The sequence below is a fragment of the Rathayibacter sp. AC182 genome (assembly GCF_979253875.1).
In genome coordinates this window covers 1,712,732-1,935,301 of record NZ_CEEDEK010000005.1, presented here as the reverse complement: position 1 = coordinate 1,935,301, position 222,570 = coordinate 1,712,732, and the positions used below count along the sequence as shown (strand labels likewise).

Below are 222,570 nucleotides of genomic sequence, written 5' to 3'. Positions count from 1 at the left end.
AGGGTCGCGAGAGTCTCGTCCACAGCGCTCCTCGGGTCGGTGCGCTCAGAATAGGTGAAGCTTCACGCGGAAGGGAAGAGGCGTCGGGGGTGGTCCACCGGTCGCGGAAGGTGCCGTGCTCGATCAGCCGGTCGTAGACGGCGTCGAGCGACTCGCGCATCGCCGCCATCCGCTCCGGGTCGAGCGCGTCGAGGAACGCGCGGCGCACGAAGTCGATGTGGCCGGGCCCGGCCTCCCGCAGCACCGTGCGGCCGACCTCGGTGAGTACGACCTCGGTGCTGCGCAGATCGCGGGGCGCGGGCCGCGTCTCGACGAGCTCGCGCTCGCGCAGGCCCCGGAGCCGGTGCGAGACCCGGCTGCGCTCCCATCCGATCCTCGCGGCGAGGTCCGCGACGCTCATCCGACCGTCGGGTTCGCTCGTCAGCGCGACGAGCACGTCGTAGTCGGCCAGGGACAGCCCGGTCGCCGTGCGGAGGCTGGTGGTTGAGCTCGTAGCGCAGGCGCAGGTGCACCTTCATGTAGGAGTACCAGACGGCCGCCTCCTCGTCGCCGAGGAGCGCGAACGGCGACTCGGACGGGACCTCGCGGGGCTCGCTCACGATTCCTCCTCCTGCAGCCCGTGACGGCAGGGCGCTCCGACGCTACCGCCCGCGCCGCGTCAGCGGATGGTGTGCGCGGTGATGACGGCAGCGGCGCGCCAGCTCCTCGGCCATGTCCTCCTCGCCCAGGCGCGGCGAGGCGCGCAGCACCTCGGCGCTCACGGCGTCGTAGCGCTCCTCGACGCGGGACAGCAGCGCGGCGCCGGAGTCGGTGAGCCCGAGCAGGACGCTGCGCCGGTCGCGCGGATTCGGGAGCCGGTCGACGTGCCCGGAGGCGGCGAGCCGGTCGAGCAGGGCCGTCACGGCGCCGGTGGTGAGGCCGAGCTCGAGGCCGAGCATCTTGGGGGTGAGACCGGTCAGGTCGGAGATGGTCTCGAGGGCCGTCAGCTCCGAGAGCCCCACGCCGACCTCGGACGCGATGCTGCTGCGCAGCTGCCGCTGCGCGGTCTCGAGCAGACGGAGCGCGTGGCGCAGGTGCGCCACCGAGGTGATGCCGGCCTCGCCGTCGGGCGGGGTGGGGGTCGGAGTCATGCGGAGCCTTCTCGAGCGGGGAGGGACACCTCGAGGGCGGCGTCCCACTAACAGGGGGTAAAAGTCTAATTGAAAAGTATCTTTATCGCGGAGTAGCTTAATCATCAAGCAATCAGCAGCACCGAGACGAACTGCCCGGCAGTTCACCTTCTACCCGATCAGGAGTCCTGTCATGTCGAACCACACCGCCACCACCAAGACCAAGCGCGTTCGTTTCGCCCCGCTGGTGATCGCGACCAGCGTCGCCGCCGCCGCACTGCTCTCCGTCTCGATGTCCGGAACCCTGTCCGGCTTCGTCGCCAGCATCACCAACTCGAACAACACCGCCGCCTCCGGCTCCCTCATCATGGAGGAGAAGTCGACCGGCACGACCCCGTCACCTGCCTCAGCACCGACGGCGGCTCCATCAGCACCAACACCGCGACCTGCTCGACCATCAACAAGTTCGGCGGCTCGACCACGATGGTCCCCGGCCAGACCGTCAGCACCTCGATCACGATCAAGAACGCCGGCACCGTCGCGGCGAACACCTTCACCCTGACCCCCGGCTCCGCCTGCACGCAGGGCGCCAACGGCAGCCCGGCCGGCACCGCCACCGACTTCTGCGCCAAGGTGAACGTCCTCATCACCTCCGGCAGCACCACCGTCTACAACGGCACCGCCGCCGCCCTCGCCGGCACCGCCGCCAAGTCGCTCGCCACCGCCCCCGTCGCCGCAGGCACCAGCACCCCCTTCACCATCGCCGTCACCCTCGACAACTCCGCCGGCAACACCTACCAGAACCTCTCCGCCTCGCTCCCCCTCACCTGGACCTTCGCGAGCTAGTCCCCGGCGCACCCACCCCCTGAAACACCCGCACCACCCCCACAACACCCGCACCACCCCGGCTTCCCCGCCACTCCCCCCACCCGAATCGCGGAACCGCCCCTCCGGTCCCGCACGCACCACCCCGAGCGGAACCGCACCCGAAGCGGCCCCGCACCGCACCACCCGATGAGCGGGGCCGCACCCGAGGCGGCCCCGCTCTCGACACCGTCGAGGAGGCGGAGGACATGACGCTCACGGACACCCCCGCCGCCGCCGCTCCCGCCGCCACCCCCGCACCGCGCTCCCCCAGGCGCCTGCGGACCGCGCTGATCTGGACCGCCTCCGTCCTCCTCCTCGGCGTCGTCGCCCTCGGCCTCCTCTTCCAGGCCTCCGGCGGCCGCTGGTTCATCGTGCAGACCCCGTCGATGGGCACCTTCGCGCCGGTCGGCACGCTCGTCCTCACCACTCCCACCGCGATCCAGGACGTCCGCGTCGGCGACGTCGTCAGCTTCCACCCCTCCACCACGCCCGACGAGACCTACACCCACCGCGTGGTCGAGATCGCCCCCGAGGGCACCCTCGTCACCCAGGGCGACATCAACGGAGCCGTCGACCCGTGGGCCACCGGCCAGGAGCAGCTGATCGGAGTCGTCACCACGTCGCTCCCCGGCGTCGGCTGGCTCGCCAAGGCGCTCCCCCTCCTGCTCGCCGGCGCCGTCCTGGTGCAGCTGCTCACCCGCCTGCTGCCCTCGCCCACCCACCCGCGCGGCGATGCGGATCCTGGGCCTCTCGCTGGTCGCCTCGATCACCGTCTTCCTCCTGCGCCCCTTCGTCGGCCTGGTGGTCCTCGAGGCCACCGTCTCGAACGGGTTCACCGACGCCGTGCTGGTGTCGACCGGACTGCTGCCCATCCGCGTCAGCGCCGAGGGCGCCGCCCCGGCGGACCTGGTCTCGGGCGAGGTCGGACGGCTGAAGGTCCCCGCGAACGAGCAGGACTGGTACAGCGTCTCCTCCGCTCTGCACCTGCCCGTCTGGGGCTGGATCGTGTTCGCGCTGCTGTGCGCCCTGCCCCTGATCTACACGTTCGCGATCGGGCTGCCCGCCGCGACCGAGCACACCGAGCACGGCCGCCGCGCCGCCGCGAAGGAGGCGACCCGATGAGCCGTCACCGCGTCGTGCGGGTCCCGCTCCTCGCGCGCCTCCGCTCCGCTCTCGCGCAGCCGCGGAAGGCCCTCGCGGCCGTCGCCGTGGCCGCCCTCGCCGGCGGACTGCTGCTGACGCCCGCCACCTCGGGCGCCTACACCGCCGCCATCACGAACTCGAACAACACCGTCGGCAGCGCCGCCGCTTTCTTCACCTGCGACGCGGCCTACGCCGCCGACAGGACCGCCGCGCTCTTCTCCTACACACTCGCGCAGGCCTCCAACTCGCGCACCGCCGCCGACACCGACTCGGGCAGGTACCCCGGCACCTACCAGGGCGTGATGACGAGCTCGTCCACGACACCGAAGGCGTGCCCCCGCGACGCGGGCGGATCCTGGCTGCTCAACGGCACGACGAACCACCTCACCAACACGCTCGAGCTGAGGAACCCCACGACCTTCAGCACAGAGATCTGGTTCAAGACCACCGTCGCCGGCGGCAAGCTCTTCTCCTTCGGCGCCGGCGCCTCCGCAGGCGGCGGCCAATACGACCGCCACACCTACATCGGGCGCGACGGGAAGCTCGTCTTCGGCATCTACAACTTCGGCGTCGAAGCCCTGACGAGCCCGACCGCCGTGAACGACGGCAACTGGCACCACGTCGTCTCGACCCTCTCGCCGACCACCGGCATGACCCTCTACCTCGACGGGCAGCGGGTCGCCTCCAACGCCGCCTACCGAAGCCCCGAGAACACCACCGGCTACTGGCGGATCGGCTACGACACCCTCGGCGGCTCCCTGGCCCAACGTCGGCCCGGCCTACTTCAGCGGCAGCCTCCGCTACGCCGCGGTCTACTCCACCGCCCTCACTCAGGCGCAGGTGCAGAACCACTACAGCGCCGGACGCGCGACCTAGCGTCGGGCGAGGACGGCGGAACCGTCCGCCGCCGGGATCAGGACAGGCCGACGCCGATCAGCGGAGGCAGGATCAGCGCGGACAGCTGCACGATCACTCCGTTCGCGCCGGCGCCCAGGGCGATCGCGGCCAGCGTCTTCGGGGCTCCCCGGCGCGAGACGGCCACGACGCCCAGGATCGTGGTCAGCGCCGCGAGGATCAGCTGCGCGATCCCGATGACGATGAAGACAGCCCCGATCTCGGTGGTGTCCAGCCCGCCGCGGTAGGCGAGCACCGGCACGATCGTCGTGAGGCAGACCTGGACGATCTGGCTGATCGTCAGGATCACCGCCAGGACGAACGCGATCAGGCCGGGCAGGTTGCGGCGCCGCGGCGCGGGAGCGGTGGGGGTCACGGACCGAGCCTAGGCGGGCTCCGGAGCAGGCCGTGTACCCTTGTCCGTTTCGACGAGAGGGTTCCACCATGACCGAGACAGCGGTCGCGACCGACTCCGCGCGCCCCACCCAGAGGCTCGCCCCGTGGGTCTTCTGGCCCGCCGCGATCCTGATCCTCGCGATCGTCGCCTTCGCACTCCTCGCGCCGGGCACGGCGACCGAGGTGTTCGCCTCCCTCCAGACGACCGTGGTCAACACCTTCAGCTGGTACTACGTGCTGATCGCCGCCGCGTTCGTGGCGTTCGCGATCTGGATGGGGGTCAGCCGCTTCGGCGACATCAAGCTCGGCAAGGACGACGACGAGCCCGAGTTCTCGATGGCCGCCTGGATCGCCCTCCTGTTCGCCGCCGGTATGGGCATCGGTCTGGTGTTCTACGGCGTCGCCGAGCCGCTCAACCATTTCGCGAATCCGCGTCCCGGAGTGACGGGCACCGAGCAGCAGCTCGCGCAGAGCGCGCTGTCGCAGACGTTCCTGCACTGGGGCGTGCACGCGTGGGCGATCTACGTGGTCGTCGGCCTCGCTCTCGCGTACGCGATCCACCGGCGGGGCCGCCCCGTGTCGATCCGCTGGGCCCTCGAGCCGTTGCTCGGGAGACGGGTGCGCGGCGGCTGGGGCAACGCGATCGACGTCGTCGCCCTGATCGGCACGATGTTCGGAGTCGCGACCTCGCTGGGCCTCGGAGTCACGCAGATCTCGGCCGGGCTCGGGCCTCCGGCGTCGTCGAGTCCTCGCTCACTGTGCAGCTCGTCGTCATCGCCGTGGTCACCGGGCTCACGATCCTCTCGCTCGTGTCCGGCGTGGGCAAGGGCATGAAGTGGCTTTCGTCCGGCAACCTGATCCTGGCCGGCGCGCTGCTGCTGTTCGTCCTGTTCGCGGGGCCGACGCAGTTCCTCCTGCGCGAGTTCGTGCAGTCGCTCGGCAACTACCTCCAGAAACCTCCTCGGCCTCTCCTTCACCGTGAGCGCGTTCGCCGGCGAGAGCGGCGAGCAGTGGCAGGCCTCGTGGACGACGTTCTACTGGGGCTGGTGGATGTCGTGGGCGCCGTTCGTCGGCATCTTCATCGCCCGCGTCTCGAAGGGCCGCACCGTCCGGGAGTTCGTCGCCGGTGTGCTGCTCGTGCCGACGATCATGACGTTCCTGTGGTTCAGCGTGCTCGGCGGCACGGCCCTCCACCGCGAGCTGTACGGCGCAGGCGGACTGGTCGGCGCGGGCGGTGCCGTCGACTCCGACCTCGCTCTGTTCCAGATGCTCGCGGATCTGCCCGGCGGCGCCGTCGTCACGTTGGGCGCGATCCTCCTGATCGGGTCTTCTTCGTCACCTCGGCCGACTCCGGCGCCCTGGTCATGGCGATGATCGCGACCGGCGGCTCCGTGGAGCCGAAGAACCCGATCCGCGTGTTCTTCGCCCTCGCGACGGCGCTGCTCGCGATCGCGCTGCTGATCGCGGGAGGTCTCGACGCCCTTCAGACGGCGGCGATCCTCTCGGCCCTGCCCTTCAGCGTGGTGATGATCCTGATGTGCGTCGCCACGGTGATCGCGTTCCGCCGCGAGCTGCGGGCCTACGACAGGGCCCGGCGGGCCGCGTTCGTCGGCGACATCGGCCGCTTCTACGGGCTCGAGGTGGAGGAGCCGACCGAGCGGGAGCCGGTGCCGCTGCTGAAGCGGGTGCTGCGGCGCGGGCACTGAGCCCTCGCGCGCCGGCACCGACGTCTCGCGCGCGGCCGCTGACCCCTCGCGCGCGGCCGCGCCGGGGCCCTAGCGTGGAGGGATGGCACTGACGCTCCCGAAACCCCGGCTCCTCCCTCCTCGACTCCCCCGTTCTGAAATGGGGGATCCTGGCCCCGGGCGGCATCGCCACCAGCTTCGTGGAAGCGCTGCGCCGCACCTCGCCAGGAGGTCGTCGCCGTCGGCTCGCGCTCGCTGGAGCGCGCGCAGGAGTTCGCGAACCGCTTCGGCATCGCCCGCGCGTCCGCCGGCTACGAGGCCGTCGTGAACGATCCCGAGGTCGACGTCGTCTACATCGCGTCGCCGCACTCGGAGCACGCGCGGCAGGCGCTGCTCGCGATCGCCGCGGGCAAGCACATCCTGGTGGAGAAGCCGTTCGCACCCACTCCGGGCGAGGCCGAGATGATCGTGCACGCCGCGCGCGACGCCGGGGTCTTCGCGATGGAGGCCATGTGGATGCGCTACCTCCCGCACATGGACGTGGTGCGCCGCCTGATGGAGGACGGCGCCGTCGGGGCGCCCGCCCTGGTCTCGGCCGACTTCGGCGCGGCGTTCCCCTTCGACCCCACGAGCCGCATCTTCGACCCCGCGCTCGCGGGGCGGCGGGCTGCTCGACGTCGGCGTGTACGCGTCCTCGTTCGTCTCGATGATCGCCGGCACTCCGCAGAGCACGGTCGTCTCGGGCGGCCTGACGGACACCGGAGTCGACGCGACCGCCACGATCGTCGGCCGCCACGCGGGCGGCGTGCAGTCGCTCGCCACCTCCACCGTGCTGGCCGACACGCTGCAGGCCGCGAGCGTCGCGGGCAGCGAGGGCCGGATCGACGTGCACCCGGCGTTCTGGCGTCCGGGCGGGGTGACGCTCACGCGCGGGGACGACTCCGGCACCTGGCTCGACGAGTCGCCGTTGCGTGCCGGGGAGGGACTGGCGTGGGAGGCGGTGCACCTCGCGACCTACCTGGCCGAGGGGCGCACGGAGTCGCCGCTGCATCCGCTCGACGAGGTCGTCCAGGTGGTGCGCACGCTCGACGACGCGCGCCGGCGCATCGGGGTGTCGGTCTAGGGCGCTCGGGTCCCACCGCCGGGCGATGCTCGATCGGCAGGCGCTTGCACGATCTGCAGGCGCCTGCACGATTCGCAGGCACTTGCACGATCCGCAGGGGATGCGACCTGATCGAGGCCTGCTCCTGCGGCGGAATCGCGCCGCACCGCTCCGATCCCCTGCACATCGGACGAGCCCCTGCGAGACGGGCGGATGCCGTGGAACGTGCGTCCTCGGCAGGGTGCGCACCATCTGCAGGGGATCCTGCCGGTGACGGACGAGCATCCGCGGCGGGAAGCCCTTTCTCTGTCGGATCACCTGCACATCACACGGAGGCCTGCAGACGGCACGGAGACTTGCAGGTGGCGCGCGCGCTCGACGACGCGCGCCGGCGCATCGGGTGTCGGTCTAGGCCGGCAGCTCCACGCGGAACGCGGTGCGGCCCGGCTCCGAGTCCACGAGCACGCGTCCGCCGTGCGCGTCGACGACCGCGGCGACGATCGCGAGCCCCAGCCCCGTCGATCCGGTCGTGCGGGCGCGCGAGGAGTCGCCGCGGGCGAAGCGCTCGAACAGCACGGGGACGAGCTCGGGGGCGATGCCGGGCCCGGAGTCGGTGACCGTCACGACCGCGATCGGCCGACCCCGGTCATCGCGCTCCTCGGCGAGCGCCGCCACGACACGCGTGCCGGGCGGGGTGTGCACGGTCGCATTGCGCAGCAGGTTCGCGAGCACCTGGTGCAGGCGGAAGCCGTCGCCGCGGATCTCGACGGGCTCCTCCGGCAGCTCGAGGTCCCACTCGTGGTCGGGACCGGCGACGTGGGCGTCCGAGACCGCCTCGATCAGCAGCATCGTCAGGTCCACCGGCTCCTTCTCGAGGTCGCGGCCCTCATCGAGCCGGGCGAGGAGCAGCAGGTCCTCGACGAGCGAGGTCATCCGGGTCGCGGCCGACTCGATCCGGTCGAGGGAGTAGGCGGCGGCCTCGGACAGCTCGGCCTCACCGCGGCGGGGCAGCTCGGCGTAGCCGCGGATCGCGGCCAGCGGCGTGCGCAGCTCGTGCGACGCGTCGGCGACGAACTGGCGCACTTTGCTCTCGCTCGCCTCGCGCGCCTGGAGCGCCCCGGTGACGTGATCGAGCATGCGGTTGAAGGCGGCGCCCACGCGGCCGACCTCGGTGCGGGTGTCGGCGTCCTCCTCCGGGACGCGCTCGACCAGCTCCACCGCACCGCGCTCGAGCGGCAGCTCGGCCACGCGGGTCGCGGTCGCCTCGACGCGGTCGAGCGGTCGGAGGGCGACGCGGATGATCGCCGTGGCGAGGAGGGCGACCAGCAGCATCGCGAGCAGGGTGATCGCGACGACCACCGCCGTCAGCGAGCCGAGGACCTCCGTCGTCCCGCCCAGCGGCACGCCCACGACGACGACGGAGCCGTCCACGACGGCCGCCTGCGTCCGGTACGCGCCGAGGGCGCCGCCGAGATCGACCGTCGTCTCGTCTCCCCCGGCCGCGACCGCCTGCGCGAGGACCGAGTCCGGCTCCTCCGCGAACTGGCGGCAGTCGCCGTCGCCGTCGATGTAGGCGCCGACGAAGGAGCCGTCGCCGCCGCGCACCGCCGTGATCGTGCTGAGGTTCTGGCTCGGGCCGCCGAACGAGTCGTCGGGGCACGAGGTCGCGCGCTCGATGCCCGACGGGCCCGCGAACGGCCCCGGGCCGTCGAACTCCTGCAGCCGTTTCAGCGACTGCGAGAGCTGCGTGTCGGTGCTCTCGTAGAGGATCCCGCGCAGCGACAGCACGCTCACCGCACCGACCACTCCAGCGGTGATCGCCACCATCAGGACGACGGCGAGCACCATGCGGCGCCGCAGCGTCCACGGCACCCGCCCGCCGGATCGCCCGGAACGGGAGCCGCGCAGCGCCGATCGGGTCGCGAAGTCGCCGAAGGCGGGGCGGGAGGCCACTAGTCGGCGGGCTTCAGCAGGTAGCCGGCACCGCGCACCGTGTGGATCATCGGCGCGCGCCCGGCGTCGATCTTCTTGCGGAGGTACGAGATGTAGATCTCGACGAGCGCTCGACTTGCCGCCGAAGTCGTACGACCAGACGCGGTCGAGGATCTGCGCCTTGCTGAGCACCCGCCGGGGGTTGCGCATCAGGAAGCGCAGCAGCTCGAACTCGGTGGCCGTGAGCTCGATGGACGTGTCGCCGCGGCGCACCTCGTGGCTGTCCTCGTCGAGCTCGAGGTCGCCGACGACGACACGGGGGTCGTCGGCGTCGTTCGCGAGCAGGGTGCTGCGGCGGATGAGGCCGCGCATCCTGGCCACGAGCTCCTCGAGGGAGAAGGGCTTGGTCACGTAGTCGTCGCCGCCCGCGGTCAGCCCCGCGATGCGGTCGTCGAGGGCGTCCTTGGCGGTGAGGAAGAGCACGGGCGTCTGGCTGCCGTCGGCGCGCACCCGCTGCAGCACCTGCAGCCCGTCGATGTCGGGCAGCATCACGTCGAGGACGATCACATCGGGCCGGAACTCGCGCGCCAGGGTGATCGCCGAACGGCCCTCGGCCGCGGTGCGCACCTCCCAGCCCTCGTAGCGCAGAGCCATCTGCAGCGGGTCGGTCAGAGTGCTCTCGTCGTCGACGACGAGGACGCGGATCGGGGATCCGTCGGCCCGCTTGAGGCGCGTGCGCTGCGCGGGGGCGAGGTGCTTCGAGGGAGCGGGGCTGGGCATGCCTCCCAGTATCGGGAGGTTCCCTATGACCCCGCTATCAACGGCCGATGTCCTCGCCGTGCGCGTCCGGTGCCGCGACGCCGGCCTTCTCCGGCTCCTCGACGGCCGCCGAGCGGGCGTAGCCGCGCACACGCCGGTCGATGAAGGTCGCGAACCACAGCAGCACGCCGATCACGAGCAGCACCGCCGCGATCTCGTACTGGGCGATGTCGCGGCCCGAGGTGATCGGCAGCACCAGGTAGACGCAGGCGAGCGCGCCGATCACGGGCAGCGCGGTGGGCGTGCGGAAGTGGGAGTGCTCGACGGGCTGCCTGCGCAGCACGAGGACCGAGACGTTGACCACCGCGAAGACCGCGAGGAGCAGGAGCGACGTGGTGCCGCCGAGCAGGACCGCGATGGGGTTCTGCGTGTCGCGCGACACGTACGCGGTGAGCAGCAGCGCGATGACGGTGGTGAAGAGGATCGCCGCCCACGGCGTGCGGCGCCCCGGAAGCACGTTCTTCAGGAACGGCGGGAGGACACCCTGCTTGCTCATGCCGTAGAGCAGCCGGCTCGCCATCATCATGTTGATCAGCGCGCTGTTGGCCACCGCGAACAGCGAGATGAACGGCAGCAGCGTCGAGATCGGGAAGTCGGGCGCGGCGGTCTCGACGACCGTGACGAGCGGAGTGTCGTTGCCGGCGAGCTCGCCGACGGGCACGATCGCGACAGCGAGGGTCGAGACGAGGATGTAGACCACGGCGGTGATGCCGAGCCCGGTGAGCATGACCTTCGGGAAGATGCGGCTGGGCTCCTTGGTCCTCCTCCGCCATGTTGACCGAGTCCTCGAAGCCCACCATCGCGAAGAAGGCGAGCGAGGTGGCCGTGCTCACCGCGAGCAGCAGCGACTTGTCGCCCGACGTCTCGAAGGCGACGACCCGCGAGAAGTCGGCCTGCCCGCCGAAGACGGCGAAGAAGCAGACGAAGATCACGAGCAGCAGGCCCGAGAGCTCGATCAGGGTCAGCACGACGTTCAGGCCCACGCTCTCGGCGACCCCGGGAGGTTCACCAGCGCGATCAGCACCATGAAGACCAGCGCGATCGTGATCTTGACGCCGGCCCCCTCGCCCAGGCCGAAGCCGATGGCGAAGTTGCTCGCGAGACGCCGGACGCGGCGGACGCCGACGTGATGCCGCTCGCCATCACCGTGAAGCAGACGAGGAAGGTGATGAAGTGGATGCCGAACGCCTTGTGCGCGTAGAGCGCGGCTCCGGCCGCCTGCGGGAACTTCGTCACGAGCTCGAGGTAGGAGCAGGCGGTGAGCGTCGCGACGGCGAACGCGATGAGGAACGGCAGCCACGCCGCTCCGCCGACCTCGGCCGCGACCTGCCCGGTGAGGGCGTAGATGCCCGTGCCGAGGATGTCGCCGACCACGAACAGGAGCAGGAGCTTGGGTCCGAGGACCCGCTTCAGCTCGGGCGGGGCGGTGGTCTTCTCGCGTGTCGCAGTCATGATCGGCGCCTCCGTCGGCTCGTTCCGGATGAGCGCGAGCCTAGGACCGCGGCGGGCGCGGGGGAAGGGTGCGGGAACGACGGAAGGGCGGAGGCTTCCGCCTCCGCCCTTCCTGTTTCGTCCGCTCAGACGCGGAGGTCGACGAGGCCGCAGGTGCCGATGAAGATTCCGGCGACGCTCGCACCGGTGAATTCGGCTGCCGCGGCGTTGTTCGCGCGGTTGCCGTCCGTCGTACCCGGTGGGGAGCGACTGAACCGAGAGCGAGAAGTAGCCGTCGAGGATGACGGCGAGCGGCGCTCCAGGTGACGGTCACGCTGGCGACCGGCGCGGTCACGGTCAGGATCTGCGCACCGCCGCTGAGGCGCACCGACTGCGGCACCACTCGCGGTCACCCCGACGCTCACGAGGGAGTTGCCCGCGAGGCGGAGCGTCGTGTTCTGCGGGATCAGCGAGCCGTCGACCGTGGTGACGGTGAAGCGGGGTGCGGTTCCTCGGCCGAAGGCCGAGCCCGTAGCAGGTGCGCGTCACGACGAGGTCGATCGCAGTGGTCGACGCGGCGGCCATCGGAGCGGCGACCGCCACGGCGACGACGGGGACGCTCCAGGCGGCGGACTTGGTGAGACTGCGGCGGGAGATGGAGTTCTCGGGCACGTGTTCCCTTCCGGAGGAAGGAGGTCGGAGGGCGGCAGTGCGGTGATCACCCCACGTCCGTAGGGGAAAGGTAGGGAGAGGCCGGGGGCGCGCTCCGCACGCCTCGGCCCGGGTCGACGATTCCTCGACTCCTCTTCGTCTGACGGTTCCCCTGGGAGCCGTCTGGCCTTCTCGGCCGGGAGGTTCCGCGTGATCCCGGGGCAGTCGCCCGGTGATCGACTCCGGCGCCGCGCCGCACTGCCCGTCACCCTCGACCGGGGGCGCCTCGCTCCGGCTCGCCGACATGGCGCGGAACAGCGCCCCCGTGTCGGAGGGGGGCGGTCCGCGGGCGGCGCCTCATAGGCGACCCACAACCGCTCGATACAGCGCGCAGAAACCGCGTCCCTACCGTCGGGGGAACCGGGCGGACCTCTCCGCCCCGCGTCCCGCTCCCGGGCGCCCCTCCCCGACTCGAAGGACACGATGTTCGCCACCTACCTCCGGCGAGAGCTCCTGAACCGGCGACGGCAGACGATCGTCGTCGCCGCCGGCACCGCCCTCGCCATCGCCCTCGTCCTGCTCGTCTCCTCGTTCTCCGCAGGGGGTGCGGAACGCGCAGGCGTCCGTCCTCGACCTCCGTCTACGGAGTGGGCACCGACATCACCGTGACGCAGGCCGCCGCCGCGCCCGCCGCGGGCGACGGCGGCCAGCGGTTCGACTTCGGCGAGGCCGACGGCACGACCCAGGACGGCACGACGTCCGTCAGCCAGTCGCGCCTCGAGGTCGACCGCGGCACGACGGCGTTCGACGCGTCCGCCGTCGCCACGGCGCTCGGCGTCGAGGGTGTGCAGACCGCGATCGGGGTGCTCTCGCTCACCAGCACGACGTTCTCGGGCGAGGCTGCCCGACCGCGGCGCCGCCGCCGCACCGGGCGATGCCGCGGCCGGGGAGGCCCCCGCGGGCGGTCCCGACGGCGCGGGCGGCTCCTCCTTCGGCGTCGACTCGTTCTCGGTGCTCGGCCTCGACCCGGCAGGCAGCGCGATCGGCCCCCTCGCCGATGTGGTCCTCACCGACGGGCGCACCTTCACCGCGGAGGACGCGGGGCAGGACGTGGTCGTGCTCGACTCCTCCTACGCCACGACCGCCGCACTGACGGTCGGCTCGACCCTCGAGGTCGGCGGCACCGCGTTCACCGTGATCGGCATCGTGACGACGGACTCGCCCGACGCGAGCACCGCCTCCGACACCTACGTCCCCCTCGACGTCGCGCAGACGCTCTCGGGCGAGACCGGCCTGATCTCGTCGGTCTACGTGCAGGCCGCGTCGGCCGACGACATCACGAGGATCCAGTCCGAACTCGAGGCGGCACTGCCCGACAGCACCGTCTCGACGCAGGCCGACCTCGCCTCCACCGTGTCGGGATCCCTCTCGACCGCCGGCGATCTCGTCGCGGACCTCGGCACCTGGCTGTCGCTGCTCGTGCTGGCCGCCGCGTTCCTGATCGCCTCGCTCTTCACCCTCTCGGGAGTCGCCCGCCGCACCCGCGAGTTCGGCACCCTGAAGGCGATCGGCTGGTCGAACGGCGCCCTCGTGCGCCAGGTGGCCGGAGAGTCGGTCGTGCAGGGGCTGATCGGAGGCGCCGTCGGCATCGCCCTGGGCCTCGCCGGCATCGCGATCGTGAACGCCGTCGCGCCGACCCTGTCGGGCTCCTCCGCTGCGAGCGTCGCGGCGGGCCCCGGAGGAGGGTTCGGGCCGGGAGCCGCCCCGGCGGCCACCGCCACCGAGGTCGCGCTCTCACTTCCGGTCACCGTCCCGGTGCTCCTCCTCGCCGTCGGGCTGTCGATCCTCGGCGGAGTCCTCGCCGGCTCGCTCGGCGGCTGGCGGGCCGCGCGGCTGCGCCCCGCCGCGGCGCTCCGCTCCGTCGGCTGACCCCCTCCCTCCTCGATCCGAAGGACGACATGTACACCCTCACGAACGTCACCAAGAGCTACACCGGCGCGAAGACCCCCGTCACCGCGCTGAAGGACGTCACCCTCACCATCCCGGACGGCCAGATGGTCGCGATCCAGGGTCCGACCGGCGGGGGCAAGTCGACGCTGCTGCAGATGCTCGGCGCCCTCGACCGGCCCACCTCGGGCACCGTCGTGCTCGGCGAGCACGAGATCTCCTCCGCGGGCGACCGCCGGCTCGCGGCGATCCGGGCGTCGGAGGTGGGCATCGTGTTCCAGAGCTTCAACCTGATCCCGACGCTCAGCGCGCTCGAGGACGTCGAGACGGCGCTCGCCCCGCAGAGGATCGGAGCCGCGGAGCGGTCGGAGCGGGCGCGCGCCGCCCTCGCCTCCGTCGGGCTCGCCGATCGGGCCGACCATCTGCCGGCGCAGCTGTCGGGCGGTCAGCAGCAGCGCGTCGCCATCGCGCGCGCCCTGGTCAAGGAGCCGTCGGTGCTGCTCGCCGACGAGCCGACCGGCGCGCTGGACGAGGACACCCTGGGACGACATCATGACCCTGCTCGAGTCGCTCTGGACGAGCCTGGGGCTGACGCTGGTGATCGTCACGCACGACTCCGCCGTGGCCCGTCGAGCTCAGCGCCGGCTGCTCCTGAAGGGCGGCCGGGTGACCGAGGCGGCGTGAGCGGAGGGCCCTCTGGCCCTGTCCCGAACCTGCCGTGACCGCAACCTGCCGCACGTCCGCGAGCCGCCCGTCCCCGGTGCTGCACCCGCCGCCCGCCGTCACCACCGAGAGCCCCCGATCCCCGTCCGTTCCGCGGATCGGGGCTCTTCGGCGTCCCTCGGACGGCTCCTTCGGAACACCGTGTCCGGATCGGGCGGACGGGGCCGATGGCACCATCCGGGCATGCCCGGAAGGTGATGTTGTGGCGCCCCGAGGCCTCCGCGAGTCTCGACTCACCGCCACCGAGGCGGACACGACCACCGCCCGGCTCCAGCCGCTGGACGCATCACCACCGGGGCCGCCCGGAGTAGGAGCAGAACATGTCGAAGTCCCGTCGCATCCTCGTCACCGCCGTCGTCGCCCTCGGCCTCACCGCCGCCGCGGCGACGCCGGCCCACGCCGACGCGATCACGGCCTCCACCGCCACGGACATCGTCCAGTCGGCGATCGACCACCGCGACGCGGTGCCCCTGCCCGAGCTGCCCGTCCCCACCCCGAACGTCTGGGACTGGTGACCATCCTCTCCCCCGCGACCGACACGTCGGCACCGACGCCGACCGAAGGAAGAGCATGAGCATCCTCGAACGACCGGGCACCGCCTCCTCGGCGGCCACCGCCTCCCGCACCGACACCGTGATCGAGCTCCGCGGACTTCGAGAAGGTCTACGACGGCTTCCACGCCGTCGCGGGCATCGACCTCGAGATCCGCCGCGGCGAGGTCCTGGGACTGCTCGGCCCCAACGGCGCCGGCAAGACCACCACCATCGACCTCATCGTGGGGCTCCGCCGCCCCACCGGAGGCACGGTCCGCGTGCTGGGCCTGGACCCCTCCGTCGACCGCGAGCAGCTGACCACCCGCGTCGGCGTGCAGCCGCAGGAGGCGAGCCTCTACGACACGCTCACCGTCGCGGAGACCCTCCGCCTGTTCGCCTCGCTCCACGCCTCACCGCGTCCGGTGGCCGAGATCGCCGAGCGGATCGGCCTGGCGGACCAGGCGGGAGTGCGGGTCGAAGCTCTCGGGCGGTCAGCGCCGCCGGCTGCTGCTGGGCGTCGCGCTGATCGGGGATCCCGAGATCGTGGTCCTCGACGAGCCGTCGGCGGGGCTGGACCCCGCCGCCCGGCAGAGCCTCTGGGGTCTCGTCTCCTCCTCCGCGACCGCGGCACCACCGTCGTCGTCACGACGCACCACATGGACGAGGCCACGGTGCTCTGCGACCGGGTCGCGATCGTGGTCGACGGCTCGGTCGTCGCCCTCGGCGCTCCGGACGACCTCGTCCGCCAGCGCTCGGCGCAGCGCCGGGTGTCGTTCACCGTCCCGGCCGCCGCCGACCTCGACGCCCTGCGCCGCCACCCGGGCGTCGTCTCGGTCGAGCAGGCCCCGCCGGAGCCGGCGTCCGGGTGACCATCGCCACCACCGACTCCGACGCCCTCCTCGCCCACCTCTCCTCGGCGGGCTCCGGCGCCCGCGACCTCACGGTCGCCACCGAGACGCTCGAGGACGTCTTCCTCGCACTCGCCGAGACGAGCGACTACGACTCCCGCACCGGTAGCACGAAGCGGCAGGAAGGAAGAACCGATGACCGCCACCCTCCAGGCCCCGCCCCGCTCGGCCCTCGCCGAGCTCAGCCTCACCAATGCGCGGGAGCTGCTGCGCGACGGGAAGACGATGTTCTTCCTCCTCTTCTTCCCCTCTTCTTCCTCGGCCTGTTCTGGTTCCTCGCGAACACGATCGACGCGGAGTCGCCGCAGCCGGTCGTCGCCGTGCAGGAGTCGACGGGCAGCGCCGCGCTGATCGACCGGCTCGAGGCCGACGGCTTCGCCGCCTCCTCCCTCCCCGCCGGCGAGACCACCACCGACGCGACCGCGATCGTCACTCTCGGCTCCTCCGGAGCGCAGGTGCTGCTCGACGCGGACGAGGCGCCCCAGTGGCGCGGCCTCGTGGACGCCGTGGCGTCGGAGGGGATCGCGAAGTCGGCGATCACCACCGCCTACAGCGACGGCAGCCCCGTCAACGACCCGCTGCGCAACAGCCTCGCGTCGATCGTGATGGTGTCGTTCCTCTCCCTCGCGCTGCTCGGCACCGCGGTCCCCGTGGTCGCCCTGCGCGGCAAGGGCACGCTGCGGCTGCTCGGAACGACTCCGCTGAAGAGGTCGACGTTCATCCTGTCGCAGTCGCCGGCCCGCTTCCTGCTCGGAGTCGCCCAGCTGGGCCTCGTGGTCGGCGTCACCGCGGTGCTGGGCTACGTGAGTCCCGCGGCGATGCCCCGGCTGATCGTGACCGCGCTGCTCGGGCTGACCATGCTCTTCGCCCTGGGGTACCTCATCGGCTCCCGCGCCTCGAACGCCGAGGCCGCGACGACCATCGTGTCGCTGCTGATCCCCGTCGCCCTGATGCTGTCCGGGTCGATCATCCCGCTGAGCGTGTTCCCGCCGGAGGTCTCGGCGGTCGTGAGCTGGCTGCCGACCACGGTGCTGGCGAACGCCCTCTCGGTGGATCTCGTCGGTGCCACCGACGCCGCGAACGTCTGGGTCGCCTGGGGAGTGATGGCCGGGGTGGCCGTCGTCGCCGGAGGACTCGCCACGTGGCTCTTCCGCTGGGACCAGGGGGAGAAGCGATGAGCCTCCTCGAGTCCGCCGCCCGCCCCGACCTCGCCCCCGCCACCGCCACCGCCTCGAAGGAGAGCAGCGTGACCGCCCCCACCGCCGCGCCCCTCGGCGCCCAGCACGACCTCGGCCGGCTCGCCGACCTCGACCGCCTCGTCGGCCCGTTCGGAGTCGTCAACGGCATCGACCGCCTGCCGAACCAGCCCGGAGAGCCCGGCTTCCCCATCTACGTCGCCCAGATCGGCGATCTCTCGCCGCTGAACGACACGGTGCGGGAGTCGACCGGCGGCCGCTCCACCCGCGGCCAGATCGACGGGGCCGGCGGCGCCCTCGATCCCGAGAAGGCCTCCCGGCTCTGCCTCGCCGAGGCGATCGAGCGCTACGCCTCCTGCTTCGTCGAGGAGGACCAGCTGATCTGGGCCTCCTCGGACGAGCTCGGCGAGCAGGCGATCGACCTGCGCCGCTTCCCGCAGTGCTCCGAGACGGAGCTGCGGAACCCGCGGTCGATCCACGCTGCGGTCGACACCGCCGCCCCGCTGCGGTGGGTGCGCGGCTGGTCGCTCACCCACGGACGCCCGGTCTACGTGCCGGCGGTGTCCACCTGGCTGCACATCCCGGCCCGCACGATGGCGGAGCGGTTCACGATGCCGATCTCGACCGGCTGCGCGACGCAACCTCGCTCGCCCAGGCCGTCGTCAACGGACTCGGCGAGGTGATCGAGCGCGACTCCATCGCCCTGACCTGGCTGCAGCGGCTCGCCCTCCCGCAGCTCGAGATCGACGTCGACGACGAGCGGCTCGCGCACCGTTCCTCGAGCGCTACCGCACGAGCCACGTCCGCACCCGCTTCTTCGACGCGACGACCGACGTCGGAGTGCCGACGTTCTACTCCATCGACGTCACGCCCGAGAACCGCGTCCTCGGCCAGCTGGTGATGTGCAACACGTCCCTCGATCCGGTCGACTCCGTCGCCAAGATGCTCCGCGAGTCCGCCTCTTCGAGGATCGCGATGCAGGCCTCCCGCGGCCGGCCGGACGACGTCGACGAATTCACCTCGGTCTTCCACGGCGCCAGCTACATGGGGCAGCCGGAGCGGATCCGGACTTCGACTTCCTGCTCGAGTCCGTGTCCTCACGGCGGCTGTCCGAGATCCCGTCGCAGCTGACGGGGGACACCGAGGGCGATCTGCAGGGCATGGTCGACCGGCTCAGCCCGCATCCGGAGCCGAGGCCGTCGTCGTCGAGATCACGACAGCGGAGGCGCGCGCCGCCGGGTTCCGCGTGGTCCCGCGTCATCGTCCCCGAGCTCATGCCGCTGTCCTTCGTGCACACGGGCCGCTACCTCGCCCACCCGCGTCTCTACGACGCCCCCGTCGCGATGGGCCACCCCGCCGCCGACGAGGCCGGCATCAGCCACGCTCCCCCAGCCGTTCGCCTGACGGCACTCCCGAAGGGAAACCACCATGAGAGTCCACCCTCCTCGCCGCGGGCGACGCGGCCGTCGCCGTCGCCGACCGACTGACCACCGAGCTGCGTGCCCGGGGCGACGTCACCCGCACCGACGTCGTCGCCGGCGGACGGGGGACGGACCCCGCGCACTGGCCCCACCCGGACCTGCGCATCGTGATCGCCTGGCGCGAGTCCGCCGCCCTCCTCGAGGCCGTCGACCGCTCCTCCGCCGAGACGGGCACGCCGTTCGCCCAGGCCGTCTTCACCCACCCGCGGCTGCGGGTCGGCCCGACCGTCGTCCCCGGCGGCTCGGGGGGCCCTGCGGACACCGTCGGAGGCTGCCAGCGGTGCTTCGAGAAGCGCCAGCGCCAGCACGACGCCGGGATCGGCAAGGCCCGCGCCCTCTGGGAGCGCTACGCGGCCGACGAGACGGCGGGACCCACGGGGTTCCTCCCCCACCACGTCTCCCTCGCCGCAGCCCCTGCTCGGCCTGGTCGCCGACGCCGCCCGGGAGGGACGCATCGCCGACGAGCGCAACATCGTCCGCACCGCGCACCTGCTCAGCGGCACCGTGCAGCGCACGGAGCTCATCCCGGTCCACGGCTGCCGGCGCTGCGGGGTACCGCGGCCCGACTCCTCCTGGATCGACCTCGCCGCCGAGTTCGGCCGGGCGAGCACCGCCGCCGTCTCCGCCGCCGTCACCACCGCCACCGTCACCGAGAGGAGCACCGCCCGTGCCTGAGAACGCCGTCCTCGCCGCCGACGCCATGGGCGTCGCCGCCCTTGCCGACCCGCAGTTCCGACTCCCCCGCCTGCCCCGCCTCGCCCCTGGCCTGGTGGTCGTGCCCGGCGAGGACGGAGTCCTCGTCGAGGGCGGCCCCACCCGCCAGCTCCTCGGCGGGCGCGCCGCCGCCGACGTGCTCGGCGCTCTTCCTCCCTGCTCGACGGCAGCCGCACCGTCGAGGACCTCGCCGGTGACACCGGACGTCCGCTGCGCTCCACCCACTCCGCGGTCGCCTTGCTCTACGCCAGCGGTCTGCTCGAGGACGCCGACGGCGAGCCTCGCCCCGGCCGATGCAGATCCCGCCGCCCTCGCCTTCTACAGCCGCTCCATCGACTCGACCCGCGTGAACGCGTCGGGAGCCGAGAACGGTGCCGCCTGCCTCGGCCCGCGTGCTCGTCGACGCCGGCCCGACCGCCGGCTCCCTCGCCGAGTCGATCGTCGAGGAGCTGCGCCGCACCGAGATCGGCGACGTCGAGCTCGCGGTGCCGGGAGCCGCGCACGCGGTCTCGGACCGCACCCTCATGGTGCTCGTGGGCGACTCGAGCGAGCTCCGCCGCCGCGCCGACAGCGCCGCCGAGGCGGGCATCGGGGTCTACCCGGTGCGACTGCGCGGCCGCTCCCTCTACTCCGGCCCGTTCGTCGATCCGTCCTACACCGCGCGGGTTCGACGACCTGGCCGACCAGATCGAGGCCGAGCCGCACGACGACCCTCGAGCCGCCGACCACCCCCTGGCCGCCGCACTCATCGTCGGCGACATCACCGCGATCCTGGCGCGCGTCGGCACTGCGCCGTCGCAGCAGTCGCTGGTCCGCGTCGATCTCGGCACCCTCGTGCAGGAGCGGCTCGTCGCCGTCTCGTCCACCCCCGACGGCATCCCGCTCGCCTACGCCTTCGAGGCGTCGACCGCCTTCGCCCCGCGGTCGCTCTCGTCGCCCAAGGACCACCAGGTCCACTACAAGCAGTCGAACATCCTGCTGCAGCGCGAGTCGAAGCGCTGGCCGAGCGCGGTCCGCGTCGCCGCTCGCCGAGCGCACGGCCCCGCCTGCACCCCACCGGCGCGCTGATCGGCCGGCGTCCTCTCGGACCTCGTCGTCCGCACCGCCGGCAACCGCGAGGCGGCACTCCCGCGAGGGGAAGGTCCGCCGCTGGGCGGCCTCGGGCGGCAACCTCGGCTCGGTCCAGATCACTGTCCTGGTGCGGCGCGTCGAGGGCTCTGGCATCGGGCGTCTACGGCTACCAGCGCGGCGACGACACGTGGGCGCACCTGCCCTGGGCCGATCCGGAGGAGTCGCCCGCCGGCGCCGATCCCGCGGCCGACGCCGTGATCGTGCGTGACCGGGGCCCTGGGCCGCGTCGCGTCGAAGTACGCGGCGTTCGGCTGGCGCATCGTGCACCTCGACGCCGGAGTCGGAGTGACGCACCTGCGCCTCCTCGGCGCGGCGCACGGCCTCGACGTCCGCGTCGCCCCCGCGTGGGACGACGACGCGTTCGGCGGGCTCCTCGGCATCGACCAGGACCTCGAGCCGATCACCGCGGTCGTCTCGATCACGGGCACCGCCACCAGTACCGCCACCAGCACCCCGAAGGGATCCGACGATGACCACCACGAGCGATCCGATCGCGTTCCCCCTCGACGTCCCCCGCCCCACCCCGGTCGGCGGGCTCCGCGCCCAGCACGCCATCATCGGCGACCTGCAGCGCTCGGTGCGGCTCGGCCCGGACCAGCTGCGCCGACGCCTCGACCGCGGGCGCCGGCCGCCGCCCCCGCGTGAGCGGCGTCCGCCCGACGGCGCTGCCCCGCGTGGCGGTCCCCGCGGCCGTCCCGGAGCCGGTCCTCGCCCTCGACGAGGTTCTCGCTCGCCGCGAGTCGGTGCGGTTCCACTCCGACGTCCCGCTCGATCCCGCCGTCGTCGCCTCGGGTCGTCCGGGCCGGCCACGCGGCGGATGCGGCGGCGTGGCCCGACGAGGTCGCCGCAGGCCTCGGCATCGAGCTCCTCGTCGCCGCCCGGCGCGCTGGCCGGAGCCGCCCCTCGCCGTCTACCGGCTGGCCGGAGACGCGTTCGAGCCGCTCGCCGACCTGCACGACGAGGACGCGGACGACCTGGTGCTCCAGCTCGAGTTCGCGCCTTCCCCGTGATCCTCGTCGCGATCGCCCCGTTCGCCGACGCACTCGAGCGCTGGGGGGACCACGGCGAGCGTCTCGCCAACACGCCGCGCCGCAGCGGCCGCTCGGCCGCGCTGCTCGAGGCCTTCTCCTCGGCCTCGACGGGAGCCCCCGCGGGCTTCCTCACCTCGGACTCCGCCGACTCCTCGACGTCGACGGCTACGCGAACGCTCTGCATGTTCGCCGCCTCCCTCGGCCACCGCGCCGGGGAGGACATCACCGACGCGGACACCACCCGGTAGTCCGCGCCCCACCGGCTCGACACCCGCGCCGCCCACCGAAAGGACCGCACCATGACCCAGACCCCCTTCGCACGACGACGACCTCTTCTCGGTCGACATCGAGGGCCTCGAGATCGGCGAGCTGCCCAGCGACGCCGCCCTCGCCTCGCTCAGCTCCGGATCCTCCGCCTCCTCGGCCTCCTGCCCCGCGTCCTCGGCCCGAGCCTGGGCACCGTCGGTTCCTGGGGCTGAGCCGCCGGCTCGCCCCTCTCCCACCACCACTCACTTCTCCCCACTACGGAAGGACACCACCATGACCGACGACCAGGGTCGCGACGACCTCACCGCACAGGACCTCGACGGCGACTTCGCGATCGACGAGCTCGACGGGCAGACCGCCCTCGGCACGTGGGGATCGGCCGGCACCTTCGGGTCCGCCTCCTGCCCGATCGACCGCCTTCCTCGGCCGGCCTCCGCCTCCCCTCGTTCGGCTGAGTCGGTCCGAGCTCGAACCCCGGCTCCGCTCCCGGAGCCGGCCCACCGCACCACCCTCATCCGCACCACCCTCGCACCACCTACGGAAGGACCACGACCATGACCCAGATCCCCGGCGAGAACCAGGACCTCTTCGCACAGGACCTCACCGTCGACGAGCTCGACAACCAGGTGGCGGCCGGCTTCACCACCGCGGCGTCGTTCGCCACGGCCGGCTCGGCCTCCTGCCCGGCCTCCTCGGCCTCCTCGACCGGCAGCTTCTCCAGCGTCGGAGACTGACCGCCGCGGCGGTGCGGGACGCGCGACGGAGGCTCCCTCCTCCGCGCCGTGCCCGCACCGCCGGCACCTACACCGTTCTCTCCTCCCATCGTCACCGCCCGGAAAGCGAGGCCCCCCTGGAGCACCACGGCCTCCTGCGCGTCACCTCGCCCCGCTCGGCGAGGACGCCCTCTCGACTGGTTCCTCGGCTCCCGCTCGAGCTGCGCGCCGACGCCGAGCTCCTCTCGGGGCTCGACGACCGCCCCTGCTCTTCCTCGCCGACTCGGGCCGCTACGTCGCCCTCGGCCGCGAGGTCGTCCCCCTGCTCTGCCACTTCGACGGCGCGACGACGGGCGACGAGCTCGTCGAGCGGATCCGGGGCGAGCGCGACGCCGAACTCCGTCGCCGACCGCCTGCCCGCCTCGCCCGGAGTCGCGCTAGGCCGGCGCGCTCGTCGAGCCGCCCGAGCGCATCAGCGGCCGCCGCGGCGTCGCCCGCTTCAGGTGCGAGCGACCTGCTCCGACTGCCCCTCACCCGCAGCGTCGACCGCCTGCTCGACGCCGGTCACCGCCCCGCTGCGGGCGGGTCCCGGGTCGCGTGCTGGTCGGTCCTCTGAGCGCCCTCGCCGCCGTCGGTCTGGTACTCGGCGCCGTCGCCCTCGCCACCGCGGGCGCCGGCTGGGCGATGCCCGAGCACGTGTGGGTCGTGTACCCGCTGCTCTTCCTGCAGATCGCCGCCCACGAGACCGCGCGCGCCCTGGTCTGCCAGGTACCTGCGGGTGCCGGTGCGCGAGGCCGGCATCGGCCTGATGCTCTACGTGATGCCGGTCGGCTACGTCCGACCGCACCGACGCCTACCGCGTGCCGGACCGGCACGCCCGCGCGTTCCTCTCGCCGCCGGTCCGGTCAACGACCAGCTCTGGTTCGGCGCCGCCGCGATCGTCGCGATGACCGTCCCCGGCGAGATCGGCGACCTCGCCTTCGTCCTGCTCATCCTGCAGGCGCTGCTCTGCGTGATGAACCTCAATCCGGTCCAGCCGCCGTCGGACGGCTACCACGCGGTCTCCGCGCTCGCCGGCGAGGTGAACGTGCGCGGCCAGGCGCTCGTACCTCACCCACCTCGTGCTGAGGTGCCTCTGTCGCCGGCGCTCCAGGCGGTCTCCCCGCGCCGCCGGTTCTACATCGGCTACGCCGTCGGCTGCCTCCTGTTCCTCGCCCCTCGTCGCGGGCGCCGCCCGGAGCGTCACGACCCTGCTGGGAGCACTCTCATGACGATCCTCACCGCGTCCCGCCCCACCCCGACCGGCGCCCCCGCGAGCGCGTCCCTCCGCATCGACCGCGTCGCCGGACTGGCCGTCGAGCGCGTCGCCCTCGGACTCGCGGAGGCCGACGCCCTACGCCGCCCGGCTCGACGACCTCGAGCAGCCCTCCTCGCCGAGGGCGAGCGGCCGGCGACGCGCTGCACGCCCTCGTGCCGCTCCTCGACGACGATCGCGCCCTCCGCCGCACCGCTCTCGCCGTCCGCCGGCGCACCCGGTCCGAGGCTCCCGGGCCCGACGAGCGGATCGACGCCCTCCTCGTCGCCCTCCGCGCACGGGATCGATCCCTGCCCCTTCGGCAGTGGGCCGCCCTCGCCGCGGAGCACGCCGCGCTCGCGGTCGAGTACTCCGCGGCCGTCTCGACCGGCGTCGCGGCCGCCTCCCGCCGCCTCGAGGCGCTCCGCGAGGATCCCGAGCTGCTGACGGCGATCGCCGACGCGAGCCCCGACTTCGCCGCCGCTCCCGGACGCGACCCCCTGCTGCCCGGGCGGCACGCGGGTCGCAGCCTGCTGGCGTACGCCGGACGCGCGGCCCGCAAGACCAGCCCGTTCGGCACCCTGACGACCGTGGGCCTGGCCGGCGACCCCGCGCCCCGCGCGAGCGCCGTCGCCGTCACCCACGCGTACGCCGCGGCCTGGCTCGACGTCCTCGCCCGCGACGAGCGCGCGGCCCACGCCTTCGAGGTCGAGCCGCTGGACACCGGCGGCCTCGACCCCGCGAGCGAGCCCGTCGGTGTCCCGGCGCTCCTCGAGAGCCCGGACGTCGTGCGGCGGCGGACGCTGCGCGTCCCTCTCCGCGGCGGCGTCCTCGAGCGCCTGCAGCCGCTCGGACGTGTTCCGCTGCGGGTCCTGCTCGGCGCGATCGGCGGCGACGACCCCTTCGCCTCCTACGTCCGCTTCCTCGACTCCGGGCTCCTGCGCGTCGTCGCTCCCTGGTCCTACGGCGAGCGCGGCGGCCTCGATGCCCTCGCGGCCTGCCTCTCCGTCTCCGCTCCCGCGCACCCCGCCACCGCGCTCCTCACCGGCATCGCCGCCGACGCACGCCGGGTGACCGCGCTCGAAGGCCGCGAGCGGGGCCGCGCCCGCGCCGCCCTGCGCGACCGCGCCGAGCAGAGCCTCCGCGCTGCCGGAGCCGACCCGGCCCGCAGCCGCTTCGAGGTCTACGTCGACGCCGCCCCGTCCGCCGCGGTCGCCGACCCGCCGCCGGGCATCCGGAGCGAGCTCGAGCGCTACCGGGCCTCGCTCGGCCGCCTCGTGCGCCGCTCCCCCGCCTACGACGCGCTCGTCGCCGCCTTCGTCGCGGCGCACGGGGTCGGCGGCACCGCCCCCTCGGCCTGGCGCTGGCTCCTCGCGGCCGGCTCCGACGAGGCGCTGACCACGGCCTCGCCACCGCGCGCCTGCGAGCGAGCGACGGACCGGACGAGCGGCCGCGCGGTCGGTCGATGCCCCGGCCCAGCGCCGCCCTCGCGGTGCAGATCGCGCACGGCGACGAGCCGCTGCTCGTCGTCAACCAGCTCCTCGGCGGCCAGGGGCGGACTCGTCTCGCGCTTCGCCCCGCTGCACGCGGGCCTCGCTCCACGCCTCGCCGCCCGCGCCCACCGGCTCGCCGCGGGCGCCCTGCCCCCCGAGATCGTGCCCTCTCCTGGGACGTCAACGGCATGCAGTCCGCGGCGTCCGGGATCCTGCCGCGACTGCGCCTGCCCGTCGACCAGCCGGTGGCCGGCACTGCCCTCCGGCGACGTCGACCTGGCCGACATCGCGCTCCATCACGACCCGGTCGGCGACTCGCTCGAGCTCCTCGCTCCCGGCGGCCGGGCGATCGCGTTGTTCTACCTCGGCCTCGTCCCGTCTCACCTGCACAGCGGAGTGGAGCGCCTCCTCACCGTCCTCGCCGACCCGTGGCTGCTGCCGCGCCGGCGCCCCCGCCTTCGCCTCGCTCGCCGACGCGGAGCAGGTCGTCGCGACCCCCGGCGCTGAACGGGAGCATCGTGACCCGCCGCGCGACCTGGAGCGTCCCGCGGGCCGCCCTGCCCGCGCCGACGGCGGACGACGCCGAGCTGCTGCGCTCCTTCGGCCGGTGGCGGCGCTCCCACTCACTCCCGGACGAGGTCTTCGTGCGCTGCGTGCGGCAGCACTTCCCCGCCGACCCGTCTCGCGGAAGCCCGTCCCCGTCGATCTGCGCAGTCCCCACTCGCTCCGGATGCTCGCCGCGCTCGTCACCCCCGACGTCGCGGGACTCGAGATCACCGAGGCCCTGCCCGCCGCCGGGCAGCTCGGCCACGTCGACGACGAGGGCGGCCACCGCGCTGTCGAGCACCTCCTCCTGCTGGAGTGGGACCGATGAGCCGCCCGATCCCTGCGAGCCGCGCGATCCCCGAGAGGAGCAGCCGATGATGATCACCGCCGGATCCGCTCCGCACCCGGGCGCCGTCGCCGCGACCCCGCAGTGGTGGTACGCCTGCCTGTACACGGGCGGCGTCGAGGGCGGGGACGACGTCATCGCCGGCCTCCTCCCTCCGCTGCTCGCCGAGGTGCGCGCGCTGGGCGCAGGCCGCTGGTTCTTCCTCCGCTACTTCGACGAGACCGGACCGCACCTGCGGCTGCGCGCCCGGACCGGGCCGCAGCCTCGACCGCCTCGTGCGCTCGATGGCCGACCTGGGCGCGCACTCCGAAGCTGATCGCGACGCGGCCCCGGCAGCGCGTCGTCGAGCTCGTCCCCGAGGCGACGGCCGCCGTCCTCGGCAGCGCCTCCCGCGCCGTGGGCACCCGCCCCGCCGTCTACGAGCCCGAGATCGACAAGTACGGCGGGCTGGACGGCGTCGAACTCGCCGAGCAGCTCTGCGAGTTCTCCTCCGAGCTCGCCCTCTGGGGCGTCTCGGCCCACGAGAAGGGGGCACGCCGCGACGGCCTCGCCGCTCCTGCTCGCCGACACCGCCGGCGCCCTCACCCGGGGTGCCCGCGCCCGACGCCTGGCCCGCCCGCGGCCGGACGCCGTGGCCGCGCTTCTGGGCGACCCACACCGACTGGTGGACGGGGGCGGTGACCGGCGACACCCGGTTCCGCGATCGCCCCGAGGAGCACGCCGCCGCTCACCGCGGGGCCGTCGCCGAGCGGATGCGCAGCACAGCCGCGGACCCTCGGAGTGGAGGCGTGGCGCCGCCGCTGGTTCCGCGCCGTCGACGACTACCTCGCCGCCGCCGGGCACCCGGGAGTCCCCCGCTCGCCCCAGCACCTGGCCTTCCACCAGAACCACATGCTCATGAACCGCCCCGGCTACCTGCCGCGCGAGGAGGCCCTCCTGGGCCTGTACGCCCGCGACTGGATCGCGTCCGTCCGGACGCTCCCTCCACCCCCGATGAAAGGACGACCTCATGACCTCCTCCACCGTCTCCTCCCCCTCCCCGCACCGGGCGCGCCGTCGCCCTCGCCGCCGCCGGCGCTGTCGCCTGGGCCGCGCTCGGCGCCCTCCCGATCGCCGGAGCCGCGATCCCGGGCCTGATCATCGCCCTGGTGCTGATCGGAGTCGCCGCCACGAGCCTCACCGATCGTCCGGGTCGTCCGCTCGAGCCCCGCCTCGCGCCGGACCGGCCTGGTCGTCGCCCTGCTCGCCCCGGTGATCGCGATGGCCGCGATGACCCCGCTGTTCGCCCTCGCCGGTCCGCTCGTCTTCGGCATCGTCGCTCTCGTGCTCGCCGCGGAGCTCGTGGTCCTCGCCGTCGTCGCGCGCGGTCGGGACGGCGCCATGGCTGAGCGGGAGCCGGACCGGGACGAGCCGGAGGACGAGCCCGAGCACTCGGCTCCCGACACCGACGGCTCCGAGCGCTCCGCCGACCCGGAGCGGGCGGCGCTGGGCCGCCCGCCTCTGGCCCCGCTGACGCCCGGCCCGCGACTCCCGCGGCCGGGCGTCGCCGGCGCCCCGTAGGATGCTGGCGGGGTAAGCAGGAGCAGGGGGCCGTGATGCTGAGCGAGAACGCCGTCGGGCTCTATCTGTACGTGTCCACGCGCGCCGGATTGGACGCTCGAGGGCGCGTCGATCGACCTCGGCGTACGGATCCGCGACCTCGAGTCCGCCCGCGATGAGCTGCTCGAGCGGCGCCTGCTGACGCCGCTGCACGACGGCGGCGCAGCACTGGCCACCAATGCCCCCGACGTCGCGCTCGCCGAGCTGGTCGACGAGGACGAGCGCCGCATCCAGGAGCTGCGGGCGGGCGTCGCGCACGCCGCAGCGAGCTGATGGCGCTCCTGCCCGCCTACCGCGAGGCCCGCGACGCCGTCGGCACCGCGTCGCAGGTCGAGGTCGTCGAGGACCCGGACACCGTCATGCGCCTCCTCCTGGACGTCGGCCGGAGCATCTCGCGCGAAGTGCTGATCGTGCAGCCCGGCGTCAGCACGAGCGTGGAGCGCCACGAGGAAGCAACGAGAAGGACCGCGAGCTGCTCGCCCGCGGCGTCGTCCGCCGCCGATCTACCACGACCGCCGCCGCGACCACGTTCACCCAGCGCACGATCGCCGAGCTCAGCCGCTCGGCGCCCAGTTCCGCACCCTGCCGATCGTCCCGTTCCGCATGCTCGTCTTCGACCGCCAGCTGGCTCTGCTGTCGTCAGCGCGACGAGGACGACCGCCGCCTCGTCATCCGCTCCCCGATGTGGTCGCCGCCTTCGTGCGGGTCTTCGACGCCGCGTGGGAGTTCGCCTCGCCGTTCAGCGCCGCCGCCGACTCGGCGCCCACGGTGGTCGGCGGACCGGACCTCTCCGCTGTGCAGTCCGCGATCCTCGCGGGTCTCGCCTCGGGTCTGACCGACGAGGTCCTCGCGAGCCGCCTCGACATCAGCGTCCGCACCTGCCGCCGCCACATCGCGACCCTCTTCGAGATGCTCGAGCCGAGAGCCGCTTCCAGGCCGGCGCCCACGCCGTGCAGCGCGGCTGGCTCGGCGAAGCCCTCCCTCCGCCGCGCGAACGGGCGCGATCCGGCTTCCCGGCTGAGCCCTGGTCCGGGTGGTCCCCCAGATCGCCTCGCTCGAGGAACGCCCAGCGCCCGCGTCCACGCGTCGGCCGCCGCCTCCGGAACGCACGTGCCGTCGTGGGAGTCGCTGAAGGGCGCGTGTCCGCGCCCTCGTACGACCACCTCGACGTCCTTCGCCGGCCGTCGCCTCGCGCACCCGGGCACCTGCTCGACGAGCGGCGCGTCCTGGTCGCCCACGAACGCCAGCACGCCGACCTGAGCGCGGCCAGCTCCTCGTCGGTACGCCGACGCGCCGTAGAACGGGACCCCGCCGCGCCGCGGCTCCGCGAGCGCGAGCGCCCAGCTGAAGGTGCCGCCGTAGCAGAACCCGGTGACCGAGACGCTCGATGACGCCGTCCTCGCTCAGCAGCCGCGTGACGAGCGCTCGGAGACCGCGATGCTCTGCTTCGCGTGCTGGCGAGTGAACGGGCGCGAAGAAGGTGCGCAGCTCGACCTGCCGCGCAGGCGCCGCACCGGGTGGTCGTAGTCGGCCTGCTGCTCGGTGTCGAGCTGCCCGAGCAGCCCGCTGCGGCCAGCAGCTCGGGCGACGACTCGGAACCCTCGCGTACCGGTCGGCGACCGAGCGGATGTGCCCGTCCACACCCAGACCTCGCGGATCAGGACAGGGCGCGCTCGCCGTCCCCGCTCCGGTACAGGGGACGTCGTGGGCGCCAGGTCCAGGTCCTCATCGCTCGTGGGCATCCCTCGCACGATAGCCGGGCGCCCCGAGAGGGGACGCGTGCTTCCTGAGCGGCGCGGTCCCGCTTGACCGGGCGCATGTGTGAGGACCGGCGACGAAAGGCGTTCCGCGGACGCGACGACCGCGGGAGTCGTGACCGCGATCGTGGTGGGGCACCCGTGGTGTCTCCTGCTGCTGGAGGTCTGAGCACTCGCAGTGCCCACGCCGCGCTGGTGGTCTGGCTCCTCCTCCTGACCGGCCTGTTCGCCGTTCCGGTGGCCGGCTCGCTCTACCAGGCGCGGGATCCGCGCACACGTGCCTGGTCGACCGGCAGGCGCCGCCGAGCGAGCGGCGTCGACGAGGGGTGGATCGTGCGGGACGGATCACGCCGTTCCTGCCCGGGCGAGTTGGAGTGCACGTCTTCCTCAGTCCGGGGAGGAGATCGTCCTCGGTCCGGGCTGGCCGCCGACGCTGTTGCCGGCAGCGCCGGCGCCTTCGGCGTCGCGTCGATCGTCGCGGCACTGTGGTCGCCTCCTCGACTCGGCGCCGACGGCGCGACCGACCGCCGCAGGGCGAGCGGCGCTGAGCGAGGGGGACGCCGTCCGCCCGGGATCCCTCCACCCCGGGCGGGGCGGTACGGTGACCGCATGGACGACGACGAACCGCCAGAACCTCGTGGCACGCGTCGAGATCCTCAGTGCTCGCATCGGAGTCCTCCTGGACCCCGGGAGGCTGGTGCGGGTGCGCGGACGTCTCGGGAGTGTCCGCGACGACGAGAGGGCGGCCGTCGCCGTGGAATTCGGTGTCGGCGGCGAGAGGGTGGCCGACGCCATCCTCGACCTCCAGGTAGGCGCTTCACGCCGAGGTCGATCGAGCCCCTGTGGAACCAGCTGGCCGACGACGAACGCCGGCTGGCCGAACGCGACCGGCAGAGGATCCCCCGCCGGACGTCCGCGGGAGCCCTTCCGGGACGGCGCTGCCCTGCCACAGGGGACCCTTCACCGAGCGCGCCGCAAAGGGGGTACCCGATCTGGGGGTGACGGTGCTCGGGTGCGTCACACTGAACCCGGTGGGAGTACCGCGTCCCCCGGTGCCCGCCGACCGGACCGTGCGGATGCTGCACGGCACGGACGTCGGCCTCGCGTCACGCTGCGGCGGTGGCCGCTCCTCCGAAACCCCGCACGACCGAACGCCCTGGAGCACCCCGTGACCGACCTCGAAGACACCACCTCCGACGCCTCCGGCCCTCGCGTCGCCTACCGCACAGGCTGCGGGCTGGTCGGTGCCGCTCGTGGTCGCCGGTCGGTGCGCCGGCCGCCCAGGCCAGCACTCCCCTGCGGAGCCGTTCGACGGCCTACGGAACCTGGAGCACCCCGGTGCGACAAGCGGATCGCATCGGAATGGCGACCTTCACTCTGATCAACACGTCGAGCACGGTTCTTCAGCTCGACAATCTTCTCTTCCTGCCCACGGATCCCAATGGGGAGCTCTACATCATGCTCGGGGACGTCGAGCAACTGGTCGACCCGTCGTACTTCCAGCGTCTCGATGACGTCACGTCCGCCGCCCATGTCCGCGGTCGCGGACTGTTCCAGCCCGGGCAGGGGATCCAGGTCAACTGCTACATCAACCTCCCGCGCGTTGGTGACCAGCACGACCGTCGTCTCCGTCACGCCGGACGGCTACACGGACACGCCGGTCTCCTTCGCGTCAGTCACATTCGACCCGATCAACTACTAGAACCCGCACGCATGGCGACCTACTGGCACGTCGTCATCGAAGGTCTCGGACAGCGGATCGAGGTCGATCACCGGTCGCTGAACGGAGTCGAGCAGGCGGTGCTGGAACGGCTGTGGAGCCGTACGACGGTCACTGGCGGGTCGAGTGCCGCCCGCTCCCGCTTCGCTGCATCGCGCCGATACCCTTCGAGCACGACGCCGCCATGGCGATCGCGGAGGTGACGCTGCGGGCGATCGAGGCCGCGCAGGGCTCGCTCCTGATGCTGCACGCCTGCGCCCTCACCGACCCCACCGGCGCTGCCATCGTGCTCGTCGGCCCCTCCGGCCGGGGAAGACCACGGCCGCCGCGACCCTGGGCCGCTCCTATGGATACCTCACAGACGAGACCACCGGCATCACCCCGGACGGACGGATCCTCCTACGAGAAACCCCTCCTGATCCGCACTGCGGAGGGCATGCCCAAGCGGCCCTTCTCCCCGACGAGCTCGGCCTCCTCCCGGCACCCGCCGACCACGCGGCTGGCCGCGCTCGTGATCCTGACCGCGACCTGTACCTGATCGGTCCGGCGCAGCTCGAACTCCCCGACCTGGCCGACGCGATCCCGCTCCTCGTCCTCGAGGACGAGCCGTGTCGGCGCTCGAGAACGGCATCCCGACCCTCGCCCGCCTCGCCGCCGGCATCGGCGGCGTGGCACCGCGTCCGCTACCGCGACGCCGAACAGCTCGTTCGATCGTCGCCGGCCTGCTCGCGACACCGCCGACGACGGAGGACCGCTGGTCGGAGGTCCCCGCGCGCAACGCGGTGACGGACGGGCAGCGCGTCATCGTCCTCGCCACCGGCACCGTGCACGTGCTCGACGGGATCGCGGCGACCATCTGGCAGCACCCGCACGCCACTGGCGCCGAGCTCACCGCGGCCGTCACCGCACACCACGGGCACGCCGACGACGCGTCGAAGCGCGTCCATGACGCGGCGGCGTCCCTGGTCGCGCTCGGGCTGCGCGACGAGGAGTAGACACGAGCGACCGCCGCCCCAGCGACACGACGTGACCGCAGAAAGCGCGCGCACCTCCACAGCGCGAGCCGTTCGCGCAGTCGCACCGCTTCCCCGCACTCCGCGGACAGCGCTCGTCACGCGGGCGGCCGGCAGCGCTCGGTGGAGGGTTCTGCCAGCGGTCCGTGTCGCACGGTGATCAGGTCCGCGGTGCCCGCCGGCTCTGCCGTGCCTCGCAGCCCGGCTCGACGAGCGCGACCGCGGTGGCGCCCAGGAGGCCACCGAAGCGACTCCTACCAAGTCCGCAACGTCAGCGGAAGGAGAACGGCGGGACGGCGCCTCCGTTCCAGTACTCGCTGACGACGGGTTCCAGGGCGACGCTGCCCGAGCGCGCGACGAACACACCGAAGACGACGGACTGCCCCGGCTGGAGAGATGCCGTGCCTGCACGCCACGACGAGATCCTGATCGGAGGCGACGCCGCGGAGCCCCGGATCGAAGGAGTCGTTCGAGGACCGCCACCCCACCGCTCCCATCGTGAGAGTCTGCTGATCACCCTCATCGATGTTCGAATGGCTCAGAGTGATGCCGCTGAACAGCAGACCGGTCGTCGCCGTATTCGTGACGGTGAGATCGACACGGGTGACACCGCCGAGGTTCTGCGGTGCACCCCACACCCCGACAGCCCGTCGAACGGAGCGGGCGGCGTCATGGACGCCTGCGCGACGGGAGCACCGACGGCCACGATCGCGACGGGGGCGGACCACGCCGCAGCCGCGGCCACCTGACGGCGCGATGGACCGAAGCAGTGACCGTCGAGTCGTCGGGCATGAGCAGGGCGCCTCAGGGACGGATGCGCGGCCAGGACGACACGTCGCACGCCTGACGTGATCAGGATGACGCATCGGCGCTCCTTCCTCCCGTGACTCGGGTACCCCCACTTCAGCGCGACGCGCGCTACGGTCGCCGCACTCAGGCACCCAGGCGAGGGTCGACCCTCCGGGGAGCCTCGTCACGTCACGAGATCCGACGCGTCACCGACGTCACGACCGGCTAGCATCCGAATGCCGTCGACCTCCGGCGCCTCTGACCGAAAGAGCACCAGTGCCTCGCCGTCGCCGCCTTCCTCTGCTCGTTCTCACCGTCACGGCGGCGCCTGCTCGGCGGTGTTCGCGCCGCTCGCCTCCGCCGCGCCCGACTCGACGGTCACCGACACCTGTTCGCCCGTCGGCGCCGCGTCCGGTCGACGGCCGGACGGTTCCCCGGAGACGCCGTCGGCGCCGTCGACGGGAACTACTCGTTCGTCCCACGGGGGAAGGACCCCGCGGCGGGCACCGCGTCGGGGACCATCACCATCTCGGATCGGTCACCGTCGCCGACGGGCCGGCGGCAGCGGGGCCCTCCTGTTCGGCGTCCAGCCCTTCGTGTCGCTGTACAACTGGGACGGCTTCCAGATCCGGAGTTCGACGTCGGCGGACTTCTCGTTCTCGGCGCCGGCCGGTGCCACCTACTTCCTCCTCGCCGGTGCCGGATTCGCGGCAGCCCTACGCCTCGACCTGGTTCGGCGGCACGCCGATCCCCGCGCGGTCGCCGGGGATCACGGCGAGCACGACCGACGCCGACATCACCCTGCTGCCCGGAGGTTCGGTGACGGGGACCGCCGGCGCACCCGCTGCCGCGACCGGGACGCGCCCCACTCGCCGAGGCGTGGCTCCTCGAGGAGGGCACGGACTCCGCCTGGCCCATGGGCTCGGGATACATGAACATCCAGGAGGCGGGAACCTCGCCGTTCCAGATCACGGGCCTGGCTCTGCGGGCGCGCTACCTCCTCCGCGCACTGGAGAGCACGTCCTCGACCACCGCACCGGCGAGCGCCACACCTTCTGGCGGGCCTCGAGGACGCGACGACCGCCACGCCCGTGACCGTCGGGGCGGGAACGACGACCGGCATCGACCCTCACGCTGCCGGCCTACGACTCGACGACGGCCCGGATCGCGGGAACCGATCGGTACGCGACGTCCGTCGCAGCGACACGCAGCTTCTTCACCTCTGGCATCCCCGTGCTCTACGTCGCGAGCGGTGCGAAGTGGCCCGACGCGCTCAGCGCAGGGCCGGCCGCTTCGGTGCAGGGCGGAGCGCTCCTGCTCACCGACCCCGACGGCGTGCCCTCCGTGGTCCGCGACGAGATCGTGCGCCTCGCGCCGGAGCGGGTGGTCGTGGTCGGCAGCCCTCGCCACGGTGAGCGCCGCCGTGTACGACGAGCTCGCCGCGCTCACCCCCTCGATCCGCCGCATCGGCGGAATCGATCGGTACGAGACGTCGCAGCTCATCGTCGCGGACGCCTTCCGCGGCGAGGACCGTCCGGAGGTGTTCCTCGCCACCGGCAACGACTTCCCGGACGCGCCTCGACCGGCCCCGCAGCCGGTCGACGCGGCGCACCGGTCCTCCTCGTCGACGGCAAGCGCGACGCCGTCGACCAGGGCACAGCCGATGCCCTCAGGCGGCTCGACGCGGACCGCACCGTGCTCCTCGGCCCGGAGCTGTCCATCTCGGACGGCATCAGCCTCGACCTCGTCGGACGCGGGCTCGCGGACGATCTGCGCCGCATCGGCGGCGGAGAACCGCTACGACACCAGCGGTCAGATCAACGCGTTCTACGACGGCGGGGCGCTGGCGACCAGCGCCTTCCTCGCCTCGGGAGAGGGCTTCGCCGACGCCCTCTCCGCCGGAACCGTCGCCGCGGCGATGGGAGCGCCCATCGTGCTCAGCCGCCCCTCCTGCGTCCCGCAGCAGGCCCTGACCGCTCTCGCCGTCAAGCACCGCTCCGACCTCACTCTCCTGGGCAGCCCCTCACCTCTCGGAGGCGGTGGCGCGCGCGACCCCGTGCTGACGGGCCGGCGCCGAGCGCCGATCCTCCCTGCGCTCGCACCGGACTCGTACCTTCGCAACCGCAGACCGGCACCGACGTCCGCTCGATCCGCGTCGACGGAGTCGGCCGCGCAGCGGTGCAGCGCCGGTCGGCGTCGGAGGAGACGGTGCGAGCGATCCCCTGCGTTCTCCTCCCGCGATCCGAGAGCGTTCCTGCACGCGCGATCGATCGGTGACGACCCTCGACTCGATACGCTCAGCAGATGACCGACCCTCGCCCCGTCCGTCACGACGTCGGTGGCCGGTCCCTCCTGGCCGTCGTCGCGGCGGTGCTCGTGTATGCGACGGTCGTGGCCGCTCTACGCGAGCGGCATCCGGGAGTCGAGCGAGGGCTGCGAGACGGTCATCGCGGGCGACGACCCCGGTCACGGTGAAGCTGCAGCCGGCGGAGGTGAACGCGGCCCGTCAGCGGCTGGAGTTCCAGTTGACCCTGGTGCCGTCGGAGGGCTGACCTCGTCCGAGTCGGGTACACGGCCGACGAGACGATCAGCCTGGTGACCTTCCCGGTCGACGGGCCGAGCGTCCTGACGTTCCCGGCGGGCGAGGTGCTGGACAGCTCGGTGCAGTCGGACTTCGCGGAGGGGACCGTCGAGGATGGCCCTTCGACAGCTACCGGGCCGACCTGACGACGTTCGCCTTCCTCGGGGAGGACGATCACGACGACCACGAGCACACCGGCGGTGCCCACGCAGGTCTGCCTCGACGACTCCGTTCCCGGGTGGCATCTGGACACCGTGACGGTCGACCGTCCCGGCAACACCGTCCCCACGGCCGACGGCGATGAACCGCTGACGTCGGTGGTGATCACCGCGACCCGCTCGGCGAGCACCGTCGCCTTCGGGATCGTGCTGCTCGGGCTGATGGCGGTCACCCCCGTGCTGGTCCTGTTCGTCGCCATCAGCGCCTACACCGGACGCCGGAGGGTGGAGGCGACCCTCACCAGCTGGATCGGCGCGATGCTCTTCGCGGTCATCCTGCTGTGGAACTTCCTTCCCGGCGCCCCGCCGGTCGGCTCCTGGATCGACTACCTCGTCGTGCTGTGGGTGATCGCGGGGCTCGTCACCGGACTGGCGATCTACGTCCTCGCGTGGAACCGCTGGGGTCACGGCGCCTCCCGGAAGCGGACCGACCCCGCACCGGACGGCCCCTGAGTCGCGGGTACCGGTGCGCCGACGGCTCTCCGTGGCGAGTGGGCGATCCGCGGCTCCCCGACTCCACTCCCGGCGCCTAGTGTTCGATCATGGATCCTCTAGAGCAGACGACCCTCAGCCCGAGTCCCTGAGGTGATGACCCAGTACCAGGACGGTGTCGTGACCATCAGCACGGAAGGCTCCGGGCGGTTGCGGGTCGTCCTCAACGGCTCGGTCCTCTTCGACGGCACCGTGGCCGAGGACTGAGACCCAGCGGCAGAGTTCGCGATCCGACAGCGGCGCTGCCCTGGCGGGCGAGGCGACCATGTGGAGACCCACGAGCACCGGACCCGTCATGGCACCGGCCGAGCCGCTGGCGACGACAGCATCGGCGCCTACGGGCAGCGCGAGGACGGACCGGCGCGTCAGGTCTCGGGAGAGCCACTCGTCCGGGGTGGCCCTCCGCCGCAGGTCCTCCTCGTCGCTCCTGGCCTCGTCCTCGGCTCCGCGCTCCCAGAGTGCTCCCTCCACGCCGACCCCGCGGCGGTCCGCACGTCGGCAGCCGGATCGTCCAGCAGCATCCGGGGGAACCAGCCGGGCAGTCCCGGCCGGTGGAGAGCAGTCCAGCGCACCAGAGCCGATCGGTCCTTCGCGACGAGCAGGAGGTGGTCGTCGTCCGGGAAGAGCAGCCCGACCTCGACCGCCATCGCTCGAGCCCGACGGTCACCGTCTCGGAGCAGCCTGTCGAAGTCGGCGCGCCCCGCACGCGGATTCGTCGTGCACAGCGCACGGACGTCGGGTGCCTCGTCTGCCAGCAGCAGCTCGAACAGGTCGCGGAAACCGGTGCGCCGCGCCATCGCTTCACGGGTCGAGGGAAGCGGATCGCGGACCAGCGCCTCCTGCGCCTCCCGGGAGAGCTCTCGCTCGCCGACCGAGAAGCGCGATGCCAGCTCGTGCCTGACCCAGGGGTCGGCCGAACCGAGGAGTGCCGCTTCCAGCCAGGGGCGAGGAACCGCCGTGCCCGCGGCCGAGAGGCGCACCAGCTCGTCCTCATCCGTCAGCAGCCTCCGCAGAGTCGCGTCGTCGACCGCACTGTCGCCCGCGACCGCGCGACGGACGCGAGGCGACGCGTGTCCGTCGAGCGCCTGCAGTTCCTCAGCCGAGGTCACCGTCGAGACGCGGTCGGCCGGCCTGGCGATCCCGTCCTCGACCGGAGTCACGGTCTGCGCTCGTCGTCGACCATCACACGTGGATCCTCTCATCCGGGGTCCCGCACGGCCGTTCCGGTTCCCCTGCTCCGACTACCGCCGCCGCAACGCTCGGTACAGCGCGCCGATGACGACCAGGACGCCGATCCCCACGAGGACCCAGGTCCGCGGATCCTCGTCGACGCCGGTGCACACGCCCGGCGAGTCCGGCATATTCCGCGCAGCTGCCCGAACGGTCGCCGGCGAGGAGGACCACCGCCAGGAGGGCGACGAACGCGAGCGCGAGCCACCACCCTCGAACGCGACGCCGGACCGATGCACCCATGACGAGACTGTACGACGGCGGCGCCTCCCGCTGAGGGCCGGCCTGGTCGACAACGTCGATCCGCGTCACACTGATCGCATGAGCATCCGGATCGCCGCCGTGCCGTTGCTCTGCGCCGTCGCCGTTCTCAGCGGGTGCGCCTCGGCACCCGTGGTCGACGGCAGCGTCGTGCCCACGGAGGGCACGCGCCGTGAGCTGACCGCACGCGCCTTCGTCCTCGACGACGGCGACGGGGCGGAGCTCTGCCTGGGCGCTGTCGGCCAGTCCCTCCCACCCGCGTGCGGTGGACCGACCATCACCGGGTGGGACTGGGACGACGTCGAGGGAGAGGAGAGCCTGTCCGGCAGCACGTGGGGCGACTACGACGTCGTCGGGACGTGGGACGGCACCTCCTTCACTCTCACGCGCACACCGGTCTTCTCGGACCCCTTCGCTCCGTCGACCGCGACGCCGCGGCCCGAACCGACGCCGGGCGACCCCTCGAACGCCGACGCAGTCGCGCGGGCCATCGAGGACTACTCGAACGCGATGGGTACGGTGACGGGTCTGCTCGGTCTCGGTGAGCATCGCGGCCGAGCGTGGGTCGTCGTCGTCCACGACGACGGCACCCTGCAGGCCGAAGCGGATGCCGAGTACGGCGACGACGTCGTCGTGATCGAGTCCCGCCTGCGCCCGGCAGCCGTCGAGTGACGGCGGTTCCCGGGGGTCGTCGGTCCGGGCGCTCGCTCGCGACGTGAGAGCACTGCCGGCCGTCGCCGCGGGCCGGGCCGCGTCTCTTGACACCGTCGTGGAGCGCTCATCATCATTCAGGGACGACCGGCGGCGGCGGGCCACCGGCACCTCGAGGGAAGCGGCGCACCGATGCCCACCATGATCTTCGTCAACCTGGCCGTCAGCGATCTCGCCCGGTCCCGGGCGTTCTACGAGTCGCTCGGATACTCCATCAACGAGGGGTTCAGCGACGAGAACGCCGTCAGCGTGGTGATCAGCGACACGATCGTCGCGATGCTGCTCACGCGGGAGTTCTTCGCCGAGTTCACCAGCAAGCCGATCATCGACGCCACCACCTCGACCGAGGTGCAGCTCGCCCTCAGCGCCGCACAGCAGGAGGAGGTCGACTCGCTCCACGCGAAGGCCCTCGCCGCGGGCGCGGCACCCGCGGGCGAGCAGGACCACGGCTTCATGTACTCGAAGAGCTTCGACGACCTCGACGGCCACCACTGGGACTTCGTCTGGATGGACCCGGAGGCGGCCGCCGGCGGCGCTCCGGAGGTCAGTCTCGACGAGATCCGGCAGAACACGACGCACAGCTGAGCCGACCCCTCGCGACGGCGATGCGGAGAATCGCGCCGTCGGGTGAACGCTCGCGCCTGCCGGGCAGTACCTCCCTGCGAGTCGCCGATCTCCGGCGACCGAAGCGTCAAGGAGTACACCAATGAGCAGGACTTTCTCCGTAGGTATCACCGCCGTCGCCGTGGCGGGCGTGCTGGCCGTGGCGCCCGTCGTCGCAGGTGCGAGCAGTGCCGCTCCCGCCGCAGCCAGCAACGAGTCGCGCAGCGCCTCGGTCAGCGCCGCCGACAGGGTCTGGCCGACGCCGCCCGCTCGGTGGCGCGCACGCTGCGCGTCGTCGGTCTCGCCGACGGCGGCACCGGACTCCGTGCAGTTCAACCCCACCAAGCCCGGCACGGTCACCGGCCGGGTCGCCGTCAGCGGGCTGACCGGCGGCGACACCGCTCTCGTCGGCATCGACTACCGCGTTCAGGACGGCAGCCTCTACGGAGTCGGGAACTCCGCGGCGAGCGCCGGCGTCTACCCTCGACGCGAAGACCGGAGTGGCCACCCCGGTCACCCGGCTCACCGTCGCGCTCAGCGGCACCAGCTTCGGCGTCGACTTCAACCCCGCCGCCAACGCGCTCCGCGTCATCAGCGACACCGGCCAGAACCTCCGTCAGCCGTTCGCCACCCCGGGCGCCGCCACGGTGTCCGACGGCGCGCTGAGCTACGCCGCGCCGGCCGTGGCCACCGGCGTGAACGGGGCCGCGTACACGAACAACGATCTCGACCTCGGCGACGGCCACCACTCTCTTCGTGCTCGACACCGCCCTCGACCAGATCGCGATCCAGTCGCCGGCCAACGCGGGCTCGCTGGCGCCGACCGGGAAGCTCGGAGTCGACGCCGCCGGCGTCACCGGCTTCGACGTGTACTCCGTGCTCCGCGGCGGCAGCCTCCGTCGCCTCGATCGGCCTCGCCGCCGTCAACGGGTCGCTCTACGAGGTCGGCCTGCTGAACGGCACCGCCACCTCGCTCGGCACTCTCGGAGCGGACGTCACCGACATCGCGATCCCGCTCGTCCAGCGCTGACGCGCCGGACCAGCCACCGCCGACCGGCGCTCCTCCGGGAGTGCCGGTCGGCGTTCGCGTCTGCGCGGAAGAGCTGCCCGTCGCGCGCGGGCACTCAGACACGTCGCGAGATGGCAAGGGTCGGTGCCGGGAGCCCGTCGCGGCGCGGGTCCTGTCGATAATGAGGAGGAGGGGGTGGTCGCGATGAGCGCAGTGGACGGGTCGGGTGCCGACTTCCTGGACTTCTCCCCCGCTGCTCCCGGAGTGCCCGCCGACGTCACCCCGCTCTTCGCGTGCTCGACGTCGGACCACGACGGCGGCGGAGCGTCGCCATCACCGCCGACGCCGTCTACCTGGGCGAGGAGAGCGGATCCTCCGCATCGGCGCGGGCGACATCCGCAGCTGGTCCTCCGCCGCCCGCGGCAGGATGTTCGCGCTGACCGTCGAGAGCGACGTGGCGCACCGCACGCACCTGTTCTCGCAGTTCCGCACGGCGACCGTCCTCGCGATGACGAAGACGATCGGCCCCGAGGGCGTCCTGCTCCGCGCGGCGTGAGCGTCGCCGGGTCCTCACGTGTCCTCGCAGCGAAGCCGCCGCGGGCGTTCTCAGGTCGAGGCGCCGCATCCGTGGGACCCTTGCCCGTGATGAACGAGGACGCCGACCGTTTCGTGCGCTCCGAGATCGCCGGCAGCGACTTCGACGAGGCCCTCTCGCTCCTGCAGGGCGAGTACAACGGCGGCGGATTCACCGCCGGGCGGACCGGCGAGGACTTCTCCTACCGCTACACCTCCGTCGGAGACGACGAGCTGACCCTCCGCGGCAACCTCTTCCGCGGCTCGATCCGCGGGACGATCCGCACCGAGGGCGAGTACATCGTCTCCTGGATCACCGCCGGCTCCGGAGCGCTGGACCTCACCGGCGACGCCGTGCGGCTGGACCACGGCCGACCGGCGATGTTCGTCGCCGGCCGACCGGCCGAGTTCGACTTCGCCGACCACCGGCAGAACCTGATGCACTTCGACGGCGAGTTCCTCGAGAGGGTCGCCGCCGAGCACGAGGGCTCCGCGGGACCGCTGCTCTTCGACACCCGATCGCACCCCACCGGCGAGGCCCTGCAGCGCTGGGCCGGCACCGTCGCGACCGTCGCCCGCGTGATCCAGGACCCGGACAGCCCCGCCCTCCTGCGCAGCGAGGCCAACCGCTCTGCCGCGATCGCCCTGCTCGACACCTTCCCCCACATCGGCCTCGCCGTGTCGACGCCGCTCGCGCTGCCCACGAGCGACCGGCTCCGCACGGCGATCGAGTACCTGCACGCCCACGCCCACCTCCCCGTGCGGATGGAGGACGTCGCCGCCGCCGCCGGCCTCAGCGTGCGGGTGCTCCAGAGCACGTTCCGTCGCGAGCTCGACGTCACTCCGCTCGACCACCTCCGCCGCATCCGCCTCGATCGCGTGCACACCGAGCTGCGCGCCGGCGAGGCCGGAACGGTCACCGTGGCCGAGGTGGCGCACCGGTGGGGCTTCGCGCACCTCGGACGCTTCGGCCTCGTACGAGCGGCGCTTCGGCGAGTACCCGAAGAGCACGCTCGGCTCCGACTGACCGCCGCGGAGCGATCCGCACCGCGAGGCTGGTCCTCCACTGCGCCGGGCGGCGACCGAGCACGGTCGGGAGTCGGGGTGCCGTCATCCGCTCGTGCGGTCGCGGGCACCCCGACGGGCGCTCAGACCCGGGCGGTGCGCCGACGGGCGATCAGGAGTGCGCCGCCAGCGGCGAGCAGGACGCCGGCGCCGAGCAGCGGTGCGGAGGTGCCGGCTCCCGTCTCGGCGAGGCGCGCTCCGGTCGTGGCCGCGGTCGGGCGGGCCGACGGGGAAGCGGCCGCCGGCGCGGGCGGCACGGCGAAGTAGCCGGGGGCGCCGTCGACGAAGTGGACGTAGAAGGCGTGCTCGAGGTCGGCCTCGCCCTCGGCGCGGGCGATGTACTCGGCGAAGACGAAGTACGAGCCCGGGGACACGGCCAGCGGGATGTCGCCTCCGTCGGCGAACTCGGCGAGGTCGTACCAGCGCGAGGTCGGAGGCGTGTAGTCGCCGTCGGTGTCGAGGACCGCGGTCGCCACCACGCGGATCTCGCCCGAGCACGACGCAGTCGCGGATCGTCAGGGGCTCGAGGTGCACGACGAGGCCGCCGGGCGCGACGGCGGTCGTCCCGACCGGCTCGGTGGTGGTGGCGCTGGGAACGCCTCCGAGGTCCTCGAAGCAGGTGTCGTCGACGGGCGCCGGGGCGGCGGTCGGAGTCGGCTCCGCCGGTGCGGTGGCGGGCGGCGTCGCGACGGGTGCGGCGGTGGGCGTCGGGGTCGCGGTCGCGGTTCCCGTCGGAGTCGGAGTCGCGATCGGCGTCGCAGACGATGTCGGTGCCGCCGTCGGGGTCGCAGTCGCAGTCGCAGTCGCAGTCGCAGTGGGCGCCGTGCTCGGGGTCGTCGAGGCGCTCGCCGACGGCGCGACGATCAGCACCCCTCCGAGAGCGAGGCTGGAGGCCGCCAGGACGGTGAGGAGGAGCGCGCCGAGCGGGCGCGGGAAGAGGGAGCAGGCACGGTGGTGTCCTTCATCGAGAGGTGGGTCGTCGGTCGAGACGCACCATCGTTTCCCCCGGGCGTTCCTCTCGATTTCTAGCAGTCCGCCGACAGCGCCGACAGCGGGCCGGGACCGTGGAGCCGTCTCCTTCTCATAACGGTCCGTCGCCGCGTCCGACCGGGCGTCCCCGCGGGGTCTCAGCGCGGCGCGGCGGAGGCGAGACGGGAGCGCAGCCGCAGGATCGCGTCGCGCAGCCGCGTCTTCACGGTGCCGAGCGGCAGCTCCAGGGCGCGGGCGATCTCGGAGTGGCTGCAGCCCTGGACGTAGGCGAGCACGAGCACCTCGCGCTGGACGCGGGGCAGCGCCCGGACCGCGGCGGCGACGGGCGCGAAGACGAACCGGACGTCCCCCTGCTCGGCGGTGGCGTCCCGCTCCGGCCGGTAGTCGAGAGTCGCGAAGGCGTGATCCCGCTCCCGCGACGACCGGGTGGCGCGCACGCGGTCGATCGCCCGGCGACGCGCCATCGTCGAGATCAGGCCCGCGCGGTCGGGATCGAGACGGCGGGCGTTCTGCCAGACCTTCGAGGAACACCTCCTGCGCCACCTCCTCCGCCTGGGCGCGGTCGCGCAGAACGGAGTGCGTGATCCGGAGGACCTGCGCGGCGGTGAGAGCGTAGAACCGCTCGAACGCGGCGGTGTCGCCGTCGGCGATGCGAGGGATCAGGTCGCGGATCGCGGTGGCGTCAGTGACGCTCACCGCCGACCTCGTCGTCGATGGAGCACCCGCTCAGCATGTCAGGGCGCCTCGCTCGACGGCGCCGTTCCGGCCGTCGCGGACCGGTCAGATGTCACCCCCTTCCAGGGGGTGACACCACCGGCCGCGCGTGCGCGGATCGAACGCGCGGACCGCCGTGGTCCTCCCCGACCGCTCCTTCTGGCATGGTGCGTCGTCCCCCTCGACGAGGACACTGGGTCGTCGCCCCTCGACCCGCGGATCGGACCGTCATGCTCACCGGACTCAGCGCCTTCCTCTCACACCTCTCGAGGACGACGCGGTCGACGAGCAGGCGTTCGCCGCCCTCGTCGAGCGCCTGGTCCTGAGCGGGGGTCGACTCGATCACCGCTCTGGGCTCGACCGGCTCCTACCTCTACCTCGACCGCGAGGAGCGCCGCCGCGTCGCCGCGTCCGCCGTCGCGCACGCCGGAGCGGTCCCCGTCGTGGTCGGGATCGGCGCGCTGCGGACATCGCAGGTGCTCGCCCTCGCCGAGGACGCGCAGAACGCGGGCGCGAGCGCGCTGCTGCTGGCTCCGGTCACCTACCAGCCGCTGACGGACGACGAGGTGTTCGGCCTGTTCGAGGACGTCGCCGGGCACGTCTCCGTCCCGCTGGTGGTCTACGACAACCCCCGCACGACGCACGTCACCTTCAGCGACGACCTCTACTCGGCCGTCGCTCGACTCCCCACGTCGCCTCCCTGAAGATCCCCGGCGTCCCTGCGGGTCGTGAGGCCGCGGGTCGACGGGTGAGGACGATCCGCGAGCGCGTGGGCGCCGGGGTGACCCTCGGAGTGTCCGGCGATCCCTCCGCCGCTCTCGGGCTGAGCAGCGGCTGCGACGCCTGGTACTCGGTCCTCGGCGGAACACTCCCGTCGCCCGCGCTGACGATCACCCGCGCGGTGCAGGCGGGCGATGACGCTGCCGCGGCGGCGGAGTCGGAGCGGCTGCAGCCGTTGTGGGACCTGTTCGCGGAGCACGGCGGCAGCTACCGGGTCATCGCCGCGATCGCCGAGCACCTGGGACTCGTCGCGGTGGACAGCCTGCCTCGCCCGGTCCGCGGTCTCGACGCCACCGGCCGGGTGCGGGTCGCGGAGCTGGTGACGACGCTGGGACTCGACGGGCGGGCGCGAGTGACGGCTGTCGTGCACCGGATCGGGCCGGTCCCGCCGCACCTGCCCGATCCCGGGAGGTGAGGGCCGGCCCGAGGGGACAGCAGAGGGGGTGCGCCTCGCGGCGCACCCCCTCCTCGGATCAGCTCAGTCGCGTCAGTTGGCGACGCGCAGCGTGATAGCGGCGCTCGTGGTGACGTTGCCGGCCCTGTCCTGCGCCTTCGCGGTCACGGAGTAGGGAGCCGTTGGGGTACGCGGACGAGCTCGCCGAGAGCGTCCACGAGCCGTCGGCCTGCTTCACTCCGTTGCCGAGCTTCGTGCCGCTCGCGTAGAACGCGACGGCGGTCACTCCGACGTCGTCACTGGCTGCGGCGACGAGGCGGATCGTCCCGGTGACGGTCGTCCCCGAGGCGGGGGACGTGATCCGGACGGTCGGCTTCACCGTGTCCACCGGCGCGGTGGTCGCGGTCGCCGTGGGCCGCGGGGTCGCGGTCGCGGTGGCCGTGGGCTTCGGAGTCGCGGTCGGCGAGGGGGTCGCGGTCGCCGTCGGCTTCGGAGTCGCGGTCGGCGAGGGCGCGGGCACGGAGCCGACGGGGATGGTGCTGATCGCGTAGCCGAAGTACTTGCCGGCGGTGGGACGGGTCGGGTCGCCCTGGAAGGAGCGGCCGCGCTCGGTCGCGGCCTTCGCCTGCGCGATGACCTGGCTGCGGACCTGCGCGGGCGCCTTGCCGACGCAGGATCCTCCGGAGCTGAGGCAGTCGAGGACGACGCCGCTGACGGCCGCGGCCGACATGCTGGTGCCGGACTGGACGTAGGCGTAGCCGCCGCCGAGCTTGGTGGTGTACGGGCACATGCCGGGAGCCGGCGATGGTGTGCGCCTGGTCGGCCGCCGTCGCGTAGTTGCTGTTGATGGCGACCGTGTCGTCCTTGGTGGTCACGTTCGCGCACGGCACGGCGGCCAGAGAGCCCGGCTTACCGTCGTAGTTCGCCATGTTCGTCGCGGTCAGGACCTCGTCGTAGGCCGCGGGGACAGCGCCGGCGAGGCTCTTCGGGGTCGACGCGTTGCCGGCCGAGCTCACGATCGTGACGCCCTTGCCGACGACCTCGCACACCATCTGGTGCATGACGTCGTTGTTCGTCCGCCCGCAGTTGTTGTCGTCGGCGCCGACGGCGGCCAGGGACATGTTGACGACCTTGATGTTGCGGGACGCGGCGTTCTTCGACACCCAGTCGAGCGCGCAGACGATGTTCTCGGCGGTGCCCTTGTTGTTCGCGTCGAGGACGCGGATCGAGTAGATCGGAGCGCCCGGGGCGATCTCCACGGTGCCGATCCCGTCGTCGTAGGCGGCCATGTAGCCGGAGACGGCCGTGCCGTGCCCGTTCGAGTCGGACGCGGTGCCCGACCCAGAAGCAGTTGACCTGCTCCTTGAGGTTGTAGTCCGCGTTCGGGTTCACACCCGAGTCGATCACGGCCACGGCGGGTCCGGAGTAGTTCGTGACTCCGTCGCCGGCCCTGACCGGGGCCTTGTCCGCCTCGGCGGTCAGCACGTGCGAGGGCAGGGTCTGCGCCTGGCCCTCGACGAGGACGTCGGCCGGCGCGACGGCCACCACGCGGGGGTCGGCCCCGAGTGAGCGCCTGCTGGCGGGCGGTGAGCGTCGCGGTGAAGCCGGCGGTGCCGCCCTCGTAGGTGACGAGGTCGCTGACACCGAGCGCGGCGACGACCTCTCCTGCGACACGGCACGCGAGTCGACGGTCACGAGGTAGCGGCCGGCGTCACCGGCCTGGGCGGGCGCGGCGCCGGCGAGAGCGAGCCCCGCACCGACGGCGAGAGCCGTGGTCAGGACGCCCAGGCGGCGGAGGAAGGCGCGCGCGGGCGGCGGCGCTCGGGGAACGAAGAAGACAAGGGTTCCATCGATTCTGTCGGCGCGACGGCCGACCGGTCGGTGCTGCGGCTCTGGCCCGCGCGCCGAAGGGCGTCGGCGTCGCGGACGGGACTCGGTCAGGGTCGAGGAGCGACGGGACGACAGCGGCGAGGAGCACCGCTTCTGCACCGACCCCACGGCGCCGCCCTCGATCAGGACCGGGATGCTGACAATTTACCGAAGAAGGACGACTGCCGGATAGAGCAGTACTGTCCCCTCTAGCGCTGACACGCCGTGGGAGGTGCTCAGGCTGTCGGCGCGACCCCGCGCCCTCGAGGATCGGCGAGGCCCGGAGCAGCGCGCGGATCCGGGGCTCCACGTCACGACCGGCGCCCTCTTGCGGACATGTCTGCAAGAGGACACCTCGACGGCCTCCTCCCGGTGACGCACGGCCCTACCGTGAACCCGTGACCCGAGACTCCGACGACGCCCCCGCCCTCCCCTCCGGGCCCTCGCGCCGCCTGGTCGCCCAGTCGTTCGGCTGGTCGGCACCCCTGATCGTCGCCGCCGTCAGCGCACCCGCCGCGCAGGCGAGCACACCGCCACCGACGGCGTTCGAGGGCCTGGTCGGGACGTGGAGCACGGCCCGTCCTGGACGGGGGACTCGTCGAGACGGCGTTCGACGGTCACGAACACGGCCACCGAGACGCTGGTCGTGAACGAGATGGTCTTCACCGCGTCCGAGCCCGACGCGGCCCGCCCGATCGTCGTCGGAGGGCCCCGCGACTTCCTCTGCTTCGTCGGCCCGTCGAGGGCGGCCGCGGGCGGGGACGGGCGCTACGAGCCCGGCCAGAGCCTCCGTCTTCACCTGCAGTGCTCGGCCGGAGGAACGCCGACCGGACCGAGGTGACGGTCGAGGCCTACGAGTCCGGCGTCCCCACTGCGTTCGCCGTTCTCGTCCTGCCGTCCGGGTTCTGACCCACCGTGTTCCGCAGCCTGCGCCGTCACCCCGGCGCGAGGCGCCGTCGGGCTCCGATCGTGCGGAGGAGGAACCCGCCCGACCTGGGGAGGAAGGGTGGTCCGCGACGCGATGCGCCCCTAGGTTGGGGGAACTCAGCTTCGCACCCCACCGAACTCCCCGGAGGAACGCCATGGCCACGACACACGCTCTGCGACGGACAGCGCTCGCGCTGGTCGCGGTCGCCTCCCTCGCCGTGGCGGGTGCCGCGCCGGCGTCCGCTCTCGACACCCGCCGCCTCCCCTCGCCCGAGCAGATCCGCGACTACCTCGGCGGCCCGGTCGTCGCGCCCGCGACCTCGGTCGGCTACGGCGGAGCGGTCTCGTCGGTCGATGCGCTCGCGAGCCGGGTCGGGCTCGAGGTGCTGAAGGCCGGCGGCAACGCCGCGGACGCCGCCGTCGCGACCGCCTCCGCTCTCGGCGTGACCGAGCCGTACAGTGCCGGCATCGGCGGCGGCGGGTACTTCGTCTACTTCGATGCGGCCACCGGCGCGGTGAGCACGATCGACGGTCGCGAGACCGCGCCGGCGGGCATCACTCCGGACGCCTTCCTCGACCCGGCGACGGGCGCCCCGTACCGCTTCTCCCCCGAGCTCGTCTCGTCGGGCGTCTCGGTCGGAGTCCCCGGCACGGTCGCCACCTGGGACACCGCGGTCGACCGCTTCGGCAGCCTGCCGCTCCCCGCCGTGCTGGCGCCGTCCATCGCGCTGGCCGCGAAGGGCTTCCCGGTCGACGAGACCTTCCGGAACCAGACGCTCGACAACCTCGAGCGGTTCCAGGAGTTCCCCGACACGGCCGAGCTGTTCCTCCCCGGCGGTGACGCTCCGCGCGTGGGCAGCACCTTCCGCAACCCGGATCTCGCCAAGACGCTGGCCGGGATCGCCCTGCGCGGTCCGAGCGCGTTCTACGAGGGTCCACTGGCCGCCGAGATCGCCGACACGGTGCAGAACCCCGCGTCGCCGAGGGCTCCGCGCTCCCCGCTCCGGCCGGCTCGCTCACCGAGGCCGACCTCGCCGCCTACTCGGTGCTCGAGCAGGCACCCACCCGCGTCTCGTACCGCGGGCTCGACGTCTACGGCATGGCGCCGTCCTCCTCCGAGGAATCGCCGTGGGCGAGGCGCTCAACATCCTCGAGAACCACGACCTGGGCGCCGAGGAGACGGGCAGCGCCCTGCACCTCTACCTCGAGGCGTCCGCCCGCGCCTTCGCCGACCGGGGCGCCTACGTCGGCGACCCGGCCTTCACCGATGTCCTGACCGGCACTCTGCTCAGCCAGGAGTTCGCCGACTCGCGCGACTGCACGATCGACCCGACGACGGCCTCGGTCGCGCCCCGTCGCCCCCGGCGCTCTCGACGGGTCCGGATGCGCCACCGCCGCCGCAGTGCAGGAGAGCGACACCGAGAACATCTCGACCACGCACCTCTCCGTCGTCGACAAGTGGGGCAACGCCGCGTCCTACACGCTCACGATCGAGCAGACCGGCGGCTCGGGGATGACCGTCCCCGGACGCGGGTTCCTCCTCAACAACGAGCTCACCGACTTCTCCACCGTGTACGTCGCCACGGATCCGAACCGCATCGAGCCGGGCAAGCGCCCGGCGGTCGTCGATGTCGCCGACGATCGTGCATCGACGACGGGAAGGTGAAGTTCGTCGTCGGCTCGCCCGGAGGATCGACGATCATCACCACGGTGCTCCAGACGCTGGTCAACCGCATCGACCTCGGCATGACGCTGCCGGAGGCGGTGGCCGCACCCCGCGCCTCCCAGCGCAACACCGCCTCGACCACGGCCGAGCCCGAGTTCATCGAGGCGTACGCCGACGACCTCGCCCTTCGGGCAGCAGCTGACACCCTCGGGCGACTCCTTCACCTCGGCCGCGCAGATCGGCGCGGTGGCCGCGATCGAGGTCGACCCGTCGGGTCTCATGACGGCAGCGGCCGAGCCCGTGCGGCGCGGCGGCGGCGTCGGCCTCGTCGTCGATCCGGCGGAGTGACCACGGGCCGTGCCCTCGCGCGGGGCGACCGCGGTGCCGCGAGACCGGCGCCGCGGAGCTCCTCGCGGACTCGCGCGAGGCGTCGACGGATCGCAGGAGCGGCCGCACTGCTGGCCGGTCTCGCCCTCGCGACGGCCGGCTGCACCGGAACGACCGCGGCCGCGTCCTGCGCGATGCCGGAGCTCGAGCTGCGGGAGTCGGCCCTGCACCCCGGCGGCATCGTCCGAGTGCACGCCGACTTCATCCACGAGACGTGCGAGGACACCGAGGGTACGAGCCGCGCCGCCTCGGACGTCGCGGTCACCCTCACCCCGTCGGCCATGGGCGACGAGATCGTGCTGGGCCGGCCGGCGCCCGAGGGCGAGCGCTCCACCGTCAGCGGCTCCTTCGACCTCCCCTCCGATCTGCCCCTCGGTGCGGCCGTGCTCGCGGTGCGCACCGGGAGCGGGTGACCGGATCGACGCCGAGCTGCCGATCGAGATCACGGAGGCTCCGGCCAGCTGAGGAGCGCTCGGGATCCCCAGCGATCACGAGGGCCGACGGCGCTGCGAGGCGGGGGCGGCGCGAGGCGTTCGGGGATGCCCGTCCCGCTCTTGCGCAGGCACTTGCATTTTGCAAGCATGACTCCCATGAGCCTCTTCCTCACCTGCCCGGTCGAGAGCGTCGAGCGCGCGACCGCCTTCTACACCGCCCTCGGCTGGACGTTGAACGCCGAGATGTCGGACCACAACGTGTCGTGCTTCTCGATCGCTCCGGAGCAGTACGTCATGCTCGGCAGCCGCGAGATGTATGCGGGCGTCGGCGGCACCGAGGACCTGATCGGCGGCCCCGGCACGCCCTCGAAGATCACGGTCTCGTTCGATCTGCCCAGCCGCGAGGCGGTGGACGAGCTCGTCGAGCGCGCCGCGGCCGCCGGTGGGCGGGTCGGCGACACCGACGACTACCCGTTCATGTACCAGCGCCAGTTCGACGACGTCGACGGCTACCACTACTCGCCGTTCTGGATGAAGCCGGACGTCGATCCGACCGCATGAGCGACCTCGCCGCGGCTCTTCGAGGCCGTCGGCGCCCGGATGGGCCCTGCTCATTGTGGAGCGGCTGCTCGACGGGCCCCAGCGCTACGGCGACCTGCAGCGCGACCTCGGCGTGCCGACGAACATCCTGGCGACGCGCCTCCGCGAGCTCGAGGCGGCCGGCGTGCTGACCCGCCTGCCCCTGCGGCACAACACCCGCGCCTACGCGCTGACCGACCGCGGGCTGGCGCTGCGCGAGGCGATCACCGCGCTCGGAGAAGTGGGGCGCGGACGAGAACGGAGCCTCGACATGACCGCACTCCCCGCGATCGGAGCCCCCGCACTTCGAGCGCTCGCAGCCGTCGGCATCCGCACCCTCGAGGACCTCCGCGGACGGGATCTCGCTCCGCTGGCGGCGCTGCACGGAGTCGGACCGAAGGCGATGCGACTGCTCACCGAGGCGTGCCGGTCGTCGAGCGGGGACATCGTCCAGTCCTACTCCGCCCGCGCCGAGGAGTACGCCGCGCTCTTCGGCTCGATGTCCTCAGTGCACCCGTCGGACGAGCACCTCGTCTCGTCGTGGGCGCGGAGCGTGGAGGGACGCCTGCTCGACGCCGGATGCGGCCCCGGGCAGTGGACGGCCCACCTGGCCGAACGGGGCCTGGACGTCAGCGGTGTCGATCGCGTGCCGACCTTCATCGAGCTCGCTCGGCGGGCCCACCCGGAGGTGCCCTTCACCGTCGGCGACATCGACGCCCTGGAGGAGAGCGACGGCGCCCTGGGCGGGGTACTGGCCTGGTACTCGCTGATCCACCACCGCCCGAGCGCCCTCCCGCGCGCACTCGCCGAGTTCGCGCGCGTCCTCCGGCCGGGCGGCACGCTCCTCGTGGGATTCTTCGCCGGTTCGGAGGTGGAGGCCTTCGACCACGCGATCACCACAGCGTACCGATGGCCGCCGGAGGCACTCGCGGACGAGCTCCGTGCTGTCGGCTTCGAGGTCCTCGAGACGCACACCCGCACAGCGGAGGCGCCCGGCCCCCGTCCCCACGGCGCGATCCTCGCGCGGCGGAGTGCCGACGGCTGACCGCAGGTCGCCACCGGAGTCCGGATCACCCCGCCTCGTCACAGCGGCCTCGCCTCGCCGAGGCGGCCACCTCTCGCGGCGCCCCGACACGTTCGAGTGCTCAGAAGTCATCGCCCTCGAGCGCGAGACTCCAGAAGTCGTCGTACTCGAGCTCGAGTACGACAACTCTTGGAGGGTCAGCCGGGCGAGCGCGCGCCGACCGCTCACGCCCTCGGCGCGGCGCAGGATCAGGTTCGTCATCACCTGGCTCATCACCGCGACGCGATCCTGGTTCAGCAGCTCGATCCGGGTGCGGACCACACCGCGATCGGGCCGGGAGGCGGAGCGACGCGCCCGAGGACCGTGAAGCGGGCGCGCAGGACGTCGTCGGGCCGGACCGGCGCCGACCAGCGGAGCTTCGTCGAGCGCCGGGCGAGGCGATGCTGGTCGCCTGGTTGAGGTAGGACTCGACCAGCATCCGCATCATCATCGCCGTCGTGTGCCAGCCGCTGGCCGCGAGCCCGCCGAGCGGTGTGCTCCGGGCGAGCTCCGGATCGACGTGCATGTCGTGGGGATCGAAGCGGCGGCCGAAGTCGATGATCTCGGCGTTCGTGACCCGGTACGAGCCGTGCTCGAGGACCAGGCCCGGCACGTAGTCGTCGAGGGAGCGCTCGGCGAGCGGTCGCGCGAAGGGCGACGCGTCCTCGGGAGTCGCGGCATCCGGTTCGTAGGGCACGCCCCCACCCTAGGCGCGGGGCGCCGCTCCAGCCTCCCGGGCGCCGGCGTCGAGCGCTCCCGCGCGCTCTCGATCCGAGGCAGAGTGGCCAGCACCCACGAGCCGACCGCCCGGATCGGCTCGGCCATCTCGCGCCCCAGATCGGTGAGCACGCGGCTGCTGCCGACGCTGCTGCGCGTCACCCCGAAGCTCCTCGGCGACAGGGTGTCGGCGCTGTGAGCGGAGCGGTACGCGCACCGACGAGGATGTGACGCATGAGCTTCCCGCCGAACCCGTCCTCGAGCACCTCCCGCCCGCCCCCGGAGCACCCGGGCCCCGGCGCTGATCATGGGGCTCTTCTCGCGGCGGCGCCCCGTCGGCGGTGCTCAGGAGGCGGTCGCCGTCATCGCCGACCCCGTCACGGGGCGGGCCCGCGTCGGCGCCGACGCCGTGCCGGTGTATCCGCTCGTGCTGGACGATCGCGCCCGCGACGTGCTGCTCTCCCGGTTCGCGGCGACCGCGGAGCCCGTGCTCGGCACCCACGCCTCCGGCCTCACCGTGGCCTACGTCCTCGAGCGCGACGCGGCGTGGGAGTACGTGACGGCGGCGAGCGCCGCCCGGCTCGGACTCGACGGCTCCGCGCTCGCTGCGGAGTCGCTCGCCTGGCTGGGCCGCGTGGATGCCGTCGTCGAGCGGAGGCGACGGTCGGTTCTCGCCTCGAGGCGCCGCCCGGTCGCGAGGACCTTCGCGGCGTCGCAGATCCTGCGCGCGGACGTGCTGCACGACCTGCTCGACGAGTTCGTGGCGGGCGACCCGGTGGTCGCGATCGGCCACCGCGCAGCGATGCACCTCTGCGGCAGCGACGACCTCGACGCGGTGGAGGGCCTGCGGGCGCTCGCCCGGGGCCTGTACGAGCTCCGCGACGCCGCGCCGGTGAGCACCGAGGTCTACCGGCTCGGAGCGGGCGGGTCGGCCGTCCCCTGGTGAGCGGGCCGCGACCGAGCCGGCTCTCGGATCGGCCTCCGCACCACCTGTCACAGGAGCGCCGCCGCCTGCAGTGACGGTGCCCAGCACACGGCACCGCCCCCGGCCCTCCGCGCGAGCGGGGAACGGGGGCGATGCCGTGCCTGCGGGAAGGCGAGTCACCGGATCACGGCTTGCCGGGCACCTTCCTCGTGACGATCACGTCGAACGTGCTGGTCCGGGTGTTGCCGGCCGCGTCCTTCGCCGTGCACGTCACGGTCGTGGTGCCGATCGAGAAGCGGCTGCCGCTCGGCGGGGTGCAGATCAGGCGGACCGCTCCGTCGCGCGTGTCGATCGCCGACGGCAGCGTGCGCGCCAGACCTTCGCCCCCGACGCTCCGTTCGAGACCGCGCGCACGTCGGACGTGTCGGCGATGCGGGGGGCGAGCACGTCCGCCGGGCGGGCGGGCAGCTTCGACGGATCCACGATGCCCCAGTAGGCCGGAGTGACCTGGAGGTCGTCGTCGAACGGGAGCGGCTGCCCCACGGGCGCGCCATCGGCCATGTCCGGAGCCAGCTGCGGGCGTTGCTGATGCCCCAGAAGGTCACCGACTCGATCGACGAGTCGTGCTCGCGCAGCATCGCGAACAGGTCGCGGTAGTAGTAGCCCACCTCGGCCGCCGCGTCCTCGTCGTCCTCGAACGCCGGGCTGTGCGGGTCCACCGGGGCGCCGCTGACGTCCGCACCCTGGTTCTCGGTCGACGCGTTCACGTCGAGCTCGGTGATCGCCTGGAGCAGCGTGGGATCGAGCTCCTCGACCGCCTCGATCGAGTCCTCGAGCCACTGCACCGGCCGGGCGACGTCGACGTGGGCCTGGTGGCCCACTCCGTCGATCGGCACACCGCGGGCCTGCAGGGCCGCGATGAGCTCCACGTAGTCCGCCCGCTTCTCGGGCATCTCGGTGTTGTAGTCGTTGATGAACAGCTCGGCGTCCGGGAAGTACTGGTCGGCGAGACGGAACGCCTCGTCGACGAAGCCCTCGCCCAGCACCTGGAACCAGCGGCTGTCCCGCATGTCGTGCGGATTCGCGGTGTCGCCGTCCGCGATGACCTCGTTCACGACGTCCCAGGCCCAGACCGGGCTGTCGCCGTCGGGGTAGCGCGCGTCGAGGTGCGCGGCGATCCCGGCGATGTGCGCCCGCATCCGGGACTTCAGCAGCGCCTGGTCGGCGGGGCTGCTCGTCAGCGGTCGCGTGCCGTCGAGGAAGAACCACGCCGGGGTCTGCGAGTGCCAGGCCAGCACGTGCCCGTAGACGTCGATGCCCTCGGCGTCGGCGAAGTCGAGCAGCTGGTCGAGCTGCGTGAAGGTGAACTCGCCCCTCCACGGGCTGCACGCTTCCGGGCTTGCCCGCGTTCTCGGGCGTGAAGGCGTTGTAGTGCTTGCGGAGGAGGTCCGCGGCGGTGCCGACCGTCTCGCGGGCGTCGATGGCGACCCCCACGTGCTCGATCCCGGCGGCGCCCAGCACGTCCTTCAGCGCGGGGACATCGCTCTGGATCGGCGTCTCGACGATCGGCTCGAGGACGAAGTCGTCGAGCAGGAAGTCGACGCCCACGGGGCCCTCGACGTAGATCTGCACCCGGTCGGCCGCGGCCGCGAGGGTGTAGGTGCCGCTCATCCGGACCCAGCCGTCGGCCGTGACCTGCGCGCCGGCTCCGGCGACGCCCTCGTAGGCGCTGCCGCCGCCGTTGTCGCGCTGCACCGAGATCTTCAGCCCCGCGGGCGACTGCCCGGGAGCGAGCTTCGCCCAGACGGACACTCCGACCGCGGTGCCGACGGGCATGCCGGCGGTGGCGTCGATCGTCGCGCCGTGCCACGGCTGCGTGCGGCTCGTAGACCAGGAGGATCCCGATCCGGAGTGCGCGTCGGCGCTCGTCGCGACCTGCACGCCGTCGCCGCGGGCCGCCCAGCCGTCGAGGCCGTCCTCGAAGTCGGAGGAGAGGCCCGGCTGCACCGCCGCCGCGGGGCCGCCCTGGGGCAGCACGAACTCCCAGCCCTCGGCCTGCTTCTCGGTGACGACGGTCGTGACCGCCTTCACCGTGCCACCGCGATCGCCTCCGCCGTCGTGGGCGAGGACGATCGCGCCGGGCGTGAAGGCGGCGCGGAGGTTCGCCGTCAGGGTCGCCTCGCTGAGGTCGTTGCCGTCCCAGTCCGAGATGGTCGAGCCCAGGCCCAGCGGCTGCATCCCCAGCGCCGCGGCCACGGCGCCGGTCGCGCCCCAGCTGCCGTTGGGGGCACGGAAGTACGGCACCGCGAGCGACGGGTCGCCGACGGCCTCGCGGATGATGCGGAGGTTGGCCTTCAGGTCGGTCTCGACCTGCGCCTGGGTCCACGAGCCCATGTCGGCGTAGGAGGTGCCGTGGTTGCAGAGGGTGTGACCCTCGGCGACGATGCGCCGGAGCAGTTCCGCTCCGCCCGCCTGCTGCACGTTCTGGCCGATCACGCAGAACGTGGCGCGGATGCCGCGGGCCTTCAGCAGATCGAGGATCGCCGTGGTCTCGCCCGGGTTGGGCCCGTCGTCGAAGGTGAGCGCGACCCGGTTCCCGGTGCCGCGCGCGGCGGTCACCGGTGTCGTCGTCGCTCCGACCGCTCCTCCGGACACGAAGGAGGCGTCGGGAGTCGGCTGCCAGGTGACGGGCGCGGGAGCCGCGGTGCCGGTGATCACGATGTCGTCCAGGAGGTAGTCGGCCCGGCGAGCGCGCTCGTGCCGATGTAGGCGCGGAGGGTCGCGGGGTCGGCGCCGGCGGGAGCGGCGAAGGTGCCGCTCACCGTGGTCCACGCGTCGGAGGTCACGGTCGTGTTCCCCACCCAGAGAGTGGCCTCGATGACGAAGCGGGCCGAGGCCGTCGGCCGGCCGGGCCGGCGAGGCGCACCTGCGCCGACATCGTGTAGAGCCGCCCGGCTGGAGCAGGTTCGCCGGAGTCTTGACCCGTCGTAGTCGTTGGCGCGGCCCTGCACGGCAACGCCTTGTCGCCGCCCTCGGGGATCACCGAGAGCGTCGGGCCGCCGTTCTGCACCAGCGGATCCCACGCGCCGTCCTCGAAGTCCTCCTGGAAGAAGGACGGTCGGCTCGAGCTCCGCGGCCTGGGCCGAGGGCAGCACCAGCGCGCCCGCGAGAGGCCGAAGGCGGTGGCTCCGGCGAGCAGGCCGCGCCGGTGGCGGAGGAGGGAGCGGCGGTCAGCCGGCAGGGGGCGGCAGTGACCGGAGCGTCCGGTCGTCGTCCCGGATGGGATCGTTCTTCATCGAACAGCACCTCTCGAAAGTTTCGACCTCGGTGTCGAAATCTGTTGGTGTGCTGACGGTAACCGGACCCCGCAAGGGGGTCAATTGTTTTCGAAACACTTTGTTGGCATGTGCAACGAATGTGTCGACAGCGAGCCGACACGCACGGCCGGGAGTGGCCGGTCCTCAGACCCGGGCGGTCGAGCCCCGGACGACGAGCGTCGTCGCGAGATCCATCCGTGAGGCTGCGTCGACGCGCCGTCCCGAGCCGGAGGACGAGGCGGGTCGCCTCCTCCCCCATCGGCCGGAGAGGCCGGTGCACCGTCGTGAAGCGGCGGCGAGGTCCACCTGGGCGATCGGCAGATCGTCGTAGCCGACGAGGGAGACGTCCTCCGGCACGCGCGGTGACCGAGCATCCGCGCGGCTCCGGAGAACACCGAGGAAGCCCGTGCGTGGTCCGACTCCGGCGAAGAGCGCCGTGGAGGCGACGCCGACGACAGCAGCTCCAGGGCGTGATCCCGGCCGCCGGGCACGTGGAAGCCGCCGAACCGGATGAGCGGCTCGCGTCCACCTGGCACTCCCGCCGAGGCCATCGCGGACCGGAATCCGTCGAGCCGCGCGCGGGAGCACATCATGTCCGCCGGGCCGGTGACGACCCGGATCCGCACGTGCCCCTGCTCGAGGAGGCGCCGCGCGGCGAGCACGCCGCCCATCCAGTTCGCCGACCCGACCGACGGCACGTCGGGAGCGGATCTTCCCGGAGGGGTCGATGATCGCGGTAAAGGGGATGCCGGCGGAACGCAGCCGGCGCTTGTGCTCCTCGGCGAGGCCGGACAGCACCAGCACCGTCGCCCGCAGGGCGCCGACCGAGGACCCCGCGGTCACCCACTCGGGCCCGGCGAGCGGTGGTCTCCACTCAGCGCGAGGACGACGCCCATGCCGTGCTCTCGCGGGCGACGGACTCGACGCCCTGGATGATCTGCGTCGACCAGGCGCTCTCGATCTCGTGGAAGACGAGCCCGAGGATAGGGGTCGAGGTCGAGCGCCCCGCGGCGCCGGCAGCCGTGCGCGCCGAGGAGGGCCTCGGACCTCTGCTGCGCAAGGTCGCCGGCGCGACGTCGGAGCGGCCGTTGAGGACCTTGGAGACCGTCGAGAGCGACACCCCCGCCTCCTCGGCCACGCGGGGCGAGCCGGGCGCGCGCGGGGACGACGGGCACTTCCTCCCACCGCGCACCTCGCACTCGTCCGGGACCGCCGGTCCGGGACCGGCCGTCGCCCGGCGGCCCCCGGCGGATCGGCGCCTCGCCCCCGATCCTACGGACCGACGCGGACGGCCTCCGTGCTTGACCCTTGAGAAAGCTTTTCAGTAAAGTAACTCAGACATCAAGACATATGTGTGCGGCGGGAGTCACGACCCGCCCCGGCGCGACCGCCCGCCGGCCGCTCCCCCACCTCCCCTGAGCCCCCCACTCGGCCCCCTTTCCCCGCCTCGTCGGCCCCTCCGGGTCGCCCGGAGGCTCTGCACGTGCCCGCGCATGGACCACTCGTGCGACCGGCCGACACGTCGATGCCACCGGAGCAGATCACCCCATGACCACGATCACCCCCGCGAGACCCGACGCCGAGAACCCCGCGAGACCGGGATCCGCGACTCCCGCGACACCCGGATCCGGAGAACCCTGCCCGATCCGACGCCGAGAACCTCTGCCCGGATCGAGAGGCCACCGCCGCCACTCGGGTGCCCCGTCTTTCGGATTCGCGCCTCAGACGCACCTGGCCGAGCTGACCGCCACCACCATGACCGCCGGCGCCCGGGTCGTCGGCGCCTTCGCCGTCGTACTCTGTACCTCCGGCATCCGCTGAACCGGAACCACCCGAGCAACTTCGTCCCACTGACGCCCGAGCAGACCCGCGCGATCGAGCGGGCGGAGACCGATCTCCCGCGCCGGGATGATCGAGCAGGTCGTCCGCATCCGCTATCCCACTCTTCTGGGACGCCGTCCGCACCGCGAAGGTCGGACCGGCCGATGCGAAGAACCCCGAGCCTCGGCTCGCCGCCCACGCCAACGACGTCCTCCGCGCTCAGGACCCGCACCACGCGCCGTGCGGGTACCCTGGGCCACAGCCACCACGACCGGCCGCCTCTCGCGCGGCGATCTCGCCCGAGAGCACCTGCGTGATCGTCGACCGCGAGCTTTCCCACCGCGCCCGGCTCCTCCAGGCCGGACCGCACCTCGTGGCGACCTGGAGCGCGGATCGACGGCCGCCACTCACCGTCGTCTACGACCGCCGGACGGCCCTGGCGCTGCGGGTGGAGTTCACCGTGCACCATCCCGGGAGCTGAGGCGTCCCTCCACCGCGCCGGTCGTCGCGGTGCGCTGCTCCGTCGGCTCTTCGGCGGAGGAGCATCGGTTGCCCTCCCGGCCGGCGCGTGCCTTACTTCCCTCATGACTCCAGGACTCCCCTCATGACTCCGGGGGACGGCGATGCTCGGCGCCGCGTGCGTCCTGGTCGGCGCCGTGACCGGGTGCTCGGCGGCGGGGTCGACCGAGTCCGGAGCCGGCCGGACCGCGGCGACGGTCGAGCACGAATGCGTCTTCCAGTCCGAGATCGGCGAGGAACGAGCCGGGGCGGCGTGCTCTCGGTGCATCGCGGACCGGACGGGCCGTGCGACGGATCCTCAGGCCGAGACGGGCACGACGCAGCGGTTCGAGCTCCGCTCCATCGTGGAGGCGGACCTCGGTGCGGGCGAGCGTCGACGTCGACGTCGCGAGCGACGGATCCCTGGCCTTCGACGTGCAGGTCCCGGAGGAGCTCCGGCTCGGCCGGGCCCTCCTGCAGGCCGTCTCCCTCGAGCGGGAGTGCCGATCCGGCCGTGCTGACCGCCCGGCGCCGACGGTCCGCTTCGTCGTCACGGACTCCTCCGTGCAGGATCTGCGGCTCGCCTCCGCCCCCTCCCCTGACATCACCCGGACCCGTGGGGCGACGGACAGCAGCCGGGCCTCCTACCGTCCCGGTCCGCTCCCCGACCAGATCACGGTCGTCCTCCCCGGACCCACCTGCGAGACGGTGCTCCGCGTCCTTCGTGACCGACGCTCCGGCGGACAGCCCCGAGATGGTGAGCGCGATCCGAGGAGACGCCTGCAACGAGAGCCTGAACTGGTGGATGAGCGTCGTCGACGTGCCGGACGGCTACGCCGACTACGACTCGGTGAAGGTCGACAACGTCCCGGCCGTGCTCCTGCCTGCGCCGTGAAGCACGTCCCTCCACGGCACGGGCGGGAGTCAGGGGGCCGACGACGTCGTGGCCGCGAAGCCGACCCGCACCCTCCGCTGAGCGGGGACGCCCCTCCTGCGAGCCGCCGGTAGATTGGCCCGCGAGATGACTGCCGACCCCGATTCGCGCCAGTGGCGGAGGCCGTCCGTGACGGCCGATCAGCACGGCCGATGCGGCGACCGCCGCCGCACTGTTCGGCGCGTCCATCCTCTCGCTCGTGCTCGGACGCGCGATCGGCATGTACCCGGACGGCGCCGAGCCGCCGCTGAGCATCGGCCTCCTGGCTCCTCGTGACGCTGCCGCTCGCCTTCCGCCGCCTGGCACCCGTGCCCGTCCTCGCCGTCACCGCGGCGGCCGCCCTGCTGGTCGGCGAGCTGCGCGTGCCCGAGCTCACCATCACCAACATCGCCCTCTTCACGGCGATGTACAGCGTGGGCGCCTGGGAGCCGAGGCGGGCGCGGGCGGACTGGCGCGCGGCGTGCTGGTGACCGTGATGGCCGTCTGGCTGCTCGTGACCTTCTTCCGCGCGAGCACGCAGGACCTCGAGTTCGACGGCGGGCATCGGCGCGCTCACTCCGGTCGCCGCGTACCTCCTCCAGCAGATCCTGATCAACGTCCTCTACTTCGCGGGGTCCTGGTGGTTCGGCAACCACGCGTGGGCGTCGGCGCGCCAGCGGGCCCTGACCGACCTCCGCACCCGGCAGCTCGAAAACGAGCAGGCCAAGGTCGCCCGGCAGGCCATCACGATCGAGCGTCTGCGCATCGCGCGGGAGCTGCACGACGCCGTGGCCCACCACGTCCCGCTGATGGGCGTCCAGGCGGCGGCGGCGCGGACCCTGCTCGACCCCGACACCGACAGGGCCCGCGGGCAGCTCGAGGCCCTCGAGGGCACGTCGCGCGCGGCCGTCGGCGAGCTGTACCAGCTCCTCGGCACGCTCCGCGACGAGGAGTCCGTGCTCGACCCGGTCACCGCCGCTCGGCCTCGACTCCCTTCCCGCGCTGATCGCCGACGCCGAGGCGGCCGGGCTCCGAATGACGCTCGAGCAGGTCGGCGAGCCGTTCGACGCCGCCGCTGGTCGGGCTGAACCTCTACCGCATCGCTCAGGAGTCGCTGACGAACGTGCTCAAGCACGCCGGCCCCGGCACGAGGGCGCGCGTCCACGTGCGCTACAGCGGGTCCACCGTCGAGCCCGAGGTCGCCGACGACGGACTGGGCCGCCTCGGCCCCCGCCAGCGCAACGGCGGCCTCGGCCTCCTCGGCATGCGCGAGCGCGCGGCGACACTGGACGGCACGCCTCGAGGCGGGGCCGCGCGCCGGCTCCGGCTGGGTCGTCCGCGTCGCCGTCCCCCCGGGGGGTCTCGGCATGAGCGACGTCCGCGTCGTCCTCGTCGACGACCACGCCCCGATGCGCCAGGGCATCAGCACGATCCTCTCGGTGCAGCCCGGGATCGACGTCGTCGGAGAGGCCTCCAGCGGCGAGGAGGCGCTCGAGCTCGTCGCGCGCACCCGCCCCGACGTGGTGTGCATGGACGTCGAGATGCCGGGCATCGGCGGGATCGAGGCGACGAGGCGGCTGCTCGCCGATCCCCGGACGCCGGTGCGCGTGCTCACGCTGACGACCTTCGACCGCGAGGACCACCTGCTCGAGGCGCTCGACGCCGGAGCGAGCGGCTTCCTGCTGAAGAACTTCCGCCTCCCGAGCACCCGGTCTACGGGGTGCGGGCGATCGCAGCCGGAGAGGCGCTGCTCGCACCCGAGCTGACCCGAGCGGTCATCGAGCGCGCCGTGGCCGCCGACCGCTCGCGGACCTCCCCGTCGACCGGCCCGAGCCCGACCAGCTGACCCCGCGCGAGATCGAGGTGCTGCGGCCGATGGCGCAGGGGCTCTCGAACGACGAGATCGCCGACCTGCTCGGAGTCGGGCGCGCCACCGTGAAGACCCACGTGTCGAACGTGCTGATGAAGCTCGCGCTGCGCGACCGGGTGCAGGCGGTCGTCTACGCCTACCGGTCGGGCCTGGTCGGCTGAGCCCTTTTCTCCGTCCCGGGAGGCGGAGACGCGGGTTCACCCCCGGGCCGGAAGCGCTCGATCCGGCCCGCTCCTAGCGTGGAGGTGTCAACGGATCCCGGGGAGGTCGCATGCTCAGCGTGCAGAACATCAGTCGTAGTTTCGGCGAGCGCCGCGTCGTCGACGACGTCAGCTTCGACGTGGGCCGCGGGCGGCTCACCGGCTTCGTCGGGGAAACGGAGCGGGCAAGACCACGACCATGCGGATGATCCTCGGGGTCCTCCGCCCCGACTCCGGCACCGTGACCCTCGACGGCGCGCCCGTGGGCCAGGCCGCCCTGCACGGCTTCGGCTACATGCCGGAGGAGCGCGGCCTCTATCCCAAGATGGAGATCGGCGAGCAGCTGGCCTACCTCGCGCGCCTGCACGGCATCGACAAGGCGACCGCCGTGCAGCGCGGCGACGACCTGCTCGAGCGGCTCGACTCATCGAGCGCCGGCGGGACAAGCTCGAGGCGCTCTCGCTGGGCAACCAGCAGCGCGTCCAGGTCGCCGCGGCGCTCGTGCACGACCCCGACGTGCTGATCATGGACGAGCCCTTCTCGGGGCTCGATCCGCTGGCCGTCGACGAGGTGGTCGCCGTCATCGCCGAGCACGCCGCGCGCGGAGTGCCGGTGCTCTTCTCCTCCCACCAGCTCGACGTGGTCGAGCGACTCTGCGACGACCTGGTCATCATCGCGGGCGGCCGGGTGCAGGCGGCCGGCGAGCGCGAGGCGCTGCGCGATCAGCACTCCGGCAACCGCTGGTCGCTCGAGATGACCGGCGACGTCGGCTGGATCCGCGGACTCCCCGGCGTCGAGGTGGCCGAGCTCGCCGGCACGTCGGCCCTCTTCCACGCCGACGCGGCGGCCGCCGACGCGGTCCTGCGCGCGGCGGTCGAGCGGGGCACCGTGTCGTCCTTCCGGCCGGTGAGGCCGACCTCGGAGAGATCTTCCGGGACATCGTGGTCAGCGCACCCTCGGGTGCCGACGAGCAGCAGCCTGATGAGCACCAGCACGAGCACCACCACCCCCGCGACCGGCAGCGCCCCTCGTCCGGACGCCCCCCGCGACGCGAGGCTCGGCACCCGGGGCGCGACGCTCCTCGTCGCCGAGCGCGAGATCCTCTCGCAGGTCCGCTCGAAGGCGTTCATCGTCTCGACCGTGATCACCCTCGCCCTGGTGATCGGCGGCATCGTCCTCTCGAGCGTGCTGGGCAACCGCACCGCCGAGGCGACTCCGGTCGCGGTCGTCGGATCCGCGCCCTCCGCCGTCGCCGACGCGGACACCCTCGAGGTCACCGAGGTCGCGACACGGGCCGACGCGGAGGACCTGGTCCGCGACGGAGCGGCCGACGCGGCCCTCGTCCCCGACGACTCCGCGGTCGGCTTCTCGGTCGTCGCCCTCGACGAGGCTCCCGAGGGGCTCGTCTCCTCGCTCTCCGTCAGCCCGGCGGTCGAGCTCCTCGACGCCTCCGAGACCCCGTCCGGTCTGCGCACGCTCATCGGGCTCGCCTTCGGCCTGGTCTTCATGCTCGCGGTCCTCGGCTCGGGCGCGACGATCATGCAGAACACGGTGCAGGAGAAGCAGTCGCGCATCGTCGAGATCCTGCTCGCGGCCGTTCCCGCCCGGGCGCTGCTCGCGGGGAAGATCCTCGGCAACTCGGTGATCGGAGTCGGCACCGCCGCCGCCATCGCGGCCGCGGCGGCCCTCGGGCTCGGCGGTCACCGGCCAGACCGAGCTGCTGGACCCGCCGTCGGCGCCGCTGTATCTGGTTCGTCGTCTTCTTCGTCTTCGGGTTCGTCCTCGTCGCGAGCGTCTTCGCGGCCGGTGCCGCCCTGGTCTCGCGCCAGGAGGACACGGCTCGGTGATGACCCCGGCGATGATGCTCGTGATGGTGCCGTACTTCGGAGTCGTGCCTTCGGCGACAACGCGCTCGTCATGACGATCCTGTCGTACGTCCCGTTCAGCGCTCCCGTCGCGATGCCCGTGCGCCTGTTCTTCGGCGAGGCCGACTGGTGGGAGCCGCTCGTCTCGCTGGCGCTCCTCATCGTGGCGACGACCGCCGTGATGGCCGTGGCCAGCACGATCTACACGAACTCGCTGCTGCGGATGGGCTCGCGGGTGAAGCTCCGCGAGGCCCTGACGTCGAGCTGACCCCGGTCGGCTCCACTCGGCTCGCCGGACGGCGGGTGCGCTAGGGTCCCGCCATGCAGCGCAGGCGGACTCCGGGCGCTGCCCGTCGTCCCCGTGCGCCGGGCCGCGCCGTGAGCGGGCCGCTCCTGCTCGCGATCGCCGGGCTCGCCGCGCTCGACGCCTTCAACCCCGCGACGATCGTCGCGGTGACCCTCATCCTCCTGGCCGCCCCGCGCCGTCCGGCGCTGACGGCGCTCGTGACGGTCCTCGGCGCCGCGCTCACGGTGTTCGGCGCCGGCGCCGCCCTGTTCCTCGGCGCGGGGGCGGCGGCCGGAGCCGTGGACGGCATCGTGCAGGGCATCCGCTACCTGGCTTTCGCCGCAGCGGGGGTCGTGCTGGTCGTCTCGGGGATCCGACGGTTCCGCACGCGGCCGCGCCGGCGCATCGCGCTCCTCGCTGGTTCACCCCCTGGACCGCGCTGCCGTTCGGAGCGCTGCTCACCGGCGCCGACCTGCCCAACGCGTTCCCCTACTTCATCGCGATCGAGCGCCTCCTCGACGCCCGGCTCGGCCTCGCCGAGGGCCTGCTGGTCCTCGCCGGCTACGCCGTGATCTACTGCCTGCCCTGCCTCGTGCTGCTCGCGGTCGGACTGCGCGCCCGGAAGCGGACCCACGACGCGCTCTCCTACGTCGCCGAGCACCTCGGCTCGGGCGAGGTGAGGGCCTCGCCCGCGACCGGCATCGTGCTGATCGTGCTCGGCGCGGTCGTCACCTCGCTGCCCTACTGGGCGCTGCGCTGAGCGGCGCCCGCCCTGGGAAGGCGATCGTGCTGCCCCGACGAGGGCGCCCCTCCGCAGAGGCGGCCGTCGTCATACGGGGGCCGGGTCCCTCGCCCCCGTCGTCGACGGAGTCGCCGCCCGCGCGCTCCGCTCCAGAGACGCGTGGCGCCCGCGGCCGCAGCTCGCTCACGACCGTCCCCGCAACGATGAGCGCGGCGCCGACCAGCGCGAGACCCGGCAGCCGCTCGCCGGCCAGGCGGCCGACGACTCCGGCCCAGACCGGCTCGGCGGCGTAGATGATCGTGGCGCGGCTGGGCGAGACGGAGCGCTGAGCCCAGTTCATCGTCAGCTGGATGAGGCAGCTGCTCGCCCCCAGCGCGAGGGCGGCGACGAGCCACACCGCAGGAGAACGCGGGGATCGCTTCTCCCGCGACGGGCATGGCCGCGAACCCGAGCCCGCCGGCGACGAGCAGCTGCACCACGGTCACGCGCCCGAGATCGACCCGGCCGGCGAACACGCCGATCAGGATGATCTCGGCGGCGATCGGGATCGTGCTGACGAGCGTCGCGATCTCGCCCGCGCCGAGCGCGACTCCCGGCTGCGGCCCGGCCACGAAGAGGAGCCCGACGAACGCCAGCGCGACGCCCACCAGGGTGAGGACCCCGGTCGCCGCCGGAAGACGACCCACTGCAGCAGCGGCACCAGCGGCACGTAGAGGGCGGTGAGGAACGCGGAGGTGCTGCTCGGGATGCTCTGCAGGCCGAAGGTCTGCAGCTCGTAGCCGAGCGCGATCATCAGTCCGATCGCGGCGCCCGCACCGAGGTCGATCCACCGCATCCCGCGCAGGGTCCGGTGGAAGACCAGGGCGCTGATCAGCCCGGCCACGACGAAGCGGACCCCGACGAAGAACAGCGGACCGCTGTGCTCCATCGCCACGTGCACGGCGAGGAACGTCCCGCCCCAGACCGCGGTGATGCCGATCAGCGCCCACTCGGGCCTCGAGAACCGGAGGGAGCGGAGGAGCGGGAAGTGCAGCATTCTGCACACTCTAGGGTGCAGAATAGTGCGCATGCAACCGTCCTCGGTCCTCGCCCACGTCGGCAGCAACCTGCGGCAGGCCCGACAGCACGCGGGCCTCAGCCAGGCCGCGCTCGCGGAGCGCTCGGGCATCAGCCGGCGCACGATCGTGAACGTGGAGGCCGGAGAGGCCAACATCAGCCTGACCGGCGTCGACCGCCTCGCGGAGGCCCTCGGCACCAGCTTCACCGCGCTCGTCTCGGCACCCGGCGGCTCTGCGACGTCGATCGGCGAGGTGGCCTGGCGCGGCGCGGATCCGGCGAGCGTCGCCGTGCTGCTCGCCTCGGTCCCCTCCCGCGAGGAGTCGCAGCTGTGGACCTGGACGCTCGGGCCGGGAGAGCGCTACGACGCGCAGCCCGACCCCGACGGCTGGCACGAGATGCTCCTCGTCACCGACGGCGCCCTCCTCCTCGCTCGCGACGGGGAGGAGGATCTGACCCTCGCCGCCGGGCGGCACGTCGCGTTCTCGACGGCCCGCGAGTACGCCTACGTGAACGCCGAGGCGGAGCGCCCGGTCGCCTTCGTCCGCATCGTCGTGCGGTGACGCCGGCCGCTCGCGCGCGAGTGGTTCACTGGACGGATGACCGATCGTGACGCCCGCATCGCCGATTTCGCCGAGTTCCTGACGGCCTCCTCCTCCTCTTCCACGCCGCTGCCGAGAGCGCGCGGCGACTGGACGCCGCAGGGTTCACCGGGCTGGACGAGACCCGGGCGTGGCCCGCCGAGCCCGGCCGGTACTACGTCGTGCGCGACGGCGCGATCATCGCGTGGCACGTCCCGGCGACCGCCGACGCCGTGACGCCGTTCCGGATCCTGGGCGCGCACACCGACTCCCCCGGCTTCACCCTCAAGCCGCGGCCGACGATCGGGTCGGAGGGCTGGCTGCAGGCCGGAGTCGAGATCTACGGCGGGCCGCTGCTCAACTCCTGGCTCGACCGGGAGCTCGAGCTGGCGGGCCGCGTCGCGACGCGCGACGGGCGCGAGCTGCTCCTGCGCACGAGGCCGTTCCTCCGGATCCCGCAGCTCGCGATCCACCTCGACCGCGAGCAGAACGAGGGCCTCACCCTCGACCGGCAGAAGCACACCGTGCCCGTGTTCGGTCTCGGCGACTCCTCCGAGGTCGATCTGCTCGACCTCCTCGCCGCCGAGGCGGGGCTCACCGACGCGTCCGACATCGCCGGCTACGACCTCGTCACCTGCGACACCCAGCCGCCCCGGCGCTTCGGCCTCGACGACGCGCTGTTCGCGGCCGGGCGGATGGACGACCTCAGCTCCGTCCACGCCGGCCTCGTCGCCCTGCTCGCGGCGAGCGCCGCCCCGCCCCGCCGCGTCACATCAGCGTGCTCGCCGCCTTCGACCACGAGGAGCTCGGGGTCCGCCAGCCGCTCCGGAGCCAGCGGCCCGTTCCTCGAGGACGTGCTGAACCGCGTCTCGGCCTCGCTCGGCGCCGGAGTCGAGGAGCGGGCGCGCGCGATCGCCGCCTCCTGGTGCCTCTCGGCCGACGCGGGCCACTCCGTGCACCCGAACCGCGCCGACAGGCACGACCCGGTGAACCACCCCGTCGCGGGCGGAGGTCCCCTGCTCAAGATCAACGCCTCGCAGCGCTACGCGACGGATGCGCGGGGCGCCGCGCTCTGGGCGGCCGTCTGCGCGCAGGCCGGCGTCGAGTACCAGGAGTTCGTCTCGAACAACTCCGTCCCGTGCGGCTCGACGATCGGGCCCTCACCGCGACCCGCCTCGGCATCGCCACCGTCGACGTGGGCGTTCCGCTGCTCTCGATGCACTCGGCCCGCGAGCTCGCGCACGTCGACGACCTCGTCGCACTCGCCCGCGCGATCGAGGCGTTCTTCACTCCGGAGGCGTGACCCCGGCCGCCGGGAACTCTGCTCCGCGCCGCGCGGTTGTCCCCGGCATGTCCTCGCGCCTGCTCATCGTCCACGGCTACCGCGCCTCGGTCCGCGCCCACTGGTTCCCGTGGCTGGAGCGCGAGGCCGAGGCGCTCGGCGCGGCGGTCACGCGCGTCGTCCTGCCCGATGCGATGGCTCCGGATGCGGCCGCCTGGCGCTCGAGCGTCGGGGAGGCTCTGGGATCCGCCCGCGGACCGGTCCGCCTCGTCGTGGTCGCGCACAGTCTCGGCTGCATCACCGCGCTGCGCGCGATCGCCGCCACCGGCACGCACGTCGACGGCGCCGTGCTGGTGTCGGGATTCGTGGAGCACCTCCCGGCCCTGCCGGCCCTCGACGGCTTCCTCGGCGAGGACCCGGCCTCCGTGCTCGCGGAGGCGGCTCCGCATCTGGGCGCCGTGCACGTCGTCCGCTCCGACGACGACCCGTTCGTGCCCGCCTCCGCGACGGACTCCCTGGCCTCCGCGCTCGGCGCTCCGGTGGACGTCGTCCCCGGCGGCCGCCACTTCCTCGCGTCCGAGGGCTTCACCGAGCTGCCGGTGGTCGGCCGCCTCGTGCGCACGCTCCTCTGACACGCCCCTCCCGCTGGTCGAGCAGGCCCCGCCGGGGCGTACAGAGACCCGCCACCACCCGGCGCCCGCCCGTCAGAACCGCGCAGCCACCTCGTACAGCACCTCGTCGTCGCCCGCGTAGATCCCCTCGGCGCGCGGCCAGTGCGAGATCACGTCGGTGAAACCGAGCTCCGCGGCGCGGCCGACCATCTCGTCGAACACGTCGACGCTCTCGAGCGAGAAGTGCGGTCCGGAGTCGAGGGACAGGTGCCGCCCGAGCGTCCCCGGATCGCGGCCCGCCGCCTCCAGTGCGTCGTCGAGGTGGCGGCCGAGGACGCCGACCGCGGCCCACCACTCCTCGCCCGAGGACGCCTCCGGCCCCGTCGTGACCCAGCCCTGCGCCCGCTCGGCCACGAGCGCGAGGCCCTTCGGACCGTTCGCCGCGAGCACGAACGGCACGCGCGGCACGCTGCACGGGCTCGCCCACCATGCGCGCCCCGCGCGCCGTGAACCACTCGCCGTCGAGGTCGATGCCGCCCGAGCCGGGCTCCTCGTGCCGGAGCAGCACGTCGAGCCCTGCGACGAACTCGACGTAGCGCTCGCGCCGCTCCCGCGGCGAGTACGCGGGCTGCCCGACCACCGACGCGTCGAAGCCCGTGCCGCCCGAGCCGATCCCGAGGACGAAGCGCCCACCGGCGATGTCGTCGAGCGTCGCGATCTCCTTCGCGAACGGCACCGGGTGCCGGAAGTTCGGCGACGCGACGAAGGTGCCGAGCCGGATGGTCTCGGTGACGAGCGCCGCCGCGGTGAGGGTCGGCACCGTCGCGTGCCAGACCTGGTCGGCCAGCGAGCGCCACGAGAGGTGGTCGTACGTCCAGGCGTGATCGAAGCCGAGCCCCTCCGCCGACTGCCACTTCCGGCGGGCGGTGGACCAGGACTCCTGCGGGAGGATGACGATGCCGTGGCGCATCCTGCGAGCGTAGATCCGGGCCGAGTCAGCGCTCGAGCGGCGGGACGGGCGTCGGCGAGGATGTCGTCCCACTCCTCCGCGCGCTCCCAGCGGAAGCCGTGCCGCTCGTACAGGCGGCGGGCGGGACTGAGCTTCAGCACGTCGATCCGGAACGGCAGCCCGGGGCGGGCCTCCGCCTCCATCATCCGCCGCAGCACCGCGGAGCCGATCCCCCGCCCCTGCACGGCGGTCGCGAGGTAGAAGTGCTCGATCCAGACGGCGTCGTCCTCGAGGCGGAAGGCGATGCAGCCGGAGTCGGTGCCGTCGACCGCGACGACGCAGGTGCGCTCGGGCGCGAAGCCGTCGAGGAACCGGTGCCGCACCCGATGCTCGTCGTACCGGTCGAGGCGCTCCAGATCCGGGCGCATCACGACGGCCCGCAGCTCCGCGATCCACTCCGCGTCACCGGCGACGGCGGGGCGCAGGCTCCAGGGCTCAGCGGCCACGGGGCTTCCGCGTGCGCCGCACGACGGGCTTCGCCGGCCCGGGGCGCGCGGGCTTCTTCTTCCCGCCGCCCGCCTTCTCGGCCTTCTCGCGCGCCTCGCGGGCCTTCGCCTTCGCCGCCTTCGCGCGCGACTCCACCTCGGCGTCGCCGCCGTGCCCCGCGTCGTGCTGGCGCTGCGGCCGCGCACCACGCCGATGAAGTCCTCGACGTCGTCCGTCTTCTCCTCCGTGACCCAGGCCAGGCGCACGGACGTCGGAGCGACTCCCGTCACCGGGACTGCGCGCACGTCCTTCCGGCTGTGCACGCGGGCGATCGCCTGCGGCACGATCAGCACGCCCACTCCCGCTGCGACCTGCTCGACGGCGTCGTCGAGGCCGGCCATCCGCGGCAGGGGACGTCGCGAGCCGTCGGCGATCTCCACCGCGACGGCCGCCCACTTCCTGCACGGCCGACGGCTCCTGCAGCAGGTGCTCGTCGGCGAGATCGGCGACGTCGACCGACTCCGCGTCGGCGAAGGCATGCTCTCGGCCGAGCACCACGACGGGCTGCTCGTCGTAGAGGTGGATCGCACTGAGGAGGGAGGGATCGACGTCCCCGCGGACGAACGCGACCTGCGCGCGGCCGTCGAGCAGCGCGCGCGGCGTCTCGTCCTCGGCGAGCGCCAGCACCCGCAGCGGCAGGTCGGAGCGACGATCGCCCCAGATGCGCGTCCACTTCGTCGGGGTGACGCCCGGCGCGAGAGCGACCGAGAACACCGGGCCGACGGGCTCGTCCGCATCGGGCAGGTCCGCACCCGGCTCGTCCCCTTCCGACCGTTCGACCGCAGCCTCGTCCAGGCGCTCCGTCCCGACGACGTCGGCGTCCTGCTGCGGGGTGTCCGGCTCGTCGCTCATCCGACCAGGGTAGGCGCTGTGCGCGCGACGGTAGGGTTGCCGCATGGCCAAGGCGACACAGACGATGAAGGCTGCGACCGCGGCGAAGAAGCTCCAGATCTTCCTGCCCGCGACCCCGGAGGAGTTCCAGGAGTCGGCGATCACGCGCGAGCAGTACGACGAGCTCGCCGCGAACCCGCCCGCGTGGCTCGTAGAGCTCCGCGAGAACGGGCCGCACCCCCGCCCCGTCATCGCCTCGCGGCTGAACGTCTCGATCTCGGCCTCGCCCGCGGCGGCATCACCGACGCGCTCACGACCGACGAGATCCAGGCCCTCCTCGACGAGGTCCCCGAGTGGCTGCGCGTCGAGCAGAACCGCTACGCCGAGGTCCGCCGCGAGCAGGCGCGCCTCAAGTCCGAGCGCGCCGCCAAGGCCGCCGAGTAGCCCCTCCGACCCCGGCAGCAGCGCCCTACTGGCTCGAGAACGCCGCGTCGAAGGACGCCGTCGGCGTCTTCCAGAGCAGCGAGCGGATGAACCCCACGGCCTCCGCCGCTCCGTGCAGACGGTCCATCCCCGCGTCCTCCCACTCGATCGAGATCGGGCCGGAGCAGCCGATCGCCTCGAGCGCGCGGAACGCGTCCTCCCATGGCACGTCGCCGTGTCCGGTCGAGACGAAGTCCCAGCCGCGCCGCGGATCGCCCCACGGCAGATGGGAGCCGAGCACGCCGGCCCGGCCGTTCTGCGGACGCATCCGCGTGTCCTTGCAGTCCACGTGGTGGATCCGGTCCTTGAAGTCCCAGAGGAACCCGACCGGGTCGATGTTCTGCCACATCATGTGCGACGGGTCCCAGTTGAACCCGAAGGCCTTCCGGTGGTCGATCGCCTCGAGCGTCCTCACGCTCGACCAGTAGTCGTAGGCGATCTCGGACGGGTGCACCTCGTGCGCGAACACGACGCCCTCGGCGTCGAACTCGTCGAGGATCGGGTTCCAGCGGGTCGCGAAGTCCTCGTAGCCCTCTTCGATCACCGAGGCGGGCACCGGCGGGAACTGCGCGACGTACGGCCAGATCTTCGACCCGGTGAAGCCGACGACCACATCGACGCCGAGCTTCCGGGCCACGCGGGCCGAGCGCTTCATGTCCTCGGCCGCCCGCTGCCGGACGCCCTCGGCGTCGCCGTCGCCCCAGGTGTAGTCGCGCACGAGCGCCTTGTGGCGGAAGTCGATCGGGTCGTCGCAGACGGCCTGCCCGGTGAGGTGGTTCGAGATCGCGAAGACCTCGAGCCCGTGGCGGTCCAGGATCTCGAGCCGCGACGCGGCGTACGAGTCGTCCTCGTCGGCGCGCTGGAGGTCGAGGTGGTCTCCCGACGCCGCGATCTCGAGGCCGTCGTAGCCCCACTCGGACGCCAGGCGCGCCACCTCCTCGAAGGGCAGGTCCGCCCACTGGCCGGTGAACAGGGTCACCGGGTGCGTGGCGGCGTAGGTCTTCTCGCTCATGGCGCTGTCTCCTTCGACAGGGGTGTCAGAGCGCGCCGGGCACGGTGACCCAGGCGCCGGAGTCGGCCGCGTCGAGCACGGCCTGGGTGATGCGGGCGGCGCGGAGTCCGTCGTCGAACGTCGGCAGACCCTCGACTTCGGCTCCGGCGATCGCCGCGTAGGTGTCGCGGGCGAACGCAGTGAACGCGTCCTGGTAGCCCATCGGATGCCCGCTGGGCACGATCGAGAGGCGGGCCGCATCCGGTGCGAGGATCGCGCCGTCGCGCGGCACGAGCACCGCGCTGTCGCGGCGCCCGACCCAGAGCGTCTCGGGCAGCTCCTGCTCGAAGCGCAGCGACTCCTCGAGCCCCGACACCTCCAGCACGAGCTCGTTGCGGTGCCCGGCCGTGACCTGCGAGACCAGGAGGGTGCCGACGGCGCCGCCCGCCAGACGGACGATCGCTCCGGCCACGTCCTCGGTCTCGACCGCGCGGCCGCCCTGCTCGGCGTGGATCGTGCTCGTGATCGCCGCGAGCGACTCGATCCGCTCGCCCGACACGAACTCGAGCAGGTCGACCAGGTGCGAGCCGATGTCGCCGAAGGCGCGCGAGCGCCCGCCGGCGGCCGGATCCACACGCCAGTTGTCGTCGGACGCGCCCAGCAGCCAGTCCTGCAGGTAGCTGCCGCGCACCGTGACCAGCCGACCGGTCTCGCCCGCGGCGACCCGGGCGCGCGCCTCGCGCACCATCGGGTGGAACCGGTAGGCGAACGGCACGGCGGCGACGATCCCCGCGGCCGACGCGGCGCTCGCGAGCGCCTGGGCCTCCGCCACCGTCGCCGCCAGCGGCTTCTCGCACACCACGTGCTTGCCCGCGTCGATCGCCGCGAGAGCGAGCTCGGCGTGGCTGGCGTTGGGCGTGCAGACGTGGATCACGTCGATGCCGTCGTCCTCGATCAGCGCCCGCGCGTCGGCGTAGGCGCGTTCGAAGCCGAGCTCGCCCGCCGCCCCTCGCCCTTCTCCGGGCTGGAGGAGGCGACGCCCGCCAGGACCGCGCCGGCGCTGCGGGCCGCGCGGCTGTGCACGGCCGCCATGAACCCGCCGCCGAGCACGCCGACGCGCAGGGCACCGCTCATCAGACCAGGGTCGCTTCGCTCGGGTCCCAGTCCTCGGGGACGGCGGGGCGCGGCGCGACGGTGCTCTCGACGAGCACCCTCTCACCCGTCTCGGCGGCCTCGAGGAGCGACAGCATCACGTCGGTCACGTGGTACGCGAGATCGCCCGACGCCGCCTCGGGCTGATCGGCCCGGATCGCCCGGGCGAGCTCGAGCACGCCGGTTCCGCGCGAGAAGGTCGAGCCCGTGGCCTCGATGACCTCGGGCTCCTTCTCTCCGCGGCGGTACAGGGTGACCTCGCCGTCGTGCATGTTGGGGTCCGGCAGCACGAGCGTGCCCTCGGAGCCGTTGATCTCGACGAAGCCCATCCGCTGCATGCTCGACTCGAAGCTCCAGACGCCCTGCGCCGAGGCACCGGATTCGAAGCGGAGCAGTCCGCCGATGTGGGTCGGGATCGTGACGGGGAACTCCGTGCCCTCGCGCGGTCCGGAGCCGACGACGCGCGTCGCGCGGGCCTGGGAGGAGACCGCGGTGACGCTCTCGACCGGCCCGAGGTTCTGCACGAGGGTGGTGATGTAGTACGGACCCATGTCCAGCAGCGGTCCGCCGCCGGGTGCGAAGAAGAACTCGGGGTTCGGGTGCCAGCCCTCGGGGCCGGGGCCCTGGAAGAGCGTGATCGCCGACAGCGGGGTCCCGATGGCTCCGCTCTCGATGACGCGCTGCGCGGTCTGGAGGCCCGCGCCGAGGAAGGTGTCGGGCGCCGTGGCGACGCGCAGCCCCTTCTCCTTCGCCAGGGCGAGCAGCTCCACGCCGCTGTCGCGGTCGAGCGAGAAGGGCTTCTCGGTCCAGACGTGCTTGCCGGCCTCGAGGGCGCGACGGGCGACCTCGACGTGCACGGCCGGGATCGTCAGGTTGACGACGATCTCGATGCCGGGGTGCGCGAGGAGCTCCTCGACCGTGCCCGATCCGGGCACGCCGAACGCCTCAGCCTGGGCCTTCGCGCGCTCGAGGTCGATGTCGGCCACGAAGAGCACCTCGAGGTCGGGGAAGACCGTCAGGTTGGTGAGGTACTGGGTGCTGATGTTCCCGGCCCCGATGACGCCGACGCCGACGCGTCCCGCGCCGCTCATGCGGAGAGCTCCGAGACGTAGGTGAAGCCCGTGGTCAGGCCCTCGAAGATGTCGCCCGCGTAGGCGTCGAACTCGAGCACGGGGAGTGCCTGCGGGGCGGCGGCGAGAATCGACGGGATGTCCATCGCGCCGTCGCCTGCGGGCAGCTGCTCCTGGGTGTCGCTCGAGACGGGTCCGTCCTTGATGTGCAGGAAGCGGACCTTCTCGCCGAGGCGGCCGAGCACCGCGGCGGGGTCGTCGCCGCCGACCGCAGCCCAGTAGGTGTCGAGCTCGAGCAGGATCCGCTCGTCGAGCAGGCTCGCGAGGTGCTCGAAGGCGCTGCGGCCGTCGATGCGGTTCTCGAACTCGAACGCGTGGTTGTGGTACCCGAGGGTGAGGCCGCGCGAGGCGGCGGAGTCGACGAGCGCGTTCAGCTCGTCGGCGATCTTCTCGACATCGTCGGCGGTGGTCCAGCGCGTCGGGTCGACGTGCGGATCGATCACGGTCTGCACGCCGAGCGAGGCCGCGATGTCGAAGATCTCGTCGACGGAGGTGCCCTCCTGCGGTCCGAGGAGGCGCGCGTGGGCGCTCGGGGCGGTCAGGCCGCTGGCGGGCAGCGCCGAGCGGTAGCCCTCGGCGAGGTCGACGAACGAGAAGAGCTCGACCTTCGTGAAGCCGATGCCTGCGAGGCGGTCGAGGGTGGCGGGCAGATCGGCGGCGAGGGACTCGCGGACCGAGTACAGCTGGACGGAGAGGTCTGCTGGTGTGGCCACCGGGGTGCTCCTGATCGACGTCGAACGTGGGTGCTCCGAACCCTACGCGGGCTTTTGAGTCCCAACAAGCAGAACTTCTCCAGGAGGCGTAGAAAGTCGGACTGGCTCGGAGCAGAAGGCCCCGCGCTGTGATTGACTTCCGCCATGCCGTCCCGTCGCCGTTCCGCCACGAGCGCCCCGGGCGAGCTGCTGCTGCTGCTCGCCGACGGCGGCGCCCGCACCCGGGCCGACGTCGTCGCCGAGACCGGCCTCCCCGCGCGGCGGTCTCGGCGCAGCTGGACCTGCTGGCCGCCACCGGACTCGTCGTCCGTCGCGACGACGCTCCCTCCTCCGGCGGCCGACCCGCGGCGCGGATCGCCTTCGACGCCTCGGCCCGCACCCTCCTCGCCGTCGACCTCGGCGCCGCCCACGCGACGACCGCGGTCACCGACCTCGACGGCACCGTCCTGACCGAGAGACGGGAGGCGATCGCGATCGCCGACGGCCCCTCGCCGTCCTCGGGCACGCTCCGAGACCGCCGCCGCCCTGCTCGCGGACCTCCCCGGCGCCGGCCCGCTCGCCGGGGTCGGAGTCGGAGTGCCGGGTCCGGTGGAGCACGCCACGGGCCGCCCGGTGAAGCCGCCGATCATGCCCGGCTGGGACCGCTTCGACATCCCCGCCTTCGTGGCGCGGTCGCTCCCGGTGCCGGTGCTCGTCGACAACGACGTCAACCTCCTCGCCCTCGGCGAGCACGCCGACCACTACTCCGGCGTCGACGACCTGCTGTACGTGAAGGTCTCGACCGGCATCGGCGCGGGCATCGTCAGCGGAGGCGCACTGCAGCGGGGAGCGCTCGGCGCCGCGGGCGACCTCGGCCATGTCCAGGTCCCCGGCGATCACGGCGACGCCGATCCCGAGGCCATCGCGAGCGGCTCCGCCATCGCCCGGCGGCTCGGCGGCGGGGTCGCGAGCACCTCCGACGTCGTGCGGCTGCTCACCCAGGGCGACCCGGCCGCCGTCGAGCTGACCCGCACGGCGGGCCGCGACATCGGCGAGGTGCTCGCCACGTGCGTGAACCTGCTGAACCCCTCCGTCATCGTGATCGGCGGCAGCATCGCGGAGGCGAGCCACGAGGTGCTCGCGGGCGTCCGGGAGGTCGTCTACCGCCGCTCCCTCCCCCTCGCCACCCGCTCCCTCGACATCGTGCAGGCCTCGGGCGACCGCGGCGGCGGCGTCCGCGGAGCGGCCCTCATGGTCCGCCGCCACCTCCTCTCCCCCGGGTCGTCGACTCCTTCCTCGCCGCCTCCTGACGCTCTCCCGCGCCGGTCGAGCGTCCGCCCCGATCTCGCGCTCGGCGAACACCGCGCCCCCGCGTGCCGATTCGGCACCTCCTCGGAACGGGCGCAGAATGTATCGGTGCCCGATCTGCAGCTCACGTTCCCCTGGGAGACGCAGCCCGTCTTCCGGGAGGCCGAGCCGCCCCACCTGAAGCGGGTCGTCGCCCACTCCACCGATCGCGTCGCCTGGCTCCGGGCCCGTTCCCGCGGCATCACCGCGACCGACGTCGCGCGCCTCTCCTCCACGGCCGCCATCGACCGCGTCGCCCTCGACAAGCTCTACGGCAGCGGCTTCGGCGGCAACGCGTTCACCGATCACGGCCGGGCCCGCGAGCCCGAGATCGCCGCCTGGGTTCTCCGCGAGCACGAGATCGAGCCCAGCAGCACCCTCTTCCACGCGAGCCAGGAGCGGCGCCACCTCGCCACCCCCGACGGCATCGGCCTGCGCGAGGACGGCCGGCTCGAGCTCTGCGAGATCAAGACGACCACGAAGCCGTGGCGCAGCATCCCGCGCCACTACCTGCGGCAGGTCTTCTGGCAGCAGTACGTCCTGGGCGCCGAGCGCACGCTCGTGGTCTGGGAGCAGCACCGCGACTTCGTGCCGATCGACGCCGAGCCCGAGTTCCGCTGGGTCGACCGCGACGAGGACGAGATCCACGTCCTCGTCCGCCTCGCCGGCATGCTGATGGCCGAGCTGCACGAGAGAACCCGCGCGGGCGCGCGGTGACCGTCCTCCTCCTGCACGGGCTCGGCAGCGACCGCTCGCAGCCGCTCGGCCTGCTCCGACCGGCGCTCCCGCCCGGCAGCGAGGTCCTCGCCCCGGACGTCCGCGCGCACGGGGCCTCCGACCTCGTGGGCGCCGGCTCCGACTTCTCGCTCGACGCCCTCGCCGACGAGGTGACCGAGCAGGTGATCCGCGCCGGAGCCGCGCACAAGCCGCTCACGGTCCTCGGCATCTCGATGGGGGCCGCGATCGCCCTGCGCCTCGTCGCGCGCCGCGTGCTGCCGATCGACCGGGCGGTCTTCGTGCGCCCCGCCTTCACCTCCGAGCCGATGCCCGAGAACCTCGCCGTCTTCCCCGTCCTCGCGCAGCTGCTGCACGACCACGGTGCCAAGCGGGGCGAGCGGCTCTTCCGCGCCTCCGGCCTCTTCCAGCGGGCCGTGGAGGAGTCGCCCGCCGGGGCTCAGGGCCTCGTGCAGCAGTTCCGCGCGCCTCGGGCGGCGGAGCGCGCCGTGCGCCTCGCCGAGATTCCCCGCAACGCCGCGTACCGCGACTCCGGCGAGCTGTCGCAGGTCATCGCGCGCACCCTCGTCATCGCCGCCGAGCGCGATCCGGTGCACCCGGTCGCCGTGGCGGAGCAGTGGGCGAGAGGTCTTCCCGACGCGGAGCTCGAGCGGGTGCCGGCGCGCGACGACGGCCAGGAGCGGCAGACCGAGGTGCTGCGGAGTCGCGTCCGCGACTGGCTCGCGCGGCGCTGAGGTCCTCCCGCGCGAGCACCAGGCCCACGGTCGCGAGCCACAGCAGGGCCACGGCGGTCGCGACGAACTCCAGCGTTCCGCCCAGGCGCATCCAGACCCGGAGGAGCGACAGGATCGCGCCCGCTCCCGCGATCACGGCCACCGCCACTCCGGCCACGAGCGAGAGCCGGGCGACGGCCGGGCGCTCCCGTGCCGCCGCGAGCTGGAGCATCGCGACGCACGCCGACGCGAAGCCCAGCACCGCCGCGCTGGTGTGAATGAGGTCCTGCCAGCTGAAGCTCTCCCCCACCGGCAGCGGGCACCCCGCCGTGCAGGTCACCTGCGACGCGAGCGCGAAGCACCCGGCGGCGGCGAGCAGCACGAGGGAGGGCGCGAGCGAGGGCAGCAGCCGGGACCGCACGTGCCGGGCGCCGAGCGCGACGGCCGTGCCGCCGGCCGCGACGAGCAGCAGCGCGATCCGCACCGCGCCCGCCGTCGGCATGCCCGGCGCTCCCATCTCGCTCACGTAGACCCAGCGCGAGAGGCTGAGCCGCGCACCGAGCAGGAGGATCAGACCGGCGAGCACGAGGACCGATCCGCCGATCAGCAGGGCCTCCGGCACGTCGTCGCAGCATCCCCTCATCGTGCCAGACGCCGCTGCGCCCCGAGCCCGACGCCGCCTCACCTCCCCATCGGGGCACGGAGAGCCAATCTTCTCGGGCGGGTGACACCGCCGTAACAGCCCGGACTCATTACCTCGATTGACTGATCGCGGCGCTCGGAGACGGGGTCGGGGGACGCACGCCAGCGCGTCGCCCACCCCTGGAACCACCACCGGGGCCGGGACACAGGAAGGGCGATGATGCACAGCAGTGCGCTCGGACACGGCCTCACGATCGGCGAGATCCCCGAGGAGGTGGTCCTCCCCGACACCATGACGGCGGCGGTGATCGACGCCCCGGGCGACGCCTCGGCGCTGCACCTCGCGACCGTGCCGACCCCCTCGGCGATCAACGCCGAGTTCCTGGTGAAGGTGGTCGCGGCCGGAGTGAATCCGCTCGACGTGAAGACCAGGGCGGGCCGCGGAGTCGCCTCCCAGATCACCTCGTACCCCGCGGTGCTCGGCCACGACTTCTCGGGCGTCGTCGTGCAGAGCCTGTACCCCGCGCATCCGCTGCGGCCCGGCGACGAGGTCTACGGATTCGTGATGGTGCCCCGCTACTCCGGCTCCTACGCCCAGTACGTCAGCGTGCCCAGCGTCTCGGTCACGCGGAAGCCCTCGACGCTGTCGCACGTGGAGGCCGCCGGCGTCCCGCTGGCCGCGCTCACCGCGTGGGGCATGGTGGTCGAGCTGGCCAAGGCGCACGAGGGGCAGCGGATCCTCATCCACGCGGGCTCCGGCGGAGTCGGCCACTTCGCCGTGCAGTTCGCCTCGTACTTCGGCGCCACGGTCACCGCCACCGGGTCCACGCGCAATCTGCAGTGGCTCCGCGAGCTGGGCGCCGACCAGGTGATCGACCACACGGCCGAGCGCTTCGACGAGATGCCTCGGACATCGACGTCGTGATCGACCTGGTCGGCAACGTGCACGACGACACGGGCTCGCGCTCGCTGCGCGTGCTGCGCCCCGGCGGACTCGTCGTGAACGCGCCGACCGGCAGCTGGCCCGGGTTCTTCGAGGAGGCGGCCGCCGCCGGCGTGCGCGCCTCCACCTTCAAGGTCGCGCCCGACGGAGCGACGCTCGCCGTGGTCTCGCGCCTGCTCGAGTCGGGAGACGTGCGCGTCTTCATCGACGGCGTCTTCCCGCTCGAGAAGGCGGGCGAGGCGCACGAGCAGCTCGAGACCGGCCACACGCGCGGCAAGATCGTGCTCACCGTCTGCGAGGGCTGACCTCGGTCCTCCGCGGGATGCCACTCCGGTGCGCCTTCCGTGCGCGTCCCGTCGCGGAGCGGTCCCTCGCGACGGGGATCAGGGCAGCGGGCGCTCCAGGACGAAGTCGTCCTCGTAGCGGTCGCCGACCAGGAAGCGCTTCTCGCCCACCACCGCGAACCCGTGCCGGACGTAGAACCGGCGCGCCCGCTCGTTCTCCTGGTTCACCCCGAGCCAGACGCCCGCCGCGCCGGTCGATCGCGCATCGTCCAGCGACGCCGCCATCAGCGCCGAGGCGATCCCGCTGCCGTGACCACCGGGCAGCACGTAGCACTTGCTCAGCTCGACGCTCGGGCGCCGGCTGATCGCGGCGGCCGCGTCTTCGTCGGCCGGCTCGCCCCGCACCAGCATCGTGTAGCCGACCAGCGCCCCGGAGGCGTCCTCGGCCGCGAACAGGGACCGGTGCGGGTCGACGAGGTACGCGGCGAACCGCTCCTCGGACAGCACCGCGCGGATGAACTCGGCCTTCGCCTCGTCGCTCGTGTGCGGCGGGCAGGCGAGCGGGAACGTGAGAGCGGCGACCTCGGCCAGCGCCGGCGCGTCCGCGGGCACCGCTCGGCGGACCGCGGTCGGGGCGTCGTCGGAGGGTCGCTGCTGATCCTGGAGCACGACGACCAGTCTGCGCCCGCCGCGCGGCCGGCTCCGACCCGGAACGACGAAGGAGGGGCCCGCTCACGCGGACCCCCTCCTGTCGGTGCTGCCTCGGGGCAGCGACGTCCTAGGACAGGACGTTGACGTCCAGCGGGATGCCGGGGCCGAAGGTCGTCGAGACGGCGGCCTTCTGGATGTAGCGGCCCTTGGAGGAGGAGGGCTTGAGACGGTTGATCTCGTCGAGAGCCGTCTTGAAGTTCTCCTGGAGCTGCTCCTCGGTGAACGCGGCCTTGCCGACGACGAGGTGCACGTTGGCGTGCTTGTCGACGCGGAACTCGATCTTTCCGCCCTTGATCTCGGTCACGGCCTTCGCCACGTCCGGGGTCACGGTGCCGGTCTTCGGGTTGGGCATGAGGCCGCGGGGGCCGAGCACCTTTCCGAGACGACCGACCTGGCCCATGAGCTCCGGCGTCGAGACGGCGGAGTCGAACGAGGTGTACCCGCCCGCGACCTTCTCGATGAGCCTCGGCGCCGCCGACCTCGTCGGCACCCGCGGCGATCGCGGCCTCGGCGGCCGGTCCCGTCGCGAAGACGATGACGCGGGCGGTCTTGCCCGTGCCGTGGGGGAGGATGACCGTGCCGCGGACCATCTGGTCCGCCTTGCGCGGGTCGACGCCCAGCTTCAGCGCGACCTCGACGGTGCTGTTGAACTTGGCCGAGCCGGTCTCGCGAGCGAGGGCGACGGCCTCATCGGCCGTGTAGTACTTGCCCTCTTCGAGCTTGGCTGCGGCGGCCCGGTAGGCCTTCGACTTCTGTGCCATGTTGTTTCTCCTTGAAACGAGAATGTGGTTCTAGAGCCTGGCGGGCTCTCCCACGGGATGTTGAGTTCTTGAGTGACGCGACGTGACGAGTCGCAGAGCGGTGTGGCTGCTCCCGGAGGCCAGGAGGAGGTGTCGTGCGACCCATTGAGGGTCGCTGTCACTTCTCGCAGTCTCCCGAGGACGACGGGCCAATCGTACCGTCGGGCTGCCGCCGTCCGCGCAGCACGGGAATCACCCCGTGCAAGCGCTGGAATGGGATCAGCCCTCGACGGTGATTCCCATGCTGCGCGCAGTGCCGGCGATGATCTTCGCGGCCGCGTCGATGTCGTTGGCGTTCAGGTCGACCTGCTTCGCCTCGGCGATCTCGCGGACCTGCGCCTGGGTGAGCTTCGCGACCTTCACGGTGTGCGGGGTCGAGGAGCCCTTGGCGACGCCGGCGGCCTTCTTGATGAGCTCCGCCGCGGGCGGGGTCTTCAGGATGAAGGTGAAGGAGCGGTCCTCGTAGACGGTGATCTCGACGGGGATGACGTTGCCGCGCTGCGACTCGGTCTGCGCGTTGTACGCCTTGCAGAACTCCATGATGTTGACGCCGTGCTGACCGAGCGCCGGACCGATCGGGGGCGCGGGGTTCGCCGCGCCGGCCTTGATCTGGAGCTTGATCAGGCCGGTGACCTTCTTCTTGGGGGCCATTCTGATTCCTTTTCTCAGGGTTCGAGTGGTCGGGGGTTCCCGGCCGCTCTCCCGCGCACCCGACGGAGTCGGATCGCGGTGGAGGAGGGTCGGACGGCGCGCACGCGGACGGGCGCCGACACGAAAACCCGTACGAGCTTACACGGGTATCGCTACTCCCGACAGGGCGGATCCGCATCCGCCGCTGCCGTCTGCGGGCGCCGCACCGTCTGCAGGCCCCGCACCATCTGCGGGCACCCGCCCCATCTGCGGGCACCGGCACGATCTGCAGGGGAATCGGGCCGGGTCGTCCCCAGCGATGCGGAGGAAAGCGCTCCTCCAGTCGGATCCCCTGCAGATCGCACCGACGCGGCGCCGACGAGCGCGTCCCGGAACGACGGACGCCCCCTCCGCCGGAGCGGAGAGGGCGTCGTCGCGACGTCAGGACGTCAGAGCTTGGTGACCTGGTCGAAGGACAGCTCGACCGGGGTCTCGCGCTCGAACAGCGACACGAGCACCGTGAGCTTGCCGCTCTCGGGCTTGATCTCGCTGATGGAGCCGGGGAGACCCGCGAACGAGCCCTCCTTGATGGTGATCGTCTCGCCGATCTCGAAGTCGACCTCGGCGGGCAGCACGCGCTGGGCCTGCTTCTGGCCCTTCGCGCCGGGCGCCTTCGAGGGGGCGACGTCCTTGATCTCGACGAGGCTCTTCAGCATCGTGAAGGCCTCCTCGAAGCGCAGCGGAGTCGGGTTGTGGGCGTTGCCCACGAAGCCGGTCACGCCGGGGGTGTGGCGGACGACCGACCACGAGTCCTCGTTGAGGTCCATGCGCACCAGCACGTAGCCGGGGATGCGCACGCGGGTGACCATCTTGCGCTGGCCGTTCTTGATCTCGACCACGTCCTCCATTGGGACCTGGACCTCGAAGATGTAGTCCTCGGCCTCGAGCGAGACCTTGCGGTTCTCGATGTTGGACTTCACGCGCTTCTCGAAGCCGGCGTAGGAGTGGATGACGTACCACTTGCCCGGCTTGCCGCGGAGCTCCGTGCGGAAGGCCTCGTAGGGGTCGATGTCGGCGAGGTCCTCGCCCTCGGCATCCGCGTCCTCCGCGGCGACCTCGGCCCTCGTCCTCGACGGCACTCGAGGGCCGCTTCGGCCTCCTCGACGGTGTCGATGTAGGCGGCCTCGTCGACGGCCGCGTCGGCCTCCGGGTCGTCGACCGAGCCGATGGCGTCGAGCGCGGCCTCGAGGTCGGACGCCAGGTCCTCCTCGGACTCGTTCTCGTCGATGACGCTCAGGGCGCCCTCCTCGGCGGGCTCGCTGGAGTCCTCGGCCTGCGTGAGGGTGCCGCCCTCCTGCGCCTCCTCGACCTCCGACGACTGCTCGGCAGCCGTCGACCAGTCGACGTCGTCGCGGTTTCTGTCAGACCTCGTCACAGCTCTCTCTCGATCGATGCGGTCGGCGCCGCGAGGGCGCGTACCGCTGGCCGGCATCCTCCGCCCAAGCGGTGTCGGATGCCACCGGGTCAGGCGGCTGGTGTGCCGAAGACGTAGGTCACGGCCAGCGCGAACACCCAGTCGAGGAACGAGACCAGCGCCATCGTGATGACGACGAAGATCAGGACCACCACGACGTAGTTGCCGAGCTCTTTCCTGGTCGGCGTCACGACCTTCTTCAGCTCGGCGATGACCTGCCGGATGAAGAGGGCGATCCGCGCGAACGGATTGCGCCGCGCCGCACGCTGCTGATTCGCGATCGCGACGACGTCCTCGCTCGGCTCGTCGACTGCTTTCCCGGCCACCTGCACGCACCTTTCCCGCACCGGAACCTCCGGTGTGGCCGGCCGCCCTGCGGGCGACCCTGGACCGATGACCGCTGCATCGCGGGGACCGCGAGCGACGGGCATCGATGTGCAAGGCGGACGAGGGCTCGAACCTGCAACCTGCGGTTTTGGAGACCGCTGCTCTACCAATTGAGCCACCGCCCTATGGATGCCGTTGCGAGCATCCGAGGAGGAGGCGAACTCCGCGGCACCCTCCTCCGACCCTGTCGGGCGCGGTGAAGACTGGCAGAGTTCGACTACCTCGGACGAGTGTACGTGGACCCGAGAGGAGTGTCCAGCCGGGCCGCGCCGCCCGGATGCGCCCCCTCGCGCGCAGAGGATACGCTTTCGCTCGTGTCTGCTCCCACGCGCGTCTCCGCCCGAATCTCCGCCATCGCCGAGTCCGCGACCCTCAAGGTCGACGCGAAGGCGAAGGCCCTCCAGGCGCAGGGACGCCCCGTCATCTCCTACGCGGCGGGCGAGCCCGACTTCCTCACCCCGGAGCACATCGTCGAGGCCGCGTCCGCCGCGGTGCTCGACCCGAAGAACTACCGCTACACCCCCGCGGCGGGACTCCCCGACCTCCGCGCGGCGATCGCCGAGAAGACCGCGCGAGACTCCGGATGGGCGGTCGAGCCCTCGCAGGTCGTCGTCACCAACGGCGGCAAGCAGGCCGTCTACCAGGCCTTCCAGACCCTCCTCGACGACGGCGACGAGGTCCTCGTGCCGACCCCCTACTGGACCACCTACCCCGAGGCGATCAAGCTCGCGGGCGGCGTGCAGGTCGACGTCTTCGCGGGTGCCGACCAGGGCTACCTCGTCACCGTCGAGCAGCTCGAGGCGGCTCGCACCGAGCGCTCCAAGGTGCTGCTCTTCGTCTCCCTCCAACCCCACCGGAGCCGTCTACTCCGCCGAGCAGACCCGTGCGATCGGCGAGTGGGCCCAGGAGCACGGCCTCTGGGTGATCGCCGACGAGATCTACCAGAACCTGGTCTACGCGGTCGACGGGCAGGACGACGCCGGCCCCCTCGAGCGCGCCACCTCGATCGTGGAGGCCGTTCCCGAGCTGCGCGACCGCACGATCCTCGTCAACGGAGTCGCCAAGACCTACGCGATGACCGGCTGGCGGGTCGGATGGATGGTCGGCCCGGCCGACGCCATCGCCGGCGCCTCGAACCTGCAGTCGCACCTCTCGAGCAACGTCTCCAACATCTCGCAGCGGGCCGCGATCGCCGCTCTACCGGACCGCAGGAGCCGGCCGAGGAGATGCGCCTCGCCTTCGACCGCCGCCGCCGCACGATCGTCGGCCGAGCTGAACGCGATCGACAGGTCGAGTGCCCACCCCGGTGGCGCGTTCTACGTGTACCCGGACGTCCGCGGGCTGCTGAACCGCGAGTGGGACGGCGTCGCCGACCACCTCGCTCCGGGCTCGCCGACCTGATCCTCGGAAGGCCGAGGTCGCGACCGTCCCCGGCGAGGCCTTCGGCCCCAGCGGCTACCTGCGCCTCTCCTACGCCCTCGGCGACGACGCGTTGCTCGAGGGCGTGCAGCGGCTGCGAGCCGTTCGGCTGAGTTTTCCGCCTCTCTCCTCCTGCGTCGTCGATCGGCCGCGGTCGGCTCGACGAGGCGGGGCGTTCCGCAGAGCGTCCTGCGTCCGCCTACGGCGATCCGCTGACACGCGGATCACCGGTTCGGCGGTGCCGATTCGGCGGTGCCGGGCCGCCTCTCTCCTCCTGCGTCGTCGATCGGCCGCGGTCGGCTCGACGAGGCGGGGCGTTCCGCAGAGCGTCCTGCGTCCGCCTACGGCGATCCGCTGGACACGCGGATCACCGGTTCGGCGGTGCCGATTCGGCGGTGCCGGGCCGCCTCCTCCTCCTCCGTCGTCGATCGGCCGCGGTCGGCCGGCTGAGTGGTCGCGTTCCGCAGAGCGTCCTGCGTCCGCCTACGGCGATCCGCTGACACGCGGATCACCGGTTCGGCTTCGCGACGCTGCGCTCGCCTGTGCCTGTCGTGGAGAACGTCAGGAGGGAGGGGGCTCGGCCGCGATGGTGGCCGAGTGGTGCGCTCTGCTGAGGGTGCGCTCGGGGAGGGGACCGCGGCGGGCGAGGACGAGCGGTCGCGGAAGTGCTCTGCTCGGGATGCACATCCTCCGCAAGGAGCAAGGGGCGACCGCTCACAGGGCGCAGGGCCCTCAACAGCTGAGGATGCGCGGCGGCGACTGCGCGAAGTGCGGGGTCAGCGCAAGGCTGCGCCGAAGCGGTGCCGGCGCTGTCGCTCGGGCGCGCGACAGGGCACGCTGGTGCGATGACCCCCGACGCCGCAGTCCGTGTCCGCGATCTGCGCAAGGACTACGGCGGTGCACCCGCCCTGACCGGGATCTCGTTCGACATCCACCGCGGCGAGACCTTCGCCCTGCTGGGACCCAACGGCGCCGGCAAGTCGACGACGATCGAGATCCTCGAGGGCTATCGCGACCGCTCCGGCGGCGAGGCCTCGGTGCTCGGGGTGGATCCCCGCCACGGCGATCTCGCCTGGAAGTCGCGCCTGGGCATCGTGCTGCAGTCCAGCGGCGAATCCGGCAACGCGACGGTGCGCGAGCAGATCGCGCACTTCGCGAGCCTCTACCCCCGTCCGCGCGACGTCGACGAGACGATCGAGGCCGTCGGGCTCCCACCGCCAAGGCGCGCTCGCGCATCGGCAAGCTCTCGGGCGGCCAGCGCCGTCGCGTCGATGTCGCCCTCGGCATCATCGGACGCCCCGAGCTGGTGTTCCTGGATGAGCCGACGACCGGCTTCGATCCGGAGGCGCGGCACTCGTTCTGGGATCTCGTCGCGCTGCTGAAGAGCGAGGGCACCACGATCCTCCTGACCACGCACTACCTCGACGAGGCGGCCCGCCTCGGCGATCGCGCCGCCGTCATCGCCGGCGGGACGCCTGCTGGCCATCGGCCCGGTCGGTGAGATCGGCGGCGACGAAGGCGCGCGTCCCGCAGATCGTGCAGTGGGAGGAGTCGGGGGTCGCGCACCGCGTGCGCGCGACCGGCGCGCCGGCGCGCTTCGTCGCCGGGCTTCTGCGCCCGGCTGGGCGAGCCCCCGGCGCTCGGGGTGCAACGGCCCGGCCTCGGGGACATCTGCCTCGACCTCGCCCTTGGGACGACCGGGCCGGCGACGGCGGCATCGCCCTCGACGTGATCGAGGAGAGACGGCGCCGAGCACCGCGGTCCAGGCCCCTCCCGCACCAGGCTGCGCACCGGCCCCGGCCGCACCCTGCGACTGGGCGCCGCGCGCGCCGCTGCGAGGTGCGCTCGTACTTCCCCGCCCCCGGCCGGGTCTTCTTCACCTTCCTCTTCCCCGTGCTGCTGCTCACGATCTTCCTCGGTCGCGTTCGGCGAGAACGCGGTCGTGCCAGGCCGATCCGCAGGACCCGGGCATCGACCCATGGCCGCGTGCTACGTCCCGGGGCTGGCCGCCGCGGGCATCCTGCTCTCGGGCGTGCAGAATCTCGGGGTCCACGACATCGCGGTCGAGCGCAGCGACCCGGAACCTCAAGCGCCTCGCCGGCGCCCCGCTGCCGGTGCTGAGCTGCTTCCTGCACGGCAAGTTCGGCCGGGTGCTCGTCACGAGTCTCGCCCAGACGGCGCTGCTCTGGTCGTCGCCGCCACGGTCTTCTCGGTCCAGCTGCCGACCGACAGCGGGCGCTGGGCTACGTTCGCCTGGGTCTACCTCGCCGGAGTCGCCACCTCGGCGATCCTGGGCATCGCGGTCTCGGCGCTCCCCCGCTCGGGCAAGAGCGCCACCGCGGTCATCGTGCCGCCGCTGCTCGTCCTGCAGTTCGTCTCCAGGCTCGGCCTCTCGTTCACCACGCTCCCCGACTGGCTGCAGAACATCGCGAGCGTGTTCCCGCTCAAGTGGATCGCTCAGGGCATGCGCGCCGTGTTCCTGCCGTCGGACTTCGAGAAGCTCGAGGTGGACGGCGCCTGGGATCTGGGTGGCGTCGCGATCGTCCTCGGCGTCTGGCTCGTGCTGGGCCTGATCGCGAGCCGACTCACCTTCCGCTGGATCCGGCGCGACGCCTGATCCGGCGACATCCGATCCGGCGACCCCTGTCGTGCGACAGCGTGTCGAACGCTGTGCCGACCACCACAGCTCGGGGAGCAGGACGCCGAACTCGGCGAGGACGCGGCCCTGCACATAGCGGGCGAGCTCCGCGATCTCCTCGGCGCGCGCTGCCGCGGTTCGTCAGGGCGAGCGTGTGCTCGGACGGCGGCACGCGACCCCGGCAGGGCGAAGCCCCGGGTGATCCCCGAGTTCTCGATCAGCCAGGCGGCGCTGAGCTTCACGAGGGCGTCAGGCGCGGCGGGCGCCGGCAGTCCGATCGGCGCGCCCGCGGCAGCGGCGTCAGAGGAGAGTGACGACATCGGCCTCGGCGGACGGCTCGACGGGCCAGCGCGGCGCCGTCGGGGGGCAGTCCGGAGGCGGCGGCACGGGTCACGATGGGGTTGGTGAAGAAGGACCCCGCGCTGGCGGTGTCCGGATCGTCGGCGTCGAGGACCATGCCCTTCGAGGAGCGCAGTCGCAGCACGGTCTCGCGCACGGTCCAGCGGGACCCGGTCGCCAGCTCGACTCCGAGGGCCGACGCGAGCTGCGCGTAGGCGATCAGCGCGCCGACCCCGTCGGTCTCCTCGAGGGCGAACTCGACGGCGAGCACCGCTCCGCGGCGCCCCTGCTTGAGGACGGAGGTGCGGTAGCCGAGCTCGAGCTCCGCGGCCGTGAGGCGCACCGGCTCCCGCGCGCCCTCGTCGAGGAAGTCGACCGCCACCAGGGTGTCCGACACCTCCTGGCCGTAGGCGCCGATGTTCTGCGCAAGGGAGGCGCCGACCGTGCCGGGGATGCCGCTGAGCGCCTCGGCGACCCGGGTCCAGCCGCGCTCGACGGTGAGCGCCACGAGGCCGTCCGACTCGCCCGCCTGCGCTCGCAGGTGCACCGCGCCGGGGCGGTCGGAGTCGAGCCGTTCCACACCGCCGTCCGCGCGGACACGGCGCCCTCGACGCCGTCGTCGCCCACGAGCAGGTTCGAGCCGCCGCCGACGAGCAGCCAGGGCTCGTCGGCGGCCCAAAACTCCTGCAGCACCGAGACGAGCTCGGCCGTGGTGGCGGGCTCGTAGTAGCGCTCGGGCGCACCGCCGACGCGGAGGGTCGTCAGCTCGGAGAGGAGGGCGCGGGCATGGGATCAGACGAGCGAGACGCGCGCCTGCGCGCCTTCCCGAGGACGACTGGCCGGCGACCGTGACGGCCAGGTCGATGCGCGCGGCTCCGGCGTCGACGTCGAGCTCGCCGACCTTGGCGACGACGAGGACATCGGCTCCCTCGCGGGGATCGACGACGATCGGGCGGGTGAAGCGGACGCGGTAGTCGACGATGCGGCCGGGGTCGCCGATCCAGTCGGCCGACCTGCAGGCCGTGCCCATCGTGAGCATCCCGTGCGCGAGGACGCCGGGCAGGCCCACCTCGGCCGCGACGTCGTCGCGGTAGTGGACATCGCATTGAAGTCGCCGGACGCGGCGGCGTAGCGGACGAGGACGTCGCGCGTGAAGTGGAAGCTCCGCTCGCCGACCACCTGCCCGATCTCGAGGTCGGCGAGGACGGGGACCGCGGCGATCCTCGTCACCCCTGACGACGAGCGTGGAGATGCGGGTCACGACGTGCTCGCCGTGCCCTCGGCCACGGTGGACTCGGAGACGATCATCGAAGTGCGGTCCGAGCTGCTTGACGCTGGCGACGGCGAGGGTCGCGGTGAGCTCGTCGCCGGCGACGATGGCGCGGGAGTGCACGAAGCGCTGATCGCCGTGGACCACCCGGCTGTAGTCGATCCCGGCGTCGGGCTCGGCGAGCAGCTGCGCGACCGTAGGCGCTCCTGCATCACCACGGGGAAGGTGGGCGGCGCGATGACGTCGTCGTACCCGGCCAGGCGCGCAGCCTCGGGGATGGTGGTGGAGCGAGGAGGCGGCGGACACGGCGCGGGTGACTCGCGCACCTTCTCGCGCCCCACCTGGTACGACGCGGTGGGCGCGGGCGCGACCGGTCAGTTCGAGTTCACTGGCACCGGACATCTTACGCGGTGGCTCCCGCAGGCCCCGGAGGCCTCCCCCTCCTCCGGGTGGCACGCTCGTATGGCCATCGCGAAATACCCCATGCGCGTATGGCTGACCCCCGACCCTTCTTCTCGGAAGCTGGCCAGCATGTCGACACCCCCGCCCCGAACGAGACTGGGCCGAGTACGCCCGGGAGCTCGGAACGAACCTCCACCATGGCCAAGGGCGAGAGCCAGGAGCGGATCGCCCACGCCGCGGGCCTCGCCGGCTACACCTATCAGAAGTTCGAAGAGGGCGGACCAAGCCGGATGCCCGCGAACTTCACAGCTGAAGACGCTCTTCGCCCTCTGCGAGGCGCTCGACCTGGAGCTGAGCGAGCTCCTGCCGCCGAATCCGCCCCGCGTCTCATCGCGCGGCTCCGCGTAGGGCAGGGAGGCGTCGATCGCCCCGGCCGAGCGCGCCGCCCCGCTGGGGATCGAGATCGAGCACCCCCAGGGCGTCCGCCTCGGGCGGATCCTCACCTCGCCCGCCGGACCCGGCCGGCAGAGGGACACGTGCACGAGCAGCGCCTCCGGCCGACCGAGCGGCCCCGGTCCGGCCCTGCACGAAACGGCGCTGCTCGCCGCCGAGCGGTGCAGCCGCTCGAGCGCCCTCCGATGTCGTCGTGCTCGCCCGCGCACCACTCGGGCACCCGTCGCTCCGCCCGCTGTCCTGCCGTCCGTCCATGTTCCGCACCAATCGCTCCGGGCGCACATCACACCGGTCGGCACCGACATCGAGGAGGTCCCTCGGCCTCGTTCCGCCCGGGGTGTGGACAGTCACCACCACCTCCCCGCTGTGGAGGTGCCGACACTCCCATACGCAGGTGGTGCCGCGCGATCGGGCCGTCGCCGATCGCGTCAGCGGTAGACGATCAGCCAGGTCGCGACGGCGGTCGACTCCCCGCGGTTCACCATCCGGTGCGGGCGCTCGCACGGGAACGTGATCCCGTCCCCGGCCGCGAGCACGATGATCTCGTCCTCGAACTCCACCGTCAGCTCGCCGAGCGTCACCGTGCCCTCGAAGCCGTCGTGCCGGAGGAACCGGCGGTGCGCCGTCGAGGTCGACCCCGGCCGGATAGGTCGACTCGAAGAAGTCGACCGCCTCGACCGAGCGGGGCGCGAGCCGACGGAAGAGCACTCCGCCGTCGAGGGTCACCGGAGCGACCTCCCCCGCCCGCACGACCGCCGTCGCGACCGACGGGGGCGCCGGCTCGTCGAAGACCGCCGAGAGCGGCACGCCGAGTGCGCCGACGACCGCGATCAGGCGCCCGACCGAGGGCTGCATCGAGCCGCGCTCGATCACCGAGACCGCGCTGGCCGAGATGCCGAGCTCGCGGGCGAGGGCGCGCAGCGACAGGCCGGAGGCGAGGCGCAGCTCACGGAGGGCGCGCTCCGAGACGCTCTCGCGATCCGTCCCGGCGGCGAGGCGCTCCGCCGCGACCTCCACGGGGTCGTCCGTCGGGACGGTGCCGGAGGCGCGGCAGGCAGCCCGTCGGAGTCGGGCTCGGGGGCGTCGGTGATCATCGGCGACCCTCCTCCGGCGATCGTCACACCCGTAACGGAGCCGAAACGAGCCCGGGGGTGTCAAGCAATAGGTTCACATGCTGTGAAGCGACTGCTTCACAGCATCCACACAGCACCTCACGCACTCCGCACGGGGACGGCCGACCGCCTCGGTCCGCCACCGACCACCCTGACACATCCGATCCGAGCCGGGCCCGCGCCCGGCCGCCCGGAGGTGGATCCTCCATGACCGACCGCGCCACCGCACCCCGCACCGACCTGCCCACCGTCCGCGTCGCCGCCGAGCTCCCCGTCGGTGCCGCCCTGATCAAGCCCGGCTACGACGACCGCCTGGCGAACGAGGACCTCGCTCCGCTGGTGAAGCAGCGCTGGTCGAGCTACAACATCTTCGCGTTCTGGATGTCGGACGTGCACAGCGTCGGCGGCTACGTCACCGCCGGATCCTCTTCGCGCTCGGCCTCGCCGGCTGGCAGGTGCTCGTCGCCCTGGTCGTCGGCATCGTGATCGTGCAGATCTTCTGCAACCTCGTCGCCAAGCCGAGCCAGATCACCGGCGTGCCCCTGCCGGTCATCAACCGGGCGATCTTCGGGATCCGCGGCGCGAGCATCCCCGCGATCATCCGCGGCCTGATCGCGATCGCCTGGTACGGCGTCCAGACCTATCTGGCGGCGCAGTCGCTGAACATCGTGTTCCTCAAGTTCTTCCCCGACTGCCGCCTCCTGGAACACCCCGGAGGCGTCCTTCCTCGGACTCTCCGCGCTCGGCTACCTCTCGTACGCGATCCTCTGGGTCGCGCGAGCCGCGCGCTGTTCTGGCAGGGCATGGAGTCGATCCGCCGCTTCATCGACTGGGCCGGCCCCGCCGTCTACGTGGTGATGCTGGTCCTGGCCGTGTACCTGGTGTCGCAGGCGGTGCAGGAGAACATCTCGCTCAGCCTCGGCTCGGGCGAGGTCCTCGACTTCGCCGCGTCACTGCCGGTGATGATCTCGGCCGTCGCGCTCGTCGTGTCCTGCTTCTCAGGTCCCATGCTCAACTTCAGCGACTACTCGCGCTACGCCCGCAGCTACGGCGCGGTGAAGAAGGGCAACCTGCTCGGGCTCCCGATCAACTTCCTCTTCTTCTCCCTCCTCACCGTCATCACCGCGTCCGCGACCGTGCCGGTCTTCGGCGAGCTCATCACCGACCCGATCGAGACGGTCGAGCGGATCGACACCTGGTTCGCGGTGCTGCTCGGCGGGCTGACCTTCGTCATCGCGACGATCGGCATCAACATCGTCGCCAACTTCATCTCGCCCGCGTTCGACTTCTCGAACGTCAACCCGAAGATCAGCTGGCGCATGGGCGGCATGATCGCCGCGGTCGGCTCGGTGCTGCTGACCCCGTGGAACTGGTACTCGAACGACACCGCGATCCGCTACACGCTCGGCATCCTGGGCGCCCTCATCGGCCCGCTGTTCGGCGTGCTGATCGCCGGCTACTACCTGGAAATCCAGCCGTCAGCGCGTCTGGGTCGACGACCTCTACACGATGAGCGGGCTGAATCCCGGTACTGGTTCTCGAGGGGCTTCGGCGGAGCGCCGTGGACCACCATCATCGGCGGAGTCCCGTCGGTCGCCTCGGTGCTCGTGCCCCGCTGGATCGCCGAGGCCAGCGGCCCCTCCTTCACCTGGCTGGGCGACTACAGCTGGTTCCTCGGCTGCGGACTGGGCTTCATCGCCATGGCCCTGCTCGAGCGCCGCGCCCCGCGCATCGGGCACCTCGAGGAGGACCTCGAGAACGTCAGCGACGGCAGCGCCGCCTGATCCGCGGGCGGCCGCCGCTGCGGGCAGCCGCCCTCCCCTCCCGCCACGTCCCCGGCAAGGAACCCATGCGCATCACCGTCGTCAACCCGAACACCGAGCGGATGACGGAGGCGATCGGCCGGGCCGCCCGCTCCGTCGCCTCCCTCGGCACCGAGATCGCGGCGGTGACGCCTCCGATGGGGCCCGCCTCGATCGAGAGCCACTACGACGAGGGCGCTGGCGGTGCCGGGACTGCTGCGCGAGATCGTCCGGGGCGACGCGGCGGGCAGCGACGGCTACGTCGTCGCGTGCTTCGGCGATCCGGGGGTCGATGCCGCCCGCGAGAAAGCTCGCGCGGGGCCGGTCGTCGGCATCGCCGAGGCCGCGATGCACATGGCGACCCTCGTCGGCCGCCGCTTCAGCGTCGTGACCACGCTCTCGCGGACCAGCGGACGCGCGTGGGACATCGCGCCGGGCGGGCTTCGGCGAGGCGTGCGCCGGCGTCCACGCCTGCGACATCCCGGTGCTCGAGCTGGACGACCCCCGCTCCGACACTTCCGCCGGGTCGTGCTCGAGGAGTGCGCCGCCGCGCTCGCGGCCGACGGCCAGCAGATCGTGCTGGGCTGCGCCGGCATGGCCGACTTCTGCCGCGAGCTCTCGCGGCAGCTGGGCGTGCCGGTGATCGACGGGGTCTCGGCCGCCGTCCGCCTCGTCGAGGGCCTCGTGGCGATGGGCGTCACGACCTCGCGGCGCGACGAGTTCGCGAGGCCGCTCCCGAAGGCGATGTCCGGCCTGCTCGCTCCGTTCGAACTCGTCTGACAGCCGCGGCACGGGCTGGGAGGGATCATGACGGTCCTCCGCGAACTCGGCCTCGGCGCCCGCCTCTTCCTCCGCGGCTTCGGCACCTGGGTGCGCTCGCCCCGGGCGATGCTGCTGGGGGCGATCCTCGGCCTCGTCTTCGTCGGCCTGCTCGTGCTGGTCGTGACCCGCGTGGGCGACGTCGTCACCGCGCTGACGCCGTTCGCCGACGGCTGGAGCGACGCCTGGGCGTCGAGCGCGCGCCTGGCGATCTCGGTCGCCGCGGTCGGGGCGCTCGTCGCCCTGGGGGTCGTGGTCTTCGCAGCCGTCACGCTGCTCGTGGGCGATCCCTTCTACGAGCGGATCTGGCGCGGCGTCGAGAACGAGCTCGGCGGGGTGCCCGACGAGCGCGAGACCGGGTTCTGGAGCGGGCTCGGCCGCTCGCTCCGCGACTCCGCCGTGCTGATCGCCACCTCGGTGGGCATCGGGATCGTGCTCGTGCTGCTGGGCGTGATCCCGGTCGTCGGCCAGATCATCGGCCTCCTCGCGGGCGCCCTCGTCGGCGGGCGGGCCCTGGCCCTCGAACTGACCGGGTTCGCGGGAGACGCACGCGGGATGACCCTGGCCGAGCGCCGCCGACTCCTCGGCGAGCGCCGAGGGATGTCCCTCGGCTTCAAGGTCGCGGTCTACCTGGCGTTCCTGATCCCGGGCGGCGCCGTGGTCGCGACCCCCGCCGCCACCGCGGGGGCGACGCTCCTGCTGCGGACGCTGCGGGGCGAGACGACCGAGCGCCCCGCCCCGCGGACGATCAGCTGACGCGGCGGCGCAGCTGGCGTCACCAGGGCCGCGGCTCCGGCGAGCAGCGCCAGCGCGCCGATCGGCAGCAGCGCTCCGGCATCCGATCCGGTCTCGGCCAGCGCGTGGCCGGCGGTGAGGACGGCCGTGCGAGGCGCGGTCGCTGGTGCTCGCTCAGACCAGCAAGTGGGGGACGACGCCGATCACCGAGGATCGGGACGGGGACGACCGGAGCGGGCTCGGGATCGACTGGCGGCCGCGAGCGAACTCCGCGACCACGAAGTCGGGACCGGGGACGGTGCCGAGTAGCCGCAGTAGATGTAGCGCACCCTCTCCTCGACCCCGCCGAGCCACCGGGTCTCGGTGAGCGGCGGGACCTCGCGGAAGGAGGAGCCGTCTCCGGCGACCGCCTGCCACTCGTCGTCGATCAGGACCTCGATCACGTCAGCTCCACGAGGTGAGGCAGTCGCGCAGCGTCCGCCCGGGATCGAGATCTCGGTCTGCGTTCCCACCGGAGCTGATGGTCGCGACGCCGGCGAACTCGATGGGCGACTCGCCCTCCTCGTAGCACTCCTCCGAGACGGGTGCGGAGTGAGCGTCGGCACCGGCAGCGGCGGCGAGACGGTGGGCACCGGGGCCGGGGTGAGGTCCGGCGTCGCAGTGGGCGCGGGCGACGGGGCCGACGTGCTCACGGCGGGAGTGAGGGTCGTGGTCGACGCGGCGGGGGCGAGCATCGGGGTCGCTGGGGCGGCGGTCAGCAGGGAAGAGGTGGAGCGGAGCATGCGTGTCCTCGCGTGGCGCCGATCGTCGGCGGTGATCCGGGCGGGTATTCCTATCACGGGGCCGAAGAGCGGAGACAGACACCCGTTCGGGACGCGCCACCCCCTCCCGCTTGGCCGCCCGTCGCGCGGTCCCTGGAGCTCCCCTGCGCACGTGAACCGAAGCCCCTGGTGGCCCGCATAGGCGGACCGACGCACCCGAACCCCTCGCACACGACCGCCTCGTCCGGGCGGTCGTTCTGCATGTCAGGGCCCGGGTGAGGGACACCCCGAACCAAGGACCACGATGACCTCGCTCCTCTCCCGCATCCTCTCCTCCGACGGATCGCTGCCGTTCGCCGTCGTGCTCCGGCAGGAGCCGCTCCGAGGTGGACGTCTTCACCGGCGACGTCGTCGACGTCGACGGGCTCGCCGACATCCCGCTGAACGGCGGGGACGTGCTCACGCTGGTGCCCTACGCCCAGGGTGCGCGACGCGGGTTCGCCGCGAAGGACGACGGAGCGCCGCTGCGCGGCCTCCTCGTCCGCGAGCGCGAGAGCGTGCCGCTGGACGAGTCCTCCGACTGCTCCCGAAGCGCGAGATCCCGGTCGAGGAGCGCGGCTTCGACGTGCTCGACGAGGAGTACGCCGACATCGTCCGGCGCGTGATCGACGACGAGATCGGCCGCGGAGAGGGCGCGAACTTCGTGATCGCCCGCGCCTTCGTCGCGCACACCGACGCCGCTCCGATCGAGGCGGTGCTGGCCTGGTTCCGCCGCCTGCTGACCGACGAGTCCGGCGCCTACTGGACCTTCGCGATCCACACCCCCGGCGTCGACGGCGCGCAGACGGTGACCGCGGTCGGAGCGACCCCCGAGCGGCACGTCTCGGTGCGTGACGGCGTCGCGATGATGGACCCCATCAGCGGCACCTTCCGCCATCCGGCCGCCGGGCCCACCGGAGAGGAGGTGCTCGCGTTCCTCGCCGACGTGAAGGAGAGCGAGGAGCTCTTCATGGTCGTGGACGAGGAGATGAAGATGATGAGCGCGGTGGTCTGCCCGAACGGCGGACGCATCCTCGGTCCCTTCCTCAAGCAGATGTCGCGCCTCAGCCACACCGAGTACCTCCTCGAGGGGCGCACCGATCTCGACGTCCGCGAGGTGCTGCGACTGACGATGATCGCGCCGGCCGTCACCGGCTCCCCGATGGAGAACGCCTGCGCCGTCATCGCCGAGTACGAGAAGGAGCCGCGCGGCTACTACTCCGGCCGTCCTCGCGCTCTTCGAGCCCGAAGGAGCACGGCTACACGGTCGACGCGCCCATCCTGATCCGCACCGCCTACCTCCAGCCCGACGGCCGAGCTGGCCGTGCCCGCCGGGCGCGACCCTCGTGCGCCACTCGACTCCGGAGGTGAGGTCGCCGAGACGCGCGCGAAGGCCTCGACGGGCGTGCTGTCGGCGCTGGGACTCCTGCCGGGTCGCGAGATCCCGCCCGCCGTCGATCTGAACGCGCAGCCCGGAGTCGCCGAGGCGCTCGAGGCGCGCAACGAGCGGCTCGCGTCGTTCTGGCTCCGCCCGCAGGCGCCCGAGCACATCGCGGGCCTCGACGGGCGCACCGCGCTGATCGTCGACAACGAGGACCAGTTCCGCGACGATGCTCGCGCGCCGGCTGCGCCACCTCGGCATGGACGCCCGCGTCGAGCGCCTGGTCGAGCGTCGAGGACGTGCTCTCGGACGACCTCGTCGTGTTCGAGGCCCGGCCCGGGCGACCCGCGCGACGACTCCGAGCCGCGCATCGCGCGCCTGCGCGAGCTGATGACCCAGCGGCTCGACAGCTCGAGCGCCCGATGCTCGCCGTGTGCCTCAGCCACCAGATGCTCTCGCTGCTCGCGGGCCTTCCCGTCGAGCCGCTGCCGCGCCGCTGCCGAGGGCGATGCGGCGCTCGCGGTCGACGTCTTCGGCGAGGAGGCGGCGATCGGCTTCTGCAGCACCTTCTCGTCGGTCGCGGGATCGGGTGTCGAGCGCCTCCTGCTCGGTCTATCGAGGTGTCGGGCGACCCGGTCGGCGCAGGTGGTCGACGCCCTGCGCGGCGAGCACGTCGCGTCGGTGCAGGAGCCACCTGGAGTCGGTGCTGTCCTCGGACGGACTGCGCACGCTCGAGCGCCTCGTGCGCACCGCCGCCGCGCAGCCGGCCCGCTCGTGAGCGAGGTGCGGCTGGTCGCGTCGGACGCCTACTCCGTGGAGCTGCGGTACGCGATCGCCGACAGCGTGCGCGCGGCGGCCGAGGCGGCTCGCGCCTGGCACGGTCGCGGCGACAAGGTCGCCGCCGACGAGGCCGCGGTCGCCGCGATGCGCGCGGTGCTGGCGGACGCTCCGTTCGACGGCACGGTCGTCATCGGCGAGGGCGAGAAGGACGAGGCCCCCATGCTCGCGAACGGCGAGCGGCTCGGTCGGGGGTCCTCGCCGTCGTGCGATGTGGCCGTCGATCCGCTCGACGGCACGCGGCTGACCGCCGAGGGGCTGCCCGGCTCGGTCTGCGTGATCGCGCTCGCCCCGCGCGGCGCCCTCTTCGATCCGCGCGACGTCTTCTACATGGACAAGCTGGTCTGCTCGGCGGCGGGCGCGGGAGTCGTCTCGCTCGAGCGCTCCCCCGGGGAGAACGCGCGGGCGCTGGCGGAGGCACTGGGCAAGCCGGTGGAGGAGCTCGTCGTCGCGGTGCTCGACAAGCCGCGGCACGCAGGGCTGATCGCCGAGCTGCGCGACGCCGGAGTGGCGCTGTCGCTGCGCGGCGAGGGCGCGTCTCGGTCGCGATCGAGGCGGCCGACCCGGCGGGCGCGGTCGACCTGGTGCTCGGCATCGGAGGGACGCCCGAGGGCGTCGTCGCGGCGTGCGCGGTGCGCGCGCTGGGCGGTGTGATGGAGGGCGGCTCGCGCCGCGGACGGCGGCCGAGCGTGCGAACGCGCTCGCGGCCGGTCACGACCTCGACCGGCTGCTGCGGCTGGAGGACCTGGTCGCCTCGGACGACGTGCTCTTCGCGGGCTGCGCGGTCCGATCCGCGGCCCGCGCCGCCTCCGGAACGCAGAAGAACCCCGGCTCGCGAGGAGCCGGGGTTCTTCCCGAACGTAGCGGGAGCGGGACTTGAACCCGCGACACCACGATTATGAGCCGTGTGCTCTAACCACCTGAGCTACCCCGCCGCGCGTCGGCCCCGCGGGCTCGACCTGCGGGAACGGAGCCCCCTGTGGGAATCGGACCCACTACCTCTTCCTTACCAAGAAGTGCTCTACCAATGAGCTAAGGGGCGCACCTGCGGGCATCGGACCCGGAGGACCTGCCCTCTCGGGGCGTGCCCGCGATTTGGCACCGTTAGACAATAGCACCTCGCTGGAGCGGCGGTGACCGCGGGTGGGGCGGTGCGCCCCTGCTGGTCGAGGGACGGCGATCTCGATACGCCCGATGCGCGGGCTACTCGATCAGCAAGGACTCCCTGCTGGTCGAGTAGCGCCGCAGGCGCGATCGAGACCACGCTCAGACAACGGGGATCTCGATACGCCCGCTGCGCGGGCTGCTCGATCAGCAAAGGCTCCCCTGCAGGGCCGTATCCGAGACCTACCCCGCTAGGAGCGGCTCGCCTCGTCGAGGAAGCGAGCTCGTCGTCGCCGAGCACGAGGGTCGCCGAGGCGACCAGGGCGGGAACTGCTCCATCACGCGCGCGCTCGCGATCGAGGGCGACGACTCCGGGCTGCGAGCGGAGCCACGCAAGCGCGACGGTCGCGACCTCGGCACCGTGAGCCTCCGCCACCGCGTCGAGGGCCGCGAGCACGCGGCGACCGCGCGCGTCGAGGTACTGCGCGGCTCGGAGGCACAGGGCGAGTCGGGCGTGGAGCCGTCGCGGTACTTGCCGGTCAGGAACCCGGACGCGAGGGCGTAGTAGGGCACGACGGCCAGGCCGTGCTCGCGGGCGAGCGGCAGCAGGTCGGCCTCGATGGCGCGCTCGACGAGGTTGTAGTGCGGCTGCAGCGCGACCGGCGCGTGCAGTCCCTCCTCCGAGGCGAAGCGCATCCACTGGGCGATGCGGTCGGCGCTGAAGTTCGAGACGCCGATCGCGCGGACGAGACCCTCGTCGACCAGCTCGGAGAAGACCCGCGCGATGTCCTCGATCGAGACGGCGTCGTCGTCGAAGTGCGCGTAGTAGAGGTCGATGTGGTCGGTGCGCAGACGCGCGAGCGAGGCGCGGGCCGCCGCGCGCACGGTGTCGGGGGCGAGACCCTGGAACTCCGGGTGGCGGCTGACCTTCGTGGCGACGACCACGTCGTCGCGGTCGGAGCGCCGGCTGAGCCACTCGCCGATGATCGTCTCGGACTCGCCGCCCTTGTTGCCGGGGACCCATGCGGAGTAGGAGTCGGCCGTGTCGATGAAGTTCCCGCCCGCGGCGACGTAGCCGTCGAGGACGTCGAACGAGGTCTGGCGTCCGGAGGTCCAGCCGAAGACGTTCCCACCGAGCGAGAGCGGGAACACCTCGATGCCGGAGGCGCCGAGGGCGCGGGTGGAGGAGTCGCGGGCGGTGGAGGCGCTGTCGATCGTCATCCTCCGATTCAACCCGCTGGGTGCGGGGCGCTCCTCCCCCTCCGGGCTATGTGGAGCAAGCACTCAGCCGACATGACGACCGGGTCGCGCGAGGAACTCGGGCTCAGCGGATCGCGCTCGGCTCCAGAGGTGCTCGAGCGGCGGGTAGTCCGCGTACGCGAAGCGGGACGAGTCCGGCGCCCACCCGGCGACGTTGATCGTGCCCTGTCCGCCGAAGAGCCGCTCGACGACGCGACCGGGCTCGAGCGAGGCCTGCGGGCCGCCCCGCGAGATCGAGCAGGCGCAGCTCGACCGGGAGGTTCTCGGGGTGCCCGGCGGTGCCGTCCAGGTACGCGAGCGAGAGCAGGTGCGCGCCGTCGGGCGAGACGTGCGGGAACCAGTCGACGGTGTCGGACTCGACGACGCGCTCGAGCCCGGGCCGTCGCGACGCATCCGGAACAGCTGGGCCCGCCCGCCGCCGCGCTCGGAGTTGAAGTACAGGACCTCGCCCGTCTCGTCGAAGTCGACACCGTCGTCGGGGTGCTCGTCCGCGGTCAGCGCGGTGAGCGGACCGCCCTCGGCGGCCATCGTGTACACGTTCGTGACCCAGCGGCCGGAGGCGTCCTCGCCGCCGCCGATCAGGGCGAGTCGTGCCGTCGGGTGAGACTCCGTGGAGGTAGTGCTTGAAGCGGCGCCCGTCGACCTCCTCCGTCAGCCGCCGCGCCGGCGCCCGGCCGTCGAGCGCCACCGCGTACAGGTGCCCGTCGCGCGCCGATACGTACGCGAGACCGCCGCCGGGAGCGAGCACGTGGTCGTTGTTGAGCTCCTCGGGCACGCCGACGGGCGGGATCGGGACAAGCGCACCGGCGCCGGCGCCCTCGAGCGGCAGCCGGAACAGCAGCCCGTCGCCGTTCACCACGAGGGAGGAGCCGTCGGGCGACCAGTTGGGGGCCTCGACGAGCACGGTGCTCGACTCGAAGACCGTGGTCGACGTGCCGGAGGCGACGTCGTGCACGCGGATCCGGCAGAGCTGGTCGGGGAGGAGGAGCGGGCCATGCGCCCACGCTAGAGGAGGCCGGCGCCGGACCGGAGGCCCTCACGGCGCCGCACGGGCGCGTCAAGCCTTCCCGCACTCAGGTTCCGCCGCCCACCCCTCCGATAAACTCGACTCACGACTGTGCTGGATGGATCTTGAGAGGAACATGTGATGCTCCTCATCCTCGTGATCTCGTTCGCCCTGGCCGTCGTGACGCCGTGGATCGTCGACCGCTTCGGTCCGAGGACGTTCTACGCCCTGGCGCTCGTGCCCGCCGGCACGTTCGTCGCCGGCCGCCGCGCTGCCGACGATCCTGTCGGGCGGTGAGATCCGCAGAGCGTGCCGTGGATCCCCGCGCTGGACATCGCGCTCTCGTTCCGCCTCGACGCGCTCTCGATCGTGCTGGCCCCTCGTGGTCAGCGGAGTCGGCGCGCTCGTCCTCGCGTACTGCGCGAGCTACTTCCGCCGCGACGAGCGTCGCTCGGGCGCTTCGCCGCCCTGCTCTTCGCCTTCGCCGGAGTGATGTACGGGCTGGTCACCGCCGACGACGTGATCATCCTCTTCGTCTTCTGGGAGGCCACGAGCGTCCTCTCCTACCTCCTGATCGGCCACTACAACGGCCGCAAGGAGAACCGCGGTGCCGGACTCCAGGCGCTGCTGGTGACGACCCTCGGCGGTCTGGCGATGCTGGTCGGCATCGTGATCCTGATCGTCCAGGCGGGCACCACGAGCCTCGCGGAGATCGTCGAGGCGGCACCGTCCGGCCCGATCGTCTCGGTCGCCCTCGTGCTCGTGCTCCTCGGGGCGTTCTCGAAGTCGGCGCTCGTCCCCTTCCACTTCTGGCTGCCGGCCGCCATGGCCCGCCGCACCCCGGTCAGCGCCTACCTGCACGCCGCGGCGATGGTGAAGGCCGGCATCTACCTCGTCGCCCGCCTCGCGCCGGGCTTCGCCGACGACTCCGTCTGGCTGCCCGTCGTCGTCAGCGTCGGCGTCTGGACCATGCTCGTCGGCGGCTGGCGCTCGCTCCGCCAGTACGACCTCAAGCTCGTGCTCGCGTACGGCACCGTGAGCCAGCTCGGCTTCCTGACCGTCGCCGTGGGCTTCGGCTCGCGCGACGCCGCCCTCGCAGGGGCTGACGCTGCTGATCGGCCACGCGCTGTTCAAGGCGCTGCTCTTCCTCGCCGTCGGCATCGTCGACCACCGCGCCGGCACCCGCGACCTGCGCAAGCTCAGCGGACTCGGGCGGCAGGCGCCCGTCCTCGCGGGGACCGTGCTGCTCGGCGTGCTCTCGATGGCGGGCATCCCGCTGCTCGGGTTCGTCGCCAAGGAGGCCGTCTTCACGAGCCTGATCTCGGCGATCGAGCAGGGCTCGGTCTGGGGCTGGGTGGCCCTGATCGGACTCGTGCTCGGCTCGATCCTCACCGTGGCCTACTCGGCCCGCTTCTTCTGGGGCGCCTTCGCCCGCAAGAAGGAGCTCGAGGACACGCACCTGCACGACGAGGCGTGGACCTTCACCGCTCCTCCGGTGCTGCTCGCCGCCGCGGGCGTCGTCTTCGGCATCGGAGCGAACCTCCTCGACCCCCTCATCGCCGTGTACGCCGACACCCTGCCGTTCGGCGCTCCCGACGGCGATCCGGGGCTCGTCGCCGCGGCCGAGGCCTCCGACCACGGCGGCTACCACCTGGCGCTCTGGCACGGTTTCGAGCCGGCGCTCGGTCTCAGCGCGCTGGTGATCGCGATCGGCCTCCTCCTCTTCGCCAAGCGCGTGACGGTCGCGCGGATCCAGTCGAAGGTGCCCAACCGCATCGACTCGGCCGAGGGCTACTGGGCCACGGTGCGCTGGCTCGACCGCGTCGCCAGCACGGTGACGGAGTTCGTCCAGCGCGGATCGCTCCCCCGCTACCTCACGGTGATCTTCGCCGTCTTCGTCCTCGGGGCGGGCGGCGCCGCGGCGGTCAACCGCACCTGGCCGAGACGAGCTCGTCCTCTGGGACACCCCCGGTCAGCTCGCCGTCGCCGCGGTGATGATCCTCGCCGCGATCCTCTGCGCGATCGCGCGCAACCGCGTCGCCGCGGTGCTCCTCGCCGGAGCGACGGGCTACGGCATGGTCGCGCTCTTCGCCCTCCAGGGCGCTCCCGATCTCGCCCTCACGCAGGCGCTCATCGAGACGGTCACGCTGGTCGTCTTCGTGCTCGTGCTCCGCCGGCTCCCGACCCGGATCGCCGCGAAGCACCAGCCGATGCGCAAGCGCCTGCGGGCGGTCATCGGCATCTCGGTCGGCGCTGTCATGGCCGTGGTCGCGACGATCGCCCTCGGCGCCCGCACCGCGACTCCGATCTCGGTCGACCTGCCGCGCCTCGCCTACGAGGAGGGCAAGGGCCGCAACATCGTCAATGTCCTGCTCGTCGACATCCGCGCCTGGGACACCATGGGCGAGATCTCGGTGCTCGTCGTCGTGGCGACCGGTGTGGCGAGCCTGATCTTCCTCTCCAGCCGGGCCGGAGGAGCGCCGCGGCTCGAGCAGCCCGGCGCCGGAGACCGCCGCGAGCGCGCGAGCGACCTGACCGCTCCCGCCTCCGAGTCCGAGCAGGCCTCGGGCGAGGGCGACCGCGGATCCTGGCTCGTCGCCGGCCGCACGCTCCGGCCCGAGAACCGCTCGATCGTGCTCGAGGTGCTCGTGCGCCTGCTGTTCCACCCCGCGATGATCGTCTCGGTCTACCTGCTCTTCACCGGCCACAACACCCCGGGCGGAGGGTTCGCGGGCGGCCTGCTCGCCGGCCTCGCGCTCGTTGCCCGGTACCTCGCCGGCGGTCGCTTCGAACTCGGCGAGGCCGCTCCGATCGACGCCGGGAAGGTGCTCGGCCTCGGACTCCTGTTCGCCGTCGGCACCGCGGTGTCCTCCCTCTTCTTCGGCCTCCAGGTGCTCGAGGCGAGGCTGGCTCGACCTGTACCTCCCGGTGCTCGGCGAGCTGCACCTGGGCACCTCCACCCTCTTCGACATCGGGGTCTACCTCATCGTGATCGGACTCGCCCTCGACATCCTCCGCAGCCTCGGCGGCGAGGTCGACCGCCACGGCGAGGAGGCCGAGGACGGCGCGCCATCGGGCGACGGCGTCACCCACTCGACCGACGGCACCCCCGGCCCCGGCGCCGGCACGGTCGACGGACTCGAGACGAAGCTCCCCACCGGCTCCACCGTCGTGGGCGGACCGGGACGGGGGGACGACGCATGAGCACCACCCTCGTCCTCGTCGCCGTGATGGCCGTGATGTACGCCGCCGGCGTGTACCAGATGCTCGAGCGCAGCCTCACGCGGATCCTGATCGGCTTCATCCTGATCGGCAACGCGACCAACATCCTGATCCTGCTGATGGCGGGCCGCTCCGGTTTCGCTCCGTTCGTGATCGAGGGGCGCGGCTACGAGGAGACCGCGGAGGGCATGGCCGATCCGCTCCCCCAGGCGCTGATCCTCACCGCGATCGTCATCACCTTCGGCATCACGGCGTTCCTGCTCGCGATGATCTACCGGCGCTGGCGCCTCGCCAACGCCGACCAGGTGGAGGACGACGAGACCGACGCCTCGGTGCGCGCCGATGCGGCGGGCATCTCGGCGCAGACCACCGCCGACGACAAGGCGCTCGACGATCTGCTCGAGGCGAGCGACGAGGGCACGGCGGCCCGGCACGGCGAGAGCTCGATGAGCGACGACAGGAAGGAGGATCGATGAACGTCCTGATCCCCCTCGTCGTCACGCTGCCGCTGCTGGGAGCCGCGGTCGCCCTCGTCCTCGGCCGGCACCGCAGGGCGCAGATCCTCGTCAACATCGTCACGCTGTCGGCGGTCCTGGTGATCTCCTCCGTGCTGCTGGTGCTCGTGCTCACGGGCGAGGACGGCGGCAGCGCCGTCTACGTCGGCGGCTGGGAACCGCCGTGGGGCATCGTGCTGGTGGTCGATCCGCTCGCCGCGCTGATGCTCGTCATCACGTCGATCACGCTGCTCGGCGTCCTGCTGTTCTCGGTGGGCCAGGGCCTGGTCGACGGCAACCGCGAGACGCCGGTCACGATCTTCCACCCGACCTACCTGATCCTCTCGGCGGGCATCCTCAACGCGTTCGTCGCGGGGGACCTCTTCAACCTCTACGTCGGCTTCGAGATCCTGCTGGCCGCGAGCTACGTGCTGATCACCCTCGGCGGCACGGCGCCGCGCATCCGCGCGGGCACGACGTACGTCGTCGTCAGCCTGGTCTCGAGCGTGTTCTTCCTCTCGGCGATCAGTCTCCTCTACGGAGCGACCGGCACCGTCAACATGGCGCAGCTCTCGATACGCATCGCCGAGCTCCCCGCCGACGTCCAGCTCGTGCTGCACGTCGTTCTGCTGCTGGGCTTCGGGATCAAGGCGGCCGTGTTCCCGCTGTCGTTCTGGCTCCCCGACTCGTACCCGACGGCGCCCGCTCCGGTCACCGCCGTGTTCGCGGGACTGCTCACCAAGGTCGGCGTCTACGCGCTGATCCGCACCGAGACGCTGCTCTTCCCGGGAGACGATCTCAGCGCGGTGCTGCTCGTGGTCTCGCTGCTGACGCTCGTGGTCGGGATCCTCGGCGCGGTCGCGCAGGCCGACATCAAGCGCATGCTCTCGTTCACGCTCGTCTCGCACATCGGCTACATGGTGTTCGGCATCGCGATCGGGACCGAGGCCGGCTACGCCGCGACGATCTTCTACGTCATCCACCACATCACCGTGCAGACGACCCTGTTCCTCGCGACGGGGCTGATCGAGCGCGTGGGCGGGACGACGTCGATCCTCCGGCTCGGCGGGCTGCTCAAGGCCTCGCCGCTGCTGGCCCTGCTCTACTTCGTCCCCGCGATGAACCTCGGAGGCATCCCTCCCTTCACCGGGTTCCTCGGCAAGGTCGGGCTGTTCGTGGCCGGCACGGAGTCGGCCGTCGACCAGCCCTCCTGGCTGATCTGGGCCGTCATCGGCGCCGGTGCCGTCACCTCGCTGCTCACCCTCTACGCGGTGGCCCGCGTCTGGAACATGGCGTTCTGGCGCCGGCAGGAGGAGGTGCCCGGCTACGAGTCGCCGCTGATCGACCAGCTGCAGGAGGACCCGCACGACACCGGCACCGTCCGCACCCGGCACTCGCCGCCGATGATGGTCCTCGCGACCGCCGGCATGGTGCTCGTGAGCGTCGGGCTGACCCTCGGTGCCGGTCCGCTCTACGACGCGAGCGCGCACGCCGCGCGGGACATCGCGGATCCGTCGACCTACATCGCCACCGTGTACCGCGACTCGTCCTTCGGAGAGGAGGGCCCCCGATGAGCCCCCGCCGCCGCGTCGACGTGTGGAACCGCGTCGCGATGTTCGTGACCCTCGTCGGCATCTGGGTGCTGCTCTGGGACGACGTCTCGGTGCTCTCGATCGCCTCGGGCTTCCTGATCGCCCTCCTGATCACCCGGGTCTTCTACCTCCCGCCGGTCGAGTTCTCGAACCGCATCAACCCGTGGTTCGTGCTGCTCTTCCTGCTGCGGCTCGCCCTCGACATCGCGATCGCCTCCGTGCGGGTGTCGTGGCAGATCCTCACCCTGCCCGTCCCGGTGCACAACGCGATCGTCGCCGTCCACCTGCGCAGCCGCTCCGAGGGCATGCTCGTCTGGACCACCGAGGCGGTCTCGCTGGTGCCCGGCTCGCTCGTCATCGACGTCGACCCGCAGCAGAACGTGCTCTACCTGCACGTGCTCGGCGTCACCCACGACGAGGGCGAGCGCATCGAGGAGGTGCGCCGCACCGTGCTGCGGACCGAGGCGCGCATCGTCCGGGCCATCGGCTCGAAGGACGACGTCGCCCGGGTGAGCGAGCCGCTCGACGCGGCAGCGGGGTCGACGCGATGATCGACTGGCTCGTCTGGGTCCTCGTGCCCCTCTTCGGCATCGCCTGCCTGCTCGCGCTGGTGCGCATCCTGATCGGCCCCTCCGTGCTCGATCGCGTGGTCGCCGCCGACGTGCTCGTCGCGACGATCATCTGCGGCCTCGGCGCCGACATGGCGGTCAACGAGCACGCGACCACGCTGCCCGTCGCCCTCGGGCTCGCGCTCTTCGCGGTCTTCGGCTCGATCAGCGTCGCCAAGTTCATGGCCAACCGCGAGGAGGACTGAGGTGGACACCGTGCTCGACATCCTCACCGCCGTGCTCCTGATCATCGGAGCGGCGCTGTCGCTGATCGCCGCCGTCGGCCTGATGCGGTTCGACGACCTGCTCTCGCGGATGCACGCGGGCACCAAGCCGCAGGTCCTCGGCCTCATCTGCGTGATGCTGGCCGTCGCGATCCGCAATCCGGGGTTCGCCGCGGCCGGCACGATCATCCTCGTGATCGGGTTCCAGCTGCTCACCGTGCCGGTCTCGGCGCACATGGTGGGCCGCGCGGCGTACCGGGCCGAGGCCGTCTCGACGGGGTACCTCGTGGCGGACGAGCTCGCCGAGGCCGTCTCGCGGGCCGACGAGCAGGCCCGGACGACGACGGGACCGGAGTCGGGGCACACCTCGGAGGAGGCGGCAGGCACCTCGCGCGCCCCGCAGCCCGAGGACGAGGACGGACCGGCCGCGACGGCGTAGACCGGTCGCGCTGCGCGAGTGGACGCGGAACGGGGTCCGGTCGGGAGCGCCCGGTCGGCGTCGGCCCGCGCACGGGCATCCGCACGAGGGGACGCGCAACGGGCTTCGGAGTGAGCGCGGACCCCGTCCGAGGCCGACTCCCCGACGCGTGGCTGCTCGAGTGGACGCGGAACGGTTCCCGGAGCGGGCGAGAGCCCCGTTCGGAGTCGATTCCCGCAGCCGGCGAGGACCGCTCAGCGCAGGAGAGCCGCTCCGGACACGGCGGCGCCCTGCGCCCCCGTCATCGTCCGCGCCGCGAAGCCGCCGACGGCGAGCGTCGCGGCGAGCAGGCCGCCGATCAGCAGCACCAGCAGCGGCACCACCCAGAGCAGCGCCCTGCGGCGGCGGGCGCGGGCCTCGTCGGGAGTCTCGTCCATCACCCGTCGACCCTACGACGTCGTGCACCGCCTGCCCCTGAGGGGTGCTCTATCCTGGCCGCATGCCCCTCGAATCTACTGTTTCCGGCGCGCCCGCGGACGAGTCGGTCGTGTTCCCCACCGACTCTCCGAGCACCCCGGGGCGGAGTGGTGGCGCACCGCCGTCATCTACCAGATCTACCCGCGGTCCTTCGCGGACGCCGACGGCGACGGCATCGGCGACCTCCCGGGCATCACGGGCCGCCTCGACAGCCTGGCCGAGCTGGGCGTCGACGCGATCTGGCTCTCCCCTTCATGACCTCGCCGCAGAAGGACGCCGGCTACGACGTGGCCGACTACTGCGACGTCGATCCGCTCTTCGGCACCCTCGCCGACTTCGACGCGATGCTCGCCCGCGCGCACGCGCTGGGCATCCGCATCATCGTCGACCTCGTGCCCAACCACTCCTCCAGCGCCCACCGCTGGTTCCAGGAGGCGCTCGCTGCGCCGGCGGGCAGCGCCGAGCGCGCGCGCTACCTGTTCCGCGACGGCCGCGGCGAGACCGGCGAGCTGCCGCCGAACAACTGGGAATCGGTCTTCGGCGGCCCCGCCTGGACCCGGGTGACCGAGCCCGACGGCACCGCCGGCCAGTGGTACCTCCACCTCTTCGACACCACGCAGCCCGACTTCGACTGGACGAACGAGTGGGTGCGCGAGCGCTTCCGCGAGGTCCTGCGCTTCTGGCTCGACCGCGGCGTCGACGGGTTCCGGGTCGACGTGGCCCACGGCATGATCAAGGCCGAGGGCCTGCCCGACTACACGCCCCCCGCCGACAGCGGATCGATGGGCGGAGTCGCGCCCGCCGACGACGCGGACCCCGAGACCGCCCCCTACTGGGCGCAGGACGGCGTGCACGAGATCTACCGCGACTGGCACGAGCTGCTCGCGGAGTACCCGGCCGACCGCGTGCTCTGCGCCGAGGCGTGGGTGCAGCCGCTGCCGAAGCTCGCGCGCTGGGTGCGCCCCGACGAGATGCACCAGGCCTTCAACTTCGCCTACCTCGAGACGCCGTGGGCCGGACCCGCGCTGCGCGACATCATCGACTCCTCGCTGACCGCCTTCGCCGCGGTCGGTGCTCCGTCGACGTGGGTCCTCTCGAACCACGACGTCGTGCGCCACGCGAGCCGCCTCGCGCTCACCGCGGACAACCCCCAGGGCTACGGCATCGGCCCGAAGAGCGCCGGACTGCCCGACCCCGTGCTGGGCCTGCGCCGCGCCCGCGCCGCGACGGCGCTCATGCTCGCGCTCCCCGGCTCGGCCTACGTCTACCAGGGCGAGGAGCTCGGCCTCCCGGAGGCGATCGATCTGCCCGACGAATCGCGCCAGGACCCGACGTGGTTCCGCACGAAGGGCGAGCGCTACGGCCGCGACGGCTGCCGCGTCCCGCTGCCGTGGGAGGCGGAGGCTCCCGCCTACGGATTCAGCCCGAGCGGCGACTCCTGGCTCCCCAGCCCGGCGACTGGGCGCCCCTCGCCCGGGACGCCCAGCGCGGAGTGGAGGGCTCGACCTACGAGCTCTACCGCGCCCTGCTCGCGGAGCGACGCGCCTCGCGACTCGGCGAGGGCACGATCGAGTGGCTCGAGGGCTGGCCTGAGGAGGTCGTCGCGTTCCGCACCGGGAGCCTCACCGTGATCGCGAACACGGGCGCGGAGCCGGTGGACCTGCCGGCGGGCGCGGTCGTGCTCGCGTCGGAGGCCCTGGCAGAGCGCGTGCTGCCGGGCGACAGCACGGTCTGGCTCCGCACGAGCTGACGCGGCGCGAGGGGCGTCGCCGGGCGTCCGGCCGGTTCGCCGTCTCCCCGGCCTCCGCGGGAGACGGTCCGATCCGCAGGCACTCGTTCGATCTGCAGGCACTCGTTCGATCCGCAGGCGCACGTTCGATCTGCAGGCACTCGTTCGATCCGCAGGAGATCCGAGGCCGTGTGGGGGCGCTCCTGCGGAGGATCGCGCTCCCTCTCCGCGAACCCCTGCAGATGGTACGGAGCCCTGCAGACCGTACGCGCCCCTGCAGACGGCGCGAGCCCTGCGGATCGCGCACCCCTCGGCCGCGGCGAGCGCGCGGCTCCGGTCGGCAGGTGGCGTGGTCGGCGGGTGAGGTGCCGGCGGATCAGCGCCCGGCGTTGGCCTTCAGCCAGAGGTACGAGTCGACCTTCGTGACGCCGTCGATGCGGATCTCGAAGTGCAGGTGCGGGCCGGTCGACATGCCGGTGCTGCCGACGAGCCCGAGGAGCTGGCCGACCTTCACCGGGTCGCCCTCCTTCACGGCCGCGGTGCCGTGCTGCATGTGCGCGTAGACGCTCGGGACGAGCTCGCCGTCGATCTCGTGGTCGACGATGACGTGCACGCCGAGCGAGCCCTCACCGTCGATGACGGTGCGCACGACTCCGTCGGCGATCGCCTGGATCGGCGAGCCGTTGCCGGGGTTGAAGTCGGTGCCGCCGTGGTTGACCGAGCAGCCCGCGCAGTTGCGGTAGCCGAAGCGGTCGCCGACCGGCACGCCGACCGCGAAGGGCCACTGGATGGACGCGTTCTGGTCGTTCGTGAAACCGGTGTCGGAGGTGCGCACGATGGCGGCGACGTTCGTCTGCGTCTTGCGCTCCTGCACTCCGAAGGAGTCGCGGGCGACGGTCTCGGCGCCGACCGCGCCGGCGACGAAGGACTGCGCGCCCTCGCGGACGGAGGAGCCCGGGGCGATCGCCGCGGTCAGGTTCTGCGCCTGCACGTCCTCGGCGGTGAGGAGCGAGGTCGCGGGCAGCGAGGTGGCGGCGACGATCGCAGCCGCGAACGACATCGCGACGAGGCCGCCGACGCGGGGGCGCTGAGCGCGCAGCGGCGTCACGCGCGGAGCCGGGACCGGAGCGGGGGCGGCGCGCAGGGCGGCGACGCGGCGCTCGGCCTCGCGGAGGTCGGTCACGACCGGGGCCGGGGCCTCCGACGCGTCCGCGACCTCGGCGGCGAGGGCCTCGGCGCGCTCGCGCTCGCGGAGCTCGCGCCGGGACAGGGGCGGGGTGGATCCGGGGAGGGGCGATTCGCCGAGGGTCGATGCGGACGCAGCGGGGGAGGGCGAATCGGGGCTCACGAAATCGGGATCTTCCGTCGGGGACAGGCGGGCGAGGGGCGCTCCGTCAGGGATCGGGGCACTGCTCGGGTCTCCGTGACCGCATCCTGTGCGAATGTCACGAATTCATAAAGGATGCCACGGACTGCGGAATACGACCAGAGGGGCGGGTGCCCAGGCACGATCCGAGCGTGATCCACCGGTCGCAGCATCGCTCCGTTGCGCGCTCATTCGCACGCATGCATCGACCCTGCGCCTGAGCACTCCCGAGAGAGCGCTCACACCTCGTCGGCGCGCAGTCGGCGCAGCAGCTGCTCCAGCTCGTCGAAGAGGGGGCGGGAGCCGCGATCAGCAGGTCGGAGCTCGCCGGTCGGCCGTCGAAGCCGGCGACCCGCACGCCGGCCTCCTGAGCGATCAGGACGCCCGCCGCCTGGTCCCACGGGTTCAGTCCACGCTCGTAGTAGGCGTTCAGCTGCCCCGAGGCGACGGAGCAGAGATCCAGCGCCGCGGAGCCGATGCGCCGGATGTCGCGCACCTCGCCGAGCAGCTCCTGCACGACCGCGCCCTGGCGCATCCGGCGCGCGGAGTCGTAGCCGAAGCCCGTGCCGACCAGCGCCAGCGAGAGCGAGGCGGGCGCGGTGGCGCGCAGCGGCGCTCCGTCGCGGTGAGCGCCCTCGCCGAGGGCGGCCGTGAAGACCTCGCCGGTCGCGCCGTTCACGACGGCGCCGGCGAGCGCCCTCCAGGTCCGCGGGTCGGGCTCCCCCTCGACCACTGCGATGCTCACCGCGTACGAGGGGATGCCGTAGAGGTAGTTGACCGTGCCGTCGATCGGATCGACGACCCAGGTGGAGTCCGCTCGTGCCGTCTCCGCCGCCCGACTCCTCCCCCAGGAAGCCGTCGTCGGGCCGCGCCTCGGCGAGACGGCGCCGGATCAGCTGCTCGACCTCTCGGTCGGCGGCAGTGACGACGTCCTCGGGCGACGACTTCGACGCGGCGATCTCGACGCCGTACTCCCGCCGCTGGCGGGCCAGGTGCGCCGCCTCGACGGCGATCGAGCGGGCGATGGCGAGGAGGAGGCGTGGGCGCTCATGGTCCCAGCCTAGGGACCGCGCCATCATGGAGGCATGAGCATCCCGATCGCGATCACTGGAGCCACCGGAGCCGTGGGCGGGCGCGTCGCACGCGAGCTCGCCGACGCCGGCCTCCCCCTCCGACTGCTGGTCCGCGATCCCTCCCGCGCCCCGGAGCTCGCCGGGGCGCAGGTGGTGCGCTCGACCTTCGCCGAGCCCGGCGCCTCGCTCGTGGGCGTCCGCCTGCTGCTGATGGTCTCGGCGTCCGAGAACGAGCGCCGCCTGGCGGAGCACCGCTCGCTCGTCGCCGCCGCCGCGGAGGCGGGCGTCGAGCACGTGGTCTACACCTCGTTCGCCGGAGCGGCGCACGACGCCGTGTTCACCCTCGCGCGGGACCACGCCGCGACGGAGGACGCGCTCCGCGACTCCGGCATGGGCTGGACCTTCCTGCGCGACGCGCTGTACCTCGATTTCCTGCCGGACATGCTCGGCGAGGACGGCGCGATCCGCGGGCCCGCGGGGACGGGACGCGCGGCGGTCGTCGCCCGCGAGGACGTGGCGCGCGCGGCCGCGGCGATCCTCCGCTCCCCCGACGAGCACCGCGACGCGCGCTACGAGCTCACCGGGCCCGAGGCGCTGACGCTCGACGAGGTGGCCGCCACTCTGACGGCCGCCGGCCGCCCCGCCGTGTTCGTCGACGAGACGCTCGAGGAGGCCTACGCCTCGCGGCAGCGCTGGAACGCCCCCGACTGGCAGGTCGACGCCTGGGTGAGCACGTACACCGCGATCGCCGCGGGGCAGCTCGAGCACGTCTCGGACGATGTGGAGCGCCTCACCGGGCGGCCGCCGCTGTCGCTGGCCGGGTTCCTGGCCCGCGAGCAGCGATGAAGCGGGGCACGAACCTCCCGGCGCTCGGCGGCTACAACCAGGCGCTCGTCCTCGGGCTCATCCGCCGCGCGCCCGCCGGCATCAGCCGGATCGAGCTCGCCGCGCAGACCGGGCTCTCGGCGCAGACGCTCTCGAACGTCGCCCGGCGGCTCCTGCAGGACGGACTCGTGCGGGAGGCCGGCAAATCCGGGTCCGGCCCGGGCAAGCCGCGCACGATCCTCCAGCTCGAACCCGATGCGCGCTTCGCGATCGGGCTACACATCGACCCCACCGTCACCACCTGCGTGGTGCTCGACCTCGAAGGCCGCACCGTGGCCCACGCCCGCACGCGCACCCCGCGCGGCATCCGCCCCGAGGAGACCATCGCCCGCCTCAGCGCCTCGGTCGCCGCCATCATCGAGACCTCGGGCGTGGATCGGGAGCGGGTCCTGGGGGTCGGCATCGCCTTCCCGGGTCCGCTCGACGCCGAGCAGGGCCGGATCTTCGACCCGCCGCTGCTCGAGGTGGCACGACGTGCCGCTGGGAGAGTCGCTGTCGGCCTCGACGGGTCTCCCGGTGCACGTCGAGAAGGACGTGACGGCCGCGATGGTGGCCGAGACCTGGATCTCGACCCAGGACGTGGGCGCGAACGGCCTGCTCTTCTACTACGGCACCGGAGTCGGAGCGGGCCTGGTCGTGCACGGCGCCATCGTGCGCGGCGCCAGCAGCAATGCGGGCGACATCGGCCACCTGATCGTGGACCCGGACGGGCCACTGTGCCGGTGCGGGCGGCGCGGCTGCCTGGGCGACTCCATCGCTCCGAGCGCGCTCGTCGCGGAGGCCGTCGAGCGCGGCATCCTGCCTCCTCCGCGCGACGTGCTCGATCCGAGCTCCGTCGACGCCGGGTTCAGCCGCCTGCTCGAGCGTGCCGACGCCCAGGACGAGGACGCCGCCGCCATCGTCCGCGTCGCGGCGCAGCGTATCGCCCGCGGCGTGCTCAACATCGCGGGGCTGCTCGATCTCGATCACGTGATCTTCGGCGGGACCCTTCTGGGAGCGGGCGGCCGGCGCCGTCCTGCCTGTCGTCGCCACCGCCCTCGCCGAGGACCCGGCCTCGATGCTGACCCATCGCGTCCAGCTGCGCAGCTCCCGGCTGGGCGAGGACATCGCGGCGATCGGCGCCGCCTGCGTGGTCCTCGACCGCGCGCTGACGCCCGCGACGGCGTCGCTCCTCATCGAGACCTGATCGTCATCATCGCCCGGCTCTGCACCTGGCCATCGCTCTTGACAGAGTTATTCAAGACGATTTATAAATAGCCCGGAGGCCGGTGGGACAACTCGCTCGGCCCCCGGAGCCGACCCGCGTGCGCGGACGCTCCGACCCTCGCCCCTCCCCCGGGGGCGGGGGTCGTCCGGTCGCAGTCGCGACCCTGAAGCAAAGGAGCTTTCATGTCCCGTCGAGTCGCGGTCGCCGCCGCTGCACTCACCGTCGTGATGGGCCTCACGGCCTGCTCGGCGTCGACTCCCTCCGCCGGAGGCGAGGAGCCGAAGTCGATCAAGGTGGCCTACCAGACCACCGCCACCTTCGCCCAGATGCAGACGCTGATGGAGGATGCGAAGGAGCAGTACGAGGCCGCCCACGAGGGCGTCACGATCGAGCTGGTCCCGATCCAGGGCGAGGGCCCCGACTACTACACGAAGCTCGCGCTGATGAACAAGTCGGCGGCCACCGCCCCCGACGTGCAGTACGAGGACACCTTCAAGATCCAGTCCGACGCCGCGGCCGGCTACCTCCTGCCCCTGGACGACCGCCTCGCCGAGTGGGAGGACTGGTCGCAGTTCGCCGACGGAGCCAAGCAGGCGGGTCTCGGCCCGGACGGCAAGACCTACGGGGTCTCGCTCGGCACCGACACCCGCGGCCTCTGGTACAACACCGAGCTCTTCGAGCAGGCCGGCATCGCGACGCCCTGGGCGCCCGCGACCTGGCAGGACGTGATCGACACCGCCGCGACGATCAAGGCAGAGCTGCCCGACGTGATCCCGCTGAACGTCTACTCCGGCAAGGCCGCCGGCGAGGCCGCCTCGATGCAGGGCCTCGAGATGCTGCTCTACGGCACCGAGGACACCCTCTACGACGCCGACTCCAAGAAGTGGATCACGGGCAGCCAGGGCTTCCGCGACTCCCTCTCCTTCATCGGCGACGTCTACCAGGACGGCCTCGGCCCGACTCCGCAGCAGGCGCTCGACCCCAACATCTTCACCAACGTGACCGCGGAGTGGCTGCCGTCGAGCACCCTCGCCATCGCCCTGGACGGCTCCTGGCAGTCCGGTGCCTGGATCGAGGGCGGCTCCAGCCCCTGGCCCGAGTGGGATTCGACCCTCGCCCTGGCGCCGATGCCGACCCAGTTCGGCGACGCCCCCGGCGCGACCAGCATGTCCGGCGGCTGGACCCTCGCGATCGGCGCGAACACGAAGGCGCCCGACCTCGCCTTCGACTTCCTCACCACGGCGCTGAACAAGGACAACTCCCAGTCGTACGCGATCTCGAACTCGCAGATCGCGGTCCGCGCCGATGTGGCCGAAGACCCGGAGTACACCGCCGCGAACCCGTCGTTCGAGTTCTTCTCGAGCCTCGTGCCGAACACGCACTTCCGCCCCGCGACCGAGGACTACGGGCAGATCTCGAACGCGATCACCGTCGCGATGGAGTCCGTGATGACCGGGCAGCAGAGCGTCGACGAAGCCGCCGCCGCGTACGACGAGGCCGTCGAGGGCATCGTCGGAGCCGACGGCGTGACGGAAGCCGAGTAGCGTGACCCCTCCCTCCGCGCACCCGCGCGACCGGTCGACGGCCGGGAGCCCACCCGCTCCCGGCCGCCGACCGGCGAAGGGGCGAGGTCGGCGGCCCTGCACCGCCGCCGCTCGCTCCTGCGCACCCTGCCTCTCGGCCCCGCCACGGTGATCCTCGCGATCTTCCTGCTCGGGCCGATCCTCGTCTCGTTCTGGGGATCCTTCACCGACTCCTCCCTCTCGGGGAGCACCGCCGCGGCGGACTCGTTCGTCGGCTTCGACAACTACGTCGCCCTGTTCCAGGACCCGGACTTCCCCCACGCCGTGATCCTGACGGTCGTGTTCGTGCTCGGCTCGGCCGTGATCGGGCAGAACGTGCTGGGCCTGGGTCTCGCCCTGCTGATGCGGGCCTCCGGGCCGATCGTCCGCAGCATCGTCGGCACGATCGTCGTGACCGCGTGGGTCCTGCCCGAGATCGTGGCGGCCTTCGCCTCCTACGCGTTCTTCCGCGACGAGGGCACGGCCAACTCGATCCTCGCCCTGCTCGGGATCAGCGGCCCGAGCTGGCTCTACGTGTTCCCGATGGTCACGGTGATCGTGGCGAACATCTGGCGCGGCACCGCGTTCTCGATGCTCGTCTACTCCGCCGCTCTCGCCGACGTGCCGCCGGAGATCACCGAGGCGGCCGAGATGGACGGCGCCAGCGGAGTGAAGCGACTGCTGTTCGTCACCATCCCGATGATCCGCCGCACCATCGCGACGAACGCCATGATCACGACTCTGCAGACCCTCTCGGTCTTCACGCTCGTGTACGTCATGACCGGCGGCGGACCCGGCACCTCGGCGACGACCCTGCCGCTACTCGCCTACCAGGAGGCGCTTCAAGTTCGGCCAGATCGGCTTCGGCACCGCGATCGCCACCATCATGCTGCTCGTCGGCGGCATCTTCTCCGTGTTCTACGTGCGCGCGCTGCGCTCGGAAGTGGACTGACCATGTCGATCTCGATGTCCGCCCCCTCGCACCGCGTGATGCGCACTCTCTCGAACACCGTGCTGCTGATCATCGGCGCGTGCTTCGCCCTGCCGCTGCTGTGGCTGGTGCTCGCCTCCATCGACGCGACTCCGACCCTCTCGGTCCGGCTGCCCACGGTCGTCACCCTCGAGAACTTCCGCAGCGTCCTCACCCCGGAGCTGACCTTCGGGCCGCTGGGCAACAGCGTGCTGCTCTCGGGCGGCGCCGCGCTGCTCACGGTCGTGCTCGGACTGCTCGCGGCCTACCCGCTCTCGCGCTACCGGATGCGGATCACCAAGCCGTTCCTCTACGGGATCCTCTTCGGCACCTGCCTCCCGATCACCGCGATGATGGTGCCGGTCTACAGCCTGTTCGTGCAGCTCAACCTGATCGACTCGCTGATGGGCACCGTGTTCTTCCTCACCGCCTCGTCGCTGCCGATCGCGATCTGGATGCTGAAGAACTTCATGGACTCGGTGCCGATCAGCCTCGAGGAGGCCGCCTGGATGGACGGCGCCTCGTCGATGACCACGCTCGTGCGCATCGTCATCCCGCTGATGCGCCCCGGGATCGCGGTGGTCTTCATCTTCACCTTCGTCCAGGCGTGGGGGAACTTCTTCGTCCCCTTCGTGCTGCTGCTCAGCCCCGGCAAGCAGCCGGCCGCGGTCAGCATCTTCAACTTCTTCGGCGCGAACGGCGCGGTCGCCTACGGCCAGCTCGCCGCCTACTCCCTCGTCTACTCGCTGCCGGTCCTGGCGCTCTACGTGCTCGTCCAGCGCGGTCTCGGCGGCGCCTCGGCGCTGGCCGGCGCCGTCAAGGGCTGAGCCCGCGCCCGGCCGACCGCTCCCTCCGGAAGGAATCCCCTCATGCACGACCGCCGCCTGCTCGTCGAAGAGCGCGTCGACCGCTTCGTCCGCGAGCGCCTGCTCCCCGCCGTCCACCGCGCCACCGCTCCGCTGGACCTCCTCGCCTGGCAGGTACCCGGCGAACCTGTGCCCTTCGCCGAGGCCGCCTCGGCCGAGTACGCTCCGTTCTCGGCCGGAACCGCCTGGGGCCGACCCTGGTCGACGCTCTGGCTCAAGGTGTCGGGCTCGGTGCCCGCCGAGTGGCTCGTCGACGGCGCGCTGCCCGAGGGCGTGCGAGCGGAGCTGGTCGTGGACCTCGGCTTCGACGGCGGTCAGTCGGGCTTCCAGTCCGAGGCGCTCGTCTGGCGACCCGACGGCGTGATCGTGAAGGCGATCTCGCCGTTCAACAGCACGGCGGCCGGAGCGGTCGACGCGGACGGTCGGGTCGACGTGCTGATCGAGGCCGCGGCGAACCCCGACGTCGGCAGCGACTGGAGCTTCCGCCCGACCACCGTGGGCGATCTCGCGACGGCCGGCGACGCTCCGCAGTACGTCCTGCGCCGCGTCGACGTCGCACTGCTCGACGTCGACGTCTGGGAGCTGCTGCAGGACGTGCGCGTGCTGCGCGGACTGCTGGACGAGCTGGTGGTCGGCTCACCCCGCCGCGCCGAGCTGCTCGTCGCACTCGAGGCGGTGACCGACGCGGTCGACCCGTCCGACGTCTCCGGAACCGCCGCGGCCGGCCGCCGCGCCCTCGAGGGCGTGCTCGCGAGCCCGGCCGTCCCCAGCGCCCACCGACTGCACGCCGTCGGGCACGCGCACATCGACTCCGCCTGGCTCTGGCCCGTGCGCGAGACGATCCGCAAGTGCGCGCGCACCTTCTCGAACGTCATCGCCCTGATGGACGAGCACCCCGACTTCGTCTTCGCCTGCTCGTCCGCGCAGCAGTTCGCCTGGATGAAGGAGCACTACCCGGAGCTGTTCGAGCGGATCCGCGAGAAGGTAGCGGCCGGTCAGTTCGTGCCGGTCGGCGGGATGTGGGTCGAGTCCGACACCAATCTGCCGGGCGGCGAGGCGATGGCCCGCCAGTTCGTCGCCGGCAAGCAGTTCTTCCTCGAGGAGTTCGGCGTGGAGTGCGAGGAGGTCTGGCTGCCCGACTCCTTCGGCTACTCCGGCGCCCTGCCGCAGATCGCCCGCGCCGCGGGGGCCCGCTGGTTCCTCACGCAGAAGATCTCGTGGAACGAGACCAACACGATGCCGCACCACACCTTCGACTGGGAGGGCATCGACGGCACGCGGATCTTCACCCACTTCCCGCCGGTCGACAAGTACAACTCCGACCTCGTCGCGTCCGACCTCGCCCACGCCGAGCGCAACTTCGCCGACCACGGCCGCAGCACCGCCTCCCTCCTCCCCTACGGCTACGGCGACGGTGGCGGCGGCCCGACCCGCGAGATGGTCGCGACCATCGCGCGCACGACCTCCCTCGAGGGCTCGCCGCGCGTCGAGCACTCGTCGCCCCGCGCGTTCTTCGAAGCGGCCGAGGCCGAGTACCCGCAGCCCGAGGTCTGGAGCGGCGAGCTCTACCTGGAGTCGCACCGCGGCGTCTACACGAGCCAGCTGCGCACCAAGCAGGGCAACCGCCGCAGCGAGCACCTCCTCCGCGAGGCGGAGCTGTGGGCGAGCACCGCGACCGTGCGCACCGGTTCCGAGTACCCGGCCGCGGAGCTGCGGGAGCTCTGGCAGCTCGTGCTGCTGCAGCAGTTCCACGACATCCTCCCCGGCTCCTCCATCGCCTGGGTGCACCAGGACGCCGAGCGCAACTACGCGGCGATCGCCGTGCGACTGGAGGCCGTCATCGCCGAGGCCCTTCGAGCGCTGGCGGGGACGGGCGAGCACGCGCTGCGCGTCAACGCCGCTCCGCATGCACGCGCCGGCGTCGCCGCGCTCGGCGCGACGTCCTCCGCGGTCGCGCCCTCGCGACTCCGGGTGCAGGAGCAGGACGGCGGGTTCGTGCTCGAGAACGAGCGGATCCGCGTCCGCGTCGACTCCGACGGCCTGCTGGCCGAGCTGGTCGACCTCGCGACGGGCCGGGACGCTGTGCCCCCGGGCGAGCGCGCGGGCGTGTTCCAGCTGCACCGCGACACCCCGAACAAGTGGGACGCCTGGGACATCGACCACCACTACCGACGGCACGTCACCGACCTGGTCGCCGCCGACGGCGTGCGCCTGGGTGAGGACGGGGTCTCGGTGATCGTCGAGCGCTCCTTCTCCTCCTCGCGCCTCGTCGAGACGATCACGCTCGAGCCCGGCTCGGCCGAGCTCGGGCTCACGGTCGACATCGACTGGCAGGAGAGCCAGAAGCTCCTCAAGCTCGCGTTCCCGGTCGACGTGCACGCCGACCGGTTCGCCTCCGAGATCCAGTTCGGGCACATCGAGCGGCCGACGCACGCGAACACGTCCTGGGACGCGGCCCGCTACGAGACCAGCGCGCACCGCTGGATCCGCGTCGGCGAAGGGGCGTACGGGGTCGCGATCACGAACGACTCGACCTACGGCTACGACGTCACCCGGCAGCCACGCCGCGGCGGCGGCAGCACCACGGTGGCGCGGCTCTCGCTGCTGCGCTCGGCCGTGTTCCCGGACCCGCAGCAGGACCGCGGGCAGCACCGTCTGCGCGTCGGCGTCGTCGTCGGGGCCACCACGCAGGACGCGGTGACCGCCGGCTACCGGATCAACCTCCCCGAGCGCCTCGTCGACGGGGCGGCGGAGGAGGAGCTCGCTCCGCTCGTCTCACTCTCCTCCCCGCGGCCGTCGTGGAGGCGGTCAAGCTCGCCGAGGACGGCAGCGGCGACGTGATCGTGCGGCTCTACGAGGCGCTGGGCCTGCGCTCGACGATCGAGCTGGCCGCCGACTTCGCCGTCTCGGCGGTGGTGGCGACCGACCTGCTGGAGCGCCCGCTCGAGGACGACGCGACTGTCTCCTCCGCCACCGGATCCGGCGCGACCCTGTCGCTCCGGCCGTTCCAGCTGGTGACGCTGCGCCTGCGGCGCTGAGAGCGCGGGCCCCGGAGACGGGGCCCTGGACGCGGAACGCCCCGGTCACCTGCTGGTGATCGGGGCGTTCTGCGATGCGTGTGGCGAGTGAGGGATTCGAACCCCCGAAGGCTACGCCGTCTGATTTACAGTCAGATCCCTTTGGCCGCTAGGGTAACTCGCCGTGGCGCACCCGACCGGGAGTCGTGCTCTCGACCGAAGGCGCTGGTAAAGGATACCCGCGGGGCGGGCGGATCGGAAATCGGCGCGGGGACGCGTCACTCGGCCGCCGCGGCGTAGCGCGACGCCGCCTCGGCCACCTTGCCGGCGTAGCTGGTCGCGGGGTTGTACGCCGCGATGGCCGCGCGCCAGCCCGACTCCGTCGACAGGTCGCCACCGGCCTCGCAGAGGTAGCGGGCGGCGGTCACCGCCTGCTGGTCGACGTTCTGCGGATCCCAGCCGCTGGAGGCCCAGCGCATCCAGGTCGCCGGGATGATCTGGAGCGGACCCATCGCTCGGTCGACCTCCGGGTCGCCGTCCAGCGCCCCGCGGTCGTTGTCCTCGACCCGGTCGAACTCCGTGCCGTCCAGGCGCGGGCCGTAGATCGGCTCGGCCGCGCGCCCGTCCTCGCCGAGCGCGCTGCCGAAGATGGTGCCGTGCCTGCTCTCGACGTAGCCGATGCCGGCGAGGGTCGCCCAGTCGAGGCCGCAGTCGGGATCGACGGAGGAGGTGAGCAGCGCGGCTCCCGCGTAGGCGGTCAGCGCGCGCTCCGGGATCCCACTGCCCTCGGCGGTGCCGGTCAGCCACTCCGGGCTGGTCAGGAAGCGCACGGGGGCCGCGGCCGTCGCATCCGGGTCCTCGAGCAGCGCGGGATCGACCGACGCGGGTGCCGGAGCCGCCGGCGGGACCGTCACGACGCCTCCCTCGTACTCGATCGTCGAGGTGGTGACGGCGCTGCAGCCCGCGAGCAGCGCGCCGACGAGCGGCAGCAGGAGCAGAACGGGGAGACGGCGCATCCTCCAGTGGTACCAGCACAGCCTCCGCGGACGCCCCGCACCGCCCGGGAGGCCGGGACGCCCGGAAGCTAAACTCGCAGTCATGGCAGATTCAACGTTCGACGTCGTCAGCAAGGTCGACAAGATGGAGGCGGACAACGCCCTCAACCAGGCGCACAAGGAGGTCGAGCAGCGCTACGACTTCAAGAACGTGGGCGCCTCGATCGCCTGGAGCGGCGAGAAGATCCTGATCAAGGCCAACACGGAGGAGCGCGCGAACGCGATCCTAGACGTCTTCCAGTCGAAGCTGATCAAGCGCGGCATCAGCCTGAAGAGCCTCGACTCCGGCGAGCCCTTCCCCTCGGGCAAGGAGTACCGGATCGAGTCGACGCTCAAGGACGGCATCGACCAGGAGCACGCGAAGAAGATCAACAAGCTGATCCGCGACGAGGCCCCCAAGTCCGTCAAGTCGCAGATCCAGGGCGACGAGCTGCGCGTCTCGTCCAAGAGCCGCGACGACCTGCAGGCCACGATGGCGCTGCTCAAGAGCGCGGACCTCGATCTCGACCTCCAGTTCGTCAACTTCCGCTGAGGATGTCGACCGCAGGAGCACGAGCATGACCGCCGGGATCGACGAGCCCGACCGCCGGGGCCGCACCGGCCTCGATCAGGAGGGCTACGACCTCACCGGCAACCCCGACGTCGACGTGAAGCGGGTGACCCTGCTCTCGAGCCACTGGTACGTCCTGCGCACGACCGAGTTCGAGTACCGCCACCGCGACGGCCGAGTGACCACCGAGCACCGCGAGACGTACGACCGCGGCAACGGGGCGGCCGTGCTGCTGTACGACGCCGATGCGCGCACCGTGGTGCTCGTGCGGCAGTTCCGCTACCCCACCTACGTCAACGGGAACCTCGACGGCATGCTCCTCGAGGTGCCCGCCGGCCTGCTCGACGAGGAGGGGCCCGAGGAGGGCGCCCGCCGCGAGGCCTCGGAGGAGACCGGTCTCGAGGTCGGCCGGCTCGAGCACGTCTTCGACGCCTACATGAGCCCCGGCTCGATCACCGAGATGCTGCACTTCTACGCCGGACGCTACCGCGCCGGCTCCCGGGAGGGCGCTTTCGCCGGCCTCGCCGACGAGGGCGAGGACACCGAGGTCGTGGAGCTCTCGTTCGACGAGGCCCTCACCCAGATCGGGGTCCAGATCGTGGACGCGAAGACGATCATGCTCCTGCAGTGGGCGGCGCTGCGCGGCCGTTCTCGCGCTGAGCCGCTCGGCGAAGGACGCGCCCCGCCCCTCCGCCGGGCGGTCGGGGGCGAGGTAGCCGCGCGCCCACCGCTCGAGCTCGGCGTAGGCGCGAGCTCGGATCCGGGGCGCCGAGAGCACGACGTCGTGCACGGCTCCGTCCAGGCGGACGATCGTCACCGTGGATCCCAGCGTCGCGGCGCGCTCGCCGATCGACCGCACGTCGAGGGCCACATCGGCCGAGCGCATCTCGTCGCTCCACCACGGCAGCAGCACGCTGCGGGAGGAGAGCATCGTCAGCACGGGCATCCGCAGGTTCAGCCCGCGCTCGACGCGGCGGTGCCCCGCGAGCACCGTCGCCAGCCAGGCCGGGCTCACCGGGAACCCGCGCTCCGGTCGCCAGGCGGGGTCGTACTCCCACTCCCCCTCGAGCGTCGCCGAGACGGTGCGCGAGTAGAAGCCCTGATCGATCGGGGGCAGAGTGCCGTGCGGAGCGACGCGGGCGCGCAGCATCATCCACGGCGCGAGCATCTGACGGCCCACCGAGCGGGCCTGGAACTCGAGCCACGGACTGTTGAGGACGAGCGCCGACAGCTCGTCGGGATGGCGGGCCGCCCAGAGGCTCAGCGTCAGCCCGCCCGTCGAGTGCCCCATCAGCACGAGCCGGCGGTCGCGGTGCTTGTGCTCGGCCATCGCCGCCCGGGCGGCCGCGAGATCCTCGTCGTAGACGGTGAGGTCGGTCGCGAAGCCCGGTGTCTGGTGGGGCCGCAGGCTGCGGCCGTACTTGCGCAGGTCGAGGGCGAAGAAGCGCGCGCCGAGCCCGTGCCAGAACTCGGCGAGCTCGGTCTGGAAGAAGTAGTCGCTCCAGCCGTGCACGTAGAGGACGTCCACTCCGGAGGCGGGGCCCGGCCAGCGCGGCGCGGCCGGCCGGTGGCGCACCAGGGTCGCGACGACCTCTCCCTCGTCGTCCTCGCCGAGGGGCAGGGTGCGCTGCTCGAAGCCGGGCCCCAGGACGTCCGGGCGCCATGCCCCGCTCAGGACGCGTACGCCTTCAGCGCGCGGGCGGTGAGGGTGGCTCCGTCCGCGACGAGATCGCGAGGCGTGCCCTCGAAGACGATCGAGCCGCCGTCGTGACCGGCGCCGGGGCCCACGTCGATGATCCAATCGGCGTGCGCCATCAGCGCCTGGTGGTGCTCGATCACGATCACCGAGCTGCCGGAGTCGACCAGCCGGTCGAGCAGACCCAGCAGGTTGTCGACGTCGGCGAGGTGCAGGCCCGTCGTCGGCTCGTCCAGGATGTACACCGCGCCCTTCGAGGCCATGTTGATCGCGAGCTTGAGGCGCTGCCTCTCGCCGCCCGAGAGCGTGTTGAGCGGCTGACCGAGGGTCAGGTAGCCCAGGCCCACGTCGACCAGGCGCGCGAGGATCGTGTGCGCGGGACCCGAGCCGAAGAACTCGGCGGCCTCGACGATCGGCAGCGAGAGCACCTCGTGGATGTTCAGGCCCCGCAGGCGGTACTCGAGCACCTCGGCGGTGAAGCGCTTGCCCTCGCACTCCTCGCAGACCGACGAGACGGTGGCGGCCGGTCCGAGCTCGGTGAAGATGAGCCCCGCCCCCTTGCAGACGGGGCACGCTCCGGCGGAGTTGGCGCTGAACAGCGCGGGCTTCACTCCGTTGGCCTTCGCGAACGCCGCGCGGATCGCGTCGAGGACGCCGGTGTAGGTCGCCGGGTTGCTGCGGCGCGAACCGCGGATGGGCGACTGGTCGGCCACGACCACTCCGGGCCGCTTGGCGAGGCTGCCGTGGATGAGCGAGGACTTGCCCGACCCGGCGACGCCGGTGACGACCGTCAGCACCCCGAGCGGCACGTCGACGTCGACGCCGCGGAGGTTGTGCGTGGCCGCCCCGCGGATCTCGGCGAACGAGGTCGGCGTGCGCACCTCCGCCTTCAGCGGCACGCGGTGGTCGAGGTGCCTCCCGGTGAGGGTGTCGGAGCCGCGCAGGCCCTCGACCGATCCCTCGAAGCGGATCTCGCCGCCGTGCGCACCCGCTCGCGGCCCCAGGTCGACGACGTGGTCGGCGATCACGATGATCTCGGGCTTGTGCTCGACGACGAGCACCGTGTTGCCCTTGTCACGGAGGCGGCGCAGCAGCTCGATCATGCGCGAGACGTCGTGCGGGTGCAGTCCGGCGGTCGGCTCGTCGAAGACGTAGGTGATGTCGGTGAGGCTGGAGCCGAGGTGCCGCACCATCTTGACGCGCTGCGCCTCGCCGCCCGACAGCGTGCCGGACTCGCGATCGAGCGAGAGGTAGCCGAGACCGACCTGCACGAGCGAGTCGAGGGTGCCGAGCAGGGTCTCGACGATCGGGGCGACGGAGCGGTCGTCGACGCCGCGGAGCCACTCGGCCAGGTCGGTCGCCTGCATCGAGGAGCACTCGGCGATGTTGCGCCCGGCGATGCGGGAGGCGAGCGCCGCGCGGGTGAGCCGCGCTCCCCGCACTCGGGGCAGGCGGCGAAGGTGGCCACGCGCTCGGCGAACGCGCGGATGTGCGCCTGGGGCGACTCCTTCGCCAGGTAGAGCCGGGTGACCTTCACCACCAGGCCCTCGTACGTGAGGTTCATCCCCCCGATCGCCATCTTGGTGGCGGGGCGGTAGAGGAACGCGTCGAGCTGCTCCGGGGTGAACTCGGCGATCGGGCGGTCGGCCGGGTACAGGCCCGACTCGGCGAGGGCCTTCCAGTACCAGCCGCCGACGACGAAGTTGGGGATCGCGTCGAGCGCGCCGCCCTCGAGCGACTTCGAGCGGTCGAAGAGCGCGTCGAGGTCGATGTCGGAGGCGCGGCCGGTGCCCTCGCAGCGCGGGCACATGCCCTCGGGCAGGTTGAACGAGAACGCGCCGCTCGTGCCGGCGTGCGGGTCGCCGATCCGACTGAAGAGGATGCGCAGCATGGTGTACGCGTCGGTCGCGGTGCCGACCGTGGAGCGGCCGTTGGCGCCCATGCGCTCCTGGTCGACCACGATGGTCGCCGAGAGCCCGTCGAGCGACTCGACGTCGGGCCGCGCGGGCGAGCCCATGAACTGCTGCACGAAGGCGGGGTAGGTCTCGTTGATGAGCCGCTGCGACTCGGCGGCGATCGTGCCGAAGACGAGCGACGACTTGCCCGAGCCCGAGACCCCCGTGAACACGGTGATGCGGCGCTTGGGGATGTCGACGTCGACGCCCCGGAGGTTGTTCTGCCGGGCACCGCGCACCCGGATGACATCGTGCGGCCCCGCTGTCGTCGTGCTGGTCATCGCATCCCCGTCCTTCGCGCCGCCCTCGCGGCTGCCCGCAGTGTACGGGAGCCCTCCGACATGCACGAAGGCCCCCCGGTGCGCACCGGAGGGCCTTCGGACGAGCGTGGGGTCAGCCCGCGACAGTCTCGGCGCGGGAGATCGCGATCATGTCCTCGCGCGGCACGACCTTGACGCGGGCGCGTCCCTCCGGAGCGCCGAGCGCCTGCTCGTGCTCGTCGAGGCGGTGCCAGCCCTCGAGGTCGGTGTAGGCGACACCGCGCTCCTCGAGGAGCGCCACGATCGCCGACTCCTCGGGGTGCGCCGGGGTCCACCACGACGCCTGGTCGCGCAGCACGTGGCCCACGGTCTCCATCGCGTCGGACTTGGTGTGGCCGATGAGGCCGACCGGGCCGCGCTTGATCCAGCCGGTGGCGTAGACGCCGTGGACCTGCTGGTCCTCGTCGTCGAGGACCTGGCCCTCGCGGTTGGGGATCACTCCGCGCATCTCGTCGAACGGGAGGCCGTCGAGCGGGGAGCCGAAGTAGCCGACCGCGCGGTACACGGCCTGCACCGGCACCTCGCGGATCTCGCCCGTGCCGCGCACGCCGCCCTCGCCGTCCGGCTCGGTGCGCTCGTAGCGGATCGCGGCGACGCGGCCCTCCCCGTCGTCGACGAACTCGAGCGGCTTGGCCCAGAAGTGCAGGTGGAGTCGGCGCGACGCGCCGCCCGTCTCGCGCGTGCGCCACTGGTTCAGCACGCGGTTGATGACCATGACCTGCTTGTTGGTCTCGATCGCGGCCTGCGAGGCGGGGTCGAGCACGAAGTCCTCGTCGTGCACGATCATGTCGACGTCGCGCAGCTCGCCGAGCTCGCGGAGCTCGAGCGGCGTGAACTTGACCTGCGCCGGGCCGCGGCGGCCGAAGACGTGCACGTCGGTGACGGGCGACGCCTTCAGGCCCTCGTAGACGTTCGGCGGGACCTCGGTGGGCAGCAGGTCGTCGGCGTGCTTGGCGAGCATCCGCGAGACGTCGAGCGCCACGTTGCCGTTGCCGATGACCGCGACCGAGGAGGCCTCGAGCGGCCAGGTGCGCGGCACGTCGGGGTGCCCGTCGAACCAGCTGACGAAGTCGGCCGCTCCGTACGAGCCCTCGAGGTCGACGCCGGGGACGTCGAGCGGGGCGTCGCGGATCGCTCCGGTCGAGAAGATGACCGCGTGGTAGTGCCGCTTCAGGTCCTCGAGGGTGAGGTCGGTGCCGAAGTGCACGTTGCCGAAGATGCGGATGTCTCCGCGGTCGAGGACCTCGCGCAGGGCGTTGACGATGCCCTTGATGCGCGGGTGGTCGGGGGCGACTCCGTAGCGGACCAGGCCGTACGGCGCCGGGAGCTGCTCGAACAGGTCGATCGAGACGTCGTACTTCTTCTCGGCCTTGATCATGAGGTCGGCGGCGTAGATGCCCGCGGGCCCCGCGCCGACGATGGCCAGCCTGAGCTTGGTCATTGCGTTCCTCCTGCCGGGGCGCCGCGGCGCACGTCCGGTCTCATTTCCTGCGGCGCAGGGAGCGCCGCGACGATCGGGGTCAGCCGTTGCGGTCGACGACGGTGTCCGCGAAGCGCGTGAGCGCCTTGCGGACCGAGCCGTCGGGCAGCGGGGCGAGGGCGGCGACGGCCTCGTCGGCCCAGCGGTGGGCCTCGGCGAGGGTCTGCGCCGTCACGTCGTGGTCGCGCAGCTGCGCGATGGCGTCCGAGATGTCGGCGTGCTGCTCGTCGGTGTGCGCGATCTCGTCGTGGGTGCGGCTGACGTAGCTCTCGATGCGGGCCAGCAGCACGGCCGCCTCGCGGTCGGACTCAGCCCGCTCGCGCAGACGCAGGATCGGCAGCGTGGAGACGCCGGCGCGGATGTCGGTGCCCGGGTTCTTGCCGGTCTCCTCAGGCTGCGGGGAGAGGTCGATGACGTCGTCGACGATCTGGAACGCGACACCGATCTTCTCGCCGAAGACGCGCATCGCCTCCTCGTACTCGGCCGGGCCGTCGGCGAAGACGACGCCGGTGCGACCGGCGGCCGCGATGAGCGAGCCGGTCTTGTCGGCGAGCACCGAGAGGTAGTGCTCGACCGGGTCCTCGCCGTCGGTCGGGCCGACGGTCTCGTGCAGCTGGCCGAGGACGAGGCGCTCGAAGGTGTCGGCCTGGAGGCGGATCGCGCGGTCGCCGAGCTCGATCATCAGCTGGTTGGCGCGGGCGAAGAGCAGGTCGCCGGTGAGGATCGCGACGTTGTTGCCCCACACGGTCTGGGCGGAGGGGACGCCGCGGCGCTTCTCCGCCTCGTCCATGACGTCGTCGTGGTACAGCGAGGCGAGGTGCGTGATCTCGATCGCCTGGGCGCCCAGCAGCACCTGCGGGGTGTTGCCGCGGCCCAGCTGCGCGGCGAGGAGCGTGAGCATCGGGCGGACGCGCTTGCCGCCCGCCTCGAGCAGGTAGCGCGTCGAGACGTCGGCGACCTGGTCGGCGAACGAGAGCTGGTGGACCAGCCCCGACTCGACCAGCTCGAGGCCCTCGTCGATCGCGCGGGCGAGCGAGCGGTCCGACGCGGTCGAGAAGATGCGCTCGGAGAGGCCGAGCTGCGCCGTCAGGGACGGGCTGCGGCGGGCGACGGGCGCAGTGGCGTTCACACTGAAACCCTAACGTCTCGGCCCGGGTCGGCTCCGGCGCTCATGAGGTCGCGACGATCGGCTTGATGCCGCGGTGCAGCGCCACGATTCCGAAGGTGAGGTTCTTGTAGGCGACGCGCTCGAAGCCGGCTCCGCGCAGCCACGACGCCACGACCTTCTGCTCGGGCCAGGCACGGATGGAGTCGCCGAGGTAGTCGTAGGCGGGGTCGTTCGACGAGGCGATGCTCACGACGGCCGGCATCACCCGCGAGAGGTAGAGGTCGTAGGCCGCGGCGAGGGGCTTCACGGGCGGAGTCGAGAACTCGCAGATCACGACGCGACCGCCCGGCTTCACCACGCGGAAGAACTCGGCGAGCGCCGTGCGCGGCCTCGGCGACGTTGCGCAGTCCGAACGAGATCGTGACGGCGTCGAAGGACTCGTCCTCGAAGGGGAGGTCCATCGCGTCGGCCTGCACGAACTCGATCAGCTCGTTGCCGGCCTGGCGCCGGCGGCCGACCGAGATCATGCCGGGCGAGAAGTCCGCGGCGACGACCTCGGCACCGGAGCGCGCGAGGGAGGCGGAGGAGGTGCCCGTGCCCGCGGCGACGTCGAGGATCCGCTCGCCCTTCACGGGGTTCACGGCCCGCGTCGTGGCGATGCGCCAGAGGTGGTCGTTGCCGGCGGAGAGGACCGTGTTGGTCAGGTCGTAAGCGGGCGCCACCGTGTCGAACATGGCGGCGACCTCGTCGGGGCGCTTGGTGAGGTCTGCCTTAGTCACGATCATCGAGTCTAGAGCGAGCGGCGGCGCGGCGGCTGTGGATCCGCCTCCCGCGCGGGGTTGCGGGAGGACGTGCGAGGAACCGGAACCGCCCTGCTCCGCCTAGCGGGCGGCTCCGGCGCGCATCACGGTACCGGCGCGGATCCTGCGGGAGGGCGCGGGGCGTGGGACGTCCGCCGCTCCGGCGCGGGGCGGCCGGTCTGCACACCCTCCCGATCCGGAGGAGGGCCCATCGGCGCGGGCGTAGCCTTAGGGCGTGACGCTCATCGGCGCCGGGGCTCCTCCTCTCCACGTGGGGACGACCCCGCTGGACTCCCCCGCGGCGCTCCCCTCTCTCGCGGATCCGCGGCGTCCCCTCCTCTGGCAGCGGAACGGCTCCGGACTCGTCGGTCTCGGCGAGGCGCTCCGGCTCGAGTTCTCGGGGCCCGACCGACTGCGCGAGGCCGCCGACGCGTGGCGGGCGCTGTGCGCCTCCGCCGTGGTCGACGATCCGATCGGACTGCCGGGTTCGGGGCTCGTCGCCTTCGGTGCGTTCGCCTTCTCGAGCCGCTCGTCGGCGACCAGCGTGCTGATCGTGCCGCGGACGGTCGTCGGCGCGCGCGGCGGTCGCTCCTGGCTCACCACGATCACCTCCGATGGCGGATCAGGCGCGGACCGGCCCGCCGCACGGCCGTTCGGCGACGAGTACCGCCTCTCCTCCTGCCCGGCGCGCATGACGCCGGACGGCTACCGCTCGGCGGTGGCCTCGGCGGTCGGCAGCATCCGCGCCGGGGCGCTCGAGAAGGTCGTGCTGGCGCGCGACCTCCGCGAGCACCTGCCCCGCGGTGCGGATCTGCGGCGGATCCTGGTCGACTTCGCCTCGACCTATCCCGACTGCTGGACTTCGCCGTCGACGGCTTCGTCGGCGCGAGCCCCGAGACCCTCGTGGGGGTCGACCACGGAGCGATCACCGCGCGGGTCCTCGCCGGCACGAGCGCGCGCGGGACGGACGCGGCGTCCGACGCGGCCATCGCGCAGGGTCTCCTCGACAGCGCCAAGGACCGCTCCGAGCACGCCTTCGCGATCGCGAGCCTGCTGAGGGAGCTGCGGCCGCACACATCGTCGCTGAGCGCGAGCGGCGAGCCGTTCACGCTGAAGCTCCCGAACCTGTGGCACTTGGCCACCGACGTGCGCGGCACGCTCGGCGATGCCTCGACGGCGCTCGACCTGGTCGACGCCCTGCACCCGACGGCCGCCGTCGCCGGCACGCCCACCGCCTCGGCGCTCCAGCTGATCGACGAGCTCGAGCCCTTCGACCGCGGCCGCTACGCCGGGCCAGTGGGCTGGATCGACGGCCGCGGCGACGGCGAGTGGGCCGTGGGCCTGCGCAGCGCCCAGATCGACGACGACGGCGATCTCACTGCGTGGGCGGGTGCCGGGATCGTCGCCGACAGCGACCCCGACGCCGAACTGGCCGAGACGCGGATCAAGTTCCGCCCGGTGCAGGACGCGCTGAGCTGAGCCGCGCACGCGAGCGTCCACTCTCGACGTCGCGCGCGAAGGCGCATCGACGTGGCGGTCATCACGACTCCCCGAGCCGGATCCTCTCGCCCCTCCGCTTCTCTGCACCGACCGACTGCGGCGGCCGTCGGCGCCGGCCACCGCTCTCCCTCCTCAGGAGGGAGGCGGCTCCTCGACGGACACCGTGCTCGGCAGCACCGGACGGCGCTCCAGCGCCACGGGCCGAGTCGTCACGCTTCTCCCGGTCGGCGTGGTCCAGTCGGCCACGCCGTCCGGATGGAGGACGTAGGTCCAGCGATCGCCGTGCCGGACGTGATGGTGGGCGACGCACAGCGAGGCGAGGTTCCCGGGAGATGTCTCTCCGCCCTTCCGCCATTCGATCGTGTGATCGGCCTCGGTCGCGGACGCCGACCGGGTGCAGCCCGGGAAGCGGCAGGTCCGGTCGCGCAGCCGCACCAGCAGCCGCATCCGCGGTGGTGGCACGCGGTGCGTGCGCCCGACCGAGACGACCGCGCCGGTCCTCTCGTCGATCCCGACCGGCGTGAAGCTCGTGCCCGATCCGACGAGCTCGTCCGCCGCGTCGGCGGGCACGAGCCCGTACCCGTCGAGGTCGACCGGGGCATCGTCGGCTCCCGACGCGGTGGTCGCCGCCATCGTCATCCTCACCTCCGCACGGATGCCGGGGAGGAAGGTCGTCGGCGCCTCCGTGCCGACCTCCGGTGAGGTGCCCGCGACGTCGCCGTGGCACAGGAGGTCGCCGAACGCATCGGCGCGCAGCTGGGCGAGAGTCCGCTCGTCAGCGCGCCCGTCGGCAGGAGAGGCACCGCGCAGTCCGCGAGCGATCCGGTCGAGACGGGCCAGCGCGCCCACCGCGATCGGCGCCGGTACGTGCGCGCAGAGCGTCGCCATCCCGTCGGCCTCGGGTCGCAGCCAGACCGCCCGGTCCTCGCGAGCCCGCGCGTGCCGCTCAGCGAGCGGCTGCTCGTGCAGCTCGTCCCGGAGCAGGGCGAGAGCACGCCGCAGCTGGGTCGGAGTCATCGCCACGGCGAGCACGACCGCCCGCTCGTCGAGAGCCGCGCGCGAACCCGCGGGAAGGGACCCCGCGACCGCGCAGATCACCTGGCCCGCCTCCCACCGCATGCGCGCCGCGGCGAGTGCGGCGCGCGTGCGCGGCAGTTCGTCGACCAGCAACTGCGCGTGCTCGATCTCGCGGGTCACGGCCCGCTCCGAGATCTGCAGGACCACCGCGAACTCGGCCCGGATCGATCGCGCCACGAGATCGCGTGCCCCGCTTGCGGTGAGGCTCCGCCCTCGCGCGAACGACAGAGGGCTCGCCAGCGCCGCTCGGTATCCCGCGTGCAGGGCCTCCGCGGCGGCGAGGAGCACCGGTGCCGCGCTGAGCGCGAGCTCCGCCGCTCGGTCGCCGAGAACCCGCACCTTGCTCAGCGCCGCTGAATCCGATCCCGTCTCCGCCATGCGTTCAGTGAAGCGGCAAGTCCCGTCACGCGTTCCGCAGTGCTCGGCATCGGGGGAGGAACCGGCTCGGCCCACGCCGGTGGAGGAGCGCCTTCCCGCACGATTCACCGCCCCAGCGGCACCTCCACGATCCCCGGCCCGTCCCCCGGCGCCGTCAGCACCTGCTCGAGCTCCCCGCGCGTCGAGACCCGCGAGTACGACCATCCGTACGCCCGCGCCAGCGATTCCAGATCCACCGACTGCGGAGTGAACTGCACGCGGTCGAACGCGTCCGGCGCCGAGCTCGACGCGACCTCCGAGGCCGTCGAAGATCGTGCCTCCCCCGTCGTTCACGACGACGAGCTGCACCCGCGGCCGCCGCTCGCCGGGAGCGAGCATCAGTCCGCCAGCCTCGTGCAGCAGCGTGAGGTCGCCGAGGATCACGCGCGTCACTCCCGCCGCTCCGCGCTCGGTCGACTGCGACGCCACGGCGATGCCGAGCGCCGTCGACACGGTGCCGTCGATGCCGGCGAGGCCGCGGTTGGCGTGCACCGTGACCTTCTTGCCCGGCAGCACGCCGTCGGCCACGCGGATGAGGCGCGACGCCCCGAAGAGCAGGCGGTCGTGCGGCCAGGTCACGCGCCAGACCGCCGACACGACGAACTCGCGGGTGAGGGCGCGCGCACGGCGGCGAGGGCGTTGCGGGCGAAGCTGCGCCGGTCCTCCAGCGACATGGTGCCGCCGTCGGGGGCCTCGGGCAGCGCGTCCGGATCCTCCACGAGCGCGCGGCTGCTGAACACCCAGGAGCCGGCCCACGCGCGCTCGGCGCGATCGGGACGCGGCGCGTCGGCGGGGCGCACCACCTCCACTCCCGCGACCCGCCGCGCACGACGGCCCGGGTTGTAGAACTGCGGGCGACCGCGGTCGACGACGATCACCTCGACGTCCTCGCGGCGCAGCAGCTCCGGCACCTCCCGCGAGAGCGTCGGATGTCCCAACACGATCGCGCGCCGCACCCGCCCGCCGAAGTCCGGCTCGCCGAGCAGTCGCCGCCAGGCGACCACCAGCTGCGGCCCGAAGCGCGCCCGGAGGAGACCTCGGCCAGCAGGGCCAGTCGCCCGCGCGGGCGGTCGCCTCGGCGACGTCCCCCGCCTTGTCCCCGGCGATGACGACCGTCAGCGGCTCGTCCGGCCCGGCGACGACGCGCTCGACCTCCTCGGCGGGACCGCGCACGGGGGGCGCCTCGGCCACGGGGACCTCGAACGCCGGCAGCCGCGAGGAGAGCGGATCGCGGAACGCCAGATTGAGGTGCACCGGGCCGCCGGGGTGCAGCGCAGCGGCGAGCCCGGTCGGCGAGCGCGGCGGTCTCCTCCGGCAGCGACTCGGGACCGGGCGCGGGGACGTCCTCGAACAGCCGCACGGCGCGGCCGTAGAGCTCGCGCTGCTCCGTCGTCTGGTTGGAGCGGATGCCGCGCAGCTCGTCCGGGCGGTCCGCGGTCAGCACGATCAGCGGCACGTCCGAGGCGTCGGCCTCGAGGACGGCGGGGTGCAGGTTGGCGGTCGCGGTCCCGGAGGTGGTGATCACCAGCGCCGGCAGTCCGGACTCCAGCGCGAGCCCCAGCGCGAGGAAGCCGGCCGAGCGCTCGTCGACGCGCACGTGCAACCGGATCGCCCCGCGCGTCTCGAGCTCGGCGGCGACGAGGGCCAGCGCCTGCGACCGCGATCCCGGGGACACGACGACGTCGCGGACGCCGAGCGCGACGAAGCGGGCGAGGAGGTCGACCGCGGAACGGGTGGAGGGCGCGACCGGAGGGTGCTCAGGCATCCCGTCGGCCGGGGCCGTCGGACTTGTCGGGGTCGTCCAGATCGGCGAGGTCGCGCTCGAGCTGGGCGATGCGCTCGGCCTGCTCGCGCTCCTTCTCGGGATCGCGCTCCTGGCGGATCGTGCCGAGGAAGTCGGGGTCGTCGTCCGGAGCCGTGAAGCGGCGCCCGTTCACACGCTGCTTGCGGGGACGGCCGATCCAGAACCACAGCCCAGCGCCGATCACCGGCAGCAGGAGGACCACGAGGACCCAGGACCACTTGGGGATCGCGCGCACCGCGTGGCGATTGCTCATCGCGACATCGATCACGGTGTAGACCGTGAAGACGGCGAGGGCCACGAGCAGGCCGATAACGAGGCGGATCACAGAGTTCAGTCTACGTCCGCCTGCTGTTCGCGGACCGGGCGCTCGGAGGCTGGACAGGAGGCTCCCGGGGTGCTCACGGAAGCGCGTGCGGGGGCCGACGTACACTGTCCCGGTGAAACTCAGCCGCGCCGTCGTCGTCTACTCGCTCCTGCGTCTGGCGATGTTCGCCGCTGTCTTCGTCCTGGTCTACCTGCCCGCCCGCAACTTCGTCGACTCCGAGCTGACCGCGGCGGTCACCGCGGGCGTCGTCGCGGCGATCGCCAGCATGTCGCTCTCCTACATCGTCCTGCGCAGGCCCCGCGAGGCCATCGCCGAGGCGATCTACGAGCGCCGCAAGGACGTGCCCCGCGCCCCGACCGACGACGACATCGAGGACGCCGCGGTCGACCGATCGCGCGAGGAGCGCTAGGGCGCCTCAGCGCACCAGCGCCTCGGCGCCGTGGCGTCTCAGAACGCGAGCGCCGCCCCGAGGATCGCCGCGTACGCCAGCCCGCCCAGGCTCGTCAGCTGCAGGGCCAGGATCAGCTCCTTCGCCGTGCGCGCGGTGAGCGTGATGAGGATCGCCGGCAGGATCGCCAGCAGCACGAACAGCGTCAGCCAGGCGAGCGGGTAGAACAGCGCCAGGATCACCGAGATGCCGAAGGGCACCAGCACGAACGCGCTGTACAGCGCGCGGGCGACGGTCGGGCCGACGATCACGGCGAGGGTCCGCTTGCCCGACGCCCGGTCGGTCGGGATGTCGCGGATGTTGTTGACCATCAGCACCGCGCAGGCGAAGAGGCCGGCGGCGACCGCGCCGAGCCACGACTCCTGATTGGTGCGGCCGATCTGCACGAAGGTGGTGCCGACGGTGGCGACGAGGCCGAAGAACACGAAGACGAACACGTCGCCGAGGCCGAGGTAGCCGTAGGGGCGGCGGCCGCCCGTGTAGAACCAGCCGGCCGCGATGGCGGCGGCGCCCACGAGCAGGAACCACCAGTGGCCGGACAGCACGGTGAGCACGAGTCCGGCGACGGCGGCGAGGCCGAAGAAGACCAGGGCGACCGTGAGCACCTGCTTCGGCTTCGCCGCTCGGAGCCGGTGAGGCGCGAGGGGCCGACGCGGTTCGCGTCCGTGCCGCGCACGCCGTCGGAGTAGTCGTTGGCGTAGTTGACGCCGATCTGGAGCGCCAGCGAGACCGCGAGGCAGAGCAGGGCGCGGACCCAGTGCCAGCCCTCGTCGGTGACCTGGGTCGCTCCGGTGCCGATCAGCACGGGGGCGATCGCGAGCGGGAGCGTGCGCAGGCGGGCTCCCGCGATCCATTCGCGCGGTCCGGCCGGGGCGACCTGCACCTTCTGCGGGTTGCCGCCGGGACGGCCGCTCCGGGGCTTCGCCTGCGGCTTCTTCTTGCGACTCGTACTCGACACGGAGGGAATCCTACCGAGACGCCTCAGTCCGCGGTCGCGGCGAGGCCCTCCAAGGCACGGCGGTCCGGCTTGCCGGAGGCGAGCAGCGGCACGGCCTCCACGCGCAGCACCGCGGCGGGCCGGGCCGCGCGGCCGAGCGCCTCCTGCACCGCGGATCTGACGTCGGCGAGAGCCGCCCGGACGTCGTCACCAGCACGGGCACCTCGCCCCACTGCTCGTCGGCACGGCGCACGACGACCGCATCGGGGACGGCGCCGTCGCGCAGCACCTTCTCGACCGCGTCGAGCGAGACCTTCTCCCCGCCCGAGACGATCACCCTGTCCAGGCGGCCGGTCACGCGGAGTCGTCCGTCGACCAGCTCGCCCGCGTCGCCGGTGCGGTACCAGCGCTCCCCCGCGATGCTGGTGAACGCGGCCGCCGTGCGGTCGACGTCGAACCCGCCGTCGGCGTCGAGGTAGCCCTCGGCGAGGGTCGGCCCGCCGAGCAGCACCTGTCCGTCGTCGATCCGGACCCGGACGTCGCGCAGCGGCGAGCCGTCGTAGACGCAGCCGCCCGCCGTCTCGCTCGAGGCCGTAGGTCAGGCGCACCTGCACCCCGAGCGCCGCAGCCCGGTCGCGCAGCGGCTGCGGGGCGGCCTGCCCTCCGATCAGCAGCCCGTCGAACGAGCGGAGCGTCGCGGCCTGGGCCGGGTCCGCCTCCGCCGCGTCGAGCAGCCGTGCGAGCTGCACCGGCACGAGGGAGGAGTAGCGGCGCTCGCCCGCGGGCATCGTCCGGGCGAGCTCCAGGAACGCGAGCGGATCGAAGTGCCCCTCGGGCAGGACGACCGGGTCGGCGTCGGCGGTGATCGAGCGCACGAGCACCTGCACCCCGCGATGTAATGGGTGGGGAGGCACAACAGCCAGCGGCCCGGTCCGCCGAGCTCGGCGAGGGTGGCGGCGGCGCTGGTCAGCAGAGCCCCGGTCGCGAGCGCGACGCGCTTGGGCGGGCCGGAGGAGCCGGAGGTCTCGACCACGACGGCCACGCGCTGCGGAACCACCGCGGCGGCGGATTCCGACGCTCCGGGGGCGGCGACGCGGATCGCCGGGCCGCTGCCGTCCAGGGCGGCGCGCAGGGCGATCAGCACCTGCTCCGGGCGAGGTCGACCGCGATCAGCTCCCGGGTCATGGGCTCAGTACTGCCACGGGAACGGGGACCAGTCGGGCTCGCGCTTCTCGAGGAAGGAGTCGCGGCCCTCGACGGCCTCGTCGGTGCCGTAGGCGAGCCGCGTCGTCTCGCCGGCGAAGAGCTGCTGGCCGACGAGCCCGTCGTCGACCGCGTTGAACGCGTACTTGAGCATGCGGATCGCGGTGGGCGACTTGGTCAGGATCGTCTCGGCCCACTCCAGCGCCGTCGACTCGAGCTCGGCGTGGGGCACCGCCGCGTTCACCGCGCCCATCTCGTAGGCGCGCTGCGCCGAGTACTCGCGGGCGAGGAAGAAGACCTCGCGGGCCGCCTTCTGCCCGATCTGGCGGGCGAAGTACGCCGAGCCGTAGCCGGCGTCGAACAGGCCCACGTCGGCGTCCGTCTGCTTGAAGCGGCCGTGCTCGGCCGAGGCGATCGTGAGGTCGCAGACCACGTGGAGCGAGTGGCCGCCGCCCGCCGCCCAGCCGGGCACTGCCGCGAGCACGACCTTGGGCATGAAGCGGATGAGGCGCTGCACCTCGAGGATGTGCAGGCGGCCCGAGCGTGCGGCGTCGATCCCCTCGGCCGTCTCGCCGTCGGAGTAGCGGTAGCCGTCGCGCCCGCGGATCCGCTGGTCGCCGCCGGAGCAGAACGCCCAGCCGCCGTCCTTGGGGCTCGGGCCGTTGCCGGTGAGGATCACGACGCCGATGCGCGGGTTCGTCCGGGCGTCCTCGAGCGCGTTGTAGAGCTCGTCGACGGTGCGCGGGCGGAACGCGTTGCGCACCTCCGGCCGGTCGAAGGCGACGCGGGCGATGCGCCCGGTGCGGTCGTGGTGGTAGGTGATGTCCTCGAGAGCGTCGAAGCCGCGCACCGGCTCCCACCGGCTCGCGTCGAACAGCTCGGAAACCTGCGTGCTCATGCCCTCGACCCTACTGTCGGTGCCCGAGCGGACGCCTGCGGCCCCGAGGACGGGGATCTCTATAGGCGCGCTGCGCGCGCTACTCGATCAGCAGGAAGCGCGCGCTCCTCGGTCAGCGGTGACCGCACGCGAAGAGGGACCCCGCGCAGTGCGGGGTCCCTCTGTCGTCAGTGCTGCGGAGTGCTACTTCGCGGTGGAGGTGCGGCGGTTCTCGGCCGACACCATCCAGGCGAACTGCTCGAGGCTCTGGATGATCGCGTGCAGGAGGTCCGCGCTGGTCGGGTCCTCCTCGTCGACCTGGTCGTGCACCTCGCGCATGGTGGCGGCGGTGTTCTCGAGGCGGATGGTGACGAGGTCGACCGTCTCGGCGGTGTCGATCTCGCCGTGCGGGTACTCGGGCAGGGTGGTGGTCGCCGCGACGGTGTCGCTGCGGCCGTCCGGGATGCCGTGCAGCGCGCGCATGCGCTCGGCGATGTCGTCGCTGAACTCGCGCGCGGCCTCGATGATCTCGTCGAGCTGCAGGTGCAGGTCGCGGAAGTTCTTGCCGACGACGTTCCAGTGCGCCTGCTTGCCCTGCACGTGGAGCTCGATCAGGTCGACGAGGACGATCTGGAGGCTGTCGAGCAGCTCCTTCGAGGCCTTGAAGCCCTTCTCGGCGTTCTGACGACGGCTGGTCTTGGCTCCGGAGCCGGCGGGGGCTTCGACGTGGCGTTCGAGGGTGGTGGTCATGGACCATTCCTTTCTCTTGACGGTGTCGGGGTGATCCCCTCCACCGAGTCTGGCTGCTGCGGCTGGACGCCGCCCGGACGGGGGCCCAGAGCGATGGGGGTTGACTCCGGGCGCGCGGAAGGAGATCAGATCGTCGCGACCGAGCCCGAGTCGACGCGGTAGTTGGATCCGTTCACGAACGAGGCCCGCTCGGAGCAGAGGAACGCGATCACAGCCGCGACCTCGTCGGTCTCGCCGCGGCGCTTGAGCTCCATGTACGGGCGCTCCTCGTCGAGGAACGACGCGATCGCCTCGTCCGTCGACGTGCCGCGCTGCTCCGCTCGCTTCTGCATCATCGCGTCGGTCATGGGGCTGCGGATGAACGCGGGCGAGACCGCGTTCACGAGCAGGCCCTCGAGGGCGTGCCGAGCGCGAGCCCCTTGGCCAGTGCGAGCACTCCGGCCTTCGCGGCGCAGTACGGCAGCTCGTCGTCGTAGGGCTGCACCGCGTCCTCGGAGGCGACGAGCACGAGCCGCCCCATCCTCCGCTGCGCAGGTCAGGGAGGAACTCGCGCACGAGCCGCACGGGCCCGAGCAGGTCGGTCTCGAGCGTGCTGGTCCAGCCCTCGTCGTCGATCTCGTGGAAGAGGCCCTGGGCGCCGGTGACGCCCGCGCTCTGCACGAGGATGTCGATCTCGCCGACGGCCTCGGCGACCTGCGCGTGCAGGGCGGCGAGCTCCTCGACACTCGTGACGTCGGCGGCGAAGGCGTGCAGGCGTCCGTCCGGAGCGTCGAGCCCGGCGGCCGCCGCGTCGAGCTTCTCCTGATCGCGGTCCGACACGACGACGGTCGCGCCCTCCGCGAGCAGGAGCGTGGCGGTGGCGAGCCCGATGCCCGAGTCGGCTCCGGTGACGAGGGCGGTGCGTCCGGCGATTCCTAGGTCCATAACTCCGGTCTACGCTCCCCCGCCCGAGTCGCTCAACGACTTGCGCCGAACACCTCCGCAGGTCTACCGCGTGTGGGGGTGTCGATCGCGAAGATCCCACCCGAGAGCGGGGCGTCGACGAGCTGCTGCTCCTCGAGCTTCTCGCGGGCGGTGCCGACGAACAGGGTCGACAGGTCCGTTCCGCCGAAGCCCAGTCCGGTCACGTTCGGAGCGGGGATCGCGATCTCGTCGAGGAGCTCCCCTCGGGGCTCCAGCGCAGCACGGCGCTCTCGCCGTTCGCTCCGGTCCAGAAGCAGCCGTCGACGTCGAGGGCGAGGCCGTCGAACGACCGGCCGACGAGGAACGGCTCCGGCTCGCCGAGCTCGTCGCCGTACGAGCAGCGGAAGACGGTCGAGACGCCCGTGTCGGTGAAGTAGAACGTCGCGCCGTCTCCGGACCACTCGAAGCCGTTCGCGACGGCGAAGCCGCCCAGCAGGGTCTCGGGCGCCCGGAGGCGTCCACGCGGTAGAAGCGCCGTCCGGCTCCTCGGTGGTGAGGTTCATCGACCCCGCGACGAACCGCCCGGAGGGGTCGCACTTGCCCTCGTTCATCCGCAGACCGGCGTGGACGTGCTCGATCGGAGCCAGCTCGCGCTCGATCGCGAACGCGTCGTCGAGCAGCACGATCCGGTCGCCCAGGGCCGCGACGAAGCCGCCCCCGCGCGCCGGCTGGAACGACCCCAGCGGAGCTTCGACGGGCACGACCAGGTCGTCGGAGCCGTCGACGGCTCCGTCGAGCGCGCTCGCGTGGATCGTGCCGGTCGAGATGTCGCACCACAGCAGCCGGCCGTCGAGCCAGAACGGGCTCTCGACCAGGATCGCCCGGGTGTCGCGGAACAGACGTGCGCTCAGCTCGCTCATGAACTCCTCCTCTTGCCGCTCCCGGGCTTCCTCGACCCGGGCTTCCTCGACCCGACCTTCTCGGGTGCGAGCTCCTCGATGGTGATCGCCGCGTTGACGAGCGCCAGGTGGCTGAGGCCCTGCGGCAGGTTGCCCCAGAAGGCCAGATCATCGGTCGCGACCATCTCGGACATGATGCCGACGTCGTTGGGCATCGTGGCGACCAGCTCGTCCATCAGCGCGATCGCCTCGTCGTGCCGGCCGACGCAGGCGAGCGCCGAGGCCAGCCAGAACGAGCAGGCGACGAAGGGTGCTCCTCCCCCTCCATGCCGGAGTAGCGGAACATCAGGGCGCCGCGGCCGAGCTCGCCCACCAGGGCGTCGATCGTCGAGATCATCCGCTCGCCGCGCTCGTACCCGCTCGGGGCGTGCAGCAGCACCGAGGCGTCGAGCTCGGACGAGCCGGGGTACATCACGTAGGAGCCCAGCTCCTCGGACCAGCAGTGCTCCTCGATCCACTCGCGGAGGCGGTCGCGCTCGAACCGCCACCGGTCGGGGCTGCCCGGGATCTGCCCGACCTCGGCGAGGTGCACGGCGGCGTCCAGCGCCTCGCCAGCAGCCCATCTTGGAGGACGTGTAGTGCTGCTCCTCCTTCAGCTCCCACATGCCGGCGTCGCGGTTGCGCCAGAGGTCGCAGGTGGTGTCGGCGACGCGCGAGAGCAGCCGGCCGGTCTGGATGTCGAGCACGTTCCCCGAGTCGACGTAGATGCGGCAGATGTCGAAGAGGTCGCCGAACACGCCGAGCTGCAGCTGGTTCTGCGCGCCGTTGCCGAGGACGACCGGACCGATGCCCGCCCAGCCGGGCACGTCGTACTCCGTCACCCCGCTGGGCAGCGAGCCGTCGAGCCCGTAGAAGATGTGCAGGTCCGGGCCGTGCTCCTTGATGGTGCGCAGGAGCCACGACAGGGCCGCGTGCGTCTCCTCGCGCAGACCGAACCGCACGAGCGCGTGCGCGGTGTAGGCGGCGTCGCGCACCCAGGCGAAGCGGTAGTCCCAGTTCTTGCCGCCGTTGGGCGACTCGGGGAGCGACGTGGTGGCGGCCGCCGCGATCGCGCCGGTGGGCGAGTAGATCAGCAGCTTGAGTGCGAGCGCGCTGCGCTGCACGGCGTCGGCCCACGGGCCGTCGTACGAGAACTCCTCGGACCAGGCGAGCCAGCTGCGGATCGTGCGGTCGATGCCCCGGTCGACGTTGTGCGCATCGGGGAAGTGCAGCGGCTCGTCGCGCGTGGCCGAGACCACGAGGACGTGGCGCGACGGCTTCTTCCCGCCCGTGACGGTGAAGGCCCCGGTGAGCTCGTCGCCGGCTCCCGAGGGGCGTCGTCGCCGTCGGGTCCGTGCTCCTGACCGGTGATGCCGATGGTGATGTCGCCGGCGCGGATGAGCGAGCGGCCGTCGGCGTTCTGGATCCACGGCGAGACCGTGCCCAGGCCCGTGCCGGGTCGGACGGCCCAGCGCATCCGCACCTCGCCCTCGACCCCGTCGACGCGCCGGGCCAGCTCGGCCCACGGCAGGCGGCCCGCGATGCCGGTGACGAGCGCGTCGGTGACCGTGACGGATCCCGACTCGGTCGTGAACGTGGTCTCGAGGACGTTGGTGTCCTGCAGGTACCTGCGGGTGACTTCGGCGGGCTCCTCGGGCCGCAGCTCGACGCAGCCGCCGGACTCCGGGTCGATCAGCGCGGCGAACGCGGGGGTCGATCCGAGGTCGGGCACCGGCATCCAGTCGACGTTGCCGTCCCGCGCGATCAGTGCGACCGTCCTCCCGTCGCCGATCGCCGCGTAGTCGCGCAGGGTCTGGTCGCTCGGGGTTCCGCCATGCCCTCACGCTAGGCGGGACGCCTGCGGCGGACCTGGGCTTGCGGGGGCGGGCGGATGCGGATAGCGCGGCGTCGTCAGGCGGTCGCGATGCCGCCGAACTCCTCCATCCGAGCGGTGAACTCGGCGCGGTCGCCCGACTCGAGCACCTCCGCTCGCGTAGCCGGCCAGGAATGCACCGCTCGGCGCCGGGCTCAGGCCGACATCGTTCAGCATCGCCTCCACCTCGCCGCTCGCATCGGAGTCGAGGTCGACGAGCCCCAGCTCGACCGCCGGCACGAGCCGGTCGGTGGAGGAGGCGGTGACGACCCAGAGTGCCGCCCGCGCCTCCTCGTCGCTCAGCTCGCCGGGGAGGGTGTAGCCGACCTCCGACCACTCGGACGGCGCGTCCGCGATGTCGATCGAGTCGAAGCCGAGGGGGGCGAGCGCGGCGGTGAAGCGGTCGACCACGGCCTGCTTGTCGGCGTCGGTCGAGAGGTCGGCCTCGGCGTAGCCGGTCGCCGAGAGGTAGTCGACGAGCAGGGACGGGCCGCCGTAGGCGTTCTCGGAGCGCTCGTAGTACTCGTCGTCGGCAGATTCCCACTCTCCGAGGACGGCCGCCTCCACCGCGGCGACGGCCTGCTCCGAGAGTGCGATCGCCTCCTCGGCGGAGGGCTGGTCCAGCACGGAGGCGGCGTCGCCCTCCTCGTAGCCGGGGTAGCCGTAGAGGGGATCGGTCGGGTCGCCGGAGTCGTCGCCGAACGGGTCGCCGGAGTCGTCGTCGCCGAACGGGTCGCCCTCGCCGAACGGCTCCTCCGAGCCCCCGGGAGCGGGGACGCTCGTCGCCGCCGGCTCCGCGGCGTCGACCGCGAGGCCGACGCCGACCGCCAGGAGCGTGGCGAGCACGCCGGTGTAGACGAGCCCGAGGACACCGCTGATCGCGATCGCGACCCAGGCGCCCGCACCGAGCGGGGTGCGCCCGGGCCCGGGCGGAGCGACCGGCGGCGGGCTCATCGGGACCTGGCTCATCGCGTTCCTCCGGGGGTCGAGCGGCTGCGCGCCAGTCTTGCACGCACTGCACGGAGCCCGGGAGCGGGGCGTCCGGGCGACCGCGCAGCCGGTGCGGAGGATGATGGCGGCATGGACGACGTCGTGCCCACCCGTGCCCTCCCCACCCTCGACGAGGTCGACGCGGGACTCCGCGTCGTCGCTCTGCCCCTGCTGACGCGGTTCCGGGGAGTCGACCACCGCGAGATCGCGCTGGTGCGCGGACCTGAGGGGTGGACCGAGTTCTCGCCGTTCCTCGAGTACGGCGCCGAGGAGTCGGCCGCCTGGCTGCGCGCGGCCCTCGACTACGGCTGGACCCCGCTGCCGGCGCCGCTGCGCGACCGCATCCCGGTGAACGCGACCGTGCCGGCCGTCCGCGTGGACGAGGTCGCGGCGATCCTCGCGAGCTACCACGGCTGCCGCACGGCCAAGGTGAAGGTCGCCGAGCGCGGGCAGACCCTCGCCGACGACGTCGCGCGCGTCGCCGAGGTGCGCCGGGTCCTCGGTCCCGAGGGGCGCATCCGGGTCGACGCCAACGGCGGCTGGAACGTCGACGAGGCCGAGCACGCGGTGCACGCCCTCGCCGAGTACGACCTCGAGTACGTCGAGCAGCCGTGCGCGAGCGTCGACGAGCTCGCGCAGCTCCGGAAGCGCGTGAAGTACATGGGCATCCCCGTCGCCGCCGACGAGAGCGTGCGCAAGGCCGCGGATCCGCTCGCCGTCGCGCGAGCCGGAGCCGCCGACCTGCTGGTGGTGAAGGCGCAGCCGCTCGGAGGCGTGCACCGCGCCCTGGCGATCACCGCCGAGGCCGGACTGCCGGCCGTCGTGTCGAGCGCTCTCGACAGCTCGGTCGGACTCGCGATGGGTGCCGCCCTCGCCGCCGCGCTGCCCGAGCTGCCGTACGACTGCGGACTCGGGACCGCCTCCTCCTCGCCGCCGACGTCACCGAGCGGCCGCTGCGACCCGTCGACGGCGCGATCCCCGTCGAGCGCGTCGAGGTCTCGGAGGAGCTGCTCGTGCGGCACGCCGTCTCTCCGGACCGTCTCGCCTGGTGGCGCGACCGGCTCCGTGGGGCGTACGACCTCCTCTGATCCCGCACGGCCTGCGCCCGGAGGCGGCGCGGCGCTACCCTCGCGGCATGAGCACCGGACCGGGCGGCACCCTCGCGCACCGGCGCGCCCTCCTCGAGGACCTGATCGAGGCGAGCGGGATCGACGGTGTCGACATCGCGACGATGTTCGGCGCCCCCGCGATCCGGTTCCAGGGGGTCATCGTCTGCTTCCTCGGCGGTGACGAGCACCTGGTGGTGAAGCTGACCCGGGAGGAGACGCTCGACCTCGTCGCCGACGGCAGCGCTCTGCCGGTGGTGATGGGCCGCCGGACGCTCCGCGAGTGGGTCAAGGTGCCCCGCCTCGCCGAGGAGCGGGCGTCCCTCGAGCGGTGGTCGCCGCACGTCGTCCGGGCGCTGTCGCTCGCCCGCGAGCGCGCAGCCGACCCGCCGGCGTGAACCGAGTGGTGCACTGCGCGAGAATGGAGCGGCCCGGTCGCCGATGCCCGGGCCGAACCCCTCCTCCTCGAGCATCGGAGCCCCGTGACCGCACCCACCGTCCCCGTCTTCCTCGACTGCGACACCGGCATCGACGACTCCCTCGCCCTCGCCTACCTGCTGCGGTCCCCCTCGCCGACCTCGTCGGCATCAGCACGGTCAGCGGCAACACCGATGCCCGCCGGGCGGCGGTGAACAGCCTCGGCCTGCTCGCCCTCGCCGGTCGCACCGACGTCCCCGTCGCCGTCGGCGCCCACGACTTCCTCGAGGAGCCCTACTCCGGCGGCTCCCCGCACGTGCACGGCGAGAACGGCATCGGCGGCGTCGAGCTGCCGCAGGGTGCCGACCCGGTCGAGGAGGACCCGGCCGATCTCCTCCTCCGCCTCGCCCGCGAGCACGAGGGCGAGCTGCGGCTGATCGCGGTCGGCCCTCTGACGAACATCGCCCTCGCGCTGCGCAAGCACCCGGAGCTGCCGGGACTGCTGCACTCCGTCACCGTCATGGGCGGCGCCGCCCTGGTCCCCGGCAACGTGACCGCCGTGGCGGAGGCGAACATCTGGCACGACCCGGCCGCGGCCGCCGAGGTCGTCGCCGCCGACTGGGACCTCACCCTCGTGCCGCTCGACGTCACCATGCGGCACCTGATGACCCAGGAGCACCGCGCGATCCTGCTCCAGTCGGGGGATCCGCTCTCGGAGGCGATCGGGCAGGCGCTCGACTACTACTTCGACTTCTACGTCGGCCACTTCGGCGAGCGCACCGCCGCGATGCACGACCCGATGGCCGCCGCGATCGCCCTCGACGCGGTCGGAGTCGCCTCCGCCCCGCGCGTCCCCGTCGAGGTCGACGCCACCCGTGGCCCCGGCCGCGGGCAGACGATCCCCGACCTCCGCGGCATCTACCGCGACGTGCATCCGGAGGGCTCGCGCACGCGCTTCGTGCTCGCCCTCGACGACCCATTCGCTCCGCACCTCGTCGACGTGATCGTCTCGAACGCCTGACGCCGGGACGCCTGCACGACGAAGGCCGAGAGCCCCGGATCCGCAGGACTGCGGTGACCCGGGGCTCTCGGCCTCGTTCGTGCTGCTCGAGCTACATTCCGGTGTCCAGTCCGGAGTACGCGTGGAGCCCCTTGAAGAACACGTTCACCACGCCGAAGTTGAACATCACGGCCGCGAAGCCGATGATCGCGAGCCAGGCCGACGGGGTGCCGCGCCAGCCGCGGGTCGCCCGGGCGTGGATGTAGCCGGCGTAGATGGTCCAGATGATGAAGGTCCAGACCTCCTTGGTGTCCCAGCCCCAGTAGCGGCCCCACGCCTTCTCGGCCCAGACGGCGCCGGCGATGAGCGTGAAGGTCCAGAGGATGAAGCCGATGATGGTGACGCGGTACGCGAGGTTCTCGAGCGTGAGCGCGCTGGGCAGGGTCTTCAGGAACCGCAGGACGGAGCGCGGGTTCTCCTCCGCCCCCTCGCGGCGGGCCTGCAGCAGCTGCGTGACCGACAGCGCGAAGCCCAGGGCGAAGAACGCGGTGCCGAGGATCGCGACGAGCACGTGGATCACGAGCCAGTACGACTGCAGTGCCGGCGGGAGCGGCACGACGGCCACGTAGTAGTTGACCGTCGCGATGCCCAGCAGCACCAGCACGAGACCGGTGATGAAGGCGCCGAGGAAGCGGAGGTCCCAGCGCAGCTGGACGACGAGGAACACACCGATGATGATGAGCGTGCCCGTGAGCGAGAACTCGTACATGTTGGCCCACGGCACGCGGCCCGCCGCCACTCCGCGCAGCACCGCGGCGGCGGCGTGCAGCACGAAGGCCAGCAGTGTCAGCGAGAAGCCGATGCGCATGGTCTTGGAGCGCGCGGGGGCGTTGTAGACCTCGTCCTCGACACGGCTGCCCAAGCGCGAGAGCGTCGCGGTGGGACGGCCCGTCCCTCCGGACGCCACGGTGGCCCTGCCGCTCGCGGCCCTGTCGGCGGCGGCGACGGAGGCGACCCGCTCGGCCTCCTGGACGACCCCGAGCGACTCCCCGTCCGCGAGCGAGGACCGGCGGGCCAGGTCGATCGCGAAGAAGATGAAGGCGAGGGCGTAGACGCCCATCGCCGAGGACAGGGTCAGCACCGAGTACTGGGAGAGGGTCTCGATCACCGGACAAGGATAGGCGACGCTCCTTCGAACCGCCCCTGCACGGATGCACAGGTTCGGCCTCCCCCGGCAGGCTCTCAGTCGAGCGGAGCGTGCCGATCGGCGATCGTGCGCACCGCGCGCACCAGCTGCGGATCCTCGCCGCGGGCGAGCCCCGCGTACTCGAGCCGCAGCCCGCCGTCCTCGGCGGGCGTCGCCTTCATCCAGACCCGCCGGCGCGGCACGAACAGCGACGTGAGCAGGCCCGCGAGCACGAGGATCGCGAAGGACCAGCACCCAGCCCTGGGTGGCGTCGTGGTGGATGTCGAACGACGCGAACCGGCGCACGCTGTCGGTCCCGACGACGTCCGGATCGGCTCCCACGTTCTCGAAGGTCACGGTGCCCAGGCCGTCCGGCAGGTCGACCGTCTCCCCCGGCTTGAGCGTCAGCGACGCCACCCCGGTGTCGCCGCCGGTGAGGCGGGTGAGCGTGTCGGTGTTGAGCACGTAGACCGACGTGGGCACGCCCTCGTCCAGGCCCAGGTTCCCGGCGAACACGTTGAGCGAGAGCACGGGGTACTGCAGGTCCGGGAAGATGGACGACGACGCGCCGGTCGCGCCCTCCTGCTGCGTAGGGTAGAAGAAGCCGGTCATGCCGATCTGCTCGGCGAGTCCGTCCGTCACCTTCACCACTCTCGACGGAGGTCAGGTTCGCATCGGTCGGGAGGAACGGCACCGAGTCGGTGAAGATCGCCGTGCCGGACGGGTCGCGCACCGTGATGGTCGGGGCGTAGCCGTTGCCGAGCAGGTAGACGTTGGTGCCGCCGATCGCCAGCGGCTCGTTGACCTTGACGGTCCGCTCCTCGCTGCCGCCGCCGCGCTCGGTGGTCGTGACGTTCGCGGTGAAGTCGATCGGCTGCCCGAACGCGTCGCCCGGCTCCGTGACGTACTCCACGTCGAGCCCGTCGAGGGTCAGCTGGTACGGGTCCAGCGAGCCGCTGTCGAAGAAGCGCCCCGGGTTGAACGAGTCGTAGGCCGCGAGATTGTTCGCGAAGCCCTGGCCGCCCTCGACGAGCACGCGCTGGCCGCTGTAGCCGAAGCCGCCGCCGATGCCCACGGCCAGCAGGATCCCGACGAGAGCGGAGTGGAACACGAGGGTTCCCGGTCTCGCGGAGGTATCCGCGCTCGGCCGACACGCTGCTCCAGCGCCCGCGGGAGTCGTCGTAGTGCTCGACGCGGTACCCGGCGCGGCGCAGCACGGCGTCGGCGGAGGCGACCGCCTCCTCGGCCGTCGCATCCTCGACCTCGCGGACGGTGTAGCCCGCGAGCCGCTGCAGGCGCACCGGCGTCTTCGGCGGGCGCGAGCGCATCGCCTCGAAGTGGTGCTTGGTGCGCGGGATGATGCAGCCGATGAGCGAGACGAACAGCAGCAGGTAGATGCTCGAGAACCAGGCCGACGTAGGTGTCGAAGGCCTGCACCCGGTCGAGCAGGGGCGCCAGATCGGGGTTGTCGACGAAGTACTGGGTGACGCCGTTGGGGTCGGAGGAGCGCTGCGGCACGAGCGAGCCCGGCACGGCCGCGATCGCCAGCAGCAGGAGGAGGAACAGCGCCGTGCGCATGCTCGTGAGCTGGCGCCACATCCAGCGCAGCCAGCCGACGAGGCCGAGCGTGGGCTGCGTGATCGTGTCGGCAGCGGAGTCGTAGTGGTCGGACGGGCGGAAGTTCGCGTCGGCGCGCTTCTGCTCGTCGACGTCACCGCGCTCAGATCGCGGGCTGGAAGCCATAGATCACCTCGCCGAGGGCTCCGTAGACGAGGGCGTTCCAGACGCCGGTGACCATCAGGAGTCCGATGACCACGAGCGCGACGCCGCCGATGATGTTGACCGCGCGGATGTGGCGCTTCACGAATGCGAGGGTCGAGGTGACCCAGCTGAAGCCGAAGGCGACCAGGAGGAACGGGAGGCCGAGGCCCAGGCAGTACATCAGCGCGAGCAGCGCCCCCGCCAGGGCGAGCCCGCACTCCAGGCCCAGCGCGAGGATCGAGCTGAGAGTGGGGCCCAGGCACGGCGTCCAGCCGATGCCGAACACGATGCCCAGCAGCGGAGCGCCGATGAGGCCGGTCGCGGGGCGGATGCTCGGGCGCAGCGTCCGCTGGAGGAACGAGAACTGGCCCACGAACACGAGGCCCATCGCGATGACGACGACGCCGAGGACGCGCGTGATGACGTCGCTGTAGCGGCTCATCCAGAATCCGATCGACCCGGCGGCCGCTCCGTAGAGCACGAACACGAGGGAGAAGCCCAGCACGAAGAGCAGCACGCCCAGCAGCACCCGGCTGCGGCCGCGGGCGCGGCGCTCGTCGGCGTCGGTGAAGCCGCCGACGTACGCGAGGTAGCCGGGCACGAGCGGCAGCACGCAGGGCGAGGCGAACGACACGAGCCCCGCGAGGAGCGCGATCGGCACCGCGAGCAGCAGCTGACCGCTGATGACGATCTCGCCCACGGCGCTACTCCGCGTCCGCGAGCGTGTCGCCGACGAGGGTCGACAGGATCGACGCCTCCTGCAGCTGACCGAGGATCCGCGAGGCCACGCGGTGCTCGCGGTCGAGCACGAGCGTGGTGGGGACCGCGTTCGGCGGCACGGTGCCGCTGAAGGCGAGCTGCGCGGATCCGTCGACGTCGACGATCGAGGGGTAGGTGATGCCGTGGGTCTTCGCGAAGGCGGCGGCCTGGGGAGCCTGGTCGCGCACGTTGACGCCGACGAACGAGACGTCCTGGCCCGCGTACTCGGCGTTCACCGACTCGAGGTCGGCCGCCTCCGCCCGGCAGGGGCGCAGCTCGCGTACCAGAAGTTGACGACGACGACCCGGCCGGCGAGGTCCGCCGAATCGACCGCCTCGCCGTTCTCATCGGTGCCCGCGAACACGATCGGATCGGAGCGGTCGGCCTCGTCGATCTCGGTGATCGTGCCGTCGCCCGAGATGTAGCCCTTGTTGTCGCCCTTGCGGTAGTCCTCCGCGAGCTGGTCGCGGGTGCAGCCGGTCCAGCACGACGGCCGCGACGAGGGCGAGAGCGGACACGGAGAGCAGGCGTCGGCGCATCAGACGGCGCCCACGTCGGTCGCGAGGCCCTGGAGGCCCGCGGCGGGATCGGTGTAGCCGACCTCGACGAAGCCGTCGCCGCGGCGCTCGATCGTGGTGATGCTCGAGAGCGCGCAGCGGCGCTTGCGCGGGTCGTGGAAGAGCCGCTCCCCGCGAGGGCGCGGTGCACGGTCCAGATCGGGAGCTGGTGGCTGACGATCACGGCGTCGCCCTCGGCGGTGCCCTGCCAGGCCGACTCGATCGCCGCGTACATGCGCGCCGAGATCGAGAGGTAGGGCTCGCCCCAGCTGGGCTCGAACGGGTTGCGCAGCCACGGCCAGTGCTTCGGGTTGCGCAGTGCCGAGCTGCGCGCCGCGAGCGACTTGCCCTCGAAGCGGTTGCTCGGCTCGATCACCCGCGGGTCGCTGGTGATCTCGAGCTCGAACGCCTGCGAGATCGGCTGCGCCGACTCCTGCGTGCGCTGGAGCGGGGAGGCGACGAGCGTCGTCACGTGACGGCGCCGCTCGAGCAGGTCGTCGGCCGCCGCGCGGGCCATCCGGTGGCCCAGGTCCGAGAGTCGGAAGCTCGGGAGTCGTCCGTAGAGGACCCGGTCGGGGTTGAACACCTCGCCGTGCCGCACGAGATGGATCTGATCGGCAACCACGAGCGTCAAGTGTACGGAACGCCGCGTGGGGGAACGCCGGGAACGGCAGTCCTGGGCGGACGCTGAACGGGTGCTCAGCGCGACGTGCTCAGCGGCGGGCCAGCACCGCCGCCGACAGCCGGCGCACGAGGGCGTCCGGCAGCTGCCGCACCACGGCGACCGGCACCCCGAAGCGCCACGACGGCACCGAGACGACCCGACCGCGGGCCACGTCGCGGAGGAACTCCTCGACCACCGCGTCGGCGTCGAGCCAGAGGAAGGAGGGGATGGCGGACGTGTCCATGTCGGCCCGCTCGTGGAACTCGGTGCGCACCCAGCCCGGGCACAGCGCCGCCGCCCGGACGCCGGTGCCGCGCAGCTCCACCGCGAGCGACTGCGCGAACGCCGTCGCCCACGCCTTGATCGCGGAGTAGGGGCCCAGGTGCACGAAGCCCGCGACGCTCGCCACGGTGAGGATCGCGCCGCGGCCCCGTGCGGTCATCGCCTCGGCGGCCGCGCCCGAGAGCACCGCGACCGAGCGGACCATCACCTCGAACGCCGCGTCCTGCGCCGCGACGTCCGGCTCCGAGAAGCTGCCGTCGATCCCGAAGCCCGCGTTGTTGACGAGCACCCGCACCGGCCGCTCCGGATCGACGAGCCCGCTGCGGATGCGCTCCACCTGCTCCCGATCGGTCAGGTCGGCCGGCAGCACCTCGACGTCCGGGGCGCCGAGCACGCGGAACGCTGCGGCCGCCTCCTCGAGCCGGGCCTCGTCGCGCGAGACGAGCACGAGGCTCAGCCGCGGCTCGCGAACGCCCGCGCGAAGGCGGCTCCGATGCCGGTGGACGCTCCGGTGATCAGTGCGGTGCTCATGCTCCGACGCTACCCGTCGCCCTCGGCCGCCTCGCCGCCCCGCGGGTAGACTCCCCTACCGTGACCGACGAGACCCGCCTCCCCCGAACCACCGTCAAGAAGCTCGCCGCGCTCGAGGACGGACCCGTCCGCGTGTCCGGCTGGGTCGAGACCGTGCGCGACCAGAAGAAGGTGCAGTTCGTGGTCCTCCGCGACGAGTCCGGCGCCGTGCAGCTGGTGAACCCGGCCGTCCGCGAGGCCGAGGAGGGCGACGAGGTCGCCGCCGCGGAAGCTCGCGATCACCGAGGAGATCTCGGGCCTCGCCCAGGGCTCCTTCGTCACGGTGACGGGTCAGCTCAAGCACGACGAGCGCGTGAAGCTCGGCGGCATCGAGGTGAAGCTCGAGACGCTCGAGATCGTCGCCGCGTCGATCCCCGAGGCGCCCATCGCCCCCGACTCCGGCATCGACAAGCGCATGGACTGGCGCTTCCTCGACCTCCGCCGCCCGGAGCAGAACCTCATCGCCCGCGTGCAGACGACCTTCGAGCACGCCCTGCGCACCTACTGGATCGACAACGACTTCATCGAGATCCACACGCCCAAGCTCATGGCGAGCGCGTCGGAGTCGCGCGCCGAGCTGTTCGAGGTCGAGTACTTCGAGACCAAGGCCTACCTCGCGCAGAGCCCCCAGTTCTTCAAGCAGATGGCGCAGCCGCGCAGGGCCTGGGCAAGGTGTTCGAGGTGGGGCCGGCCTTCCGCGCCGACCCGAGCTTCACCTCCCGTCACGCCACCGAGTTCACGAGCGTCGACTCCGAGGTCTCGTGGATCGAGTCGCACGAGGACGTCATGGAGCTGCACGAGCAGCTGATGGTCGCCGGCCTCACCGCCGTCGTCGAGAAGCACGGCGCCGAGGTGAAGGCGCTCTTCGACATCGACCTCGGAGGTGCCCACGACCCCGTTCCCGCGCATCCCCCTCGCCGAGGCCAAGCGGATCGTCGCCGAGCGCGGCTACGAGGTGCCCCGCGCCGACGACGACATGGATCCCGAGGGCGAGCGCCGCATCGCGGCGTACGTGAAGGAGGAGTTCGGGCACGACTTCGTGTTCCTGACCGACTACGCCTCGAGCATCCGGCCGTTCTACCACATGCGCCGAGAGGGCGACGCGGCGATCACCAACAGCTACGACCTGATCTACAACGGCGTCGAGATCTCGACCGGCGCGCAGCGCGAGCACCGCGTCGACGTGCTCGTCGAGCAGGCCCGCGAGAAGGGCCTCGACCCCGAGGAGCTCGGCTTCTACCTCGACTTCTTCCGCTACGGCGTCCTGCCGCACGGAGGCTTCGGCATGGGCCTCTCCCGCGTGATCATGCTGATGCTGCACCAGGCGAACCTGCGCGAGGTCACCTACCTCTTCCGCGGCCCGTCGCGCCTGCTGCCGTAGGGCTCCACCCGCCGAGGGAACCCCGGACCGTCGAGACCGCCAGGAGCACCTGGTTCCCCGACGGTCCGGGGTTCCCCGCATCCGAGCACCAGCCGTCAGCGCGGGAGGCGCTCGTACGGCACGCGGCGGCTGAGCCAGGCCAGCAGGCCCGCGACGACTGCCGCGAGTACCGCCGGCACGAGCAGGAGCCACAGGCTCGACGCCACCGCCACGAGCAGCAGCGCGACGGCCGCGACCCCCGCTCCGATCGCGAAGTTCCAGCGGACGTCCGTGACCACTCCCGGCTCGGGCCTCGCCCAGATCACGACCAGCGCCAGCGCGAGCGGCCCGAGCAGCAGGCCCAGCACGAACCAGCGCCAGCGCGAGCGCCCCTTCTGCTCCGCGAGCCCGCGGTCACGAGCGCGAAGCCGATCCAGATCCAGCCGGTGTCGTTCCAGGTCGTCCCCATGACCGGAGCCTAGAGCCTGGTCAGCGGGGCGGCGGCGACACCATCAGGTCGAGGTAGTCCGCCAGGCACGCGACCATGTCGACCGCGTCGCGTTCGAGCAGCCACTGCAGCTGGATCCCGTCCCACAGCGCGATGATCGACGCGGCGACCCGGTCGGGGTCGGCCCCCTCGCGCAGCCGCCCCTCGGCCTGCAGGGCGCGCAGGTCGTCGGCGTACCCCTGGCGGAGCGACCGGAAGCGCCGGGCGAAGAACTCGCGACCCGGATGATCCGCCGTCGTCGAATCGCCGCAGAGCACCGCGTAGAGCTCGATCACTCCGGGTGCCGTCTCGTTGTAGCGGGTCTGGCGGAGGATCCCCTCGACCATGCTCTCGCCGGGGTCGGGCGGGGACGAGCCGTCGCCGGTGATCTCGTCGCGGTGCTCGAGCACCGCCAGCAGCAGGTCGGTCTTGGTCGGGAAGTAGTGCAGCAGGCTCGTCTGGCTGAGGCCGACCCGGTCGGCGACGTCCTGCAGCGACCCCCGGGCGTAGCCGCGGGAGGCGAAGACCGCATGGGCCGCCTCGATGATCGCGCGGCGGCGCTGCGCCGACTTGGCGTAGGGCCCGCGGCGGGGGCGGACGGGTTCGACGGTCTCAGACACGACGGGTCCCTCCACTGTGAGCGAGAGCGGATGCCGCCCTCAGGCGGACAGCGTACCTCGCGCTCCGACCGCGCTCCCACCAATTTCGAGCAGCCACTCGATTTTGTGATAGCGTCCGACCCACCGGGCCGGGAGACCTCCCGGGCACCCACCCACGACGAAGTGAGGGACAGTGAAGCCGTTCACACGGAGACAGCTCATGGCCGCCGGACTCGGCTCGGCCGCACTCGGGACGCTGGCGGCCTGCGCCACCCCCGGCACCACCTCGGTCAACACCGCGCCGGCGATCCCGGCCGCGAGCGGACCGATCCGCCTGCAGTACTGGGCCTGGCTGAAGGACCTGCAGAAGGTCTGCGACGTCTGGAACGCGTCGCATCCGGACGTCCAGGTCGACGCCGTCTGGATCCCCGGCGGCAACGCGGGCGGCTACCAGAAGCTGTACTCGGCCCTCGCGGCCGGCGGCGGACCGGACCTGGGCCAGGTCGGCGCTGCGCTCGCTGCCCGAGTTCATGCTCGTGAACGGGCTGGTCGACCTCGACCGCTACGGTGCAGCCGACTACGCCGATCTCTACGACCCGACCCTCTGGGGACAGGTCAGCTACTCCGGGGGCGTCTACGGGATCCCGCAGGACAGCGGTCCGATGGCCTTCTTCTACCAGCCGGAGGTGCTCGGACGCGTGGGCGCCGAGCCGCCGCGCACGTGGGACGACTGGGCCGCCGTGGCGACCGAGCTCCGCGGCGCCGACTCCTACATCGACTGCTTCCCCTCGCTGACGCCTCCGTCTTCGCGGCCTTCGCCACGCAGGCCGGTGCGCAGTGGCTCACCGCGGAGGAGGACGGCTGGGTCATCGACATGACCGACGAGGCGACGACGCAGGTCGCCTCCTTCTTCGACACCGCGATCGATCAGGACCTCGTCGAGACCGGCTACGGCGCCTACTCCCCGCGTGGTTCGCGGCGGCGGCGACGGGCGGCATCGCCTCCTGCACCACGGGCAGCTGGGGCGACGCGCTCATCCAGGGCGTGAGCGGTGGCGAGGGCAAATGGCGCGCGGCGCCCATGCCCGTCTGGGGCGACTCGGGCTTCGGCTCGAGCTTCCTCGGCGGCTCGACGGCCGCCGTCTTCGCGAGCAGCGCGCACCCGAAGGAGGCGCTCGAGTTCGCCGTCTGGATGACCACCTCGCAGGAGGGCATCGACGCGATGATCGCGAACAGCGGCATCGGCTGGTCTCCCGCGGTCGGCGAGATCGGCACGGCGCGCAAGGGACCGAGCGAGTTCTTCTCGGGCCAGAACTACACCGAGGAGGTCCTCGTGCCCGCCTCGCAGCAGCAGAACCCGGACTGGTCCTGGTGGCCGGTCACCCAGCAGTCCTTCAACATCCTCAGCGACGGCTTCCGGAAGAAGGCGTCCGGCACCAGCCTCGTCGACGCGGTCGCCGAGGCCGAGAGGCAGATCATCACGGTCTTCGAGAACAAGGGCCTCAGCATCAGGAAGGCCTCCGCATGACCACGACGACCTCCCCCGCCGCAGCCGCCATCGCGGCCACCGGCGACACCGGGAACCGCAAGCGCAACGGAGCCGTGGGGCGCGCCCCGTGGATCCTGCTCGCCCCGTTCCTCGCCCTGTTCGTCCTCACCTTCCTCCTCCCGATCGTCGTGGCCATCGGCTCGAGCTTCACGAAGGTGACCCGCTCGGGGCTCTTCGGCGAGGCGGGAGTGACGACGGAGTTCGCCGGGTTCTCGAACTACGCGCAGGCCCTCGCCGACGGCAACTTCATCGCGTCGATCGGCCGCATGTTCCTCTTCGGCATCGTCCAGGTGCCGGTGATGATCGCGCTCTGCACCGTGCTCGCGCTCATGCTCGAGTCGGCCTCGGCCCGGTTCCCCGGCTTCTTCCGCGCGGCGTACTTCCTCCCCTACGGCGTGCCCGGAGTGATCGCGACGATCCTCTGGTCGTTCCTCTACGTCCCCGGGCTCAGCCCGATCATCGACGCGGCGAACGTGGTCGGCCTCGAGCCCGACTTCCTCGGCGCGGACTCGGTGCTGTGGTCGATCGCGAACATCTCGCTGTGGAGCTACACCGGCTACAACATGCTGATCATCGTCGCCCAGCTGAAGGCGATCCCGGTCGAGCTGTACGAGGCGGCGAAGGTCGACGGAGCGTCCACGTTCCGCGTCGCGCGCAGCATCCAGCTGCCGCTCATCCGCCCGGCGCTCGTGCTGACCACGATCTTCTCGATCATCGGCACCCTGCAGCTCTTCGCCGAGGCCCAGGTCCTCAAGACCGTCGCGCCCGCGATCGACAGCCAGTACACGCCGAACCTCAGCGCCTACACGACCGCCTTCGCCTACAACGACTACAACGTCGCCGCCGCGCAGGCCGTGCTGATCGCCCTGGTCGCGTTCGTCCTCTCCTTCACGTTCCTCTCGATCTCGAACAGGAAGTCCTCATGAGCCAGGCGACGCGCGACACCGTGCAGCCCACGACCACCGGGGTGGTCACCGCGAACCGTCCCGTGAAGTCGGGTCGCGGCCCCGACCGCTCGGCCGGCCGCAACCGCGCCTCCACGATCATCGTCACCGGGATCCTCGTGGTCGTCGCGGTCTACTTCCTCGTCCCCGTCTACTGGGTCGTGGTCGCGGCGACGAAGACCACCGAGGACCTCTTCGCCACCTACGGCTTCTGGTTCGCCCCGACCTTCGCCCTCTGGGACAACCTGGGCCAGGTGCTGACCTACGACGGCGGCATCTTCGTCCGCTGGTTCCTCAACTCGGTGCTCTACGCCGGAGTCGGCGCCCTGCTCGCGACGTACCTCGCCGCGGCCGGCGGCTACGCGCTCGCGAAGTACGAGTTCCGGGGCAACCGCCTCGTCTTCGGCACGATCCTCGCGGGCGTGCTCGTGCCCGGCACGGCGACGGCCCTGCCGCTGTTCCTGCTCTTCAGCCAGATGGGCATCGCGAACACCTACTGGAGCGTGCTGATCCCCTCGCTGGTCTCGCCGTTCGGCCTCTTCCTCTGCCGCATCTACGCGCAGGCGACGGTCGACACCGCGATCATCGAGGCGGCGCGGATCGACGGGGCGAGTGAGCTGCGCATCTTCCACACCCTGGGGCTGCGCATCCTGACCCCGGCGCTGGTGACCGTGTTCCTCTTCCAGCTGGTCGGCATCTGGAACAACTACTTCCTGCCGCTGGTGATGCTGTCGGACACCGAGCTGTTCCCGATCACGCTCGGCCTCAACAACTGGCTCAGCCAGGTCGACCGCCTGCCCGAGTTCTACGAGCTGACGACCGGCGGCGTGCTGCTGTCGATCATCCCGCTGGCGATCGCGATGGTCGTGCTGCAGCGCTTCTGGCGAGGGGGCTGACCGAGGGCTCGGTGAAGTAGGGGCGATCCGGAGGGAGTGGAGGAGCCCCCCGGGGTCTCACGCCAGGGGCTCCCGTGTGGCGGTGGAACGGTCTCGCTCTCCCGCTCGCCGGCGTATCACCGCCGGCGGACCGCGGGGTCTCCCGCGCGCGGCCGCCGCGAGTCTGCACCGCCAAGCCGGGAATGCGCCGAGTCCGGGTGGAGGACACGGGCAGGATGGGCGCATGCCCGCCACCGCCGCTCTCGTCGCGATCTCGGCCCTCGTCGCCTTCGTCGCGGGGGCCCTCCTCGACGCCGTGCTCCGGCGCGTCCCCCGCGTCGAGCGGGGCCTGCCGCCCGGTCGCTCCTCCCCCGCCGTCGCGGTGGCGACCGGAGCCGCGAGCGCCGTGGGAGCGGCGGCGCTCACGGCGACGAACCCCCCGAGCGCCGTGCTCGCCGCCCTCGTGCTCCTCACGGTCGTGGGGGTGCACCTGTCCTCGATCGACCTCCGGCACCGGCTGCTGCCGAACGTCCTAGTCGTCCCCGCGATCGCGGTCGGCGGACTGCTCGTCCTGATCGCGAGCGTCGTCGATGGACGGCCGGGGGACGGGCTCCGCGCACTGCTGGGCGGGCTGGCGCTGTTCGCGGTCTACCTGGTGCTGGCGCTGATCTCGCCCGGCGGACTCGGGATGGGCGACGTGAAGTTCGCCGCGGTGATCGGCACGATGCTCGCATCGCGCGGCTGGAACGAGCTGCTCGTGGGCGCCGCCGCCGGGTTCGCACTCGCGGCCCTCGCCGCGGCGGTGCTGCTGCTGACGGGTCGCGCCCGGCGCGGGACGCCGGTGCCCTTCGGTCCGATGATGCTCGCCGGGGCCGTGGTGGTGCTCGCACTCTCCCCTGAGGCGGAGGGACGGATCGTCAAGTGCTTTGTCCCCCGGAAGGGTACGAGACGAGCCGGGTGATCTCTCTATCATCAGTGATGCCGCAGAAATGAATACGGCCGAATCTATTCGGCGGGCTCTCGATCACCCCCGTGATCCGGCCCCTTCTCTGCAGCAGCACCACTGGTATTCGCACGATCGGTCTCACACTGGGTCGTCGAATTCCTGCTCCCTTGTAAACCGGTCTCGCTCACCCCATCTCGGAGGTTCACCATGCTCTCTCTCCTCATCACTCTTCAGACTCTCGTCACCACGACGAAAGACCGCCTGCGCGAAGAGCAGAAGGGCGCGACCGCTGTCGAGTACGGCCTGCTGGTGGGCCTGATCGCCGTCGTCATCATCGGAGTCGTCGTCCTCCTGGGCCCGCAGCTGGCCGGGATCTTCCAGAGCATCAGCGACGAGCTGCCGGACGCGCCCGCCGCCGAGTAGTCCACCCCCCGAGGGACGGCGTCGCACTCTCCCGCGACGCCGTCCCGTCTTCGCGATCCTGAGGTCTCGAATGAACAGACGACTCGGAGAAGAAGACGGTGCTGTCGCTCTCGAATTCGCGATACTCCTCCCTATTCTGATGGTCATCCTCGTCGGAATAGTGGAGTTCTCACTGCTCTTCACCGCGCAGACGACTTTGACCAATGCCGCCCGAGAGGGTGCGAGAAGCATGGCGCTGCACAACGATCCCGCGGCGGCGAGAAATGCCGTCAAGGACTCGGCCTTCTACTTGTCCCCCGCCCTCGCCGATGCCCAGATATCCGTCTCGCCGGCCACCTGCACCGCGGGTGCCCGCAGCACGACGACGATCACCTACAGCTACCGGTTGATGACGGGTCTCTTCGGCGACAGCATCACCTTGACCGGGAAGGCGGCGATGCGGTGCGGCGGCTGACTCGCGGGCTCGCGGACGAGCGGGGTGCCGTCTCGATCGTCGTCGCGGTCGCCATGGTCGTCGTCCTGGCCAGCGCCGCTCTCGCCATCGACATCGCCCGGCTCAACGTCGAACGCGCCGAACTGCAGAACGGCGCCGACGCAGCAGCCCTCGCGGTGGCGCAGAGTTGCGCGACGACCCCCTGCACGACGACAGCAGTGAAAGCGGCGGCTGTCGCGCTCGCCGCGACCTACGCCGACGCCAATGCCGGCGACGGAGCGTCGGGCTCCGCCGCGACGTTCCCGACCGCCACGTCCGTGCGCGTCACGACATCGGCGGAGGACGACGCCACCGGTGCCGGCTCCCTCGCGACCGTGTTCGCGCCGGTCTTCGGAATCGACTCCCTGCAGGCGGACGCGTCCGCCGCATCCTCCTGGGGCAGCCCGGCCGCCGGTCCGGCCGCTCTCGCCCTCGCCTTCGCGCCGTGCGTCTTCCGCCTCGACGGCGCGATCCAGGTCATCAGCATGCACGGCGACTCCGGCGGCACCGCCTGCCAGACCACGAGCCCCTCCGGACAGCTCCTCCCCGGCGGATTCGGCTGGCTGCGCGATCCTGTGGGCACCTGCAAGGCGAGGGTCGACACCACGAAGCCCGCGCCCGTCTCCGGCAGCACCGGGGTCAGCCTGCCCCCCGGCTGCGCCGCCCAGCTGTCGAAGCTCGGCGGCACGACCGTGCTCCTCCCCGTCTACTCCGACAAGGGCGGCACCGGGTCGAGCGGCTGGTACACGATCAGCGGTTTCGCCGCCTTCCAGGTGCTCGGCTGGAACTTCCCGGGCATGAGCTGGAACAACCAGACCTATCCGGGCGCGGGGTGCAAGGGCACCTGCAAGGGCATCATCGGGAAGTTCACGACCTTCGTCTCGCTCGACGACGCGTTCAGCCTCGGCGGCGCGGACCTCGGCGCGTCCATCATCACTCTGTCGGACTAGGACCCCCTGCCCCGTGAAGCTCCGCATCCTGCTTCGCGATCCTCGGATTCGTGCTCGCCGTCATCGGCGTGATCGCCGTGACCCTCTACACGAGGGGCGCCGATCAGCGCGCTCTCGAGGGCCAGCAGCCGGTCGACGTCCTCGTGCTCTCCCGCGACGCTCCCGCCGGCACTCCCTCCGAGCAGCTGTCCGAGTACCTGGAGGTGAAGCCCCTCCCCCGAGCGGCCGTCGCCCTCGGCGCCGCGACGACGCTCGACGGCCTCGGCGGCCTCGTCACCTCGGTCGATCTGGTGACCGGGGAGCAGCTGCTGACCGTGCGGATGGTGTCACCCGATGCCCTCGAGGTCCCGGGTCGCGTCGACGTCCCCGCCGGACTGCAGGAGGTGACCGTGCTGCTCAGCCCCGAGCGCGTCCTCGGCGGAGGTCTCGCTCCCGGCGACACGGTCGGAGTCGTGCTCACCGTCGGGACGCAGACCCACATGCGGTTGCAGAAGGTCCTCGTGACGACGCTGCAGGGACTGGGCACGACGGCGGAGGGCGACACCAGCGGAACCGTGCCCATACCCCCCGCGTCCGTCTACGTGACGCTCGCCGTGAACGGAGCCGACGCGGAGCTCCTCGTGAAACGCGGCGCAGTACGCGTCGATCTGGCTGACGAAGCAGCCGGAGGGCACGGATCCGAACGGCACCCGCATCATCACGCCCGAGGAGCTCCTCCAGTGACCCGCTTCCTCGCGGTGACCGACGCCGCCCCCTTCGTCGACCGCGTGACCGCCGCCCTCGTCGACGACGGCTCCGGGGTCACCGCGCCTCCCCGCCTCCGCCACCGGGCTGCGCCCCGAGGCGATCCTCCCGCCGCCCGGCGAGGACCCGGTCGACGTGGTCCTGATCGGCCCCGGCATCGAGCGCGAGACGGCGCTGCGCTTCGCCGCCGCCCTCGACACCGCCTTCCCGCGGATCACGCTCGTCCTCGTCGCGGAGCCCGACCCCGACCTCGCGGTCGCCGCGATGAGGGCCGGCATCCGGGACGTCCTCTCTCCCGACGCCGACGACGACTCCCTCGGCGACGTGATCCGCCGATCGAGCCGGGCCGCGCAGGCGCGGATCGGCGATCGTCCCACGGCCCCCGCGGCGGTCGGGAGAAGAAGGTCATCGTCGTCCTCTCGCCCAAGGGCGGGGTGGGCAAGACCACGCTCGCGGTCAATCTGGCCGTCGCCCTCGGCAGTGCCGCTCCGCTCTCGACCGTCCTCGTCGACCTCGACGCCCAGTTCGGCGACGTCGCGAGCGCGCTGGGCCTGGATCCGGTGCACACCCTCCGCGACGCGGTCGGCCCGGCGGCGTCCTCGGACCTGCTGGTGCTCAAGGCCTACCTGTCCGTGCACGAGGCGGGCTTCTACTCCCTCGCCGCTCCGATCGACCCCGCCGACGCCGACCGCATCTCGTCCGAGGCGGTGACGCACCTGCTGCGGCAGCTCTCGTCCGACTTCGCCACCGTCGTCGTCGACACCTCGGCCGGGCTCACCGATCACACGCTCGCCGCCCTCGAGGTGGCGACCGACGCGCTGTTCGTCACGGCGATGGACGTCCCCGGGGTCCGAGGGGCTCCGCCGCGAGCTGACCGTGCTCGAGGAGCTGGGCCTCCTGCCCGAGAACCGCCACCTGGTCGTCAACCTCGCCGAGAAGAAGTCGGGCATCACGGTGAAGGACATCGAGGCCACGGTCCGCATGTCGGTCACCGCGGTCCTGCCCCGCTCGGCCGACCTCGCGCTCGCGACCAACACGGGTCGACCGCTGCTCCTCGCCAAGCGCCGCTCCCGAGCGGCCGTGCTGCTGACCCGGCTCGCGGGCGCGTTCACCGGCAGCGACGGAGCCGCACAGCAGAGAAGGGTCAGGATCCAGTGAGCCTCGCCGAACGCCTCGCCTCCCGGCACGCCGCGCGCGACGCGCCGTACGAGCCCGCCGCCGCAGCGCCGCCCGCCCCCGAGCCCGCTCCCGCTCCTGATCCCGAGACGGACCGGCAGCAGGACGAGCGCGAGCGGGTCGACGGACTGCTCGCCCTCAAGAGCAGGGTCGGCGACGAGCTCTTCCGCCGGATGGGCTCGCGGCTGAACGACCCCACGCTCGCGGAGTCGGACCTGCTCGGGCAGGCGCGCGACATCCTGGGCGAGATCGTGGACGCCGAGTCCGCCCCGCTCACCCCCGAGGAGCGTCAGCGCCTCGTCGCCCAGATCGCCGACGACGTGCTCGGCTTCGGACCGCTGCAGCCCCTCCTCGACGACCCGACACTCACCGAGATCATGGTCAACGGGCACGAGCAGATCTTCGTCGAGCGCGGAGGCCGGCTGACCCTGAGCGGCACGCGGTTCCGCTCGGAGGCGCAGCTGCGCGCGGTGATCGAGAAGATCGTCACCCGGGTCGGGCGCCGCATCGACGAGTCGTCCCCGCTGGTCGACGCCCGGCTCGAGGACGGCTCGCGCGTGAACGCCGTCATCCCGCCCCTCGCCGTGAACGGGTCGTCGCTCACCATCCGCAAGTTCTCCCGCGACCCGCTCACCGTGTCGGATCTCATCGGCTTCGGCTCGGTGACGTCCGAGATGGCCGAGCTGCTCGACGCGTGCGTGCGCGCGCACCTCAACATCATCGTCTCGGGCGGCACCGGCACGGGCAAGACGACCCTGCTCAACGTCCTCTCCTCCTTCATCCCGCACGGCGAGCGCATCATCACGATCGAGGACGCGGTGGAGCTGCAGCTCCAGCAGTCGCACGTGGTTCGGCTCGAGAGCCGGCCGGCGAACATCGAGGGGCGCGGCGAGGTCTCGATCCGGGAGCTGCTGCGCAACTCCTCCGGATGCGGCCCGACCGCATCGTGGTCGGCGAGTGCCGCGGCGGCGAGGCGCTCGACATGCTGCAGGCCATGAACACCGGTCACGACGGCTCGCTGTCGACCGTCCACTCCAACTCGCCGCGCGACGCCATCTCGCGACCCTCGAGACCCTCGTGCTGATGGCGGGGATGGACCTGCCCCTCCGCGCGATCCGCGAGCAGATCGCCTCGGCGGTCGACGTCATCGTGCAGCTCACCCGCATGCGCGACGGCAGCCGGCGCGTCACGCACGTCACCGAAGTGCAGGGCATGGAGGGCGATGTGGTCGTGCTGCAGGACGCGTTCGTCTTCGACTACGCCGGAGTGGACCCTCGGCCGGATCCTCGGCGGCCCGGTCGCGACCGGGTGCGGCCCCGCTTCCTCGACCGCTTCACCGAGCTGGGCATCGAGGTGTCGCCGCGGGTCTTCGCCCTGCCGGTCCCGGGCGAGCGCCGATGATCGCGGTCCTGGGGGTCGTGCTCAGCGCGCGGCCGTGCTCGTCGTGGTCTTCGGGGTCTTCGGCTCCTCCACTCCGCGGCTCCCCGTCGAGCGGCGTCCCGACGCCGGCGCCGGCGACTCCGGCCTCTCGCAGCTGACCCGCTCGACGAGCGAGGCGATCTCGGCGGCGCTGACGCGGCGGGGCTGGGCCGAGCGGCTCGCCGACGCGCTGCGCGAGGCGGGGCTGTCGCAGTCGCCCTCCGAGCTGCTGATCCTGGTGTCGGCGGCGTCCGTCGTGGCCTTCCTGCTCGGGCTGCTCGCCGGCTCCGCTCTCCTCAGCGTCCTGCTCGTGGCGGTCGTCCTGGGCGTCACCGTCGCCCTCCTGCGGATCCTCGCCGATCGCCGTCGGCGCCGGTTCGCCGACCAGCTCGACGGCACCCTCCAGCTGCTCGCGAGCGGGCTGCGCGCCGGTCACTCCCTGCTCCGCGCGATCGACGCCGCCTCGCGCGAGTCGGAGGCGCCGACGGCGGAGGAGTTCGCGCGCATCGTGAACGAGACCCGCCTCGGGCGCGACCTGGAACGTGTCCCTGGCCCAGACGGCCGAGCGGATGCGGAGCGAGGACCTCAGCTGGGTCGGGCAGGCGATCGGCATCCACCGCGAGGTGGGCGGCGACCTGGCCGAGGTGCTCGACCAGGTGGGCGACACGATCCGCGAGCGCAACCAGATCCGCCGCCAGGTCTCGGCCCTCGCGGCCGAAGGCAAGATGTCCGGTCTACATCCTGATGGCGCTGCCGTTCGTGGTCCTGGGCGTCCTGAGTCTGACCAGCCCGAGCTACGTGGGCAAGTTCACCGAGCACTGGCTGGGCTACGTGCTGATGGTGGTCGCCGCGATCATGTTCCTCATCGGCGGCCTCTGGATGCGCCGCGTCATCAGCTTCAAGTTCTGAGAGGGACCGGATCGTGCTCCTCGCCTCCCTGTGCCTGCTGGCGGCACTGCCCCTGCTCTTCGCCGCCCTGGCACCCGCGGGGGCCGAGCGCAGCGCCGCTCGCCGCAACCTGATGCAGGGGCTCGTCCAGGAGGCGGTCGACACCCGCTCGGCCGCCGATCGACTGGAGCGGATCGCGGGAGGCTGCTGCTGCCCGGTGCGCTCCGCCGGCTCGACCGGCTGCACGCGCACGCCGGCCGTCCCGCCTCCTGGCCGCTGGGCCGGGTGATCCTCGCGAAGCCGCCCTGATGCTCCTCGCCGCCGGCGCCGCCGCCCTCGTCATGCGCCAGCCGCCGCCGATCCTCGTCCTGCTCCTCGTCGTGGTGGTGGTCGTGGCGTACTTCGTGCCCGATCTGCTCCTGCACAGCCGCGGGCTCGGGGGCGGCAGGCCGCGATCGCCCTCGAGCTCCCGGACACCCTCGACCAGATGCTGATCGCCGTCGAGGCCGGACTGGGCTTCGAGGCCGCGATGGCCCGGGCGGGCGACAACGGCAAGGGCCCTCGCCGAGGAGCTGGTGCGACTCTGCAGGACATGCGCGTCGGCATGACGCGGCGCGACGCCTACCGCGCGCTGGAGCTGCGGACGTCGGTGCCCGACCTGCGCAGCTTCGTCCGCGCGATCGTGCAGGCCGACGTCTACGGAGTCTCGGTCAGCGGGGTGCTGCGGACGCAGGCGAAGGAGATGGCTGAAGCGCCGGATGCGCGCGGAGGAGAAGGCGATGAAGATCCCCGTCAACATCCTCTTCCCGCTCATGCTGTTCATCCTGCCGGTCCTCTTCATCGCGGTCCTGGGGCCGACGGTGATCTCGATCATCACCATGAGGACCGAAATTCGAGTGTCTACTCGGGATTGTGCTAGCGTCCGGAGACGGCGTAGCCGCACGAGGCGGAGGCGTCCCCACGACGACGTGACGGCTCGACTCCGCTCGGATGCTCAGAGGCGCGCGGCGCCGCAGCGCTCCGGCGCGGCGGCCTGACGAAGGCTCGCGAAGTGACCCCGACCTCGACTCCCGAGCACTACCTCACCGACACCGGCCCCGGGCGGGGCCTGCGCCGCCGGGCCCGCTCGTGGCTCCGCTCCGACGCCCCCTCGATCGCGCTCGACGGGCAGTGGCGCTTCCGCCTGCTGCCGGCTGCGCCCGGCACCCTCGGCGGACTCGACGTGCTCCCCGAGGGCGAGGGAGTGGACGACGTCGGCTCCGAGTCCTTCGACGACTCCGCCTGGACTCGATCCCGGTGCCCGCGCACTGGGTGCTGCAGGGCGACGGCCGCTACGGCCTCCCCGCCTACACGAACGTGCAGTTCCCCTTCGCGACCGAGCCGCCCTTCGTGCCGGACGAGAACCCCACCGGCGACTACCGCCGCACGATCGAGGTCCCGGAGTCGTGGGGCGACGCCGAGGCGGTCGTCCTGCGCTTCGACGGGGTCGAGTCGCGCTACCGGGTGTGGGTCAACGGCGTCGAGATCGGCATCGGATCCGGCAGCCGCCTCGCGCAGGAGTTCGACGTCACCGAGGCCGTGCGCCCGGAGAGAACCTCGTCGTGGTGCGCGCACCAGTGGTCGGCGTCGAGCTACGTCGAGGACCAGGACCAGTGGTGGCTGCCGGGGATCTTCCGCTCGGTGCACCTGCTCGCCCGCCCCGTCGGCGGACTCGAGGACGTCTGGGTCCGCACCGGGTACTGGAGGGCACGGGCACGATCGACGCCGAGCTGACCGCGTCGCCCGCGGCGTTCCCCGTCGTCCTGCGCGTCCCCGAGCTCGGCGTCGACGTCGAGTGGGCGAGCGCCGACGACGTCGCTCCGATCGCCCTGGACGCCGTCGAGCCGTGGTCGGCGGAGGCGCCGCGCTCTACGACGCCGAGATCGCCTCCACCGGCGAGACCGTCTCCACCCGCCTGGGCTTCCGCACGGTCGAGATCCGCGGCGACCGCTTCCTGGTGAACGGCGAGCGCGTCGTCTTCCACGGCGTGAACCGGCACGAGACGCACCCCGACCGCGGGCGCGCCTTCGACGAGGACTCCGCCCGCGAGGACCTCGCGCTGATGAAGCGGTTCAACGTCAACGCGATCCGCACCAGCCACTACCTGCCGCACCCGCGCCTGCTCGACCTCGCCGACGAGCTCGGCTTCTGGGTGGTCCTGGAGTGCGACCTCGAGACCCACGGCTTCGAGCGCTGGGGCTGGGCCGGCAACCCGAGCGACGACCCCGCCTGGCGCGAGGCGTACCTCGACCGCATCGAGCGCACCGTCGAGCGCGACAAGAACCACCCGAGCATCGTGCTCTGGTCGCTCGGCAACGAGGCGGGCACCGAGCGAACCTCGCCGCCATGTCGGCGTGGGTGCACGGCCGCGACCCCGAGCGCCCGGTGCACTACGAGGGCGACTACACCGGCGCCTACACCGACGTGTACTCGCGGATGTACTCCTCGGTGCCCGAGACCGAGCAGATCGGCGACGACGCGTCGCGCACCACCCTGCTCGGCCTGCTCCCCCGGCGAGTCCGCGCGCCAGCGCTCCAAGCCGTTCCTGCTCTGCGAGTACGTGCACGCCATGGGCAACGGACCCGGCGCGATCGACCAGTACGAGGACCTCGTCGAGCGCTACCCGCGCCTGCACGGCGGCTTCGTCTGGGAGTGGCGCGACCACGGGCTCCGCGCCCGCACCGCCGACGGCGTCGAGTACTGGGCCTACGGCGGCGACTTCGGCGAGGTCGTCCACGACGGCAACTTCGTGATGGACGGCATGGTCCTCTCGGACAGCACCCCGAGTCCCGGCCTGTTCGAGTGGAAGCAGATCGTCGCGCCCGTGCGCACGCGCATCGGCGAGGACTCGGTCGTCGTCGAGAACCGCCGACACGACGCCTCCACCGCCGACCTGCGCGTGCTGTGGCGCGCGGAGGTCGACGGCCGGCTCACCGCCGAGGGCGTGCTCGAGACCGGAGTGATCGCCGCGGGCGGCTCCGCGACCGTGCCGCTGCCCGCGGTCGAGGTCGCCGCCGACGGGGAGACCTGGCTGAGCGTCGACGTCGTCCTCGCCGCCGCGGCCGCCTGGGCCCCCGAGGGGCACGTCGTGCACACCGCGCAGCGCCGGCTCTCGGCCGCGGCACCGCAGCCCTGTGGGTGCGCCCCGCCCGGCGGCGCCCTGGGCGACGACCTCCTCGCCGTGGCCCGCTTCGGCGGCGGACGGCTGCGCTCGCTGGCCGGCCTCGCCGTCGACGGTCCGCGCGCCGAGCGTGGCGCGCCCCCACTGACAACGACGAGGGCGCCGGATTCCCGGCGTACGTCAGCGGCGACCCGAACGCGGGCGACGGACGTGGGGTGCCCGCCCGTCCTCGGCCGTCCGCTGGCGCGAGGCGGGCCTGGACCGCCTCGTCCCCGCCTCGGAGAGCCTCGACACCTCGGACGGCCTCCGCCGCCGCACCCGTTGGTCGGCCGCCGACCTCGACGCGGCCCTGCTGCTCGACGAGCACTGGACGGCCGACGGCGACGCCGTGATCCTCCGCGCCGACCTCGTGCCGACCGGCCGCTGGGACCTCGTCTGGCCGCGCCTCGGGCTCACCTTCGAGCTGCCCGCCTCGATCGACCGCGCCGACTGGTTCGGCACCGGTCCGCTCAGTCCCACTCCCGACAGCCTCCGCGCCGCCCGGGCTGGGTCGCTTCTCGGCCGGGATCGACGCGCTGACGACCCCGTACGCGCGACCGCAGGAGAGCGGGCACCGCTCCTCCGTGCGCGAACTGGTGCTCGCCGAGGCGGGTCGCCGCGCTCCGGATCGAGGCGGCGCGCGATCTGCACGGACGCCTGCCCGGATTCACGCTCGCCCGGCACACTCCGCAGGAGATCTCCGCCGCGCAGCACCCGCACGAGCTGCCGCAGCCGACCCGCTCGGTCCTCACGATCGACGCCGCCCAGCACGGCCTCGGCTCCCGGGCGTGCGGCCCGGACGTCTGGCCCGACTTCCAGCTGCGGCCCGAGGCCCGCACGATCCTGCTGCGCTTAGCGCGGCGGAGTGACGCGGCGCCTGACGCCGCACGAACGGAACGCCCGCGGGACCTCGTCGTCCCGCGGGCGTTCCGCGTCCTGCCCGGCGCTCGCGCCGGCTCCGATCACCCGTGCCGCGGGATCACTCCTGCGGCTGGTGCGGCAGCGGACCGCCGATGAGGAGGTCGCTGTTCTCGCGGCGGCGGCGCAGCACGACGGCGGTCACGAGACCGGCGAGCAGGATCGCGACCAGCAGGCCCGCGCCGATGGTGAGGCCGACGCCGGCCGAGAGCCCGCCGGTGCCGTCCGCCGAGGCGGGTGAGACCGACCCGACTTGGCGGTCGTGATGGCGATGCCGCAGACCTGCGACGCGTCCGGCACCTCGACGGAGGAGCCGCTCCGGGGTAGGCGATCGTCACCGCGGCGGTGCGTCCCGAGACGGAGCCGACGGCCACGATGCAGTACACCTCGGCCGTGGGCTCCTTCACGATCGCGTCGCCGAGCGCGAGGTCGGACCAGCCGAGCGCGTCGACCCGGACCGACAGCGCTCCGGCGGCGAGCTCGGCACGGACGCCGGTCGTCGTGAACGCGCCGACCGACCGCTCTCGATCGGGCCGAAGCCCCAGACGGCGCCGCGGGGCGAGCCCGCCTCGCTGCTGGTGGACTCGCGCGGCTCGACGAGCACGCCGGGCGCCGTCGAGGCCGCCAGCGAGAACGTGGTCGAGGCCGAGGAGCCGCGGTCGCCGGTGACCTGCACCGTGTAGGCGCCGATCGAGGAGAGCGCGGCGGCGGGAACCACGGTCGAGCCGGTGCTGGTCGTCTCGCCGTCCTGGCGGCCCTCGACGGTCAGCGGAGTCTCGGTGCCCGAGGGAGCGCGGAGGACCGCCGTGGCGGTCTCCTCGCGCTGGAAGCCCGCGTACGCCGCGCCGACCCCGTAGAAGCGGGCCAGGTCGACGGTCAGCGCGCCCGGGTCCACGCCCGCGTCGCGCGTGAGGTACACGGAGACGGCGGGAGCGGTCGCCTCGGCGGCCGGCTGGCCCCCCGCGGCGGGCGCGGAGCGGCTGCCGGATCGGCGGCCGACGTCGAGAGGAGCGTGCGGCCCGGAGCGGAGGAGCGCGGCGCACTCGACCCGGCCTCGGTCGTCGCGGTGCCTCCCCCGGCACCACCGCTCGGCGCCTGCGGCTGAGCCGGGCGCGGGTTGGCAGGAGCAGGGTTCGCCGGCGCCGGGTTCGCGGGAGCCGGGTTCACCGGAGCCGGGTTCACCGGAGCGGGGTTCACCGGAGCCGGATTCACCGGGAGCCGGGTTCGTGGGCCCCGGGCTCGACCGGGACGACCACGGGGGGCGAGGGTTGGTGGACGGCACGGGGTTCACCGATCGGGACCGGGTTCACCGGGCCGACTGGGCCCACCGGGTCGGGATCTCCGGATCGACCGGTCCCAGGGTTCTCGGGTCCTTGACCCACAGGCCCTGGTTCGACTGGATCCGGGTCGACAGGACCGGGTTCACCAGCCCCGGATCGTCGGGCCCCGGCTCCACCGGCGCCGGATCTCCAGGGGCGCAGCCCGTAGCCTCGCCGAGTCCCAGCTCGGCCGCCTGTGCGGAGGCCGGCAGCGCGAGTCCCGCGACGAGTGCCGCCAGGTCGAGCGCGGAAGCCGCGGTGCGGCGACACTGACTGCGACATGGATGTTCCTCCCCAGCGAGACGCAGCCTGCACCTCGGAAACGGGGACAGGCGTCCCCCGGGAAAGAGACTATGCGGGATGGGCGCGCCGTCACCGGCCGATCCGTCCTCTTCTGCGGGTCGGCTACAACGATCGCATCACGACGATCGTGTCGGAGCGGTCGCGCGAGGTTCAGACCTCGAAGTCGACGCAGGCACGCTCGCGGACCAGCGGGCGGATGAACCCCGCGACGCGGCGGTGGTCGGGGTGCTCGACGTACGCGTTCAGCGCGTCGGCGTCGGCGTAATCCGCGATGAGGACCATGTCGAAGTTGTCCTTCGGGAACAGCGAGTTCTTCCCGATCGTCATCGACTCGATCTCGGGGATGATCGGCAGGAGGCTGCGCAGGGCGTCCGAGATCTGCTCGGTGCGCTCGGCCCGCTGGGCGGGGTCGACGGCGTTCAGCTTCCAGGCGACGACGTGGCGGATGGTCATGCGTGCTCCAGGAGTGCTCTGCGGAGGCGGATCGGGTCGATGCGCCGGCAGTTGTGGACGCGGCCGTCGATCAGGAGGACCGGGATCTCCTCGACGAACCGCTCGTGCAACTCGGCGTCGTCCAGGATCGAGACCTCGGACAGCGAGACGGCCGGAGCCGCAGGAGCGTGCTCGAGGTCCGCGAGGACCTGCTGCACCACCGCGCGGGCGTCGTCGCACAGATGGCAGCCGGGCTTGCCCACGAGAGTCAGGCGACGTCCACCATGCTCCCAGTTTAGAGGAGCGGCACCGCGAGACCCGGACGGCTTCGGCGTGCCTGCAGTCGCAGACGAGCGCCCTGATCCCGGATGGGAGCGCGGACGCTCGAAGGGGAAGGAGGCCTCGGCCTACTTCTTGTTGCGACGCTGGTGACGAGTCTTGCGAAGCAGCTTGCGGTGCTTCTTCTTCGCCATGCGCTTGCGACGCTTCGGATAACAGAACCCACGAAGACCTCACAACGCTCAGGGGGTCGACCGCCCGACGGGACGGCCGCTTACGAGAAAATGCCTCACGCGAGCTTACACGACGAGCGGGCGGCCGGGTCACGCGCCTAGCAGACCACCCGTCGGCGACCGGCACGACACGCGTCACTTGCGGATGCGCAGCGCCTCCGCCACCTTCGTCGCCCTCGCTGACACCGCGCTGGATGTCCTGCACCACCGCGCTGACCTGGTGCGTGCGCTCCGGCGAGCGCCCGGCCCAGCGACTCCGCCCGCTGCGCCGCCGCGTCCAGCAGCGCCGGCTCGTCGACGGCGTCGGCCTCGGGGAACGGCAGCAGCCAGTCCTCGACGACCTCGAGCGGCGCGTACTGCAGGCGTAGAGCGGTTGCCCGCTCGTCGCGGACGCTCACGAGCCCCGCCTCGCGCAGCACCTTCAGGTGCTTGGACACGGTCGGCTGGCTGAGCCTCGGGACGCGCGACGATCTGCGAGACGCTCATGCCGGTCGCGCCCGCCTCCCGCTGCTCGAGCAGGAGGGAGAGGATGTCGCGGCGGGTGCCGTCGGCGATCACCGCGAAGATGTCTGGCATGCGCCCAGGGTAGTCAGCCCGCCCCGTCGCGTCGCGGGCCGTCGCTCCCCGCCCCGTCCCGGCGCGCCCCGAGGGCGACTCGGCGAGCGGGGTATGGCCGCGATCGAGTGGAGGATCCGCCGTGGTCATTCGCCAGCAGTTCCGCAGCCCCGTCGGGGTCTCGCCCGTCTCCCCGTGGTCGGGCTTCGAACGGGCCCGCGACCTCATCGACGACTTCGCCGGCCGCTCTCCCCTCGCGCTTCGCGATCCTCATCTTCTCGGCGCTGATCCTCGTCTTCACGCTCCTCTTCTCCCTGCCTGTCTCGACGACCGCCGGCGAGGTCACCCGCTGCACGACGCGTTCTTCACCGCCATGTCGGTCATCTGCGTCACGGGCCTGGCCACGGTCGACATGGCGACCCACTGGTCGGCGTTCGGCCACTCGATCATCTTCATCGGCGTCAACATCGGCGCCCTCGGTGTGCTCACCCTGGCGTCGATCATGGGCATGGCTGTCTCGCGCCGCCTCGGCCTCCGCGCCAAGCTCATGGTCGCGAGCGACTCGAACCCGCTGCGGATCCACTGGCCCCGTCGCCGAGGGCCAGGCGGTACGGCTCGGCGAGATCGGCGGGCTGCTCACCACGGTGGCCGTGAGCGCGGCCGTGATCGAGATCGTCGTCGCCCTCCTGCTGTTCCCGCGGATGCTGATCGACGGGATCCCGATCGGCGAGGCGGTGTGGCACTCCTTCTACTACTCGGCGATGGCGTTCACGAACACCGGGTTCTCGCCGAACGCCGCCGGGCTCACGCCGTTCCAGGACGACTACTGGTTCCTCGGGATCCTGATGATCGGCGTCTTCCTCGGCTCGATCGGCTTCCCCGTCATCTACGCCTTCTCGCGCCGGCTGGCGGCGCCCGCGCAAGTGGTCGGTGCACGTCAAGCTCACGCTCGTCACCTCGCTGATCCTGCTGGTCGCCGGAGCGGCGCTCTACATCGTGCTCGAGTTCGACAATCCGAAGACGTTCGGCGTGCTCGATGCGGGCGACACCGTCTTCCAGTCGTTCTTCCTCTCGACGATGACCCGGTCGGGCGGCTTCTCGACCATCGTCATCCCCGACTGAACGGCTCCAGCCTGCTCGTCACCGACATGCTGATGTTCATCGGCGGGCTCGGCCTCGACCGCGGGCGGGATCAAGGTCACGACGCTCGCGATCCTGTTCCTCGCCGCGTTCGCGGAGGCCCGCGGCACCAACGACATGGAGGCGTTCGGCCGCCGGATCCCCAACGACGTCCTGCGCCTGGGCGTCTCGGTCGTGCTGTGGGGCGACGACCGTCGCCGTCTCGTCGGTGATCATCCTGCACATCACGAAGGCCTCCCTCGACCACGTGCTGTTCGACGTCATCTCGGCGTTCGCGACGTCGGGGCTGTCGACCGGGCTCGCCGAGCTCCTGCCGTCCGGCGTCTACGTGCTGGCACTGACGATGTTCATGGGCCGCGTTGGTACCGTGACTCTCGCCGCCGCGCTCGCCGCGAGTCAGCGGAGGCAGTTGTTCAGACGACCGGAAGAGAGGCCCATCGTTGGTTGACCGCATCAGGTACGACGCCCCGGTGCTGGTGATCGGCCTCGGGCGCTTCGGTGCCGCCACGGCCGGCCAGCTCGACCGACTCGACCGCGAGGTGCTCGCCGTCGACGCCGCACGCCGGGCTCGTGCAGAAGTGGTCCGAGCGCGTGACCCACGCCGTCCAGGCGGATGCGCGCTCGCTCGACGCGCTCGCGCAGATCGGCGCCCAGGACTTCCAGGTCGCCGTCGTCGCCGGTCCTCGATCGAGGCCTCCGTCCTCATCACCGCGAACCTGGTCGACCTCAAGATCCCGCAGATCTGGGCGAAGGCGATCTCGCGCTCGCACGGCAAGATCCTCGAGCGCATCGGCGCCAACCACGTCATCTACCCGGAGGCGGAAGCGGCGAGCGCGTCGCGCACCTCGTCTCGGGCCGCATGCTCGACTTCATCGAGTTCGACGACGACTTCGTGCTCGCGAAGATGTACCCGCCCAAGCCCATCCGGGGCCTCACGCTCACCGAGTCGGGAGTGCGCCGCAAGCACCGCGTCACCGTCGTGGGCGTCAAGGGCCCGGGCAAGTCGTTCACCTACGCCACCGAGCAGACGGTGGTCTCGAACCACGACCTGATCGTGGTCAGCGGCACGCCCAGCGACATCGAGCGCTTCGCAGCCCTGGGCTCGTAGGCCCGGGCCGTCTCAGGACGCGGCGAGCTCCCGCGCGCGGGCGAGCGCCGCGTCCGTCGCCCGGGTGAAGAGCGACGCCAGGTCCGCCTCCTGCAGCACGGCGATCGCGCGCTCGGTGGTGCCGTTCGGGCTCGTGACCCGGCGGCGCAGCTCGGCGGGCCCTCGCCGGAGTGAACGAGGAGCTCGGCCGCATCGAGGAACGTGCCGGTCACCATGGTCGCGGCCTGCTCGGGGTGAAGCCCTTGGCGACGGCCGCCGCGATCAGCTCCTCGATCAGGAGGAAGACGTAGCCGGACTCCGATCCCGAGATCGTCGGGAGCGCGTCGAGCTGCGACTCCGGCACCTCGACCACCTCGCCGACGGTCTCGAAGAGGCGGCGCACGAGCGCGAGGTCCTCGCCGCTCGACCGCGTCCCCGCGCTCAGCCCGGTGACGGCCCGGCCGACGACCGCGGGCGTGTTCGGCATCGAGCGCAGCACGGGCACGCCGGCCGGCAGGCGGCTCTCGAACGTCGCGACCGTGACCCCCGCCGCGACGCTGACGACGACCGTGCCCGGAGCGAGCGACCCGGCGATCTCCTCCAGCAGCGCCGGCACCATGTGCGGCTTCACGGCGACGAGGACGACGGAGGCGCCCGCGACGGCCCGGCGGTTCGCCTCGGCGTCGTCCTCGGTCGCGAACGCGGTGACCACGGGGTGGTCCTTCCACGCGGCGGCCTTGGCGGCGTCGCGGTTCGTCACCCGGACTCCGCCCTCGATGCGGACGCCGGGCGCGAGCAGACCGCCGAGGATCGCACCGCCCATCGAGCCCAGGCCGAGCACGGCGATGGAGGGGAGCAGCACGGTGTCGTCGGTCACCCGCCCATCCTACGAAGCGGCCTCACGGCCCGACGCGCTCGCGGTGACGGCCGCAGGGGTCCTCGCCCGACCGGCGGGACCCTAGGATGATCCGACCACCGACCGGCACCACCCCGGATCCCCGAGGAGACCACGTGAGCGCATCCGATGCCGGTGGAGCCCCCGTCGCCCGAGCGGGCGCTGATACCGCCCGACCCCCGATCCCTTCGCGCGAGAGCGTCGGCTGAGGTGCCGCGCGCACTGGCGATCGTCAACGAGCGGGGAGCGGCCTGGGGGTCCTCGAGCCGATCCTCCGGGGAGGCAGGGCTGGAGCGTCGACGCTCTGGCCGGCACCGACCTGGCCCGTCGACCTCGACGAGCCGGACCTGGTGATCACCCTCGGATCCAGTGCCGGCGTCTACGAGACCGCCCGCCATCCCTTCATCGCGCCCGAGATCGCCCTGCTGCAGGACCGGCTGCACCACCGCCGCCCGACGCTGGGCATCTGCTTCGGCGCTCAGCTGATCGCCGCCGCCCTCGGCACGGACGTGCATCCTGGCCGACCCGCGAGGTCGGGTTCCGCTCGATCGAGCCCACCGCCGAGGGGATGCGGTCGCCGTTGCGCCACGTCGCGGGCGTGCCCGTGATGCAGTGGCACGGCGACACCTTCGCCCTCCCCGCCGGCACGACGCTCCTCGCCTCCTCCGCGGCCTACGAGGTCGAGGCCTTCGGCATCGACGAGTGGCTGCTCGGCGTGCTTCCACCCGGAGCTCACCGGTGCGATGGCCGGTCGCTGGCTCGAGGGCGACGCCGACTACGCGGCAGCGGCGGGCTACACCGCGACCCAGCTCGGCGACGACGTGCGCGAGGGGCGCTTCGATCGGATGCGCGAGGCGACCGGGCTCGTGCTCGCGGAGTGGCTCGCGGGGCACTCCCGCGACTGAGCGCGGCCTCGACTGTCCGTGCAGCGCCTCAGCGCCGCGCGCGGAAGAAGTCGAGGAGCGGGGCCGTGCTCTCCGGGGCGCGGAGCCCCGGGTACACCTCGGTGACGTGCGTGTGCCTGCGGTCGCGGAGCAGGTCGTGCAGCGAGCCCACCGCTCCCGCCTTCTTCGTCCCACGCGCCGAACACGACGCGGTCGACGCGCGCGGCCAGAATCGCTCCGGCGCACATCACGCACGGCTCGAGGGTGACCACCAGCGTGCACCCCGTGAGCTGCCAGTCGCCGCAGGCAGCCGCCGCGCTTCCGCAGCGCCACGACCTCGGCGTGCGCGGTCGGATCGGTGCGCAGCTCGCGCTCGTTGCGCCCGCGCCCCACCACGCGGCCGGCGGAGTCGACGACCACCGCCCCCACGGGCACGTCGCCCCAGCTCGCGGCGCGGCGGGCCTCCTCGAGCGCGAGCCCCATCCACGCGTCGGCGGCGGCGGGAGGCGGAGGTCGCTGTCGCGCATCGCGCCCCCTCGTGCCCGCGTCCGGTCCGACCGCGCGCGGACCGGAGGGATTGAGCTTATGCGCGTCCACGTAGCCGACCACCCGCTGATCACGCACAAGCTCACCGTGCTGCGCGACAAGCGCACCCCTCCCCCACCTTCCGGCAGCTCGCCGAGGAGCTGATGACCCTCCTCGCCTACGAGGCGACGCGCGGCGTCCGCACCGGGACCGTGACGATCGAGACCCCCGTCACGCAGACCACCGGCCTCGCACTCAGCGACCCGCAGCCGCTGGTCGTGCCGATCCTGCGCGCCGGGCCTCGGCATGCTCGAGGGCATGGTGAAGCTGATCCCGACCGCCGAGGTCGGATTCCTCGGGCATGGCGCGCAACGAGGAGACCCTCGGGCCCACCACCTACGCCGAGCGCCTGCCCGACGACTCTCGAACCGCCAGTGCTTCGTGCTCGACCCGATGCTCGCCACCGGCGGCTCGCTGATCGCCGCGATCCGGTTCCTCTTCGACCGCGGAGCCGTCGACGTCACCGCCGTCTGCCTCCTCGCCGCCCCCGAGGGCCTCGCCGCCGTCGAGAAGGCGTTCGAGGGCCGCGAGGTGACCATCGTCCTCGGCGCTCTCGACGACCACCCAACGAGCTGGGCTACATCGTGCCGGGCCTCGGCGACGCGGGCGACCGCCTGTACGGGCTCGCGGGCTGATCCACCTCCTCCGGGTGCCGCGACGCGCCCGGAGGAGCCGATCCCGCGCCGGATCCTGGACGCGAACCCGAAATCTGTTGACTCGGTCCGTCACAGTCCGCTTTACTTTCCCCCATGACTGACAACGCGCTCGCCCTGACCTCCCTTGAGGCCATCGGGGATGCCGGCATGATGATGGCCGGCGGCCTCGTCATGTGCTGTCGAATGTGCGCTTGAGGCACTGGCCTCGCCGGGTTCCCGCACCACCTCCGCCTCCTCCCCGTGACCGGGTCGATCCCTCCGATCGGCTCCGCCGGCCGGAACGGCGTCGCAGGCTGCGAACCCCGTGGATGCCCCGCATCCGCCTCTGCCGGATCTCCCCGAACGGGAACCGGCTCCCTCGCGCACACCCGGATCCGCTCCCCCGGACACTCGTCCCGGATCCGACCAGTCCCAAGGATTCGCCATGTCCCTCCTCGACGCCCGCACCGTCCCCGCCCCCTCCGTCACCGAGGCGCCCCGCCTCCAGGCCGCTCCCGAGAGCGTCCCCACCGCCCCGCGTCTGCGCGCCGTGCCCCAGGGCACCGAGGCCCGCGGCTTCGCGCTCTACGTCGGCATCGACGAGGCCAAGGCGCGCGCCGCCGGAGTCGACCTCGGCCGCCTCGTCGAGGAGCTCAAGCGCGTCACCGCCCTGATCGCCCCCGACGCCGAGACGTACGCGTCCGTCGCCCTCGCCCCCCAGGGAGCCGGCGGCCGCGACGTCGACGTCGTCCGCCTCGCCCTCCAGGACCCCGCCGCCGTCGCCAAGCGCCGCGCCGAGGCCGAGCCCGACCTCGACCGCGCCCCCGGCGGAGTCGTCATCGACATCTCCCGCAAGCGCGTCATCCTCGACGACGAGACCACCGCCCTCACCTACAAGGAGTTCGAGCTGCTGCAGTACCTCGTCCTCCGCGAGGGCCGCACCATCGAGCGCGCCGAGCTCATCGCCTCCCTCTGGGGAGCCGCCGACGACGACGCCCCCAACGAGCGCACCATCGACGTGCACGTCCGCCGCCTGCGCGCCAAGCTCGGCCGCTACGAGGACATCGTCCGCACCGTCCGCGGGGTCGGCTACCGCTTCGACCGCCACGCCGACGTCGCGATCCGCTACGCGTCCACCCCGTCGCCCGATCTCTTCTGAGCGAGGGGCGCTCGCGCTCCTCGCTCAGAAGAGATCGGGCAGGGCCAGCGTTGAGGGAGCGCAGGCGCTCCTCAACCGCGGTCGGCTTCTCGACGGGTCGAGTACCGCAGAGCGAGGGCTGCTTCGGCTTGCTCGAAACGCTGACACGCGTTTCTCGCCCATCGCCTTCGAGACGAGCGGCGGGTCGAGGCGCGAAGCCTGAGGTGTGGCTTCGCCGGCACGGTTCGCCGGCAGTCCGGTCGGATCGACGCCTTCCTCGGAAGAAGCGCTTCGGGGGCTGCTTCAGCAGGTCCGGAGCGCGCGCTTCGTCGGAATTCGATCGCCCTCAGTGCCTGGCGCAGGCGGCCGTCGGTGGGGCGTACCGGAAGCGGCACGCAGGTGCTCGGCGGCTCCGGATCGAGGACCTCGGGCGCGCGTTCCGGGGCGGGGGCGGGAGCGGATGCGGCGTTCAGGGAGATCTCAGGAAATGGCCTCTCGCGGCGTTATCGATCCGTTATATGTTCAAGAGCGTTAGTCGTTTGCTGTGGCGGCGAAGCGTGGAAGTGATTGCAGGACACTCTTGGTGCGGAACGAAGGCCGGCCGCTCGCCTCAGCGGCCGCCTTCTGTCGTTCCCTGGCCCGTGCGGTCGCGACGCTCCGCCGCCCGCGGGACCGAACCCGCACTCGCGCCCCGCCGACCAGGGTGGGGACACCGTATCCTGAGCACGACGGAGGAGGTCGGTGAGTTCGAGACGCGGTCGCGGCCTGGGAGTCGCTCTTCCGCGCGCAGGTGCACGTGATGCGGGCGCTCAGCACCGAGTTCCCCTCCAAGGAGATCTCGCTGAACGAGTACGACGTCCTTCAACCTCACGCGGCAGCCCGATCGGCGCGCGCGCCTCCGCGACCTCAACAAGCACGTGCTGCTCACCCAGCCCAGCGTGAGCCGTCTGATCGACCGGCTGGTCAGCCGCGGACTCGTCGTCAAGAGCGAGGATCCGACCGATGCGCGCGGGACGGTCATCGCGATCACGGACGACGGCTACGACATGTTCCGCCGCGTGGCGCTGCACCATGGAGACGATCCGCAGCACGTCGGCGACGCCCTCGACGACGACGAGCTCGACCAGCTCACGGCCCTCTGCGACAAGCTCCGCGACCGCGTCGCCCGCCTGACCGGCGGGCTGCCACGGTCTCCTCCCAGGCGCGCTCCTCCGCTAGCACTCCACGAACGCGGCGGCCAGCACTTCGCCCCGGTTCCGCTCTCGCGGATCATGGAGGCACCATGAGCACCTCCTCCCCCACCCTCGTCTGGCTCCGCGACGATCTGCGCCTTGCTGACAACCCGCGCTGCGAGCGGCGGTCGATCGCGGCGGGCCGGTGGCGGTCTGCTACGTCCTCGACGACGAGTCGCCCGGCATCCGGCCGCTGGGCGGCGCGGTGGTGGCTGCACGGCAGTCTCACCGCTCTGGGCGCCGACCTCGCTGCGCACGGCGGGTCCTCTCCTGCGCCGCGGACCCGCCGAGGCCGTGATCCTGCAGCTGGCCGACGAGCTCGGCGCGGGTGCCGTGCACTGGAACCGGCGCTACGCGGAGGGGCCGAGCGCGCCGTCGACACCGCGGTGAAGGAGGGCCTGCGCTCGCGCGGCATCGAGGCCGAGAGCCACCAGGGCTCGCTGCTGTTCGAGCCGTGGACGGTGCAGACCGGCGGAGGGACGCCCTACTCCGTCTACACGCCCTTCGCGCGCGCCTGCAGGAAGAAGGACGTGCCGCGAGCGCCGCTGCCCCGTCCGCGCTCGATCGACGGCGTCGTCGACCCGGTCGCCTCCGACGACCTGGACGACTGGGAGCTGCTGCCGACCCGGCCCGACCGGGCGGCGGACTGCGCGAGCGCTGGGTGCCGGGAGAGAAGGCCGCGGCCGATCGTCTGCGCGCCTTCATCGCCGAGCAGCTCGACGACTACTCCGACGGCCGCGACCGCCCGGCCGACGACGCGACGTCGAACCTCCGGCGCACCTGCGCTGGGGCGAGATCAGCCCGTTCCAGGTCTGGCAGGCCGTCGTCGAGTCGCGGGGAGAGGGGGCGCACCACGAGCAGGGCCGCGAGCGCTTCGCCTCCGAGGTGCTCTGGCGCGAGTTCTGCTACCACCTGCTGTTCCACTGGCCCGACCTCGCGACCGCCAACTTCGACACCCGCTTCGACCGCTTCCCGTGGGCCCACGCAAGTCAGGAGCACCTCGACGCCTGGCACCAGGGCCGCACCGGCTACCCGCTCGTCGACGCCGGCATGCGGGAGCTCTGGCGCACCGGGTACATGCACAACCGGGTGCGGATGGTCACCGCCTCGTTCCTGATCAAGAACATGCTCGTCGACTGGCGCGTGGGCGAGGACTGGTTCTGGGACACCCTCGTCGACGCCGACCCCGCCAGCAACGCCGCCAACTGGCAGTGGGTGGCCGGATCGGGAGCCGACGCCTCGCCGTTCTTCCGGGTGTTCAACCCCGTCACCCAGTCGCACAAGTTCGACCCCGCCGGCGACTACCTGCGGAAGAACATCCCGGAGTCGCGGCGGTGACCGGCTCCGCGATCCACGAGCCCTGGACCCTCCTGGACACGCTGACCACGGAGGGCGAGGACTACCCCGCGCCGATCCTCGACCTCAAGGAGACCCGGGTGCACGCCCTCGACGCCTTCGCGCGCATCAAGAGCTCGCCGCGCAGCATCGCGCACGTCGACGCCGACTGAGGGAGGCCTCGTCCGGCCGCGGGGCGGGCCCGGACGCCAGTCGTCTCCGACCCTCAGTCGTCGCCCGCGGGGTCCAGGAGGAGCGCGGGATCCGCGAGCGGAGCGCCGCCGCGGCCGGGGGCCCGCAGATCGCGGGCGGGGATGCCGACGAGGACGGCTCCGTCCGGGGCGTCCTTCACGACCACCGCGTTCGCCCCCACGCCGACGTCGGAGCCGAGGGCGATCGGGCCCAGCACCACGGCTTCCGCGCCGATCACGACGCGGTCGCCGATCGAGGGTGCCTGCGCTCGCGCGTCGACGACCGCCTCGCCGAGGGTGACGCCGTGGTAGATCATGCAGTCGTCGCCGATGCGCGCCGTCTCGCCGATCACGACCCCCATGCCGTGGTCGATGAAGAGGCGCCGGCCGATGGTCGCCGCGGGATGGATCTCGACTCCCGTGGCCGCCCGGGCCGCCTGCGAGAGAAGCCGCGCGGGGAGGCGCAGACCGCTGCGCCACCAGCGGTGCGCGATCCGGTGGAGCCAGACGGCGTGCACACCCGGGTACGCAGAGGACGACCTCCGCCGCGCTCCCGGCGGCCGGGTCGCGCCGCGCGGTCCGGACGTCCTCGCGCAGTCGCACGAGGACGCCGGGACCGCGATCGGCGGGGCTCAGCTGCGGAGGTCCTCGTACAGAACGGTCGAGATGTACCGCTCGCCGAAGTCGCAGACGATCGCGACGATGGTCTTCCTCGCGTTCTCGGGCCGCTTCGCGACCCTCGAGAGCGGCCCACATGATCGAGCCGGACGAGATGCCGCCGAGGACGCCCTCCTGAGCGGCCATCTCGCGGGCCACGCGGATGGAGTCGTCCAGAGTCACGTCGATGATCTCGTCGTAGACCTCGCGGTCGAGGTTCGCGGGACGAAGTTGGCGCCGATGCCCTGGATCTTGTGCGGTCCGGCGGTGCCCTGCGTGAGCAGCGGCGAGTCGATCGGCTCGACCCCGATGATCTGCACGCCGGGCTTGCGCTCCTTGAGCACCTGCCCGACTCCGGTGATGGTGCCGCCCGTGCCGATGCCGGCGACGAAGACGTCGACCTCGCCGTCGGTGTCGTCCCAGATCTCCTGGGCGGTCGTGCGGCGGTGGACCTCGGGGCCGGCGGCGTCCTCGAACTGGCGGGCGAGGATCGCGCCCGGGGTCTCGGCGACGATGGCCTCAGCGCGCTCGACCGCTCCGCGCATGCCCTCGCTGCCGGGGGTGAGCACGATCTCGGCCCCGTACGCGCGCAGCAGGACGCGGCGCTCCACCGACATGGTCTCGGGCATCGCCAGCACGACCCGGTAGCCGCGCGCCGCTCCCACCAGGGCCAGCGCGATGCCCGTGTTGCCGCTCGTGCCCTCGACGATGGTGCCGCCGGGCGGCAGCTCGCCCGACGCCTCCGCCGCGTCGACGATCGCCACGCCGATGCGGTCCTTCACGCTGTTCGCGCGGGTTGTAGAACTCGAGCTTGGCGAGCACCCTCGCGCTCTCGGCGCCCGGGAGGCGGTTGATGCGGACGAGCGGGGTGTTGCCGACGAGCTGCGTCACGTCGTCGTGGATGCGTGCCATGGTGTGCGCTTCCTGCCGGAGTGGGACCGCCCCGGGGGCCCGGGGCCGGCGCGTGCCGAGTGGTGCTGCAGCGGTGCGGCCCGTGCGGGGCGCGCTCCCCCCACGATACGGATGCATCGGCTCCGAGGGAGCCCCGGGGCGCCCTTCGGAGGCACCTTCGGAGGCGCCGTCCGGCGCCGCGGCTACCAGGCGGGTCGGCCGCTGTACATCCCCCGCCACCCCGCATCTCGTCCTGGCGGAGGACGCCCTCGGCGGGGGTCGTTCACGTACCATTCTCACGGGGCATCGCGCGACGGCGCGAGGCTCCGGGCCGCCCCTCCCCTCGACACCCCGCGGCCCCGCCGCGCCGGAAGGACCTCTGCTCCACGGCTCTCCCCACCGCGTCCCGCCGCTCCGACAGGCCGCTGGGGATGTCGCTGCGGGCGGTCATGGGGTTCATCGGCATGAGCGTCGTCGCCGGCGTCCTGATCACGGTCGGGGTGACCCCGGCGCTCGCGCTCACCGGTCTCGCGACGACCAACACGATCGGCATGTTCCAGAACCTGCCGGGCTACATCGACGTCGGCCAGACCATGCAGCGGACCAACGTCTTCGCGGGGACGGCACCACCCTGCTCGCCTCCGTCTACGACCAGGAACCGGTCGAGGTCGGCTGGGACGAGGTCGAGCAGACCGCGAAGGACGCCGCCGTCGCCGGCGAGGACCCGCGCTTCTACGAGCACGGCGGGATCGACATCCAGGGCACCCTGCGCGCGCTCGCGGTCACCCTCTCGGGCGACGACCTCCAGGGCGGATCGTCGATCACGCAGCAGTACGTCAAGAACGTCCTCGTGCAGAAGGCGGAGTCGATCGCCGACGAGGTGGAGCGCGCCGCCGCCTACAAGGTGGCGACGGCCCCCACCCCGAGCGCAAGCTCAAGGAGATGCGCCTCGCGATCGGACTCGAGAAGGAGTACTCGAAGGACGACATCCTCCTCGGCTACCTCAACATCGCCCTCTTCGGCGGCACCGTCTACGGCATCGAGGCCGCCGCGAACTACTACTACGGCATCCCCGCGAGCCAGCTCGACCGCCCAGGCCGCAGCACTCCTCGCCATCGTGAACAACCCCGAGAAGTTCCGCTTCGACGACCCGGCGAGCGAGGCGAACGGCGCCGCCAACGGCTACGCCGCCACCAAGGAGCGCCGCGACTACATCCTCACCGAGGAGCTGAAGTACGGGAAGATCGACCAGGCCACCCACGACGCCGCGATCGCCGAGCCCATCACGCCGAACATCACGCAGCCCTCCACCGGCTGCGACGGCCGGCAACGCCGCGTACTTCGCGGATTACGTCCTCAACGTGCTCCGCAACGACGAGGTCTTCGAGCGACCGACGACGAGCGCTACGCGAAGATCCGCCGCGGCGGCTACGACGTCGTCACGACGCTCGACCTCGACATCCAGCAGGTCTCGCAGGCCGCTCTGAACGCCTACGTGCCCCAGACCGATCCGCGCTTCGAGGTGGGAGCGATCCGCCCGAGCGTCGAGGCCCGCACCGGCCGAGTGCTCTCGATGGTCCAGGACACCGTCTACAGCCAGGACCCCGAGGTCCTGGCCGCCTCGCCCGGCACGAGCGCCGTGAACCTCAACGTCGACGAGGCGATGAGCGGCAACCGCGGTGTCCAGACGGGCTCCACCTACAAGGTGTTCACCCTGGCCAACTGGCTGACCGCCGGCCACACCCTCAACGAGAGCTTCCCCTCCCTGACCTCCGGCTTCCGCAGCTACCCGCAGAAGTGCAACATCGCCGAGGACGGGGTCACGGTCCCCGTTCCCTTCTACCGCCCGAAGAACGACGCCCCCTCCGACAACCGCGAGTCGATGAGCGCCGTCACCGCGACGCAGGGGTCGATCAACACGGGCTTCATGGGCATGGCCCACCAGCTCGACCTCTGCGACATCCGGACGACCGCCGAGGCGTTCGGCATGCACACCGCGACGAACACCGAGCTGTGGTCCACCCCGTCCACCGTGCTGGGGACCAACACCATCGCCCCGCTCACAGTTGCCGGCGCCTACGCGGGCATCGCGAACGACGGAGTCGCCTGCGACCCGATCGTGATCGACCGCATCACGGGCGCCGACGGCGCTCCGGTCGCCGTGCCCGCCGCGGACTGCGCCCCCGCCGTCTCGCCCGAGGTCGCGCACGGCATGCAGTACGCCATGCAGCGCGTCATGACGTCCGGCACGGGCGTGTCGTCGAACCCCGACGACGGGATCGAGCACATCGGCAAGACCGGCACCACCGACGACGCCGCCGACGTCTGGACCGCGGGCGCCAGCCGTTCCGCCTCGCTCGCCGTCTGGGTTGGCAGCATCAACGGCTTCGAGGACGGCGAGAAGATCAACCTGCGCCAGGTGAGGATCACCGGCGAGAAGGGCAGCATCCAGGCCGCCCAGGCGCGTCACGCGATCTTCCGTCCGATCATGACCGCGCTCGACTCGAAGTACGGCGGCGACGACTTCATCGATCCGCCGTCGTCGATGCTCGCCTCCTCCTCGCGCGCGGCCTCGGTCACCGAGGTGCCCGACGTCACCGGCCGCACCGTCGAGGAGGCGACCGCGACCCTCCAGGCGGCCGGCCTCACCGCGGGCCACCAGGAGATCGTCGACTCCACGACCGTCCCGGCCGGATCGGTCGTCTGGACGACCCCGAGCGCCGGCCAGGACGCGGTCGACGGCGCGGTGATCCCCCTGCAGATCAGCTCGGGCGAGGCGCCTCGTCAACACGAGCGACGTCGGCGACGTGGACGGCGACCTGGTCTTCGACTGATCCGGGCAGGCGCGCTCCGTCGAGCGCAGCGCGCCTCCCCCGAGCCGCTCCGGCACCTCGCCTACAGTGCTGGTGCAGCGAGAGGAACGATCCTGAAGCGACCCAACGTCCCCGTCTCTCCAGCCCCGTCGAACCGTCCACGGAGCTCTCGGCGCGCTGATCGGATTCGTGATCGTCAGCGTCCTCGCCGGTCTCCTCGCGACGATCGCGGTCGCTCCCGCCGTGGCCCTCACGGGTGCGGCGACGTCGGGCACGATCTCGCGCGTTCCAGTCGCTGCCGAGCTACCTCGAGGTCGGCGAGCTGATGCAGAAGACGGACGTCTACGCGGGCGACCCGGAGGATCCGGACGCTCCTCGCGTCCTTCTACGACCAGAACCGCATCGAGGTCTCGGCCGACCGGATCGCCGACCCGGTGAAGGACGCGCTCGTCGCCAGCGAGGACCCGCGCTTCTTCGACCACGGCGGCATCGACCTGCAGGGCACGCTGCGGGCGGTCGCGAGCACGTACCTCCTGCACGAGGAGACCCAGGGCGGATCCTCGATCACCCAGCAGTACGTCAAGAACGTCCTGGTGCAGAAGGCCGAGTCGATCAGCGATCCCGACGAGCGTGAGAAGGCGTACGCCGAGGCGACCGCGACGACCGCCGAGCGCAAGCTCAAGGAGATGCGCCTGGCGATCGGACTCGAGAAGGAGTACTCGAAGGACGACATCCTCCTCGGCTACCTCAACATCGCCCTCTTCGGCGGCACCGTCTACGGCATCGAGGCCGCCGCGAACTACTACTACGGCGTCCCCGCGAGCGAGCTCCTCGACCGCCCAGGCCGCCGCACTCCTCGCCATCGTCAACAACCCCGAGAAGTTCCGCTTCGACCGGCCGGACGACCCCGCGAACGGCGAGGCGAACGGCTACGCGCTGACGACCGCGCGCCGCGACTACATCCTGGACCGGATGCTCGAGACCGGCTCGCTCGATCGGGCGGCGCACGACGCGGCACGGGCGGAGGCGATCCTGCCCTCGATCACCCCGCCCTCGACGGGGTGCCGGACGGCCGGCGACGCCGCCTACTTCTGCGACTACGTCTCCCACGTCCTGCGCGACGATCCGGCCCTCGGAGCCACCGACGACGAGCGCTACGCGACGATGAAGAGGGCGGCCTCACGGTCTACACGACCATCGACCTCGGCCTGCAGAAGGAGGCGCAGGCGGCGCTCGACGCGCAGGTGCCCTCGTACGACCCGCGATTCCCGGCGGGAGCGACGGCCGTCGGCGTGCAGACCGGCACGGGCCGGGTGCTGACCATGGTGCAGAACACGCGCTACAGCCAGGACCCCACGGTGCTCGAGCGGGCCCGGGTACTCGGCGATCAACCTCAACGTCGACGCGGACGACGGCGGCGGGCAGGGCTTCCAGACGGGCTCGGCGTACAAGGTCTTCACCCTCGCCGAGTGGCTCGACCGGGGGCACACGCTGGTCGAGAAGTTCGACTCGAAGCGGAAGAACTGGACCGGCTTCGCCGACCGCTGCGACGGAGTGCAGAACTATCCGACGTACGATCCCAAGAACGTCAACGACTTCGGCTACCCCGACACCGACACCGCGCTGAACTCGACCATCAACTCGCTCAACACCGGGTTCACGGGCATGTCGCACCTGCTCGACCTGTGCGACATCCGCGAGCGCGCGGAGGCCTTCGGCGTCCACCGGGCCGACGGCGACCCGCTCGTGCAGACCCCCGCCGCGGTGCTGGGGACGAACGAGATCTCGCCGCTGACGATGGCCGTCGCGTACGCGGGCATCGCGAACGACGGCGTCACGTGCACCCCGGTGTCGATCACCGCGATCATCGGGGCGGACGGCGAGGAGATCGCCCCGATCCAGACGCAGTGCAGCCGCTCGGTCACCCCGGAGGTCGCCCACGCGATGCAGTACGCGATGCTCCAGGTCACCGCCATCGGCAGCGGCTACGAGGCCGACCCGCGCGACGGCGTGCAGCACATCACCAAGACGGGCACGACCGACGACTCCGTCGACACGTGGACGGTCGGCGCCTCGAGCTCGGCGTCCCTCGCCGTCTGGGTCGGCAGCATCTCGCCCCGAGAGTCGGGCACGCGGATGAGCCTGGACGGCCTGTCGTTCGAGAGCGGCTGGGCACCAGAACGCGCGGCACCGCATCTGGAAGCCGCTGATGACCCGCATCGACGCCCGGTACGGCGGAGCGGACTTCGCCGCTCCTGACCCGTCGATGATCGTCGCCCCGCAGACGACCGTGCCGGACGTGGTCGGGCTCGGCATCGACGACGCGCGTCGAGCTCTCGAGGCGGCGGGCCTCGTGGTGGGAGTGACGTCACCGGTCGACTCGGTGCGTCCCCGAGACGAGGTCGACGGGGCGGATCCCTCCGCGGGGACGTCCGTCGACGAGGGGTCGGCGGTCGGGCTGAGGCTCAGTTCCGGAACGCCGCCGCCCGCGACCGGCTGACCGCGTCGTCAGGGCCAAAGACCGGGAGGACCGGCGGCACCGACTCGATCGGCTGCGCCACCGGTCGGCTGCGGCTCAGGCGCTCCGTCGTGCTCCTGCTCGGCGACGAGCGGGCACCGCCAGCAGCAGCACCGCGGCGACCAGCACGGCGACGCCGACCACCGCGTCGGTCGTGAGCCGCTCGCCGAGCAGGGCCACGCCCAGGAGGGTCGCGGTGGCCGGCTCGACCAGCGTCAGCGTCGAGACGGTCGCGGCCGGCAGCACGCGGAGGCCGCGCGCGAAGAACGTGTAGGCGAGGGCGACGGTGACGACCCCGAGCCAGAGGACCGCGGGGAGCGCCGGAGCGAGACGGGACAGGATCACCCGCGAGCAGCACGGGCAGCGACAGGATCGCCGCGGCTCCGAACTGGGCACCCATCGCCGCGGCAGGAGTGAACCCGCGCCCGAGCAGGAGCTTGCCGCAGACGGCGTACAGGGCGTAGGAGGCGCCGGCCCCCGCGGACCTCGAGGAGTCCCTGCACCGAGACGCCCGCGGAGCCGCCCTGCGTCAGGAGGCCGGCCAGCAGCACCACTCCGACGGCCGCGAGGGCGGTGGAGGCGAACCAGCGGGCGCTGGGCACGGTGCGCAGGACCAGCCACTCGAGCAGCCCGGTGAAGGCCGGGGCCGAGCCGAGCGCGACGATGGTGCCGACGGCCACTCCGTTCTCGGACGTGCCCGTGAAGAAGGCGGGCTGGTAGGCCGCCACGCCCAGGGCGCCGAGCAGCACGAGCAGGAGCGTCGCCCGTGTCGGCCGCGCGAGCCGTCGCGAGCGCAGGGCCTCGACTCCGAGGAGGAGGGCGAGCAGCGCACCGCCGAGGACGATGCGCGCGGCGCCCAGCAGCAGCGGATCCGTGCCGGAGGCACCGAGCGCCTGGGCGGTGCCGGTGGTCCCGAAGCAGACGGCGGCGAACACCACCGCGGCGATCGCCGACGTGCGCGTGGTCATCCGGGCCCGTTCCTGCGTCGGTCGACGCGTCCGCCCAGTCTCCCAGGACGCCCGTCCTCCGCCGTCGCCGTGAACCGGCTCGCCGGTTTCCCAGGATCCCGGCCCCCGGTCGGCGGAGGATGAGGGGTAGCGTCGACGGGGTCGGCAGGAGGGGCGGGACATGGGGATCGCGGAACCGTTCGACGTCGACGACTACAGCAGGAGTGCGCACGGCAGCCTCCGTGACGACTTCTCGATCCGCGAGTTCGAGGAGGTCCTGCTCGACCGCGAGGCCATCGTCGCGACCGCCTACCTCCGCGCCCTCGAGCACGCGATCGTTGCGCGGGTCCTGCCCGTCGCGCGGACGCATCCGGACGCCCGCGTGCGCGGCTTCGCGAGCGCCTGGGCCGCTGAGCGGCACCGCATCGCCGATGCCCTGGGCGACGTGCTGACGGCCTCGCCGCGCATCCGCGGGATCGAGACCCGGCCTCCCGAGCCGATCGCCGCCCCCTCCGCTCTGCGGGCACGGGTCGCGGGCCTGCTGCCCGGCCCGGTCGCCCTCGTGCTCGCCGTGGAGCGCGCACGTCTCGCTGCACGGCGTACCGCCGCCTCGCCCGCCTCTCGCTGCACCCGGAGATGGAGCGCCTCGCGGACGCCGTGACCGGGATCCTCGAGCGCCACGCGGACTTCTTCGGCGAGCTCGCGGCGTCGCGGCTGGGTCGCCCGCTTCCCGGTCGGATCGCGGCCGCCGCTCTCCTGCTGACGCTCCGGCTCCCGATCGGCGAGGCCGATCTGCCCGAGCCGCTCGCCCGCGAGGGGCGCGAGCTGGTCTTCGGCCGCGACGACGGAGGCCTGGACCGCATCGACGCGGCGGTCACGGGGGCGTTCTGCCTGCCCTGCAGCGCGGCCCAGCGGCTCGCGCAGCCGCACCGCGCCCCGTCCCTCCGTGCCGCGGCGGCCCTCGGCCGGCGGGCTGCCGACGTCGTGCACGCGGTGCGCAGCGCACGCGAGGCCGCGGAGCAGGCCCGCGGCTGATCCCGGCAGGGTCCACGGCCCCCGCAGCCCGACGTCATCCCGCTGTCACACGGACGGGGTACGGTGTGCGCCGGGGAACGGAGGGCGTGTGGCACGACTGCTGCGCTCGGCGCGCCGGATCGCTCTCGTGGCGGCCCTCGTCCTCGGTCTCGTGGTCGTCGCGGGGCTGCCCGTCTACGTCCTCCCTCCGTCGACGCGGTGCCGGAGCGCGCCGATGCGGTGCTCGTCCTCGGCCCGCCGACCCGCGCTCGCACCGACCTCGGCCGGGAGCTCGTGCGCGAGGGCGTCGCCGACACCCTCGTGATCTCGGTTTGGCCCTCCGACCTCGCCGCGGATCCGGACGATCGCGACGTCGTCGCGTGCGACGAGCCGGGGATGCGCGTGGAGTGCTTCACCGCCGACCCCGGCACCACGCAGGGCGAGGCGCGCGCTCGCCGACGAGGCGCGCGCCGAGGACTGGGCATCGGTCGTCGTCGTGACCCAGACCCCGCACATCACCCGGGCGCGGATGCTGCTCGAGCGCTGCTGGCCGGGCGAGGTGCTGATGGTCAGCTCCGGCGAGCCGTACACGCTCGGCGCGTGGGCCTACGAGTACGCCTACCAGACCGCGGCTTTCGCCAAGGCGTTCGCGACTCCCGACTGCTGAGCCCCGAGGCGCTCGCCGCGGGCCGCTACCCGAGGAGCTCGCGCACGTCCTCGGCCGTGATGCCGCCCGTCGCCGCCGCACCGTCGTCGGACATGACCGCGGCGAACAGGGCGGCCTTCGCCTCCTTGAGCGCCATCACCTTCTCCTCGATCGTGTCCTTCGCCACGAGGCGGTAGACCATGACCGAGCGGGTCTGGCCGATGCGGTGCGCGCGGTCGACGGCCTGCGACTCCGTCGCCGGGTTCCACCACGGGTCGAGCAGGATGCAGTAGTCGGCCTCGGTGAGGTTCAGGCCGAAGCCGCCGGCCTTGAGCGAGAGTGAGGAACACGCCCGCCTCGCCGGAGCGGAAGCGGTCGATCACCTCGTCGCGCTTCTTCGTGGCGCCGTCGAGGTAGGCGTACTCGATGCCGGCCCCGTCCAGGCGGTCGCGCACCCGGCCGAGGAAGCGGGTGAACTGGCTGAAGACCAGCACGCGGTGCCCCTCCGAGAGGGCGTCGGCGAGCAGCTCGTCGAGCAGGTCGAGCTTGGTCGAGGGCACGGTGGCGTGCGCCTCGTCGACCAGCGCCGCATCGAGGGCGACCTGCCGCAGCACGGTGAGCGCACGGAAGATCGCGAAGCGGTTCTTCTCGAAATCGCCGATGAGGCCCAGCACCCGCTGCCGCTCACGGGCGAGGTAGGTGTCGTAGACCTTCCGCTGCCGGGTGCCGAGCTCGACCTCGATGGTCTGCTCCTGCTTGGGCGGCAGTTCGGTCGCGACGAGCTCCTTCGGCGCGGCGCAGCATCAGCGGGCGGATGCGGCGGCGCAGCTGCGTGAGGCGCTCGGTGTCGGCCTCCCGCTCGATCGGCTTCTGGTAGTACTCCGCGAAGCCCGCGGGTGAGGGGGAAGAGGCCGGGCGCCACGATGGAGAGCAGCGACCACAGCTCCATCACGTTGTTCTCCATCGGGGTGCCCGTGATGGCGAGCTTGAACGGCACGTCGAGCCGGCGCGCGAGCTGATGCGTCGCCGACTGGCGGTTCTTCACGAACTGCGCCTCGTCGAGCATCAACCCGGCCCAGCGGATGCCCGCGTACGACTCGTAGTCGAGGCGGAAGAGGGCGTAGGAGGTGACGACGAGCTCGGCCTCGCCGATGGTGGTCGACAGGGCGCGGCGCTTCTTCTTCGACGTCTCGTCGATGCCGACCACGGTCAGCCCGGGGGCGAACCGCTTGGCCTCGCCGACCCAGTTCGGCACGACGCTGGTCGGCGCGATCACGAGGAAGGGCCGCGGCGACGTGCCGGCGTCTCCCGCCGCGGCGCGCTGCTCCTGCATCGCGCGGGCGATGAGGGCGAGCGACTGCACGGTCTTGCCCAGGCCCATGTCGTCGGCGAGGACCCCGCCGAGCTGGTTGTCGTAGAGGAAGGAGAGCCAGTCGTAGCCGAGCTGCTGGTAGGGCCGCAGCTCGACCTGGAAGCCGTCGGGCAGGGGCCGCGACTCGAGCGCACCGGTGGCGGTGAAGCCCTGAGAGGCCCTCGACGGCGCGGCGCCAGGCGGCGGCCTGCGCCTCGACGACGCCGAGCTCGACGAGCTCGTCCCGGAGCGACGACTGGAAGCGGCTGATGCGCAGCGTCTCGCCCGGGTCGTCCGAGAGCTCGCGCGCCTCGGCGATCAGCTCGCGCAGGCGCCCGAAGCGCTCGTCGTCGAGGGCGAAGTAGACGCCGCTGCGGCAGGACCATGTACTCGTCGCCGCGGGCCAGCGCGAGGAAGATCTCGGCGAGCGGGACCGCCTCGTCGTTGACGGTGACCGAGATCTCGAGGTTGAACCAGTCGCGGCTGTCGGGCTGGGCGACGGTCTGCACGGCGACGACGGGCGCGGTCTCGGCCTCGCGGTACTCGACGCGCTCGCCGATCTCCTCGATCTCGACCGTGCCGAGCTCGCGGAGCCGCTCGACCTCGCCCGTGAGGAATCCGACGGTCTGCATGCCGCGCAGATCGAAGGTGGGCCGCAGCCGTCTGCTCGAGGCCGAGACGAGGGCCGGGGTGGACTCGGGATCGATGCCGGCGGCGACGAGGGAGTCCAGGACCCGCTGCTCCGCGTCGGGGTCGCGGTAGCCGGTCTCGCCGTCGATCCGCAGCGGGAGGCGCTCGGCGTCGACTCCGCGGGCGCCCTCGACGCCGTAGCGCCACCACCACGAGCCGCGCAGGCCCGCGCCGTCGGTGTGCTCGAGCGTCAGTCCGAGCCGCGGCTCGGGCACGGGCGGCGCCTCGAACGAGCCGTCGCGCGAGACGATCGCGAACAGCCGGTGCAGTCGCTGGTAGTGCTCGGTGAGGAACGCCGCCTCCTCCTGCTCCGGGATGCGGATGGGCTCGCGGCTCCAGAGGAACGTGCGGGCGGAGGAGAGCAGCGGCGCCGCGAACGGCACGAGCGTGACGGGGCGCGCGCGCAGCTCGTCGCCGGGCTCCCAGAGGTAGAGGCCGACGGCGGGGTCGCCGATGAAGCCGAACTCCTCGGGCGCGGGGGTGTCGCCGATGGCCACGAGCGAGCGCAGCTCGAGGCCGCCCGCCGTGCGGGTGACGTCGATCGAGGCGGTGGCCGTGGTGTCGAGGATGCGCAGCGGGTCTGGTCGCGGTCGCCCATGACCAGGCCGATGCCGGCGCGGACGGCGCCGTGCAGCGCGGCCCAGATGGCCTCGCTCCGGCAGCCGTCGAGGTAGAGCCAGGTGTCGGGCGAGTAGTAGCTCCGAGGCGCTGTGCCCCGAGAGCAGCCCCTGGATCTCGCGGACGACGTCGATCTGGCGCTCGTCGTAGTCGTGGCTGTAGTGCAGGTAGCCCAGGTCGCGCCAGCTGGTGCCGGTGCGCACCCAGCGGTCGCGGTCGCCCATCCGCACCGGTCGCACGCCCAGGCGGGGGCGCGGCTCGGGCGGCGGCCGGTAGCTGTTGTAGCGGCCGGGCGGTCGTCGCACCGGCTCGCCGGGGAGCAGCTCGAACTGCAGCCCGAGCGGGATGCCGGAGCGCGAGCGCTCGGTGCCCGCGAGCAGCGGGGCCAGCGCGCTGCGCCACTCCGGCACCGCGTCGGCGCCGGTCTCGCCGGCGAACGGGCCGGCGAGATCGCCCTCGCGCTCGCGGCGCAGGGCCTCGACGAGCACCGCGGCGACGTGCTTGCACTCGTGCTTGACCGGGCAGCCGCGAGGCGCCGCCGAGGAGGATCGAGCGCCCCCCGTCCTCGCGCAGCTGCACGCTGACCGCGTAGGGCGAGCGGCCGGAGCCGCGGACCTGGCCGAACAGGCGCGTGCGCCCGCCGAACCACTGCAGCTCGCCGACCCGGCCCTCGTCGGCGTACGCGGTGCCCTTCTCGAAGGCGGCGGTGCCGACGAGCGCGCGGATGTCCTGCTCGGAGAACGGGTCCTGGGGCTCGGGGTCTCCGGCGGAGCGGGCGCGGCCGAGGGCTGCGCGTCGCTCGAGGGACTCCGGCGGGCCATGGACCTCATGCTCTCCGCGCTCCGAACGGAACGCATCCGTCCATTCAACCCGATTCCGGGCGCTCGCGAGCCGCGGGCCGGGATCCGTGGACGCGCGACGCCTCCGTACGATGGTCGGATGCCCCGTCTGGCCGTCGTCTCGGCGCACACCTCCCCCTCGAGCAGCCCTCGACGGGTGACGCGGGCGGCATGAACGTGTACCTCGCGGCGGTGCTGCCGGAGCCTCGCGCGGCGGGGCTGGGACGTCGTCGTGCTGACCCGCGGTTCCGGGACGAGGACGCTCGCTCCGGGAGTCGAGGTGGTCGGCGTGCCCGTGGAGGCCGGCGACAAGTACGCTCTCGCGGCGTCGACGCCCGAGTTCGCGCGAGCGGCGGCCGGTGCCGACGTCGTGCACTCGCACTACTGGGTCTCGGGCCTGGCGGGCGCGCTGACCGGGCTGCCGCACGTGCACTCGATGCACTCGAGCTCGCTGGCGAAGAACGCCCGGCTCGCGCCCGGCGACGTGCCGGAGCCCGCCGAGCGGATCGACGCCGAGCGCTCGGTGCTCGCGTCGGCCGATGCGGTCGTGGTCGCAGGGTCGGCGGAGCGCGCGGACGTCGAGGGCGGGTACGGCGTGGATCCGTCGCGGATCGTCGTCGTGCCGCCGGGGGTGGAGGCGCGGTTCCACCCGGGTGCGCAGGACCGCCCGTACGAGATCGTGCTGGTGGGCCGGGTGCAGCCGCTCAAGGGGCAGCTGCTCGCCGTGCAGGCGCTGGCGCGGATGCCCGCCGCCGAGCGACCCCTCCTGCGGATCGTCGGGGGGCCCGCTCCGGGACGCGAGGAGTACCTGGCCGCCGTGCGTTCCGCGGCGCGCGCCCTCGGCGTCGAGGCCGACGTGCGCTTCGACGGAGTGGCCGACCGAGACGAGGGTGGCGCGGCGGCTCCGCAGCGCCCGGCTCGCACTCGTGCCGTCGGCGGCCGAGACCTTCGGGCTGATCGCGCTCGAGGCCGCGGCCTCGGCCACTCCGGTGGTGGCGCGCCGGACGACGGGCCTGGTGGACGCGGTGCGGGACGGCAGGAGCGGCGTGCTCGTCGACTCCGCCGACCCGGACGTCTGGGCGGACGCGGTCCCTCGGCCTGCTGCGCAGGGCCCGAGGAGCTCGCCCGGCTCGGCCGCGGCGGCACGGCCTGGGCCGCCGCGCACTCGTGGCCGGCCGCGGCCGAGCGCCTGGACGACCTCTACAGGCGGCTGCTGTCCTGCTGAGGGGAACCCCGCGACCGTCGAGGGAGCCCGCTCCCGGGGTTCCCTCGACGGTCCGGGGTTCCCTCGGCACGGTGGCGGCCGACACGGAGGGCGGAGGCCGGGCCGGTCAGTCGAGGACGGCCGGGGCGCCCGGGTCGAGGCGGGCGCCGCTCGTGGAGCGGTACCAGGGGGCGAGGCGGTCGGGCGAGACGGCGACCATGGCGGCGCCGGTGAAGCCGGCGTCGTTGCCGAAGCGGGCCGGGACGATCTCGGTGCCGATGTCGAGGAAGCCGGCGAACTCGTCGAAGACGTGCGCTGCCGCTCCTCCGATCACGAACAGCTGCGGCGAGAGCAGCATCCGGAGGTGGCGGTAGTAGACGCTGAGGCGCCCCGCCGCACTCCTCGAGCGTGATGCCCTCGCGGCGCACCGCCGAGAAGCCGACGCGCGGCTCGAAGTCGGGGCCGTCGATGTGCACGTGGCCGAGCTCGGAGTTGGGGATGACGACCCCCTCGTGCACGAGCGCAGTGCCGATGCCGGTGCCGAGGGTGGTCAGCAGGAGCAGCCCCTCGCGATCGCGCATCGCGCCGAACTCGCGCTCCGCGACTCCCGCCGCATCGGCGTCGTTGACGACGACCACGTCGACGCCGGTCGCCTCCGACAGGAGCGCCTGCGCGTCGAGGCCGACCCAGCGCTGCGAGACGTGGGTGGTCTGGCGGACCACTCCCCGCGCACGATGCCCGGGAACCCGACCCGACGGGCGTGCCCGCGATGGGCGAGACGTCGCGGACGATGCCGGCGATGGCGACGGCGAAGTCCTCGGGCTCCTTGCCCAGCGGGTTGGCGACGGCGAAGCGGCGCGCGGCCCTCTCTCCGGTGGTCACGTCGACGAGGGACGCCTTGATCGACGTCCCGCCGATGTCGACTCTCGACGGCGAAGCGCGGCAGGACGCCGTCCAGGGGCTGGGTCACGGATGCTCCGACTGCAGAGGGGTGGGGAAGTGACGAGTCTACGAGTCGGAGCCGGGACCGGGCTCGGAGAGGGCCGCCAGGACGTACCGGAGGACGGGTTCGTAGAGGTGCACGGCGAGGCCGTCGTCGATCGGCACCACGACCTCGACCGAGCCCTGCGCCTCGGCGACGAACACCGCGGGATCGTTGCAGTCGGCGATCGCGATCGTCGGCAGGCCGCGGCGCCCGGCCGCGCCGGCCCAGCCGTGGTCGGCGACGACGAGGTCGGGGCGGATCCCCAGGGCGTCCAGCTGGTCGAGCAGGGCGTTCATCGGCTCCGGCGAATGGTGTGCAGCAGGCTCCCGCCGCGGTAGACGCAGGTAGACCCCGCCGGTGCACCAGGGAGGAACTGGTGCTCGTCGGCCAGCGGTACCCGGATGCGGTCGGCGCCCGCGAAGGGCAGCGCGTTGACGTCCAGGACCTGCGCGCCCGCCTCGGTCGCGGCGGTGGCGAGCCGGCGGTAGAGGTCCATCAGGGTCGCGGGATGGGCGGTGGCGAAGAGGAGCAGGTCGCCGCGCTCGACCGACTCCGCGAGCTGGCGGCGGTAGGCGTCGAGGCGGGCGAGGGTGAGCCGCACGTCGATGCGGTCCTGCCCGCTCTCGAAGGCGGGGTCGGTGCTGATGCCGACGCGCTCCCCCATCAGGGCGAGGAGGCTGTCGAGATCCCAGTGCTCGGCGACGTCGACGCCGTAGAGGTGGGCGGGGTCGCGGGCGGCGAGCTTGCGGAGGTTGCCGAGGTTGCTCGCCCGATCGGTGAGCACGGCCCCGGTCAGGAGCGTGGAGTCGAGGACGGCGGCGAGGTCGTGATCGTCGGTGTGCATCGCGATCAGGATATCGGTCTTGACTTCGCGAACAGTAGCGATATATCTTTAACGCATCGCCGACGGATCGAAGAGCACTCGCTCGAAGACGGGCGACCGGATACCGGAAGGCATCCACACGAACGAGAGCAGATCAGACATGACCGCCAGGAACTTCTTCCCCGACCACGACTCCTCGCGCCACGACGGCGCGCCCCACGACGACCCCGACGCGGCGGTCACGACCACCCGGGTCGGCGCGAGCGCCGCGACCCCGGCGGCCACGGGCGCGGCTTCGACCGGGCTTCGGCTTCGGGGCCCGGCTTCGGCCCCGGCTTCGGCGGACCCTTCGGCGGACCGGCCGCCGCGGCGGAGGACGCGCCCGGCGCGGCGACGTCCGCGCGGCCCTCCTCTCCTCCTCGCCGAGACCACCTCGAACGGCTACGGCCTGATCAAGGCGATCGCCGAGAAGACCGGCGGTGCCTGGCGTCCCGGCCCCGGCTCCGTCTACCCCACCCTCCAGCAGCTCGTCGACGAGGGCCTCATCACGGCCGTCGGCGAGGGCCGCGGCACCGAGTACCAGCTCACCGACGCGGGCGGCACCTACGTGCGCGAGCACGCCGACGAGCTCGCGGCCGCCTGGGAGGCGACTCCCGGCGCGAGCGACGGCGACCGCGCGTTCATGGAGAACGTCGGCAAGCTGATGGGAGTGATCCAGCAGTTCCGCGGGGCTCCGACGTTCGCGCGCCGCGGCCTCCGACAAGCTGGACGAGGCGCGGCGGGCACTGTACCTCATCCTCGCGGACTGGAGGTCCTCGCGGGCGGACCGAGATCCTCGCGGACCGAGCCGGTCCGGCCCGAGGGGGCGCCGCCTCAGCGCGACGCCTCCGCCAGCCGGGCGAGTCCCTCGTCGAGGGACACCGACGGCGTCCACTGCAGGTCGGCGCGCGTGCGGCGCTGGTCGAACCAGTGCGCGGTCGAGAGCTGCTCGGCGAGGAAGCGGGTCATCGGAGGCTCGTCCGCGCCCGGCCGGACCGCCCAGACCCGCTCGACGAGCGAGCCCGCGGCTCGGGCGACGGAGGCGGGCACCGACCAGCTCGGCGGCTGGACGCCGGACGCCCGGCAGATGCCCGCGAGCAGCTCGGCGACCGGTCGCGGCTCGCCGTTCGTGACGACGTAGGCCTGCCCGTGCACCTCCGGGGCGCGGTGGAAGGCGGCGACGATCGCGGACGCCGCGTTGTCGAGGTAGGTCGAGTCGATGAGCGCCTGGCCGTCGCCCAGCAGCGGGAGCCGCCCGGTGCGCGCCCGCTCGACGATGCGGGCGACGAGCTGCGTGTCGCCGGGGCCCCAGACCAGGTGCGGCCGCACCGCGACGACGGCGAAGCCGGCCTCGTCGGCCGCCAGAGCGAGCAGCTCGCCGCGCGCCTTCGTGCGGGCGTAGTCGCCGCGCGCGCGGTCGGGATCGGCCGGCTCGGCGTCGTCGCCCGTGATCGAGGAGCCCGAGTGGGCGACCGACGGCGAGGACACCCTGCACGAAGCGGCTCACGCCGGCGCGGCGGGCAGCGGCGAGCAGGCGGCGCGTGCCGTCGACGTTCACGCGATCGAAGTCGCCCGGATCGCCCGCGAGCGAGACCTTGGCGGCGAGGTGCACGACGCCGTCGACCCCGTCGAGCGCCTGCTCCACGGCGCGCGGATCGGTCAGCGAGCCGCGCGCGTCTTCGACGCCCGCGACCCCGGAGGGCCGGCGCTGGAAGGTGCGGACGTCGTGGCCCTCGGCGGCGAGCAGAGCGGCGACCGCTCCGCCGAGCAGCCCGCTGGCGCCCGTGACGAGGACCGTCACGGCGCCGTCATCCGTCCACCGGCGAGGATCGCCCCGGCCCAGCGCGAGAGCGCGGCCCGGTCGATCTTGAGTTGTGCCGGATGTCGGTCGGCAGTGCCGGCACGACGAGCACCGCCGCGACGGGAGCGCCGACGGCGGCGCGGACCTCGGCCGCGAGCCCGGGGTCGGCGAGGCGGGTGCGCGCGACGGCGTCCCTCCGCTCGACGACCGCGACGAGCTGGGCGGTGCCGCGCGGCCCCACTCCGACGATCGCGGCGCGGGCGACGGTGGCGACCCGCGCCTCGATGCGCTGCTCCGGACCCACGGGCGTCACGACGCCCTCGGCGGTGACGACGACGTGCGGCATCCGGCCCTCGACCCAGAGGCGGCCCTGCGCGTCGAGCGCGGCCGACGTCGCCCGTCCGATGCCAGCGCTCACCGGGCACGGCCCCGATGCGGGCGGTGCGGTCGGTGAGCCACAGGCGCTCGTAGTGGTCCTCGACGTGCCCGGCCGAGACGACGATCTCGCCGGTGACGCCGACGAAGCTCCTCCACGGAGTCGGAGGCGCGTCCGTCGGCGTCGAGCGGGGCGATGCGCACGCGCACGCCCGCCGCGGGGACGCCCACGCAGACGCCGCCGCGCGGATCGTCGTCGGCGGCGGCCTCGCGGATGCCCTCGAGCGATGCGTCGGTGAGCAGCAGTCCCTCGGTCATGCCGTAGGGGGTGCGCGCCGACGCGTTCGGCATCAGCGCCTGCGCCTGCGCGAGCAGCCCCTCCGAGACGGGGGCGCCGGCCGAGAGGAACGTCCGCACGTCGGCGAGGACGCGGTGATCCTCTGCGGTCAGCGCGTCGGCGGTGGCGACCACGTCTCGCGAGCGCCGCGGGCGAGAGGAACACGACGGTGGCCTCGACCTGCGCGGCCGCTGCGGCGACGGCGGTCGCGGTCAGCGTGCGCGGGGCGGTGACCTCCATGTCGGGAGTCGCAGAGCGCGCTCCGAGCGCGGGCCCGAGCAGCGCGAACGGAGCGAAGCCGGCCACGAGACCCGTGCCGGGCCCGATCCCGTACTGGCGGGCCAGGGCGTCGCGGACGCCGGCGAGCTGCCGGTGCGTGTAGACGACACCCTTGGCGGGACCGGTGGAGCCCGAGGTGAAGAGGATCGCGGCGACGTCGTCGGCCGCGGGCGACTCGGCGAGCAGCCCGGGGTCGGCGGCGAGCTCGGCGCGCCCGAGCTCGATCAGCTGGCCGAGCGAGGAGTCGATGCCGAGGGCCGCGGCCGAGGCGCGCGGAAGGGTCTGCGTCGAGACGCGGCCGCCGGGCCAGCCGAGCGCGCGGGCGACCGCGAGGCCCGACAGAGCACCGACCACGAGATCCGGCCACGTGCCGCGGACGGCGCGGGTGAGGCCCTTCAGGCCCAGCCCGGCGTCGGCGACGACCACGACGGCTCCGATGCGCAGGCACGCGTAGAGCAGCGCGGTGAGATCGGCGCCGGGCGGGACGAGCAGCGAGACGCGGTCTCCCGGCCGCACCCCCGAGGCGCGGAGCCCTGCGGCGAGCTCGTGCACGCGGCGGGAGAGCAGGCGCCAGGACACGCGGCGCGGCCCGGCGCCGCCGGGCGGCGCCATCTCGACGAGCGCGAGAGCGTCGTCGTCGGCGTGCGTCCCGAGGTGGCGCCAGAGCGGCTCGATCGGAGCGGTCGGCCGACGGACGTCCGGCGCGGCGCCCGCTCCGGAGAAGACGTCGCCGAGCCAGGTCAGCGCGGCCGAGGCGTAGTCCACGTCCTCGGCGACGAGGTGGCCCGCGCCCTCGAAGCGGTGCACCTGCGCGTGCGGCAGGCGGTCGACGAGGTCGTCGAGGTAGCGGTCCGAGAAGATCGGGTCCAGCGGGCCCCAGAGCATCAGCGCAGGCACGTCGAGGCCCGAGACGCCGGCCGCGATCCGGCTCAGCTCGCCGTGGCTCGGATGCGCGGCGTCGACCGGGATGTCGGCGACGAACCCGCCGACTCCGCCCCGTCGCTCCGCTCCTCGGTAGGGCGCGCGGTACCCCTCCTTCACGGCGGCGGGAAGGGCGGGGTGCGCGATCGCGAGCGTGGTCCTCGAGGAACGCCGGAGTGCCGACGGTGGAGGCTCCGAGGACGCCGGACGCGAGCGCGAGGCGCAGCGGAGCCGGGATCGGCTCACCGTCCGGCTGGTGCACGGCGGTGTTCAGGAGCATGACACCCGAGAGCGCGTCCGGGTGGTCGACCGCCCAGCCGAGCGAGACGACTCCGCCCCAGTCGTGCCCGAACGTGACGACGTCGCGGTCCAGGCCCAGCACATCGGTGAGGTTCGAGAGCTCGCGGACCCGGTCGGCGAGGGTGTGCAGAGCGCCGGTGCGCTCAGAGAAGCCCATCTCGGAGCTGGTCCACGGCGACGACGCGCCACGCGGGCCCGCCGCGACGGGCCGCCTCGAGGGTCGCGGAGGCGAGTCGGCGCCAGAGGTACGACCAGGTCGGGTTGCCGTGCACGCACAGGATCGTGCCGACGGGCTCGGCGCCGAGGGCCTCCCCCGTGTCGAGCAGGTGCCAGCGGCGCGGGTCGCCGTGCACGTCCGGTGCGTCGACGAGCCGCGACCACGACGGGTCGAGCCCCTCGAGCCCGGGCGGCGGCAGCTGCGCCGGTGCGGTGGAGCCCAGCGCGGAGCGGATCCGCGCGGCCGGGTGGGGACCGGCGGGCGGGGTCACCAGGGCGATCTCGAGCATCGCGGTGTTGATGCCGGAGCCCACGCCCATCAGCAGCACGCGGTTGCCGGGCTGCAGGGTCTTCGACTCCTGCGCGAGGGTGATCGGGATCGAGGCCGGGCCGACGTTGCCGAGCAGCGCGTAGGTGGTGGGCACGCGGTCGCGGTCCAAGCCCACGGCCTTGACGAGGGCGCTGGTGTGCACCTCCGAGACCTGATGCATGATGTAGCGGTCCATGCCGCTCCACTTCCAGTCGCGCTTCGCCTCCTTCCAGGCGGAGACGACGAGCTCCATGCCGCCCTTGAGCAGGGCCTTCGCGTCGGTGAACATGCCGTCGACGCTGCCGACGCAGAGCTCGTTGAACTGGGTGGCGGCACGGGTGATGCCGCCGAGAGGCGGTGCCCCTTCGGATGCGCATCGGCCGGGCCGAGGATGGCGGCCGCGGCGCCCGACCCGAGGGTGAGGCTGGCGAACTCGCTCATGAAGTCCTTGCGCGAGACGCCGTCGCGGCTGAGTCGCTCGATCGTGTTGACCTGGATCTCGTCGGCGTCCTCGCCGTCGATGATCATCGCGTAGCGGATCTGGCCGGAGTCGATCAGCTGGGCCGCGAGGGTCATGCCGCTGACGAAGCCGAGGCAGGCGTTGGCGATGTCGAAGCTGATCGCCGAGGACGGCAGGCCCAGGCCGTGGTGCAGGCGCACCGCGACGGAGGGCTCGAGGTGCTTGCGCGTGACCGAGGTGTTGATGATCAGCCCGATCTGGTCGGGCCGCACCCCTGCTTCCTCGAGCGCGCGACGCCCGGCGTCGATGGCCGCCGCGTCGAAGGTCTGGTCCTCGCCCCAGTTGCGGCGCTCGTGCACGCCGGCGACCTGCTGCAGGAGCCCGGTGGGCAGGCGGAGTCGCTTCAGAGCCGGCGCCAAGCGCGCGTCGATCTCCTCGGAGGTCGTCACGCGCGGGGCGATGGTGGTCGCGACGGACAGCAACGCGACGTTGCGGTGCGTGGTCGTTGCGTTTCCGTCCAACGGAACTCCCTGTCGAGTTGTCGATCGTGGCAGGTGCCGCGATGATTTTACGCTTTCGTTCACTCAGTGAATCCTGGACGGCCGCTGAGTGCCGTGGAACCCCCTCCGCGGCCCCTCCCGCCCGGAACGGCGCGGATCGCGGCGTACGGCCACACCGCGCCCCCGCTGTCAACCTCCCCGGCGAGCGGCGTCAGGTGCCCATCGCCCAGGGTTCGCGGTCGCCCCGCAGCCGCGCGGCGAGCGCCATCGCCTGCTCGTCGGTGAGGGTCGCGACGTAGTCGACGATGCCGCGGGCGCGGCCCAGGCGCCGGAGCGACTCCGTGTCCACGCGCGGGCGGCCCCTCTCCCGCGGGCAGCCACTCGGGCCGGTCGGCGCGCAGCCGGAAGTACCCGTCGGTGGCGAGCTCGATCAGGTCCAGCAGCTTCTGCGGGGCGCGGGATCCGTCGCGCGGGTCCTCCAGCCAGTCGTCGAGGTGGGTGACGAGGGTCTCGAGCACCCGCGACTGCCCGCGCTGGTAGGTCGCGAAATCGGGGCGGTCGATGACGAAGCGGGTGTGCACGAACTTGAGCACGGCGACGTCGTGCCAGGCGTCCGGGAGCAGCGACACGTGCCCCGAGCGGACGTTGGGCTCGGCCAGCACGAGCACCGACCGCTGCAGGCGGCCGATCCACGACGAGACGAACGCCTCGATCGCCCGCTCCGTGCGGGTGGACCTCGTCGAACGGCACGGCGAGCAGCCCCTCCACGAGCTCGGCCGAGACGCGCTCGACGGAGGAGCGGAAGTAGCTCGTCGCTCGCGATCCACGGGTCGCGCGCGACGAGGCGCCGCCGGAGCATCTCGAGCGAGTGCCCGGGCGCTCGGGCCCACAGCTCGGCGGCGTCGAGGGCGGCGAGCGCGTTCTGCTCGCGCAGGAAGGCGCGGAACTCCACCGCCACCGCGGCCTGCTGCAGCACCCCCGCGCGGTAGAAGTCGTCGAGGTCGTGCAGCGAGTAGGCGATGTCGTCGGCGACGTCCATCACCGAGCACTCGAGCGTCTGCTGCCAGGGCGCGATCGCCTCGAACGTGCCGCGGGCGTCGAGCATGTCGTCGAGGTCGAGGGTGTAGGCCGAGAACTTGGGCGGCGCGGTCTCCCAGCGGCTCGCGGTCGAGCCCCGGGGCAGCTCGGTGGGATCGGCCGACGCGATGTCCGGGCGGCAGACGGTGCGCCCCCACGGGTACTTCAGCACCGCGGCGCGGGAGGCGGCGGTGAGGTTCAGACCCGCCTCGACGGTCTCGCAGACGTCGAGCTCCGAGAGGATCCGGAAGGACTGCGCGTTGCCCTCGAAGCCCTCCTCGAGGCCCAGCCGCTCGCGTGCGAGGCGGTCGAGCGCCTGCTCGCCGAGGTGCCCGAACGGAGGGTGGCCGAGGTCGTGCGCGCTGGCCGCGGCCTGCACGACGACCGGGTCGCAGCCGCCGAGCCGCTCGACCAGCTCGCGCTGGGCGGGATCGGTGGTCGTGAGCTGCATGGCGATCGCCCGGGCGACGGCCGTGACCTTGATGGAGTGGGTGAGGCGGTTGTGGACGACCTGGCCGACCCCCGAGGGCGAGATGACCTGCGTGACGGCCGAGAGCCGGGCGAAGTACGGCGAGAAGCGGATCCGCTCGAGATCGACCCGGTACTCCGGGAAGTCCTCGCCGGTCGCGAACCGGTCGACGGGCTCGGGGATGCGCCGGTCCGTGCGCCGGTCGCGGCTGTGCTTCGCCTCCATCCGCTCACCCTAGACGAGGGGCCGATCCTCCTCGGGACGCGCCCTGGGAGCGACGGCGATCAGCACCGCGGCGGCGACGACCGCACCGAGGACGTAGGCGCCGATGTCGATCCAGGAGAAGGTGCTGCCGACGACCAGGCGCAGCGGCGGCCACGCGTCGACGAGCCGCTCGGCGACTCTCGATCGCCTGCAGCTGCTCCATCGCGATCGACCACGCGAGGGCGATGCCCGCGGCCGGGAGCCCCGCCAGGGCCGGCAGGACGACCGCCGCCAGCAGGGCGACGAGCACGACGTAGAGCACGCCGCCCGCGACGTCGGCGATCAGGCCGACGAGGAGGAAGCGCAGGGCGAGACCGAGGCCGAGCGCCGCGACCGCGGCGAGCGCGTACGGGAGGCGGGCCCTCACGAGCCGCTCCCCGGCCACGCGGCCAGGAGGCGGTCGTGGGCGCGGAGGAAGGTGCGGTCGTCGGCGACGCCCCAGCCCAGCGGACCGGGCGAGGCCACGACCAGCGGGACCAGCACCGTGCGGCGCCGGCGCCGGCCGGGGGCGAGCACCCCGAGCGCGAGGGCGCGGACCCGCCGGGCACCGAGGGCGACCGTGGCCACCTGGACCGACGCGACGTCGTCCCAGCGGGCGATCGGGAGGAAGTCGCGGCGCGCTCGGCGGCGAGCGCCGGACCGTCGGAGCCGAGGGCCACGACCGAGACGGAGTCGGGGCGCCGCGCGGCGGCGGGGGCCGCGGCCCGGCGCAGCGACCGCTCGAGCTCCCGGGCGCCGAGGACGGCGAAGCCCTCGCCCACGTCGGCCAGCTCCGCGAGCCTGCGCTGGCGGGCGGGCGCGGCGTGGTGGATCCGCGAGCGCACGCTCTCGCGCAGGCGCAGCAGCTCGCCCGGAGACGTGAGCAGCACGGTCGGCTCGAACCGGGTGCGCGGAGGGAGCGGCGCTGCGCGGACGGGTCCCCTGGTCGACTCCCGGGTCGGAGCGCCCCACGGCGGCGGTGCACCTGCGTCCACGTCCCCTCCTCCCGTCGCGATGACGGCTCGATTCTCCTCCGTCGTGCCGCGTCTTGCCCGAGAGCCCTCCCCCGACCTACGATGGGAGTACCCCCTGGGGGTATCCGACCACGACGGCGGCGGACCGGGTCCGCCACCACGAGGAGCACCGACATGACCACTCGACTCGACCTCGGCCTGACCGCGAAGGCGACCGGCGACGCCGTCGCCGGCGGCTCCTGCGGCTCGGCGGGCGGCTGCGCCTGCGGCGGCCACGCGGACGCGCACGGCGGCGCCGGCGCCACGATGATCGCGCCCTCGGTGCAGACGTTCGGGGTCGCCGGCATGACCTGCGAGCACTGCGTGCGCAGTGTGACGGAGGAGCTCGCCGCCTACCCCGAGGTGACCGGTGTCGACGTCTCGCTCTCGCCCGAGCGAGTCTCGGCCGTCACCGTCGGCTCGTCGCGTCCGCTGGGCCGCGAGGAGATCGCGGCCGCCGTCGCCGACGCCGGCTACCGCCTCGCGCCCCTCTCCCTGACGTGCCGACCCGGGAGGCGGCCTCGCTCGAGCTCGCGATCGGCGGGATGACCTGCGCCTCGTGCGTCGCCCGGGTCGAGCGGCGCCTGGTGGCGCTGCCCGGAGTCAGCGCGACGGTGAACCTCGCTCCGAGCGCGCGACCGTCGTGCTGCCGGAGGGCACGACGGCCGCCGACGCGATCGCCGCGGTCGAGTCCGCGGGCTACACGGCGACGGTGCCCGCGGCCCGGACGGGACGAGCCCGGGCGACCGGACGGCGCAGCGGATCCCGACGACCTCGAGCGCCGCACCCTCCGCACGCGCCTGAGGGTCTCCGGCGCTGCTGGCCGCACCCGTCGTCGTGCTCTCGATGATCCCTCCGCTGCAGTTCGCGAACTGGCAGTGGCTGTGCCTGATGCTCGCCGCGCCGGTCGCCGTCTGGGGGGCGTGGCCGTTCCACCGGAACGCGGTGAGGGCGCTGCGGCACGGCTCGACGACGATGGACACGCTGATCAGCCTCGGCGTGCTCGCGGCGTTCGGCTGGTCGTTGTACGCCCTCTTCCTCGGCGACGCCGGGCGCCCCGGGATGAGCATGCCCGTCGAGCTGCCCGGCTCCCGCTCGGGCCACGACGAGATCTACCTGGAGGTCGCGGCCGCCGTCCCGGTCTTCGTGCTCGCCGGCCGGTACCTGGAGGCGCGCTCGAAGCGCGACGCCGGGGCGGCCCTGCGCGCGCTGCTCGATCTGGGGGCCAAGGACGCGGTGCGCGTGACCGCCGAGGGCGCGGAGGAGCGCGTCCTGGCGGCCTCGCTCGCCGTCGGCGACCGGATCCGCGTGCGCCCGGGCGAGGTCGTCGCCGCCGACGGCACGGTGCCCGAGGGCTCGAGCGCGGTGGACGCGAGCATGCTCACGGGCGAGAGCGTCCCGGTCGAGGCGGGTCCCGGATCCGCTCTCGCCGGGGGTGTGCTGAACGCCCACGGGGTGCTGACGGTGCGGGTCGACCGCGTCGGCTCCGACACCGTCCTCGCCCGGATGGGCCGCCTCGTCTCGGACGCGCAGGCGGGCAAGGCGCGCATCCAGCGCCTCGCCGACCGCGTCTCCTCCGTCTTCGTCCCCGTCGTCGTCGTGCTGGCGCTGGCCACCCTGGTCGGCTGGCTGCTGACCGGCGCCGAGCTCGCGGCCGCCGTCTCGCCGGCCGTCGCGGTGCTCGTGGTCGCCCGCCCGTGCGCGCTCGGCCTCGCGACTCCTGACCGCGGTGCTCGTCGGCACCGGCCGCGGCTCGCAGCTCGGCATCCTGATCCGCGGACCCGAGGTCCTCGAGAGCAGCCGGCGGATCGACACGGTCGTCTTCGACAAGACCGGCACGCTCACCACCGGCGCCTTCGAGGTCGTCGACGCGAGCGGCGACGAGGCGCTGCGGATGCTCGCGGCCGTCGAACGCGGCTCGGAGCACCCGCTCGCCGCGGCGATCGTCCGCGGCGCCGAGCAGCGCGGTCTCGTCGTCCCCGAGGCGAGCGGGTTCCGCGCGAGCGCCGGCTTCGGCGTGCGGGCGCGCGTCGAGGGGCGCCTGGTCGTCGCGGGCCGCCTGCGCCTGGCTCGAGGAGCGTGGGGCTTCGCGCCCGGCGCCCTCGCCGAGCAGGCCGACCGGGCCGGGGAGAGCGGCGGCACCGTCGTCGGCGTCGGCTGGGACGGCGAGCTGCGCGGTCTCGCCGTGCTGCGCGACGAGCCGCGGGCCGAGGCCTCGCGGGCGGTCGCGTCCTTGCGCCGCCGCGGACTGCGCGTGCTCCTGCTCACCGGCGACAACCCGCGCGCGGCCGCGGCGGTCGTCCTCCGCCGTCGGCATCGACGAGGTGATCGCGGAGGTGCTCCCGGAGGAGAAGCTCGCGGTCGTCGAGCGCCTGCGCTCCGAGGGGCGCAGCGTGGCGCTGGTGGGCGACGGGGTGAACGATGCGGCGGCCCTCGCGGCGGCCGACCTCGGCATCGCGATGGGCGCCGGCACCGACGCCGCGATCGAGGCGAGCGACATCACGCTCGTCGGCGACGACCTCGCCCGGGTGCCCGACGCTCTGCGCCTGGGCCGCCGGACGCTGGGCGTCATCCGCGGCAACCTCTTCTGGGCCTTCGCGTACAACGTCGCGGCGATCCCGCTGGCGATGGCGGGGCTGCTCGGCCCCCTCGTCGCGGGAGCGGCGATGGCGTTCTCGAGCGTGTTCGTCGTGCTGAACAGCCTGCGGCTGCGGGCCTTCCGCGCCGAGGACTGAGGCGGCGCCGGGCCCTGGCGCTCGTCGGTCCGCCGTGATCGACTGGGGCGATGCGCACCGAGACCCGCCAGGGCGTCCCCTCCTCCTCGTCGACGACGACGGGCCAGCACTCTCCACCCCCGAGGACGCGCTCGCGCTCGTCGCCGGGACCTACGACGGCGACGTCGAGACGGTGGTCGTGCCTGTCGGCCGCCTCGACCCCGAGTTCTTCCGCCTGCGCTCCGGAGTCGCGGGCGAATTCGTGCAGAAGCTCGTCAACTACCGCAAGCGCCTCGTCGTCATCGGCGACATCACCGCCGCCGTCTCGGACTCAAGCGCGTTCCACGACTTCGTCGTCGAGTCGAACCGGGGCGACCACCTGTGGTTCGTCCCCGCGCTCGACGCGCTCGACGCCCGGCTGTCCGGCTCGGACTCCCCCGAGGCGCCCGGCTCCGAGGGCGGAGTCGGAGCCCACCCCGGGTCCGGCGCACTGATGGCGCTGCTCGTCCCGGACGCGGCCGGCGGCTCCCCCGCGGCTGGACGGACCTGTCCGCCTCCTCCTGCTCGCCGACACCCACCTGCCCCAGCGGGCGAAGGAGCTGCCGAAGGAGGTCTGGCGCGCCGTCGACGAGGCCGACCTGGTCGTGCACGCGGGCGACTGGGTCGACGAGGCCGCCCTCGATGCGCTCGAGGCGCTGTGCTGCACGGCTGCTCGCGGTGTGGGGGAACAACGACCCGGAGGGGCTGCGCGCGCGCCTGCCCGAGGTCGCGCACGCGGTCGTCGGCGGCCTGCGGGTCGCCGTGGTCCACGAGACGGGCGCGGCGTCGGGACGCGAGACCCGCGCCGACGCCGCGCACCCCGACACCGACGTGCTCGTCCTCGGGCACAGCTTCGCTATCCCCTGGGACTCGACGAGCCCGGCGGGGATGCGCCTGCTCAATCCGGGCTCGCCGACGGATCGACGCCGCCAGCCCGCGTGCACCTACCTGACAGCGGTGGCCGAGGCGGGCGCGCTGCACGACGTGCGGCTGGTGGAGCTGCCGCCACGGGTGCCGGCGGCTCCGCGCCTCCTGTAGGCACTCAGCGCTCCCCCGCTCACCACTCCCCGCGCCGCGACAGCTCGCGCTGCAGGCTCCGCGGAGCGGGGCGCCCGGAGCGCCGAGCAGCTCGCTCAGCCCCCGCGTCCCTCCCTCCGCGAACGCGCGACGCTGGCGGGCGGCCCCCGTGCCGATCCTCGCCAGCCGCTCGAGCCCGTCGTCGACGGCCTCCGTATCGCCGCTCGCGCGCAGCTCGCGGTCGATCCACTCGCGCAGCTCCGCGACGACCTCGGCGGCCGGCAGCGCCCGCCCCTCCCCGGGCGAGAGCAGCGTGCCGTCCAGGCCGAAGCGGCCCGCGTGCCAGAGCCCCGCGTCCAGCAGCTCCGGCGCGAGCGGGGAGCAGGGCTCGCCGGCCTCCGCCCGCTCGAGGCCCGAGCGCACGAGCGCGCGGCAGATCCCCGCGAGCAGCACCGAGTCGGCGGCGCCGAGCTGTGCGTCCGCCACCCGGATCTCGAGCGTCGGGTAGCGCGACGACAGGCGCGCCTGCCAGGCGATCGCCTCGCGGTCCACGCTCGAGCCGAGCCCGATCAGCGCGCGCTCGCGGCGGTCGTAGTCGTCCGCGCCGGTGAAGAGGGGCGGCGCAGCCGGCCGTCGACCAGCGCCGCAGCGCCACGCTCCGCCAGCTCCCGAACCCCGAGTCGGCCTCGCCCTGGAACGGCGAGTTGACCGGAGAGCGCGAGCAGCGTCGGCAGCCAGACCCGGAGCCGGCTGAGGGCGGCGGCTCTCCGCGTCGCGGTTCGGCACCTCGACGTGCACGTGCAGCGCCTGAATGCGGTGCCCCTCGAGCGGCGCCCCCATCCGCTCGCCGACCTCCCGGTAGCGCGGCTCGGGCGACAGCGGCGGGCGCGCCCCCGGAGGAGAAGGGGACGCCGACACCCGCGGCCAGCGCGTCGAACTCCGCCGCGGTCGCTGCGAGGCGCGAGCGGAACGACGAGAGGCACTCGTGCGCCTGCGCGAGGCTCCGCAGCACCGGCGAGGTGAACTCCGAGCTGGCAGGCGAGGAACTCGCGGCCCACGCAACCGCCGAAGTTCGGATCGCCGAAGAACTCGGAGTAGACCGCGTTGCCCAGGTCCAGCGGTCGGAGCCCCGCGGCGTCCAGCAGGACGAACTCCTCCTCGATCCCGAAGCCGAGCATGGCTGCCTCCCGATCCCCGGTCCCCGCGACCTCGTCGTCGCTCGAGGGGTCCGATGACGCGACGCTAAGCGAGCCCGAACGGTGTCGGGGAGGGCCTTGACGAACCCCCGCGCACGCGGTCCAGGACGTTCCGCGCCCTCGGCGCAAGGGGGTGGCGACGAAGTATGGTCCGCCTAAGCTCGATGGAATGACCGGTTCGCACGACACCCCCGACACCGCGCACCTCCGCCCGGTCGGGCTCGACGACGCCACCGTCGCCGCACTGGGCAAGCTGTCCGAGGCCTTCGGAGACCGTCGAGCACGCCCGCGGCCTGCTCTACGGGTTCCACCGCCTCACCGGCGCCGCCGACCTCGCGCTCGGCGAGGCGGTCGAGGCGTTCCGGGAGGCGGGCACCCAGGAGGGCCGACAGGCTCGAGTCGGAGCTGGTCGGCCGCAACGTCATCGAGGGTCGATGGACCTTCCAGATCGTCGAGGACTACGACGACACCTACTACTCGGCGTTCCGCGATGGAGCGCGCCGCCCGCGACGAGCTCGCCGACGGGCGCCGCCACCTCTTCGAGTCCGAGATGAAGGAGGACCGCCGGCACGGCGGCCGCCGCCACCACGAGTCCCGACTGGAACGCGGATGAACGCCGTCATCCGGATGCACGCCGCCTCGCTGCGCGTCAAGGCCGCGACCCTGGTCGCGCAGGGCGCACCGGGGGCCCCGATCAGGAGGACACGATGAGACGCACGATCCTGAGCATCGACGGACGCCGGTTCCTCCTCTCGCTCGCCCTCGACACCGAGGAGCTCGAGAAGCGCCTCGTGCAGGCCGTGCGCGATCACGGCGACATGGTGAGCTTCACCGTCGCCGGCGAGCGCGAGGTCTGCGTCCTCGTCTCCCCCGGGGTGGCCGTGATCCTCGAGCACGAGGACGTGCCGGCCGAAGACCCGGACGCCGAGGACGCGCCCTTCCACTACGACGACGTCGAGTACCTGAGCCAGGACTCGAACCCACCGCCCCGCGAGGGCTCAGACCGCGCCCGCGAGGGCCCACAGGTGGTACGCCGCGTGCGCCCGGTGCGGACGCCAGCGCTCCGACTCCCGCATCGGCCGCCGCCGTCGAGACGCCGCCGAGCGCCCGCCGCAGCACGAGATCGCCCGCCGGGAAGGCATCGGGATCGCCGAGCAGGCGCAGCGCGAGGTAGTCCGCCGTCCACGGACCGATGCCGGAGATCGCGAGCAGGAGGCGCCGCTGCTCGGGCAGATCACCGGCGGCGTCGAGCACCAGGCCGTCGGCGAACGCGGCCGCGACGGCGCGGACGGTGCGGGCGCGGGCGTTCGTCACTCCGATCGCCGCCCGCAGCTCCTCGAGGGGCACGGCGAGCAGCTCGACGGGGACGGGAACAGCCGCAGTCCCGCAGGGCCCGAGCCGCCGAACGCCGCCACCGCCCGTCCGGCGAAGGTGTGGCGCGCCGCCGCGACCGACACCTGCTGCCCGAGCACCGACGCCACAGCGGCCTCGAACGGCTCCGGATAGCGGATCGCGCGCAGACCGGGCCGCGCCGCGACGGACGCGGCGAGCCGGGGATCGGCGGACAGCGCCGCTCCGATCGCCTCGACGTCGGAGTCGAGATCGAGCCAGGCGCGCACCCGGACCGCGACCCGGTCGATCGCATCGCCGTCCGCCGTCACGAGCGCTCCCGCCTCCGTCAGCTCGAGGACGACGTGGCGCGGTCGCCCGTCGACGACGAGCAGGCGCTCGAGCCGGCGACCGCCCTCGGCCACCCGCTCGGCACCGGGGACCGCGTGGTTGCGGAGGAGGCTCGCGGTGGCCGCGAGGTCGACGGGCCCGTCCGCCCGGAGCTCCACCGTGCGCGTCTCGCTCAGGGGATCAGCACCACCTTGCCGCCCGCGCGGCCCGGACGCGACCAGCCCGAGCGCGGCGGCCGCCTGAACGAGCGGGAAGGACGGACCGAGGACGACCTCGAGCTCGCCGCGACCGGCGGCCTCGACGAGGGGCTCCCGGGCGGAGTCGCGCAGCGCGGTGCCGGGGTCGGCCCCGCTCCCCCACCCAGCCGCAGCACGCCGCCGAGCCGCTCGGCGTGCTCGAAGCCGGCGATGGTGGCGATGCGGGAGCGGTCGGCGACGACGGCGACCGAGACGTCGAGCGCCTCGTCGGTGCCGGCCGTGTCGAGCGCGACGTCCACCCCGTCGGGTGCGGCCCCGCGCACGCGCTGCTCGAGGCCCGGCCTCGTAGGCCAGGGGTTCGCCGCCGAAGCGCCGCACGACCGGGGCGCCGCGCCCGCTCGCCGTGCCGAGCACGCGGGCCCCGCGCGCGACGGCCAGCTGCACGAGGAGGCTGCCGACGGCTCTGCTCGCCCCGTGCACGAGCACGGTCTCGCCCGCCGCCACCCGGGTGGCCTCGAGCAGGTGCACCGCGGTCGTCGCCGGTCAGCAGGAGCCCGGCCGCCGCCTCCCAGCCGAACCCCGCAGGCTTGGGCAGGACGGACGACGCCCTCGCGAGGAGCTCCTCGCTCCAGCCGCCCGAGACGCGGAACGCGACCACTTCGTCGCCGACGCGGAGCGCACCGAGCGGACCGACCGCATCCTCGCCCACGGCCGTGACCACTCCCGAGACCTCGCCGCCTCGGGCGGACGGGGGTGCGGCCCCGCCCGAACACCCCGGAGAGCAGCTTCGCGTCGGAGGGGTTCACCCCCGCGGCGCGCACCCGGATCCGGACGGACCCCGGCCCGGGCTCGCCGGAGCTCGACCTCGGCCGGGCGCAGCGACGCGATCGAGTACTCGTCGGCGAGCATCTGCAGAACCATGCCGTCCCCTCCGGGATCGTGCTCGGGGTCCGAGCAGGGCCGACGCTAGCACCGGCGACCGACACCGGAGCAGCCGGTTCCCGTCGGTCCGAGAACGCGCGTTCTGACGACGCGTACCATGGGACGATGCCCGCGACCACGACAGCCGACGCCCTCCCGGCGTCCTCGACCCCGGGTGGGGCGGTGCCCGTCCCCACCCCCGCGAGGCGATCCTGGCGGCGGCGGACCGTCTCTACTACGCGCGCGGGATCCTGTCGGTCGGCATGGACGAGCTGCGCACCGCGGCCGGCGTCTCGCTCAAGCGGCTCTACCTCGAGTTCCCCAGCAAGCGAGGCCGTCGTCGTCGCCGTCCTGCACGGCCGTCACGCCGGATGGACCGCCGGGGTGACCGCCCGCGTGGCCGGGGTCGAGGGGGCCCGCGAGAAGCTCCTCGCCATCTACGACTTCCTCTTCGACTGGTTCTCGGAGGACACGTTCCGCGGCTGCGGGTTCATCAACGCCTTCGGCGAGCTCGGCTCGTCGAACCCCGCCGTCGCCGAGCTCGCGCGCGAGCACAAGGCCGTGTTCCAGCGCTTCCTCGCCGAGCTGGCCGAGCAGATCGGAGGCGACGCCGAGCTCGCCGCGCAGCTCGCGATCCTCGCCGAGGGCGCGCAGACCACCGCGGCGATCGCCGGCACGCCTGAGTCCGCGCTGCACGCCCGACGGGCCGCAGAGATCCTGATCGACGCGGTCTCGCGCCGGACCGCCTGAGGGCGGCTACGCCTCGCCGCCGCCGGGCGGCCCGACCACGAGCAGCGCCGTGAACACGACGGCGACGGCCGCGAGCACCAGCGCACCCGCGAGCACCGGTCGGACGAGAGCCCAGCGCAGCAGCCGGCTCGCGAGGCGGTGATCGCGCGGATCGTCCCCGGCGGCCCGGCGCCACTCCCCTCGAGCAGACCGCGTCGCTCGAAGCCGCGCTCGAGCGGGACGGTCGCGTACGGGACCACCGCGCTGGCGAGCGCGAGCACCGTCGCCGCGATCGACCAGCGCTGGTTGACCGAGAGGACGAGCGCCGCCGCGCCGTACGCGAGGAAGGCGAAGCCGTGGATCGGGCCGGCGACGCTGACGGGCCAGTCGCCGACTCCGACGGCGTACTTCAGCAGCATGCCGGCGATCAGGAGGGTCCAGGTCACCGCCTCGACGACGGACAGGACGCGGAAGAGTCGACGGGGCTCATGGCCGGGAGACTACGTCACCGCCGCTCCGGAAGCCCTGAGGGAGCGCGATGCGGGCGGAGGGGGACGGAGCGTCCGGTCAGTCGAGGACGCCCGTGAGCGAGAGCGCCGAGAGCGCGCCGACCGCCAGCGTCGCGACGGTCGCGAGCAGCCCGTGCAGCCGCATCCGCGCGGGAGCGGTCGGGCCGGCGCCGTGCAGGCCGCTCCAGAGCCGCCTCCGCCACGGTCGCGGCCGAGGGGCGCTCCTCCGGGTCGAGCGCGGTCATCGCGGCGAGCAGAGCGCGCCAGCGCTCGGGGAGCCCGGCGGGCAGGACCGGGGCGTGGTGCATCCGCTGCAGGGAGATCTCGAGGGTCGTGCCCTCGTAGGCCCGCTTCCCCGTCAGGGCCTCGAGCAGCACGAGGCCGAGCGAGTAGACGTCGGAGGACGGCCCGACGGGCCCCGCGCCCACGCTCTCGGGGCTGAGGTACCCGGCGGTCCCGACGAGCAGGTCCGGACGGGTGAGGCGCGCGTCGTCGACGGAGCGCGCGATGCCGAAGTCGCTGAGCTTGGCATCGCGGAGGGAGGAGCCGGCCGGCACCGGACGCGATCGCACGAGCACGTTCTCGGGCTTCACGTCGCGGTGCAGCACATCGCGGGCGTGCAGGTGGGCGAGCGCGTCGGCGACCTGAGCGCCGACCTCGGCGATCATCCGCTCGTCACGCGACGAGAACCACGCAGCGGCCGGGTCGGCGGGATCGAAGTACTCGAGGACGAGGTAGGACAGCTCCCTCCTCCTGGGCGATCTCGCCCTGATCGAGGATCTCGACGACGCTGGAGTGGCGGGAGTCGATGAGCATGCGGATCTCGCGCTCGCGGCGGGCCCGCTCGTTCGGGGTGTCGGCGACGGCGCGGTGCACCTTGACCGCGACGGGCCGGGCGAGGCGCAGATCGCGAGCGCGGTAGACGCTCGCGCTGCCTCCCTCGCCGATGCGCTCGAGCACGAGGTAGCGGCCGGACAGGGTCGCTCCGAGGAGCGGATCGACGGAGGTCCCGGCGGGGAGGAGGTCGAGCTCGTCGATCACGCCGCATCACCCCCTGAATATCGCTAGCTCGTCTAACTAGCTACGAGAGTTCTATCGGAGGGGACGTCGCCGCACAAGCCGGTGGGACGGGGTTTGGCATCACTAGATGTTCTTGCTACATGACTGTCTAGACTGTCCTGCATGGACGACGTCGCGACCACTCGACCCGGAGCCTTCTGGTTCCCGGGTGAGTCGAGCGAGCCCGGTGCGGTCGAGGTGCTCGCCGCGATGAGGGCGTTCCGCACGGCCGAGACCGCGATGCGCCGCCGCACGCGCGGGTCGATGGGGATGGGCGAGAACGACCTCCTCGCCGTCCAGTTCCTCATGCGCCGCCAGCAGACGGGTCAGCACGTCAGCCCGAAGGACCTCGCGGCCTACCTCGGCATCTCCTCCGCCTCCACCACGGTCCTGATCGACCGCCTCGTGAAGAGCGGTCACGTGGTGCGCCAGCCGCATCCGAGCGACCGCCGGGCCATCCGCATCGTCGCCACGCCGACCTCCCACCGCGAGGTGCGCGAGACGCTCGACGAGATGCACCGCCGGATGCTCGAAGCGGCCGAGCAGCTCGACCCCGTCGAGGCCCGCACGGTGATCCGCTTCCTCTCGACGATGCGCGACATCGTGGAGAACCCGGCCGAGACCGCCGACATCGCGTTCGCGGACCAGGCGTTCGCGGACGAGCTCGTCGAGAGCGCTCCGGAGCGCCGCCGCGCCTCGACGCGCGGCCCGTCCGGGCTTCCGGCGACGCCTTCGTCACCCCTCGCCATCCGTTCACCTGCGGTGGCTACCGTGTCGCTGAGCCGACGGCAAGGACTGGCGCACGCCGCTCGCCGTGGAGCGTGTAGTGCGGGTCGCGCCGAGGGTCAATCCCCCGAGCAGAAGTAACTAGCTTGACTAGTAGGAAGTCCGTCTAGCGATATGCTGATCGGACCGCATCCACTCGTCTGATCGGAGAAGATCATGGGCAACATCCTCTACGGCACCCCTCCCGCCTCGATCGAGGTCGAGGACCGGGCTCTCGCCCATCTCCAGATCGTCATCATCAACAAGTTCCGCCGCGACGAGCGCTTCCTGCTGACCCTGGACGCCTCCCCCCAGGCCGGCACCGGCCGCCGCGGCGTGTGGATGCACCCGACCATCCCGATCCAGTTCGAGTTCAAGGGCAGCCGCCAGCCCACCATCAACCCCGAGTGGGTCGAGGCGCTCATGGAGCGCGCGAACAGCGGAGCGGGGCTGCGCATCGTCCCCGAGCCGGCGTCGCAGGCCGCCGTGCCGCTGCGTCGGGCCGAGTCCGCCGCCTGATCCGCCCCGGCACCCGGATCGATCGGCTCCCGATCGAGCATCCGATCCGGACGACCTCCTTCGAAGGCCCGATCCCCAGCGGGGACGGGCCTTCGGTGCGTTCGAGACCGACGATCGTCGGTCTGAACGGCCACCCCGCAAGTGGTTGACATTCCGCGCCAGAACCCAGATACGCCCCCTACACTGCGAGGGCGGTGCGGAGGGCGTTCCGGCGGGCTCGCCCCCGAGCCGCACGCATGACCGACCGCTGGTCGCCGGGTCCCCCTGCCCGCGACCAGCGGTCGGGTGCGAGGCGCACCCGAAGCGCCGCGGACAGGTCCGCCACCCCCAGGAGCCGGGCGACAATGACCATCGAGATCTCACCCTGCAGCGAGGAGCGCGTCGAGCCCCTCGATCCCTCCGACGGCGTCGACGTCCGTGCCGACGGCAGCAGCGGAGCGACGGCCGACGACTCCCGCGACCCCGGCGCCGCCCACGCCGAGGTCCTCCCCGGAGCCGTCCTCACCGCCGTCGTGACCGGCGGTCCCCGAGCAGTGGCGCGTCGTCGCCGTCCTCGGCATCCGGGTCCTCGCGGAGCGCCCCGAGGGCTCCGAGCGCCGCAGCTTCACCCTCCGCTTCGTGCGCTGCCGGCTCGCGCTCCCCGCCGACGAGCAGGAGCCCCGTCAGCGGGGAGCGGGCCGCCGGAGCGCCTAGGGCCTGCTGAACAGGCCCCGACGCCTCCTGAGGGCGGTCCTCACGCCTCGAGCGCCGGCTCCGGCCGGGCCGTGCGCCCGAGTCGCGCGAACAGGCGGTCGAACACCGCGCGGCGGTCGAACCGCAGCGCGTACTCGCGGGCGGCGACGGCCAGTCGGGCGCGCTCGGAGTCGTCGAGCCCGAGGATCGCGTGGTCCAGGAGCGACGCGATCGCGTCCGGATCCTCCACCGGGACGACGAAGGCGTGCTCGCCGATCGCCTCCTCGATCCCGCCGGTGAGGGTCGTGATGACGGGACCGCCCCCGGCGAGCATCTTCTCGGCGAGCGCGATGCCGAACGTCTCGACGAACTCGGGCCGGGGCTTGCTCGGCAGCACGAACGCCGAGCAGCCGGCCATCAGGTAGGGCTTCTCGGCGTCTCCGACGTCGTCGAGGAACCGGATGCGGTGCGCCAGCGGCGAGGCGGCCGCGATCCGGCGCAGCTCCGACTCCTCGAGGGCCGCGCCCCGCGATGACGAGCTCGTGCTGCTCGTGGACGCGGCTGCGCTCGTAGCCGGCGATGAGGTCCTCGACGCCCTTGGCCTCGGTGAGGCGCGAGAGGAAGAGCACGTAGCCGTCCCGGCGGAGCCCGCGTGCCCGGATCAGGTCGTCGAGGGCGACCGGATCGAGGTCGGAGTAGGCGTCGGAGTCGATCGCCGGGTACGAGATCGCGATGCGGGACCGGCACTGCTCGGCGAAGCGCGTGCCGTGCACGGCGTCGATCTGCTCGGCCTCCTCGACGACGAGGTCGCGGGTGTACTCCGAGACGGCGACGCAGTGGTCCTGCGAGAGATAGGAGGCGAAGATGTGGCGGCGGCGCCCAGACGCCCCTCCTCGACCGCGCGGCGGACGACGTTCGTGACGTCGGAGCCCACCGCCTCGGCGATGGTGGTGACGTTCACGGGCAGCCCGCTGCTCCAGGCGGCGCGGAGGGCGTCGGACACCGCGATCGTGTGCGGGCTGAGGTAGAGCGACAGGCAGACCGTCGGCACCCCGTCGGTGAACAGCTCGATGAGGCGGCCGATCATGCCGGCGAGGTAGCGGCCGTCCGGCACCTTGTAGTCGCCGACCGGTGCCGGCCGCTCCACGATGATGCCCTCGCTGTAGGGCAGGACCGCGTCCAGCGGCTTCAGCGGCAGACCCGCCGCCTCGAGTCGCTCGATCGGCCAGGTGACGATGCGGACCTCGTCGAAGCCGCGCTCGAGCGCCGTCTCGGCGAGATTGCGCGCCTCGACCGAGTGCCCGCAGATCACGGGATCCGCCCGGACGACGATCACGAGCCGATTCTGCACGGTGCTCGCGTGAGTGCTCTGGTCCATGGTCTCCTCCTAGGGCTGGGTGGTGCTGGTGGTCGTGGCGGCGGGCCGCGCGGATGCGACGGCGGCCGGTGCTCCGGGGCATTCGCCCACTCCGACGGCTCGGGTCCGAGGTGCAGGGTGAGCTCGCCCCCGCGGTGCAGCTCGGCCGCGCTGATAGCGCTCGACACGAGGGGTGCGCCGTTGAACTCGGCCGACTGCACGTACTGCACCGCTCCACCGGGCACGGGCTCGACGAAGCCGGTGGTGCGGATCTCGAGGTCGGCCCCGCCGACGGCGACCGAGACCCGGGAGAACGCCGGTGCGTTCACCAGGACGAGTCCCTGCCCGGCGACCGGGAACAGCCCCAGGCTCGCCCAGACGTACCAGGAGCTCAGCCCGCCGGAGTCGTCGTTGCCGGGCAGCCCGCCGCGGCCGGTGCCGAAGCGCTGGTGCAGCACGCCCTGCACGATCTCGGCCGTGCGGTCGGGCCGGCCCGCGTAGTGGTACGCCCAGGGAGCGTCCATGTCGGGCTCGTTGTTGAGGCCCTCGAAGCGCCCGAGCGCGGCTCCTCCGCCATCTCGGCGCGAGCGGGGCGCAGCCCGGGCTGCGTCACCGGCTCGGCGCCGTAGCCGAAGAACTCGTCGAGCTGCGCGACGAACGCGTCGTCGCCTCCGCTCAGCGCGATGCGGCCCGCCATGTCGTGCAGCAGACGGAAGGAGTAGTTGTGGCGCGTGCCCTCGTAGTAGGTGGAGTCCTTGAGCAGCCCGGTGCGGAGGTCGAAGGCGTTCACCCACTGCGCGGCGCGCTCCTCGAGCTGCTCCGCGAGCACCCGGTCGCCGACGTGGCGCGCCACGACGGCCGTGCACCAGTAGCCGTGGGCCAGGTCGAGGGTGTGGCTGATCGGATGCGCCTCGCCGGCCGCGAGGAACTCCTCGCCGTAGGTGCGCTTGAGGTCCTCCGCCATGTGCACGAGCGCCGCGTCCCAGTCGATGCCGGGCAGGCCCAGTCGGCAGAGGTCGGCGAGGAAGGTGTGCGCCAGGGCGCTGCCCTGCCGCGAGAAGCGGTCGCTGCCCTTGGCCATCCGGTAGCCGATCGGGAAGTTGCCCTCCTCCTCGCAGATGGTGAGCAGCGCCGCTCCGATCTCGACCGCACGCTCCGGGATCAGGGCGGTGAGCAGAGGCAGCTGGGTGCGGTAGATGTCCCACATGGTGCTGATGTCGAAGACGAAGGGGCCGTCGGTCGGCCAGAACGGGCTCTCGGAGGGGGCGAGGCACGGCTTGATCAGCGAGTGGTACAGCGCGGTCGAGAAGACGGTCTCGCGGTCGACGGACGGGGTGTCGACGGCGATCCGGCGCAGGTGCTTCCGCCACGTCTTGCGGGTGCGGTCGCGGCGCTGGTCGAAGCCGGTGCCGGTGGGCGGCACGTCGCGATGCAGGTTCTCGCGGGCGCGCTCGGTCCCGCGGAGCGAGAAGCCCATCCGGAGCTCGACGGTCGTGCCGGGCTCGCTCGGCCCCGCCCACATCAGGCCGAACGGGCGGAGGGTGGTCGGGCGGATGTGGTCGAAGTCGAGCCGGGTGCCGCCCGGCATGAGCCGCCGGTCGTACCAGAGCATCTGGCGCCAGTGCAGTGCGTCGCACTCGAGGTGCACCGCGAGGGGCGCGCCCTCCATCACGACCTCGCCGCTCGCGACGCCGGGCGAGATCGACCGCAGCTGCGCGCGCAGCGGCACGGTCGCTCCGCTCGGGATGGCGAGGCCGCCGAGCGAGAGGTCGACGACGACGCGGGCGCTGCGGTGGCGCGGGAACGTGTAGCGGTGCACGGCCGAGGCGGGGCCGACGGTCAGCTCGGCGCGGACCCCGGAGGAGAGGGTCGCCGCGTAGTAGCCGGGCTCGGCGACCTCGTCGACGACGTCCCAGCTGCGGCCGAGCTCGTCGAGCGGCTCGATCATGGGCGTGACGCGGAGGTAGTTGTAGTACTTCCGGATCGCCCCGGTGCCCGACTGCTGGAAGTGCGTGAAGCCCGAGGCCTCGATGCCCTCGCGGATGAGCGAGGGCACGCCCTCGAGCGCCAGGTCGTAGCGTCCGTATCCGGTCGGGTAGGCGCCCGAGTAGGAGCAGGCCGAGACCATGCCGAGCGGTACGTCGCTCCGGGGTGCGTGTTGCCGATCAGCGGCTTGGGCGACCACCAGGTCGCGGCGAGACCGGTGGGCTCGGCGAGCGCCGTCGCCTCCGTGCCGATGAACGGGTCGACCCGCTCGATCATGCTCCGCTCACCGCCGCCGCCATGCCGTGACGCTAGGTGCGGTCGGTGTCATCGGGGTGACGGGGAGGCGACGGGACGGCGACGGTCGGGAGGACGGGGAGGTGCGCGGGGGCTCGCCCTACGGGATCAGCTTCTCCGCGCGGTAGCGGTCGAACAGCGCGGTGAAGGAGTCGGCGGTGCGGTGGTGCAGCGTGAATCCGGCGAGGCGGGACTTGCTGATGTCGGTCACGACCTCGATCTCGCGGCCGAGGTCGGCGTCGGTGTGCCACCAGGACGCGACACGGCCGAGGTCGGGCTCGATCAGGCCGTGCTGCTCGACCAGGCGCTGCCAGACGGGCTGCGCGTCGGCCATCTGCTGCTCGAGCGGCTGCGGCTCCTCCCCCGGGCCCACCGGCTCGACGCCGAAGTGCTCGGCGAGGCGCGTCCACATCCAGCGCCAGCGGAAGACGTCGCCGTTGACCACGTTGAAGGCCTCGTCGCGACCAGCCTCGACGTCGAGGCCCAGACCATCTGCGCGGCGAGCACGGTGGCGTCCGTCATGTCGGTGAGGCCGTTCCACTGGGTGAGCGAGCCCGGGAACACGAAGGGCCGGCCGAGCTCGCGCTGGATCGAGGCGTAGACCGCGAGGGTCAGGCCCATGTTCATGGCGTTGCCGACCGCGTGGCCGATCACGGTGTGCGAGCGGTGCACCGACCAGGTGAAGCCCGCGCGCTCGGCGGCGGCGAAGAGCTCGTCCTCCTGCGCGTAGTAGAAGTTCGGGGCGTCCAGCCGCTCCTCCTCCTCGTGGAAGGGGGTGTCGGGCATCGCGCCCTGGCCGTACGCCTCGAACGGGCCGAGGTAGTGCTTGAGCCCGGTGACCAGGGCGACGTGCTCGAGCGGAGCGTGCGCCAGCGCGGCGAGGAGGTCGCGGACCATGCCGGCGTTGACGGCGATGTTCTCCTCCTCCGTCTCCTGGCGCGACCAGGCGGTGAAGTAGACGTGCGTCGGCCGCTCGTCGGCGAGCACGCGGGCGAGGTCGTCGGCCGAGCGCAGGTCGGCCGCGAGCGGGCGGACGCCGGGACGCTCGGCGATCGGCCGGCGCGAGAGGGCGGTGACGGGCCGGCCCTGCTCGG

At 72.7% G+C, this 222,570-nt stretch carries 201 protein-coding genes, 4 tRNA genes and 91 pseudogenes (3 of these 296 cut by a window edge); 169 read left to right on the top strand and 127 right to left on the bottom strand.

All coding sequences use genetic code 11. From position 1 onward, the window contains the following. Positions 1-23: the 5' end (the start) of a nuclear transport factor 2 family protein gene (locus AC0CII_RS22225; RefSeq protein ID WP_465226424.1), read on the bottom strand. 439 nt of this gene lie to the left of the window's left edge; 23 of the gene's 462 nt are visible here — the first part of the coding sequence; its start codon is at positions 21-23; its stop codon lies off the left edge, out of view. Then, on the bottom strand, positions 1-400 hold the 5' portion of the coding sequence (locus AC0CII_RS22220; protein ID WP_465230661.1) for a MarR family winged helix-turn-helix transcriptional regulator. The gene continues 2 nt to the left of window position 1, outside the view; only the first 400 of its 402 coding nucleotides appear in the window; it begins with the start codon at positions 398-400; its stop codon straddles the left edge of the window (only 1 of its three bases is visible, at position 1). The genes AC0CII_RS22225 and AC0CII_RS22220 overlap by 25 nt, the downstream gene beginning before the upstream one ends. 79 nt (positions 401-479) lie before the next feature. Here AC0CII_RS22220 and AC0CII_RS22215 point away from each other — a divergent pair, with 79 nt between their 5' ends. After that, a complete protein-coding gene (locus AC0CII_RS22215) occupies positions 480-623 on the top strand; it encodes a hypothetical protein (RefSeq protein ID WP_465230660.1) in 144 nt (47 codons plus the stop codon). A gap of 18 nt (positions 624-641) precedes the next feature. Here the strand turns inward: AC0CII_RS22215 and AC0CII_RS22210 are convergent, their stop codons facing one another. After that, complete coding sequence (locus AC0CII_RS22210) at positions 642-1,130, bottom strand: MarR family winged helix-turn-helix transcriptional regulator (protein ID WP_465230659.1); 489 nt, start codon at positions 1,128-1,130, stop codon at positions 642-644. A 226-nt stretch (positions 1,131-1,356) separates the two neighbouring features. Here AC0CII_RS22210 and AC0CII_RS22205 point away from each other — a divergent pair, with 226 nt between their 5' ends. The 6 genes and pseudogenes from AC0CII_RS22205 (at position 1,357) to AC0CII_RS22180 (ending at position 7,217) form a co-directional block, all read left to right on the top strand. Next, complete coding sequence (locus AC0CII_RS22205) at positions 1,357-1,671, top strand: hypothetical protein (protein ID WP_465230658.1); 315 nt, start codon at positions 1,357-1,359, stop codon at positions 1,669-1,671. Then, the gene (locus AC0CII_RS22200; protein WP_465230657.1) at positions 1,593-1,955 is read left to right on the top strand and encodes a hypothetical protein; all 363 of its coding nucleotides are present in this window, start codon (positions 1,593-1,595) and stop codon (positions 1,953-1,955) included. Before AC0CII_RS22205 ends, AC0CII_RS22200 begins: the two co-directional genes overlap by 79 nt. 227 nt (positions 1,956-2,182) lie before the next feature. Then, positions 2,183-4,261 (top strand): signal peptidase I, encoded by a 2,079-nt coding sequence (locus AC0CII_RS22195; RefSeq protein WP_465230656.1) that lies wholly within the window; start codon positions 2,183-2,185, stop codon positions 4,259-4,261. A 196-nt stretch (positions 4,262-4,457) separates the two neighbouring features. Continuing rightward, positions 4,458-6,115: pseudogene (locus tag AC0CII_RS22190) on the top strand (BCCT family transporter). 234 nt (positions 6,116-6,349) lie between these two features. Then, positions 6,350-6,538, top strand: a pseudogene (locus tag AC0CII_RS22185) (Gfo/Idh/MocA family protein); the annotation flags it as partial. Between the two features lie 238 nt (positions 6,539-6,776). Continuing rightward, positions 6,777-7,217 (top strand): hypothetical protein, encoded by a 441-nt coding sequence (locus AC0CII_RS22180; RefSeq protein WP_465230655.1) that lies wholly within the window; start codon positions 6,777-6,779, stop codon positions 7,215-7,217. A 387-nt stretch (positions 7,218-7,604) separates the two neighbouring features. Here AC0CII_RS22180 and AC0CII_RS22175 read toward each other — a convergent pair whose 3' ends face one another. From AC0CII_RS22175 to AC0CII_RS22160, 4 genes and pseudogenes are all read right to left on the bottom strand, one after another. Further along, positions 7,605-9,068 carry a sensor histidine kinase gene (locus tag AC0CII_RS22175; protein WP_465231060.1) on the bottom strand — a complete coding sequence of 488 codons (1,464 nt, stop codon included), beginning with the start codon at positions 9,066-9,068 and terminating at the stop codon, positions 7,605-7,607. 80 nt (positions 9,069-9,148) lie between these two features. Beyond that, positions 9,149-9,908 (bottom strand): annotated as a pseudogene (locus tag AC0CII_RS22170) (response regulator transcription factor). 37 nt (positions 9,909-9,945) lie between these two features. After that, positions 9,946-11,399: pseudogene (locus AC0CII_RS22165) on the bottom strand (APC family permease). A 336-nt stretch (positions 11,400-11,735) separates the two neighbouring features. Beyond that, entirely contained in the window at positions 11,736-12,050 is a 315-nt protein-coding gene (locus AC0CII_RS22160) for a hypothetical protein (protein WP_465230654.1), read from the bottom strand. Between the two features lie 462 nt (positions 12,051-12,512). Here AC0CII_RS22160 and AC0CII_RS22155 point away from each other — a divergent pair, with 462 nt between their 5' ends. After that, entirely contained in the window at positions 12,513-12,698 is a 186-nt protein-coding gene (locus tag AC0CII_RS22155; protein WP_465230653.1) for a hypothetical protein, read from the top strand. Here the strand turns inward: AC0CII_RS22155 and AC0CII_RS22150 are convergent. Next, positions 12,670-12,906, bottom strand: coding sequence for a hypothetical protein (locus AC0CII_RS22150; protein ID WP_465230652.1), 237 nt, complete (start codon positions 12,904-12,906; stop codon positions 12,670-12,672). The genes AC0CII_RS22155 and AC0CII_RS22150 overlap by 29 nt on opposite strands. Between AC0CII_RS22150 and AC0CII_RS22145 the strand changes: the two genes are divergently transcribed. From AC0CII_RS22145 to AC0CII_RS22070, 16 genes and pseudogenes are all read left to right on the top strand, one after another. Next, on the top strand, positions 12,873-13,958 hold the full coding sequence (locus tag AC0CII_RS22145) for an ABC transporter permease (RefSeq protein WP_465230651.1): 1,086 nt from the start codon (positions 12,873-12,875) through the stop codon (positions 13,956-13,958). The genes AC0CII_RS22150 and AC0CII_RS22145 overlap by 34 nt on opposite strands. Positions 13,959-13,987: 29 nt before the next feature. After that, a pseudogene (locus AC0CII_RS22140) lies at positions 13,988-14,660 on the top strand (ABC transporter ATP-binding protein). A 359-nt stretch (positions 14,661-15,019) separates the two neighbouring features. Beyond that, positions 15,020-15,214, top strand: a complete 195-nt coding sequence (locus AC0CII_RS22135; protein ID WP_465226438.1) for a hypothetical protein — start codon at positions 15,020-15,022, stop codon at positions 15,212-15,214. Between the two features lie 176 nt (positions 15,215-15,390). Next, positions 15,391-15,648: pseudogene (locus AC0CII_RS22130) on the top strand (ATP-binding cassette domain-containing protein); the annotation flags it as partial. A 449-nt stretch (positions 15,649-16,097) separates the two neighbouring features. Next, the gene (locus AC0CII_RS22125; RefSeq protein ID WP_465230650.1) at positions 16,098-17,318 is read left to right on the top strand and encodes an ABC transporter permease; all 1,221 of its coding nucleotides are present in this window, start codon (positions 16,098-16,100) and stop codon (positions 17,316-17,318) included. Next, positions 17,315-18,019, top strand: a complete 705-nt coding sequence (locus AC0CII_RS22120; RefSeq protein ID WP_465230649.1) for a YcaO-like family protein — start codon at positions 17,315-17,317, stop codon at positions 18,017-18,019. Before AC0CII_RS22125 ends, AC0CII_RS22120 begins: the two co-directional genes overlap by 4 nt. A gap of 25 nt (positions 18,020-18,044) precedes the next feature. After that, complete coding sequence (locus tag AC0CII_RS22115) at positions 18,045-18,467, top strand: YcaO-like family protein (protein ID WP_465231059.1); 423 nt, start codon at positions 18,045-18,047, stop codon at positions 18,465-18,467. Further along, complete coding sequence (locus AC0CII_RS22110) at positions 18,428-18,823, top strand: hypothetical protein (RefSeq protein WP_465230648.1); 396 nt, start codon at positions 18,428-18,430, stop codon at positions 18,821-18,823. The genes AC0CII_RS22115 and AC0CII_RS22110 overlap by 40 nt, the downstream gene beginning before the upstream one ends. A gap of 101 nt (positions 18,824-18,924) precedes the next feature. After that, positions 18,925-19,728: a hypothetical protein gene (locus tag AC0CII_RS22105; RefSeq protein WP_465230647.1), complete on the top strand. Its 804-nt coding sequence runs from the start codon at positions 18,925-18,927 to the stop codon at positions 19,726-19,728. A gap of 40 nt (positions 19,729-19,768) precedes the next feature. Further along, a complete protein-coding gene (locus tag AC0CII_RS22100) occupies positions 19,769-20,599 on the top strand; it encodes a hypothetical protein (RefSeq protein WP_465230646.1) in 831 nt (276 codons plus the stop codon). Positions 20,600-20,866: 267 nt separating this feature from the next. Beyond that, positions 20,867-21,307, top strand: coding sequence for a hypothetical protein (locus AC0CII_RS22095; protein WP_465230645.1), 441 nt, complete (start codon positions 20,867-20,869; stop codon positions 21,305-21,307). After that, complete coding sequence (locus AC0CII_RS22090; RefSeq protein ID WP_465230644.1) at positions 21,304-21,672, top strand: hypothetical protein; 369 nt, start codon at positions 21,304-21,306, stop codon at positions 21,670-21,672. The genes AC0CII_RS22095 and AC0CII_RS22090 overlap by 4 nt, the downstream gene beginning before the upstream one ends. After that, entirely contained in the window at positions 21,669-21,941 is a 273-nt protein-coding gene (locus tag AC0CII_RS22085) for a hypothetical protein (RefSeq protein WP_465230643.1), read from the top strand. The genes AC0CII_RS22090 and AC0CII_RS22085 overlap by 4 nt, the downstream gene beginning before the upstream one ends. 97 nt (positions 21,942-22,038) lie before the next feature. Continuing rightward, positions 22,039-22,089, top strand: a pseudogene (locus AC0CII_RS22080) (hypothetical protein); the annotation flags it as partial. 144 nt (positions 22,090-22,233) lie between these two features. Next, entirely contained in the window at positions 22,234-22,518 is a 285-nt protein-coding gene (locus AC0CII_RS22075; protein ID WP_465230642.1) for a thiocillin family RiPP, read from the top strand. Beyond that, complete coding sequence (locus AC0CII_RS22070; protein WP_465230641.1) at positions 22,515-22,694, top strand: thiocillin family RiPP; 180 nt, start codon at positions 22,515-22,517, stop codon at positions 22,692-22,694. The genes AC0CII_RS22075 and AC0CII_RS22070 overlap by 4 nt, the downstream gene beginning before the upstream one ends. 543 nt (positions 22,695-23,237) lie before the next feature. Here the strand turns inward: AC0CII_RS22070 and AC0CII_RS22065 are convergent. Next, complete coding sequence (locus AC0CII_RS22065; RefSeq protein ID WP_465230640.1) at positions 23,238-23,474, bottom strand: hypothetical protein; 237 nt, start codon at positions 23,472-23,474, stop codon at positions 23,238-23,240. 669 nt (positions 23,475-24,143) lie between these two features. On the opposite strand from AC0CII_RS22065, the gene AC0CII_RS22060 reads away from it, so the two are divergent. The 6 genes from AC0CII_RS22060 (at position 24,144) to AC0CII_RS22035 (ending at position 27,912) form a co-directional block, all read left to right on the top strand. Continuing rightward, positions 24,144-25,967, top strand: a complete 1,824-nt coding sequence (locus AC0CII_RS22060; RefSeq protein ID WP_465230639.1) for a hypothetical protein — start codon at positions 24,144-24,146, stop codon at positions 25,965-25,967. Positions 25,968-26,067: 100 nt separating this feature from the next. After that, positions 26,068-26,334, top strand: coding sequence for a hypothetical protein (locus AC0CII_RS22055; protein ID WP_465230638.1), 267 nt, complete (start codon positions 26,068-26,070; stop codon positions 26,332-26,334). 46 nt (positions 26,335-26,380) lie between these two features. Then, positions 26,381-26,668, top strand: a complete 288-nt coding sequence (locus tag AC0CII_RS22050; protein ID WP_465230637.1) for a lantibiotic dehydratase C-terminal domain-containing protein — start codon at positions 26,381-26,383, stop codon at positions 26,666-26,668. A gap of 80 nt (positions 26,669-26,748) precedes the next feature. Beyond that, positions 26,749-27,033 (top strand): lantibiotic dehydratase C-terminal domain-containing protein, encoded by a 285-nt coding sequence (locus AC0CII_RS22045; RefSeq protein WP_465230636.1) that lies wholly within the window; start codon positions 26,749-26,751, stop codon positions 27,031-27,033. Between the two features lie 99 nt (positions 27,034-27,132). Continuing rightward, on the top strand, positions 27,133-27,489 hold the full coding sequence (locus AC0CII_RS22040) for a hypothetical protein (RefSeq protein ID WP_465230635.1): 357 nt from the start codon (positions 27,133-27,135) through the stop codon (positions 27,487-27,489). A 114-nt stretch (positions 27,490-27,603) separates the two neighbouring features. Then, positions 27,604-27,912 carry a hypothetical protein gene (locus AC0CII_RS22035; RefSeq protein WP_465230634.1) on the top strand — a complete coding sequence of 103 codons (309 nt, stop codon included), beginning with the start codon at positions 27,604-27,606 and terminating at the stop codon, positions 27,910-27,912. A gap of 707 nt (positions 27,913-28,619) precedes the next feature. Here AC0CII_RS22035 and AC0CII_RS22030 read toward each other — a convergent pair. Then, positions 28,620-29,285: pseudogene (locus AC0CII_RS22030) on the bottom strand (hypothetical protein); the annotation flags it as partial. 69 nt (positions 29,286-29,354) lie between these two features. Beyond that, complete coding sequence (locus AC0CII_RS22025; RefSeq protein WP_465230633.1) at positions 29,355-29,693, bottom strand: hypothetical protein; 339 nt, start codon at positions 29,691-29,693, stop codon at positions 29,355-29,357. Positions 29,694-31,070: 1,377 nt separating this feature from the next. Here AC0CII_RS22025 and AC0CII_RS22020 point away from each other — a divergent pair. From AC0CII_RS22020 to AC0CII_RS22005, 4 genes are all read left to right on the top strand, one after another. Then, positions 31,071-31,631 carry a hypothetical protein gene (locus tag AC0CII_RS22020; RefSeq protein ID WP_465230632.1) on the top strand — a complete coding sequence of 187 codons (561 nt, stop codon included), beginning with the start codon at positions 31,071-31,073 and terminating at the stop codon, positions 31,629-31,631. Further along, positions 31,613-31,966: a hypothetical protein gene (locus tag AC0CII_RS22015; protein WP_465230631.1), complete on the top strand. Its 354-nt coding sequence runs from the start codon at positions 31,613-31,615 to the stop codon at positions 31,964-31,966. The genes AC0CII_RS22020 and AC0CII_RS22015 overlap by 19 nt, the downstream gene beginning before the upstream one ends. A 70-nt stretch (positions 31,967-32,036) precedes the next feature. Continuing rightward, a complete protein-coding gene (locus AC0CII_RS22010; protein WP_465230630.1) occupies positions 32,037-32,423 on the top strand; it encodes a hypothetical protein in 387 nt (128 codons plus the stop codon). 551 nt (positions 32,424-32,974) lie between these two features. Beyond that, on the top strand, positions 32,975-33,190 hold the full coding sequence (locus AC0CII_RS22005; protein ID WP_465230629.1) for a hypothetical protein: 216 nt from the start codon (positions 32,975-32,977) through the stop codon (positions 33,188-33,190). Positions 33,191-33,768: 578 nt separating this feature from the next. Here AC0CII_RS22005 and AC0CII_RS22000 read toward each other — a convergent pair. Further along, positions 33,769-33,909 (bottom strand): hypothetical protein, encoded by a 141-nt coding sequence (locus AC0CII_RS22000; protein WP_465230628.1) that lies wholly within the window; start codon positions 33,907-33,909, stop codon positions 33,769-33,771. A gap of 17 nt (positions 33,910-33,926) precedes the next feature. On the opposite strand from AC0CII_RS22000, the gene AC0CII_RS21995 reads away from it, so the two are divergent. From AC0CII_RS21995 to AC0CII_RS21985, 3 genes and pseudogenes are all read left to right on the top strand, one after another. Further along, complete coding sequence (locus tag AC0CII_RS21995) at positions 33,927-34,325, top strand: hypothetical protein (protein WP_465230627.1); 399 nt, start codon at positions 33,927-33,929, stop codon at positions 34,323-34,325. A 39-nt stretch (positions 34,326-34,364) separates the two neighbouring features. After that, a pseudogene (locus AC0CII_RS21990) lies at positions 34,365-34,619 on the top strand (cell wall-binding repeat-containing protein); the annotation flags it as partial. 22 nt (positions 34,620-34,641) lie between these two features. Beyond that, the gene (locus tag AC0CII_RS21985) at positions 34,642-35,538 is read left to right on the top strand and encodes a cell wall-binding repeat-containing protein (RefSeq protein ID WP_465230626.1); all 897 of its coding nucleotides are present in this window, start codon (positions 34,642-34,644) and stop codon (positions 35,536-35,538) included. 136 nt (positions 35,539-35,674) lie between these two features. Here AC0CII_RS21985 and AC0CII_RS21980 read toward each other — a convergent pair whose 3' ends face one another. Next, entirely contained in the window at positions 35,675-36,019 is a 345-nt protein-coding gene (locus AC0CII_RS21980) for a hypothetical protein (protein ID WP_465230625.1), read from the bottom strand. Here AC0CII_RS21980 and AC0CII_RS21975 point away from each other — a divergent pair. Next, positions 36,012-36,482 carry a DUF4436 family protein gene (locus tag AC0CII_RS21975; protein WP_465230624.1) on the top strand — a complete coding sequence of 157 codons (471 nt, stop codon included), beginning with the start codon at positions 36,012-36,014 and terminating at the stop codon, positions 36,480-36,482. The two genes, AC0CII_RS21980 and AC0CII_RS21975, sit on opposite strands and share 8 nt — an antisense overlap. Positions 36,483-36,886: 404 nt before the next feature. On the opposite strand, the gene AC0CII_RS21970 is transcribed toward AC0CII_RS21975, so the two are convergent. After that, positions 36,887-37,681 (bottom strand): hypothetical protein, encoded by a 795-nt coding sequence (locus tag AC0CII_RS21970; protein ID WP_465230623.1) that lies wholly within the window; start codon positions 37,679-37,681, stop codon positions 36,887-36,889. 28 nt (positions 37,682-37,709) lie between these two features. Between AC0CII_RS21970 and AC0CII_RS21965 the strand changes: the two genes are divergently transcribed. From AC0CII_RS21965 to AC0CII_RS21935, 7 genes and pseudogenes are all read left to right on the top strand, one after another. Then, a complete protein-coding gene (locus tag AC0CII_RS21965; protein WP_465230622.1) occupies positions 37,710-38,684 on the top strand; it encodes a hypothetical protein in 975 nt (324 codons plus the stop codon). Positions 38,685-38,855: 171 nt separating this feature from the next. Further along, positions 38,856-39,308, top strand: a complete 453-nt coding sequence (locus AC0CII_RS21960) for a VOC family protein (protein ID WP_465230621.1) — start codon at positions 38,856-38,858, stop codon at positions 39,306-39,308. 121 nt (positions 39,309-39,429) lie between these two features. Beyond that, positions 39,430-39,774: pseudogene (locus AC0CII_RS21955) on the top strand (DUF4394 domain-containing protein); the annotation flags it as partial. A 52-nt stretch (positions 39,775-39,826) separates the two neighbouring features. Next, positions 39,827-39,994, top strand: a pseudogene (locus tag AC0CII_RS21950) (DUF4394 domain-containing protein); the annotation flags it as partial. Positions 39,995-40,082: 88 nt separating this feature from the next. Further along, positions 40,083-40,517: a DUF4394 domain-containing protein gene (locus AC0CII_RS21945; RefSeq protein WP_465230620.1), complete on the top strand. Its 435-nt coding sequence runs from the start codon at positions 40,083-40,085 to the stop codon at positions 40,515-40,517. Between the two features lie 44 nt (positions 40,518-40,561). After that, a complete protein-coding gene (locus tag AC0CII_RS21940) occupies positions 40,562-40,891 on the top strand; it encodes a hypothetical protein (protein WP_465230619.1) in 330 nt (109 codons plus the stop codon). Between the two features lie 89 nt (positions 40,892-40,980). Next, positions 40,981-42,240: a helix-turn-helix domain-containing protein gene (locus tag AC0CII_RS21935; RefSeq protein ID WP_465231058.1), complete on the top strand. Its 1,260-nt coding sequence runs from the start codon at positions 40,981-40,983 to the stop codon at positions 42,238-42,240. Between the two features lie 860 nt (positions 42,241-43,100). Here the strand turns inward: AC0CII_RS21935 and AC0CII_RS21930 are convergent. Next, complete coding sequence (locus tag AC0CII_RS21930; RefSeq protein WP_465230618.1) at positions 43,101-43,427, bottom strand: sigma factor-like helix-turn-helix DNA-binding protein; 327 nt, start codon at positions 43,425-43,427, stop codon at positions 43,101-43,103. Between the two features lie 480 nt (positions 43,428-43,907). On the opposite strand from AC0CII_RS21930, the pseudogene AC0CII_RS21925 reads away from it, so the two are divergent. Next, positions 43,908-44,794, top strand: a pseudogene (locus tag AC0CII_RS21925) (dihydrodipicolinate synthase family protein); the annotation flags it as partial. Positions 44,795-44,930: 136 nt separating this feature from the next. Here the strand turns inward: AC0CII_RS21925 and AC0CII_RS21920 are convergent. Beyond that, positions 44,931-45,641: an Ig-like domain-containing protein gene (locus AC0CII_RS21920; RefSeq protein ID WP_465230617.1), complete on the bottom strand. Its 711-nt coding sequence runs from the start codon at positions 45,639-45,641 to the stop codon at positions 44,931-44,933. Between the two features lie 118 nt (positions 45,642-45,759). Further along, positions 45,760-46,140 (bottom strand): annotated as a pseudogene (locus AC0CII_RS21915) (S8 family serine peptidase); the annotation flags it as partial. 978 nt (positions 46,141-47,118) lie between these two features. Here AC0CII_RS21915 and AC0CII_RS21910 point away from each other — a divergent pair. The 6 genes and pseudogenes from AC0CII_RS21910 to AC0CII_RS21885 all read left to right on the top strand — a co-directional run bounded on the left by AC0CII_RS21910 (position 47,119) and on the right by AC0CII_RS21885 (position 51,758). Further along, positions 47,119-47,370: a hypothetical protein gene (locus AC0CII_RS21910; RefSeq protein ID WP_465230616.1), complete on the top strand. Its 252-nt coding sequence runs from the start codon at positions 47,119-47,121 to the stop codon at positions 47,368-47,370. Next, entirely contained in the window at positions 47,367-47,561 is a 195-nt protein-coding gene (locus tag AC0CII_RS21905; RefSeq protein ID WP_465230615.1) for a hypothetical protein, read from the top strand. Before AC0CII_RS21910 ends, AC0CII_RS21905 begins: the two co-directional genes overlap by 4 nt. 241 nt (positions 47,562-47,802) lie before the next feature. Beyond that, a pseudogene (gene ggt / locus AC0CII_RS21900) lies at positions 47,803-49,661 on the top strand (gamma-glutamyltransferase). Beyond that, positions 49,658-50,113, top strand: a complete 456-nt coding sequence (locus tag AC0CII_RS21895; RefSeq protein WP_465230614.1) for a hypothetical protein — start codon at positions 49,658-49,660, stop codon at positions 50,111-50,113. The pseudogene ggt and the gene AC0CII_RS21895 overlap by 4 nt, the downstream one beginning before the upstream one ends. 177 nt (positions 50,114-50,290) lie before the next feature. Continuing rightward, entirely contained in the window at positions 50,291-50,695 is a 405-nt protein-coding gene (locus AC0CII_RS21890) for a VOC family protein (RefSeq protein ID WP_465228070.1), read from the top strand. A gap of 55 nt (positions 50,696-50,750) precedes the next feature. Beyond that, positions 50,751-51,758 (top strand): methyltransferase domain-containing protein, encoded by a 1,008-nt coding sequence (locus tag AC0CII_RS21885; RefSeq protein ID WP_465230613.1) that lies wholly within the window; start codon positions 50,751-50,753, stop codon positions 51,756-51,758. Between the two features lie 100 nt (positions 51,759-51,858). On the opposite strand, the gene AC0CII_RS21880 is transcribed toward AC0CII_RS21885, so the two are convergent. After that, entirely contained in the window at positions 51,859-52,473 is a 615-nt protein-coding gene (locus AC0CII_RS21880; RefSeq protein WP_465230612.1) for a MaoC/PaaZ C-terminal domain-containing protein, read from the bottom strand. A gap of 84 nt (positions 52,474-52,557) precedes the next feature. Between AC0CII_RS21880 and AC0CII_RS21875 the strand changes: the two genes are divergently transcribed. Next, positions 52,558-52,692 carry a hypothetical protein gene (locus AC0CII_RS21875; protein ID WP_465230611.1) on the top strand — a complete coding sequence of 45 codons (135 nt, stop codon included), beginning with the start codon at positions 52,558-52,560 and terminating at the stop codon, positions 52,690-52,692. A 108-nt stretch (positions 52,693-52,800) separates the two neighbouring features. Beyond that, entirely contained in the window at positions 52,801-53,439 is a 639-nt protein-coding gene (locus AC0CII_RS21870) for a DUF1444 domain-containing protein (protein WP_465230610.1), read from the top strand. A 163-nt stretch (positions 53,440-53,602) separates the two neighbouring features. Here the strand turns inward: AC0CII_RS21870 and AC0CII_RS21865 are convergent, their stop codons facing one another. From AC0CII_RS21865 to AC0CII_RS21840, 6 genes and pseudogenes are all read right to left on the bottom strand, one after another. Then, positions 53,603-53,740, bottom strand: coding sequence for an HYR domain-containing protein (locus AC0CII_RS21865; protein WP_465231057.1), 138 nt, complete (start codon positions 53,738-53,740; stop codon positions 53,603-53,605). Between the two features lie 295 nt (positions 53,741-54,035). Then, positions 54,036-54,761: pseudogene (locus tag AC0CII_RS21860) on the bottom strand (endo-1,4-beta-xylanase); the annotation flags it as partial. Between the two features lie 328 nt (positions 54,762-55,089). Continuing rightward, positions 55,090-56,037: pseudogene (locus AC0CII_RS21855) on the bottom strand (polysaccharide deacetylase family protein); the annotation flags it as partial. A 95-nt stretch (positions 56,038-56,132) separates the two neighbouring features. Further along, positions 56,133-56,573: a hypothetical protein gene (locus AC0CII_RS21850; RefSeq protein ID WP_465230609.1), complete on the bottom strand. Its 441-nt coding sequence runs from the start codon at positions 56,571-56,573 to the stop codon at positions 56,133-56,135. Between the two features lie 221 nt (positions 56,574-56,794). Continuing rightward, positions 56,795-57,406 carry a hypothetical protein gene (locus AC0CII_RS21845; RefSeq protein ID WP_465231056.1) on the bottom strand — a complete coding sequence of 204 codons (612 nt, stop codon included), beginning with the start codon at positions 57,404-57,406 and terminating at the stop codon, positions 56,795-56,797. 203 nt (positions 57,407-57,609) lie between these two features. Further along, entirely contained in the window at positions 57,610-57,855 is a 246-nt protein-coding gene (locus AC0CII_RS21840; RefSeq protein ID WP_465230608.1) for a hypothetical protein, read from the bottom strand. Positions 57,856-58,283: 428 nt separating this feature from the next. Here AC0CII_RS21840 and AC0CII_RS21835 point away from each other — a divergent pair, with 428 nt between their 5' ends. Then, positions 58,284-58,556 (top strand): hypothetical protein, encoded by a 273-nt coding sequence (locus tag AC0CII_RS21835; protein WP_465230607.1) that lies wholly within the window; start codon positions 58,284-58,286, stop codon positions 58,554-58,556. Positions 58,557-58,869: 313 nt separating this feature from the next. Next, positions 58,870-59,037 (top strand): hypothetical protein, encoded by a 168-nt coding sequence (locus tag AC0CII_RS21830; protein ID WP_465230606.1) that lies wholly within the window; start codon positions 58,870-58,872, stop codon positions 59,035-59,037. A gap of 121 nt (positions 59,038-59,158) precedes the next feature. On the opposite strand, the gene AC0CII_RS21825 is transcribed toward AC0CII_RS21830, so the two are convergent. After that, on the bottom strand, positions 59,159-59,608 hold the full coding sequence (locus AC0CII_RS21825; RefSeq protein WP_465230605.1) for a hypothetical protein: 450 nt from the start codon (positions 59,606-59,608) through the stop codon (positions 59,159-59,161). Between the two features lie 200 nt (positions 59,609-59,808). On the opposite strand from AC0CII_RS21825, the gene AC0CII_RS21820 reads away from it, so the two are divergent. The 9 genes and pseudogenes from AC0CII_RS21820 (at position 59,809) to AC0CII_RS21780 (ending at position 64,948) form a co-directional block, all read left to right on the top strand. Continuing rightward, the gene (locus tag AC0CII_RS21820; RefSeq protein ID WP_465230604.1) at positions 59,809-59,949 is read left to right on the top strand and encodes a hypothetical protein; all 141 of its coding nucleotides are present in this window, start codon (positions 59,809-59,811) and stop codon (positions 59,947-59,949) included. Positions 59,950-60,260: 311 nt separating this feature from the next. Continuing rightward, the gene (locus AC0CII_RS21815; RefSeq protein ID WP_465230603.1) at positions 60,261-60,458 is read left to right on the top strand and encodes a DUF7134 domain-containing protein; all 198 of its coding nucleotides are present in this window, start codon (positions 60,261-60,263) and stop codon (positions 60,456-60,458) included. Between the two features lie 297 nt (positions 60,459-60,755). Next, on the top strand, positions 60,756-61,055 hold the full coding sequence (locus AC0CII_RS21810) for a histidine kinase (protein ID WP_465230602.1): 300 nt from the start codon (positions 60,756-60,758) through the stop codon (positions 61,053-61,055). Between the two features lie 279 nt (positions 61,056-61,334). Continuing rightward, complete coding sequence (locus tag AC0CII_RS21805; protein ID WP_465230601.1) at positions 61,335-61,733, top strand: response regulator; 399 nt, start codon at positions 61,335-61,337, stop codon at positions 61,731-61,733. A gap of 97 nt (positions 61,734-61,830) precedes the next feature. Continuing rightward, positions 61,831-61,998, top strand: a complete 168-nt coding sequence (locus tag AC0CII_RS21800; RefSeq protein WP_465230600.1) for a response regulator transcription factor — start codon at positions 61,831-61,833, stop codon at positions 61,996-61,998. A gap of 110 nt (positions 61,999-62,108) precedes the next feature. Continuing rightward, positions 62,109-62,981, top strand: a pseudogene (locus AC0CII_RS21795) (ABC transporter ATP-binding protein); the annotation flags it as partial. Between the two features lie 37 nt (positions 62,982-63,018). Then, entirely contained in the window at positions 63,019-64,170 is a 1,152-nt protein-coding gene (locus tag AC0CII_RS21790; RefSeq protein WP_465230599.1) for an ABC transporter permease, read from the top strand. A gap of 53 nt (positions 64,171-64,223) precedes the next feature. Beyond that, on the top strand, positions 64,224-64,760 hold the full coding sequence (locus AC0CII_RS21785) for a hypothetical protein (protein ID WP_465230598.1): 537 nt from the start codon (positions 64,224-64,226) through the stop codon (positions 64,758-64,760). Further along, the gene (locus AC0CII_RS21780) at positions 64,757-64,948 is read left to right on the top strand and encodes a hypothetical protein (RefSeq protein ID WP_465230597.1); all 192 of its coding nucleotides are present in this window, start codon (positions 64,757-64,759) and stop codon (positions 64,946-64,948) included. The genes AC0CII_RS21785 and AC0CII_RS21780 overlap by 4 nt, the downstream gene beginning before the upstream one ends. Here the strand turns inward: AC0CII_RS21780 and AC0CII_RS21775 are convergent. Beyond that, positions 64,917-65,339, bottom strand: a pseudogene (locus tag AC0CII_RS21775) (EamA family transporter); the annotation flags it as partial. The gene AC0CII_RS21780 and the pseudogene AC0CII_RS21775 sit on opposite strands and share 32 nt — an antisense overlap. A gap of 111 nt (positions 65,340-65,450) precedes the next feature. Further along, complete coding sequence (locus tag AC0CII_RS21770; protein WP_465230596.1) at positions 65,451-65,999, bottom strand: EamA family transporter; 549 nt, start codon at positions 65,997-65,999, stop codon at positions 65,451-65,453. Here AC0CII_RS21770 and AC0CII_RS21765 point away from each other — a divergent pair. From AC0CII_RS21765 to AC0CII_RS21750, 4 genes and pseudogenes are all read left to right on the top strand, one after another. After that, complete coding sequence (locus AC0CII_RS21765) at positions 65,998-66,549, top strand: helix-turn-helix transcriptional regulator (protein ID WP_465226484.1); 552 nt, start codon at positions 65,998-66,000, stop codon at positions 66,547-66,549. The genes AC0CII_RS21770 and AC0CII_RS21765 overlap by 2 nt on opposite strands. A gap of 36 nt (positions 66,550-66,585) precedes the next feature. Beyond that, positions 66,586-66,804 carry a hypothetical protein gene (locus tag AC0CII_RS21760; protein WP_465230595.1) on the top strand — a complete coding sequence of 73 codons (219 nt, stop codon included), beginning with the start codon at positions 66,586-66,588 and terminating at the stop codon, positions 66,802-66,804. Further along, positions 66,702-67,870, top strand: a pseudogene (locus AC0CII_RS21755) (M18 family aminopeptidase). Before AC0CII_RS21760 ends, AC0CII_RS21755 begins: the two are co-directional and overlap by 103 nt. 47 nt (positions 67,871-67,917) lie before the next feature. Beyond that, on the top strand, positions 67,918-68,481 hold the full coding sequence (locus AC0CII_RS21750; protein ID WP_465226486.1) for an RBBP9/YdeN family alpha/beta hydrolase: 564 nt from the start codon (positions 67,918-67,920) through the stop codon (positions 68,479-68,481). Here AC0CII_RS21750 and AC0CII_RS21745 read toward each other — a convergent pair. From AC0CII_RS21745 to AC0CII_RS21735, 3 genes and pseudogenes are all read right to left on the bottom strand, one after another. Further along, a complete protein-coding gene (locus AC0CII_RS21745; protein ID WP_465231055.1) occupies positions 68,435-69,430 on the bottom strand; it encodes an LLM class flavin-dependent oxidoreductase in 996 nt (331 codons plus the stop codon). The two genes, AC0CII_RS21750 and AC0CII_RS21745, sit on opposite strands and share 47 nt — an antisense overlap. Positions 69,431-69,531: 101 nt before the next feature. Beyond that, positions 69,532-69,837 (bottom strand): annotated as a pseudogene (locus tag AC0CII_RS21740) (GNAT family N-acetyltransferase); the annotation flags it as partial. Between the two features lie 67 nt (positions 69,838-69,904). Continuing rightward, on the bottom strand, positions 69,905-70,807 hold the full coding sequence (locus AC0CII_RS21735; protein WP_465230594.1) for a LysR family transcriptional regulator substrate-binding protein: 903 nt from the start codon (positions 70,805-70,807) through the stop codon (positions 69,905-69,907). Positions 70,808-70,871: 64 nt separating this feature from the next. Between AC0CII_RS21735 and AC0CII_RS21730 the strand changes: the two are divergent. Beyond that, a pseudogene (locus tag AC0CII_RS21730) lies at positions 70,872-71,230 on the top strand (DUF5997 family protein). A 25-nt stretch (positions 71,231-71,255) separates the two neighbouring features. On the opposite strand, the gene AC0CII_RS21725 reads toward AC0CII_RS21730, so the two are convergent. The 5 genes from AC0CII_RS21725 to AC0CII_RS21705 are packed head-to-tail and all read right to left on the bottom strand — an operon-like array spanning position 71,256 to position 75,255. Next, positions 71,256-72,281, bottom strand: a complete 1,026-nt coding sequence (locus AC0CII_RS21725; protein WP_465230593.1) for a sugar phosphate isomerase/epimerase family protein — start codon at positions 72,279-72,281, stop codon at positions 71,256-71,258. A 25-nt stretch (positions 72,282-72,306) separates the two neighbouring features. Then, positions 72,307-73,215 carry a Gfo/Idh/MocA family protein gene (locus AC0CII_RS21720; protein ID WP_465231054.1) on the bottom strand — a complete coding sequence of 303 codons (909 nt, stop codon included), beginning with the start codon at positions 73,213-73,215 and terminating at the stop codon, positions 72,307-72,309. Next, positions 73,215-73,394, bottom strand: a complete 180-nt coding sequence (locus tag AC0CII_RS21715) for a hypothetical protein (protein WP_465231147.1) — start codon at positions 73,392-73,394, stop codon at positions 73,215-73,217. The genes AC0CII_RS21720 and AC0CII_RS21715 overlap by 1 nt, the downstream gene beginning before the upstream one ends. Beyond that, the gene (locus AC0CII_RS21710) at positions 73,394-74,503 is read right to left on the bottom strand and encodes a Gfo/Idh/MocA family protein (RefSeq protein WP_465226492.1); all 1,110 of its coding nucleotides are present in this window, start codon (positions 74,501-74,503) and stop codon (positions 73,394-73,396) included. Before AC0CII_RS21710 ends, AC0CII_RS21715 begins: the two co-directional genes overlap by 1 nt. Then, a complete protein-coding gene (locus AC0CII_RS21705) occupies positions 74,500-75,255 on the bottom strand; it encodes a sugar phosphate isomerase/epimerase family protein (RefSeq protein WP_465230592.1) in 756 nt (251 codons plus the stop codon). The genes AC0CII_RS21710 and AC0CII_RS21705 overlap by 4 nt, the downstream gene beginning before the upstream one ends. A 144-nt stretch (positions 75,256-75,399) precedes the next feature. On the opposite strand from AC0CII_RS21705, the gene AC0CII_RS21700 reads away from it, so the two are divergent. From AC0CII_RS21700 to AC0CII_RS21690, 3 genes are all read left to right on the top strand, one after another. Next, positions 75,400-75,705, top strand: coding sequence for a hypothetical protein (locus AC0CII_RS21700; protein WP_465230591.1), 306 nt, complete (start codon positions 75,400-75,402; stop codon positions 75,703-75,705). Between the two features lie 75 nt (positions 75,706-75,780). Then, positions 75,781-77,298 (top strand): ROK family protein, encoded by a 1,518-nt coding sequence (locus AC0CII_RS21695; protein ID WP_465231053.1) that lies wholly within the window; start codon positions 75,781-75,783, stop codon positions 77,296-77,298. Further along, entirely contained in the window at positions 77,295-78,050 is a 756-nt protein-coding gene (locus tag AC0CII_RS21690) for an alpha/beta fold hydrolase (protein ID WP_465226495.1), read from the top strand. The genes AC0CII_RS21695 and AC0CII_RS21690 overlap by 4 nt, the downstream gene beginning before the upstream one ends. 31 nt (positions 78,051-78,081) lie before the next feature. On the opposite strand, the pseudogene AC0CII_RS21685 reads toward AC0CII_RS21690, so the two are convergent. Then, positions 78,082-78,546: pseudogene (locus AC0CII_RS21685) on the bottom strand (DUF998 domain-containing protein); the annotation flags it as partial. A gap of 417 nt (positions 78,547-78,963) precedes the next feature. Between AC0CII_RS21685 and AC0CII_RS21680 the strand changes: the two are divergent. Beyond that, a pseudogene (locus AC0CII_RS21680) lies at positions 78,964-79,919 on the top strand (NADP-dependent oxidoreductase). A 78-nt stretch (positions 79,920-79,997) separates the two neighbouring features. On the opposite strand, the gene AC0CII_RS21675 reads toward AC0CII_RS21680, so the two are convergent. From AC0CII_RS21675 to AC0CII_RS21650, 6 genes and pseudogenes are all read right to left on the bottom strand, one after another. Further along, positions 79,998-80,567, bottom strand: a complete 570-nt coding sequence (locus AC0CII_RS21675; RefSeq protein WP_465226496.1) for an N-acetyltransferase family protein — start codon at positions 80,565-80,567, stop codon at positions 79,998-80,000. Positions 80,568-80,676: 109 nt separating this feature from the next. Beyond that, a pseudogene (gene rplA, locus AC0CII_RS21670) lies at positions 80,677-81,370 on the bottom strand (50S ribosomal protein L1). Between the two features lie 258 nt (positions 81,371-81,628). Further along, the gene (gene rplK, locus AC0CII_RS21665; protein WP_055790620.1) at positions 81,629-82,060 is read right to left on the bottom strand and encodes a 50S ribosomal protein L11; all 432 of its coding nucleotides are present in this window, start codon (positions 82,058-82,060) and stop codon (positions 81,629-81,631) included. A gap of 428 nt (positions 82,061-82,488) precedes the next feature. Next, a pseudogene (gene nusG / locus AC0CII_RS21660) lies at positions 82,489-83,474 on the bottom strand (transcription termination/antitermination protein NusG). 89 nt (positions 83,475-83,563) lie between these two features. Next, on the bottom strand, positions 83,564-83,839 hold the full coding sequence (secE, locus tag AC0CII_RS21655) for a preprotein translocase subunit SecE (RefSeq protein ID WP_465230590.1): 276 nt from the start codon (positions 83,837-83,839) through the stop codon (positions 83,564-83,566). A gap of 112 nt (positions 83,840-83,951) precedes the next feature. Further along, positions 83,952-84,025: transfer RNA gene (locus AC0CII_RS21650), tRNA-Trp, on the bottom strand. A gap of 189 nt (positions 84,026-84,214) precedes the next feature. Here AC0CII_RS21650 and AC0CII_RS21645 point away from each other — a divergent pair. The 6 genes and pseudogenes from AC0CII_RS21645 to AC0CII_RS21620 all read left to right on the top strand — a co-directional run. After that, positions 84,215-85,419: pseudogene (locus AC0CII_RS21645) on the top strand (pyridoxal phosphate-dependent aminotransferase); the annotation flags it as partial. A 152-nt stretch (positions 85,420-85,571) separates the two neighbouring features. Next, positions 85,572-85,769 (top strand): hypothetical protein, encoded by a 198-nt coding sequence (locus AC0CII_RS21640; RefSeq protein ID WP_465231146.1) that lies wholly within the window; start codon positions 85,572-85,574, stop codon positions 85,767-85,769. 395 nt (positions 85,770-86,164) lie between these two features. Then, positions 86,165-86,589, top strand: a pseudogene (locus tag AC0CII_RS21635) (ATP-binding cassette domain-containing protein); the annotation flags it as partial. A 15-nt stretch (positions 86,590-86,604) separates the two neighbouring features. After that, positions 86,605-86,820 carry an AAA family ATPase gene (locus AC0CII_RS21630; protein WP_465231052.1) on the top strand — a complete coding sequence of 72 codons (216 nt, stop codon included), beginning with the start codon at positions 86,605-86,607 and terminating at the stop codon, positions 86,818-86,820. Next, positions 86,817-87,440, top strand: coding sequence for a hypothetical protein (locus tag AC0CII_RS21625; RefSeq protein ID WP_465230589.1), 624 nt, complete (start codon positions 86,817-86,819; stop codon positions 87,438-87,440). Before AC0CII_RS21630 ends, AC0CII_RS21625 begins: the two co-directional genes overlap by 4 nt. After that, positions 87,352-87,936, top strand: a complete 585-nt coding sequence (locus tag AC0CII_RS21620; protein ID WP_465231051.1) for an ABC transporter permease — start codon at positions 87,352-87,354, stop codon at positions 87,934-87,936. The genes AC0CII_RS21625 and AC0CII_RS21620 overlap by 89 nt, the downstream gene beginning before the upstream one ends. Before the next feature lie 259 nt (positions 87,937-88,195). Here AC0CII_RS21620 and AC0CII_RS21615 read toward each other — a convergent pair whose 3' ends face one another. From AC0CII_RS21615 to AC0CII_RS21605, 3 genes and pseudogenes are all read right to left on the bottom strand, one after another. Further along, a complete protein-coding gene (locus tag AC0CII_RS21615) occupies positions 88,196-89,689 on the bottom strand; it encodes a MaoC/PaaZ C-terminal domain-containing protein (RefSeq protein WP_465231050.1) in 1,494 nt (497 codons plus the stop codon). A 143-nt stretch (positions 89,690-89,832) separates the two neighbouring features. Next, a pseudogene (locus AC0CII_RS21610) lies at positions 89,833-89,892 on the bottom strand (hypothetical protein); the annotation flags it as partial. A gap of 463 nt (positions 89,893-90,355) precedes the next feature. Further along, entirely contained in the window at positions 90,356-91,438 is a 1,083-nt protein-coding gene (locus tag AC0CII_RS21605) for a helix-turn-helix domain-containing protein (protein ID WP_465230588.1), read from the bottom strand. A gap of 302 nt (positions 91,439-91,740) precedes the next feature. Between AC0CII_RS21605 and AC0CII_RS21600 the strand changes: the two genes are divergently transcribed. The 4 genes from AC0CII_RS21600 to AC0CII_RS21585 all read left to right on the top strand — a co-directional run bounded on the left by AC0CII_RS21600 (position 91,741) and on the right by AC0CII_RS21585 (position 94,910). Beyond that, the gene (locus AC0CII_RS21600) at positions 91,741-92,019 is read left to right on the top strand and encodes a hypothetical protein (RefSeq protein WP_465230587.1); all 279 of its coding nucleotides are present in this window, start codon (positions 91,741-91,743) and stop codon (positions 92,017-92,019) included. Further along, positions 91,989-93,317 carry an NCS1 family nucleobase:cation symporter-1 gene (locus tag AC0CII_RS21595; RefSeq protein WP_465230586.1) on the top strand — a complete coding sequence of 443 codons (1,329 nt, stop codon included), beginning with the start codon at positions 91,989-91,991 and terminating at the stop codon, positions 93,315-93,317. The genes AC0CII_RS21600 and AC0CII_RS21595 overlap by 31 nt, the downstream gene beginning before the upstream one ends. A gap of 222 nt (positions 93,318-93,539) precedes the next feature. Continuing rightward, the gene (locus AC0CII_RS21590) at positions 93,540-94,115 is read left to right on the top strand and encodes an aspartate/glutamate racemase family protein (protein WP_465230585.1); all 576 of its coding nucleotides are present in this window, start codon (positions 93,540-93,542) and stop codon (positions 94,113-94,115) included. 27 nt (positions 94,116-94,142) lie between these two features. Beyond that, a complete protein-coding gene (locus AC0CII_RS21585; protein ID WP_465230584.1) occupies positions 94,143-94,910 on the top strand; it encodes an EI24 domain-containing protein in 768 nt (255 codons plus the stop codon). Between the two features lie 182 nt (positions 94,911-95,092). On the opposite strand, the gene AC0CII_RS21580 is transcribed toward AC0CII_RS21585, so the two are convergent. Next, positions 95,093-95,671 carry a hypothetical protein gene (locus AC0CII_RS21580; protein ID WP_465230583.1) on the bottom strand — a complete coding sequence of 193 codons (579 nt, stop codon included), beginning with the start codon at positions 95,669-95,671 and terminating at the stop codon, positions 95,093-95,095. Positions 95,672-96,036: 365 nt separating this feature from the next. Between AC0CII_RS21580 and AC0CII_RS21575 the strand changes: the two genes are divergently transcribed. The 3 genes and pseudogenes from AC0CII_RS21575 (at position 96,037) to AC0CII_RS21565 (ending at position 98,787) form a co-directional block, all read left to right on the top strand. Continuing rightward, positions 96,037-96,315, top strand: a complete 279-nt coding sequence (locus AC0CII_RS21575; RefSeq protein WP_465230582.1) for a hypothetical protein — start codon at positions 96,037-96,039, stop codon at positions 96,313-96,315. Beyond that, positions 96,276-96,974 carry a chorismate-binding protein gene (locus AC0CII_RS21570; RefSeq protein WP_465230581.1) on the top strand — a complete coding sequence of 233 codons (699 nt, stop codon included), beginning with the start codon at positions 96,276-96,278 and terminating at the stop codon, positions 96,972-96,974. The genes AC0CII_RS21575 and AC0CII_RS21570 overlap by 40 nt, the downstream gene beginning before the upstream one ends. A gap of 486 nt (positions 96,975-97,460) precedes the next feature. Next, a pseudogene (locus AC0CII_RS21565) lies at positions 97,461-98,787 on the top strand (fructose-bisphosphatase class II family protein). Here the strand turns inward: AC0CII_RS21565 and AC0CII_RS21560 are convergent. The 4 genes and pseudogenes from AC0CII_RS21560 to AC0CII_RS21545 form a co-directional block, all read right to left on the bottom strand. After that, positions 98,769-98,842 (bottom strand) — tRNA-Met (locus AC0CII_RS21560). The pseudogene AC0CII_RS21565 and the gene AC0CII_RS21560 sit on opposite strands and share 19 nt — an antisense overlap. 36 nt (positions 98,843-98,878) lie before the next feature. After that, positions 98,879-98,950 (bottom strand) — tRNA-Thr (locus AC0CII_RS21555). Positions 98,951-99,288: 338 nt separating this feature from the next. After that, a pseudogene (locus tag AC0CII_RS21550) lies at positions 99,289-100,232 on the bottom strand (aldo/keto reductase); the annotation flags it as partial. A 103-nt stretch (positions 100,233-100,335) separates the two neighbouring features. Beyond that, complete coding sequence (locus AC0CII_RS21545; RefSeq protein WP_465230580.1) at positions 100,336-101,226, bottom strand: TolB-like translocation protein; 891 nt, start codon at positions 101,224-101,226, stop codon at positions 100,336-100,338. Positions 101,227-101,415: 189 nt separating this feature from the next. Between AC0CII_RS21545 and AC0CII_RS21540 the strand changes: the two genes are divergently transcribed. The 10 genes and pseudogenes from AC0CII_RS21540 to mnhG all read left to right on the top strand — a co-directional run bounded on the left by AC0CII_RS21540 (position 101,416) and on the right by mnhG (position 107,856). Further along, positions 101,416-101,574: a hypothetical protein gene (locus tag AC0CII_RS21540; RefSeq protein ID WP_465230579.1), complete on the top strand. Its 159-nt coding sequence runs from the start codon at positions 101,416-101,418 to the stop codon at positions 101,572-101,574. Between the two features lie 195 nt (positions 101,575-101,769). After that, a pseudogene (locus AC0CII_RS21535) lies at positions 101,770-102,297 on the top strand (proton-conducting transporter transmembrane domain-containing protein); the annotation flags it as partial. Positions 102,298-102,379: 82 nt separating this feature from the next. Continuing rightward, positions 102,380-102,583, top strand: a pseudogene (locus tag AC0CII_RS21530) (proton-conducting transporter transmembrane domain-containing protein); the annotation flags it as partial. A 688-nt stretch (positions 102,584-103,271) separates the two neighbouring features. After that, positions 103,272-104,126: pseudogene (gene mbhE / locus AC0CII_RS21525) on the top strand (hydrogen gas-evolving membrane-bound hydrogenase subunit E); the annotation flags it as partial. A 79-nt stretch (positions 104,127-104,205) separates the two neighbouring features. Then, positions 104,206-104,481, top strand: coding sequence for a hypothetical protein (locus AC0CII_RS21520; RefSeq protein WP_465231049.1), 276 nt, complete (start codon positions 104,206-104,208; stop codon positions 104,479-104,481). Continuing rightward, the gene (locus tag AC0CII_RS21515; protein ID WP_465226504.1) at positions 104,478-104,975 is read left to right on the top strand and encodes a Na(+)/H(+) antiporter subunit C; all 498 of its coding nucleotides are present in this window, start codon (positions 104,478-104,480) and stop codon (positions 104,973-104,975) included. The genes AC0CII_RS21520 and AC0CII_RS21515 overlap by 4 nt, the downstream gene beginning before the upstream one ends. Next, the gene (locus AC0CII_RS21510) at positions 104,972-106,567 is read left to right on the top strand and encodes a Na+/H+ antiporter subunit D (RefSeq protein WP_465226505.1); all 1,596 of its coding nucleotides are present in this window, start codon (positions 104,972-104,974) and stop codon (positions 106,565-106,567) included. The genes AC0CII_RS21515 and AC0CII_RS21510 overlap by 4 nt, the downstream gene beginning before the upstream one ends. After that, positions 106,564-107,136: a Na+/H+ antiporter subunit E gene (locus AC0CII_RS21505; RefSeq protein ID WP_465226506.1), complete on the top strand. Its 573-nt coding sequence runs from the start codon at positions 106,564-106,566 to the stop codon at positions 107,134-107,136. Before AC0CII_RS21510 ends, AC0CII_RS21505 begins: the two co-directional genes overlap by 4 nt. Next, positions 107,133-107,399 (top strand): MrpF/PhaF family protein, encoded by a 267-nt coding sequence (locus AC0CII_RS21500; protein ID WP_465226507.1) that lies wholly within the window; start codon positions 107,133-107,135, stop codon positions 107,397-107,399. Before AC0CII_RS21505 ends, AC0CII_RS21500 begins: the two co-directional genes overlap by 4 nt. Before the next feature lies 1 nt (position 107,400). Beyond that, entirely contained in the window at positions 107,401-107,856 is a 456-nt protein-coding gene (mnhG, locus tag AC0CII_RS21495) for a monovalent cation/H(+) antiporter subunit G (RefSeq protein ID WP_465226508.1), read from the top strand. Positions 107,857-108,089: 233 nt separating this feature from the next. On the opposite strand, the gene AC0CII_RS21490 is transcribed toward mnhG, so the two are convergent. Next, complete coding sequence (locus AC0CII_RS21490) at positions 108,090-108,275, bottom strand: hypothetical protein (protein ID WP_465226509.1); 186 nt, start codon at positions 108,273-108,275, stop codon at positions 108,090-108,092. Positions 108,276-108,438: 163 nt separating this feature from the next. On the opposite strand from AC0CII_RS21490, the pseudogene AC0CII_RS21485 reads away from it, so the two are divergent. Continuing rightward, a pseudogene (locus tag AC0CII_RS21485) lies at positions 108,439-110,062 on the top strand (glycoside hydrolase family 13 protein). A 355-nt stretch (positions 110,063-110,417) separates the two neighbouring features. Here the strand turns inward: AC0CII_RS21485 and AC0CII_RS21480 are convergent. Next, positions 110,418-111,389 carry a M23 family metallopeptidase gene (locus AC0CII_RS21480; protein WP_465230578.1) on the bottom strand — a complete coding sequence of 324 codons (972 nt, stop codon included), beginning with the start codon at positions 111,387-111,389 and terminating at the stop codon, positions 110,418-110,420. Between the two features lie 97 nt (positions 111,390-111,486). Then, positions 111,487-112,483: pseudogene (locus AC0CII_RS21475) on the bottom strand (inositol monophosphatase family protein). Positions 112,484-112,492: 9 nt separating this feature from the next. On the opposite strand from AC0CII_RS21475, the gene AC0CII_RS21470 reads away from it, so the two are divergent. The 8 genes and pseudogenes from AC0CII_RS21470 to AC0CII_RS21435 all read left to right on the top strand — a co-directional run bounded on the left by AC0CII_RS21470 (position 112,493) and on the right by AC0CII_RS21435 (position 121,008). Then, complete coding sequence (locus tag AC0CII_RS21470) at positions 112,493-113,326, top strand: SDR family oxidoreductase (protein WP_465226513.1); 834 nt, start codon at positions 112,493-112,495, stop codon at positions 113,324-113,326. Further along, positions 113,323-113,439: pseudogene (locus tag AC0CII_RS21465) on the top strand (hypothetical protein); the annotation flags it as partial. The gene AC0CII_RS21470 and the pseudogene AC0CII_RS21465, both read left to right, overlap by 4 nt. A 121-nt stretch (positions 113,440-113,560) precedes the next feature. Continuing rightward, positions 113,561-114,298, top strand: a pseudogene (locus AC0CII_RS21460) (ROK family protein); the annotation flags it as partial. Between the two features lie 124 nt (positions 114,299-114,422). Next, positions 114,423-114,551 (top strand): hypothetical protein, encoded by a 129-nt coding sequence (locus AC0CII_RS21455; RefSeq protein ID WP_465230577.1) that lies wholly within the window; start codon positions 114,423-114,425, stop codon positions 114,549-114,551. Between the two features lie 203 nt (positions 114,552-114,754). Next, positions 114,755-116,116 carry an extracellular solute-binding protein gene (locus AC0CII_RS21450; protein ID WP_465226515.1) on the top strand — a complete coding sequence of 454 codons (1,362 nt, stop codon included), beginning with the start codon at positions 114,755-114,757 and terminating at the stop codon, positions 116,114-116,116. Between the two features lie 117 nt (positions 116,117-116,233). Further along, positions 116,234-117,086 (top strand): annotated as a pseudogene (locus AC0CII_RS21445) (carbohydrate ABC transporter permease). A 14-nt stretch (positions 117,087-117,100) separates the two neighbouring features. Next, the gene (locus AC0CII_RS21440; protein ID WP_465231048.1) at positions 117,101-117,931 is read left to right on the top strand and encodes a carbohydrate ABC transporter permease; all 831 of its coding nucleotides are present in this window, start codon (positions 117,101-117,103) and stop codon (positions 117,929-117,931) included. A gap of 42 nt (positions 117,932-117,973) precedes the next feature. Beyond that, positions 117,974-121,008: pseudogene (locus AC0CII_RS21435) on the top strand (alpha-mannosidase). Between the two features lie 81 nt (positions 121,009-121,089). On the opposite strand, the gene AC0CII_RS21430 reads toward AC0CII_RS21435, so the two are convergent. Together AC0CII_RS21430 and AC0CII_RS21425 are read right to left on the bottom strand one after the other, a co-directional pair. Next, positions 121,090-121,171 (bottom strand) — tRNA-Tyr (locus AC0CII_RS21430). Between the two features lie 94 nt (positions 121,172-121,265). After that, complete coding sequence (locus AC0CII_RS21425; RefSeq protein WP_465226519.1) at positions 121,266-122,003, bottom strand: lysozyme family protein; 738 nt, start codon at positions 122,001-122,003, stop codon at positions 121,266-121,268. 82 nt (positions 122,004-122,085) lie between these two features. On the opposite strand from AC0CII_RS21425, the gene AC0CII_RS21420 reads away from it, so the two are divergent. Together AC0CII_RS21420 and AC0CII_RS21415 are read left to right on the top strand one after the other, a co-directional pair. Continuing rightward, positions 122,086-122,574 (top strand): YajQ family cyclic di-GMP-binding protein, encoded by a 489-nt coding sequence (locus tag AC0CII_RS21420; protein WP_465226520.1) that lies wholly within the window; start codon positions 122,086-122,088, stop codon positions 122,572-122,574. A 25-nt stretch (positions 122,575-122,599) separates the two neighbouring features. Beyond that, positions 122,600-123,166, top strand: a pseudogene (locus AC0CII_RS21415) (NUDIX domain-containing protein); the annotation flags it as partial. A 369-nt stretch (positions 123,167-123,535) separates the two neighbouring features. On the opposite strand, the pseudogene AC0CII_RS21410 reads toward AC0CII_RS21415, so the two are convergent. The 5 genes and pseudogenes from AC0CII_RS21410 to ubiE form a co-directional block, all read right to left on the bottom strand. Beyond that, positions 123,536-124,105: pseudogene (locus AC0CII_RS21410) on the bottom strand (alpha/beta hydrolase); the annotation flags it as partial. A 158-nt stretch (positions 124,106-124,263) separates the two neighbouring features. Next, positions 124,264-126,524, bottom strand: a pseudogene (locus AC0CII_RS21405) (ATP-binding cassette domain-containing protein). Between the two features lie 112 nt (positions 126,525-126,636). Further along, a complete protein-coding gene (locus AC0CII_RS21400) occupies positions 126,637-128,004 on the bottom strand; it encodes an FAD-dependent oxidoreductase (protein WP_465226522.1) in 1,368 nt (455 codons plus the stop codon). A gap of 79 nt (positions 128,005-128,083) precedes the next feature. After that, positions 128,084-129,172: a polyprenyl synthetase family protein gene (locus AC0CII_RS21395; protein ID WP_465226523.1), complete on the bottom strand. Its 1,089-nt coding sequence runs from the start codon at positions 129,170-129,172 to the stop codon at positions 128,084-128,086. A 40-nt stretch (positions 129,173-129,212) separates the two neighbouring features. Further along, positions 129,213-129,936 (bottom strand): annotated as a pseudogene (gene ubiE, locus AC0CII_RS21390) (bifunctional demethylmenaquinone methyltransferase/2-methoxy-6-polyprenyl-1,4-benzoquinol methylase UbiE). A 250-nt stretch (positions 129,937-130,186) separates the two neighbouring features. On the opposite strand from ubiE, the pseudogene AC0CII_RS21385 reads away from it, so the two are divergent. Further along, positions 130,187-131,430 (top strand): annotated as a pseudogene (locus tag AC0CII_RS21385) (isochorismate synthase). Positions 131,431-131,583: 153 nt separating this feature from the next. On the opposite strand, the gene AC0CII_RS21380 reads toward AC0CII_RS21385, so the two are convergent. From AC0CII_RS21380 to AC0CII_RS21365, 4 genes are read right to left on the bottom strand one after another with little or no spacing between them, the layout of a single operon-like run. After that, positions 131,584-133,524 (bottom strand): DUF222 domain-containing protein, encoded by a 1,941-nt coding sequence (locus AC0CII_RS21380; protein WP_465230576.1) that lies wholly within the window; start codon positions 133,522-133,524, stop codon positions 131,584-131,586. After that, on the bottom strand, positions 133,521-133,823 hold the full coding sequence (locus AC0CII_RS21375; protein WP_465230575.1) for a hypothetical protein: 303 nt from the start codon (positions 133,821-133,823) through the stop codon (positions 133,521-133,523). The genes AC0CII_RS21380 and AC0CII_RS21375 overlap by 4 nt, the downstream gene beginning before the upstream one ends. Then, positions 133,820-134,710: a thiamine pyrophosphate-binding protein gene (locus tag AC0CII_RS21370; protein WP_465230574.1), complete on the bottom strand. Its 891-nt coding sequence runs from the start codon at positions 134,708-134,710 to the stop codon at positions 133,820-133,822. Before AC0CII_RS21370 ends, AC0CII_RS21375 begins: the two co-directional genes overlap by 4 nt. After that, positions 134,703-135,074, bottom strand: coding sequence for a PLDc N-terminal domain-containing protein (locus AC0CII_RS21365; protein ID WP_207405440.1), 372 nt, complete (start codon positions 135,072-135,074; stop codon positions 134,703-134,705). Before AC0CII_RS21365 ends, AC0CII_RS21370 begins: the two co-directional genes overlap by 8 nt. 112 nt (positions 135,075-135,186) lie before the next feature. On the opposite strand from AC0CII_RS21365, the gene AC0CII_RS21360 reads away from it, so the two are divergent. Next, positions 135,187-135,483, top strand: coding sequence for a DUF4229 domain-containing protein (locus AC0CII_RS21360; protein WP_207405442.1), 297 nt, complete (start codon positions 135,187-135,189; stop codon positions 135,481-135,483). Positions 135,484-135,521: 38 nt separating this feature from the next. Here AC0CII_RS21360 and AC0CII_RS21355 read toward each other — a convergent pair. From AC0CII_RS21355 to AC0CII_RS21320, 8 genes and pseudogenes are all read right to left on the bottom strand, one after another. Next, positions 135,522-136,480, bottom strand: a pseudogene (locus tag AC0CII_RS21355) (1,4-dihydroxy-2-naphthoate polyprenyltransferase). A 23-nt stretch (positions 136,481-136,503) separates the two neighbouring features. Next, positions 136,504-137,346, bottom strand: coding sequence for a hypothetical protein (locus tag AC0CII_RS21350; RefSeq protein WP_465230573.1), 843 nt, complete (start codon positions 137,344-137,346; stop codon positions 136,504-136,506). Between the two features lie 302 nt (positions 137,347-137,648). Next, positions 137,649-138,560 carry a 1,4-dihydroxy-2-naphthoyl-CoA synthase gene (locus tag AC0CII_RS21345; RefSeq protein ID WP_465230572.1) on the bottom strand — a complete coding sequence of 304 codons (912 nt, stop codon included), beginning with the start codon at positions 138,558-138,560 and terminating at the stop codon, positions 137,649-137,651. A gap of 183 nt (positions 138,561-138,743) precedes the next feature. Then, positions 138,744-139,289 carry a Dps family protein gene (locus tag AC0CII_RS21340; protein WP_055790487.1) on the bottom strand — a complete coding sequence of 182 codons (546 nt, stop codon included), beginning with the start codon at positions 139,287-139,289 and terminating at the stop codon, positions 138,744-138,746. Between the two features lie 125 nt (positions 139,290-139,414). Further along, the gene (locus AC0CII_RS21335; RefSeq protein WP_465231047.1) at positions 139,415-139,672 is read right to left on the bottom strand and encodes an SDR family oxidoreductase; all 258 of its coding nucleotides are present in this window, start codon (positions 139,670-139,672) and stop codon (positions 139,415-139,417) included. Next, the gene (locus AC0CII_RS21330) at positions 139,669-139,797 is read right to left on the bottom strand and encodes a hypothetical protein (RefSeq protein ID WP_465231145.1); all 129 of its coding nucleotides are present in this window, start codon (positions 139,795-139,797) and stop codon (positions 139,669-139,671) included. Before AC0CII_RS21330 ends, AC0CII_RS21335 begins: the two co-directional genes overlap by 4 nt. Before the next feature lie 65 nt (positions 139,798-139,862). Beyond that, positions 139,863-140,213 (bottom strand): annotated as a pseudogene (locus AC0CII_RS21325) (SDR family NAD(P)-dependent oxidoreductase); the annotation flags it as partial. Positions 140,214-140,245: 32 nt separating this feature from the next. Then, positions 140,246-141,112: an SMP-30/gluconolactonase/LRE family protein gene (locus tag AC0CII_RS21320; protein WP_465230571.1), complete on the bottom strand. Its 867-nt coding sequence runs from the start codon at positions 141,110-141,112 to the stop codon at positions 140,246-140,248. A 78-nt stretch (positions 141,113-141,190) separates the two neighbouring features. On the opposite strand from AC0CII_RS21320, the gene AC0CII_RS21315 reads away from it, so the two are divergent. Then, positions 141,191-141,730 carry a Vmc-like lipoprotein signal peptide domain-containing protein gene (locus AC0CII_RS21315; RefSeq protein WP_465231046.1) on the top strand — a complete coding sequence of 180 codons (540 nt, stop codon included), beginning with the start codon at positions 141,191-141,193 and terminating at the stop codon, positions 141,728-141,730. A gap of 23 nt (positions 141,731-141,753) precedes the next feature. Here AC0CII_RS21315 and AC0CII_RS21310 read toward each other — a convergent pair. The 3 genes and pseudogenes from AC0CII_RS21310 to AC0CII_RS21300 all read right to left on the bottom strand — a co-directional run. After that, positions 141,754-142,254: pseudogene (locus AC0CII_RS21310) on the bottom strand (glycoside hydrolase family 15 protein); the annotation flags it as partial. Further along, positions 142,221-142,868 carry a hypothetical protein gene (locus AC0CII_RS21305; RefSeq protein ID WP_465230570.1) on the bottom strand — a complete coding sequence of 216 codons (648 nt, stop codon included), beginning with the start codon at positions 142,866-142,868 and terminating at the stop codon, positions 142,221-142,223. The gene AC0CII_RS21305 and the pseudogene AC0CII_RS21310, both read right to left, overlap by 34 nt. A gap of 102 nt (positions 142,869-142,970) precedes the next feature. After that, positions 142,971-143,972, bottom strand: coding sequence for a hypothetical protein (locus AC0CII_RS21300; protein ID WP_465230569.1), 1,002 nt, complete (start codon positions 143,970-143,972; stop codon positions 142,971-142,973). 111 nt (positions 143,973-144,083) lie between these two features. Here AC0CII_RS21300 and AC0CII_RS21295 point away from each other — a divergent pair. The 4 genes and pseudogenes from AC0CII_RS21295 (at position 144,084) to AC0CII_RS21280 (ending at position 146,537) form a co-directional block, all read left to right on the top strand. After that, positions 144,084-145,081, top strand: a pseudogene (locus AC0CII_RS21295) (o-succinylbenzoate synthase). Positions 145,082-145,128: 47 nt separating this feature from the next. Continuing rightward, positions 145,129-145,497: a hypothetical protein gene (locus tag AC0CII_RS21290; protein ID WP_465226536.1), complete on the top strand. Its 369-nt coding sequence runs from the start codon at positions 145,129-145,131 to the stop codon at positions 145,495-145,497. 84 nt (positions 145,498-145,581) lie between these two features. Then, complete coding sequence (locus tag AC0CII_RS21285; RefSeq protein ID WP_465231144.1) at positions 145,582-145,731, top strand: hypothetical protein; 150 nt, start codon at positions 145,582-145,584, stop codon at positions 145,729-145,731. Next, positions 145,686-146,537: a nucleoside hydrolase gene (locus AC0CII_RS21280; protein WP_465231045.1), complete on the top strand. Its 852-nt coding sequence runs from the start codon at positions 145,686-145,688 to the stop codon at positions 146,535-146,537. The genes AC0CII_RS21285 and AC0CII_RS21280 overlap by 46 nt, the downstream gene beginning before the upstream one ends. A 91-nt stretch (positions 146,538-146,628) precedes the next feature. Here AC0CII_RS21280 and ccsB read toward each other — a convergent pair whose 3' ends face one another. From ccsB to AC0CII_RS21230, 10 genes and pseudogenes are all read right to left on the bottom strand, one after another. After that, positions 146,629-147,684 (bottom strand): c-type cytochrome biogenesis protein CcsB, encoded by a 1,056-nt coding sequence (gene ccsB, locus AC0CII_RS21275; RefSeq protein ID WP_465226538.1) that lies wholly within the window; start codon positions 147,682-147,684, stop codon positions 146,629-146,631. Positions 147,685-147,758: 74 nt separating this feature from the next. After that, entirely contained in the window at positions 147,759-147,905 is a 147-nt protein-coding gene (locus AC0CII_RS21270) for a hypothetical protein (RefSeq protein ID WP_465231044.1), read from the bottom strand. A 121-nt stretch (positions 147,906-148,026) separates the two neighbouring features. After that, positions 148,027-148,957, bottom strand: a pseudogene (locus tag AC0CII_RS21265) (cytochrome c biogenesis ResB family protein); the annotation flags it as partial. Beyond that, positions 148,893-149,060 (bottom strand): annotated as a pseudogene (locus AC0CII_RS21260) (cytochrome c biogenesis ResB family protein); the annotation flags it as partial. The pseudogenes AC0CII_RS21265 and AC0CII_RS21260, both read right to left, overlap by 65 nt. 118 nt (positions 149,061-149,178) lie before the next feature. Next, a pseudogene (locus tag AC0CII_RS21255) lies at positions 149,179-149,280 on the bottom strand (cytochrome c biogenesis ResB family protein); the annotation flags it as partial. Between the two features lie 142 nt (positions 149,281-149,422). Continuing rightward, on the bottom strand, positions 149,423-150,163 hold the full coding sequence (locus tag AC0CII_RS21250; protein ID WP_465230568.1) for a cytochrome c biogenesis CcdA family protein: 741 nt from the start codon (positions 150,161-150,163) through the stop codon (positions 149,423-149,425). Between the two features lie 4 nt (positions 150,164-150,167). Further along, complete coding sequence (locus AC0CII_RS21245; protein WP_465230567.1) at positions 150,168-150,458, bottom strand: TlpA family protein disulfide reductase; 291 nt, start codon at positions 150,456-150,458, stop codon at positions 150,168-150,170. A gap of 108 nt (positions 150,459-150,566) precedes the next feature. Next, positions 150,567-150,761, bottom strand: a complete 195-nt coding sequence (locus AC0CII_RS21240) for a hypothetical protein (RefSeq protein ID WP_465230566.1) — start codon at positions 150,759-150,761, stop codon at positions 150,567-150,569. Beyond that, positions 150,761-151,404 (bottom strand): annotated as a pseudogene (locus tag AC0CII_RS21235) (histidine phosphatase family protein). The gene AC0CII_RS21240 and the pseudogene AC0CII_RS21235 overlap by 1 nt, the downstream one beginning before the upstream one ends. Before the next feature lie 88 nt (positions 151,405-151,492). Next, on the bottom strand, positions 151,493-152,173 hold the full coding sequence (locus tag AC0CII_RS21230; protein ID WP_465230565.1) for an SDR family NAD(P)-dependent oxidoreductase: 681 nt from the start codon (positions 152,171-152,173) through the stop codon (positions 151,493-151,495). A 143-nt stretch (positions 152,174-152,316) separates the two neighbouring features. Between AC0CII_RS21230 and aspS the strand changes: the two are divergent. Further along, positions 152,317-153,676 (top strand): annotated as a pseudogene (aspS, locus tag AC0CII_RS21225) (aspartate--tRNA(Asn) ligase). A 95-nt stretch (positions 153,677-153,771) separates the two neighbouring features. On the opposite strand, the gene AC0CII_RS21220 reads toward aspS, so the two are convergent. Genes AC0CII_RS21220 through AC0CII_RS21210 form a run of 3 tightly spaced genes read right to left on the bottom strand, consistent with a single transcriptional unit; the run spans position 153,772 to position 154,762 of the window. Continuing rightward, on the bottom strand, positions 153,772-154,023 hold the full coding sequence (locus tag AC0CII_RS21220) for a hypothetical protein (RefSeq protein WP_465230564.1): 252 nt from the start codon (positions 154,021-154,023) through the stop codon (positions 153,772-153,774). After that, a complete protein-coding gene (locus AC0CII_RS21215; RefSeq protein ID WP_465230563.1) occupies positions 153,978-154,124 on the bottom strand; it encodes a hypothetical protein in 147 nt (48 codons plus the stop codon). The genes AC0CII_RS21220 and AC0CII_RS21215 overlap by 46 nt, the downstream gene beginning before the upstream one ends. A gap of 20 nt (positions 154,125-154,144) precedes the next feature. After that, positions 154,145-154,762 carry a TetR/AcrR family transcriptional regulator gene (locus tag AC0CII_RS21210; RefSeq protein WP_465226545.1) on the bottom strand — a complete coding sequence of 206 codons (618 nt, stop codon included), beginning with the start codon at positions 154,760-154,762 and terminating at the stop codon, positions 154,145-154,147. A gap of 172 nt (positions 154,763-154,934) precedes the next feature. Here AC0CII_RS21210 and AC0CII_RS21205 point away from each other — a divergent pair. The 19 genes and pseudogenes from AC0CII_RS21205 to AC0CII_RS21115 all read left to right on the top strand — a co-directional run bounded on the left by AC0CII_RS21205 (position 154,935) and on the right by AC0CII_RS21115 (position 169,342). Beyond that, positions 154,935-156,268: pseudogene (locus tag AC0CII_RS21205) on the top strand (ABC transporter substrate-binding protein). Continuing rightward, the gene (locus AC0CII_RS21200) at positions 156,265-157,215 is read left to right on the top strand and encodes a carbohydrate ABC transporter permease (RefSeq protein ID WP_207405480.1); all 951 of its coding nucleotides are present in this window, start codon (positions 156,265-156,267) and stop codon (positions 157,213-157,215) included. The pseudogene AC0CII_RS21205 and the gene AC0CII_RS21200 overlap by 4 nt, the downstream one beginning before the upstream one ends. Continuing rightward, positions 157,212-158,149: pseudogene (locus tag AC0CII_RS21195) on the top strand (carbohydrate ABC transporter permease). The gene AC0CII_RS21200 and the pseudogene AC0CII_RS21195 overlap by 4 nt, the downstream one beginning before the upstream one ends. Positions 158,150-158,352: 203 nt before the next feature. Continuing rightward, a complete protein-coding gene (locus AC0CII_RS21190; RefSeq protein ID WP_465230562.1) occupies positions 158,353-159,069 on the top strand; it encodes a prepilin peptidase in 717 nt (238 codons plus the stop codon). Between the two features lie 192 nt (positions 159,070-159,261). Further along, positions 159,262-159,477: a Flp family type IVb pilin gene (locus AC0CII_RS21185; protein WP_465226549.1), complete on the top strand. Its 216-nt coding sequence runs from the start codon at positions 159,262-159,264 to the stop codon at positions 159,475-159,477. A 70-nt stretch (positions 159,478-159,547) separates the two neighbouring features. Continuing rightward, on the top strand, positions 159,548-159,931 hold the full coding sequence (locus AC0CII_RS21180; RefSeq protein ID WP_465226550.1) for a TadE/TadG family type IV pilus assembly protein: 384 nt from the start codon (positions 159,548-159,550) through the stop codon (positions 159,929-159,931). Further along, on the top strand, positions 159,919-160,899 hold the full coding sequence (locus AC0CII_RS21175) for a pilus assembly protein TadG-related protein (RefSeq protein ID WP_465230561.1): 981 nt from the start codon (positions 159,919-159,921) through the stop codon (positions 160,897-160,899). The genes AC0CII_RS21180 and AC0CII_RS21175 overlap by 13 nt, the downstream gene beginning before the upstream one ends. A 320-nt stretch (positions 160,900-161,219) precedes the next feature. After that, positions 161,220-162,455: pseudogene (locus AC0CII_RS21170) on the top strand (AAA family ATPase); the annotation flags it as partial. 342 nt (positions 162,456-162,797) lie between these two features. Then, positions 162,798-164,220, top strand: a pseudogene (locus tag AC0CII_RS21165) (CpaF family protein). A gap of 34 nt (positions 164,221-164,254) precedes the next feature. Continuing rightward, a pseudogene (locus tag AC0CII_RS21160) lies at positions 164,255-164,722 on the top strand (type II secretion system F family protein); the annotation flags it as partial. Positions 164,723-164,807: 85 nt separating this feature from the next. Continuing rightward, positions 164,808-164,909 (top strand): annotated as a pseudogene (locus AC0CII_RS21155) (type II secretion system F family protein); the annotation flags it as partial. Between the two features lie 73 nt (positions 164,910-164,982). Next, positions 164,983-165,147 carry a type II secretion system F family protein gene (locus AC0CII_RS21150; RefSeq protein ID WP_465231143.1) on the top strand — a complete coding sequence of 55 codons (165 nt, stop codon included), beginning with the start codon at positions 164,983-164,985 and terminating at the stop codon, positions 165,145-165,147. A 13-nt stretch (positions 165,148-165,160) separates the two neighbouring features. Continuing rightward, on the top strand, positions 165,161-165,415 hold the full coding sequence (locus AC0CII_RS21145) for a hypothetical protein (RefSeq protein WP_465231142.1): 255 nt from the start codon (positions 165,161-165,163) through the stop codon (positions 165,413-165,415). A gap of 19 nt (positions 165,416-165,434) precedes the next feature. Next, complete coding sequence (locus tag AC0CII_RS21140; RefSeq protein ID WP_465230560.1) at positions 165,435-165,620, top strand: hypothetical protein; 186 nt, start codon at positions 165,435-165,437, stop codon at positions 165,618-165,620. After that, positions 165,614-166,045 carry a type II secretion system F family protein gene (locus AC0CII_RS21135; RefSeq protein ID WP_465230559.1) on the top strand — a complete coding sequence of 144 codons (432 nt, stop codon included), beginning with the start codon at positions 165,614-165,616 and terminating at the stop codon, positions 166,043-166,045. The genes AC0CII_RS21140 and AC0CII_RS21135 overlap by 7 nt, the downstream gene beginning before the upstream one ends. 71 nt (positions 166,046-166,116) lie before the next feature. Further along, positions 166,117-166,899: a sugar-binding domain-containing protein gene (locus AC0CII_RS21130; RefSeq protein ID WP_465230558.1), complete on the top strand. Its 783-nt coding sequence runs from the start codon at positions 166,117-166,119 to the stop codon at positions 166,897-166,899. Between the two features lie 61 nt (positions 166,900-166,960). Beyond that, positions 166,961-168,265 (top strand): annotated as a pseudogene (locus AC0CII_RS21125) (glycoside hydrolase family 2 TIM barrel-domain containing protein); the annotation flags it as partial. Positions 168,266-168,452: 187 nt separating this feature from the next. Then, positions 168,453-168,776: pseudogene (locus tag AC0CII_RS21120) on the top strand (hypothetical protein); the annotation flags it as partial. Between the two features lie 176 nt (positions 168,777-168,952). Further along, entirely contained in the window at positions 168,953-169,342 is a 390-nt protein-coding gene (locus tag AC0CII_RS21115) for a beta-galactosidase small subunit-related protein (RefSeq protein WP_465231043.1), read from the top strand. On the opposite strand, the gene AC0CII_RS21110 is transcribed toward AC0CII_RS21115, so the two are convergent. The 6 genes and pseudogenes from AC0CII_RS21110 to AC0CII_RS21085 form a co-directional block, all read right to left on the bottom strand. After that, positions 169,288-169,650, bottom strand: coding sequence for a hypothetical protein (locus tag AC0CII_RS21110; RefSeq protein WP_465230557.1), 363 nt, complete (start codon positions 169,648-169,650; stop codon positions 169,288-169,290). The genes AC0CII_RS21115 and AC0CII_RS21110 overlap by 55 nt on opposite strands. Continuing rightward, positions 169,647-170,162 (bottom strand): hypothetical protein, encoded by a 516-nt coding sequence (locus tag AC0CII_RS21105; RefSeq protein WP_465230556.1) that lies wholly within the window; start codon positions 170,160-170,162, stop codon positions 169,647-169,649. Before AC0CII_RS21105 ends, AC0CII_RS21110 begins: the two co-directional genes overlap by 4 nt. Positions 170,163-171,015: 853 nt before the next feature. Beyond that, positions 171,016-171,318, bottom strand: a complete 303-nt coding sequence (locus AC0CII_RS21100; protein ID WP_465230555.1) for a Dabb family protein — start codon at positions 171,316-171,318, stop codon at positions 171,016-171,018. Continuing rightward, entirely contained in the window at positions 171,315-171,560 is a 246-nt protein-coding gene (locus tag AC0CII_RS21095) for a glutaredoxin family protein (protein WP_465230554.1), read from the bottom strand. The genes AC0CII_RS21100 and AC0CII_RS21095 overlap by 4 nt, the downstream gene beginning before the upstream one ends. 144 nt (positions 171,561-171,704) lie before the next feature. Then, positions 171,705-171,800, bottom strand: a pseudogene (locus AC0CII_RS21090) (30S ribosomal protein bS22); the annotation flags it as partial. A gap of 107 nt (positions 171,801-171,907) precedes the next feature. Beyond that, complete coding sequence (locus AC0CII_RS21085) at positions 171,908-172,246, bottom strand: hypothetical protein (RefSeq protein ID WP_465230553.1); 339 nt, start codon at positions 172,244-172,246, stop codon at positions 171,908-171,910. A 344-nt stretch (positions 172,247-172,590) separates the two neighbouring features. On the opposite strand from AC0CII_RS21085, the pseudogene AC0CII_RS21080 reads away from it, so the two are divergent. Together AC0CII_RS21080 and AC0CII_RS21075 are read left to right on the top strand one after the other, a co-directional pair. Next, positions 172,591-173,952: pseudogene (locus tag AC0CII_RS21080) on the top strand (TrkH family potassium uptake protein). Beyond that, positions 173,945-174,612: pseudogene (locus tag AC0CII_RS21075) on the top strand (potassium channel family protein). Before AC0CII_RS21080 ends, AC0CII_RS21075 begins: the two co-directional pseudogenes overlap by 8 nt. A 12-nt stretch (positions 174,613-174,624) precedes the next feature. On the opposite strand, the pseudogene proC reads toward AC0CII_RS21075, so the two are convergent. Next, a pseudogene (proC, locus tag AC0CII_RS21070) lies at positions 174,625-175,414 on the bottom strand (pyrroline-5-carboxylate reductase). A gap of 422 nt (positions 175,415-175,836) precedes the next feature. Between proC and AC0CII_RS21065 the strand changes: the two are divergent. Beyond that, the gene (locus AC0CII_RS21065) at positions 175,837-176,094 is read left to right on the top strand and encodes a glutamine amidotransferase-related protein (RefSeq protein ID WP_465230552.1); all 258 of its coding nucleotides are present in this window, start codon (positions 175,837-175,839) and stop codon (positions 176,092-176,094) included. Between the two features lie 135 nt (positions 176,095-176,229). Beyond that, positions 176,230-176,391, top strand: coding sequence for a hypothetical protein (locus AC0CII_RS21060; RefSeq protein ID WP_465230551.1), 162 nt, complete (start codon positions 176,230-176,232; stop codon positions 176,389-176,391). 28 nt (positions 176,392-176,419) lie between these two features. On the opposite strand, the pseudogene AC0CII_RS21055 reads toward AC0CII_RS21060, so the two are convergent. Then, positions 176,420-176,805, bottom strand: a pseudogene (locus AC0CII_RS21055) (nucleoside deaminase). On the opposite strand from AC0CII_RS21055, the gene AC0CII_RS21050 reads away from it, so the two are divergent. The 7 genes and pseudogenes from AC0CII_RS21050 (at position 176,713) to AC0CII_RS21020 (ending at position 181,468) form a co-directional block, all read left to right on the top strand. Continuing rightward, a complete protein-coding gene (locus AC0CII_RS21050; protein WP_465231141.1) occupies positions 176,713-177,060 on the top strand; it encodes a hypothetical protein in 348 nt (115 codons plus the stop codon). The pseudogene AC0CII_RS21055 and the gene AC0CII_RS21050 sit on opposite strands and share 93 nt — an antisense overlap. Next, positions 177,060-177,143: pseudogene (locus AC0CII_RS21045) on the top strand (uracil phosphoribosyltransferase); the annotation flags it as partial. The gene AC0CII_RS21050 and the pseudogene AC0CII_RS21045, both read left to right, overlap by 1 nt. A gap of 58 nt (positions 177,144-177,201) precedes the next feature. Further along, a complete protein-coding gene (locus AC0CII_RS21040; RefSeq protein ID WP_465231042.1) occupies positions 177,202-177,708 on the top strand; it encodes a uracil phosphoribosyltransferase in 507 nt (168 codons plus the stop codon). Between the two features lie 327 nt (positions 177,709-178,035). Next, positions 178,036-178,749 (top strand): winged helix-turn-helix domain-containing protein, encoded by a 714-nt coding sequence (locus tag AC0CII_RS21035; protein WP_465226563.1) that lies wholly within the window; start codon positions 178,036-178,038, stop codon positions 178,747-178,749. A gap of 720 nt (positions 178,750-179,469) precedes the next feature. Beyond that, positions 179,470-179,670: a hypothetical protein gene (locus tag AC0CII_RS21030; RefSeq protein WP_465230550.1), complete on the top strand. Its 201-nt coding sequence runs from the start codon at positions 179,470-179,472 to the stop codon at positions 179,668-179,670. Continuing rightward, positions 179,646-180,014: a MarR family winged helix-turn-helix transcriptional regulator gene (locus AC0CII_RS21025; protein ID WP_465230549.1), complete on the top strand. Its 369-nt coding sequence runs from the start codon at positions 179,646-179,648 to the stop codon at positions 180,012-180,014. The genes AC0CII_RS21030 and AC0CII_RS21025 overlap by 25 nt, the downstream gene beginning before the upstream one ends. Next, positions 180,011-181,468, top strand: a pseudogene (locus AC0CII_RS21020) (cryptochrome/photolyase family protein). The gene AC0CII_RS21025 and the pseudogene AC0CII_RS21020 overlap by 4 nt, the downstream one beginning before the upstream one ends. A gap of 53 nt (positions 181,469-181,521) precedes the next feature. Here the strand turns inward: AC0CII_RS21020 and epsC are convergent. Together epsC and cysK are read right to left on the bottom strand one after the other, a co-directional pair. Next, positions 181,522-182,122, bottom strand: a pseudogene (gene epsC / locus AC0CII_RS21015) (serine O-acetyltransferase EpsC). Then, positions 182,119-183,055, bottom strand: a pseudogene (gene cysK, locus AC0CII_RS21010) (cysteine synthase A). Before cysK ends, epsC begins: the two co-directional pseudogenes overlap by 4 nt. Here cysK and AC0CII_RS21005 point away from each other — a divergent pair. From AC0CII_RS21005 to AC0CII_RS20980, 6 genes and pseudogenes are all read left to right on the top strand, one after another. Further along, positions 182,997-183,908: pseudogene (locus AC0CII_RS21005) on the top strand (transglycosylase domain-containing protein); the annotation flags it as partial. The pseudogenes cysK and AC0CII_RS21005 overlap by 59 nt on opposite strands. 68 nt (positions 183,909-183,976) lie before the next feature. Then, positions 183,977-184,066: pseudogene (locus tag AC0CII_RS21000) on the top strand (hypothetical protein); the annotation flags it as partial. Between the two features lie 85 nt (positions 184,067-184,151). Beyond that, positions 184,152-186,173, top strand: a complete 2,022-nt coding sequence (locus AC0CII_RS20995) for a penicillin-binding protein (protein ID WP_465231041.1) — start codon at positions 184,152-184,154, stop codon at positions 186,171-186,173. A gap of 108 nt (positions 186,174-186,281) precedes the next feature. After that, positions 186,282-186,617, top strand: a pseudogene (locus AC0CII_RS20990) (transglycosylase domain-containing protein); the annotation flags it as partial. Between the two features lie 616 nt (positions 186,618-187,233). Beyond that, the gene (locus tag AC0CII_RS20985) at positions 187,234-188,106 is read left to right on the top strand and encodes a penicillin-binding transpeptidase domain-containing protein (protein ID WP_465231040.1); all 873 of its coding nucleotides are present in this window, start codon (positions 187,234-187,236) and stop codon (positions 188,104-188,106) included. Beyond that, complete coding sequence (locus AC0CII_RS20980) at positions 188,057-188,347, top strand: PASTA domain-containing protein (RefSeq protein ID WP_465230548.1); 291 nt, start codon at positions 188,057-188,059, stop codon at positions 188,345-188,347. Before AC0CII_RS20985 ends, AC0CII_RS20980 begins: the two co-directional genes overlap by 50 nt. A gap of 75 nt (positions 188,348-188,422) precedes the next feature. On the opposite strand, the gene AC0CII_RS20975 is transcribed toward AC0CII_RS20980, so the two are convergent. Continuing rightward, a complete protein-coding gene (locus AC0CII_RS20975) occupies positions 188,423-188,710 on the bottom strand; it encodes an EamA family transporter (protein ID WP_465230547.1) in 288 nt (95 codons plus the stop codon). Then, positions 188,707-189,333 (bottom strand): EamA family transporter, encoded by a 627-nt coding sequence (locus AC0CII_RS20970; RefSeq protein WP_465230546.1) that lies wholly within the window; start codon positions 189,331-189,333, stop codon positions 188,707-188,709. The genes AC0CII_RS20975 and AC0CII_RS20970 overlap by 4 nt, the downstream gene beginning before the upstream one ends. Positions 189,334-189,493: 160 nt before the next feature. On the opposite strand from AC0CII_RS20970, the gene AC0CII_RS20965 reads away from it, so the two are divergent. The 4 genes from AC0CII_RS20965 (at position 189,494) to AC0CII_RS20950 (ending at position 190,993) form a co-directional block, all read left to right on the top strand. Next, positions 189,494-189,973, top strand: coding sequence for a hypothetical protein (locus AC0CII_RS20965; protein WP_465230545.1), 480 nt, complete (start codon positions 189,494-189,496; stop codon positions 189,971-189,973). After that, positions 189,949-190,347 (top strand): hypothetical protein, encoded by a 399-nt coding sequence (locus tag AC0CII_RS20960; protein WP_465230544.1) that lies wholly within the window; start codon positions 189,949-189,951, stop codon positions 190,345-190,347. Before AC0CII_RS20965 ends, AC0CII_RS20960 begins: the two co-directional genes overlap by 25 nt. A gap of 88 nt (positions 190,348-190,435) precedes the next feature. After that, complete coding sequence (locus AC0CII_RS20955) at positions 190,436-190,651, top strand: hypothetical protein (protein ID WP_465230543.1); 216 nt, start codon at positions 190,436-190,438, stop codon at positions 190,649-190,651. 171 nt (positions 190,652-190,822) lie between these two features. Further along, positions 190,823-190,993, top strand: coding sequence for a hypothetical protein (locus tag AC0CII_RS20950; protein ID WP_465230542.1), 171 nt, complete (start codon positions 190,823-190,825; stop codon positions 190,991-190,993). Positions 190,994-191,018: 25 nt separating this feature from the next. On the opposite strand, the gene AC0CII_RS20945 is transcribed toward AC0CII_RS20950, so the two are convergent. The 3 genes and pseudogenes from AC0CII_RS20945 to AC0CII_RS20935 all read right to left on the bottom strand — a co-directional run. Beyond that, on the bottom strand, positions 191,019-191,174 hold the full coding sequence (locus AC0CII_RS20945) for a hypothetical protein (RefSeq protein ID WP_465231140.1): 156 nt from the start codon (positions 191,172-191,174) through the stop codon (positions 191,019-191,021). A gap of 202 nt (positions 191,175-191,376) precedes the next feature. Further along, a pseudogene (locus AC0CII_RS20940) lies at positions 191,377-191,466 on the bottom strand (hypothetical protein); the annotation flags it as partial. Positions 191,467-191,936: 470 nt separating this feature from the next. After that, positions 191,937-192,434 (bottom strand): annotated as a pseudogene (locus AC0CII_RS20935) (SNF2-related protein); the annotation flags it as partial. A gap of 2,235 nt (positions 192,435-194,669) precedes the next feature. Here AC0CII_RS20935 and AC0CII_RS20930 point away from each other — a divergent pair. Continuing rightward, positions 194,670-195,095: pseudogene (locus AC0CII_RS20930) on the top strand (glycosyltransferase); the annotation flags it as partial. Next, a pseudogene (locus tag AC0CII_RS20925) lies at positions 195,010-195,501 on the top strand (glycosyltransferase family 4 protein); the annotation flags it as partial. The pseudogenes AC0CII_RS20930 and AC0CII_RS20925, both read left to right, overlap by 86 nt. A gap of 169 nt (positions 195,502-195,670) precedes the next feature. Here AC0CII_RS20925 and AC0CII_RS20920 read toward each other — a convergent pair. The 4 genes from AC0CII_RS20920 to AC0CII_RS20905 all read right to left on the bottom strand — a co-directional run bounded on the left by AC0CII_RS20920 (position 195,671) and on the right by AC0CII_RS20905 (position 197,767). Next, on the bottom strand, positions 195,671-196,396 hold the full coding sequence (locus AC0CII_RS20920) for an ROK family protein (RefSeq protein WP_465230541.1): 726 nt from the start codon (positions 196,394-196,396) through the stop codon (positions 195,671-195,673). A gap of 286 nt (positions 196,397-196,682) precedes the next feature. Next, positions 196,683-196,955 carry a phosphatase gene (locus AC0CII_RS20915; RefSeq protein WP_465230540.1) on the bottom strand — a complete coding sequence of 91 codons (273 nt, stop codon included), beginning with the start codon at positions 196,953-196,955 and terminating at the stop codon, positions 196,683-196,685. Further along, entirely contained in the window at positions 196,952-197,503 is a 552-nt protein-coding gene (locus tag AC0CII_RS20910) for a phosphatase (RefSeq protein ID WP_465230539.1), read from the bottom strand. The genes AC0CII_RS20915 and AC0CII_RS20910 overlap by 4 nt, the downstream gene beginning before the upstream one ends. 48 nt (positions 197,504-197,551) lie before the next feature. Next, positions 197,552-197,767: a hypothetical protein gene (locus AC0CII_RS20905; RefSeq protein WP_465231139.1), complete on the bottom strand. Its 216-nt coding sequence runs from the start codon at positions 197,765-197,767 to the stop codon at positions 197,552-197,554. Positions 197,768-197,930: 163 nt separating this feature from the next. Here AC0CII_RS20905 and AC0CII_RS20900 point away from each other — a divergent pair. After that, positions 197,931-198,035: pseudogene (locus tag AC0CII_RS20900) on the top strand (PadR family transcriptional regulator); the annotation flags it as partial. Between the two features lie 320 nt (positions 198,036-198,355). Here AC0CII_RS20900 and AC0CII_RS20895 read toward each other — a convergent pair. The 7 genes and pseudogenes from AC0CII_RS20895 to AC0CII_RS20865 all read right to left on the bottom strand — a co-directional run bounded on the left by AC0CII_RS20895 (position 198,356) and on the right by AC0CII_RS20865 (position 205,781). Beyond that, positions 198,356-199,322: pseudogene (locus AC0CII_RS20895) on the bottom strand (NAD-dependent epimerase/dehydratase family protein). Next, positions 199,319-202,040, bottom strand: a pseudogene (locus tag AC0CII_RS20890) (alpha/beta fold hydrolase). Before AC0CII_RS20890 ends, AC0CII_RS20895 begins: the two co-directional pseudogenes overlap by 4 nt. Further along, positions 202,029-203,041, bottom strand: a pseudogene (locus tag AC0CII_RS20885) (3-oxoacyl-ACP synthase III); the annotation flags it as partial. The pseudogenes AC0CII_RS20890 and AC0CII_RS20885, both read right to left, overlap by 12 nt. 190 nt (positions 203,042-203,231) lie before the next feature. Continuing rightward, positions 203,232-203,369, bottom strand: a complete 138-nt coding sequence (locus AC0CII_RS20880) for a hypothetical protein (RefSeq protein WP_465230538.1) — start codon at positions 203,367-203,369, stop codon at positions 203,232-203,234. Positions 203,370-203,450: 81 nt separating this feature from the next. Beyond that, a complete protein-coding gene (locus AC0CII_RS20875) occupies positions 203,451-204,791 on the bottom strand; it encodes a deoxyguanosinetriphosphate triphosphohydrolase family protein (protein WP_465230537.1) in 1,341 nt (446 codons plus the stop codon). A 4-nt stretch (positions 204,792-204,795) separates the two neighbouring features. Beyond that, on the bottom strand, positions 204,796-205,197 hold the full coding sequence (locus tag AC0CII_RS20870) for a hypothetical protein (protein ID WP_465230536.1): 402 nt from the start codon (positions 205,195-205,197) through the stop codon (positions 204,796-204,798). Further along, complete coding sequence (locus AC0CII_RS20865; protein WP_465230535.1) at positions 205,194-205,781, bottom strand: hypothetical protein; 588 nt, start codon at positions 205,779-205,781, stop codon at positions 205,194-205,196. Before AC0CII_RS20865 ends, AC0CII_RS20870 begins: the two co-directional genes overlap by 4 nt. 176 nt (positions 205,782-205,957) lie before the next feature. Between AC0CII_RS20865 and AC0CII_RS20860 the strand changes: the two genes are divergently transcribed. The 6 genes and pseudogenes from AC0CII_RS20860 (at position 205,958) to AC0CII_RS20835 (ending at position 209,613) form a co-directional block, all read left to right on the top strand. Beyond that, the gene (locus tag AC0CII_RS20860) at positions 205,958-206,371 is read left to right on the top strand and encodes a heavy-metal-associated domain-containing protein (RefSeq protein WP_465230534.1); all 414 of its coding nucleotides are present in this window, start codon (positions 205,958-205,960) and stop codon (positions 206,369-206,371) included. A gap of 297 nt (positions 206,372-206,668) precedes the next feature. Then, positions 206,669-207,484: pseudogene (locus tag AC0CII_RS20855) on the top strand (P-type ATPase actuator domain-containing protein); the annotation flags it as partial. 67 nt (positions 207,485-207,551) lie between these two features. After that, a pseudogene (locus AC0CII_RS20850) lies at positions 207,552-208,070 on the top strand (HAD family hydrolase); the annotation flags it as partial. Between the two features lie 76 nt (positions 208,071-208,146). Beyond that, positions 208,147-208,557 (top strand): HAD-IC family P-type ATPase, encoded by a 411-nt coding sequence (locus tag AC0CII_RS20845; RefSeq protein ID WP_465230533.1) that lies wholly within the window; start codon positions 208,147-208,149, stop codon positions 208,555-208,557. Between the two features lie 34 nt (positions 208,558-208,591). Continuing rightward, positions 208,592-208,945: pseudogene (locus AC0CII_RS20840) on the top strand (DUF4180 domain-containing protein); the annotation flags it as partial. A gap of 127 nt (positions 208,946-209,072) precedes the next feature. Further along, a pseudogene (locus tag AC0CII_RS20835) lies at positions 209,073-209,613 on the top strand (metallophosphoesterase family protein). 174 nt (positions 209,614-209,787) lie between these two features. Here the strand turns inward: AC0CII_RS20835 and AC0CII_RS20830 are convergent. Both AC0CII_RS20830 and AC0CII_RS20825 read right to left on the bottom strand, forming a co-directional pair. Then, positions 209,788-210,162 (bottom strand): annotated as a pseudogene (locus AC0CII_RS20830) (glutamate-cysteine ligase family protein); the annotation flags it as partial. After that, positions 210,162-210,770 (bottom strand): hypothetical protein, encoded by a 609-nt coding sequence (locus AC0CII_RS20825; RefSeq protein WP_465231138.1) that lies wholly within the window; start codon positions 210,768-210,770, stop codon positions 210,162-210,164. The pseudogene AC0CII_RS20830 and the gene AC0CII_RS20825, both read right to left, overlap by 1 nt. Before the next feature lie 187 nt (positions 210,771-210,957). Between AC0CII_RS20825 and AC0CII_RS20820 the strand changes: the two are divergent. Further along, positions 210,958-211,401: pseudogene (locus tag AC0CII_RS20820) on the top strand (hypothetical protein). A gap of 215 nt (positions 211,402-211,616) precedes the next feature. Here the strand turns inward: AC0CII_RS20820 and AC0CII_RS20815 are convergent. Both AC0CII_RS20815 and AC0CII_RS20810 read right to left on the bottom strand, forming a co-directional pair. Further along, entirely contained in the window at positions 211,617-212,135 is a 519-nt protein-coding gene (locus AC0CII_RS20815; RefSeq protein ID WP_465230532.1) for a hypothetical protein, read from the bottom strand. Then, on the bottom strand, positions 212,099-213,193 hold the full coding sequence (locus AC0CII_RS20810; RefSeq protein ID WP_465230531.1) for an AlkA N-terminal domain-containing protein: 1,095 nt from the start codon (positions 213,191-213,193) through the stop codon (positions 212,099-212,101). The genes AC0CII_RS20815 and AC0CII_RS20810 overlap by 37 nt, the downstream gene beginning before the upstream one ends. Positions 213,194-213,795: 602 nt before the next feature. Here AC0CII_RS20810 and AC0CII_RS20805 point away from each other — a divergent pair. Further along, positions 213,796-214,336 (top strand): annotated as a pseudogene (locus AC0CII_RS20805) (TetR/AcrR family transcriptional regulator). A gap of 260 nt (positions 214,337-214,596) precedes the next feature. Here the strand turns inward: AC0CII_RS20805 and AC0CII_RS20800 are convergent. The 3 genes and pseudogenes from AC0CII_RS20800 to AC0CII_RS20790 all read right to left on the bottom strand — a co-directional run. After that, a pseudogene (locus AC0CII_RS20800) lies at positions 214,597-214,734 on the bottom strand (DUF3817 domain-containing protein); the annotation flags it as partial. 86 nt (positions 214,735-214,820) lie between these two features. Further along, a complete protein-coding gene (locus AC0CII_RS20795; protein ID WP_465231039.1) occupies positions 214,821-215,567 on the bottom strand; it encodes a serine/threonine-protein kinase in 747 nt (248 codons plus the stop codon). Beyond that, positions 215,500-215,865 (bottom strand): hypothetical protein, encoded by a 366-nt coding sequence (locus AC0CII_RS20790; RefSeq protein WP_465230530.1) that lies wholly within the window; start codon positions 215,863-215,865, stop codon positions 215,500-215,502. The genes AC0CII_RS20795 and AC0CII_RS20790 overlap by 68 nt, the downstream gene beginning before the upstream one ends. A gap of 141 nt (positions 215,866-216,006) precedes the next feature. Between AC0CII_RS20790 and AC0CII_RS20785 the strand changes: the two genes are divergently transcribed. Continuing rightward, the gene (locus AC0CII_RS20785; protein ID WP_465230529.1) at positions 216,007-216,750 is read left to right on the top strand and encodes a MarR family winged helix-turn-helix transcriptional regulator; all 744 of its coding nucleotides are present in this window, start codon (positions 216,007-216,009) and stop codon (positions 216,748-216,750) included. Positions 216,751-216,825: 75 nt separating this feature from the next. Then, positions 216,826-217,167, top strand: coding sequence for a DUF7882 family protein (locus tag AC0CII_RS20780; protein WP_207406065.1), 342 nt, complete (start codon positions 216,826-216,828; stop codon positions 217,165-217,167). Positions 217,168-217,526: 359 nt separating this feature from the next. On the opposite strand, the gene AC0CII_RS20775 is transcribed toward AC0CII_RS20780, so the two are convergent. From AC0CII_RS20775 to AC0CII_RS20750, 6 genes and pseudogenes are all read right to left on the bottom strand, one after another. Then, entirely contained in the window at positions 217,527-217,727 is a 201-nt protein-coding gene (locus tag AC0CII_RS20775) for a hypothetical protein (protein ID WP_465230528.1), read from the bottom strand. 173 nt (positions 217,728-217,900) lie between these two features. Continuing rightward, positions 217,901-218,341 (bottom strand): glycosyltransferase, encoded by a 441-nt coding sequence (locus AC0CII_RS20770; RefSeq protein ID WP_465231038.1) that lies wholly within the window; start codon positions 218,339-218,341, stop codon positions 217,901-217,903. A 159-nt stretch (positions 218,342-218,500) separates the two neighbouring features. Continuing rightward, positions 218,501-219,217 carry a hypothetical protein gene (locus AC0CII_RS20765; protein WP_465230527.1) on the bottom strand — a complete coding sequence of 239 codons (717 nt, stop codon included), beginning with the start codon at positions 219,215-219,217 and terminating at the stop codon, positions 218,501-218,503. Continuing rightward, on the bottom strand, positions 219,172-219,720 hold the full coding sequence (locus tag AC0CII_RS20760; protein WP_465230526.1) for a glycoside hydrolase domain-containing protein: 549 nt from the start codon (positions 219,718-219,720) through the stop codon (positions 219,172-219,174). The genes AC0CII_RS20765 and AC0CII_RS20760 overlap by 46 nt, the downstream gene beginning before the upstream one ends. 113 nt (positions 219,721-219,833) lie before the next feature. Next, positions 219,834-221,324, bottom strand: a pseudogene (locus tag AC0CII_RS20755) (glycoside hydrolase domain-containing protein); the annotation flags it as partial. A gap of 252 nt (positions 221,325-221,576) precedes the next feature. Beyond that, positions 221,577-222,570 (bottom strand): annotated as a pseudogene (locus AC0CII_RS20750) (SDR family oxidoreductase) (it continues 49 nt past the right edge of the window).

Coding starts and splice junctions, on each gene's coding strand:
- AC0CII_RS22210 (WP_465230659.1), bottom strand. CDS start 1,130: ATGACTCCGACCCCCACCCCGCCCGACGGCGAGGCCGGCATCACCTCG.
- AC0CII_RS22200 (WP_465230657.1), top strand. CDS start 1,593: ATGGTCCCCGGCCAGACCGTCAGCACCTCGATCACGATCAAGAACGCC.
- AC0CII_RS22195 (WP_465230656.1), top strand. CDS start 2,183: ATGACGCTCACGGACACCCCCGCCGCCGCCGCTCCCGCCGCCACCCCC.
- AC0CII_RS22155 (WP_465230653.1), top strand. CDS start 12,513: ATGTTCGCCACCTACCTCCGGCGAGAGCTCCTGAACCGGCGACGGCAG.
- AC0CII_RS22135 (WP_465226438.1), top strand. CDS start 15,020: ATGTCGAAGTCCCGTCGCATCCTCGTCACCGCCGTCGTCGCCCTCGGC.
- AC0CII_RS22120 (WP_465230649.1), top strand. CDS start 17,315: ATGAGCCTCCTCGAGTCCGCCGCCCGCCCCGACCTCGCCCCCGCCACC.
- AC0CII_RS22075 (WP_465230642.1), top strand. CDS start 22,234: ATGACCGACGACCAGGGTCGCGACGACCTCACCGCACAGGACCTCGAC.
- AC0CII_RS22070 (WP_465230641.1), top strand. CDS start 22,515: ATGACCCAGATCCCCGGCGAGAACCAGGACCTCTTCGCACAGGACCTC.
- AC0CII_RS22065 (WP_465230640.1), bottom strand. CDS start 23,474: ATGCCGGCCTCGCGCACCGGCACCCGCAGGTACCTGGCAGACCAGGGC.
- AC0CII_RS22050 (WP_465230637.1), top strand. CDS start 26,381: ATGATGATCACCGCCGGATCCGCTCCGCACCCGGGCGCCGTCGCCGCG.
- AC0CII_RS22025 (WP_465230633.1), bottom strand. CDS start 29,693: ATGCCCACGAGCGATGAGGACCTGGACCTGGCGCCCACGACGTCCCCT.
- AC0CII_RS22020 (WP_465230632.1), top strand. CDS start 31,071: ATGGCGACCTTCACTCTGATCAACACGTCGAGCACGGTTCTTCAGCTC.
- AC0CII_RS22015 (WP_465230631.1), top strand. CDS start 31,613: ATGGCGATCGCGGAGGTGACGCTGCGGGCGATCGAGGCCGCGCAGGGC.
- AC0CII_RS22005 (WP_465230629.1), top strand. CDS start 32,975: ATGGCTCAGAGTGATGCCGCTGAACAGCAGACCGGTCGTCGCCGTATT.
- AC0CII_RS21960 (WP_465230621.1), top strand. CDS start 38,856: ATGCCCACCATGATCTTCGTCAACCTGGCCGTCAGCGATCTCGCCCGG.
- AC0CII_RS21935 (WP_465231058.1), top strand. CDS start 40,981: ATGAACGAGGACGCCGACCGTTTCGTGCGCTCCGAGATCGCCGGCAGC.
- AC0CII_RS21930 (WP_465230618.1), bottom strand. CDS start 43,427: ATGGCGCGTCGCCGGGCGATCGACCGCGTGCGCGCCACCCGGTCGTCG.
- AC0CII_RS21920 (WP_465230617.1), bottom strand. CDS start 45,641: ATGTGCCCGTACACCACCAAGCTCGGCGGCGGCTACGCCTACGTCCAG.
- AC0CII_RS21890 (WP_465228070.1), top strand. CDS start 50,291: ATGAGCCTCTTCCTCACCTGCCCGGTCGAGAGCGTCGAGCGCGCGACC.
- AC0CII_RS21870 (WP_465230610.1), top strand. CDS start 52,801: ATGGGGCTCTTCTCGCGGCGGCGCCCCGTCGGCGGTGCTCAGGAGGCG.
- AC0CII_RS21845 (WP_465231056.1), bottom strand. CDS start 57,406: ATGGGCGGCGTGCTCGCCGCGCGGCGCCTCCTCGAGCAGGGGCACGTG.
- AC0CII_RS21835 (WP_465230607.1), top strand. CDS start 58,284: ATGACCACGATCACCCCCGCGAGACCCGACGCCGAGAACCCCGCGAGA.
- AC0CII_RS21820 (WP_465230604.1), top strand. CDS start 59,809: ATGGTGAGCGCGATCCGAGGAGACGCCTGCAACGAGAGCCTGAACTGG.
- AC0CII_RS21805 (WP_465230601.1), top strand. CDS start 61,335: ATGAGCGACGTCCGCGTCGTCCTCGTCGACGACCACGCCCCGATGCGC.
- AC0CII_RS21790 (WP_465230599.1), top strand. CDS start 63,019: ATGAGCACCAGCACGAGCACCACCACCCCCGCGACCGGCAGCGCCCCT.
- AC0CII_RS21785 (WP_465230598.1), top strand. CDS start 64,224: ATGCAGCGCAGGCGGACTCCGGGCGCTGCCCGTCGTCCCCGTGCGCCG.
- AC0CII_RS21765 (WP_465226484.1), top strand. CDS start 65,998: ATGCAACCGTCCTCGGTCCTCGCCCACGTCGGCAGCAACCTGCGGCAG.
- AC0CII_RS21770 (WP_465230596.1), bottom strand. CDS start 65,999: ATGCGCACTATTCTGCACCCTAGAGTGTGCAGAATGCTGCACTTCCCG.
- AC0CII_RS21760 (WP_465230595.1), top strand. CDS start 66,586: ATGACCGATCGTGACGCCCGCATCGCCGATTTCGCCGAGTTCCTGACG.
- AC0CII_RS21750 (WP_465226486.1), top strand. CDS start 67,918: ATGTCCTCGCGCCTGCTCATCGTCCACGGCTACCGCGCCTCGGTCCGC.
- AC0CII_RS21745 (WP_465231055.1), bottom strand. CDS start 69,430: ATGCGCCACGGCATCGTCATCCTCCCGCAGGAGTCCTGGTCCACCGCC.
- AC0CII_RS21735 (WP_465230594.1), bottom strand. CDS start 70,807: ATGAGCGACGAGCCGGACACCCCGCAGCAGGACGCCGACGTCGTCGGG.
- AC0CII_RS21725 (WP_465230593.1), bottom strand. CDS start 72,281: ATGAGCGAGAAGACCTACGCCGCCACGCACCCGGTGACCCTGTTCACC.
- AC0CII_RS21715 (WP_465231147.1), bottom strand. CDS start 73,394: ATGAGCGGTGCCCTGCGCGTCGGCGTGCTCGGCGGCGGGTTCATGGCG.
- AC0CII_RS21710 (WP_465226492.1), bottom strand. CDS start 74,503: ATGAGCGGCGCGGGACGCGTCGGCGTCGGCGTCATCGGGGCCGGGAAC.
- AC0CII_RS21700 (WP_465230591.1), top strand. CDS start 75,400: ATGCCGTCCCGTCGCCGTTCCGCCACGAGCGCCCCGGGCGAGCTGCTG.
- rplK (WP_055790620.1), bottom strand. CDS start 82,060: ATGGCCCCCAAGAAGAAGGTCACCGGCCTGATCAAGCTCCAGATCAAG.
- AC0CII_RS21600 (WP_465230587.1), top strand. CDS start 91,741: ATGACCGACCGCGCCACCGCACCCCGCACCGACCTGCCCACCGTCCGC.
- AC0CII_RS21585 (WP_465230584.1), top strand. CDS start 94,143: ATGACGGTCCTCCGCGAACTCGGCCTCGGCGCCCGCCTCTTCCTCCGC.
- AC0CII_RS21580 (WP_465230583.1), bottom strand. CDS start 95,671: ATGCTCCGCTCCACCTCTTCCCTGCTGACCGCCGCCCCAGCGACCCCG.
- AC0CII_RS21515 (WP_465226504.1), top strand. CDS start 104,478: ATGAGCACCACCCTCGTCCTCGTCGCCGTGATGGCCGTGATGTACGCC.
- AC0CII_RS21510 (WP_465226505.1), top strand. CDS start 104,972: ATGAACGTCCTGATCCCCCTCGTCGTCACGCTGCCGCTGCTGGGAGCC.
- AC0CII_RS21505 (WP_465226506.1), top strand. CDS start 106,564: ATGAGCCCCCGCCGCCGCGTCGACGTGTGGAACCGCGTCGCGATGTTC.
- AC0CII_RS21500 (WP_465226507.1), top strand. CDS start 107,133: ATGATCGACTGGCTCGTCTGGGTCCTCGTGCCCCTCTTCGGCATCGCC.
- AC0CII_RS21470 (WP_465226513.1), top strand. CDS start 112,493: ATGAGCATCCCGATCGCGATCACTGGAGCCACCGGAGCCGTGGGCGGG.
- AC0CII_RS21455 (WP_465230577.1), top strand. CDS start 114,423: ATGCTGACCCATCGCGTCCAGCTGCGCAGCTCCCGGCTGGGCGAGGAC.
- AC0CII_RS21450 (WP_465226515.1), top strand. CDS start 114,755: ATGTCCCGTCGAGTCGCGGTCGCCGCCGCTGCACTCACCGTCGTGATG.
- AC0CII_RS21440 (WP_465231048.1), top strand. CDS start 117,101: ATGTCCGCCCCCTCGCACCGCGTGATGCGCACTCTCTCGAACACCGTG.
- AC0CII_RS21425 (WP_465226519.1), bottom strand. CDS start 122,003: ATGCGCCGTCTCCCCGTTCTGCTCCTGCTGCCGCTCGTCGGCGCGCTG.
- AC0CII_RS21420 (WP_465226520.1), top strand. CDS start 122,086: ATGGCAGATTCAACGTTCGACGTCGTCAGCAAGGTCGACAAGATGGAG.
- AC0CII_RS21400 (WP_465226522.1), bottom strand. CDS start 128,004: ATGACCAAGCTCAGGCTGGCCATCGTCGGCGCGGGGCCCGCGGGCATC.
- AC0CII_RS21370 (WP_465230574.1), bottom strand. CDS start 134,710: ATGCCTGAGCACCCTCCGGTCGCGCCCTCCACCCGTTCCGCGGTCGAC.
- AC0CII_RS21345 (WP_465230572.1), bottom strand. CDS start 138,560: ATGAGCACGCAGGTTTCCGAGCTGTTCGACGCGAGCCGGTGGGAGCCG.
- AC0CII_RS21340 (WP_055790487.1), bottom strand. CDS start 139,289: ATGACCACCACCCTCGAACGCCACGTCGAAGCCCCCGCCGGCTCCGGA.
- AC0CII_RS21320 (WP_465230571.1), bottom strand. CDS start 141,112: ATGAGCGAGCTGAGCGCACGTCTGTTCCGCGACACCCGGGCGATCCTG.
- AC0CII_RS21315 (WP_465231046.1), top strand. CDS start 141,191: ATGGTGATCGCCGCGTTGACGAGCGCCAGGTGGCTGAGGCCCTGCGGC.
- AC0CII_RS21305 (WP_465230570.1), bottom strand. CDS start 142,868: ATGCCGGTGCCCGACCTCGGATCGACCCCCGCGTTCGCCGCGCTGATC.
- AC0CII_RS21300 (WP_465230569.1), bottom strand. CDS start 143,972: ATGAGCCAGGTCCCGATGAGCCCGCCGCCGGTCGCTCCGCCCGGGCCC.
- AC0CII_RS21290 (WP_465226536.1), top strand. CDS start 145,129: ATGAGCACCGGACCGGGCGGCACCCTCGCGCACCGGCGCGCCCTCCTC.
- AC0CII_RS21240 (WP_465230566.1), bottom strand. CDS start 150,761: ATGCGCCGACGCCTGCTCTCCGTGTCCGCTCTCGCCCTCGTCGCGGCC.
- AC0CII_RS21215 (WP_465230563.1), bottom strand. CDS start 154,124: ATGGGGACGACCTGGAACGACACCGGCTGGATCTGGATCGGCTTCGCG.
- AC0CII_RS21200 (WP_207405480.1), top strand. CDS start 156,265: ATGACCACGACGACCTCCCCCGCCGCAGCCGCCATCGCGGCCACCGGC.
- AC0CII_RS21190 (WP_465230562.1), top strand. CDS start 158,353: ATGCCCGCCACCGCCGCTCTCGTCGCGATCTCGGCCCTCGTCGCCTTC.
- AC0CII_RS21185 (WP_465226549.1), top strand. CDS start 159,262: ATGCTCTCTCTCCTCATCACTCTTCAGACTCTCGTCACCACGACGAAA.
- AC0CII_RS21180 (WP_465226550.1), top strand. CDS start 159,548: ATGAACAGACGACTCGGAGAAGAAGACGGTGCTGTCGCTCTCGAATTC.
- AC0CII_RS21150 (WP_465231143.1), top strand. CDS start 164,983: ATGGCGCTGCCGTTCGTGGTCCTGGGCGTCCTGAGTCTGACCAGCCCG.
- AC0CII_RS21140 (WP_465230560.1), top strand. CDS start 165,435: ATGCTCCTCGCCGCCGGCGCCGCCGCCCTCGTCATGCGCCAGCCGCCG.
- AC0CII_RS21135 (WP_465230559.1), top strand. CDS start 165,614: ATGCTGATCGCCGTCGAGGCCGGACTGGGCTTCGAGGCCGCGATGGCC.
- AC0CII_RS21130 (WP_465230558.1), top strand. CDS start 166,117: ATGCTCAGAGGCGCGCGGCGCCGCAGCGCTCCGGCGCGGCGGCCTGAC.
- AC0CII_RS21100 (WP_465230555.1), bottom strand. CDS start 171,318: ATGACCATCCGCCACGTCGTCGCCTGGAAGCTGAACGCCGTCGACCCC.
- AC0CII_RS21060 (WP_465230551.1), top strand. CDS start 176,230: ATGGCCGGTCGCTGGCTCGAGGGCGACGCCGACTACGCGGCAGCGGCG.
- AC0CII_RS21040 (WP_465231042.1), top strand. CDS start 177,202: ATGCTCGAGGGCATGGTGAAGCTGATCCCGACCGCCGAGGTCGGATTC.
- AC0CII_RS21035 (WP_465226563.1), top strand. CDS start 178,036: ATGTCCCTCCTCGACGCCCGCACCGTCCCCGCCCCCTCCGTCACCGAG.
- AC0CII_RS20980 (WP_465230548.1), top strand. CDS start 188,057: ATGACCCGCATCGACGCCCGGTACGGCGGAGCGGACTTCGCCGCTCCT.
- AC0CII_RS20970 (WP_465230546.1), bottom strand. CDS start 189,333: ATGACCACGCGCACGTCGGCGATCGCCGCGGTGGTGTTCGCCGCCGTC.
- AC0CII_RS20965 (WP_465230545.1), top strand. CDS start 189,494: ATGGGGATCGCGGAACCGTTCGACGTCGACGACTACAGCAGGAGTGCG.
- AC0CII_RS20960 (WP_465230544.1), top strand. CDS start 189,949: ATGGAGCGCCTCGCGGACGCCGTGACCGGGATCCTCGAGCGCCACGCG.
- AC0CII_RS20945 (WP_465231140.1), bottom strand. CDS start 191,174: ATGGTCTACCGCCTCGTGGCGAAGGACACGATCGAGGAGAAGGTGATG.
- AC0CII_RS20915 (WP_465230540.1), bottom strand. CDS start 196,955: ATGAACGCCCTGCTCGACCAGCTGGACGCCCTGGGGATCCGCCCCGAC.
- AC0CII_RS20910 (WP_465230539.1), bottom strand. CDS start 197,503: ATGCACACCGACGATCACGACCTCGCCGCCGTCCTCGACTCCACGCTC.
- AC0CII_RS20875 (WP_465230537.1), bottom strand. CDS start 204,791: ATGGAGGCGAAGCACAGCCGCGACCGGCGCACGGACCGGCGCATCCCC.
- AC0CII_RS20860 (WP_465230534.1), top strand. CDS start 205,958: ATGACCACTCGACTCGACCTCGGCCTGACCGCGAAGGCGACCGGCGAC.
- AC0CII_RS20825 (WP_465231138.1), bottom strand. CDS start 210,770: ATGCTCGGCTTCGGGATCGAGGAGGAGTTCGTCCTGCTGGACGCCGCG.
- AC0CII_RS20785 (WP_465230529.1), top strand. CDS start 216,007: ATGGACGACGTCGCGACCACTCGACCCGGAGCCTTCTGGTTCCCGGGT.
- AC0CII_RS20780 (WP_207406065.1), top strand. CDS start 216,826: ATGGGCAACATCCTCTACGGCACCCCTCCCGCCTCGATCGAGGTCGAG.
- AC0CII_RS20775 (WP_465230528.1), bottom strand. CDS start 217,727: ATGCCGAGGACGGCGACGACGCGCCACTGCTCGGGGACCGCCGGTCAC.
- AC0CII_RS20765 (WP_465230527.1), bottom strand. CDS start 219,217: ATGGACCAGAGCACTCACGCGAGCACCGTGCAGAATCGGCTCGTGATC.
- AC0CII_RS20760 (WP_465230526.1), bottom strand. CDS start 219,720: ATGGACGCTCCCTGGGCGTACCACTACGCGGGCCGGCCCGACCGCACG.